Genomic DNA, 230,686 nt, shown 5'->3' on the forward strand with positions numbered 1-230,686 from the left:
CTGATCCTGTCACGCGCCGGCGCTGCCCTGCTCGGTGGCGTGTTCGATTCGGGCGTGCTGGAGATGAGCCAGCGCATCGTCGTCGGCGCGCTGATCATCGCATTCCTGATTGCCGAACCGCGCGGCCTGATCGCGCTGTGGGACCGGCTCTGGACGGTTCTCACGCGGCGAGCCGCTGCTCGCACCATATGACATTCGCACCACTGGAGAAGTTGAGGATGATTAAATCGAGAGTTCTGAGATTTGCTTTCGCCGCGGCGGTTGCCTCGGTGCTGGCCGGGCTACCTGCGGCCCGTGCCGACGAACAGTTCTTTCCCCTGCAAAGCTACCGGGTCGGCCCCTATGCGGCCGGTGGCACCGGCTTCTTTGGCGGGTTCATCGACTATCTCAATTTGATCAACATCCGCGATGGCGGCATCAACGGCGTCAAGCTGACCTGGGACGAGGGCGAGACCCAGTACGAGGTCGAGCGCGGCGTCGAGGTCTATGAACGGCTGAAGGGAAGGCCCGCCGTCGCCGCCTGGAATCCGCTGTCGGTCGGCATCGCCTACGCCATGATCGATCGCATCACCAAGGACAAGGTGCCGCTGATCACCATCAATCACGGCCGAACTGACTCGACCGACGGCCGCGTGTTTCCCTACGTCTTCCCGCTGCTGCTCAATCCCTACAGCGAAACCTCGGGAATCGTGAATTACATCGCGAGCCGGGAGGGCGGGGTCGACAAGCTGAAGGGTAAGAAGCTGGTCGTGCTCTATCACGGCTCGCCCTACGGCAAGGAAACGATCCCGATCTACAAGCTGTTGGCCGACAAATATCAGTTCAGCCTCGAGCAGATCGAGGTGCCGCATCCCGGCAACGAGCAGCAGTCGCAATGGCTGTCGATTAGGCGGGCGAAGCCCGATTACGTGGTGCTGCGCGGCTGGGGCGTGATGAACCCGGTGGCGCTGAAGACCGCGCAGAAGGTCGGATTTCCCGCCGACCACATCATCGGCAACGTCTGGTCCAATTCCGAGGAAGACGTGATCCCGGCCGGCGACGCCGCCAAGGGCTATATCGCGATCACCACGCAGGCCTCCGGCGAGCAATATCCGGTGCTGCAGGAGGTGATCAAGACGGTCTACGGCGCCGGCAAGGGCAATCTCGACGACAAGAAGCGGATCGGCAGCGTCTACCACAATCTGGGAATCGTGAACGGCATCCTCAATGTCGAGGCGATCCGGATCGCGCAGGCAAAGTTCGGCAAGCGCACTTTGACCGGTGACGAGGTGCGCTGGGGCTTCGAGCATTTGCAGCTCGATCCGGCGCGGGTCGAGGCGCTCGGCGCCAAGGATCTGTTCCATTCGATCAACGTCACCTGGGACAATCACGAAGGCGACGGCCGCGTCACGTTCCAGCAGTGGGATGGCGGCAAGTGGAAGGTGGTCTCGGGCTGGATCGCGCCGGACTGGGCCTTCCTGCGCCCGATCATCGAGAAGCCCGCGGCCGCCTATGCCAAGGAGCATGGCATCAAGGTGCGGACCTCCGGTGACGATCCGGTCAGCAACTGATGCTGCGACAGGCGCGGGAGCCGTTATGGCTCCCGCGGCCTGCAACGCCGGGGACCAACAGATGAGTGAAACCCTGCTCGCGGTCGAGCGACTGGCCGCAACCTATAATCACGCGATCGCGGCGGTCCGCGACGTGTCGATCGCCGTGCGACGCGGTGAGATCGTGGCCGTGCTCGGCGCCAACGGCGCCGGCAAATCGACCACGCTGCAGGCGGTCTCGGCGCTGCTTTCCGCCCGGCGCGGCCAGATCACCGCGGGCCGCATCGTCTTCGACGGCCGCAACATTGCGGGCACATCGGCGGCGACGCTGGTGCGCGCCGGCCTCGTGCCGGTACTCGAGGGGCGGCATTGCTTCGCCTCGCTGACGGTGGAAGAAAATCTCATCACCGGCGCGATGGGGCGCGATGCGCGGCGGGCGGAGATATCAGCCGACCTCGACCGCATCTACGCGCTGTTCCCGCACCTGAAGAAGCATCGCCGCTCGCTGGCCGGACTGACCTCGGGCGGCGAACAGCAGATGACGGCGATCGGCCGGGCCTTGATGTCGCGTCCGCGGCTGCTGGTGCTGGATGAGCCATCGATGGGTCTCGCGCCGCTGGTCGTCGAGGGAATTTTTCGCGCGCTCAAGCAGCTCAACAGCGAGCAAGGGCTGTCGATCCTGGTCGCCGAGCAGAATTCGACGGTGGCGCTGCGCTTTTCCGATTACGCGGTGGTGCTCGAGAACGGGCGCAGCGTGCTGGCCGGCGCGGCCACTGAGCTGCGCCAGCGCGCCGACATCAAGACACATTATCTCGGCGGATCGTCGCAGGGCGATCACAGCCAGACGCAGCCGACAGAGGCTGTCGCATGACTGCAACCTGGAGAAAATGACCATGGCCAAAGACAATCTCGCACACAAGATCGACGACGACGTATATGCCAGGCTCGATGCCGCCATCGACGCGACGGTGAAAGTGAATGCCGACCGCAACGACCGCGAGAGCCGCTTTCCGCGCGAGAATCTGCGCGCGCTTGCCGATGCCGGCTGGACCGGTGTGCTGAACGAGCCTCAGTTCGGCGGGCTCGGCTTCAGCCATCTGGATTTTGCCGAGGCTGCCTACCGGATCGGGCAGGCCGATGCATCCACCGGCCTCGTCTATGTCATGCATGTCGGCGCGGCGCAGACCATCAACCTGTTCGGCAACACCGATCAGAAGGAGCGCTGGCTGAAGGCCAGTAACGGCAGCCTGCTCGGCACTTATTCGACCAGCGAGCGCGCCACCGGCGGTCACTGGTGGTACAATCTGTCGGAAGCGTCGCGTGACGGTGACGACTATCGCGTCAATGCGGAGAAGTCGTTCACGACGAGCTCGGGCCAGGCGGATTATTATGTGGTGCAGACGCGCACGCCTGATGCCAAGGACCAGGCCGACATCATCTTCTTCATCGTCGACGGCAAGGCCGAGGGCATCGAGTCCCGCCCGTGGGATGCGCTCGGCGTGCGCGCCAACCATTCCGGCCCGATCCGCTACAGCAATGTGCTTGTGCCGCAACGCGACCGGCTCGGCGCCGAAGGGCAGGGCAAGGAGATCATCTATGACGGCGTATCGCCGGTCTATCTGATCGGACTCGGCGCGGTCTGGGAAGGCGTCGCGCGCGGCGCGCTGAACGCGGCGGTCGCCCACACCACGAGCTTCGTTCACAAGGACAGGAACAAGAGCCTGTCCGACTATCAGGCGATCCGCCAGGAGCTCGGCGCCGCCAAGGTGCTGGTCGAGACGCTGCGACCGTGGCGCAATGAGCTCGCGGCCAAGCTCGACGCGCTCTGGCGCACCGGCAAGCCGCAAAGCGAAATCCTGATTCCGTTGACTGAGTTCAAGGTGCACGCCGCTGAGGTCGCCAACAAGGTCGCGGCGACGGCGCTGACGGTGACGGGCGGGTATGGCTATCACCGCGGCCCGATCGAGCGTGCCTATCGCGACGCGCGCGCGGCGATCGCGATGGGGCCGTCCAACGTCATCGCGCGCGACTGGATCGGCAAGGCGCTGGTCGGCCTGCCGCTGGAACTGTTCTACGAGGGCGGAGAGTAAGTCGAAATTGCGCACCATTGCCGGCATCGGCCGCACTCAAGATTGTGGCGATGCCTTGTGGTACTCAAAAAGGCAGATATCACGAAGCTCAGCGCGAAGCTGAGCGGGCCGGCCAGGGACTGTGGAAGGGTAGCTACGTCGAGCCCTGGCGCTATCGTGCATGCATCCGGGCAAGCGGAAACCCGTCCGCCTGTTTGGACCTGCAAATGCCCATCCTTGACGGAGTCGACTGTCGGGTCTCAATCCACAAACGTCCGATGGCCGATCACCACAGTTTCGCAGGCGGCTCTGGCGTGGGTTGGGCGACTCACGCTACCCATCATTTCCAACCACCTCACTGAATAATGGAAATGACATGGTTGCAGCTACCCGTACACTGCCGACCTCTGGTTACGCGCTTGAAGTTGACGGCCGACTCAAAACCGAATTTGCGACCAGAGACGGCGCCAGGGCAGGTGGAGAGGAACTCAAGAGACGTTTTCCCAGGCTTCAGATCAGGATCTATGACGCGCAGACGAACGCGCGCGAGGAAATATAGATTCTTTGACTGGAGGATTCGTCCGCTTGTGCGCGTGCGGCTGCCGCCGCATCGGGCTCTCGTGAACCCAGCCGCTTCGCGTCTGGGCCGTCCGGCTTCGATCCCTCGCGCAGGACTACGGAGCTCCTCGCCGGGGGCACTCGTGAAAGGGGCCCGCCGTCATGAAGTATGACGGCGTCGCTATCACTGCCCCGTTCCCGGGTGCCCTCTTAACCGGTCTCGTCGCTGCACTCGCTCCCGCGTGCCGCCTTCGGCGTCGCTCTGCTCACGCTCCTGCGGGTGCCATATCCTTGAGGCGATGCGCCGTTGGCGCACGCCCGGTCCGGGCCTGCGGCCCTCGGCATCTATCAAGGCCAAATCCCATGAACAATCGGACGGTAGGCGGGCTGCGTCGCAGATTTCGCATTCTCTCCCTTGGAGGCTGAGAGTAAGAGTGCCGCGCGGGTTTTGACGTGACGGGTTACGTGCCGCGAGAGAGGCTCGCGGTGCCCGTCGCGGAGACCCGCGATGTCCAGGCACGATCTTCGAGCGCGTGCCGGTGAGGACCGGACAAGCCTTTATGACGAAATCACCAACAAGATTATCGGCGAACTTGAGGCCGGCCGGGTGCCGTGGGTACAGCCTTGGGGCACCGCGGCAACGAACGCGTCCCTGGGCATGCCGAAGAGCGCCGCGACCGGCCGTCAATATAGCGGCATCAATGTTCTAATTCTTTGGTCCGCTGCCACCGAACGCGGATTTACAGGCCAGAGCTGGCTTACGTTCCGCCAGGCGCTGTCGCTCGGTGGCCACGTCCGCAAGGGCGAGCGAGGTACGACCGTCGTCTATGCCGACCGCTTTGTGCCGGCCGAGGAAAAGCGGCGCGCAAGAGAAACAGGCGACGAAGCGCACGCCATCCCGTTCCTCAAGCGCTTCACGGTCTTCAATACCGATCAGTGCGACAATCTGCCTTCGGAGATCGTAACGACGGCGCCACCCCCGCCGCCAGGTCTGATCGAGCCGCGGGTCGAAAAGCTCATCAAAGCGACCGGCATCAACTTCCGGATCGGCGGCAACCGCGCCTTCTATGTACCAGCAGAAGACTATGTGCAGGTGCCGCTGCCGCAAGCCTATTTCGAGCCGATCAACTGGCATCGGACGGCCTTGCACGAGTTGGCACATGCCAGCGGCCACCCGTCACGTCTCAACCGTGACTTGTCGGGCAGCTACGGCACCAGGAAGTACGCCTTCGAGGAACTGATCGCGGAGATGGCATCTGCATTCAGTTGTGCTTCGCTCGGGATTGCGCCGACGGTGCGGCATGCGGACTATATCGGCTGCTGGCTTGGCGTGCTGCGAGAGGACAATCGCGCGATTGTGCGTGCTGCTTCACAGGCCAGCAAGGTTGCGGATTACCTTCTTGGATTCCTGCCGGGATCCGTTGTCGACACGACGACGGAGGGGGCGGAGCAGGAGGCGGCGTGAAGTTGCTCGCCGGTCCTCTCGAAAAAGAGAGTGAGAGGGGAGCCGCGGTTTTTCGCGACGGGTGGAGGCCGAGAGAGAGGCTCCCGGCCGCCCGTCGTGGAGAATCGACATGACAAAGTCTGTCCAGAAGATCACCCTGTCGCCCTCGCGCGACATTCCGTTCAACAAGCTGGTGCTCAGCCAGTCGAACGTTCGGAGCGTCAAGGCAGGGGTTTCGATCGAGCAACTCGCCGAAAGTATCGCGCAGCGTACGCTCCTGCAAAGTCTCAGCGTGCGAGCGGTCGTGGACACGGAAGGCAATGAAACCGGCATGTTCGAGGTGCCGGCAGGCGGCAGGCGCTATCGCGCGCTGGAACTTCTTGTGAAGCAAAAGCGCATGGCGAAGACGCAGGCCGTTCCTTGTGTCGTGCGTGAGGGGGGCATCGCTGAAGACGACTCGCTCGCCGAGAACGACGAGCGGATAGGGCTTCATCCGCTCGATCAGTTCCGAGCCTTCCAGACCTTGAGTGGCGCCGGGTTGTCCGAGGAGGATATCGCTGCTCGGCACTTCGTGACGCCGGCCGTCGTGAAGCAACGACTCCGGCTGGCGTCCGTGTCGCCAAAGCTGCACGACGTCTATGCCGAGGACGGCATGACCCTGGAGCAGCTCATGGCCTTCTCTGTTACAGCCGACCACCCCAGACAGGAGCAGGTCTGGGAGAACGTCAGCCGATCTGGCTATGACGAGCCCTATCAGATCCGGCGAATGCTGACCGAAAATACCGTGCGCGCGTCCGATCGCCGCGCGCAGTTTATTGGGCTGGATGCTTATGAGCAGGCTGGCGGCGGCGTTTTGCGGGACCTGTTCGAGCACGATGATGGCGGTTGGCTCCAGGACGTCGCCTTGCTCGACCGCCTCGTGACAGAGAAACTCAAGGCCGAGGCCGAGACGGTTGCCGCGGAAGGCTGGAAGTGGATCTCAGTGGCGCTCGATTTCCCCTACGGTCACACTGATGGTCTGCGAGAAATCGAGGGCAAGCCTGTCGATCTCTCACCTGAGGAACAGGCCACCATCGACGCCCTCAACGCCGTGCAAGCCAAGCTTGAATCCGATTACCAGCATGCCGATGAGTTGCCCGACGAGGTCGATCAGCGTCTCGGCGAAATCGAGGCGGCACTGACGGCGTTCGAAGATAGGTCGGTGCTCTACGATCCGGCCGAGATTGTCCGAGCTGGCGTCTTCGTCAGTATCGATTCCGAGGGACGCCTCTCAGTAGACCGCGGTTACGTCCGGCCAGAGGACGACCTTCCGGCAACCGATCCTGACGTCGGCCGGAGCGCCGATACGTCCTCGACCGAGGAACGCGAGGTCGGTGCTTCCGGTCCGCGCACCGTGGTCTCGGTTGCAAGTGCGCCGGTCGAATCCGACGAGGATGATGATGCGATAAGGCCATTGCCCGATCGATTGATCACCGAGCTGACGGCGCATCGTACACTGGCGTTGCGGGATGCGCTGGCAGAAAATCCAGCGATCGCGTTCCAGGCAGTATTGCACAACTTCGTGCTGACGGCCTTTTACCGGTTCGCGTCATCCGGAAGCTGCCTTGAGATCGGACTTCGTACGCCGACCTTCCCCGCTCAAGCCCCGGGCCTGAGGAAAAGCGCGTCCGCGAAGGCCGTCGAGGCACGGCACGAGTCCTGGAAGGCACGATTACCACAGGGCGAGAACGATCTCTGGGATGCGCTCACAGCCCTCGATGGTGATGCACAAGCGTCGCTGTTCGCTCATTGTGCGTCATTTGCGGTCAATGCCGTCCATGAGCCGGCCAACCGCACCAATCAGGGCCGCATCTCCGCCCATGGCGTTCGGACCCGTCTCGATCAGGCCGATGTGCTGGCGCGCGCCGTCGACTTCGACATGGTCCGAGCTGGCTGGAGACCGACCGTCGACAACTATCTCGGTCGGGTCACCAAGCCTCGCATTCTGGAGGCGGTGCGGGAAGCAAGGGACGAATCTTCTGCGCAGTTGATCGAGCACCTGAAGAAGGCCGACATGGCCAAGGAGGCCGAGCGTCTTCTCGATGGTTCGGGCTGGTTGCCGGAGCCGCTGCGTCTCACCGATGCTACCGCATCGCTGGCGGAAGAGGAGGGTGAAGCGGACCCGCTGCCCGAATTCCTTGGCGACGCCGAGAATCGGGAGAATGCCGGTGACGACGAGCCGGAACAGCTCGACGCAGCCGAGTGAATTCGGAGAGCGGGATGGCTCCGGCCATCCCGCAGTGGCTTGGGGACCGGTGTGCAGCGCCGGTCCCCATTCTTATGGGCGAGGACTCAGAGGGAGAGCCGGGCCGGGAAGGGTTTGAGCCGTCGGGATCAAGGAGAGCGCCTGACGGTTCGCCCATTCCTGCTCTCCGAAAGAAATGCCATGACCGAATCTCTCGCCGGCGGCGCCTCCGCCGCACCGCTCTCGATGCGTGCCGCTGCAAGCATCACCTCCGCCGCCATCAGGGCCGCCCGACAGCTCTTGAACGACCTGGAACGCGGCCGGCGCATCGATGTCGGCGTCCTGCGCCGCGCAATGGAGGCTGCCTTCGGCGCCTCAGACGCGGCCGGCGCCTGGAATTGGAAGACCGCCTATGACGTCTGCGAGGCGGCAACCGTTCTATTCCTTCGCAAGTTTGGCCCGGCCATGCGCGCCAAGGCTGGCTCAACGGCTGGCTCGACGGCCGCGATGCTGCCAATGCTCACAAAAATCGTGAGCTGCCTGCCAACACATACGCGCCGTTCCGAAGATAGTCAGGCGTTTCAGCAATTTTCAACGCCGATCCCGCTCGGGCTGGCCGCATGCACCGCAGCCGGCATTACGTGCGGCGACCGCGTTCTGGAGCCCTCTGCGGGGACGGGCTTGCTCGCCATCTTTGCCGAGCTCGCGGGCGGCGCTCTGACGTTGAACGAGTTGGCCGAGTCCCGTGCGGGGCTGCTCGATCATCTCTTCGCCAACGGTAAAGTCACCCGGTTCGACGCGGCCCAGATCGATGATCATCTCGATGCGAGTGTCGTACCGAGCGTCGTCCTGATGAATCCGCCGTTCTCGGCGATGCCAAATGTCGACCAACGGATGTCGGACGCGGCTCTCCGGCACATCGGGTCAGCCTTGGCTCGCCTTTGCGACGGCGGACGTCTCGTCGCCATCACCGGCGCAACCTTCGCGCCGGACAATCCGGCATGGCGAGACGGCTTTGTTCGGCTTCAGGAGCGTGGGCGGGTGGTGTTTTCTGCGGCCGCCGACGGCGCGATCTACGCCAGGCACGGAACTCAGACGGACACAAGGCTGCTGGTGATCGACAAGCTGCCTGCCGCAGATCCGAAGGTCTTTCCCGCCTCGAAAGGTAAGGCCTGCGATGTCGCCACCTTGCTTGATTGGGTGACCCAGCATGTGCCTCCGCGGGAGGCTGTCTCCACGCCGGTCCTGGTTGACGTCACTAAGCGCCCTGCGATGTCGCGATCGGTTGGTGCCGTTGCACCGCGCTCATCGTCCATCTCCGAAGGCACAGGGCCAGAACGCGCAGAGCTTGCGTACGAAACGATCGAATGGTCGCCGCCGGAAGGCGCCCGCCTGACCGATGCGCTTTACGAGGAATATGCATTGCAGTCGATTCGCATTGCCGGATCGTGCATTCATCCGAGCAAGCTCGTGCAGTCCGCAGCGATGGCCTCCGTTGCGCCGCCGAAACCGTCCTATCGTCCGCATCTATCTCCGGGGCTGCTGGCAGATGGAGTTCTGTCGGACGCCCAGCTCGAGAGCATCATCTATGCTGGCGAAGCACATTCCGAGTTTCTCACGGGCTCCTGGACAGTCGACCCGACGTTTGACGTTGTCGCGGCCGCGCGCGACGACGCCGAGAATGCCGTCCGCTTTCGCCGCGGCTGGTTTCTCGGCGATGGCACGGGCGCGGGCAAGGGGCGGCAGGTCGCCGGCATGCTGCTCGACAATTGGCTCAAGGGCCGCCGCCGCGCGGTCTGGATCAGCAAATCCGACAAGCTCATCGAAGATGCGCAGCGAGACTGGTCGGCGCTCGGCATGGAGCGCCTGCTTGTTACGCCCTTGTCGCGGTTTCGCCAGGGCACCCCGATTAGGCTTTCGGAAGGTATCCTTTTTGCCACCTACGCTACGCTGCGAACCGACGAGCGTGGCGAAAGGCTTTCGCGTGTCAGGCAGATCGCTGAATGGTTGGGCTCCGACTTCGACGGAGTGGTCGTCTTCGACGAGAGCCATGCCATGCAAAATGCGGCCGGCGGCAAGGGCGAGCGCGGTGACCAGGCGGCCTCTCAGCAGGGACGCGCAGGCCTGAGGCTCCAGCACGCCTTGCCGAACGCGCGCGTTCTTTATGTATCGGCCACGGGCGCCACCTCGGTCCACAACCTCGCTTATGCTCAACGCCTCGGTCTCTGGGGCGGCACCGATTTTCCGTTCGCCACGCGGGCCGAGTTCGTCGAGGCGATCGAGGATGGTGGTGTCGCGGCCATGGAGGTGCTGGCGCGCGATCTCAAGGCGCTTGGGCTCTACGCGGCCCGCTCATTGTCCTATGAGGGTGTCGTGTACGATCTCGTCGAGCACCAGCTGACGCCGGAGCAGGTTCGCATCTACGACGCCTATGCCGATGCGTTCGGTATCATCCACAACAACCTCGACGCGGCGATGCGGGCCGCCAACATCACCGGCGAAACCGGAACGCTCAACGGGCAGGCGAAATCGGCGGCGCGATCTGCTTTCGAAAGCGCCAAGCAGCGTTTCTTCGGTCATCTCCTGACTTCGATGAAGACGCCCTCGCTGATCCGCTCGATCGAGCGCGATCTCGCAGCGGGCCATGCCGCCGTCATCCAGATCGTCTCAACGGGCGAGGCGCTGATGGAGCGCCGGCTCGCCGAGATCCCGACCGAAGACTGGGGCGACGTCCAGGTCGACATTACCCCTCGCGAGTATGTGTTCGACTATCTCGCCCATTCCTTCCCGGTTCAGCTCTACGAGCCTTTCACCGACTCGGAGGGCAATCTCTGTTCCCGGCCTGTCTACCGTGACGGCCAGCCGGTCGAGAGTCGAGAAGCTGTCGCCCGCCGTGACCGTCTGATCGAGAAGCTCGCCTCGCTGCCGCCGGTACCCGGCGCGCTCGACCAGGTCGTGCAACGGTTCGGCGCCGACATGGTCGCCGAAGTGACCGGCCGCTCGCGACGCGTCGTTCGCAAGGGCGACCGGCTTGTGGTCGAAAACCGCGCCGGTTCGGCCAACCTCGCCGAGACCTCCGCCTTCATGGATGATGTGAAGCGCATTCTCGTGTTCTCCGACGCAGGCGGCACGGGAAGGAGCTATCACGCCGAACTGTCGGCCCGAAACCGTCGCTTGCGGGTCCATTATCTGCTCGAGCCCGGCTGGAAGGCCGACGCCGCGATCCAGGGGCTCGGCCGGACCAACCGGACCAACCAGGCGCAGCCGCCGCTGTTTCGGCCCATCGCGACCGACGTGAAGGCGGAAAAGCGCTTCCTCAGCACCATCGCGCGTCGGCTCGACACGTTGGGAGCCATTACGCGCGGCCAGCGCCAGACCGGAGGGCAGGGGCTGTTTCGGCCGGAGGACAATCTCGAAAGCCAGTACGGGCGCGATGCGTTGCGCCAACTCTACACGCTGCTGGTGCGGGGCAAGGTCGAGGGATGTTCGCTCGAAAGGTTTGAGGATGCCACCGGCCTGAAGCTGACCGATGCCAATGGGCTCAGGGATGATCTGCCGCCGATCACGACCTTCCTGAACAGATTGCTCGCGCTTACCATTGAGCTTCAGAATATCCTGTTCACCGTTTTCGAGCAGCTCCTGACCGCTCGGATCGAGGGGGCGGTTGCGTCCGGCGCATATGATGTCGGGCTGGAAACGCTCCGCGCCGAGAGCTTTGTCGTTACCGACCGGCGGACGATCTATATCCATCCGGGCACCGGTGCCGAGGCCCGGCTGCTCACGATCATCCAGCGTCAGCGGAACCATCCTGTGGGGCTCGATGACGCTCTCGATCGTCTCTCCGATCGCCGTGCAGTCCTGCTGGTCAATGAGCGGTCGGGGCGCGCCGCCGTGCAGGTCCCGGCGGCCAGCGTGATGCTCGACGACGGTGACATCGAACAGCGCGTTCGCCTGATCCGGCCGATGGAGCAGCACACGGTCCCCCTGGGCATGATGGCGGAAAGCCACTGGGCGAAGGCGGACCATCAATGCTTTGCCGCGGCCTGGCGAGCGGAGCTTGCCGAGATTCCCGAGTTCACGGAAAGCACGGTCCATGTCGTTGCGGGCCTGCTGTTGCCCATCTGGAAGCGACTGCCGAACGAATCGACCCGCGTCTATCGGCTTCAGACTGATGCCGGCGAACGCATCATCGGTCGCAAGGTTTCGGCTAGCTGGGTCGCAAATCTCCTTGCTGCGGAGGCGCCCGCGCTGACGCCGAACGCTGCCTTTGCCGCGCTGATGGAGGGACGGACCGTCATTGATCTCGCGGAGGGACTTAAGCTTCGCCGCGTCCGGGTCATGGGCGCGTACCGCATCGAGCTGTCGGGATTCAACGACACGATGCGCGATCGCCTCCGGGCTTACGGCCTCTTCGGGGAGATCATTTCCTGGAAGCTGCGGATGTTCGTGCCCGCGGACGGGAAGGGCGTCGAGATCCTTTCGAACGTGCTCGGCACCTATCCTGTCGCGCGCATCAGTGATCGGGAGGCCGCGTGATGTCTCGCGATGCTTCCGAACTGGCACGCCGGCTTGCGCGCGAGGCCGAGGCGGTGTGTCGACACTATCTCTCCAACGGCAAGCGGTCGGGGCGGTACTGGGTGGTCGGCGACGTCCACAACACCCCGGGCCGTTCATTGTTTGTGCGGCTCCTGGAATCGCCGAAGGGCGCCGCCGGCAAGTGGACCGATGCCGCAACCGGGGAGCATGGCGATCTCCTCGACATCATCCGCGAATGCCGGGGTTTCCGCGACTTCAGCGAGGTCGCCGCGGAAGCGCAGCGGTTTCTGAAACTGCCTCGTTGCGAGCAGAAATCGGCCCCGAAACCCGTTCGTTCGCGTGCGTCGGCCGGATCGCAGCAAGCCGCCCGACGGCTCTTTGCGATGTCGCGCCCGATCGACGGAACGGTGGTTGAAAGGTATTTGCAGCGTCGCGGAATAGCCCGTATCCGCCATGGCGGAAGTCTCCGCTTCCACCCTCGTTGCTACTATCGGCCGGACGAGCATTTGCCGGCCGAAACCTGGCCCGCGATGATCGCCTGCGTCACAGACCTCGATGGACGCATCACTGGTGTGCACCGTACCTGGCTCGACCCGGGCGGGTTTGATCGCGTGCGGCTCGGCAAGGCTCCGATCGACACGCCACGACGCGCCATGGGCGACCTGCTCGGCAACGCCGTTCGCTTCGGCGCGGCGGACGACGTGCTCGCGGCCGGCGAGGGTATCGAGACGATGCTATCGCTGCGTTACGCATTGCCGGCCTTGCCCGTGGCTGCAGCGCTGTCGGCCAATCACCTTTCAGCCATGTTGCTGCCGTCGGGCCTGCGTCGGATCTACATCGCCCGCGATGCCGACGCCGCCGGAGATGCTGTGCAGGCAACCCTCACCCGGCGTGCGCAAGACGCCGGCATCGAAGCGGTCGTACTGTCGCCCCGGCTGGGGGACTTCAACGAAGATCTGCACATCTGCGGTCTTGAGGGCCTCCGAGCGGCGTTGTGGCTTCAACTCGTACCAGAGGACGTCGTCCGCTTCCTGCATTCGTCGACGGTCGTCGCGGAATAGCTCCGGCATTTCGACGTCGTCGTTGTCGGTCGCGGAGGACCAATGCCGGAAGAGGACACGACCTCGGCCTTCTAGAGGGCGATCGGACGGCAGGCGGGTGCGGGCCGGCAATGGCTGCGCCCGGCTATTTTCCGCCGCGCGCCGGCGATGAGAAGACACATCATGCTATCTGGCCCGCGCGCTTTGCATCGCGAGGCAAAATAGCCGGGCTGCGCCATCCTCCGCTGCCGCTTCGGCCCTATCGGGTTCTGGCCCGTTCCGCCTGCCGTCTGAGTGATCGCCACGAAGGCCGCGATGGGCGCGGCCGCTTCCGGCAAAGGACTCTCCACGATGACCGATCGTGACGACATCGAACCGCCGCATGCCGCATCTCCAACCGATCACGTTCTCGCCGAGCTACAACTCTACGGCTATCGCCCCTTCGACGACCAACCAGATGCACGGCCCCTTCCCGAGGGCCGGATCATCGCCGGCGCCGTCGCGGATATCTTCGATGCCCTGGTTGCCACGTTGAGCGATACTCGGCTTGAGCCGGACCTTGACGATCTGCTCTGGTCGACCGTCAACCTGTTCCATCGCGCTGTCGACCGCATCGGTCGCCAGCTCGACGATAACGAACAGGCGCAGCGGAAGAGCCAGCTTGAGCAAAACGGCTCCGAGGTGCAATCGGTCGAACTCGAGCGCCTGACGGCCGAAGGTCTCACGCTCATCGAGCGTCGCAACTGCCTGGAACTGTTCCGCGACCAGGCCTTGGAACGCTTTGAAACTCACACGGGCTCGTCCTGGCGTCCCCGATCGGGATCACTGGTGAACCACCGCACGATGACCGCAGCGATGATCGATTCCCGTGACTTCATCGCCGCCAAGCGTCGCGCCGAGACCGAGCTCATGTTACCTCCAGGACCGAAGATTGCACTCACCGGCGGGCTCGATTTCAACGATCACAACCTGATCTGGGAACGCCTCGACAAGGTCCACGCCAAACATCCCGACATGGTTCTGTGTCATGGCGGCTCCCCGAAAGGCGCCGAACTGATCGCCTCCAAATGGGCGAACAATCGCAAAGTGCCTCAAATCGCCTTCAAGCCCGACTGGACGAAACATGCCAAGGCCGCACCCTTCAAGCGCAACGACGCGATGCTCGAACTCCTGCCGATTGGCGTCATGCATTTTCCGGGTACGGGAATCCAGGACAACCTCGCCGACAAGGCCAAGCGGCTCGGCATCCCTGTCTGGAGGTTCGGCGGCGCGTGAGCGCCGCCTGCTCGCCCTTGGCATCAAAGCGGAGTTGCAGGCGCCGCAACTCCGCCTCGTTTCGGCTCTAAGCGCGGATTTGCGCCATGGTGGTGGTGGAGGGCGCGGCGGATAAATCCATGCACATGGAGCCACCACCATGCTCACCTTTGGGCTTGTTCTCAACACACTCGGAATCGGTTTGTTCTGCTGGGCGATCTTCGCGCTCGCGGTGCATGCCCTGCCGTTCTTTGTTGCGCTGAGTATCGGGACGACGGCATTACAAGGCGGCGCCGGCGTGGCCGGCGCATTGCTTATCGGTACGGCCGGCGGCGCGGTGACGCTTGTCTTCGGTCAGGCCGCCGCCGCCAGCGCTCGATCCTTGACCTTGCGTTTCGCGATCGCATTCGCAGTTCCGGCCGCTGTTGCCGGCTACCATGTTGTGTCGGCCCTGTCCCGGATCGGGGTACCTTCGCCGGCCTGGCGGGAGGGGTTTGCTTGCCTGGGGGCGCTTTACATCGGCGGCGCGTCGTGGGTGCGCTTGACCGCATTTACGGAGTCCGGCGTGTTCGAGCGGGCCGGGCTGGTGGGCAGGCCCTCACAACCAATTCTTACGGGCGCCAGGTGCGGGCACGATCGCTCGCCGCCTTCATCGTCGAACAGGTTGGCATAAATCGGCGCATTGAAACGAGGGATGATCGGGACCTGAGCGGGGTGGGGCAGTCCTCTTCGAAGCGCTTCCACCAACCCCAAAGCATTCCGGCCAGCTAGCCCACTCAGCTGCGGCGGAGCGGCGTGTCTTGATGATTCCTCGGAGACAATACCGCCCTTTGCTGCAGATTGTTTCTTTTTCTGCCGGATTTCGTTCGGGCCTCTTGCTCAGCACAACCGAGCTACGCCACGTTCTCCCGAGATTGCGGTTGAGCACGCGGACGCACGTGGCCTCGTTGATGGCTGGATCTGGCCAAAGACCGGCTTCGCCTCGATCGTCTGAGCCGCAACGCCGTTGATGCGACTTTCTTCCCCTGGGCTGCGCCCATTCCTCGCGAGACAAGAAAGTCGCCACAACGGCGTCCTCCGCTGCGCTCCGGCCCGCAACAGCGGGTGCGTCGCCGATCGTCCTTGGCCTCTAGATCGCCATCGAGGCCGCGGTGGTCGCGGGCTCGAAACACAACAGGAGAAGTGACATGGCTAACATCGGTTCTTTCAAGAAGGTCGGCAACGATTTCCAGGGCGAGATCATCACCCTGAGCCTGCAGGCCAAGGGCGTCCGCATCGTCGCCGAGACCAACCGCTCCAACGACAACGCTCCCAGTCACCGCATCTATGTGGGCCGCGCGGAAATCGGGGCCGCCTGGGCGAAGCGCTCCGAAGAAGGACGCGACTACCTCTCGCTCAAGCTCGACGATCCCTCGTTCAACGCACCGATCTACGCCAACCTGTTCGACGATGAAGGTGGCGAGGGCTACAACCTGCTCTGGTCGCGGCCGCGCAAGAGCGGCGAGTGACACACCATCAAAGCCCCGCCCGAGTAACTCGGGCGGGGCTCCTTCTTCAGCCGACAGCAAGGCGGAGCGCCGGACGATCAATCTGAAGTCCACGACGGGTATGGTTTTCGCTTTAGGCTTTGGGCCGGCTGCAAAATTTTCACCAGGCGAGATAAGGTCGACATGGCTAGCCGAGGTGTCACGGCCGGAACACGCTGCCGCTGCCACAACCGCGTGAGTTCGTTAGCTCTACTCCCATCTGCGCATGATCTGGTCATGAGCGGCGGACTAGATTTTTGATCCATGCCAACGTGTTCCGAGCCACTTCTAGCCGCGCGCAACGGAGCGTGTTCAGAGCGAGATAGCGGGATCCTTTGTACGAAGCACTCCAATCTGAAACCTAGATGACAGGCGCGAAACGAGATTATTCGTCCGTCGCGTACTGTGTTTGTAGGAGCGCAGCCTACGGGTCCAAGGTATGGATGCCCGAATCATGGCAGTCAGCATTAGCAGCCGCCCTGAAGCAGGTGGAGTGCACGTTGTGGACGGACAACTACGAACGACAGCGCAACGAGCTTTTCTGGGCTGGTGGGAATGGGTATTTCAGGCCGCGCGGCGTCTCTTTCCCGAGCTGAAGGTGAGCAGGGGGCCGGCCCCACCTGGTTTGCCAGCTGTTGGCGACTGGGTACGCCTTCGGGGGCATGGGCATGATGAGCGGTGCGGCGAGGTTCTCTGGATATTTAAGAACTCGGCCGGTGTGAAGTGGATTGTCGGAGATGACGGCCGCGTTCTGCCGGATGAACTGCACATCGTTCACCTGTACGAACTGGAGAAACTATCGTGAGCTTCGGCTGGCATCCAAAATTGCACTTGGCTCCGGCCGGTATGAATGGAGCCGCGGACGCGGCTCTTTGCTCTGCGCAGAGCGATACCTAGTCGGCAAGTCGTCTTGATTATGAACTGACGAGGCGAGTCAAAACGCCTGCGCGACTTTGTTACCCCAGACACTCTTTTGCTGGAATCGCGGACTGAGACGAGGCATAGGCGCCCGGAATGAGCGAGGAGGCGTGTTTCGCGTGTCGCGTGCGTTATCGTACACCAGAAACGACGCTGCTTTCCCGCGTCATATCTGACGCAAATGGTGCGGCTGGTACCGTTGTGACGCATTTTGGGCACGGCAGCAGAGCGCGCGCGCCTGCTGGTGCATTCCGTACAAACCTTTCTGCACAGATAGCGAGCGTTGTCTGTCAGATAAACTGGGCCTATTTCGTGGTGCGGGTGAACGAGGCAGACCAATGCAAGGTTGTCGCGCGATCCTCTCCTCGCACTTTTGGTTTTTCTAATTCGTCGATGCGGCAGGCTCGACTTGAACTTTTCCGTTTGGAGGCAAGACATGCCGACGCAACTTCCCGCTTCTATTGAGGCTTCAGACCGGTCCGATCGAACATCGCTGTCTTGTGTGCGGCTGTTCATTATTCTGTGGGCTCTCATGATGTTGCTTGTTGCATCGCTTCGAGATCCTTGGTTCGCGTCCGACGGAATTGATAGTTTTCAGCGTCTTGCCGCTTTCTGAGGCGAGACGCGCCGCAGCGCTTGAATCATTCCGTTTGCGGCTGGCGCTCGGGCGCTCTCAGCTCGTCTGAAGTTCTCGCGGGAGACGACCGGGGCGCTGATGCTTTCGGGGGGCCTCGCCAACACATCTTTGGTGGGCCTGCCGATGATCGAGGCGTTCTTTGGCGCGCCCGACATGGCAACCGGCATCCTCATCGACCAGCTCGGCACCTATCTCGTGCTGAGCACGCTGGGCATTACAGTTGCAGCGATCTATTCGGCAGGCTCGGCCTCGGGCAGAGGCTTCGCTTCCGTGATGACGGCGCGCGGAGGCCCTTTTGTACGAAACGATCCAGTCTGAAGCCGACATGACACGCTCGTGGCGAGAACGCGATTGCTCGTTCCTTACGTGCAGTGTTTGTCGGAGCGCTCTGAAACGCGATGTCGTAAGAGGTGTCGCGGCCCAAAATCGGAAGCCCCGTGAGTCTCTGGCACAGCGTGGCTTACCGCTTTCAGCGGCAAGGGGGCAGGCCCCGCCATGTATCCAGGATGGACCACGCGCCATAAGCAGTGCCCGGCGTCTGCAGGACCTCACGAATACCAGTATCCTCGATGTCCGAAACGTCGATGTCGACGGTCGGGCCGGCGACACGACCTGCCCCTGGTGGATCAAAGCTGTGAAGGAACGTTCTGGTCATAGCGCCAGCGCTCGCCGAAGATCGTCGTGCTCAAACGCGCTTGCCATACGGTTGATCTCGGCCGACCGGGCGCCGACTGCCTTGGCGATGTTGCGCCATGTGGCGGTGATCGTTGCGACTTCCCTTATGATCGAGCGGGCCTGCGCCAGCGTCAGCCCGAAGTACGTTGACGCGGCCTCAAGCAGGTCGAGCGAGCAGGTGCCTTCGTCCAGATCGATGTTTGTGGTCAGCACGCGCGCCTTCACATCGGTTGGCACGGGATTGAGATCATAAGCCGGAGACAGTGACCATCCGGCCTTTCCCAGCCAGAGGAAGCCGTGGTTGCGCAGGTGGTCGTCGACATTGGAGATCAGCACGTTGAAGACGACGCGCCGATAGAGGGCATGGGCGTCGGTCTTTCCCTGCGCGCCATGCTGTGCGAGAGCGTCGACAATCTCCGGATAGCTGCCACGCTCGCCGTCCCTGGCGCCCATCATTGCCATCGCTGACAGGAAGGGGATGCGGGTCGCACCGTCGCGATCGAAGCGTCGCGATAGCATGACCGCCTTGCCGGCCACTTCGATGAGTTCGTGTTGCGGGGTGGCGATGCCGGCTTGGCTGGCCAGTCGCAGCGCGATCTCCTCCCAGGTTTCCATGCTGTAGTCGTCGGTTTCCTTTGGAAACTTGGCGATGGAGAGGTTGCCGTGCTGGTCGATGACCGATGCCTTTGGCCGCGCGCCGCCAAGGGAGGAGCCGGGCGCGAAGATGACCTGAAGGTCTTCGTCCGTTTCCTCGTCCCGGAGAATGCGCTCGGTGATCTGGAGAAGCGGGGCGAGTTCGATTAGGGCCGGTACGCCGCCGCGGATCGGCGCCTGAAAGGCGTCTTCGCCGACCCAGCGGAATCGGAGTGCGCCGAGCCGCGTCTCGTCGGCGACGCCGAGCAGGTAATCGCTTTCAGCAAGCGTGCGGACGCCACGACCTTCGCGGTCGGCGAGGCGGCGTTCGGCGCGCTGCATGAGACGGCGGCCCCAGGTATCGGGCGCGGAGTCGCCGATGGAGCCGAAAGTCGCGAGGCCGGCAGCGGGAGCGAAGGTGCCGCGCGTCAGCGCGAGGGCTGGCTCCAGCGAGAACCGGTCAGCGTCCTCGAGCCATGAGCCGTCATACTCGAAAAGGATGGTCTCCGCGCCGCGAACGCGATTGCTCCTCGCCAGTCCGATGGGACGCGTGTGGCCGCCCAGATCGATATGCACCTCGAAGTCAGCCATGTCGTGAGGCTCGGGTCTTGCGTTTGAGGTGGACATGCTTGGGCAATTCGGCGGTGGCCAGGGCCTGTCCGATGCTGTCGTTGCTGATATCGGCGATCTTGCTCAGACCATCGAGCAGACCGAGCGCCTGAAGGACGCCCGCGTAGATGCCAATGCTTACGTTGGTGTCCCCAGCCTCGACCCTTTGCAGGGTCGAGCGGGACGTGAAGGCGCGCTCGGCCACGACTGCCATCGGAAGCCGCCGACGTCGACGAGCATCGTGGATGTCCGCGCCGAGCTTGCGCGTGGCTCGCCGAACGGCAGCAGAGGGATTGTGTGGGGTCGGCATTTGTCACCTTCACGCTACAGATTTGGCAATTATGTAGCACGAAGATTACAATTTCTCCAGGGGCCGTGAGGTTAACAAAATCGCAATTCTGACCCTCTGTCCTTGATCGGTGGCGGGAAACCGGGAAAAAATCGACGGCTCTTGAACGCGGGCGGACGCCTCAATGCGCCTTTGGCGCCGAGGCGGCCACCGATCTCGTGTCCAACGCTGTGCAGCGGCGCTGGTGGCAGGTGCACACCGCTGACACAGACACAAAGCAGGTGTTCCGGCCTGTTGACCTCCGTTTCCGAGAGGTCATCCGCAAGGTTGAGGTCGTGTTTCATCCCGACGAGGAAGGGCGCGACCTTGGGCTGGAGGATCTGGGCGACGGCCAACGTTCGTTGTTCGATCTCGCGATGACCCCGTGACCCTCGACATCGAAGGCCGGATCGCCGACGGCTCCGCCAGCGCTGCATTCCAGGCCGGTAGCATCCCGTTGCTGGCCCTGACCCTCATCGCGGTCGAAGAACCCGAGAACAAGCTCGCCCCCTTCTATCTGTCGCGCATCGTGCGCCAAATCGAGGAGCTGACCGTTTGGGGGCAGGCTTTCATCTCGAGCCGTTCGGCGAGCAACCTCGCCCGCGTTGATCCCGGCCAGGTCCGGTACTTTCGGCCGGAGCCCGCCGACCGAACCGCGCGCATAATAGGGCATTCGGCTACCCGAGAATGACGAAGACGCCGCCAACTTCGTGCGGGAAGCCGTCCGCACGCACTCCGAACTTTCTTTCGCGCGGTTCGTCATTCTCGGTGAGGCGCGTCAGAAGAGGTGGTGTCGCCGCGCCTTCGCATGGCGTTTGACAGCTGGTGCATGCTGGCCGTGCGCTGGTGCCCGGCGGCTATCGCGCATTGTTTCGGCCAGTGTCTCGCAAGGGATAGGGCAGGGGTACCGAAAAGCGTCCCCGCATGTTCGGCATCCCCCTAAGGGCTTCTGCTCCGCCATCGTGACCGCCGCCGCGCAAGTCCATTCGCTTGCGCTCCAGACGATCACTGAGGCTCGAAAATGCCCGATCCGAACGCCGGCTTGCCGCCGCGATACCTGCGAACTCCCGAAGCTGCACGCTTTCTGGGTCTGTCCGGCCGGACGCTTGAAAAGCACCGCACCTACGGCACGGGCCCGACCTACCGCAAGCTCGGCGGCCGCGTTGTCTATTCGCTTGAGGATCTCAAAGCGTGGGTTGACCGCGGAGCCAAGACGTCGACGAGCGATCCAGGCGCAGGATCGGTGTTGCCGGCCAAACGTCACACACCCATTCCGTATGCAGGCAAGGAGCGACGTTGACCATGTCGGACGGCAACTCGTCTCCTCACAGAAAGCGCTATTCGGAGCGCGACCAACTCGATCTGTTCCGTACCATTCCCGGCGACCTGGCGCCCCGCGATGCGCAAGATCTGATGGCTTACCCGTTCTTCTCGTTGGCAAAGTCAAAACGCGTAGTGCCGATCGCCTTCCACGCAGGAACCATCTCGATCCGAGTCGAGGCGGTGCCTGAACATGGCATGGCGACCATCTGGGACGCGGACGTTCTGATCTGGGCTGCGTCACAGGTGGTCGAGGCCCGCGACGCTGGTCTGAAGACATCGCGGCTGATGGCCGCTACGCCATATGAGATCCTGACATTCGTCGGTCGTGGCACTAGCGGGCACGACTACGACCGCCTCAAAGCTGCGCTCGATCGGCTGCAATCGACCACCGTATTGACATCAATCCGTCAGCCAACGGAACGACGAGCGCATCGCTTTTCGTGGATCAATGAATGGAAAGAGACAGCCGATGTGCACGGCGAGCCCCGGACTGGAGCTGATACTGCCGGACTGGTTCTATACCGGCGTTCTTAATGACGCGCTCGTCCTGACCATCGACCGCGCGTATTTCGATTTGACTGGGGGATTGGAACGGTGGCTCTACCGTCTCGTGCGCAAGCACGGCGGCCGTCAAAGTGGTGGCTGGAGCTTTGATCTCGCGCACCTGCACGCCAAGTCGGGTACCCTTTCGCCGCTCAAGCACTTCGCTTACGATCTGCGTCAGATCGTTCGTCGCCAAACCTTGCCGGGGTATCAGCTTCTCATCACGAACGACCCGAATGGCGGAGAGCGATTGAACTTCGCTCCGGCTTCCCAGGAGCCGCTCACCCGACGATTGCACAAGCACCGCGCCCTCTTCAGAGCGGTGGATAGGCTGTGAATCTCCTCGTGCTATCAGGGACCAGAACCCTCGTGCGATCGGGGACCGGACCCTCGTGCTATCGGGGACGAAAAGCGCGGCTAAACTCTTGCCACGCGGATACTTCGCGCCGCCGTAACTTTGCTAACCCGGAATCCTTCGGATTCCTTCTAACGGATCTGTGCCCATCGGCTCTAACCGTGAGACCTGGTCCGGGCGCTCCACAGCGCCGATGCCCGCATTCTTCACCACGATCGCTCTGCCGTTCGCAAAACGGCACCTGCGATGCGCCGGCGGCTGGGCATCGACTTCTTTCTTTCATACCTCTCTCGACCAAGCGGAGGCCGTCAGGTGAGCAACCACACCACTGTTGAGCTGTTGTGGCTCGAGAAGCGCATCGAGAACCGGGTTCGGTTTGGCCGTGCCGCTTCGGAGAAGATCATTGACGGTCATCGGCGCGTCCTTTCGTTTGCGCCCGGCAGCATCTTCGCATTCGTGCGTTGGACGTCGAATGACTTTGGGGCGTTGCTGTCTCGGATCGACATTTTGCGCGCGGTCGCACCGGGACAGCGATACTCGACAGTTCCTTGCATCAACCCCGGCGGCGACAGCCTTCTGCGGCTATCTGGCTGGCCCAAGGTCGAGCAAGTGCTGCACTTGATCGAGGCCGTGGAAGCGCTCGGCATTAATCCAGCCGACGCCGCTCCCGAATATTGGCATCACGTGCACAACCGCGTGTCTGTCAACGAAAACCCGCGGATATACACCCGCTCGCGCCACGAAGCTTGGCTTAATCGGCGAAGGATAGCACCCTGATGCAGCGGCCCGCTACGATTTTGGCAGCGATCGGGGCTGTGGCTCTCGTCATGTCGGCGGGTCAACAGACCACGCCAGTCTACATCTGGAACGTGTCCGAAAGCGTCCCGATCGGGCTCTATCGTTTGCAAGAACTCCGCTCGCTGCGGGTCACCGAGCTTGTGGCTGCTCGTCCTCCGGAGCCGCTGGCCAGCTTTCTTGATTTCAACGGCTATTTGCCGAGCGGGGTTCCGATGCTGAAGCGCGTGTTGGCGCTGCCGGGGCAAACAGTCTGCAGAACTGGGCTCACCATTGCCGTCGACAATATCGAGGTGGGTCATGCACGCGAGCGTGATGGCCGCGGACGACCACTGCCGGCCTGGCAGGGCTGCCGCGTCATCGCCCGAGACGAAGTGTTTCTCATGAACTGGCAGTCCACAGCCTCGCTCGATGGCCGCTATTTCGGGCCAATCGCGCGATCCGCAGTGATTGGGCAGGCACTTCCGGTGTGGACCGGTGAGGAGTGATCATGTCCAGCTTCCGCGATTGGTCTGTCATCAAGCCGTTTTGCTCGCGCCAATACTCATCCTTCGTTTCGGCCATATCGACAACGATCGACAGGCCCAACCGGTACTCTCGCATGCCGCAAGATCGGGCCAAAGTCGCTTTCTGCCTGAAAACAAAGCGTCGATTGCCGTCTTTAATTATTGTTTGCTGTCTCGGCGTCCTTCTGAGGGGCGGACTGCCCTCGGCCGGCGGCGCGGAGCCCGCATCGCGTGCACAAGCGAGGCGCCTGTCGAATCCGACTTCCGTCACACCGTACACATCCTCGATCGTCGAAGCCTCGCATCGATGTGGAATCCCGGAGCATTGGATCGAGGAAGTTATCGAGATCGAGAGCGGTGGAAAACCGAATGCCGTATCGGCGCGCGGAGCTCTCGGATTGATGCAGATCATGCCGCAGACTTGGGTCGAGCTGAGCGTTCGATATGGTCTCGGCCTGGACCCGTTTGATCCGCACGACAACATTCTTGCCGGTACGGCATACCTTCGCGAGATGCTCAATCGATTCGGATCAGCAGGTTTTCTTGCTGCCTACAACGCAGGACCGAAGCGGTATGAAGAGCACCTGGCATGGGGGCGATCGCTTCCGGATGAAACACAAGCCTACGTCCAGCGTCTTGCACCGTTGCTTGGCATAGGTCAACTGGAGCATGGCAGCGCGGTTATCACACGAATGGTCGACTGGCGACAGGCGACCGTGTTTGTTCGTCGATCCGAGAGTTCGTTCGTTAACGGCTCATCCACATCGATTGAGCAATCACTGAGCTTTCCCAAAGATACGCCTCGCGCACACGCAACCGCATTTCGACCTCGCGCGGCGGATCTGTTTGTGCGTCGTTCAGGCGAGCGACAGTCGCGATGACAGTAATCGCATGTCCTCGCATGCTGTCGAAAGTACTCGCAGCTTTGAGCGCGGTGGCCACAAGGGAAGGACCAGGCGACGGGGAGGGCAGGATAAAAGCCGCAAGGTGCGGCCGGTCGGTCGGGGCATGGAACACCAGCAAATTCCAGTGCTGCTGCGAACATTGCGAATATCGCGCGCAATTTTCCTATTTGAATAACGCGCTGGTCTCGCTCAGCTTTCGACACCCTGAGGAGCACTGCATGACTGATAACGACGATTTCCGCGTCCGTCCGGGCCGCATCCGCTCCACGCGTGCGTCGCGGACAAGACCGTTTCTGGCGCAGGCGCTCAAGGCTGCTCAGAAGGCCGGCGGTATTTCGCGAGGTGCCGGCAGCCGTGGCGGCAAGTTTGGGCGCGGCCGTGCAGCGAGCCTTGCCGCCAACCGTCTGCTCAACAGCAGGGCCCGCGCGGTTATGGTAAAGGCGCGTGTGGTCCGCCGGATGCGCTTGCCGGGCGCGCTGCGAGCTCATATTGGCTATCTTCAGCGCGACGGGGTTACCCGGGACGGGGCACGCGGCAAACTTTTTGACGCGGCGGGAGATGATGCCGACGGTCGTACTTTCGCCGACCGATGTGAAGGTGATCGGCATCATTTCCGGTTCATCGTCTCGCCCGACGATGCCGGCAAACTCGCCAATCTGCGCGACTTTACCCGCGAGCTCATGGACCAGGCCTCGCAGGACCTTGGCACTCGGCTGGACTGGGTTGCCATCGATCACTGGAACACCGAGCATCCGCATATCCACATTCTGGTGCGGGGGCAGGCGGATGACGGAAGGGACCTCGTCATTAGCCGTGAGTATGTCTCAACGGGACTACGGGCACGCGCTGGCGAGCTCGTCACCCGCGAGCTTGGTCTGCGCTCGGAGCTCGAGATCCGCCGCCAGCTCGAAGCGGATTTGACCGCCGAACGTCTCACCACGCTCGATCGCGGACTCGCCCGGGAAGCGGGGGCTGCCGACGGGGTCATCGATTTGAGGCCGAACCGGGATGCCGGCGCAGACCCACTGCGGGAGTTTCGGATCGGCCGGATGCGGACGCTGGAACGGCTGGGCCTGGCCGAGCCTGCCGGGCCCGCTCGCTGGGTGCTCGCTCCCGACGCGGAGCCTCGATTGCGCGCGCTCGGCGAGCGCGGCGACATCATCAAGCGGCTACACAAGAGCCTCGCGAAGGATGGCGCGGCACGCCCACCATCATCCTGGGCGCTCGAAGGCGAGCGCCACGGCGAGCCCATCATCGGCCGTCTCATCGCTCGGGGACACGACGACGAGCTTAAAGGCTCAGCGTTTGCCATCGTCGACGGTACTGACGGACGCGTGCATCACCTGAAATTTTCGAGCATCGAAGCAACCGGCGATGGGCCGATCGGCGGCATTGTGGAACTCCGGCGCTTCGAAGACGGGCATGGCCGAGCACGGATCGCGCTTGCAGTGCGCTCCGAGCTTACTGTTGACCAGCAGGTCGCGGCGGAAGGCGCGACCTGGCTCGACCGGCAGCTGGTGGCACGCGACTCTGCCCGGCTTTCGCGCGCCGGCTTTGGTGCCGAGGTGCGACATGCGCTTGATCGGCGCAGCGACATACTAGCAGGGCAGGGGCTCGCACGCCGGTCGGGAGACAAGGTGACGCTCGGCCGCAACTTGATCGAGACACTTCGCGGCCGCGAACTCGAAGCGGTAGGCCGGTGCTTAGCCTCCGAAACCGGACTGACGCATTTGCCTGCCGATACAGGCGAATCCGTTTCGGGGATCTATCGTCGCAGGCTGTCGCTTGCCTCAGGCCGTTTTGCCATGATCGACAACGGGCTCGGCTTTCAGCTCGTGCCCTGGATACCGACGCTCGAGCGCGAACTGGGGCGCCAGGTGAACGGCATCGCCGGTCCTGCCGGCGTAGATTGGAGCTTCGGTCGGAAACGCGGGATCTCGCTTTGATCCATCGATCACCCTCAGACTGCGATCTCGGATGTGCGTCCGGTTTGTGCCCGCATCCGAAGATCCTCTATGCACAAGCGAATTATGCAACAAGGAGCCGCCAGTGCTCCGTGGCGCAAGTTGGGTCGGCGTTCGAGCCGCCGGGGCAACGACCAAAGGCAGACCTTGGCGGCCTCTCCTTGAGCCACTCCAGCCGACACAGCTTTTGAGAGAGAACATGTACATCGATGACGAGGCGGGCCGCACAACAAGCCGTACCTGCTCACTCCGCCGGCTTTATCGTTCCGATCTTCGGCTCGATGTCCACGCGTTCGATCTGGACGACGAAACATACGCCACAAACCAAGCTGTACTTGGACGATCGCTGGCGCAATCGGACAGGGCCAGTCGGTGCTCAGTATGTCGCCGCCCAAAAGCGCCTGACAGCATCAAAGCGACCACCAAGCTCGCGCAAGCGCGCTGTTCCGGCATCCGTCACGAGGAAGACCTCCGCCTGCCCACCGCATGCCGACACTGCGTTTAAGCAAGACCCAGCCTTTTCTGACGGCGCGCTCCTTGGCAGTAAGGCGGTTTGGATGGAGCGTGTAGGGTCGCGACCAGTTGCCCCAAGTCTGGGATGCCACTGGCATCGGGGTGAGGATCGCCCTTTAGCGACGTTGAACCAGCCATGTGGGTCTCGTTGTCGTACCCGACCGCTCACGTCAGGGTCGACGGACATCTCGGCACGAAGGAAGCTCTCGCAGCGTCGGGGCCAGGTTGAAGACGCGACCGGCCGAGACCCTAGGGCAATTGCTGCCACACGCCGGGTCTTAACCCGGCCCGCCAGGATCGCGCGAAAGTGGCAGCTGAACGCAGGATTTAAGCATCAACGTGCCGTCAAATGCATCAATCCGGAGGAAATCTTCGTTAGGAAATACAGATCTTGAGGCACTGCTTGAGACGCAATCGGATTGAAGCGTAGGCGACGTCATAGTGAATACAAAAAAGGCGGAGGTTCAAGAGGCCAATAGAAACCGCTGGCAGCTCATCGACCGGGTCGTTGCTTGGATACGCCGCTCAACTGTGAGCCGGGCTCGAGCAATAGAGAGAGCTCCTGCGTCCTATCGGATACGAAAGGACATCGGGTTGGCCCGAGATAACCCGAAACCAATATCCGACCGAATGGACGAGATGAGAAGAAGGCATGGCGGCTGGTTTTAGCCGCCGGATTTGCAATCTATCAGTTCTGCCTTCCAGCGATCAATGCCGGCCACGCACAGATCTGCAAAAAGACCTAGCGCTTTAGCTTCGGCGTGATGGGTGCTTGCGCAATTTAGAGCTGCCGTGCGCGCTTGAGTATCGTGCCGGCGCAACACGACGCGAGATCATCGAGGCTTGGGATCAATTCGATCGCGCTTTGCAACGCATCATCGTCCCACCGCATGGCGAGCCTCGGGAACCGCAGGCGATCCGTGCGCGGACCCGCCGATTCACGCGCCAGGACGCGCGCGAGTGCGATGCGCGGGCGGGCTTAGTTGTGCGCAGGCCAAGGATGCTATCCACATCTCCGCTCCATGTCCGCAACCAAGATCATTTGGCATCAAGTCATCCTGGTCTGTCTCGTCGTGCTCGCGTTCCTCTGGGCGGCAACCGAATGGACAGCGTGGCGACTTGCCTTTCAGCCACAGCTTGGACCCGCCTGGTTCAACCTTGGGCATTGGCCGATCTACCAGCCGACCGCCTTCTTCCCCTGGTGGTTCAAATTCGATGCTTACGCGCCAATAATATTCCTTGAGGGCGGCGCCATCGCCGCCAGTGGTGGCCTCGCGGCAATCGCACTCGCGATGATGCTCTCCGTTCTGCGCGCGCACGAGGCGAGAAACGTCACCACGTACGGCTCGGCACGCTGGGCGGATGCACGCGAGGTGAGGCGGGCCGGACTTTTGGGCCCTGATGGCGTGGTACTCGGCCGCTTCGAGGACAATTATCTGCGGCATGACGGGCCCGAGCACGTGCTCTGCTTTGCCCCCACACGCTCCGGCAAGGGCGTTGGCCTTGTCATACCGACACTTTTGACATGGCCCGCCTCCACAATTGTCCACGACATCAAGGGTGAAAACTACCAGTTGACCTCTGGCTGGCGCTCGCACATCGGGCCGGTGCTGTTATTCGATCCGACCGATCCAGCCAGTGCCGCATACAACCCCCTTCTCGAAATTCGCCGTGGCGACTGCGAAGTGCGAGACGCTCAGAATATCGCGGATATTCTTGTCGATCCGGAAGGGGCACTCGAACGCCGGAATCATTGGGAAAAGACCAGCCACTCTCTCCTTGTCGGTGCGATCCTGCATGTCCTCTACGCCGAGGCCGACAAGACCCTCGCCGGTGTCGCCAATTTCCTTTCGGATCCATCCCGTTCGATCGACGTGACTCTCAACGCAATGCTGGCGACACCGCATCTTAAAACCAGCGTTCATCCCGTCGTTGCCTCAGCCGCGCGCGAGCTTCTCAATAAAAGCGAGAACGAGCGTTCGGGCGTACTCTCAACCGCCATGAGTTTCCTCGGCCTCTACCGAGATCCCGTGGTCGCGAAAATCACCGCGCGTAGTGACTGGCGAATCCGCGATCTGGTGGACGGTGTGCAGCCCGTCTCACTCTACCTCGTCGTGCCCCCCTCCGACATCGTTCGGACCAAACCGTTGATGCGGCTCATCCTCAATCAAATCGGCCGAAGATTGACCGAGAGCCTGGATGGCGAGCGACGGGGACAAAAGCTTCTGCTGATGTTGGATGAGTTCGCCGCGCTCGGCCGGCTCGACTTCTTTGAGAGCCAGCTGGCCTTCATGGCCGGGTATGGCATCCGTGGCTTCCTCATCACCCAGAGCCTCAATCAGCTGGAACGCGCCTATGGTCAAAATCACGCGATCCTCGACAATTGCCACGTTAGGATCGCCTTCTCGACCAATGATGAGCGCACCGCCAAACGCGTGTCGGATGCGCTCGGGACGGCGACCGAGCTCAGGGCGATGAAAAACTACGCGGGGCACAGGTTGAGCCCGTGGCTTGGACATCTGATGGTGAGCCGTCAGGAGACCTCTCGCCAGTTGCTGACGCCGGGCGAGGTCATGCAGCTCTCACCTAAAGAAGCGATTGTGATGGTCTCCGGCTTGCATCCTGTACGCGCCACTAAGGTCCGTTACTATGAGGATCCGCAGTTTCAGCGGCGCCTGTTGCAGCCGCCGCGAGCTCAACTGAGTAGCATTCCTGCACGAGCGGATGATTGGACAGCCCGCAGACCAATTGCGCCTTCAACCCATCTCCTGTCGAGGCGCAAGCACGGGAGCGACGACCCGAATGGAGGTATTCGCCGCGAACCGGAACTGCCTCAGCATGAGGAGATCGAGGTCAAGGTACCTGTCGCCGACCACGAGTTCGATGCCGACCTCGACGAGGCCGATGCTGATGACGTCCATGCCCGCGCCATGACCGAGCCGATGCAGCGCATGGCAAGGACCGCCAGTCTCGACCCGGATGATGGGATTGACCTCTGAGCGCACCAAAATGAAAAAGATCCAGCTCAGCATCTACCTCGACCCAGAGACGTTCAAAACTCTCGATGCGTTCGCAAAGCATCGTGGGCAGCCCAAGTCGCTGGTTGCGGAAGCTGCCATCGCTTCGTTCCTTGGTCCTGATGATTCCGACCGGCGAGAGGCGGTGATCGCAAAACGCCTAGACCGGATCACGCGGGTCCTTGAGCGACTGGAACGCAATGATGGCATCACGCTTGAGACGGTTGCGCTCTTCATCCGATTCTGGCTGACCTCGACCCCGGCGCTTCCGGAGCATTCGGGCCCGGCCGCACGTGCCAAAGGGGCCGAACGCTATGATCGTTTCGTTGAGGCCCTGGGAAGGCGTCTTTCAAGCGGCTCGACCGTCCTGAAAGAGGTGAGCGCCGATTTGCACGCCTCTGACAAAGCCGAGTAGAGCGTGTTCCGACGGACGGGCGATGTTGCAATGCCGCCCATTGAAATGACGGACCTGCAATCGCGCAAGGGAATGACGGGCTGTGCAAACTCGGAAGCTCGCCAAACCATCATGATCTCGGCCGACCGATAGACCGCTCTCGCACCCCCCTTCAATCAGGGCGCCGTTTCTGTCCTTCGCTACGCCAGGCCACGAAAGGCGGTTCAGTGCCGTTGAAGTGACGTGCGACCTGCTTCTTCTTCCTCCCGCCGTCGCTGGGAGCGATTCAGCGGCTTCGATCGGATCTACGTCGCGGCCGAAGCGCCGTGGCGTGGCCTGGTACGGCCGCAATGCAAGAAAGTGGAATATGCAAGGCAATGGAGACCTCGAAACGCAGACCAGCTCGGGCCTGAACGGTGATGAGTCGGATGCTCTGCCGAATCTGAGCGAAGCGCCGCGGACGAGAAAGATAACCGTTCAGCTCTCTGAGAGCATGTTCCAGCGACTGGACGCTGCGACGAGCCGCCCGGGACTCGGTAAAAGCATGGTCGTCGAGACAGCGCTGGAGCGCTTCTTTAATCCTGCGCCACCTGCCGAAAGGCTGGTCCAGGAGGAGCTGGAGCGGATGATTGGTCAGATGACCAGGCTCGAACATGCGATCGCAATCATTGCCGAAACAGTCGCCCTGCACGCGCGCTATCAGCTCACCGTGACGCCGCCCATGCCGCAATCCCAGCAGCGCGAGGCTTGCCTGCTTGGCGAGCGGCGCTTCAAGATTCTGGTCGAGCAGGTCGAGCGGCGGGTACGGCTCCGACAACCATTGATCCAGGAGACGATCGATCGGCTCGGCAGCGCCGGTCGCGCTGCCCATGAGGCTCCCAGCGGCACGTCAAAGATTGGGGCGCAAGAACAGCAGGATTCGAAAGGTCCGTCCACGACCGCCGCCGAGGAGATATCCGAGCCAAATGCTGCCGCCGGGGAGGGCGGCAGCACGGCGAACTTTCGGAACCTGCCCAACTCGTTTTGCTGAGCCAGCTGGGCCGGCTATCACCCGCGCGCTGAGGCATAGCCCGACGCCGGTATTGCCCGAAAACATATTTGGGCCGCTTCCAACGTGGAGGCTCATAGCGTGCGCCTTTCTTCCTTTTGCGGCCGGATACTACCTTGCGTACCTGTTCCGAACGATCAACACGCTGATTGCTGGCCGCCTCGCTTTCGATCTTGGGCTTGGCGCTGCCGAGATGGGCTTGCTCACGTCAGTCTATTTCCTGGTGGTTATGGCAGCGCAGATTCCGATCGGTATGTGTCTCGACCGCTTTGGACCGCGACGGGTGCAGGGCGCGCTCTTGGCCGTCGCCGCAGTGGGGGCCGCGCTCTTTGCACTATCGACGGGATTCCTATCGCTTCTCATCGCTCGCGCGATGATCGGACTTGGGAGCGCCGCCTCCCTGATGTCTGGCCTCAAAATCATCGTCCTCTGGTTTCCAAAAGAACGGATGGCCGTGATAAATGGCTTAATGATCATGCTGGGATCGTTCGGGGCGGTCACAGCGACAGCTCCTGCCGAGGTGGTTCTGGACCGGGTCGGCTGGAGGGGGCTGTTCGGAGCGCTCGCAGCCGTGACTGCGCTTGCCGCAGTTTTAATTCATGTCGTGGTTCCTGAACGACGCACAAGGCCACAGCCCAGCGGCAAGTCCGTCAGCCTGAGAACCGTCTATTCGGATGCCCGATTCTGGCGAATTGCGCCGTTATCGGCGACTTGCATCGGATCGGCCTGGGCACTGCAGTCCTTGTGGGCGGCACCCTGGCTTTGCGATGTGGAACGGCTGGATCGAGCGAGTCTCGTCAATGAATTGTTCCTGATGGCGGTCGCTCTGAGCTTCAGTGCATTAGGCCTGGGCGGGCTTGCAAACTGGGTGCGCCATCGCGGCAAGAAGACGGAAGCCGTCCTTGCTGCCGTGGCAGTGATGTTGCTTGGAGCCGAGCTTGTACTGATCCTGCATCCACCCTGGCCGTCGCTGCTGCCATGGTTCGTGGTGTCGGTCGCTGGATCGGCTACGGCTCTGACCTACGCCATCATAGGAGATTATTTCCCGACTCACCTCGTTGCACGCGCGAATGGCGCCCTGAACGTCCTGCAATTTGGCTGGGCATTCGTTGTGCAGTACGGGACGGGACTGATTCTGGAGCATTGGCCTCTTGAGGCTGGGCATTATCCCTTGATTGCCTACCAGGCCGCGTTCGGAGTGAACATGTTGCTGCAGCTTGCAGCGCTCGTCTGGTTTTCCGTCCCGAGTGGCCGGAAACGGAAGGCCGAGGCTCCTGCCATAAGCCTGGCAGCGGGCGGCCGGAGCTCGGTTGAGGTCGTTGTTCCAGCGGCCGATCTCGTCCTGCTAGAGGGGGATGAACATGCTGAGTGGTGAGGCCTTCCTGTTGACGGGCTGATCTCCTGGACCTTCATTCTGTGGCGCGTCGGAAGCATTCTTTCCGGTTCTTTCTTCTTCTACGCCAGGCTACGAACCGCATTCTCCCATTATTGCGATGCCGCTGGTTCTGCCTTTTCTAATTGTCCCCATGAGAGGCCGCTGATCCTTGGCTGCCTCGATGAGCCTTGGGGGCAGTTGTGGCAATCCATTCGTTCCATTCGGAAGCCGAATTGCGTGGAGCACGCATGCTCCGCACCGCGCTTGGACCTGCGATCGCGGGCTTTTTGGAAGATCCGTCCGTGGTCGAGGTGATGCTTAACCCCGATGGACGACTGTGGATCGACCGGCTATCGAGCGGGCTTGCCGATACGGGCGAGAGCCTGTCCGCAGCAGACGGCGAACGAATTGTCCGGCTGGTGGCACATTATGTGGGTGCTGAGGTTCACCCCGGCTCGCCCCGTATTTCGGCTGAGCTGCCGGAAACCGGCGAACGTTTCGAAGGCCTGTTGCCGCCGGTCGTTGCCGCACCGGCCTTCGCGATCCGTAAACCGGCGATCGCCGTGTTCGGCCTGGACGACTATATCGCTGCCGGCATCATGAACGCAGAGCAGGCGAACGTGCTTCGTCATGCCGTTGCTGTGCGCAAGAACATCCTGGTCGCGGGCGGCACGTCGACCGGCAAAACGACGCTAACGAATGCGCTTCTCGCCGAGGTCGCCAAGGGATCGGATCGCGTTGTCCTCATCGAAGATACGCGCGAGCTTCAGTGCAGGGCGCCCAACCTGGTCGCGTTGCGGACCAAGGACGGCGTGATCGCGCTCTCTGACCTGGTTCGCTCTTCGCTTCGCTTGCGCCCCGATCGTATTCCGATCGGAGAGGTCCGCGGAGCCGAAGCGCTCGATCTGCTCAAAGCCTGGGGAACGGGCCATCCCGGCGGCATTGGTACGATCCACGCCGGCACGGCGTTGGGGGCGTTGCGGCGGCTCGAGCAGCTCATCCAGGAGGCCGTGGTCACCGTTCCGCGTGCGCTGATAGCGGAGACCATCAACGTTATCGCCGTGCTTTCCGGCCGTGGTGCCCAACGGCGCCTCAGCGAGCTCGCTTCTGTCACCGACCTTGGACCATCGGGCGATTACAGCCTTTCGAAAATTGGAGAACAGTCATGATGACGCGATCATATCTCGGGCGGGCCTTCCTTTCGGCTACAGCGTTCGCTTGCCCGTACCTGGCGAGCGCGCCGGCCTTTGCTGCCGGCTCGAACATGCCCTGGGAGCAACCGCTCAACCAGATCCTGCAATCGGTCGAAGGTCCGGTCGCCAAGATCATCGCAGTCATCATCATCATCGTGACAGGGCTTTCGCTTGCCTTCGGCGACACCTCAGGCGGTTTCCGGCGGCTGATCCAAATCGTGTTCGGTCTGTCGATCGCATTTGCCGCTTCCAGCTTCTTCCTGTCGTTCTTTTCCTTCGGCGGCGGCGTGGTGATCTGATGGATGAGCCAGTCGCAGGCTTTGTCGCCCCCGTCCATCGCGCGCTCACCGAACCGATCCTGATGGGTGGTGCGCCGCGTTCAGTCGCGATCCTCAACGGAACATTGGCTGCCGCACTCGGCCTTGGGCTGCGCTTGTGGCTGGCCGGCCTTCTTCTCGCGTTCATCGGCCACATGGCTTCGGTCTGGGCTGCCAAGCGCGATCCAGAGTTCGTGGAGGTTGTGCGCCGCCACGTTCGCGTCCCCGGTCATCTCAGCGCATGAAGTTGTCCCATGATGAATCTTGCCGAATATCGCCGTTCGAATACGCGCCTTGCCGACTTCCTGCCCTGGGCCGCCCTAGTCGATGAGGGAATTGTCTTGAACAAGGATGGCTCGTTTCAGCGGTCGGCACGGTTCAGAGGGCCTGACCTCGACAGCGCCGTGCCGGCCGAGCTCGTTGCGGTGGCAGGCCGGCTGAACAACGCGCTCCGTCGTCTCGGCTCCGGGTGGGCTGTCTTTGTTGAAGCGCAGCGGCATTCGGCGGGACGCTACCCGCCGGACATGTTCCCGGATGTCGCATCGGCCCTCGTGGATGCGGAGCGGAAAGCGCAATTCGAGGAAGCCGGCAGACACTATGAATCGAGCTACTATCTGACATTGCTCTATCTGCCCCCGGCAGAGAGTGCAGCGGCTGCGGAGCGTCTCCTCTATGAGGGCAGCCATCGCAGCGCAGGAGCGGACGCGCGTGAGCTGCTCAGGGGCTTCGTCGACCGGACCAACCGCGTGCTGCAGCTCGTTGAGGGCTTCATGCCGGATTGCGGCTGGCTCGATGACGAGCAAACGCTGACCTACCTTCACTCGACAGTATCGACCAAGCGGCACCGGGTGCGCGTGCCGGAAATCCCGATGTATCTCGACGCGCTGCTCGCCGACCAGCCGTTGACCAGCGGGCTGGAACCGATGCTGGGCGACGCACATCTGCGCATCCTGACCGTCGTGGGATTTCCGAGCGCGACCACACCCGGAATTCTCGATGATCTCAACCGTCTGGCGTTCCCGTATCGCTGGTCGACCCGTGCCATCATGCTCGACAAAACAGATGCCACGAAGCTCCTGACCAAGATCCGGAGGCAGTGGTTTGCCAAGCGGAAGTCGATCGCCGCGATCCTCAAAGAGGTGATGACGAACGAGGCCTCCACGCTTCTGGATACCGATGCCCACAACAAGGCGATGGATGCCGACAGCGCGCTCCAGGAGCTGGGTTCCGATCAGATCGGAGAGGCCTTTGTGACTGCAACTGTTACGGTCTGGGACAGGGATCCCCGCGCGGCCGACGAAAAGCTCCGCCTCGTCGAAAAGGTGATTCAGGGCCGCGACTTCACCTGCATGACCGAGACGGTGAACGCGATCGAAGCCTGGCTCGGCAGCCTGCCGGGCCAGACTTACGCCAACGTCCGCCAGCCGCCGGTCTCGACCTTGAATCTGGCCCACATGATTCCGCTGTCTGCCGTCTGGGCGGGAGAGGCGAGGGACCATCATTTCAAGGCCCCTCCACTCTTCTTCGGCAAGACGGAAGGATCGACGCCATTCCGGTTTTCTCTCCATGTCGGCGATGTCGGACATACCCTGGTGATCGGACCGACTGGCGCTGGCAAGTCGGTGCTGCTCGCGCTGATGGCTCTGCAGTTCCGGCGATATCCGTTGGGCCAGATCTTTGCCTTCGACTTCGGCGGTTCGATCCGCGCAGCTGCGATCGCCATGGGGGGCGACTGGCACGATCTTGGCGGTGCGGTCAGTGGAGGATCCTCCGAGTTTGTGGCGCTCCAGCCGCTAGCGCGAATCGAGGACGTTGGGGAACGCGGCTGGGCGGCCGATTGGATAACATCAATCTTGACCCGCGAGCGCATCGAGGTCACCCCCGAGACGAAGGAACATATCTGGTCGGCTTTGACCTCGCTCGCCTCGGCGCCAGTTGGGGAGCGCACATTGACCGGGCTCTCCATCCTTCTCCAATCCAATGCCTTGAAGCGCGCGCTGCAGCCCTACTGCCTCGGTGGCCCCTTTGAGCGGCTCTTGGATGCGGAAGGCGAGCGGCTGGGAGAGGCCTCCGTTCAGGTGTTCGAGACCGACGGATTGATCGGCACCGGTATCGCACCGGCGGTTCTGTCCTATCTGTTTCACCGGATCGAAGACCGGTTTGATGGCCGTCCCACGCTGCTCATCATCGACGAGGGGTGGCTTGCGCTGGACGATGCCGATTTCGCCGGCAAGCTCCGCGAATGGCTAAAGACGCTGCGCAAGAAGAATGCTTCCGTTGTGTTTGCCACCCAATCTCTTGCCGATATTGACGGATCCGCAATTGCGCCCGCAATCATCGAGAGCTGCCCGACCCGGATCCTGCTGCCGAATGACCGCGCCATCGAGCCGCAAATCATGGCGACCTACCGCCGCTTTGGGCTGAACGACCGGCAAATCGAGATCTTGGCGCGAGCAACGCCGAAGCGGGACTACTACTGCCAGACGCGCCGGGGCAACCGACTGTTCGAGCTCGGCCTCGGCGAAATCGCACTTGCCTTCGCGGCCGCGTCTTCCAAGGCCGACCAAGCTCTCATCGAGCAGGTCCTTAACGAGCACAGCCAGGAGGATTTTGTCGAGGCCTGGCTGAAGACACGTGACCTCAGCTGGGCCTGCAATCTCATTCCGCAGCTTGCGAAGGAAGGAAATTTGCCATGAACCGTCTCCGTCGGCTGTCGGCAGCGAGCTTGATCGCTATCGCCCTCGTTCATGTCCCCCGGGACGGCGAGGCGTTGATCGTGTTCGATCCGAACAATTACGTGCAGAACGTGCTCACGGCTGCGCGCGAGCTGCAGCAGATCAACAACCAGATCACGTCGTTGCAGAACCAAGCACAGATGCTGATCAACCAGGCGAGGAACCTGGCGAGCCTGCCATATTCGTCGTTGCAGCAGCTCGAGCAATCGATCCAGCGAACCCAGCAACTGCTTGGCCAAGCTCAACGCATCGCCTACGACGTGCAGCAGATCGATCGCGCCTTCTCAACGACCTACGCACCGGCATCATCGAGCATGTCTGATGGGGGCATGGTCGCCAACGCGCAAGCACGTTGGCAGAACTCGGTCGCCAGCCTGCAGGACGCGATGCGGGTGCAAGCAACCGTCGTCGGGAATCTCGATACCAATCGGACCCAAATGTCGGGCCTGGTTACAGCGAGCCAGGGCGCGTCGGGCGCCCTTCAGGCAAGCCAGGCAGGCAATCAGCTGCTTGCGCTCCAAGCGCAGCAGCTATCGGATCTTACGGCAAGCGTGGTCGCGCAAGGCCGGGCGCAAACGCTTGAAGCTGCGCAGCGTGCAGCAGCTCAGGATCAGGGCAGAGAGCAGCTGCGGCGCTTCCTTGCCCAAGGCCAGGGCTATCAACCAGCAACCGTGCAGATGTTCCACTGATGATGAAGATCACATTTGAACGGTTGCCCATGGCGATGGCAACGGCGCTTATGGTTCTCGCCATCGCGGCTTGCGCCATTCGCCTGCGGGGCGACGAGAGCCCACCCGAATCTTCCACGCTCGCTCCCAAGGGTGATGCGGCCGCCGCAAAGCTCAACCAATGCCGCACCGTTACCTACGAGCAGAAGGACGCTCTCCTCGAATGCCAGAACATTTGGGCCGACCAGCGCAGCCGGTTTTTGGGGGGAAGGGTATCTTCGAACAGTTCGGATAGCCGGGCGGGCGTCGCACCTTCGCCATCTCCTGTGCCGCGCAAGGACGAAAGCCGTCTCTCGCCCGGTTATCCCCCCGTTCCAAGCCAAAGCGAGTGAGCCATGGGCGGCACAGGCGTCATCGACCAATTCCTGGAAACCTTCGCTCGCTACATCGATTCCGGATTTGGCCTCGTCGGGGGCGAAGTCGGTTATCTCGCGACCACATTGGCTGCGATCGACCTCACGCTCGCCGGCCTGTTGTGGTCCTTTGGGAGCGATGAGGAGATCATTGCCCGGCTCATCAGGAAGACTCTGTTTGTCGGCGTGTTTGCCTACCTGATCGGCAATTGGAATAGCCTTGCCCGGATTGTCTTCGAGAGCTTTGCCGGTCTTGGACTGAAAGCCTCAGGGACCGGCCTCTCATCGGCAGATTTCCTGCGGCCGGGCCGAATTGCGCAAGTCGGGCTCGATGCCGGCCGTCCGATCCTTGACTCTGTTTCAGGGCTGATGGGCTATGTCAGCTTCTTCGAGAATTTCGTCCAGATCGCTGTCCTCCTGTTCGCCTGGATGACGGTGCTGCTGGCCTTCTTCATTCTCGCGATCCAGCTCTTCGTCACGCTAATCGAGTTCAAACTGACGACGCTTGCCGGCTTCGTCCTGATCCCCTTCGGCCTCTTTGGGAAGACTGCCTTTGCGGCCGAACGGGTCCTCGGCAATGTGATCTCGTCAGGCGTGAAGGTTTTGGTTCTTGCCGTCATTGTCGGTATCGGATCGACTTTGTTCTCGCAATTCACATCAGGCTTCGGTGGCAACCAGCCCACGATCGAGAACGCCATGGCGCTGGTGCTCGGTGCTCTCTCTTTGCTCGGCCTTGGCATTTTCGGACCCGGCATTGCCAATGGCATCGTTTCTGGCGGCCCGCAGCTTGGCGCGGGTAGTGCCGTGGGCACAGGCCTCGCCGCCGGCGGAGTGGTTGTGGCCGGCGCTGGTCTTACAGCCGGCGCCGCCGGCCTTGCCAGCGGCGCCATCGCGGGCGCGGCGCGCGGAGGAACCACCATTGCGAGTGGCGCGACGAGCCTGTTTCGGCCGGCGAGCCAGGCCGGCTCCGAGGCGAGCGGTTCGGCTACTGCAAGCCCCTTGCGCTCGATCGCAGCTGGTCTCGGTGCAAGAGCGAGCGATGTCAGTAAGCGGGAAGGGAGTTCTACCATTGCTTCCGACAGCGCGCCCGCATGGGTTCATCGGATGAAGCGGGCGCAGACCATCCAGCATGGCGCATCAGCTGCAACGCATGCGATCCGATCGGGAGATCACGGCGGGGGCGGCGGGTCAGTCGACCTCTCGGAAGGCGATCGCTGACGCTTCTCTCCTTAATCCCGTTCTCAGTCATACCTTGGGGCAAATGATGTTCAAACGATCAGCCGTTCACTATGGCCGCACACCGGAAGCAGTCACTCCTTATCAACGCGCAGCCCAGGTCTGGGATGACCGCATTGGCGCAGCACGCGTCCAGGCCAAGAATTGGCGCCTGATGGCTTTTGGCTGCCTGTTTCTGTCCGCAGGCTTTGCCGGCGCTCTGGTCTGGCAATCAGCGCACGGCACGATCACGCCCTGGGTGGTCGAGGTCGATCAATTGGGCGAAGCAAAAGCCCTCGCGCCCGCGAATGCCGGCTATCAGCCGACCGACCCTCAGATCGCGTTTCACCTGGCGCGCTTCATCGAGCACGTGCGGGGCCTGCCGATGGACGCCATCGTGCTGCGTGAAAACTGGCTGCGCGCCTACGACTTCACGACGGACCGGGGCGCGGCCACACTCAATGACTACGCCCGCAACAACGACCCCTTCGCCAAACTTGGCAAGACGCAAATTGCAATCGAGGTCTCGAGCGTCATTCGGGCGTCGCCAGAGAGCTTTCGTCTGGCCTGGATCGAGCGCCGTTACGACAACGGCCAGCTTGCCGCGACCGAGCGATGGAGCGCGATCATCACCGTCATCGTGGAGATGCCACGTGATCTGGATCGGCTGCGGAAGAATCCACTGGGCATCTATGTCAACGCAATCAACTGGTCGAAGGAGCTGGGCTAACCATGCCGCTACATCTTGTTCATGCGTCGCGTAAAGTGTGGCCGCGATTGGCTATGGCTCTTCTGGTCTGTGTTTCCACCCTTGGCGGCTGCACCACGTTCAAGCCGCCGCAAATCAGCTACGACAACGACATTCCGCCTACACCGGATTTGCCAGCGCTTTCCGACGATCGCCCGAAGCCGCTGCATGTGCCGCCGGCCTGGAAGGCGGCGCGCGGCGGCAAGAGCGCGGAAGCCAAGGAACCGGCAGAGCGCATTGAGACCGCAAATGAAGCCGCACGCGTCGAGCCGCGCAAAGCCGGCTACTACAATGCCGTGCAGGTGTTTTCCTACAGTCCTGGCGCCCTCTATCAGATTTACGCCGCACCAGGGCAGATTACCGACATTGCACTCGAGCCTGGTGAGCAGCTGACCGGATCGGGACCTGTTGCCGCCGGCGATACCGTGCGCTGGGTGGTCGGCGACACCGAAAGCGGCAGCGGCGACACGCGCCGTGTCCACATCATGGTCAAGCCGACGCGGCCCTCGATCGAGACCAATCTTATCGTCAACACCGACCGACGCACCTACCTGGTCGAACTGCGCTCCCGCGAGAAGCCCTACATGCCTTCAGTTGCCTGGTTCTATCCGGAAGATAAAGGCGCACGTCATCGGGCGCTGCCGCCGACACCCTTCCTTCCGGATCTTCCCGCGCGCCGCTACCGTTACGCTATCGAGGGCGACAGCCCGCCCTGGCGTCCGGTCAATGCCTATGACGACGGTCGCAAGGTCTATATCGAGTTCTCGCCCGGCATTGGCCAGGGCGAGATGCCGCCATTGTTCGTGATCGGGCCTGACGGCAACACCGAGCTTGTGAACTATCGCGCCTACGGCAACGTCCTGATCGTGGACCGCTTGTTTGCGGCCGCGGAACTCCGGCTCGGGGAGGAGCACCAGCAGAAGGTCAGAATCGTGCGAACTGACGGGAGGTCGCTGTGACCGATACGGGCCAGTCAAACGATACGGCCAATGATGCGCGCCGGGTTAGGCCACCGGAAGAGATTGCCGAAACATTGCGGCTCCGGCCAGGGCGGCCGCAAGTGGTACGCCTGTCGCGCAAAGTCCTTGCCGGCGGCAGCGCCCTTGTGCTCGTGCTCATCTCTGGTGCGGTGTTCTGGGCTCTGCAGCAGAAGCGCGCAAGCACGCCGGCCGTGGAGGAACTTTACGCGACCGACCACCACAATGTTGCCGATCAGCTTACAACCCTGCCGAAAGATTACAGCGAGATTCCGAAAGGCGTGCCTCGTCTCGGGCCGCCCTTGCCAGGCGATCTCGGCCGGCCGATCGTCGCCGCCCAAGGCTCGACGACCTCAAGTCCGCTCGGGGTGGATGCCGAACAGCAGCGCGTCACCCAGGAGAGCGAGGCGGCGCGCACCAGCAAGGTGTTTGCCAGCACGAATGTCCGTACCTCGGCTGCTGTGACGTCGGCCAGCGAAGCGCCATCGAATGCCACGACATCATCTGATGAAGCGTTCGCCCAGAATGGCCAGGACCGGAAGCTGAGCTTCGTCGGCGCATCCGTCGATCGCCGGACGACCAGCCCTGATCGCCTCGTGAGGCCAGCGTCGCCGTTTGTGGTGCAGGCCGGAACGGTCATTCCGGCTGCTCTCATCACGGGTATTAGGTCCGATCTGCCGGGGCAGATCACCGCGCAAGTAACGGAAGCCGTGTACGACAGTCCAACCGGGCGAGCCCGCCTTATCCCGCAGGGGGCAAGGCTGATCGGCACGTACGACAGCCAGGTCGCTTTTGGCCAGTCGCGTGTGCTGCTGGTCTGGACACGGTTGATGATGCCAAACGGGCGTTCGATCGTCTTGGAACGGCAGCCTGGCGCAGATGCAGCTGGATACTCCGGCCTCGAGGACCAGGTCGACAATCACTGGAAAGAGCTCTTGGGCGCAGCTGCGCTTTCGACGCTGCTTGCCGTCGGCACGGAGGTCAATTCGGGCGCGGACACAGGCAGCACCAACAGCGACCTCGTTGCTGCGCTCCGGCGCGGGGCCGGGGATTCGGCAAATCAGACGGGACAGCAGCTGGTTCGCCGCAATCTCAACATCCAGCCAACGTTGACCATCCGCCAGGGCTTCCCGGTGAGAGTGATCGTCAACCGCGATCTCGTGCTCGAACCCTACAGGGGATAAGACGATGGCAAAGCTCAAGCTTGGAGCGATCGAAGATGACAAGCCGATCAAAGTGACGCACGAACTGCCGGCAAACGTCCACCGGGACCTCGCTGCTTACGCCGAAATCCTGGCCCAGGAAACGGGACAACCCATACAGGATCCAGCCAAGCTGATCGCGCCCATGCTGGCGCGATTCATGGCGGCGGATAGGAGCTTTCGGAAGGCCCGACGGGCGCGTCAACGTTCGAGCGGAGCCAAGGAATAGCGCTCAGAAAGCAAGTTCAGAACGCGGCCAACGTGGGGTTTTCGTTGTCCGCTCGCCACTATCCCGAAAAATCGAACCGGCTGGCGCCGATGCCAATCGCGCGGTTCGCGGCGGTAGACGAGGCTTGCAAACGATTCCAGCGTTGACGCTTATCAGGCTCTCCCCGGCTGACGTCGTGGTGCTCGATCGTTTTTCGATTCTCAGGCGAGATTAGCTTGGAAAACAGAAGATCTCCAACCTCTTTTCCGGCATTAGTGGTTCAATAGCTCTGTCTCCCAGCAGGTCAGTCCTGCGAAGAATGTCACGCGCAGTGAGGGCATGATCACGCGGCAAGGCGACCAGAACGCGCTCGGCTTACCAGCGCAGAACTTACGTTGACGTTGGCGCCGTTAGGGGATTGAACGGCTGGCCTCGTCGATATGATTGAGTGGCGCCGACCAGTCACAGTAAGGACGTCAGAATTGAATCCAGAGTGAATTCCGTCCACCTCGCTCAGCGAAAGATGCTTTTGCATCGTCGTCACCTGTAGCAAGACGTCTTGGAGGAGCTTTGAATAACGTACTCTGCGAGCAGGCAAGAAGTCTTTGAACGGCGCGCAATAAATGGGATGTCGTCGCCGTTGAGGAGGCAGATCTCCCCTTCGAGTGAGGCGTCATCCCTTAGTTCGGCCCAACCGTCACCCTCGGCTGGCTCCATTTCGTCGTTGCCTTGCCAACCGAACTCGACGGTATCGCCGTCGCAGGCTCCATGAATGGAGCCTGTGAGGCAATCGAAGGCGAATTCGCCACCAGCCTCATCGAACAGGATGTAGGCGCCCGCCAAGGCCATATCGTAGCCCGGCATCTCGATCTCGACGACCTGCCATCTGCCCCGAATGCTCATGCCGGTGTCGCCAGAAGCTTGGGAAGCCGGATCAGATTGTAGGCTGCAAGCGCCAGGACGAAGACGGCATCCACGCGGTCGCGGCCTCGCAGCTTGACCTTGGCCAAGCCAGCGGAACTCTTGATCCAGCCGAAGATTTCTTCGATGCGTTTGCGGCAGCGTTGGCTGACGTCGTAGCCGCTGTGACGCGTGGTACGCGCGTCGATCGCCGTCTTGCGCCGCTTGCCGGTCCTACTCAGATGTCCATCAATCGCGATATGCGGGGTAACCGATCTGTCTCTCAGGTCGTGCACGAACTGCGTGACATCATAGGCCTTATCGGCCCCCAGAGTGATCCGCTTGCGCACCTCCGCCGGTCGATCATGGCAAGCGCAATCTCCCGTTCGGCGGTGCCCGTCGCTTGGCTCACTCCCCCCAAAACCGCCAAACCATTGCGGTTCTCCATCAGAGCATGGCCCATATAGCTCAGCTTGGCTGGCTGGCCGTCACCCTTCTTGTAGAGCCGCGCCTCAGGATCGGTCGTGCTCTCATGGGTCTCGTTGGATCGTTTCTCCTTGTGGAAGCTGCGCTCGGCGTTACGTCCCGGACCATCCTCGTCTTTGTCGCTGCCATCCTTCTTCCGGAAGCTCTTGATCGAAGCCCAGGCTTCAATCAGCGTACCATCCACCGAGAAGTGATCGCTCGATAGCAGGCGCTTGACCTTTGGCTGCGCCAAAAGCGCGTTCAGGAACTTGACCGCAATCTCGCCTTCGAGCAGCCGGTCGCGGTTCTTCGAGAAGGTCGAATGGTCCCAAACCGCATCGTCCGCCCCAAGCCCAACGAACCAGCGGAACAGCAGATCGAACTCTATCCGTTCCATCAGATGCCGTTCCGAGCGAACCCCATAAAACGCCTGGAGGAGCATCGCCCGAAGCAACTTCTCCGGTGCGATCGAGGGGCGACCGAAATCCGTATAGAGCTTGCCGAACTCCCCAGAAAGGTCGCCCAGCGCCGCATTCGCCAAGTCTCGGATCACCCGTAGCGGATGTTCGACGCGAACTCGAGCCTCCAGGTCCACGTAACTGAAAAGCGAGCCAGACCGTTCGTCACTCCCCCGCATCGCGCCCCCCAGTCAAATCATGGTCCTAGAGAATCACGATACAAAGCGCTTCGCTACCGACTTCTTCAACAGCCTGCTAGTTTGACTGAGTCACAAAACCGCCGGCCAGAATCAGCGATGGTTGAAGCATGGACCATCAGCCGATGAGGCCAACATGAGCGGGCGTGGCACCAAGACGAGCGAGAAGCGATTTGCGGCGTATTTGGAAGGGCTTGCCAGTGTCATCGGTCATGCTGATCGGAAGGCGCCGCTGCGCGACTATTGCGTCGGCTTGATTGCTTGTGGCGGTCGCAAGAGCGTGGAGCCGATGGCGGCGCTGACAGCTCCGGAACGGACGGCCGCCCAGCATCAATCGCTGCTGCATTTCGTCGGCAGCGGCGCCTGGTCGGATGAGAAGGTGCTGGCCAAGGTACGTGAGATGGTCTTGCCGGCGATTGAACGCGAGGGCCCCATCGAAGCCTGGATCATCGACGATACCGGATTTCCCAAGCAAGGGCGACATTCAGTCGGAGTTGCACGGCAATATTGCGGGCAGCTTGGCAAGCAGGATAATTGTCAGGTGGCGGTGTCACTGTCGATTGCCAACCACCACGCCAGCCTGCCTGTCGCCTATCGCCTTTATCTTCCGAAGGAATGGACTGAGGACCGCGATCGGCGGCGCAAGGTGGGCATTCCTGCCGAAGTCGGCTTCCGGACCAAGCCGGAGATCGCGCTGGAGCAGTTGCGGTGGGCCTGTGCGAGCGGCCTTCCGCGCGGTGTCGTGCTGATGGACGCGGGCTATGGCAACAACAGCGACCTGCGCACCGAGATCACGGCGCTGGGATTGACCTATGTAGCGGGTCTTCTGTCGAGCACAACGATATGGGCGCCCGGCACCGGTCCCTTGCCGCCGAAGCCATGGTCGGGCCGCGGCCGTCCACCGAAACTGATGCGCCGCAACCGTCAGCATCAGCCGGCCACCGTCAAGGCGCTCGCGATCGGCCTGCCGGCCAAAGCTTGGCGCACCATCACGTGGCGGCAAGGAACGAACGAAAAGCTGACCTCGCGCTTTGCACGCGTGCGGGTCCGTGCCGCGCATCGTGATTATTGGCAAACCACCCAGCGATTGGAGGAATGGTTGCTGATCGAATGGCCAAAAGGCGAGGACCAGCCTACCAAATACTGGCTCTCGACATTGCCGGAGGATGTGGCATTCCGGACTCTCGTTGAGACGGCTAAATTGCGCTGGCGCATCGAACGCGACTATCAGGAACTCAAGCAGTAGGTCGGGCTCGGTCACTTCGAGGGACGCGGCTGGCGCGGCTTTCATCATCACGCAACGATGTGTATTGCAGCCTACGGGTTCCTGATCTCCGAGCGGGAGACGATTCTCCCCTCAGGCGCTCGGCGCGCCCGGCCGATCCCGCTCGATCGCGTTCCCGCAGATTACAGACCCCGCGGATCTGCCGCTGCGGACCCAACGTCACATTCCAAATTCAATCGCGACGATGCGACGGCGGCTCGAACATGGGCTCGTCCGAGCGCTGTCGAGATGTCCTTGTTGTGCGATCAAGTTCGACCACTACACAGATCATCGTTTGTGACGCAGTAAGACTAGGTCTCCTCGACGTACATGCAGGAGCTGCTCGGTCGGCTTTGTCCGGTTTGCGACAAAGCTGTCTTGATCGGATGTGCCTCCGATCTCTATGCGCGAATTTCCAAGGTAACGGCCGCCGTAGGGCTAGCTCATCGAAAGAAACAGCTGGAACACATAAGGGAAAGGCGTTCGCCGTTCGCTCCCATTGTGACGCGCGCCCGTAGGATTGCGCGACCTTTTGGCAATGGCATCGCGCTTGCAACGAACGAAAAATATCAGCTCGAGAACCTTATCGGGGAGCTGCGCACCGGGTGTAGGCGAGCGCACCCAGATGACGGGTGCCCCACTCACGAGCTCGTTCTCTCAGGAGTACCCTGTGATACCATCTTCTGACGGGTCAGCTGGCCTGCTCGCGACCCGGATCGCATTTTTTGTCGCCGGATTCGGCCTCGCGGCCTGGGCGCCGCTGGTGCCGCTCGCCAAGGAGCGGCTCGCGGCAGATGACCGCACGCTTGGTCTACTGCTTCTCTGTCTCGGCGCTGGATCAGTCGTCGCGATGCTTTTGACCAGCGTTTCGAATGCGAGGTACGGCAGCAAGCCCATCATACTTGCAGGCGGACTTGGCCTGGTGCTTATTCTGCCATTGCTTACTATAGCCAACACAACTATCGGCCTAGGCACCGTGCTGTTTGCGTTCGGCGCTTCAGCTGGCTCGATCGATGTAGCTATGAACATTCACGCAATCGAAGTGGAGCGCGCCACGGGCCGTCCGTTGATGTCCGGATTCCACGCCCGGTACAGCATTGGCGAATTCGCTGGCTCTGCCGCCATGACCGCGTTCCTTTCGCTGCGGCTTGACCCATTTGCTTCGACGCTGGTTTGCTCGGCGCTAATGACGCTTGCAATTGTGTCGGCCTGGCCGCGGTTACTCGCAACAGGTCGGACGCAACGGGGACCATGGTTTTTCTCGCCCCATCGCAGCGTGCTGTTAGTTGCTGCACTCGCGGCTGTCACCTTTCTTGTGGAAGGAGCAATGCTCGACTGGAGCGCCTTGCTTCTCGTTGGTCGGGGTCTCCTCGCGGAGGCGCACGGGGGTCTCGGTTTTATGCTCTTCTCCATCGCCATGACCGTGGGCCGTCTCGGCGGAGATGCCGCCGTGGCACGATTCGGCGACCGTGCCCTATTAATGTTCGGAACTCTGCCGATTATGACAGGCTTCGTGGCTGTAGTGGCCGCGCCGGTTGCGGCAATTGCGATGATGGGCTTCCTGCTTATCGGATTGGGCATTTCGAATATTGTACCGGTCCTATGCCGCTCCGCTAGCAAACAGAAAATGATGCCAGTGGGCCTTGCGATCGCGGTCATCACGACGGCCGGCTACGCGGGTATACTCGTGGGTCCCGCCAGCATCGGGGTTATCGCTCATATGGTTGGTCTGCCTTTGGCGTTCGGGATGTTAGGTGCGCTCATGTGCATCGTCACGCTGTCGGCGCGGATGGTGATGGCGGACTATCGCTAGGTGTGGCTGAAGAGGAACATCGGTGTGCTCGGTCTCCATGGTCGGCCGCGGCTCGGCATCGACTTCAGATCGTGCTTATCGAAACGCTCGACTTCATCGGAAGTAGAACAACATATGCGGGGCCATGATCATTCAAAGTTTTCATGCAAGTCGGCGGGGCAGGCTGGTAGCCAGAATGTACCCGGCCACTCAGATGATTGGCATCCAGCCGGTCGCTATGTTGACGAATTTATTACCGAGTGGCGCGGGCCGCCAGATGGCTAGCAGATTCACCGCCGACTGATCGTGGAGGATTGCCCTCCCTCAAGCCGGCTTGCCGGGGAGGTGCAAGATCACTCTGGCGGCCTTCATTGCTGTGGGCGAGATACGCCCGGTACGCCCACCCAATACCCTCCTCCAGTGAGGTCCGGGCGCGCCAGCCGAGCTTGGTTAGGCGGCTGACGTCGAGCAGCTTGCGCGGCGTGCCGTCCGGGCGCGATGTGTCGAAGCTGATCTCACCGCGATAACCGACGGCCGCGGCGACCAGGAGTGCGAATTCGGCGATGGTGATGTCCTCGCCGGTGCCGATATTGACCAGCTCCGGTGAGGAATAGGTCTTCATCAGGTGGATGCAGGCGTCGGCGAGATCGTCGACATAGAGGAATTCGCGGCGCGGCGTGCCGGTGCCCCACACCACGACGCTGCCAGCGCCGGAAACCTTGGCCTCGTGGAAGCGGCGGATCAGCGCCGCGACGACGTGACTGTATTCGGGATGATAATTGTCGCCGGGACCGTAGAGATTGGTCGGCATCACGCTGATGAAATCGGCGCCATACTGGCTGCGATAGGCCTCGGCCATCTTGATGCCGGCGATCTTGGCGATGGCATAGGGCTCGTTGGTCGGCTCCAGCGCGCCGGTCAGCATCGAATCCTCGCGCAGCGGCTGCGGCGCGAGGCGCGGATAGATGCAGGACGAGCCGAAGAACATCAGCTTCTCGCACCCGTTGGCGTGGGCCGCCTGGATCACGTTGCTCGAGATCGCCAGATTGTCGTAGAGGAATTCCGCCCGCAGCGTGTTGTTGGCGACGATGCCGCCGACCTTGGCGGCGGCGAGGAACACGGCCTGCGGCCGCTTCGCGGCAAACCAGGCATTGACCGCGGCCTGGTCGCGCAAATCGACCTCGCCGCGCGCCACGGTCAGCAGATCGGCCTCTTCGCGCGCCAGCCGGCGCATCAGCGCCGAGCCGACCATACCGCGATGGCCGGCAACGAAAACCGACTTGCCCTTCAGTTCAAACGCCGTGCTTGCCATTGGCCGCATCCTGCCTGGCCTCGAGGAGATCGCTGGCGACCATTTCCTTCACCAGTTGCGCGAACGGCGTCTTCGGCGTCCAGCCGAGCTTGGCGCGCGCCTTGCTGGCGTCGCCGATCAGAAGATCGACCTCGGTCGGACGGAAATAGGTCGGATCGATCTGCACCAGCGTGTTGTCGGATGCCTTGTCGACGCCGACCTCCTCGACACCGTTGCCGCGCCATTCGATGCTGCGACCGACCTCGGCAAATGCCAGCTCGACGAATTCGCGGACCGAGCGCGTCTCGCCGGTCGCGAGCACGAAGTCGCCGGCCTCGTCCGCCTGCAGGATTTTGTGCATGCCCTCGACATAGTCGCGGGCGTGGCCCCAGTCGCGCTTGGCGTCGAGATTGCCGAGATAGAGCTTCCTCTCCAGCCCGACCTCGATGCGGGCGACGGCACGGGTGATCTTGCGCGTCACGAAGGTCTCGCCGCGGATCGGGCTCTCATGGTTGAACAGGATGCCGTTGCTGGCGAACATGCCGTAGGCCTCACGGTAGTTCACCGTGATCCAGTAGCCGTAGAGCTTGGCGACACCGTAGGGCGAACGCGGATAGAACGGCGTGGTCTCCTTCTGCGGCACCTCCTGCACGAGGCCGTACAGCTCCGAGGTCGAGGCCTGGTAGAACCGGGTCTCCTTTTCCATGCCGAGGATGCGGATCGCCTCCAGAAGGCGCAGCACGCCGATGGCGTCGGCGTTGGCGGTGTATTCCGGGCTCTCGAAACTGACCTGGACGTGGCTCTGGGCGGCGAGGTTGTAGATCTCGGTCGGCCGGATCTGCTGCACCAGCCGGATCAGATTGGTCGAATCGGTCATGTCGCCGTAGTGCATCAGGAACGGCACGTTGCCGGCGTGCGGATCCTGGTAGAGATGGTCGACCCGCGCGGTGTTGAACGAGGACGACCGGCGCTTGATGCCGTGCACGGTATAGCCGAGACCAAGCAGATATTCGGCGAGATACGCGCCGTCCTGCCCGGTGATGCCGGTGATCAGCGCAACGCGCCGCTTTGAGTTCTGTACCGCCATCGTGTTTCTTAGTTGAGCTGGAAAGAAAGCCCCCCTTTAGGAGCGCTATTTGCGAAACGGTTTACTGTAAGATCTAGCTGCGCTAGCGCGCTCCACCCGCAAACAGAGGAAAGCGATCGTTAGCTCTAATCATACACATCATATAGGCGTGCACACTATATACATTGATTTGTACCGGCCTGGAGAATTGCCAGTATAGCTGAGATTCAAAAAAGGAAGTCAACTCACCCTCGCAACCTTCCTGATAGCCGCGATGACCTGACCCTACGCTGGCGAAATGGATGACGAACGCGCCGTTACGCGCAGCCGGGCGCGCTCTGGCGATGTTTCCGATGAGATAGAAGCCGAAGGTCTGTGTGCCTTGCTATCCTCAACGCATGCTATACGCATTCGGACGTGGTCTGGTCATGGCCGGAGAGAGACGTGTTGAGGGCCCAAGTTGCAAGTCAGGAGATGTCAGCGCACGGCCGGATGACGGCGTGCAGGCCAGCACTCAGCGACAGTGAAGCCTGCGCATCGATCTCGTAGCCCGCAAAGCGTGCGGCCCCATTGCCTTCAGTTTCCAACAGAACACGCGGTCTGGGAGGCGATAAGGTCATGGACCATATTGATGATAAACGCTTCCGCCAACAGCCTATTCGCGTAGACAGCGGACGGCTGACGTAACTACGAAATGGGTAGACTTGCAAACGCTGGTATAGTTCTTCAAACGTTTCGATATCGAATGCTTACGTTCGTACAATAGAGCTATCGACGCCGATCGTTAGTCTCATCCCGACTAGCATAGCTTGCATCCGTTCGAGTATGATCAGCCTCTCAAACCAGCGCGACAAAATGTTTCCAATAACGCCTGAACGCATGACAATTCACGCTAGCGCGCCCTGCAAATTCCATGCGTAAGCCGTGGGAAGGCTGCATCTTTCCACCTGCAAAATGGGCGCCGCCGCTGCGGGATGTGAGCCTCTCGAAGAAGCCTATTAACGAGACGCGAGGACTTGGTCGCCGCTGCACCACCGCCATCCGTTTCGGTGGCGCCGCCGCCAGTTCCTTGGGAGTTTGAACTGAAGAGTGTGAGTGGCTTGCGGTGATGATGAGCCCAACCACGTTCGCGGCCACGTCGCGGCTTGTACTTGGTGGGTGTTACTTAAAAGCGGAATGCAGCTGGACGAAACGATGGTGGTTCTAAAGAGGCCTAACTCACGCTTGCGAATGCGACGGCAATGGCCGCAGAAAATCCCGACATTGATTGCTGGTTATGATCGGGCAATGGTTTTCATGAAGAGCTCCCTGTAGGAGGAACGTCAACCTCCTTGAACTTCGGTTGCATTGGGTATGTGTGGAATTGTCGGCATCTTGGGGCGTGGTCCGGTCGTTGGGCAGTTGGTCGCTTCGCTCAAGCGATTGGAGTATCGTGGCTATGACTCCGCAGGAGTTGCTACGCTCGAAGGTCTTCGTATCGAGCGGCGGCGCGCTGAAGGTAAGTTGAGAAACCTTGATGGGCGGCTACACCGGCATCCGCTGTCGGGTCATATCGGTATTGGTCATACCCGATGGGCGACTCATGGAAGGCCGACCGAGAGCAATGCCCATCCGCACGCGACGGAAAATGTCGCGGTCGTTCATAATGGGATCATCGAGAATTTCCGCGAGCTGAGAGCCGAATTGGAGCGGAATGGAGCCCATTTCAGCTCTGAGACGGACACCGAGGTGGTAGCGCATCTCGTTGAATCTTATCTCATGAATGGCTACTCGCCACAGCAAGCGGTACAGGCATCGCTGCCGCGGCTGCACGGAGCCTTCGCGCTGGTATTCCTGTTCAAAGGCCACGACGATCTTCTGATCGGTGCGCGCAAGGGATCACCGCTTGCGATTGGGCATGGTAATGGCGAAATGTATCTAGGATCGGACGCGATTGCGCTCGCGCCCTTGACCGATTCCATTACCTATCTTGAAGACGGCGACTGGACTGTGCTTACCCGCACGATTTGCGTGATCTACGGCGCGGACGGCGCTATCGTTCACCGGGAAACATCAAAGTCCGGCGCGTCGTCGCTCCTGGTAGACAAGGCGAATTATCGCCACTTCATGGCCAAGGAAATCCACGAGCAGCCGATAGTGGCCGGGCAGACATTGGCTCATTATGTCGATATTAGCGCCGAGCGCGTAGCCCTGCCGCTCAAACTGCCGTTCAACTTCAATTCCATTCAGCGCATCTCGATTACGGCCTGCGGCACGGCAAGCTACGCCGGTCACATCGCCAAATACTGGTTCGAACGGCTAGCACGCCTGCCGGTCGAGATCGATGTGGCATCTGAGTTCCGCTACAGGGAGGCTCCTTTACGCAAGGGCGATCTCGCGATCGTCATTTCGCAGTCGGGGGAGACCGCCGACACTCTGGCTGCGCTGCGTTACGCCAAGAGCCAGGGTCTGCACACGATATCTGTGGTCAACGTCCCGACCTCGTCGATCGCGCGTGAGAGCGAATCCGTGTTGCCGACGCTAGCGGGACCGGAAATCGGCGTCGCCTCCACCAAGGCGTTCATCTGCCAGCTGGTGGTAATGGCGGCGCTTGCTCTGGCAGCAGGCAAAGAGCGGGGTAAGTTGAACGAGATCGATGAATCGAAGCTTGTCCGCGAGCTTATCGAAGTGCCGCGGCTGATTGCTGCGGCGCTGTTGATCGAGCCGCAGATCGAGAAACTCGCGCGTCATGTCGCTAAGTCGAACGATGTGCTCTATCTCGGTCGAGGCACATCGGCTCCCCTAGCACTGGAGGGGGCGCTCAAGCTGAAGGAAATCTCGTATATCCATTCAGAAGGCTACGCCGCTGGCGAGCTCAAGCACGGACCGATTGCGTTGATCGATGAGACCGTGCCCGTGGTGGTGATCGCGCCTTACGACGCGGTTTTCGGAAAAACCGTCTCGAACATGCAAGAAGTTGCGGCTCGCGGTGGCAACATCATCTTGATCACTGATGCGAAGGGCGCTTCGGAAGCGACGTTGGACACGTTCATGACCATTGTGTTGCCGGACATGGGTGGAAGCTTTACGCCGATGGTTTATGCCATCCCGGTGCAGCTTTTAGCCTATCATACTGCCGTCGTTATGGGGACGGATGTGGATCAGCCGCGCAATCTCGCAAAATCAGTCACCGTCGAATAGGCAGCCGCGGCATGTCGTGGTGCTTCTCCGTGCCTGGATTAGGCAGCGGTGGCTGCGCCAGCTCCGCGGATTCAAAATCCTGAAAGGGAGAAGTCTCGCGCTTATCCATAGTTGGTCATAGTTGGCGGAGATTTGGTTATCGCGACTTCTTGTAATCGGTGGCAGGGCAGCGCGCTCCCCCGAACTTATCGAGACCGCGATCGCGACATGCGTCCAGCGTGACGCGCTGCATCGGAAGGAAAGCGTCCGACGGCGCCGTCCAACGGGTGAACTATCGATTGATCCCACTCCCGATAGGCTGACAATGCGAGCCATGCTCGTAGCCTCGCCGCAATCCTGACAACGCCAATGCGACGTGCCTTACGTTCGTGCCGCTTTAGGGAAAGCTTGCCGAAAGAATTGGAGGGCATTCACGCGTCAGGTTTTGGTAAGGCTGCCGGCCTATCAGCTCCGAAGGAGCTAACCAGCCTGGACCAACTGCGGCAGCAAATGCCAGCTGGGGAGCACCAATCGCCATGTATAATCAGATAGATGGTTCGTCCTGGTTCCAATCCTCGCGCGTTGCCGAAACTGACGAGCAAACGGATGCAGATAGGTTTGCGGATGCGTTCGCCAATATGAACTTAGCTGCACCGGGCTCCAGCGGCAGCTCACCTTCGGTAACAGGACCATATTCGCTAGTTCCAAGGCCTCCTGTGGTAGAGATCAATAGGTCATCGTTCATCGACGCAGCGCGCGTCTATTACGGCGCGGAAATCAAGCACATCGCCAACAACCCGCAGGAGTACTCGGAGTTCGTGTCGGCAAGAGCACGGCGAGCTGCAAAAATTGCCGAGCGTTATGGGGTAACTCGCGATTCCGGCAATGCGCGATACTTCAGCTACCAATTAGGAGAAAGAAGTGTCGGGCTTCTAAGAATTGAGGGCGGCGACAGCATGACGGAGTTCGACGTCAAAAAATGGCAGGAGCTGTTTCCTGGGCGAACTGGGACTACCTCGACTGTAGATCTTCAGGTCGTTCATCCGCTCGTCGAGAACGCTGGCGATATTCTGCTCGAGCATCAGCTTCGAGTGGACGGCGAAAGGCCGTTGCTCAATTTGCGTCCGGCTAATCCAGAAGCAAGAGCCCGTGCGGTACAGATGGGGTTTGTCGAGGTTGATGCCGACAATATGGTTCTCGACCCAGAGAAGTCAGACAATTGGATAAGGAACGGTGATGGGGAGTGGCAGCGAAGAGGTACTGCTGCGCGCTATCTTTCCAAAGTGGACGAGAACGAAAGAAGGGATACTAAAATGGAAGAAAGGTCCCCATCATGCGAATACGAGGATAATTTCATGTGATCATAGGCTGCCGGGAACATAGTCGCGTGGAACATGTCTCGTCCTGCTCTTCGCTACGTTAGGCGGGCCTTCGGCGGCTCGCAATCAGAAGAGCTCCTGCGCTTTGAGGGAAAACGGTATGAGAGGAGCTCCGGCCGGCTTGGTCTTCGCCGAACTTCTAGCGATTACGGGCCATAAGAGCGGCACTGCGTACCGCAATAGATCGAATTGCTTGCGTCGGTAGTAAGCTGCATGAGGCGCGGCCAAAGGTGCGCCCGCGACCGAAAGGGAGAACGGGCGTTTTGCGCGTTGAGTATACGGGGTAGCTTCGAGGTGGAGGTCTTCCAGGCGATCTAATGAGGCGCAAGAGTTCGTGAGGAGCAATGAGGCCGCCTGAGGTAAGGCTGAAAAAAGGGCGATACCACGCTCCAGTAGACGAAAGGAAACATCTGTGACGGACAGTGGCCCTGCGGTGAGCAGGAGTTAGTCCCGCAGAGCTCATTGCCTGCCAACCAACGTCGATCATAAACAAGACGTCGGAAAATGGTTCGACAATTCAGTCCAGAGAGCTGCTGGGCTGAGAGGAGCTCTTTCATCGCTTGCTTAGCTCCGTCTCGTCGTAGCAACGTACTGCTTACGACGCGCTCAAGCCGGTCGAGACCGTTCCGTGGCAAGATCGCCCTGAGCGGCCGGCCTACATAGATTAATGGAACTCAGAATGCCAAGTACCTGAGTTTCGCGCGTGAGCCCTGTTCTGGATCGGCCAGCGGGCGGAGCAGGTCACGGATCAAGTAAAGCAAAGCAGGAAATCGACCGCTGGCAATGCCAGCTGATTCGGGAAGTTGATTCCAGAAGATCCTTAGGAATTCTTACTGCAGATGCCGCGCGCTTGACGCCAAGAAGCTGATCGAGAGCGTCTCGCGTGAGAAGTGCTGAGATCGGACATGAAGTTGGGCGGCCGGCTAGCTGCAGGCGTGCCACCAGCCTCGGTTCTACTTCAATGCAGCATTGAGGCACTCGATCAGCGTGTGTCCGGCAAAGGGCTTGGCCAGAAAGCCAATCGCTCCCGAGCTCAGGACCGAGGCGCGCACGCGATCGTTCGGGAAGGCAGTAATGAAAATGAACGGCACCCTGAGACCTTTGGTCCGCATTTCGGCCAACAGGTCCAACCCGCTCATGACCGGCATCTGCACATCCGTAATGACGCAGGAGGTTTCGTTCAACTGCGGTGACCTCAGAAAGTCCTCGGCCGACGCAAATGTTTGGACGATGTAGCCACGCGATTTCAAAAGGTTCTCTGTCGCCGCGCGGACCGAAGCGTCGTCGTCAACGACAGATATTAAATGCGTGGACAAGACGTGCCCTCCGGACGCAGGAATGGCGGCCGCCGCAGCATTAGCCACCGTGGGCGAAAAGTGGGCTTGAGTGGTGAAATTGTAAAATCATACTTAGGTTTGTTCGGGTCGGTTTGCACGGATGCCCAGCGTCTCAGTCATTCTGATCAAATCCGCAAGCGACCGGGCGCGCATCTTTTTCATTAGGTGTCCCCGGTAGATCTTGACCGTAATCTCGGCGAGTCCCAGCTCGGCGGCTATCTGCTTGTTCATCAGGCCGGTAGCGACCAGCTTCATCACTGCCTGTTCTCGCGGGCTTAAGGTCTCAAATAGAGCCCGCAGCTCCGCGACGGCCTGCTGAGTCTTCCGTCTCTTGCGATCACGTTCGGTCGCGGCGACCACGGCGTCAAGCAGTTCCTGATCGCGAAACGGTTTGGTGAGAAAATCGACCGCTCCGCCTTTCATGGCCCTGACGCTCATGGGAATGTCGCCGTGGCCGGTGATGAAAATGATCGGAACATTAATGTTCAACCGCGCCAGCTCAGCCTGGAACTCAAGTCCACTCAGACCTGGCAGCCGGATATCGAGGACCAGGCAGCTAACAACATCGGGAAGCCTGCTCTGTAGCATTTCGCGGGCCGACCCGAATGCAACGACGTCCAGGCCGACCGATTGAAAAAGGTTCGTTAGCGACCGACGCATCGAGACATCATCTTCGACAACGAAGACTATCGCATTCGCCGACGCGTCAGCCTTGCTGCCTTCGCGCGGGGGGGCAGAGCGTTCACTCACGGCACGAGCTCCTTGTGCAACGGCAGGTCAAACCGAAAGCTTGCCCCCGGCCCCTGCTTGCGAACGACTGAAAGGTGCCCTCCATGAGCTTCCACAATCGAGCGACAGATCGAAAGACCCATGCCAAGACCACTCGATTTTGTCGTGAAGAAGGGGTCTAACACTCGGTCGGTATCATCTTTAGCGATCCCGACGCCGCAATCCGTCACGGTAAGCTGCACGTGTCCCGTATCGTCCTTAGATGACTGAATCACCAGTTCGCGCGCTCGGTCCGTAACTGCGTCCATGGCTTCGATCCCATTCATTACCAGATTGATGATCACCTGTTGCAGCTGAATCCGATCACCGAGGATCGCGGGCAGGGCTTCCGTCAACTTAGTCTTTAGGGTCACTCGGTGGCTAACCAGCTCACGTGCCACCAAAGCAATGACATCCTTAACAACATCGTTTATATCGAGCGGTACCATCTCGATCTCGCCTTTCTTCGCAAGTACGCGAATGCGACGGATCACTTCGCTGGCCCGGATTGCGTCTTCGATGATCCACTCAACCGAAGAGCGCGCGGCGGAAAGATCTGGTGTCTGGCGGGCCATCCAGCCGAGGCACGCGTCGGCGTTGCTGATAATCGCGGCGAGTGGCTGGTTGATTTCGTGGGCGATGGAGGTTGTCAGCTCTCCTAACGTCGTCACACGCGTCACATGTGCAAGCTCCGCCTGTGCCTTTCGGAGCTCTTGTTCGGCTTGATCTGCGCGAATCATGGCGGTGATGTCGGTGCTGACGCCGCGGTAGCCGAGGAAATTGCCATCTAAATCAAAAAAAGGCTTGCCGCTCGTCCGGACGTAGATCGGAGATCCCATACGGTTGACAGTGCGATAGACGAGATCCCGAAACGGAAGATGCGCCTCCAGCGTCGCCCGATGTTGCCGCCACTTCTCAGGGTCGTCCTCGACGTCGCACGCGATGTCCCAGCGAGGCAGGCCGATCAATCCCATCGCCAATATTCCCGCAGCGCTGGTGTGCTCGGACAGGTGGGTGACCTGATGATCTGGTCCTGTCTCCCAGAGCCAGTCGGAAGCTGTTTCGGCGTAATCGCGAAAGCGCTGCTCGCTTTCGCTCAGCGCAGAAAGTGTGTTTTCCAGGCGTTCCCTAGCGGCGTATTGCTCGGTGATATCCATATGTGTTCCGATGAGTTCGCTCACATTGCCATCGCTGCCGACCACCACATGCGCGACGGAGTGTATGCGCCTTATCCCGCCATCTGCCAGAAGGATTCGAAAATCATACTCGAAGCGCCCTTCCTTGCCTTCAATAGCCTGGCGCTGCACTTCCTGAAGCCGCGGCAGGTCATCTGGATGAATGCGCGACCGAATGGTCTCGATCGATACAGTCTCTTGCGGTTCAAAGCCAAATAGACGGTCGACCTCAGCGGAGCGATACACAAAGTCGAGATTGTAGACGTCCCAGGACCAGCTGCCCGTGTGACTGAGACGCTGAGCTTCGGCCAAATAGGCTTCGCTGCGGCGTAGCTGCTGTTCTGTTTGCCTTGTCGCCGTGATATCCGTCGCTGCGCCGACAAACTCGATGTCACCCGCGGCAGTTCTTGTTGCGCGCGCTCGCGCATGGATGTGCTTCACCGAGCCATCCGGCAGCAGCAGCCGGTATTCATGCTCGAAATCCTTTGGGTCTCGCATCACTCGATCGATGGTCTCTTGGACCGAAGCTCTATCGTCTGGATGCGTGCGTTCGATGACCAGTTGTGGCGCCGGAACCGTCGGCGGGTCCACCTGGAAAATTCGAAAAGTCTCCTTTGACCAAAATGCCTCGCCGGTGGTAGCGTTCCAGCCGAAGCTGCCTGTATGGCTCAGCTCCTGCGCCTGAGCCAAATGGGCTTCGCTCCGCTGCAGAGCAAGTTCGGTTTGCTTTCGCTCCGTGACATCTTCGCAGGCTATGAGGACAATGGACTGGTCATCGGCCCAGAGCATTGCTTTGGCGTTTTCACGTACCCACAATACCGAGCCGTCTTTTCTGACTTTCTGGACGTCCCAAGTGCGCGATTGGCCGATATCTTCAAAGCACATTCGAACGCATTTGCGAACGAACGCGCGATCCTCCTCAAGAAAGACTCTCAGGACGGATTGACCGACCAGTTCCGCAGGCGCATAGCCGAGTTGTGTCGCGCCGTATGTATTGACGTTGAGGATAGTACCGGCTTCGTCGAGCATGAAATACATGGCTGGGTTGTGTTCAAAGATTGCGCGCCACCGTTTTTCGCGATCCTTCAAATCGGCCGCGCTGCGCCGGAGCTTGGCCGCAGCCTCACGTGCTACCTCTCTTTCCTGGCGGACTTTTCCGATCAGGTGCGTTCCGACAATCGAGACAGTAAAGAATGCGACGACCACCGGAAGAGCTTGAGGGTCATCGATCCGCAGACTGAACGCCGGGGGCACAAAGTAGTACGCCAAAGCAGCGATGGCTAAGACCGAAAGCGCGGATGATGCGATAAAGCTGCCGATCAAAGAAAACAGCAATATCACCAGCAAATAGGCGAACGCCGTCGCAGCGAAATGCGTGTGAAGGTACAAGGAAGCTTGCGTCACCACCGCCAGCGTTATGCTGCCGAAAGCAAACTGCGTGGCTGAACGTTTGAAATTGCTGATCTGGTTAAGCATTCTTAGACCGTCCGGCCTTTCCGCGGCGGGAGAGCTATAACATTTTAGGCAAAAATGGGGCAATCCTTTCTGTCCCGAGAGGCGCTCGCGCGCAGTTCCGAGATCGATTGCTTGCAGCGGAACTCAGCACGCGCCGAGGAAAGGCGCATCACAAACGTAGGTATAGTTGTCCTAAACCTTTCAATATCGCGCGCTGACATGGGTACAATCGAGCCTGAGATGTCTGGTTTGCCTCGCTGCCGATTAATCCTCGCAGGCGCCCGAGGCCGCGGGCGGCCCCCGCAGAGCTCAGGCGCGTGGCGCCAGAGCACGTCCAACGTGGGGACAAGGCTACATCGGTTCAGCAAAGACGCTGACGCTGAACAAAGAGGCACACCTCGCCTAATCTGAAAAGAGCAGCAACAAGCTGTGGAGCGGGTGACGTTACCTCTGTGCGATCCATCTGGGCGTGGTGAAGGCGCTAATCTGATCCACGGTGATGACGCCCATTGCGGTCTGATGCCGCGACACGCACTGGAAACAACGGATGAGCGAGTTGCGCCAGCAAGATCGCCACCACATCGTCGTGGCGAGGCCAGTTTAGTGCCAGCCACCTGCCGCTAATCTTGCGCCGGCATTGGAATGGCTAGGAGCTCTCACCTCGAAAGGCCCGTCCGAAAAAGGACTACGGAAAAAGTCTCTTTTGACCTCGTTTCGGGGATCTTTTCAGACCCGTTGCCGGGGGCGAGCCGCGGCGCGGTAGTAGAAACCGGAAATTCCGCGAAAAGATGATCCGGCTCGCAGTTCAAGTCGATGGTGCCGATTTGAACTACGAGGAATCACGAAGTTGGCTACATTCGAGTTCGACAGTCTTGAAATCACGGCCAAAAATGCGGGGGCCTACCTCCTTGTGTTTCTGGTGTCGATACTGGTGGAATCGGTGGGCTGCTTGAGCCGGGCGTGTAGCGTCGCGTGCTCGAGCTCGCCTTCCCACCAGGACACGAACACAGCGGCGATGCCATTGCCGGTGATGTTGGTAAGGGCTCGCACTTCGCTCATAAACTTGTCGATCGAGAACACGATTGCCATGCCCGCCACCAGCGCCGGGTTGACCACCGACAATGTCGCTGCGAGCGTGATAAAGCCCGCGCCAGTGACGCCGCTTGCCCCCTTCGAGGTCAGCATTGCCACGAACAAGATCGTGAGCTGCTGGCCAAAGGTGAGATCGACCCCGAGTGCCTGGGCAATGAACAATGTCGCAAGCGTCATATAGATGTTGGTACCGTCGAGGTTGAAGGAGTAGCCGGTTGGCACCACGAGGCCGACCACGGGCTTGGAGCAGCCCAGTCGTTCGAGCTTTTCCATCAATTGCGGCAGCGCGCTTTCCGAGGACGAGGTGCCGAGCACGATCAAAAGCTCGTCCTTGATATAGACAATGAACTTGAAGATCGAAAAGCCGACGATGCGCGCGATCAGACCGAGCACGACCACCACAAAGACCGCGGCCGTGGCATAGAATAGCGCGATCAGACCGATCAGATTACCCAGCGCCGCCGGCCCGAACTTGCCTATCGTGAAGGCCATCGCGCCGAATGCACCGATCGGGGCCGCTTTCATGATGATGGCGATCACGCCGAATACCGCGTGCGCGACGTCGTCAATCATGCCGCGCAGCCCATTTCCACGCTCTCCCAGCGCCATCAGCGAAAAGCCAAACAGGATCGCGAACAGGAGCACCTGCAGGACATCGCCGCGAGCGAGGGCGCCGACCACAGTTTCGGGAATGATATTGAGAAAGAAATCGACCGTCTTGGAGGCTTCCGCCCGCTTGACGTAATTGGCGACCGCCGCAGCATCGGGTTTGACCGCAAGGCCATGGCCGATTTGGAACAGATTGCCCATGACAAGGCCCAACACCAAGGCAAAGCTGGAGACGATCTCGAAATAGACCAGCGCCTTGACGCCGACGCGCCCGACTTTCCTTGCATCTTGAATATGCGCGATGCCGGATGCGACGGTGCAGAAGATGATCGGCGCGATCACCATTTTGATCAGCTTGATGAAGCCGTCACCGAGCGCCTTGACCCAGTCGTTGGTCGCAACCGATGGCCATAGCCAGCCGACGATGACGCCAATCACGATCGCGATCAACACCTGGACGTAGAGAATTTTATACCAAGTTTGCGACGCGCGCGCGGATGCCGCAGTTGCCATGGTGGTCATGACGCTTCCTTCCCGAATACACTCGAATACGGGCCGTCGCATCGTTGAGAGGCGCCGGCCTCATACGAGGCTGTCGTTTTAGCCGTGTCCGATTGAAGACAGTTCCGAGAGCCGGGGCGTCATTCCAAAGGCAGGCGTTCAATTATGTCTTTTTCGTCAAGCAAGATTTGCACCAGACGTCCAACCCGCGGCCGATCAAAGGGCCATCGGAAACACGTCTGCCTCCTAGCGAGGTTCATTTGAATACCCGGACGGCGTTGGCAAGTCCGAATGCGAAGGCGTTGCTCAGGGTGACGCATATCTTGTCTTGCACTGGCAGGGTACGATTAGCCGAGTCGTGTCTCGGCGTGGAAGCTCAGTGTGATCGGTATGCGTCGAGTGCTGAGTTGATGCAACAATGCGCTGCATTGGTAAAATTGATTGTCTGGATCGCAGGTATCCACGCGATGGAAGCGTGGTGAGATCAAGGCTAGGCTAGATTTGGCTTCGTTAGGAAATCTTTGATTTGGCGCGGGGCACTGCGTTGTTTACTCGCGGTAAAGCTCGTTCGTGCACGGGGGCGTCTCCAGGTCCGTGCTAATGGTGCGGCTAGGCAGGTTTGGTCGATGTAAGGCGTATCCGCCTTCGGCACTGGGTGAGCCTTTGGTCGTCTCGCACAAGCCAGTGCTGCGATGGTTTCTCAACTCGATCATTCCGCCTTGGCAGCTTTGATCGTTCGTTTTCGACCTCTTTGTCAGGCAGGACGAGACCAGCGTGACTGACTTGGGCTGTACTGGCGAGTTCGAACAGAGTGGCGACAATTGGATGACGGCGAGCGTGCTCCAGTCCAGCAGTACATGGCCCGGTGAAGCCGGACGGTTGAGCGAATTTCTCCCGCGCAATGCGCTTCTGCAATCTTGCGAAGCCGACTGATCAACCTTGCGCATGTCCAGCCCACAATGAGCGTCTTTGCATCCGTGAGTGATGATTGAGCAAGGTCGTCTGCCGGAGCGGTGCCAAACGGGAAAACACCGTTAGGCGGTGGACGACTTCGAGCAGAATGCGGTGGGCCCATCTCTCCGTTCAGATTATTTCTGTATACAGACTTACCATCGAAAGCACGAAGAGTCGTCATATTTCGATCGAAATCCGCCGACTATGTATACACTCAGTGTCCAGAAGTGAGGAATCGGCACATGACCCATTGCTTTCCGACCAATGCCTGGTACGCGGCCGCTTGGGATGCCAAGTGAAGCAGGCGCTGTTGCCCCGCACGATCTGCGGCAAGCATGTTGTGATGTATCGGCGCACCAACGGCGAAGTCGCAGCGCTGGAGGATGCCTGTTGGCATCGGTTGGTGCCGCTCTCAAAAGGTCGCCTTGAGGGCGACAGCGTCACCTGCAGCTATCATGGGCTAAAATTCAACGCACAGGGCCGCTGCACCTTCATGCCCTCGCAACAGACGATCAACCCCTCCGCCTGTGTGCGTGCCTATCCTGTCGTCGAGCGCCATCGGTTCGTCTGGTTGTGGATGGGTGATCCAGCGCTAGCCGATCCGGGCTTGGTGCCCGATATGCACTGGAACGATGATTCCGCTTGGGCTGGCGATGGTGACACCATTCACCTTAAATGCGATTACCGTCTGGTTGTCGACAACCTCATGGACCTGACCCACGAAACTTTTGTGCATGGCGCCAGCATCGGCAATGACGCCATCGCGGAAGCGCCGTTTGACGTCACTCATGGCGAAAAAACCGCCACCGTAACGCGCTGGATGAAGGGGATTACCGCGCCGCCGTTCTGGGCCAAACAATTGCAAAAACCCGGCCCGGTGGACCGCTGGCAAATCATTCGTTTCGAGGCGCCGTGCACCATCAATATCGACGTCGGGGTGGCGCCGGCTGAAACCGGCGCGCCCGAAGGCAATCGCTCGGCCGGCGTCAATGGTATTGTCCTCAACACCATCACGCCGGAAACGGAAACGAGCTGCCATTATTTCTGGGCATTCGTGCGCAATTACCGTCTGAACGAACAGCGCCTGACCACCGAACTGCGCCAGGGCGTTTCCGGCATCTTCCGTGAGGATGAGGTCATTCTTGAAGCGCAGCAGCGCGCGATCGAAGAAAATCCTGACCGGGTCTTCTATAATCTCAATATCGATACCGGCGCGATGTGGGCCCGCCGTCTGATAGATCGCATGATCGACGCCGAGAACGCGTCGCAAAGCCAGCAGGCTGCGGAGTAGGACATGGCCGAGCGCGACACTGATCGCTCCGTCTCGCAGACGGTGCGCGTCTAGCTCAGCTTGCGCGATCTGATCCCGTCGGGCGACTTGCGGCCGGGCGAGCGGATCTCCGAGTTGCAGGCGGTGGAAACGACCGGCGCCTCGCGCACCCCGGTGCGAATGGCGCTGGTTCGGCTGGAGGAGGAAGGACTTTTGGAAGCGATCCCTTCTGGCGGCTTCATGGTGAAGGCGTTCTCCGAGCGAGATGTCCTGGACTCGATCGAACTGCGTGGCACGCTGGAAGGTCTGGCCGCGCGCTTTGCCAGCGAGCGCGGCGTTTCGTCGCGCGATCTCGAGCCTCTGAAAGGATGCCTTGACGAGATTGACGGCCTGGTGCGGCAGGATCCGATCTCCGTCGAGGCTTTCTCCTCCTACATCGCGTTCAATGCACGGTTTCACGCGCTGTTGACCGAATTGTCACGCAGTGCGCCCTTGATCCGGCAGGTCGATCGCGCGTCTGCGTTGCCATTCGCCTCGCCCAGCGGCTTTGTGGTGACCCAATCGACACTACCGGATGCGCGCGACACACTTTTGATTGCGCAAGATCAACACCGCGTCGTGATCGACGCAATCGAAAACCGCGAAGGCGCGCGGGCCGAAGCAATCATGCGCGAGCACACGCGAGTGGCGGCGCGCAATTTGCGCCTGGTGCTCAAGAACAAGACGCATTTTGACCTGCTGCCGGGACTGGCGCTCATCAGGATGGCAGGCGATTAGAGGAGACCTGCATGCGGTTCATGGAAAGCTGGAAACCCGCAACCCTTGTTGCGACGCGCGATCTGACGCCTGCGATCCGCGAGTTGCTGATCAAACCGGAAAACTTCGATGGCGTCGCCTATCCGGTCGGCAGCCATATCAATATCGCCGTCACGATCGATGGTCGCCCGGAGACGCGGTCCTACTCCTTCGCGGTACATGTGGTCGCTCGCCCCGGGCGCGCGGCTGGCCATCACACTGCCAGCCTCGCTGCCGCCCGACGCCTTGACGCTCTTGTGCGGTCCGATGCGGATGCTCGATGCCGCGCGCCGGGCCTGGACGGGCGCAGGGCGCGCACTATCCGACCTACGCTACGAGACCTTCGGTTCAAGCGGCTCGCTGCCGACTGAAGGTTTCTGGGTGCGCCTTGCAGGTCGAGCCGTCGCGATCGAGATACCGCGCGATCGCTCGTTGCTGGACGTGCTCAATGAGGCCGGCTACGAGGTGATTGCGGATTGCAGGCGCGGCGAGTGTGGCGTCTGCGCCATCGACCTCGTCAACATCGACGGTGAGCTCGACCACCGCGACGTCTTCTTCAGCGAGCAGCAAAAGCACGCGAACGAAAAGATCTGCGCATGTGTCTCTCGCGCCAGCGGCACCATTACCGTCGATATACTGCATCGCCCGGACGCGCTGTAGGTTCGCTGCAACGCGTTGGTTTCGGCGGCATGTTCTGGCCGAGCTCTCGGCACAACAAACGCATGTCCCAAGTTTGTGCCCCGCCATCATAGAACAGCGCGTGCAGGGGTGCCGGATAAAGACGGTCGGCGACGCCCAATTATCTTTCTTCAAGGCAAGACAAAAGTTCAGCGCGTTACTTTCAGTCGCGTTATTCTCGCAATGGGACTATGGCGAGTTGCTCGCACTGGTCGCGCTCGCGGTTTGAGGGACCCTAAACAAACCAGCCAATTCGTCGAAGCAGAAGCTATGTGAAGATTTGCGTCGAGTGAACACGGAGCGTTGTAAAACCACAAGAGCATCTCTCGGGCGGCAAACTCCGCCGTTTCATTGTGCCGTCGCTGTCTGCTTGAGAACAGAGATGCCGGAAACCTGACAGCGCGTTAGGTTCACTCCACAGCGACGCTGGTACCTATGCGCGTTATTCGCACGCACGCCACAATTCGCAAGCGGCACAGAGATTGCTGGACAGCAAGCGAGGAGCTGCGCCGTCAGACCGGTCGAAGCGGCCCTGTCACAGGAGTTTCCGATGAGGCTTGCGATGCCGCTTTTGCTCGCAGAAACGACGCGGGTCAATGTGGTGGCCGCCACCAAATCCCGCATGCCACACGATAAGCTTGCCGTGTTGTCGAAACGGGCGCAGCGGTCGGAGACGGTGTTGAGCGTTACCGCGAGCACCGAGCTCAATAGCCGAGCCACGCAAGTGGCGACATTTCGGGCGTCTCGCTTGGGCGACAGCGTTCGCCCAAGGCGGCTGCTTGAGAACGGCCCTGCGGCTCCGGAAAATCACTTCACGTCTAAGGCGAATTCGACTTCGAACGTCCTGAATGGCGCGGATACGCGCAAGCCGTTGTCGTTCACAATGCTGTCGAGCTGCCGTCGCGTCGTCGCCTCAGAAGGGACGGCTGGGGCGAACACAACGAATGTGTTCGCCATGTCGGAAGCCGCGCAGCCGAACTTAATACAGCGTGCGCCCATCCCGCAGGCTAATCGATTGATAGAGACCGGAGAGTCTGACCTCTGCTCCACTGTACTGTCGCCGCTAACAGGCAGCGAAGCGGGTATGCACCGGCTGTTAGCGAGTGGTCTTGCGAGTCAATCTGGAAAGACGCCCAGTTCTTGGAGGTTGGACCGGACCAATAGGCGATGCATGCCAAATCCTTCAGCGATCCGGACGTGCAAGCGATCGCTGAGCCCGTATGACGACGTACTCTCACGGGGGGCCTGACGCACATGGATCCTTTTTCGGCGGAGATCTGGCAGTCCGTTGCGCTCACGATCGAGCTTGCCAGCGTGACGACGATGATCCTCCTGGTTGTTGGCGCGCCGCTCGCGTGGTGGCTAGCACGCTCAAAGACGGTCTTGAGCGACGCGGTGGCGACAATCATCGCGCTGCCACTTGTGCTGCCGCCGACTGCGCTCGGTTTCTGCGTACTCGTCCTGCTCGGCCCGAACGGTCCAGGGGGCCTTCTCGCCTCTTTCTGGGGCGAGCACACGCTCGCCTTTACTTTTGCTGGAATCGTGGTCGGATCGGTCCTCTCGGCGCTCCCTTTGGTGGTGCAACCGATCCGTAATGCCTTTGTTGCGATAGGCGACGGTCCGCTGGAAGTTGTGGGCAGTCAGCGTGTCTCTCCGTTGTATGCTTTCATTACCATCGGCCTGCCGCTAGCGCGACTGGAGTTTCTCAAGGCTGCCGTGATTGGCTTTGCTCATACGATCGGCACATTCGGCGTCGTGATGATGATCGGCGGCAACATTCCTGGGCGCACCAAGGTGTTGTCAGCCTACGTCATAGACTACGTCCAAGCATCGCGCTGGCGCGAGGCAAGTTGGGTTGCCGGCGGTATGGTGATGTTCGCCTTTGTCGTCATTTTCACTCTAACCCTCATCGACAAATGCTGTGCCAGGAGAGGCACATGAGGGCAGGCACACCTCGCCGGTTCGAATCGCTCGCGACGTGACGGCCGGCCAGACATGTCCGATCATGAGCGAGCAGCAGTATTGCAAGCCAGATCCGTCCGTCCTTGGCGAGGACACAGTGAACGCGGCCTGTTATGGCCGCGGCGGCTGCCGGAATCAGCTGCAATTCCGCATACTCCGCGCCTCTGCTCGATGTGAGGAGTAATGACGTCGGAGTTTCTAAGCAGCGGCGTGCCAGACTAGACGAGTTCATCGCCCGCGATATCGCAGGCAAGCGGGTACCGGGCGCGGTTGTTGCAATCGCCAGAGACAGCAATGGTTCGCTACAAGGCGTACGGACCTCGATCCACAAAGAGGAACGTCGATGCGATATTCGCATCCGCGTCTGTGACCAAACCGATGCTGGCGGTAGTTGGGTTTATGCTGATGGAAAAGGGTCGCCCGCATCTGCGGGTCAAGCTTCGCGATTCCGGAATCCGAAAAACATGAAGGTGGGATGCGGCAGCCTGACGGTTCGATAAAATTCGAAGCGCAGAGTTCTCCGATCTACGGCCACGATCTTCATCGCCACACATCAGGCCTCAGCTGTGGCGGGCCCTCGCATAGCTCTGATCAAGTCGCGCGTCTCTGTCGGGTTTCGCAGCTCAGCCGGTCAAGGCGTCAAGCATGTTTTCAACGAAGGCATTACCAAGCTGCCGCTGACGCATCAACTAGGGACTAAATCGGTGACCGATGTGATGCCCGGCAACGGCACCCACTCTGTCGAGCAATCGTCGTGCCGCGCGTGTGCCGCGCGCCGTGCTTAAAGCGAGTATGACGCATTCGCTGCGCAGCAGCAAACCCTTGTGTGCTGCTTTGTTGGAGTTCCCACGTCGACGTTCAAAACCGGACCATTAACGCGATGGGTGATCAGCCGCGAGCTTGTACCTTGCTAGCTGGGCTCGCCAATCCGCATTGCAGACTGCCAAGCGGCGGCTTGGCATCTGCCAAGTGCTTCTTGTGCCGTGGCCTGTTTCTTGCTGCTGGACGTCAGTAATTCGTTACGTCCGACGAGACACTTGGAAGGGTTCATGGGCGGGGCAACGGAAACTTTCTACAGCGTGATCAGACGTCAGGGAATCACGCGTCGCAGTTTCAACAGATTCTGCAGTTTTACGGCTGCGAGCTTCGGACTCGGTCCACTCGCCGCAAGCGGTATTGCCACCGCTCTGGAGACCAAACCGCGTGTGCCCGTCATCTGGCTGCACGGGCTCGAGTGTACTTGCTGCTCGGAAAGCTTTATCCGCTCGGCCCATCCTTTGATCAAAGATGCGCTGTTGTCGATGATTTCGCTCGACTATGACGATACGATCATGGCGGCGGCAGGAGATCAGGCCGAAGCCATCCTGGAGGAAACCCGTGCCAGGTACAAAGGCAAGTATGTGCTTGCCGTCGAAGGCAATCCGCCGCTGAACGAGGGTGGCATGTTCTGCATTGACGGCGGCAAGCCGTTCATTGAAAAGCTCAGGTCGATGGCGGAAGAGGCCATGGCGATCATCGCTTGGGGCACATGTGCGTCCTGGGGCTGCGTGCAAGCGGCCAAGCCAAATCCGACTGGCGCGGCGCCGATCGATAAGGTGATCACCAACAAGCCGATTATCAAGGTGCCCGGGTGCCCGCCCATCGCGGAGGTCATGACCGGCCTGGTGACCTTCATGACCACGTTCGGAAAGCTTCCGGAGCTCGATCGCCAAGGACGTCCAAGGATGTTTTATTCCGAGCGCATCCACGACAAGTGCTATCGGCGTGCCCATTTCGACGCTGGCCAATTTGTCGAGGAGTGGGATGATGAGGGCGCACGCAAGGGCTACTGCCTGTACAAGATGGGTTGCAAGGGGCCGACCACCTACAATGCCTGCTCGGCCGTTCGGTGGAACGGCGGCGTTTCATTCCCAGTTCAATCCGGCCACGGCTGCTTCGGCTGCTCCGAAGACGGCTTTTGGGACAGAGGTTCATTTTACGACCGGCTCACGACCATCAAGCAGTTCGGCATCGAGAAGAACGTCGATCAGATTGGCATGGCCGCTGCCGGCGCAGTTGGACTGACCGTCGCCGCGCACGCGGCGGTCACGGCCGTGAAGCGGTTGACCCACAAGCCGGATCGCGCAGCTCACAGAAGTAAACCGAGTTGAGGGGATGGCGAAGGTGGGTGTCCGGACACCGAATGGGTTCAATCTCGATTCTTCCGGTAAGCGAATTGTCATCGATCCGCTGACCCGGATCGAAGGCCACCTGCGCGTCGAGGCCAATCTCGGTTCCGACAATGTGATCCGCAATGCAGTCTCGAGCGGGACGATGTGGCGTGGCATCGAAGTCATCCTGCGCGGGCGCGATCCGCGCGACGCATGGGCGTTCACCGAGCGGATTTGCGGTGTCTGCACCGGCACCCATGCGCTCACCTCTGTGCGCGCGGTTGAGAATGCGCTAGGGATCTCCATTCCGGAGAATGCCAACTCGATCCGCAACATCATGCAGCTGTGCCTGCTTGTGCATGATCACCTCGTGCATTTCTATCATCTGCACGCGCTGGATTGGGTCGATGTGGTTTCCGCGCTCAAGGCCGATCCCAAATCGACCTCCGCGCTGGCGCAGTCCATCTCGCCCTGGCCGCTGTCGTCTCCTGGCTATTTTAAGGATTTGCAGATCAGGCTCACCAGATTCTTTGGATCAGGGCAACTTGGTCCGTTCAAGAATGGCTATTGGGGTCATCCGGCCTACAAGCTGCCACCGGAAGCGAACCTGATGGCCATGGCGCATTATCTGGAAGCGCTCGACTTCCAGAAAGAGATCGTCAAGATCCAAGCCATTTATGGGGGCAAGAACCCGCATCCGAACTGGCTGGTCGGGGGCGTGCCCTGCGCGATCAATATCGATGGAACAGGCGCGGTGGGCGCGATCCATATGGAGCGGCTTAACCTCGTGTCCTCGATCATCGACCGTTCGATCGAGTTTGTCGAGCAGGTCTATCTGCCCGACATTGCAGCGATCGGCTCGTTCTACAAGGACTGGCTCTATGGCGGCGGGCTTTCGGGCAAAAGTGTGATGTCCTATGGCGACATCCCCGAAAGCGGCAACGACTGTTCCGAGAAAAGCCTCAAGCTGCCGCGCGGCGTCATTCTTGATGGCAATCTCGAGGAGATCTTGCCGATTGACCTTGGCGATCCCGAGCAGATCCAGGAGTTCGTCGCCCATTCATGGTATAAGTACCCGAGCGAGTTCTGCGGTCTGCATCCCTGGGATGGCGTCACCGAGCCGAGCTTTCAGCTTGGCGAAAAGGTCAAAGGCAGCAGGACAGATATCAAGGAACTCGACGAAGGCGGCAAGTATTCCTGGATCAAAGCGCCGCGCTGGCGCGGCCACGCCGTCGAGGTCGGGCCGTTGGCACGATACATCATCGGTTGTGCGCAAGGCAAAGCCGAGTTCAAGGAGCCGGCCGAGAGACTGCTCAAGGGGCTCGATCTTCCCCTGACTGCGCTGTTTTCGACGCTTGGCCGTACCGCGGCCCGAGCGCTCGAATGTCAGTGGGCGGCGCGTCAGATGCGTTATTTCCAGGACAAGCTGGTGCTCCACATCAAGGCCGGCAATACCGCAACTGCCAATGTCAGCAAGTGGAAGCCGGAAAGCTGGCCTAAGGAGGCCAAGGGCTACGGTTTCACTGAGGCGCCGCGCGGTGCGCTCGGGCATTGGATCAAGATCAAGGACACCAAGATCGGCAATTACCAATGTGTTGTGCCGACGACGTGGAACGGGTCGCCTCGCGATTCCAAGGGCAATATTGGCGCTTTTGAGGCCTCCCTGATCGGTACTCCGATGGCGGATCCGCATCGGCCGGTCGAGATCTTGCGAACGATCCATTCCTTCGATCCGTGCTTGGCGTGTTCGACCCACGTGATCAGTCCTGCCGGCCAAGAAATGGCTTCAGTCAATGTTCGTTAGGCACATGCTGGACAAGACTCCGCCCCCCCTTACGGCCGTCGATGCGGCACCGAACGCTCGCAGTGTCGGCCATGGCGTCGCCTACGTTTATGAGGCGCCGGTGCGACTGTGCCATTGGGTCAATGCGGCGGCCATTCTGGTGCTGGGTATATCCGGTTATCTCATTGGAACTGGGATACCGGCGATGCCGGGAGAGGCAAGCGGCAATTTCCTGTTTGGCTATATCCGCGTTGCGCATTTCTCTGCGGGATATGTGCTCGGCGTCGGCTTTCTGCTGCGCATCTACTGGGCCCTGATGGGAAACCCGTATGCCATGCAGATCTTCTGCGTGCCGCTCTGGCGCAGGAGCTTTTGGCGCGAGGTGTGCCACGAGATTCGTTGGTATGCTTTCCTTGCAGCTGAGCCAGAGAGGCGTGTCGGGCACAATCGCCTAGCTCAAGTCGCAATGTTCTTCATGTTTACGCAGACGATCACGTTCATGGTTGTCACAGGCTTCGCACTTTATGGACAGGGCGCCGGTAGTGACAGCTGGCAGTACGAGCTATTTGGCTGGGTGTTTGCAATCTGGCCGAACAGTCAGGACGTCCATACCTGGCATCATCTCGGCCTGTGGGTAATCGTGAGCTTTGCACTCGTCCATATCTACGCGGTGATCCGGGAGGACGTCATGTCGCGCCAAAGCATCTCCTCCATGATTTCGGGTGAACGCGAGCTTCGCGATTGACTGGGAAGCGGATGCTAAGTCCGGAGAACAAGAAGCGGATCCTGGTGCTCGGCATCGGCAATATCCTGTGGGCCGATGAGGGATTCGGCGTGCGAGCGGTCGAGGAGTTTCACCGCCGCTACGTCACCCATGACAACGTCACCATCCTCGATGGTGGCACTCAGGGGCTCTACCTCGTCAGTTTTCTCGAGTGGGCGGACTGCCTGATCGTGTTCGATGCCATCGACTATGGACTGCCGCCCGGGCAGTTGAAGCTCGTGCGAGATGACGAAGTGCCAAAATTTACCGCTGCCAAGAAGGTGAGCCTGCATCAGACCGGCTTTCAGGAGGTGTTGAGTGCGGCCGACCTGCTTGGCCGCTGCCCGCGAGAACTCGCTCTCATCGGCTGTCAGCCGTTGGACCTGGAGCATTGGGGCGGTCCGCTGACTGCTCCGGTGCGTTCTCAGATTGCGCCTGCGATTGAACTGGCTTGCAAACTGTTGGTGCAGTGGGGCTCGCCGGCAAAGCTGCGGACCGCGCCGCTGACTGCAGCAGAACAGCTGTTTGCGAACAATATCGACCGTGCAAACTATGAAACAAGAGCGCAGCCGATCTAGCGGCCCGGGCTGACCATGTGCCTTGGCTTGCCAATGACGATTGTTGAGACAGACGGCATCACGGCTCTGTGCGAGCATGGCAATGAACAGCGGCGTGTCTCGGTCATGCTGCTCTCCGACGCGTCGCTCGGCGCCAAGGTGCTCGTCCATATCGATACCGCGGTGCGGCTGTTGGACGAGGATGAAGCAAGGCTGATCTCGCAAGCACTCGACGGGCTTGAGGCCGGCCTCAACGGCCAGGACTGCGATCGCTTCTTTGCGGACTTGATCGGTCATGAGCCGCAATTGCCCGAGCACCTACGCTAGTGGTGCCGCTTGCGGACGTTGCGCTGCCTACGCTTGCTCGCATATCGAATCTGCAATCGCGGGCACCCTCTACACGAAAAACATCAAGCGCTTTGAGCCCCCGATCCGAACGGGGGAACGCGATCGCGGCGAGACGATGATTGGCATGTGCCTTGCTAATACCCCGCTTAGTAGAACCAAACATTATCATAAAGGCGTCTGATGAAGTTCCAGGCGGCGCAGCATGATCTGGCACGGCCCGGTCCGTCCGAGGTGAGGAGCGTCACCGCCGATGGGCCGCCGGCCACACACGATTCCATGAGGGCAGTCGTGGTGCTGCTGTCGGCGGCCGATCCCCTGTATTCGCCCCTATATTCGCTCTGGGCCATCCACGTCGCAATCTCCCTTTCTGAACTGATCAAGGCGCTTCGGCGGCGCATGCGAGGCGCAGTGACTGCGCGCGGCGCTAGTGGCGAACTGGACGGACGGCTCGGGCTGCGTGACCCGCCGACGCCAGTCCTGTGCCATCAGCACGATACACTCCGCCCGACCGGCAAGAATCAAGTCCGTTTGGTCAAGATCGACCGAATCTCGGCACCGATCGTTCGGCCACACGCCCTTGGCGCTTGTATCGCCAAGAGCATTGCCTCCTGACACACCCAAAGGAACGTCGCATCATGAAAACAGCGGCCAGCGTCGTATCGGAAGGCGCCGAGCAGGCGGCAAGCGACTTCCCACTCGACGCGGAAAGTCTCGGCGTAATCCATAGCGGGCCGACGGCTGTGGGGGCGCTCGCCAAGCGCGCTTGGCGCGATGGAGACGAGCTTGCGAGAATCTGTCCGAATGCCACCGGGCTGTTATCGAACGCCGCTGCTGCCGTTGGCGGCCAGAAAAGCGGCGCACGGACGCAGCTGTACAGCCTGGCGAATCTCAGCGATCTCGAGCGCAAGCTGATTTCCGAAGTGCTTGGGGACGGCGAGGTTGCCGGCGTCGTTGCGCTGCCAGATGGCTCTTTGGCGCAAATCCGGGAGGCCATGCTGGCGGGCATCTGGCGCGTCCGCATCGGGGCGGAGCCGGCACACGAATATGTTGAGATCGGGGCGATCCCGCAGATCGTGCGGCGCGCCGCAACTGACCTGACGTCCACCGATCTTGTGATAGGCTCGGCGCCGGACGGCGCGATGAACGTGCTCCCGGTGCTCGCCGAAATACGCGAGCGGGCCCGCGCCTGGCGCCCTGGCATGCGCGCGCATGTCGTCAATCTCACACTGCTGCCGATGAGCGCTATCGACCTGGCGTTTCTGCAGCAAAGCGTGGGCAATGGTCCGGTCCAGCTCATCTTCCGCGGCTACGGCTCATGCCGAGTGCAGGCGACTGGAATCCGGAACGTCTGGTCGGTGCAGTTCTTCAATTCTATGGACAACATTATCCTGGATACGCTGGAGGTCGGCGGCGTGCCGATCGTAGCGTTGGCCGCCGACGAGGATTTCGAGGATTCCGCCGAACGCTTGCACGAAATCATCAAGGCTTACTTCACATGAAGAGCTTAGAGAATACCCGGCATCCGGCGGGCTCTCGCGGGAGGCGCGCGCATTCACGGTGGCGCGATATCCCAGTAGCTTGCCCCAAGCATCTCCCCCGACGCGCGAACGAACCGTTCGGGGTCGAAGTGATCGGATTTCGCACGCGTGAGCGCGGGTCGTTGGCATGATGGGGGCGCCTTGGGTCATGAAGGTGGTTGTCATCCTGCGTAACGGCACTCGGCGACCGCGGGTTGAGCGGAAATCGCGAGTTCGAGCCGGCGAAATCGGACTTATTGTCTGCGAGATCGCGCTATTGGGCTTGATTGCCTGTTGCTCGCTGTTGTCGGCGTTCTTCGCACGCGAAGACATGCGGTTCGCCCGTGCCGAAGCGGCGGTCCCTGCCATGATGTGGCGGGACGACCGGCCAGCGTCACATCGGATCCATGCGCCAGATCTCAGTTCGAGCGACCGCTGGCGTTTCGTGCGCGAGATGATGGTAGAACGGTGCGCATGAGCTTCATCGCCCGCAACAAGATCGACGTCACCGTATTGCTTGCCGCCGACGTAATCGCCGCAGTCGAGATCCTGCCACGAGTCCGGCCGCCGCTGGCGCGGCTGTTCGCCGGCAAGCCGGCCTTGTCGTTGCTCAAGGCTCTGCCGCGGCTCTTCGCGTTGTGTGCCGCTGCGCAACAAACTGCATTACTGTCCGCGATCGAGGCCGCTCGCGACCACGAGATCATCCGCTCGACAAAGCAGCGTCGTATTGCCCTCGTCGTTGCCGAGCGCATCGCAGAATTGCTGCGTAGTCTCTTTGTCGGACAGCTCACGCCGAACATCGCCAATGCGGCTGCGATCCGCTCCCTGATGCGGGGAATGTCAGTGCTTGTCGGCAGCGCGCAGCCTGCCTGCGGCTCTGCGCGACGCGAAGCGATAGCGCAGATCGTGACTGCGCTGGCCGCGCTCGGCATAACGAATGAAGATGGCGCGCTGAGGCCAGGGAGCCCATTCGCGCTGCGCATTGCGGCGCTTGATGAGGTCGACTTGAAGTCATTCCCGATCGAGCACTCGTTCCTGTCCGTTGCCGACGACCGCAACATCGTTGAACGGCTGCTCGTGGATGACGCGACTTTTTGCCATTGTCCCGATCTTGCGGGACATGCGCCCGAGACGGGTCCCTGGGCGCGCCAAATGACGCGTGATCGAATCCCGCTGGGCCGGTCGGGTGCGGTCGAGCGGCTAAAGGCCAGAATTGCGGAAATCGTTCGGCTATGCGCTTGGCTCAAGGCCGGTGCTCATACCGATTCGGCGGAGCATGGGATCATCGAAAGCTACAGACTAGGTCCTGGCCGTGCAGCGGCCGCGGTCGAATGCGCCAGGGGGCGCCTCTATCACGCGGTTGAGCTTGATCCTCAGGGCCAGATATCCCGCTTCGAATTTCTTGCGCCCACGGAATGGAATTTCCATCGGCGCGGACCGCTTGTCCGGAGCCTGCAGGGCGCGGTGCTGACGGCGCGACGACATCAGGATGCGGTTCGTGCGGTGATTGAATCGCTCGACCCATGCGTCGGCTTCACACTCAATTTTTGCGAAGTTGGCGATGCATGAAATGGCGCTTTGTCTGGGCATCATCGAAATCGTCGAGCAAGCGTTGCGTCGCCGATCGTTTTCACAGGTACGGAGCGTCTGCCTGGAAATCGGGGCGCTGAGCCATGTCGCGCCCGAAGCGATCATGTTTTGCTTTGCGGCCGTTGCAACGCGGACCGTTGCCGACGGCGCGGTTCTTAAAATCGTCGAACTCCCTGGCCGGGCCTGGTGCATGACCTGTTCGAAGAGCGTCGAAATTGCACGGCGAGGTGAGTGCTGTCCTTGCTGCGGCAGCTATCAGTTGCAGGTAACCGCGGGCGAACAGATGCGAGTGAAAGAGCTGGAGATCAATTGATGTGTACCGTATGCGGCTGCAGCGAAGAGGCGTCTTTAACCGGACACGCCGAAGCGCATGATGCGCAAGGCCAGGAGCGTTACTATGCTCATGTGCAGGACGATTACGATCGCCATCATGTCCATCCGCATGGTGACCAAAGCCTGCAGCATTCATATCCGGCTCGCCACGGTCATCATCACCACGATCGTCCCGGCCATCAGCAGGCTCATGGGGGGCAGGCGTTTCTGAGCTGCGGCGCCGGCCCGGCTGCCTTGAAGGTCGCGGGCATGAGCAGCGAGCGGGTCATTCAGATCGGGCGCGACATCCTTGGCAAGAATAATAGGATCGCGGCGGACAACCGCGCGCGCTTCGTGGCCGATGATCTGCTCGTGTTTAATCTTGTGTCCAGTCCCGGTGCAGGCAAAACGTCGCTGCTTGTCCGTGCCGCGTCCGAGCTCAGGCGCAGCCGCCCGGTCGGGGTCATCGAAGGCGACCAGCAGACCTCGAACGATGCCGAGCGCATTCGGGCGGTCGGCGTGCCAGCTATTCAAATCAATACCGGCAAGGGTTGCCATCTCGATGCTGCAATGATTGGCGAGGCTTATCGCCGCTTGCCGCGGCTCACGCGAGGTATTCTCTTCATCGAGAACGTCGGTAATCTGGTCTGTCCCGCAGCCTTCGATCTTGGCGAAGCCTGCAAGATCGTGGTGTTATCGACGACCGAAGGTGAAGACAAGCCGCTCAAATATCCCGATATGTTTGCCGCTTCTTCGCTCATGCTGATCAACAAGATTGATCTGGCGTCAGTGCTTGAGTTCGAGTTGGGCAGGACTATCGAATATGCAAGGCGCGTCAATCCAACGATCGAAATGCTCACGGTTTCGGCGCGTACTGGCGAGGGTTTTGGCGCGCTCTACGCTTGGATCGATAAACAGGCGACGCATCAGCTGCGCGCCGCAGTGGACACAAGGCGATGAGCGCCACCGTCGCTTGCGGCGACCGAAGACGGCTGCGCGTGCGCGTGAGCGGGGCTGTGCAAGGGGTCGGCTTTCGTCCCTACGTCTATGGCCTCGCCACGCGGTACGGATTGGCGGGATTTGTCATCAATGGCCCCGATGGCGTCACGATCGAGGTCGAGGGTGACCGTGCATCGGAGTTTGCCGCCGCTTTGCCGCTCGAGGCACCTCCACTGGCGCGCATCGACCACATCTGCGTTCAGGAGACCGCGGCGCTCGCGGCGAAAGACTTTTCGATCGGCACGAGCGAAGGTGGCAGGTTGTCAACCCGGATCGTCGCCGATGCCGCGACTTGCCAGCAATGCCTCGGTGAGTTGTTTGATCCAGAAAGTCGCCATTACCTTTATCCCTTCATCAGTTGCTCGCATTGCGGCCCGCGCTATACCATCGCCGAACGGCTTCCGTACGATCGCCGCAACACGGTCATGGAGGCTTTTAGGCTTTGTGCCGCCTGCGTGGCCGAGTATGTCGATCCGGCGAACCGCAGGTTCCATGCGGAGGCGATCGCGTGTCCGACATGCGGCCCTCGACTCAGCCATGGGATCAACGCCATTGTCGCGGCGATCGCCGGCGGTCAGATCGTGGCGATAAAGGGGCTGGGCGGGTACCAGCTGCTTTGCGACGCGCGCAACCAGGGCGCTGTGCAGCGCTTGCGCAGCAGAAAGCAGCGCCTTGAGAAGCCGTTCGCGGTCATGGTTGGTTCCATAGAGCGGGTCAATGAGATCGCGGACGCGAATGCGTCCGAGCTTGCGCTACTCGAATCCATAGCTCGTCCCGTCGTCCTTCTAGCTACGCGCAATCATCTAGCGCCCGGCATAGCTCCTGGCTTATCGCGTGTGGGTGTCATGCTGCCTGTGGCCCCGCTGCATCACCTCATCTTTCATGCGCTTCGCTCGACAGGAGCATGGCTTGAGGGGCCCGGCCCCGTCATCGTCGCGACCAGTGCCAATCTTTGCGGCGAACCGCTACTGATCGACAACGCGCAGGCGCTGCGGCGGCTCGAGGGGATCGCCGACCTTGTCGTGACCCATGATCGCGAGATCCTAACGCGTGCCGATGACTCCGTGGTGTCGGTGGTGGCGGGGCGGCCCCAATTCATTCGTCGCGCCCGTGGCTATGTTCCCGAACCGATCCGGCTTGCGAGGTCTGTGCCGCCCGTGCTCGCCGTCGGCGGCGCGCTGAAATCGACTGTCACCATCACGCGGGACAGCGAAGCGTTCGTGTCCCAGCATATTGGCGATCTCGATACGGCCGAAGGCATCTGTGTGTTCGAGGAGACGATCCGGCACCTCACATCGACCCTTGACGTGGAGCCTGTCGTCATCGCCCATGATCTGCATCCCAATATGGCCTCTACCCGGTTTGCGGAAGCAAGCGGCCGCGCGCAGGTCGCGGTCCAGCATCACCATGCACACGCTGCGGCCGTCATCGCTGAGCATGGCCATGCGGGACCTGCGCTCGCGCTGGTGCTCGACGGCCATGGCTTTGGCTCCGACAGTGGCAACTGGGGTGGTGAGCTATTGTTGTGCGAAGGGACGAGGTGTCGACGCATCGGGCATTTCGCGCCCCTGCAAATGCCTGGCGGAGATCGTGCAGTCCGCGAGCCGTGGCGGATGGCGAGCGCAATACTGCAGTCGCTCGGCCGGGGAAACGAAATTGGGCCCCGCTTTGCAGCGCAACGGCAGGTTGAGCGCGTACAGGCATTGCTTGATCAGCCGGGCGGGGCCACCACGACCAGCGCGGGCCGATTGTTCGATGCAGCGGCGGCGCTGCTGGGGATTGCGAGTGTGCAGAGCTATGAGGGCGAAGCCGCGATGAAGCTCGAGGCGCTGGTGCGGCGGACTGCGATTTTCGATGCCGGCTGGACGATCGATGGCGGCGTGCTGTCGCTTCGTCCGCTGTTTGCACGCTTGATTGCAGACAAGATTGACGCCGCGGACGGAGCCGGGCTGTTTCATGGCACCTTCGCCGCCGCCTGCATTGACTGGGTCACGCGCTCTGCGCGAACGACCGGGGTCAATACCGTCGTTCTAAGCGGCGGCTGCTTCCTGAACGTGGTGCTGGCGGATGAAATCCAGCGCGGTTGCAGCAGCGTCGGTCTCATGCCGCTGATGCCACGGCAGCTGCCACCCAATGATGGTGGCTTGAGCCTTGGCCAGGCCTGGATTGCCGCTCTGCAGATTGCTGAACAGCCGTCAGCCCTGGAAGGAACAGCCTGATATGTGTCTTTCGGTCCCAGCAAAGATCGCGAAAATTCTTCCCCACGACATGGCGATCGTGTCCATCGACGGCGTCAGCCTAGAAGTATCGATCGCTCTCATCGACGAACTCGACGTCGGCGACTACGTCCTTGTCCATGTCGGCCATGCGCTGGCCAAGATCGACCCGATAGAAGCCAAGCGCACGATGGAGCTCCTGCAAGAGCTAGGCAGCGCGGGGCTGGAGCTCCGATCATGAAATATGCCGACGAATTTCGCGACAAGACCATCGCGCAGGGCCTGGCGCGTGCGATTGGCGCCGAGGCCGGTCCACAAAGGGCCTATCGGTTCATGGAATTCTGCGGCGGACACACGCATGCGATCTCCCGCTACGGCCTGGAGGATTTGCTGCCCGCGAACGTCCGCATGATCCACGGGCCGGGTTGTCCCGTCTGCGTTCTGCCCGCCAGCCGGATCGACATGGCGATCCGGCTCGTCGAGCGGCCGGAGGTCACTCTGTGCGTCTACGGCGACCTGATGCGCGCGCCCGGATCGCAAGGACAGTCCCTGTTGCGAGCCAAAGCGCTCGGCGCTGACATTCGGATAGTCTATTCGACGCTCGACGCTATCCGGCTCGCCGAACAGGTGCCGAGCCGGGAGGTGGTCTTCTTTGCCATCGGATTTGAGACCACGACGCCCCCGACAGCGGTGATGATCCGGATTGCCGAGAAGAAGAAGCTGAAGGGCCTCAGCGTGTTCTGCAACCACGTGCTTACACCGTCTGCGATGCACAGTATTCTCGAGAACCCGAAGATCCGCAATATCGGCGGGGTCGCAATTGACGGCTTCGTCGGGCCTGCGCATGTCAGCACCATCATCGGTACGCGGCCTTACGAGCCTCTGGCGGAACAATTCGGTAAGCCGATCGTGATCGCGGGATTTGAACCGCTCGACGTCATGCTGGCGATCCTGATGCTGGTGCGGCAGGTGAACGAACGCCGTCATGAGGTGGAGAACCAATACAGCCGCGCGGTGACGCGCGAAGGCAATCGGCGTGCCAAGGACGAGGTCTTGCAGGTTTTCGAACTGCGGGAGCAGTTCGAATGGCGTGGGCTTGGACTCGTACCCAACAGTGGACTGAAGCTGAAGCGGGCTTACGCACGATTTGACGCCGAGGCGCGTTTTGCGATGCACGAGCTGCGTGTCGCCGACAATCCGGCGTGTGAATGCTGCGCGATCCTGCGCGGCGCCAAGCGGCCGGTTGACTGCAAGCTATTTGGAACCGTCTGCACGCCGGAAACACCCATAGGGTCCTGCATGGTCTCATCGGAAGGTGCTTGTGCCGCATATTGGACCTATGGCCGAGTTCGCGATGCTGGGGTGAGGCGGATGTCATGAGCGTAAAGGCCTATCAACGCAAGCTCGACCTCGAGAACGGACGCGTTGATCTTTCTCACGGATCGGGGGGCCGTGCCATGGCACAGCTGATCTCGGGCGTTTTTCACCACGCCTTCGGCAATGAATGGCTCGCCCGCTGCAATGATCAGTCGGCGTTTGACGTTACGACAGGCAGGATGGTGATGACGACCGATAGCTATGTGGTTTCGCCGCTGTTCTTTCCCGGCGGCAATATCGGGTCACTCGCCGTGCACGGCACGATCAATGATGTCGTCATGGCCGGCGCGCGTCCACTCTATCTATCGGCCAGCTTCATCATCGAGGAGGGGTTCCGGTTTTCCGATCTGAAGACAATTGCGGATTCGATGGGCGCAGCGGCGCGCGGCGCCGGCGTTTACATCATCACCGGGGACACCAAGGTCGTCGAGCGCGGCAAGGCGGATGGTCTGTTCATCTCTACGACCGGGATCGGGGTTCTGGCCGATGGGCTCGATCTTTCCGCGGACAAAGCAAGGGTCGGGGACCGTGTCCTGGTGTCCGGCAGCCTCGGCGATCATGGGGTGGCGATCATGTCAACGCGCCACAACCTCGCCTTTCAAATCGAGATCGTCTCGGATTCCGCAGCGCTGCATAACCTTGTAGCCGTCATGGTTGCGGCCGGTGGTCGCGGCATTCGGGTGATGCGTGACCCCACGCGCGGCGGTCTTGCCGCCTCCCTCAACGAGATTGCGCATCAATCTGGGCTCGGGTTCCGTCTGCAGGAAGCGGCCATTCCGGTGAAGCCCGCGGTTGCGGCCACTTGCGAACTCCTTGGGTTTGATCCGATCCATGTCGCCAATGAGGGCAAGCTCGTTGCGATCGTCGCGCCCGATTTGGCCGATGCCGTGCTTGCAGCGATGAAGGCGCATCCGCTCGGATGTGATGCAACTGATATTGGCGAGGCGGTAGCTGACGATCACAAATTTGTGCAGATGGCGACCAGTTTCGGCGGCGGACGAATTGTCGATTGGTTGTCGGGCGAACAATTACCCCGAATCTGTTGAACATGTCACGCCCATTTGCCGCGGGCATGAAGGCGTCATGCATACGCATCTTCCGAGTCTTGGGAAACCAAATTTGAGATCAATGGTCATTTGCCATCAGCACCGACAAACGAGCCTAAAATTTGCGGTCTGCTCAGCTGCCGGGCGATGATCACTCGGCAAGAAATTCGGCAAGGCTTGGTTTTCGTTGTTAGCTTTACCACGACCCGAGAACCCAATCCGAAACGATTTATTGCCATCGCGCAGTTCGCGGTAGCTCAAACCAGGCAAGTCGTTACTGCAACTTGCCACTCCAGGGCTGAAGGGAGGCGCGGGCCCCTCTTACGAGGCTCTTTACAAGGCTTCGACTTGCATCGTTGCGCTCGATTTTGGACCTACCGTTGCACAAGAGCAGCTTTGAGATCAGAGAGATCGCGATCTCCTCTCTTGGATCTAGGCGGCTCAGGAGGACGGCCTGACCACCAAGGTTCCATGCAGTCATTGACCTTGCGTATAACCAACACGCGATTCGCAGGCAATGAGATGAGGATACGTTCGCCCAGAGCGGAAGGCGCCCTTGTCATCGCGGCGGAAGGCAATTCCCTAGACGCTATCAAGACGTCCACCGTTCCATTATATCCCCTTCTTTTTCAGAGCCCGTTCGCCTCGGCCGCGGAGGGAACGATGCTTAAGCTCAGAGTGGTCATTCAATCCGCCCAATATCTGCTTGTTTGAAATCCTGCGCCTCTGCTCAAAGATCGCTGAATTCCTGCACCATTTGCGCGCCTGCGTCGCAATATCGCTGCGCTCTTCCGGTTAGAAAAGCTCTTCGGGCAGGGAGTTTTCAAATGAAGGTGGGCGTTCCCAAGGAAATCAAGGCGGACGAATATCGCGTGGGCCTTACCCCTGGAGCTGTTCGCGAATACGTGGCCGCGGGCCACCGCGTGATGATCGAGACCAATGCCGGCGCGGGCATTGGTGCCACCGACGACGATTACCGCAACGCTGGCGCAACCATTCTAACTTCTGCAGTTGAGGTATTCGCATCGAGCGAGATGATCGTAAAGGTCAAGGAGCCTCAGCCGTCCGAATGGAGCCAGCTGCGGGAGAGCCAGATCCTCTTCACTTATCTGCATCTGGCCCCGGACCCGGAGCAAGCCAAAGGGCTCCTAAAATCCGGGTGCACCGCGATCGCCTATGAGACCGTAACTGATGCGCATGGTGGTCTTCCACTGCTGGCACCTATGAGCGAGGTCGCGGGTAGACTTGCGATCGAAGCGGCGGGTAGCGCCCTGAAGCGGAGTGCAGGCGGACGAGGGCTGTTGATCGGTGGGGTGCCCGGTGTTCAGCCGGCCCGGATCGTGGTGATTGGAGGTGGCGTCGTTGGTACGCACGCGGCGCGCATGGCGATCGGTTTGGGCGCAGAGGTCACCATCGTCGACCGCTCGATACCCCGGCTCCGCGAGCTGGATGAGCTATTTGAAGGGCGCGTTCGGACCAGGTTCTCGACCATCGATTCGGTGGAGGAGGAGGTATTTGCGGCGGACGTGGTAATTGGTGCGGTGCTCGTTCCAGGTGCGAGCGCGCCGAAGCTAGTCCGGCGGGGCATGCTGAGCTCGATGCGTAAGAGGGCGGTGATCGTGGACGTCGCTATCGATCAGGGCGGTTGTTTTGAGACGTCGCACCCAACGACTCACGCTGATCCAACTTACGAAGTGGATGGCGTCATTCATTATTGCGTGGCCAACATGCCCGGCGCCGTGCCGCTGACCTCGAGCCAAGCACTGAACAACGCCACGCTGCCGTTTGGCCTGGCTCTGGCCAACAAGGGGTTTTCCGCCGTGCTCGAAAATCCGCACCTGCGCGCCGGCCTCAATGTCCATCGGGGCCGGCTAACTTACAAGGCCGTGGCCGAGAGCCTCGGGCTCCCCTTCTCCCCGATCGACCAGGCTGCGGCCTGATCCCAGAGGCCCTTACGGGGCATTTCCTCCCTGACTTGGGCCACCCTTCAGGGTGGCATTTTTTTTGGCTCTCTCAATCCGCAAAGCGCCGCTGGCAGTTGTTTGGAACGTGGAGCGAAGCCGGGAATACCAGACGATCACAATTGGATTTCTGCCGTCCTCGGGCTGCGAAACAATGTCCTTTCGCCCCACACAGGGCGCCTGAATGCAGGTTTGCCGGCGGGATTGAACATTGCGTGCAGCGGCTCACCCAGAGAGCCCGCGATCATCGGAGTGTGGCTTTATCTGGCGCGATCGCCGCGACCGTTTCCGGCCGTGCTGTGGAGACGCGCCGAATCCGCCGCCGTCCGGTGAGCAGAGCCAATAAGATGGGCCAGGGCGATCTGACGCGGCAGCGGAGCACTCGGGACGAGGCGCGGCGACCTGATTGTAGCCGCGTCACCGCAGCCATCGGAAGGATGGCGCCCTGGGGTTGCGAACGCGGTCCACCTGGTCGGTTGACCGCAGCCGTCAGATCGACGATCCGCCCAAACCACGGCATCGAGATCAAGCCACCGCGATGCCGATTGTAGGATTTGCGACACGCCGTCGAGGCGGCGACAAGCGCTATGGAAAATAGCCGAGACAAATCAAGCCTAGGCTCTTGGCACAAGACTTGAACGCAAGAAACCGTCCCGCACCTTCTGCTTATGGAATCGCAGTGATGGCCTACAAGATAATCGCGTCCCAGTGCACCGTCTGCGGTGCGTGTGAGTTTGAATGTCCCAACGCCGCGATCAGCCTTAAGAACGACATTTATGTGATCAATCCGACCAAGTGCACCCAATGTGAGGGGCATTTTGACGCGCCGCAATGCGCCGTCGTTTGCCCGGTGCCCGAGACCTGCGTGCCGGCATAAGGAGTAGCTGATGAGTGGGGCTCCGGCGCGAAACATGATGACGACACTACCGACGGTGTCCGTCTTTTGGATCCGACGCCTGATTCTCGCGCTCGCCGGCCCCGAGTTGGCCGTGACTTGCGCGATCAGGCGCGAGCGGAGTGGGCAATGGTAGCTGTACAAGAAACGGTCGAGCGCGTCCGGCGCATCGACGTCGACCAGTATCGATATGGGTTTGAGACGCAGATCGAGTCCGACAAGGCCCCGAAGGGGCTGTCGGAATACACCGTCCGCTTCATCTCCGCAAAGAAGAATGAACCGGCCTGGATGCTGGAATGGCGCCTGGAGGCGTATCGCCGCTGGCTGACCATGACCGAGCCGACCTGGGCGCGCGTCAACTATCCGAAGATCGACTATCAGGACATCTACTACTACGCGGCGCCGAAGCCGAAGAAGACGCTGTCCTCGATCGACGAGATCGATCCGGAAATCCTCAAGACCTACGAGAAGCTCGGCATTCCCTTGCGCGAGGTTGCGATCCTCGAAGGCGTCGAGCCGCCGCCTGGTGGCGCGCCGTCGCCCAGCCGCAAGATCGCGGTCGACGCCGTGTTCGATTCGGTGTCGGTGGCGACCACCTTCCAGAAGGAGCTGAAGGCCGCCGGCGTGATCTTCATGCCGATCTCGGAGGCGATCCGCGAGCATCCCGAGCTGGTGCAGAAATATCTCGGCACCGTGGTGCCGACCACGGACAATTACTTCGCGACGCTGAACTCGGCGGTGTTCTCCGACGGCTCGTTCGTCTACGTGCCGCCGGGCGTGCGCTGCCCGATGGAGCTGTCGACCTATTTCCGCATCAACGAGCGCAACACCGGCCAGTTCGAGCGCACGCTGATCATCGCCGACAAGGGCTCCTACGTCTCCTATCTCGAAGGCTGCACCGCGCCGCAGCGCGACGAGAACCAGTTGCACGCCGCCGTGGTGGAGTTGGTCACACTCGACGATGCCGAGATCAAGTATTCGACGGTGCAGAACTGGTACCCCGGCAACTCGGAAGGCAAGGGCGGCATCTACAATTTCGTCACCAAGCGTGGCGACTGTCGCGGCAGGAATTCCAAGATCTCCTGGACCCAGGTCGAAACGGGATCTGCGATCACCTGGAAGTACCCGAGCTGCATCCTGCGCGGCGACAATTCGAGCGGCGAGTTCTACTCGATCGCGATCTCGAACGGTTTCCAGCAGGTCGACTCCGGCACCAAGATGATCCACCTCGGCAAGAACACGTCGAGCCGGATCATCTCCAAGGGCATCGCCGCCGGCAAGTCGCAGAACACCTATCGCGGCCTCGTCAGCGCGCATCGCAAAGCCACCGGCGCGCGCAACTACACCGCCTGCGACTCGCTCCTGATCGGCAACAAATGCGGCGCGCATACCGTGCCCTATGTCGAGGCCAAGAATTCCTCGGCGATACTCGAGCATGAGGCGACGACAACGAAGATTTCCGAGGACGTGCTGTTCTACTGCGTGCACAGGGGCTTAAGCGAGCAGCAAGCCATCGGCCTCGTCGTCAATGGCTTCGCGAAGGACGCGCTGCAAAAACTGCCGATGGAATTCGCGATGGAGGCACAGAAGTTGATCTCGATCTCGCTCGAGGGATCTGTCGGATAACTAAACGTCCCGCGAGCCCTCCCGAGTACGGCTCGCGTTCCGGATGACGCATTTCAGGGATCAGATCAGAATGGCGCTACTCGAAGTCCGAGATTTGCATGTTGGTGTCGAGGACCGCGAAATTCTTTGCGGCTTGGATCTTACGATCAATGCGGGTGAGGTGTACGCGATCATGGGGCCGAACGGCTCCGGCAAATCGACACTCTCCCACGTCATCGCCGGCAAGCCGGGCTATGAGGTCACCGGCGGACAGATCCTGTTCAGGGGCGAGAACCTCTTGGAGATGGAGGCCAATGAGCGCGCTGCCAAGGGCGTGTTCCTGGCGTTCCAGTATCCGGTCGAGATCCCCGGCGTGACCACCATGGACTTCCTGCGCACCGCGCTGAACACCCAGCGCAAGGCGCGCGCCCAACAGGAATTCTCCACCCCCGAATTTCTGAAAAAGGTCCGCGAGGTCGCCAAGTCGCTCAACATCCCACAGGACATGCTCAAGCGCGGCGTCAATGTCGGATTTTCCGGCGGCGAGAAGAAGCGCAACGAGATCTTGCAGATGGCGCTGTTCGAGCCGAGTCTGTGCATCCTGGACGAGATGGATTCCGGCCTCGACATCGACGCGCTGCGGATTGCCGCCGACGGCGCCAACGCGCTGCGCTCGCCGGAGCGCGCGATGGTCGTCATCACCCACTATCAGCGGCTGCTCAACTACATCGTGCCCGATGTCGTGCACGTGATGTCGAAGGGCCGGGTGGTGAAGAGCGGCGGCAAGGAACTCGCGCTGGAGCTCGAGGCTTGTGGCTACGCCCAGTTCGAGGATGCGGCCTGACCGCTCAAGGAATTTCCTGATGAAGCGGGTTTTAGCCAAAGCCGGCGCCGGAGGTGCAATGGGCAACGTCTTCGCCGCGGCGCATGGACGGCTGCCTGGCACAGGCCCTGTCGCCCATATCCGTACAAGGGCATTCAAGGCCTATGAGCGTGCCGGCCTCCCGCATAGGCGTACGGAGGCTTGGAAATACACCGATTTACGCGCCCTAATCGGCGAGGTACTGCCACTCGCTCCGCGACCGGACGCAGCTGCGCTGCTGCGCGCACAGGCGTCGGCCAAGCAAGGAGCTGCCGATCAGGCGGTCAAACTCGTTTTGGTGGATGGCATATTCGCGCCTGAGCTATCCGACGTCGGCAGGCTGGAGAATGGGGTCGATGTGCGGTCGTTGCGAGAGGTTCTGGAGAACTCGGCCAGTAGCGCGATAGCCGGTCTGGTGCTGTCGACGACGACTGATGCAGTGATCTCGCTCAATGCCGCAATGGCGACCGATGGCCTGGTGATAACGATCGCTGAGGGCCATGCGGTGAAGCGTCCGATTCAGATCGTTCACGTTGCAACCGGATTGTCGGTGTCCAACTTTACGCGGTCCTATCTGCAGCTCGATCAAGGGGCGCATGCGGCTGTGGTGGAAACGTTCGTTTCAGCTGAAGGCGCGAGCGGCTATCAAACCAACGATGCGATCATCGTCCTGGTTGGTGACGAGGCGAGCCTTTCGCACGTCCGGCTGGCAGCCGATGCTGCTGACGCCGTGAATATCTCTTCGGGGATCATTGCAGTCGGCGCCAGGGCGAAGCTCAATCTCTTCAACATGACCTGCAGCGGTTCCATCAGTCGCTATCAGGGATTCGTCACGCTGGCCGGCGAGGGATCCAAGCTCTCGGCGAACGGGGTCAATCTCCTCAGGGAAAAGCAGCACGCCGATACAACAATCGTAGTCGACCACGCCGTACCACATTGCACCAGTCGGGAGACGTTCCGCGCGGTTGTCGATGATTGCGGCCGCTCGGTGTTCCAGGGCCGAATCGTCGTTCGTCCCGCCGCGCAGAAGACGCACGTCATGCTGACGACGCGCGCGCTGCTTCTGTCCGATCAGGCCGAGGCGGACAATAAGCCTGAACTTGAAATCTTGGCCGATGACGTGACCTGCGGCCACGGATCGACATCGGGCGCGCTGGATGGCACTCTTGTATTCTATCTGCGCGCTCGGGGTCTATCCGAGAAGGATGCGCAGGCGATGCTGATAAAGGCGTTCCTTGGCGAATCGATTGAGGAGATCGCCGCCGAAAATCTGCGCGATTTTGTGACCGTTCAAGTCGAACTCTGGCTGCAGGCGCGGCGATGAGCGTGCATCCAGCGATTAGCAATGGTCGTTACGAGGTCAACCGTCTGCGTACGGACTTTCCTGCACTGGCCATGACGGTGTACGGCAAGCCGCTCGTTTACCTCGATAACGCTGCATCCGCGCAAAAGCCGAAGGCGGTGCTTGACCGCATGATGCAGGTGTATTCCAGCGAGTATGCCAACGTACATCGTGGCTTGCACTACCTCGCTAACGCGGCGACCGAGGCGTATGAAGGTGCCCGTACCAAGGTGGCGCGGTTTGTGAACGCACGTCTAAACGAGGAGATCGTCTTCACCCGCAGCGCCACGGAGGCCATCAATCTGGTCGCCCAGACCTTTGGCCGTGAACGCATCACCCCGGGTGGTGAGATCGTTCTGTCTATTATGGAGCACCACTCCAATATCGTACCGTGGCATTTTCTAAGGGAACGGCTCGGCGCGGTCATCAAATGGGCGCCAGTGGATGATGACGGCAACTTCCTGCTCGATGCATTTGAACGGCTCCTGACCCCGCGCACCAAGATGGTTGCGATCACCCAGATGTCGAACGTGCTAGGTACCGTCCTGCCGGTGAAAGACGTCGTGAGGATCGCACATGCACGTGGTATCCCGGTGCTGGTGGACGGTTCGCAAGGATGTGTCCATCTGACCGTCGACGTCTGCGACATCGATTGCGATTTCTACGTGATGACAGGCCACAAGCTCTATGGTCCGACCGGGATCGGCGTGCTTTACGGCAAATCTGAGCATCTGGCATCGATGCCGCCCTTCAACGGCGGGGGCGAGATGATCCGTCAGGTCTCGCGTGCCGGCGTCATCTATGGTGATCCGCCGCATCGGTTCGAGGCGGGGACGCCGCCGATCGTCGAGGCGATCGGTTTGGGGGCGGCTGTGGATTACATCAATTCGATAGGCAAGGAGCGGATTCGCAAGCACGAGAACGCGCTGCTCGCTTACGCGCAGGAGAAGCTGGGGAACATCAACTCCGTGCGCATGATCGGGACGACGGCCGAGAAGGGGCCGGTCATCTCCTTTGGTATGAAAGACGCGCATGCGCACGATATTGCCGCCGTCATCGACCGTGCCGGAGTAGCAGTGCGTGCGGGGAGCCATTGCGCGATGCCGCTGCTCGAGCGCTTCGGCGTGCTGGCGACGTGCCGCGCATCTTTCGGACTTTACAACACGTGTGAAGAGATTGATACGCTCGTGCGGGCGCTTATCAAGGCGCGGCAGCTGTTCTCGTGAGCCGGCGAGCTTGCCACGTCTAAGTGGCTAGGCCAGTTTGTATTGACCTCGGAATGATGATGAGGTCATGCCCATGGGATATCATCGTCATCGCAGAGGTAAGTCTCTGCAGGTCTCGGCAAGCATAGATGGCATTGGCAGGCCCGCAGTCGGCCAGCCGGCCTTGCGGGTGGTTTTCCTCGTTGCGGGACTGCTCTCCCGCCAGCGTGATCGCGAAGTACAGCGAACGGCGGCCCGCACGCCGTAAATCGTGCGGTGCAATTTCACGTATAGCCAGCCCTTGTTCCATTTCGAACAGGACCAAACGAAGGGTTCTCCGGGCAAAGCGCGATGTCGCGTTAGCAACAATACCCAGTCCCGGACCACGAAACGCCCTAATCGATTTCAATCATTCGGCTTTTTGTGCTCACGCCGCACTGGCATGCTCGTTGCAAAAGTCCTGGTCAAGAAGTCGCTCTCCCAATAGCTAACCCTTGAAGGACATCAGCATGAGTCTCGCCACGACCCAGAGCATCGCAGAAATCAGGGCTCGGAATAAAGAGCTGATTGAGGAGGTGCTGAAGGTCTATCCGGAGAAGACCGCGAAACGGCGCGCCAAGCACCTCAACGTTCACCAAGCCGGAAAGTCCGACTGCGGGGTCAAGTCCAACATCAAATCCATACCCGGAGTGATGACCATCAGAGGCTGCGCCTATGCAGGGTCCAAGGGGGTGGTCTGGGGACCGATCAAGGACATGGTCCATATCAGCCATGGCCCGGTTGGCTGCGGTCAGTATTCCTGGGGCTCGCGGCGCAATTATTACGTTGGCACGACGGGCATCGATAGTTTCGTGACCCTGCAATTCACCTCCGACTTCCAGGAAAAGGATATCGTATTTGGTGGCGACAAGAAGCTGGTCAAAGTCATTGACGAAATTCAGGAGCTTTTCCCACTCAACCACGGCATCACTATCCAGTCGGAATGCCCGATCGGACTGATCGGGGACGACATCGAGGCGGTGTCGAGAGCGAAATCCAAGGAATTTGACGGCAAGACCATCGTACCGGTCCGCTGTGAGGGCTTTCGCGGCGTGTCGCAGTCGCTCGGCCACCACATTGCCAATGATGCGGTGCGCGACTGGATTTTCGATAAGCTCGAGCCCGAGGGTAAATCAAAGTTCGAGCCGACGCCGTACGATGTTGCGATCATCGGAGATTACAATATTGGCGGTGACGCCTGGTCGTCGCGAATTCTGCTGGAGGAAATGGGACTGCGGGTGATTGCGCAGTGGTCCGGTGACGGTTCACTCGCCGAGCTCGAGGCAACGCCGAAGGCAAAGCTCAACATTCTGCATTGCTACCGTTCCATGAACTACATCTCCCGCCACATGGAAGAGAAGTTCGGTATCCCCTGGTGCGAGTATAACTTCTTCGGACCTTCAAAGATCGCAGAATCGCTGCGCAAGATTGCGGGCTATTTCGACGATAAGATTAAGGAAGGCGCCGAGCGGGTGATTGAAAAGTACCAGCCGCTGGTGAACGCCGTGATCGCAAAATATCGCCCTCGCCTGGAGGGCAAGACGGTGATGCTGTACGTCGGCGGACTTCGTCCGCGTCACGTGATTGGCGCATACGAGGACCTCGGGATGGAAGTCGTAGGCACCGGATACGAGTTCGGCCACAACGATGACTATCAGCGCACCGCCCAGCACTACGTAAAGGACAGCACGCTCATCTACGACGACGTCAACGGCTATGAGTTCGAGCGCTTCGTCGAAAAGCTCCAGCCCGACCTGGTCGGCTCGGGCATCAAGGAAAAATATGTCTTCCAAAAGATGGGTGTGCCATTCCGGCAAATGCATTCCTGGGACTATTCGGGCCCATATCACGGTTATGACGGCTTTGCGATCTTCGCACGCGACATGGACATGGCTGTCAACTCGCCGGTCTGGAAGAAGACGAAGGCGCCCTGGAAAGAAGCGCCGAAAGCCAGGCTCTTGGCTGCGGAATAAAGCAACTAATCTCGCTCCCTGCGGAGAGCTTGGGCGATACCAATTTCGATAGTGAAGGATCTTTACAATGGCGCAGAGTGCAGAACACGTGCTCGATCATCTCGAACTGTTCCGCGGTCCAGAATACCAGCAGATGCTGGCCACCAAGAAAATATTCGAGAATCCCCGCGATCCCGCCGAGGTCGAACGTATCAAGGAATGGACGAAAACACCGGAATACCGCGAGAAGAATTTTGCGCGGGAGGCACTGGCGGTAAATCCGGCCAAGGCCTGCCAGCCGCTTGGCGCCGTATTCGCCTCGGTTGGCTTTGAGGGCACGCTGCCATTCGTTCACGGCTCGCAAGGCTGCGTGGCCTATTACCGCAGCCATCTGTCGCGGCACTTCAAGGAGCCGAGCTCCTGCGTCTCTTCGTCGATGACGGAAGACGCTGCTGTATTTGGCGGCCTGAACAACATGATCGACGGCCTCGCCAACAGCTACAACATGTACAAACCCAAGATGATTGCGGTCTCCACGACCTGCATGGCTGAGGTGATCGGCGATGACCTCAACGCCTTCATCAAGACGTCGAAGGAGAAAGGCTCGGTTCCGGCGGAGTTCGATGTGCCGTTCGCGCACACACCAGCGTTCGTCGGCAGCCACGTCACCGGCTATGACAACGCGCTCAAGGGCATTCTGGAGCATTTTTGGGACGGCAAGGCCGGAACCGTGCCAAAGCTAGAGCGCAAGCCAAACGAGGCAATCAACATCATTGGCGGGTTCGATGGCTACACCGTTGGAAACCTTCGCGAGATCAAGCGCATCATGGCATTGATGGGCATCCAACACACGATACTGGCCGATAATTCTGAAGTCTTCGATACCCCGACAGATGGCGAGTTCCGCATGTATGACGGCGGCACCACGTTGGAAGACGCGGCCAACGCGGTTCACGCCAAGGCGACAATCTCCATGCAGCAGTGGTGTACGGAAAAAACGCTGCCGTTTGTATCCGAGCATGGTCAGCACGTCGTGTCTTTCAATTACCCGGTGGGCGTATCCGCAACGGATGACTTTCTCGTGGCATTATCACGCATCAGCGGCAAGGAGATCCCGGAGCAACTCGCGCGAGAGCGTGGCCGCTTGGTTGATGCCATCGCCGACTCCAGCGCGCATATCCATGGCAAGAAGTTTGCGATCTACGGCGATCCAGATCTCTGCTATGGGTTGGCCGCCTTTCTGCTCGAACTTGGCGCCGAGCCGACCCATGTGCTGTCGACCAACGGCAATAAGGCGTGGCAGGAAAAAATGCAGGCGCTGTTTGCAAGCTCACCGTTCGGGCAGAGCTGCCAGTCCTATCCGGGCCGGGACCTCTGGCATATGCGCTCGCTCTTGTTCACCGAACCGGTCGACCTTCTGATTGGCAACACCTATGGCAAGTATCTCGAGCGTGACACCGGAACGCCACTGATCCGCATCGGCTTTCCGGTTTTTGATCGGCATCACCATCACCGCTCCCCTGTTTGGGGTTATCAGGGCGGCCTGAATGTGCTGGTGAAGATCCTCGACAAGATCTTCGACGAAATCGACAAGAAGACCAATGTTCTTGGCAAAACTGACTACAGCTTCGACATCATTCGTTGATGACGAACAGTGCGCGTGCCATCGCCGAAAACACTCGACGATGGCACAGGCGCACGATGGATGACCTCGCAATTGGCTTCGGCTGAGAGGAAAAACGGATGAATTCGCTAGCGGCCACGGTCCAGAATATTTTTGACGAGCCCGGCTGCGCCAGGAATGGCAGTAAGTCGGAGGCTGAGCGCAAGAAGGGCTGCACTAAGCAGCTGCAGCCGGGCAGTGCTGCGGGCGGCTGTGCCTTCGACGGCGCCAAGATTGCGCTGCAGCCGTTTACCGACGTCGCTCACCTGGTGCATGGTCCGATCGCGTGTGAAGGCAACTCCTGGGACAATCGCGGCGCCGTGTCTTCCGGCTCGAATCTGTGGCGCACCGCATTCACAACCGACATGAACGAAACCGATATCGTATTTGGAGGCGAGAAGCGACTTTGTAAAGCGATCAAGGAAATCGTGGACAAGCGCGACCCGCCCGCCATCTTCGTCTATCAGACCTGCATCCCGGCGATGATCGGTGACGACATCGACGCCGTCTGTAAGGCGGCATCCAAAAGGTTCGGCAAGCCGGTGATCCCGATCAACTCCCCGGGGTTCGTTGGTTCCAAGAACCTCGGTAACAAGCTCGCCGGCGAGGCCCTGCTCGACCATGTAATCGGAACGCGGGAGCCGGACTGCACCACGCCGTACGATATCAACCTGATCGGAGAATACAATCTCTCGGGAGAGCTCTGGCAAGTGAAGCCGTTGCTAGATGAGCTCGGAATCCGGATTCTCTCCTGCATCTCGGGCGATGGCAAATATGGCGAGGTCGCTTCATCCCATCGCGCGCGGGCGGCGATGTTGGTGTGCTCAAAGGCCATGATCAACGTCGCACGCAAGATGGAGGAACGCTACGGGATCCCGTTCTTCGAAGGGTCGTTCTACGGTATCCAGGATTCAAGCGATTCGCTGCGTCAGATTGCCCGCTTGTTGGTTGAACGCGGCGCACCGAAGGATCTGCTCGGGCGCACCGAAGCGGTGATCGCGCGCGAGCAAGCGCGGGCCTGGGCCGCGATCGAGCCATACCAGCCACGTTTGAAAGGCAAGAAGGCTTTGTTGATTACCGGCGGCGTCAAGTCGTGGTCGGTCGTCGCCGCACTGCAGGAAGCCGGGCTCGAATTGGTCGGAACCAGTGTGAAGAAGTCGACAAAGGAGGACAAGCAACGCATCAGGGAGCTTGTGGGGCAAGATGCCCGCATGATCGAGGATATGACGCCGGGGGAAATGGACAAGATGTTGAAGGACGCAAAAGCGGACATCATGCTATCGGGCGGCAAATCGCAGTTCGTCGCGCTGAAAGCGGCGGTGCCCTGGCTTGATATCAACCAGGAGCGTTGCCACGCCTATATGGGCTATGTCGGTGTGGTCAAACTAGTGGAGGAGATCGATAAGTCGCTCTCCAATCCGATGTGGGAGCAGCTACGTCGGCCGGCGCCATGGGAGGCCTTGGCCCGGGCGAAGGTACAGATGCAATCGCCGGTGGCGGGGATTGCCCGCGATCCGGCGCTCGCCGAAACGGCGCGGCGCGCGAGGAAGATCTGCTTCTGTAACACGGTCGATCTCGGCACGATCGAGGATGCGATCTACGGGCATGATCTGAGGACCGTCGAGGCAGTCAGAGAGTACACTAATGCGGTCGGCGGTTGCTGCAAGAGACGTATCGAGGGGATCTTGGTGTCCTCGCCATCTGCCATGCTACAGGCCACAGAATAGGAGGCGTCATGGCCATCGTCACGGCGCCGACAAAAGCCTGTGCGGTCAACCCGCTGAAGATGAGCCAGCCGATCGGCGGCGCATTCGCCTTCATGGGGCTGCGTGAGGCGATGCCGCTTCTGCACGGCTCGCAAGGGTGCACTTCCTTCGGGCTCACGCTCTTTGTGCGGCATTTCAGGGAGGCCGTACCGCTGCAGACCACCGCGATGAGCGAGGTCTCGACCGTGCTCGGCGGCTACGAGAATCTCGAGCAGGCGATACTGAATATCTACAACCGCGCCAAGCCAAAGATCATCGGGATCTGCTCGACCGGTGTCACCGAGACCAATGGCGACGATGTGGACGCCTACCTCAAGCTCATCCGGGACAAGCATCCGCAACTCGCGAAATTGGCGCTGGTCTATGTCTCGACGCCCGATTTCAAGGGTGCGTTCCAGGACGGCTGGGAGAAGGCTGTGGCGCGCATCGTGGAGTTGTTGGTGGAGCGGCCCCACGTCAATGGCCTTCGCGATCCCTCGCGAGTGAATGTTCTTCCAGGATGTCACCTCACGCCGGGTGATGTTGACGAACTCCGTGTCATTCTGGAGGATTTTGGGTTGCGGCCGTCCTTCCTGCCTGATCTGGCGGGATCGCTCGATGGGCATATCCCCGATGAGTTTACGGCAACGACCATCGGCGGCATCGGCGTCGACGAAATTGCGAGCATGGGCCGCGCCGGGTGGACGATAGCAATCGGCGGGCAGATGCGGCGCGCGGCAGAGGCCATGCAGGCCAAGAGTGGCGTGCCATTTCGCCTCTTCGAGCGGCTGTGCGGCCTCGGTCCGAACGACGAATTCATGACGTTTTTAAGCGAGATCAGCGGTCGGCCCGTACCATTGAAATATCGGCGCCAGCGCGGCCAGCTCACCGACGCGATGCTGGACACACACTTCCATATTGGCGGTCGCAGACTCGCGATCGCCGCAGAGCCGGATCTCTTATTTGATCTCTCCAGTATGCTGCACGACATGGGTGCGCAGGTGTGCGCGGCCGTAACGACCACGCCGTCGCAGGTGATCGAGCGGATCAAAACCAAGCAGGTGCTAATTGGCGATCTTGGAGATCTGGAAGAGCTTGCCAGAACCAAGCATTGCGACTTGCTGATCACGCATTCGCACGGCAGGCAAGCGGCGGCTCGGCTGAAAATCCCGTTCTATCGTGTGGGGTTTCCGATGTTCGATCGACTTGGCGCAGGACACCAATTATCCGTCGGTTATCGTGGTACGCGCGATTTGATCTTCGACATCGCCAATCTCGTGATCGCGGACCGCGAGGGGAACCATCAGCCTACACCGGACAGATGGCGGGCTGCGGCCGCACCGCCACCGAAATCCGGGCACCGCAGCTCCATCGGTGCAGCCGAGAGGTCCATTGCATGAAGGTCGCATTCGCCACTCAAGACCTAAGACGCGTCGATGCCCATTTTGGTTGGGCAAAGAATATCGCTATCTACGATGTCGCGCCAAGCGGGCACGTGTTTCTCAAAGCGGTTGAGTTTGAGGGCGATCTCAAGGAAGACGGCAACGACGACAAGTTGGCGCCGAAGATCGAGGCGATTAAGGATTGCGCAATCCTTTACGTCGCCGCTATTGGCGGTGCCGGCGCTGCGCGGGTGGTCGCCAACAAGATCCACCCTATCAAGGTGAACAAGCCAGAAGACATCCTAGTGCTGCTCGAAAAGCTCGAGCGTGTCCTGAAGGGAACTCCACCTCCCTGGCTACGCAAGGTCATGGCGAGGGACCAACGGCGCACTTTCGAGTTCGACGAATGAGATGATATGACCGCAGAAATAGAGCAGGGCAGTGCCGTCGATTTGCCGTTCCTCAGGGAGCTAGTCCAGATTTGTCGCGCCGAGGATACCAACGGAGCCTGGGAGGCCAAGAGCGATCTCGAACTGCTCGAACCCTATATCCTGGACAAGGAGAAGCGGCGCGCATTGCCGATTGTCGGCGATCCTGATCCCGATACGCTGTGGCGGCTGGAGCTGTTCTTCAATGCGGTCGCACTCTCGATCGAACGGGTCACCGGCGTGATGATCCAGCCGATCCTGAAGATGCATCATGAAGGCTTTGGCCGCATGGTGCTGATCGGAGGCCGGTTGATCGCCGTGAACAAGCAACTGCGCGATGTGCATCGCTTCGGCTTCGATAACCTCGCAAAGCTCGCGCAGGAGGGTGACAAATATGTCAGGGACGGGGTCGACCTGATCCGGAAATTTCCAGATGTGGCGAATTACTGAGGGCACTCATGAGCGATCGTGAAACACTGAAGGCAGAACTGAAGAAGCTGTCGAGCAAAGCGCTGCAAGCCAAAATGGATCTGCACGACCTTTCGGAAGAATTGCCCATCAACTGGACCTCGATCATGGCTGTGGCGCAGAAGGCGCACGATGCTTTTGCCGAACTCGAGCGCAAGAGCCATGATTTAAAGTCGCTGGAAAATACCTAGAGAGGCCCTACTTATGTCATTTGCAACGCGCGATGGCCGCGACTGGACGCCAGACTATCTGATCTCAATCGATGCCAAGAAGTGCATCGGCTGTGGGCGCTGTTTCAAGGTGTGCGGCCGCGATGTCATGACGTTGAAAGGAATCAACGAGGAAGGCGAACTTGTCGACCTCGGCGATGACGAGGACGATGAGATCGAAAAGAAGATCATGGTTCTGAGTGATCAGGGCGCCTGCATCGGCTGCGGCGCCTGCGCCAGGGTTTGCCCGGCCAACTGCCAGACTCACGTTTCAGCCACAGCTGAAGCAGCCTGACCGACCGGCCGGGTCCCTCTCGCGGCAGACGCGAAATGTGGGAGGGGATGGACCCATTGTTGATCACGTGAACCCGCAACGGAGATTTTGCCCACGCGCTCTGATGGCCTCGTTTGTCAAGACGGAGCGAGCGGAGACGTCGCGGCTAATCCTGCTTAATCGGCAAGGCAAGCACATAGCACGGCACCGTCAAGTTAACGAATTAGAGCGGCCGAGGGGGCAGACAACGGGCATGCCGACCATCCGGGACCCTCTTTATCGCCGCCATCGCTTCCCACCGGAAGTGATCAGTGATGCCGTTTGGTTGTATTTCCGGTTTCCCTCAAGCTTGCGCATGGTCGAGGAAATGCTGGCGGCGCGCATTGGCGTGACCTATGAGACCGGGCGCCAGTGGGGACGGAAATTCGGCAAGGCGTTCTCCGGTCGGATACGCCAGCGCGCTCCCGCTCGCGGTGACAAATGGCATCTGGACGAAGTCGCTATCTCGATCGCGGGCGAGCAACATTGGCTCTGGCGCGCTGTCGACCAGAATGGCTTCGTTCTCGACGTCTTGATCTTGCCGAAGAGCGAGCGGATCATCGAGCGTTTCAAAATCGTCCCATCACGCTCAACGGTTTCTGTCAGTTCACGATCAGGTCGCGAACCTTTTCCACGTCCCCTATCCCGGAGCCGTTACTGCCGACCTTTGCGACTTGGCGCGACATCTCCATGACAAGCGCTATCGCCGAACCTCGAACCTTTGAGAAGCGCCTCCTTCAGCTCGAAGGTCGCGAACCAGCGTCCTGGGCCTATAGGCACCCCGTTCCTGACGCGCCCGCTTCGCGGCGAAGCGCTCAAGCCCGCCGGATGAGGGACTGCCTAGCTTTGCACTTGACGTGACCCTTCGGTCCACTTGACTTGCCCCCGCAAGCGACGGGGTTCGCGCTCGTCGCGGTATGGACCAAGCGGATCCGGATTCAGCTTCAGGAAGCTATCGTCTACCTTGACGCCGAAGCCGTCTGGGCGTCTTGCCGTCGGGAAAGTTCTCGGCCGCATGCGCCATCCAACACAGCGAGATGTCGGAGAGGCGGGCTTCGTTTTCCGGAAAGCTACCGCCGACATCGGAGTGGTTTCCGGCGAACCACACCTGCTGCAGCCAATCCGGATGCTTGAAATATCGCGCAAGGGCTGCCCCGCACATTCAGCGCGAGAGCAGGCCTTTGTCGGGCACTTGCTTTGCCGGTTGTCGGCATTGAGACTCAATGCCAGAAACCTGACACTACGCGCCGCTACAAAGTGCCTGCTGAGCCTGCGAATTCACTTTGGCACGCGATTTGCTCTGTTCACGGCATCATCACCAATCGCAGTGCGATGGTCTTCGGGACGGACACGGCGCGCGTCGCTGTTCACGTCTGGTCCGTTCCGACGGCTTGCTCTGGCAATGACTTGGCGCGCAGTTGTGGACCGAGAAAATGCAGGGAAGCGTTGGATGCGATCTAGAGTTCTTCTTTGGGAGCCACAACAAATGCGCTCGTCGCGAGCGGTGCAACCAAAGCGGCAGACCTTGAGCCAGGAGTGAAACTGCCACCGGCGGTGTGGGACTGGTCCGGAGGCTACATTGGCGGACACGTCGGTGGCGGTACGGTCGAACCTCCTTCACCAATCCTTACGGTCAGTCGATCTATGGCGATGCCGACAGGTTCGATGTCACCCGGCGGCACAACCCGTACCTGTCGTTCGGCTAGGGCCGCATTTCTGCATGGGCGCTGCGCTGGCGCGCCTGGAATTGCGATGCGCCTTTACCGCGCTGTTCGTGCGGCTGGAGGATCTGGCGCTGACCATCGCCGCGGAGGAGTCGTCGACATGCCGTCTTGCGTCATTCGCTGCCCGCAGCGCCTGCCGGTCACTTGCCGCCCTTCCATCGCTTAGAGAGTGAAGTGCCACCATGCCCGAACAACCCTTGCCGACGCTGCCGATGTGGCGCGTCGATCACATCGAGCCCTCGCCTGAGATGTTGGCGCTGCGCGCCAACGGTCCGCTCCACCGCGTGCGCTTCCCGTCCGGGCACGAAGGCTGGTGGGTGACGGGCTACGACGAGGCCAAGGCGGTGCTGTCCGACGCGGCGTTCCGGCCCGCGGGAATGCCGCCGGCGGCATTCACCCCGGATTCGGTGGTTCTCGGTTCGCCGGGGTGGCTGGTCTCGCACGAGGGGGCCGAGCATGCCCGGTTGCGCACGATCGTGGCGCCGGCCTTCAGCGACCACAGGGTGAAGCGGCTCGCGCGGCAGGTCGAGGCGATCGCCGCGCAGTTGTTCGAGACGCTGGCGGCCCAGCCCCAGCCCGCCGACCTGCGGCGCCACCTCTGCTTTCCGCTTCCGGCCATGGTCATCAGCGCGCTGATGGGCGTGCTCTACGAGGATCACGCCTTTTTCGCCGGGCTGTCCGACGAGGTGATGACTCACCAGCATGAAAGCGGCCCGCGCAGCGCGTCACGCCTGGCCTGGGAAGAGCTGCGCGCCTACATTGGCTGCAAGATGCAGGACAAGCGCCAGGATCCGGGCGACAACCTGCTGACGGATTTGCTCGCGGCGGTCGACCAGGGCAAGGCGACCGAGGAAGAGGCGATCGGCCTGGCGGCGGGCATGCTGGTGGCAGGTCACGAGAGCACCGTCGCGCAGATCGAATTCGGCCTGCTGGCCATGCTCCGGCATCCGCAACAGCGCGAACGCCTGGTCGCCGATCCATCCCTGGTGGACAGGGCGGTGGAGGAAATTCTGCGCATGTACCCGCCGGGCGCGGGCTGGGACGGCATCATGCGCTATCCAAGGACCGACGTGACCATCGCGGGCGTGCATATTCCCGCGGAGAGCAAGGTGCTGGTCGGCCTGCCGGCGACCTCGTTCGATCCGCGCCATTTCGACGACCCGGAAATCTTCGACATCGGACGCGATGGACAGCCGCACCTGGCGTTCTCCTACGGGCCGCACCATTGCACCGGCGTGGCGCTGGCCAGGCTCGAACTCAAGGTGGTGTTCGGTTCGATCTTCCAGCGCTTTCCCGCGCTGCGCCTGGCCGTGGCGCCCGAAGAACTGAAGTTGCGCAAGGAGATCATCACTGGCGGGTTCGAGGAGTTCCCGGTGCACTGGTGATGCGCGGACGTCGCCGGGATCGCGATCTTCTCCGCAATTTGCAATTTGCCGATGCGCCTGGCGTGCGCCGGTCAGATCAGCCAGCCAACAGGTAACCAAGATGGACATGCAGGAAACCACGGCAGCATGCCGGGACGCCTTCGCCGAACTGGCGTCGCCAGCGTGCGTCCACGACCCATATCCGTTCATGCGGTGGTTGCGCGAGCACGATCCGGTGCATCGCGCGGCATCGGGCCTCTTTCTGTTGAGCCGCCACGCCGACATCTGCTGGGCGCTCCAGGCCACGGGCGATGCGCTTCGGGGGCCGGCGCCGGCCGAACTGGCGCGCTATTTCCCACGTGTGGCGACCAGCCTGTCGCTCAATCTGCTGGCGTCCACGCTAGCGATGAAGGATCCACCGACGCATACGCGTCTGCGCCGGCTGATCTCGCGCGATTTCACCATGGGCCAGATCGACAACCTGCGGCCGAGCATCGCGCGCATCGTCGCAGCGCGCTTGGACGGCATGGCGCCCGCGCTGGAGCGCGGGGAGGCGGTGGACCTGCATCGGGAATTCGCGCTGGCCTTGCCCATGTTGGTCTTCGCCGAACTGTTCGGCATGCCCCCGGACGACATGTTCGGGCTCGCCGCCGGCATCGGCGCCATTCTGGAAGGCCTGCGCCCGCACGCCAGCGATCCCCAACTCGCCGCGGCGGACGCGGCCAGCGCCAGGGTGCTGGCCTACTTCGGCGACCTCATACCGCGCAAGCGCACCGATCCCCGCCACGACATCGTGTCGATGCTGGTCGGCGCACACGACGACGATGCCGACACGCTGTCGGATGCGGAGTTGATCGGCATGCTGTGGGGCATGCTGCTGGGCGGCTTCGCCACCACTGCTGCGACCATCGACCATGCGGTCCTGGCGATGCTGGCGTATCCCGAACAGCGGCACTGGCTGCAGGGAGACGCCGTGGGGGTGAAGGCATTCGTCGAAGAAGTCCTGCGCTGCGACGCGCCCGTTATGTTCAGCTCCATTCCGCGTATCGCCCAGCGCGACATCGAACTGCGCGGCGCGGTGATCCCGAAGAACGCGGACGTGCGCGTGCTGGTCGCGGCTGGCAATCGCGACCCGGACGCCTTCGCCGATCCCGACCGCTTCGATCCCGCGCGGTTTTACGGCACCAGTCCTGGCATGTCGACCGGCGGAAAGATCATGCTGAGCTTCGGCCACGGCATCCACTTCTGCCTCGGTGCGCAACTGGCCCGGGTGCAGTTGGCCGAGAGCCTGCCGCGGATCCAGACGCGCTTCCCTACGCTGGCATTGGCCGAGCAGCCGGCCCGGGAGCCCTCCGCGTTCCTTAGGACGTTCCGCGCGCTGCCGGTGCGGCTGCATGCGCAGGGGGGCTGAGATGCGCGTCGTGGTCGACCAGGATCTGTGCGGAACCACCGGGCAGTGCGTGCTGTCGCTGCCGGGCACCTTTCGCCAGCGCGAACCGGACGGCGTGGCCGAAGTGTGCGTGGCGACGGTCCCGCAGGCGCTGCACGCCGCCGTGCGGCTCGCGGCCAGCCAGTGCCCGGTCGCCGCCATTCGGGTCATCGAAAGCGACGCTGGCGATGACGAGCGCGCCAGCGCCGACCCTGCGCCTTCTCCGGCGGAGGCCGAGCGGCATGCCGCGAAAGACCAACGCAATCCAGGAGGACACCATGGGACGGTTTGAAGGCAAGGTGGCGGTGGTGACCGGCGCCGGCGCCGGCATCGGCAAGGCATGCGCCCTCGCCATCGCGCGCGAGGGTGGCAGAGTGGTGGTGGCCGACATTGATGGCTCGGCGGCCATGGCCTGCGCCGCGCAGATCGCGGCCGAAGCGGGCCACGCGCTGGCCCTGGCCATCGACATCGCCGATGCGCAGGCGGTGACAGCGCTGTTCGAGACGGCGGAGCGGCAACTCGGTGGGGTCGACCTGCTGGTGAACAACGCGAGCGCCATGCACCTGACCCCGCGCGACCGCGCGATCCTCGACCTGGACCTGGCGGTCTGGGATCAGACCATGGCGACCAATCTGCGCGGCACGCTGCTCTGCTGCCGGCAGGCCATCCCACGGATGATTGCCCGCGGCGGTGGCGCGATCGTCAACATGTCGTCGTGCCAGGGGCTTAGCGCTGACACCGCGCACACGTCCTACGCCGCGTCGAAGGCGGCGATGAACATGTTGTCGGCCTCGCTCGCCACCCAGTACGGTCATGCGCAGATCCGCTGCAACGCGGTTGCGCCCGGTCTCATCATGACCGAGCGTCTCCTCGCCAAGCTGGACGAGGGCATGCAACGGCATCTGCGCCGGCACCAGCTCCTGCCGCGCGTCGGCCGCCCCGAGGACGTGGCCGCGCTGGTGGCGTTCCTGCTCTCCGACGATGCTGCGTTCATCACCGGCCAGGTCGTGTGCATCGACGGCGGCATGCTGGCGCATGTGCCGACATACGCCGACGGTGGCAACAGCCGCGCCGCGCGGCCTGCCGGCGACACCGCCGAAGCGGCCGCGGCGCCGCGTTCCTGATGGACATGCTGCTCAACCCGCTGGACCGTCGGCACCGGCTGCGGCACGACATCCCGGTGCTGCCCGGCGCTTTCCCCCTGGTCGGGCATCTTCCCGCCATCGTCTGCGACCTGCCGCGCCTGCTGCGGCGCGCGGAACGGACGCTGGGCAGCTACTTCTGGCTGAATTTCGGCCCTGTCGGACACCAGATGACCTGCATGGATCCGGATGCGTTCGCATTGCTCCGGCACAAGGACGTGTCCTCGGCGCTGATCGAAGAGATCGCGCCCGAATTGCTTGGCGGAACGATGGTCGCCCAGGACGGTGGCGCGCACCGGCAGGCGCGCGATGCGATCAAGGCGGCGTTCCTGCCCAAGGGGCTGACCGAGGCCGGCATCGGCAACCTGTTCGCGCCCGTCATCCGGGCGCGGGTGCAGGCGTGGCGCGACCGCGGCGACGTAACCATCCTGCGCGAAACCGGCGATCTGACGCTCAAGCTCATCTTCAGCCTCATGGGAATCCCCGCGCAGGACCTGCCGGGATGGCATCGCAAGTACCGGCAACTGCTGCAGTTGATCGTCGCGCCCCGGGTCGACCTGCCCGGACTGCCCTTGCGGCGCGGCCGCGCCGCCCGCAACTGGATCGACGCGCAGTTGCGCCAGTTCGTCCGCGACGCGCGCGCGCATGCCGCGCGCGCCGGGTTGATCAACGACATGGTGAGCGCCTTCGATCGCAGCGACGATGCGCTCTCCGATGACGTCCTAGTCGCCAATATCCGCTTGCTGCTGCTTGGCGGTCACGACACCACCGCCTCGACGATGGCCTGGATGGTGATCGAGCTGGCGCGGCAGCCTGTGCTGTGGGACGCCCTGGTCGAGGAGGCGCAACGCGTGGGCGCGGTGCCGACCCGGCACGCGGACCTGGCGCAGTGTCCGGTCGCCGAGGCGCTGTTCCGCGAGACGCTGCGGGTGCATCCGGCGACCACGCTCCTGCCGCGTCGCGCGCTGCAGGAATTGCAACTCGGCCAACGGCGCATTCCCGCGGGCACCCATCTGTGCATCCCGCTGGTGCATTTCTCGACCTCGGCGCTGCTGCACGAGGCGCCTGATCAGTTCCGCCTGGCGCGGTGGCTGCAACGCACGGAGCCGATCCGTCCGGTGGACATGCTGCAGTTCGGTACCGGCCCACACGTCTGCATTGGCTACCACCTGGTATGGCTGGAACTGGTGCAGTTCTGCATCGCCTTGGCGCTGACCATGCACAAGGCCGGGGTGCGGCCGCGGTTGCTGAGCGACGTCGAAAAAGGCCGGCGCTATTACCCGACCGCACATCCGTCCATGACAATCCGCATCGGATTCTCATGAGTGGCATCGCATGCCCCGTGTGGCGAGGCAACGGCGCCGGCGACGCGCGGCATTGCTGCACTCGGCGCGCGCGCTCGGTGCGACGCCGGCAACACCGCGGCGGCTCGCCGCTCGCCGTGGCCGTCTCCTGTCAGGTACAAGGACATGAACAACATGCAGACCTGTTCCACGCTACACGACGACCGAACTGGCGTTCCCGCGCTCGGCGGATTGGGCGCGCAGGCGCGCGGCGCATCCGGCAGGCTGCTGCCGGAGATCTGGATGCAGGACGGCGCAAAGCGGGTCGAACAGGCGCTGGCGCGTCTTCTCTGCGCCGAAGACGACGGTGAGACCGAGCTGATGGCGGCGATGCGCTATGCCACCTTGTATGGCGGGAAGCGCACCCGCGCCTTGCTCTGTCTGGCTGCCGGCGCACTGGCCGACACGCCGGCGCACATGCTCGACGACGTCGGCGCCGCCATCGAGATGATGCACGCCTGTACCCTGGTCCACGACGACCTGCCCGCGATGGACGACGACGTGCTTCGCCGCGGCCTTCCGACCGTGCACGTCAAGTTCGGCGAAGCCACTGCGATCCTGGTCGGCGATGCGCTGCAGGCGCACGCCTTCCTGACCCTGGCGAGCCTGGATGCGCCGGGCGACAACCGTATCGTGCTCGTGCGCGAACTGGCGCAGGCGGTGTCAGCCAAGGGTGCCGCAGGCGGGCAGGCCATCGATCTGTCGCTGGTTGGAAAGCACGTCGAGCTGGACAGGATCGTGGCGATGCACCGGATGAAGAGCGGAGCGCTAGTGCGCGCGTCCGTTCGCATGGGCGCGCTATGCGCCATCGCGGAGGATGCCACGCACGCTGCGCTGTACTGTGCGCTCGATCGCTACAGCGCCTGTTTCGGCCTGGCGTTGCAGGTGGTCGACGACATTCTCGACGCGACAGCGGATACCGCGACGCTGGGCAAGACCCCCGGCAAGGACGCGGCGGCGCAGAAGCCGACCTGCGCGTCGATCATGGGGCTGCAGGCAGCGCGCCAGTTCGTGCTGGATCTGTTGCGCGACGCCGGGGAGGCCATCGCCCCGCTGGGGCCGCGTGCGGAACGGTTGGCGCAGATCCTGCAGCGGGCCAACGCGTATTTGTTCAAGCACGCGCCATGCGCATGAGCGCGCCCGTTCGCATGGAGTCGCCCCTGTGCCGCTGCGATCGGCCGGCGGCAGCGGTGCATGCTGCACTGTGTCCGAGTCCGCGGCGCCAGCATCGGGGCGTGTCGCCGCGCCGGAGCAGGGCGGCCGTCCGGCGCTGCCCATGCGCCGGGCCGCGACGGGCCCGCGGCGACGTGCGCGGCGTCTGCCCGATCCTGGTTCTCGTCAACCGTCTGCAGAAAGAACATCCCGCGTGAACGCGCTGTGCGAACAGATCCTTTCCGAATTGCGCCACCTGCTGAGCGAGATGAGCGATGGCGGCAGCGTCGGTCCGTCCGTCTACGACACGGCGCGAGCTCTGCAATTCCACGGCAACGTCACCGGTCGGCAGGACGCATACGCGTGGCTCATCGCGCAGCAACAGGCCGATGGCGGATGGGGAAGCACGGACTTCCCGCTGTTCCGCCATGCGCCCACGTGGGCGGCGTTGCTGGCATTGCAGCGTGCCGATCCTCTTCCCGGCGCTGCCGACGCAGTCCAGGCTGCAACCCGGTTCCTCCAGCGCCAGCCCGATCCGTACCTGCATGCGGTGCCGGAAGACGCGCCGATCGGCGCGGAGCTGATCCTGCCGCAGTTTTGCGGCGAGGCCGCATCCTTGCTGGGCGGCGTGGCGTTTCCGCGCCACCCGGCGCTGTTGCCGTTGCGGCAAGCGTGCCTGGTCAAGCTGGGGGCGGTGGCGATGTTGCCGAGCGGCCATCCGTTGCTGCACTCCTGGGAAGCCTGGGGGACGTCGCCGACCACCGCATGCCCGGATGACGACGGCAGCATCGGCATCAGTCCGGCGGCCACCGCCGCGTGGCGTGCGCACGCCGTGACACAGGGGAGCACGCCGCAGGTCGGGCGCGCCGACGCGTATCTGCAGGCGGCATCGCGGGCGACGCGCAGCGGCATCGAAGGTGTCGTTCCCAACGTCTGGCCGATCAATGTGTTCGAGCCATGCTGGTCGCTGTACACCCTGCATCTGGCCGGGCTGTTCGCGCATCCCGCGCTCGCCGAGGCGGTACGCGTGATCGTCGCGCAGCTCGATGCCCGCCTGGGCGTGCGCGGTCTGGGCCCGGCCTTGCCCTTCGCGGCCGATGCGGACGACACCGCCGTTGCGTTGTGCGTCCTGCGCCTTGCAGGCCGCGACCCGGCGGTCGATGCGTTGCGCCATTTCGAAATCGGCGAGCTGTTCGTCACCTTCCCCGGCGAACGCAATGCCTCGGTGTCGACCAACATCCATGCCCTGCATGCGTTGCGACTGTTGGGAAAGCCCGCCGCCGGCACCAGCGCCTACGTCGAGGCCAATCGCAACCCGCACGGTCTATGGGACAACGAAAAATGGCACGTTTCGTGGCTGTATCCCACCGCGCATGCGGTCGCTGCGCTGGCGCAAGGCAAGCCCCAGTGGCGCGACGAGCGCGCGCTGGCGGCGCTGCTGCAGGCGCAGCGCGACGACGGCGGCTGGGGCGCCGGTCGCGCGTCCACATTCGAGGAAACCGCCTATGCGCTGTTCGCGTTGCACGTGATGGACGGGAGCGAAGAGCCGACAGGGCGCCGGCGCATCGCGCAGGCGGTGGCGCGTGCGCTGGAGTGGATGCTCGCCCGCCATGCGGCGCATGCATTGCCGCAGACGCCGCTGTGGATCGGCAAGGAACTGTATTGCCCCACCCGGGTCGTGCGCGTGGCCGAACTCGCCGGGTTGTGGCTGGCGCTTCGTTGGGGGCGGCGCGTCCTGGCCAAGGGAGCGGGAGCGGCGCCATGATCCAGACCGAACGCGCGCTGCAGCAGGTGCTGGAGTGGGGGCGTTCCCTGACCGGGTTCGCCGACGAGCATGCCGTGGAAGCGGTCAGGGGCGGCCAGTACATCCTGCAGCGCATCCACCCGAGCCTGCGCGACACCAGCGCCCGCACCGGCCGCGATCCGCAGGACGAAACGCTGATCGTGGCGTTCTATCGCGAACTGGCGCTGCTGTTCTGGCTCGACGATTGCAACGACCTTGGCCTGATCGCGCCTGAGCAGCTCGCCGCGGTGGAGCAGGCGCTGGGGCAGGGCGTGCCGTGCGCGCTCCCCGGATTCGAGGGCTGCGCTGTGCTGCGCGCTTCGTTGGCCGCGCTCGCCTACGATCGTCGCGACTATGCTCAGCTTCTCGACGATACCCGGTGCTACTGCGCGGCGCTGCGCGCCGGACACGCGCAGGCGGCAGGGGCGGAACGCTGGTCCTACGCCGAGTACCTGCACAACGGAATCGATTCGATCGCCTACGCGAACGTGTTCTGTTGCCTGTCGTTGCTGTGGGGGCTGGACATGGCGACCTTGCGCGCGCGTCCGGCGTTTCGCCAGGTCCTGCGGCTCATCTCTGCGATAGGGCGCCTGCAGAACGATCTGCATGGACGCGACAAGGACAGGTCGGCCGGCGAGGCCGACAACGCGGCGATCCTGCTGCTGCAGCGCTATCCGGCTATGCCTGTGGTGGAGTTCCTCAACGACGAGCTGGCCGGCCATACGCGCATGCTGCACCGGGTGATGGCGGAAGAACGCTTTCCCGCACCGTGGGGACCGTTGATCGAGGCCATGGCGGCCATCCGCGCGCAGTACTACCAGACCTCGACCAGCCGCTACCGCAGCGACGCTGCGGGGGGAGGCCAGCGTGCGCCGGTCTGAACGCGCGGGAGGCGGCGGCGTGCGCGCTGCCGTCGGTCCGATCCGACGCAACGCCGTCGCCCGATGCGACCGATGGAACGAGCATGAGCGACACCGCCCTGAGCCGGCGCAAGCACGACCATCTGGACCTCGTGCTGGATCGGCGAACGGCGCCGGCCACGGTCGCCGCCGGCTGGGAGTACATCCGGTTCGAACACTGCGCATGGCCCGAGTTGGACCTGACGCAGATCGACCTGAGCGCCTCGCTGCTGGGCAAGACCATGCGCGCGCCGCTGCTGATCAGCTCCATGACCGGCGGCATGCCACGCGCCGAGGCCATCAACCGGCATCTGAGCGAGGCAGCGCAAGCCTTGGGGATCGCCATGTGCGTCGGTTCGCAGCGCGTGAGCCCGCAATCCCGCAATTCCCAGGGCCGACGCGCGCGCTGCGCCGCCTGGCTCCAGACATTCCCTTGCTGGCCGATATCGGCGCCGCACAACTTCGCGAGGCCGACGGCCTGGACCTGACGCGCCGGGCGGTGGATGCGCTGGAGGCCGATGGGCTCATCGTCCATCTCAATCCGCTGCAGGAACTGCCGCACCCGCGGGTTCAGCCCGAAATAGCTCACCAGCTTCTGCGGGCTGTAGAACCGGGTGCTGTCGCCGATCGCCGCCATGATCCCTTCGGCAACCGCCAGATTCACGCCAGTGATCGTCATCAATCTGTTGACCCGCGGAATCCTCGATTGCGTCCTGCGGCATCTCTCGGTCGAGCAGGGCCAGATCTTCCGCAAGCCGATCAAGCCCACGCTCGTGCCGATCGACGGCTGCCCGCTCATCATCGGGCAACTGTTGAGCGGCCAACCACGCCCGGCCGCGGGCGTTGAAAAGATCGGCATGCGGGCACTTCGGAATCAGGTGCGCGTGCACGATCGAATGCACTTTGTTCTTGAGCCGCATGCGATGCCGCACGACCTGGTAGCGCCGCGCCACCAGCCTGCGTTCGGTCTCCGCGTCCGGCGTCCAGATCTGCGGCAGGTACCTCGCCCCCTGCAAAGTGGCGAGCGTGCCGGCATCGATCTTGTCGGTCTTGACGTGAGCCTGGGCGATCGCCTTCACCTGCAGTGGATTGGCGATAATCACCCGCGCCACGAATGGCGCCAGAACCTCGCAGTACCGCCATGCTGTTGCCGGTCGCCTCAAGCACCACCTCATCACTAGCCGGCAGGGTCTTGCCAAACCCCTCCGGCGCAGTCCGCGTCATGTCAATGCGGCTCGCATGTCGGAGCTTGCCGTCCTCCCAAAACATCACCTCCCCGAAGCTTCGGTGGACGTCGATGCCGATCACACGTCGCATTCGCACCTCCTATGACACATGACGGGAGCCGCGGGCGACACGACAACTACGGAGTCGCGCTCTCGGCGCAAGCGGGCGAGTCGCAGAGGCGGCCAGCTTCTAACTCGAGCTCTCGGCTCGTCGTGTGCATCGGCCTGCCCGCACTTCGTGCTCCCGGTGCCTCTGTCCCGATGGTCGCATCGTACGCCACGAGGTAGAACACCGCAGCGGAACGTTGGCCACCGAGACATCTCATACCGGTTACCAATCCGATCGAGCGCCTCAACGGCGAGATCAAGCGGAGGACCGAGATCGTCGTGCACGCGCCGCCGGTGTTCGATATACGGGTGCGTAAAGTATGTCTGTTCGAACCTGCGGCGTGTCTCAATAGCGGGAGCGGTCTGATGAGAGGGCGGTGGTACAGAGCCTGAGCCGTTAAGCGGCCGGTTCCCTGATGGATCGACCGTCGGCAATATCACGCACTATCCGCCTACAGATTGCAGCTCAATGAACAGCGCGTGGATGTGAGGCGCGCGGATAGCCTGGTCGTCGCGTGGGAGTGCGGACAGATGCTTTGCGCCTGTGCGTCAGGCTATGGTCAGCTAGGCTGCATATCCTCGTCGGCAGAGCTTGCGCGGCACGAGCTCGACAGCGTGAAAATCTGCCGTTAGGAGAGCGATCTGATGTATGGCAGAATCGTTGGCTCATCCAGCCAGTCAACAGGTGCCGGCCAAGCCGATGAATCGGGAGAGGCCGGAGATAGCCCTCGCTTTTCGGAAACAGTTGCAAGCATCGCGTCAAGCGGGTCGTCGCCGGCGCCATATTCTCTCGCGTCCGATCCGCCTATTATAGAGATCGACCGATCTTCCTTCATGGAAGGACTGGAGAGATTTTTGGGCAGCGACATCAGGCACATCGCCAGTCACCCAGAAGAGTACTCGGACCGCGTGTCCGAGAAAGCCCGGCGCGCAGCAACGGTTGCTGGAAGCTCCCTCTCCACTTACGATGATCCAAGCAAGCCAGCAAAATTCTACAGCTATCAATTGGGTAACGAAACTGTCGGGCTTTTAAGGGCAGGTGGGCCGGCTCTAATCAAGGGGGAACAGTTTCAGCAACAATTTAAACGTAACGATATCACGTCCGTGGTTGACCTTCGGGTTACTCATCCGTTGGTCGAGAACGCGGGCGATATTCTGTTGGAGCATCAACTGCGACAGGACGGCGACCGTCCCTTGGTCTTGTCACGTCCTGCCTTGGAGGGCATGGAACCCCGTCTGGAAAAAATGGGTTTTGTCCACATGAGTCGTAATTATTGGGCGCTCGATCCTAACCAGCATCCCGAAGTGTGGACGAAGAACGAGAGCAACGAGTGGCAGCGAGTGGACAAACCTACGAAGTATCTTACTAAGGTCGAGGATAGTAACACCGGTTCTGAAGCAAGTGTCGAAAGTGCTGAAGCGAGTGAGGCCTCTTCAGGTGGTGATCCGTACGCCTACTTGGCGGAAGAACTCGAACGATTGGACATGGAGTAGAACAGCGCAATAAAGAGACCTGGCAGGAAATAACGGCTGTTTCGTGAATGGACGCGGCGCCGCGAAGGTCCTGGCGTTAAACGAGGGGGCGTACGTTAGCAGCGTGCGCCCCCATTCGCCTGCCCATCCTATTCGGAAAGTAATGATCTTCTGGCGCTTGTGGGGCCGTGCAGCTGGAATCGGTGCAACGAAGATCGAGTACGAATGCCCTCAATGGTGTAGCCAATGCAACGGCGCGTCATGATATGAGCAGGTTGGGGGCGGCATGCGCTCAAGGAAGTTTTGTATCAAACTATATGCCAAGGTGGACGATCGCGACACAATTCGCCGCGTCATTTGGTCTATTTGGCGCGAGTGGAAAGGCTGTGGCGATCTGTGAGCAACCACTGCGTTTGGTTCAGTAAGGTGTCGGAAAAGTTGTCGCGCGAAAGCTGCAGCTGCGCAAGTTCTGGCACTTCTACGGTTCTTGCATGTTTGATTGTCCCGCGAAATGAAGAACGTCCTGCAATAAACGAGCAATGGATGCAGTCAGACGCAATCTATGCGATTTGTGGCTTTAACGACATTCCAAGCCGCCGGGCCATGGGATTCCATCTTATAGTCGTCGATGCCGAGGGCAACCACCGGCCGTGGTCCATCGTTGTCGTGCGATGGGGTAAGAAGGTGTTTGGCTATGTCAATAAATGCCCGCACAACAGCGTCAATCTAGACTGGGAGCGGAACGAATTCCTGGATCCATACGGCGTCCGGCTGATGTGCGGCAAGCACGGATCGACCTTCGAACTCGGCACGGGGCAGTGCGTCGAAGGTCCATGTAAGGGGAGAGCGCTCACGCCGATCGCGTTGACAGTTCAGGATGGAGATATTTGTGTTGTCGGGATGCGTCTTGTCGAAGACGATGTGTCCCCAAACGAATGAGTCTGCGATCAGACCGGCCGATTTTCGTTGCGATTTTTCACGGGTTCCATCTTCTTCAGCCCGTCTTCGTACGAGATCTCGTCATAGGACAGCTCAAGATCGGACAGCTCGATATCGTTTGCCGCATCGAGCACGTAATCAAGCTTGCCGCCCGTATCAAGCTTCTTGATGTCGTCCTTGCTGACTCCGACCAGGTCCATCATCTCCTTCCAAACCGTGGATTCATCACACGGTAAGACGTGGAAGGTAACACCACCGAGCTTGATTCGGTATTTCGCCAGCAAATCTATGTTGTTGCAGAATATGAAATAGCGGCCGTTCGGGCTTAAGGCGCCGTCAAGGACGGCTGCGACGTCAGCCAGATACCCGAAGGAATGCAGATAGCCGGCCAGCACCGGAATAGTGGGTTCTCCGTCCTGCGCGATCGTCAAAACCTGCTCGATCGAATAGTCCGGCGGTCGTTTCTCATCTGCGACCTGGGTCTGGAATTTCAGTGCGACATCGCCGCGAAAGCCGAACCGGCCCGGCTTGGTGGTCCCGCCTTTGATCACGGCATTGAGCAGGCGGCCCTCCTTCTCAAGTCTGCCGAGTGCGGTGTTCTCGATTGCAGTCATTAAACTCGTCCTCGATCTAAGCTCCTCACCGACGCCTGGCCGGTGCGAGATGCGATGCAAATTGCTTGCCGTCGCATGCGCGGCGGCTTTCGGCGCAGTTGAGAAAAGTACAAGCGAAAGTTGGCCGCGATCGCCTCAAGCGGCCTTGTCAGAAGCCCGACACGAGTTCCAAAGCCAACAGGCGCGATCCGAAAAGGTAAACATCATCAAGCGCCTGCTCGCTGGCACATGACTTGCCCATTGGCAGGCAGACCTGGAGCAGATGAGGGATAAGCCATGATTGACCTGACGGATCGCGCAGTGAATGCGATCAGGAGCGCAATTTCATCGTCGACGCACCCGGCAAGCGGCCTGCGCATTATAGTCGAGGCTGGCGGCTGCAACGGGTTCAAATATAGGCTCGGTCTGGCCGAGGAGGCGAAGCCTGACGACACAGTGATCGAGTGCGGCGGCGTGAAGGTGTTTGTCGATGACAAGAGCCATGAACATCTGGTCGGCACCACCATCGATTTTGTGATGGCGCTGGAGAGCCCGGGTTTCACCTTTCACAATCCGAACGCCACCTCAAGCTGCTCGTGCGGCAAATCATTCAGCTGATAAAGAGGAGAAATCAAAGCATGCTGGCCGAACCAGAACCAACTGAGGCAGTTGCCGGTCACGGCGACCGGCTGAGAGCTCCCCATTGGCACCGTGATCGAGGGGATCCGCCCCAATCTGCAACGCGACGGCGGCGACTGTCCGCTGATCGGGGTCGATGGCTGCATGGTCAGCCTGATCGGTGCCTGCGCGTTCCGTCAGCGTTTGAGAGGGCGCTGGAAGGCATTCAAGCGCGGCTGCTCGACAGGCTCGGCGAATTCGTCCGCCCGTTTCCGGTTGCTGCGGCAGGTAAGGCGCGGGATTGAGCGGGGTTCGAGTGCCGATTTACCTCGACAACAATGCGACGACGCGGACCGATCCATCCGTCGTGCAAGCCATGTTGCCGTTCTTCACCGAGCAATTTGGCAACGCCTCCTCCGCCCATGCGTTTGGCGGCGAAGCCGCAGCCGCGCTGAAGCAGGCGCGGCGTAGCTTGCGGGGGCTGCTGGGGATTGCCTACGATCATGAAATCGTTTTCACCTCCGGTGGGACCGAGGCTATTAATGCCGCCATCCTCTCCGCGCTTGCGACCCAGGATGGTCGCGACGAGATCGTTACCACCTCGGTTGAGCATTCGGCTGTCCTTGCGCTGGTCGAGCAACTGGCGACAAGAGGCGTCAAGACGCATATCGTACCGGTAGATTCCCGCGGCCGGCTTGACATCGAGGCGTTTCGCTGTGCGCTCGGGCCACGCACGGCGATTGCCTCCATTATGTGGGCCAACAACGAGACCGGCACGATTTTTCCTGTGGAGTTTCTCGCCGGCTTGACACGTGAGGCGGGTGCGCTGTTTCACACCGATGCGGTCCAGGCCATGGGCAAGGTGCGCGTTGACCTAAAGGACAGTGCGATCGATATGCTGTCGCTGTCCGCACACAAACTGCATGGACCCAAGGGAATCGGCGCGCTCTATCTGCGCAAAGGGACCAAGTTCCGGCCGCTGATCTGGGGCGGAGCACAGGAACGACGGCGCCGCGGCGGAACTGAGAATATTCCCGGCATCGTCGGTCTTGGAAAGGCTGCGGAGCTCGCGGTGGAGCGGCTCGAGCCGGAGCGCGTTCGCATTGGTGCGTTGCGCGACCGCCTGGAGCAAGGGATCTTGCACAATGGCGGGTGTGTTGCGCTTGGTGACGTCAGCAACCGGCTGGCGAACACGGCCAATATTGCCTTCGACCATCTCGATGGCGAAGCAATCGTCCATCATCTTGATCGTGCGGGCATTGCCGTGTCGCTCGGATCAGCCTGCAGCTCCGGCTCAATGGAGCCATCGCATGTTCTGCGCGCCATGCAGGTGCCGCCGTGGAGCTTGCGCGGCGCCGTGCGCTTTTCTCTGTCGCGTGAAACCTCCGTCGCGGAGGTCGATGCGGTCGTGTACGCACTGTCCGACATCGTGGCTCGCCTGCGCGCCACCCCGGGGGAGTCTGCCGGTCTGCCCGGCTATGCGTCATAGTCGAGGGAGTTGAGCTTGTGAAAATCATGATCCGCCGCTCTCCGGATGCGGGCCTGTCGATCTACGTGCCGAAGAAGGATCTCGAAGAGCCGATCGTGGAATCCGAGTACGAGACGCTCTGGGGCGGCTGGATCAAAATAGCTAATGGTTGGGTGCTCGATTTGCCCGAGATGGCGAGCGACACACCATTGCCGATCACAATCAACGCCAAAAAACGGGGCGAGAACGGGGACGATCCGTGAAGGCGCCCCCGCAGATCGATTTTGTCAATGCGACCGATGCAGAGGCCATTCTCGCGGACGTCGCTGCCGGGCTGAGGGCCAACAGCGTTGTTCCCTATCTCGGGCCTGGCCTCGCCGAACTCTCCAGACCCGAGGTGCCGACGACACCCGAGGCGTTAGCCGGCTTCTTCGCCAGCAAGATTGCGCTGCCGCGGCGGGCCAAGGGCAATGCGTGGGCGTCGGCGCAGCATATCGAGATCAGCAAACATCGTTCTACCGTGACGGCATTGATGGCGCATGCCTTCGCTCCGACGGTCGAGCCGACGCGGTTGCACCATCATCTTGCGTCTCTGTCGCTGCCCGTCATAGTCGACGCATGGTACGATGGCGCGATGCGCGCGGCGCTGGACAAGCGCGATGGATGGGGCGAAGTGCAGGGCATCACCCGCGTCGGCATCGGCGAAAGCAGTTGGTATCGCTTTTATGACTCGGTTGGCCGAGAGGTCGACAGTGTCGTGGCCGGCAGCTGGGCGACGGTGCTGTATAAGCCGCATGGCGGCGTGCAGCCGGCCAAGAACTTCCTGATCTCTGACTCGGACTATGTCGAGGTGCTGACCGAAATCGATATCCAGACACCGATACCTGACATCATCAAGGAAAGGCGGAGCGGACAGAGCTTTCTGTTCATCGGTTGTCGTTTCAACGATCAATTGTTGCGTAGCTATGCGCGGCAGATCATCAAGCGTTCGGCCGACACGCACTATGCGATCGTTGATCCGGACGCGCTCTCACGCAACGAGCTCTGTTTTCTGCTCGAGCAGGGCCTGACGCCGCTTGTGATTGGGCTCCCTCGCGCGGTGGAGATACTGCTCACCAATTGACAGCGCTGTGAAGCCGGATCGCCCAGCTCATATCGGCCTATTATGAGAGGCCGCAATCCGCAAAAGGCCATGCAGATGTAGCTGGGTCCCCGCGGGCTAGCGCGAGAATGAATGCGCCCGCCTTGGAGCTCGGTGTCAAAATCACGACGTACCTGTCGCATTGCCAACAGGCGCCAGCGTCGTTCATTTGCGCTAACTCGTTGATGTATGGCTGCAACGCGATCGTCTTCGTCATGGCATGTGAGTTGCTACACCTCATCTTGAGGCTCGCTCAGGATTTGTTCGGGGGAGCCGATGATGCCTGCGGGGAGAAATGAAAATGAATGCGGTCGTCGGGCGCAGAACATATGCCAACGGTGCGGTAGCTAGCGGCAAGATGATGCAGCCTGCCTCCGAGCATAAGGGCTGCCGCACGTCAGCCAACAGCGGCCAGGCCAGCTGCGGCTCACGGGCAGTCCAAGGCGATCTGCCGACCGGGATCTGGGAAAAGGTGAAGAACCATCCCTGCTACAGCGAAGAGGCGCATCATCATTACGCCCGCATGCATGTTGCGGTAGCGCCAGCCTGCAACATCCAGTGCAATTACTGCAACCGCAAATACGACTGTGCCAATGAATCGCGTCCGGGCGTGGTGAGCGAGAAGCTCACCCCTGAGCAGGCGGTGAGAAAAGTGCTCGCGGTCGCGAGCACCATTCCACAGATGACGGTGCTTGGCATCGCCGGTCCGGGCGATCCCTTGGCCAATCCAGAAAAGACGTTCAAGACGTTCGACCTGGTCGCCAAGGCGGCTCCCGACATCAAGCTATGTCTGTCGACCAACGGACTGGCGCTGCCGGACCATATTGACACCATCGTCAGGTCCAGAATCGAGCACGTCACCATCACCATCAACATGATCGATCCCGAAATCGGCGCAAAGATCTATCCGTGGATCTTCTTCAACCACAAGCGCTACACCGGCATCGACGCGGCGAGGATACTCGCCGATCGTCAGCTGCGAGGTCTCGAGATGCTCAGCGAGCGGGGTATCCTGTGCAAGGTCAACTCGGTAATGATCCCACAGATCAACGACCATCACCTGGCCGCGGTTAACAAGGCGGTGAAGTCACGCGGCGCCTTCCTTCACAATATCATGCCGCTGATCTCCGCGCCCGAGCACGGCACAGTATTTGGCCTCAACGGGCAGCGGGGCCCGACCGCTCAGCAGTTGAAGGAGCTGCAAGATGCTTGCGAAGGGGAGATAGCCATGATGCGGCATTGCCGTCAGTGCCGCGCCGATGCTGTGGGTTTGCTCGGAGAGGATCGTAGCGCAGAGTTCACCACCGGCCAAGTCATGAAAATGGACATCAAATATGACCTCGAGATGCGCAAAGCTTATCAAGAAAGGGTGGAGGATGAGCGTGCCGCCAAAGTCACGGCCAACCAAGACGGGCTTGCGAAATTCACCGGCGAGATGAGCGAGATCACGCTTCTGGTCGCAGTCGCAACCAAAGGCTCCGGGCTGATCAACGAGCACTTTGGGCATGCAAAGGAATTTCAGGTGTACGAGCTTTCCACATCCGGGGTCAAATTCGTCGGCCACCGTCGCGTGGATGTCTATTGCCAAGGCGGTCATGGTGAGGAGGATAGGCTTTCGACCATCATCCGTGGCATCTCTGACTGCCATGCGGTGTTCGTTGCCAAGATCGGCGGCTGCCCGAAAAGCAATCTGATCAAGGCTGGAATCGAGCCGGTCGATCAATATGCGCATGAGTACATCGAGAAGTCGGCGATCGCTTGGTTCAGGTCTTATCTTGACAGGGTGAAAAGCGGCGAGATCCAGCACGCCAAGCGCGGCGACGCCGCGATTCGGCAGGGGGCCCTGATCTCGGCGGCGTAAGGGGGGTTATGTGCCATTCAAGATCATTGCCTCGCAATGTACGAGCTGCTCGGCCTGCGAACCCCTATGCCCGAATGTTGCAATCTCGGAGAAGGCGGGGAGCTTCGTCATTGAACCGGCGAAGTGCACCGAATGCATAGGCTATTTCGAGGAACCGCAATGTGTCGCGGCCTGTCCGGTCGACGGTACCTGCGTCATTGACACGTCCCGGCCGCGTTACCAGGCGCAAGCCTAAAGAATGAATCCCATGATCGGCATGCCAAGAGTTGTTGCTGAAAACGTCGCAAGCTTCGTGCTGCGCGTTGGCGGCGCCGCAGGCGCCGACGTTCGACAGGATCTCGCCTGCGCCGGTCCGAGCGGCGTCCTTGCATGTCCACGGGGGAGCGGAGCGTGAGCAGCATTGTTCGCGACAGCGACGTCGTCGAGCTCGGTGGGCCGCCTGTCTTCAACTTTGGCGAAAAAGTGCGAGCCAATCGTACCATCCGCAATGATGGCACCTATCGCGGCAAGGCGATTGGCGACATTTTGGTCAAGAAGGGAGACGTAGGTTACGTCATCTCGATCGGCACGTTCCTGCAGCAATTCTACATCTACGGGGTCGAGTTTTTGGAAAGCGGCTACCGCGTTGGCATGAAGCGCAAGGAACTCGCGCCGGTGGACGCGTGCGAGGAGACGGATGATCTGCCATTGCCGGAAGAGGCCGTGTCATGACTGAGTCCGGCTTTCCGAAATATCGGCGGGGCCAACGCGTCAAAACCGCAGTCGACATCATCAACGATGGCTCTTTTCCCAATACGGAGCCCGAGGGGCTCTTGCTCGGCGCCGGAGCGACCGGCGAGATCATCAGGGTCGCTATCCATACCGAAGCGAACGTGCCGATCTATACGGTCGATTTTGGTGAGCGGCTGCTCATCGGCTGTCTTGAAGAAGAAATCACAGTGCTTTGAAGGAAGGCTTTCGCGATGAATGCCGCGCTGATGAGGAAGGCAAAGACCGGGCTGGTGCCTCACCCAAACGAGCTCGATCGCAAGCGGATCGAGCGCGGCTTGAGCTTGCGCAAGCGCTATCTCTATGTCTCGCCGAACGTGACGCCGGTGAGGGGAGGCTATCTCGTCGAGAGTCCCTGTTGCTCGCGCAATATCGACAAGGATGGCGGTCTAGTCGATGTCGCGTTGATTCTTTATGATGCCGTGAGCGGAATCTGGAAGCTGTTTTGCAAGAACCACGCGCAAGGAATCTGGGAATTTTACAGCCTCTACCACCGCCTCACTTCAGCAATCGACGAATTGAACGCGGATCCGGAGCGTCTGTTCTGGCGATGACGAACCGCCATTGACGAGCGATAAAGGAGCCACGATGGCGCTCACTGCCGAGGAGTTGATCGAAATCGAACGGCTGCTTGCGGACGCTGGCGCCGAGACGAGCTGTTTTGTCGAGCTATCGCGCCGCTTCCCGCAGCTTGCCTGGGCGCGCTGTGATGCCTCGGATGTCGCGGATCAGCCGTTCCGGCAGTTTCCTCGTTTCGACTTGCATTTGCTCGATGGGTCGGATCACTGCGTGCAGATTACGGCCGATCCGACGCGGGCGACCGGCATCGTATTGGCGAAAAGGAATGTTGCGCGGTGAGCGGCATTGAACTCGCAAAGCGTCCGCTTGATGGCGCGGACAGTGAGGAGGCAAATACATCCTTCATTCCACTGTCCGATCCCGATATCACCTTCGCCGAGCTCTCTGCTGTGGAAACACTGCTGTGTTCGCCGCAAATTTCCAATGGGCGGATCACTGAAGCGTTCGAGCACGCTTTCGCGGCCTATCTTGGCCGCAAATATGCGGTCGCGGTCTCGAGCGGCACCATCGGGCTCCTGCTTGCGCTGAAGACGCTCGGCGTCGGACCGGGGCAGGAGGTCATTGCCTCACCCTATTCCTTTCGCGAGACGATCCATGCTATCGGTCTCGCGGGCGCACGGGCGGTCTTTGCCGACATCGACTATTGGTCGGGGACATTGGTCCCAGCGAAGGCCGAAGAGCGCATCACGGTCAACACGCGGGCGATTGTCGCCGGCAATGCCAACGGTCATCCTGCGCCATGGTCGGAGCTGCGCGCGATCGCGCAGCGCCATCAGCTGCCGCTTTTGGAGGATTCCACCGAGGCGATCGGATCGAGCTACAAGGGCGAGCTCGTCGGCCGGTTTGGCGACCTGGCGGTGTTCGACTTTGCCCAGCCCTGGCCCTAAGCTGTGGCGAGGGCGCAATGGTCGTGACCGACGATATCGACATCGCGGTTGGCTTGCGTCACCATCGCGCCCATCGCCTGGACGAGCGGTCGTCCGTTGTCGTCGGCGCCACGGCACCCTACCAGTGCGGCATGAGCGATCTCACGGCTGCCTTGGGGCTGGCTCAGCTCAAGCGCCTCGATGAAATCCTGGAGCGTCGTCGATTGGTCGAGCAGCTTTACAACGCGCATATGCAATCATTTGAAGGCATCAAGCCGCCTTACGTTGGCCCCGATGTGACCGAGGTGAACTGGTTGCTCTATCTCGTCCATCTGGGAACGCGCTTCACGCGATCCGGCCGCGATGCCATTGTCGATGATCTGCGCGCCGCCCAGGTCGAAGCCGCCGCCTATAGCCATCCGCTGCACTTGCAACGCCACTATTTCGACCTCGGCTATCGACGTGGCGATTTCCTGGTTGCGGAAAAGATCGCCGATCGCGCTCTGGCGCTGCCGTTTCACACCCATCTCACCAACAATAAGATCGAGTTTGTCGTCGAGACCATGAAAGATGCGTCGATCAACGTGGGCGCGGGTGCAGCGATCTACTGAGATGCTCGTCATCCACTTCATGAACGAACGATGATTGAATAGCGATGATCGCGGTATTGTCATTGCGCAAATCCAGCAAAGCGACCCTGGGCAGGCCGTTTGTGGCGGCGTTGCTTCGCGCGCAGATCACCGTCCCACGCAGATGCGGGGGCGGGGCGGATGCTGCTGGAGTCATATTGTCGTCTGGGAAGGGCGCGGGAATGCTCCAGATGAGAGCGCGATGAAAGCCTGTTCGAAGTAGCGAAAGGTGCCGTCTCCAACCCGCCGCTCGGGGCCCACGCGCCAGGTGCTCGAAACCAAGGACGTCACAATCGAGATCCTCGGTTTTGGCTTTGACCTAGGATTGACCAAATAAGGGGTTGCTATGAACTCACCACAAGTCATCATTCACGTCCGCTTCGCTCCGAACGGGAGGGTGGTCCAAATCAGCGAGCGCCCGGCGAAGCTCACGCCGAACCAATGGTTTGACGTTCTCAACGCCCGTGCCAGTTCGACCTATCGGCCGCTCGCTCGTGGCCGTGGCGTTTTTCGGCTGACCCGGACCGCGATCGAAGCCTTCAAGCAGGAAACTGCGAGGCCGGGATGAGCGAAGGGATGATCGGCAACCTGAAGAGCGATCAGATCGAGGTGTTCGCCGTCTGTCCCGCCGATGCCATCGAGCGGAGTGGCGCCAGGGGCTTTAGCCTGTCGCGGATCGATGATAGCGGCGCGAGCCGGCCGTTTCCGATCATTGTGGTGCGCACGTTCGGCAACGAGTATTTCGGGTATGTCAATCGTTGTCCGCATGACAGCGCCTGGCTCAACATCGGCTCCGGTGAATTCTTCTCTCCAGACCGCTCCTTTCTCAGATGCGGGCGGCCCGGTGCGAGATTCGAGATCGACACTGGAGTGTGCATCGATGGGCCCTGCAATGGGCAAGCGCTTGAGCCGGTCGCACTCGCCGTGATCGAAGGTGACGTCTGCCTGTGCGGCGTCAAGCTGCTGGAGGACGATCGGTTTCCAACCCGTTCGAGGACAGTGACGAAACCATGGATATTGCGATCCATCCCGATTAATAGGCCTATCGCTTGGCTGTTGCTTCAAGGTGCTTAGGCGCCTTGTTGCCGGATAAAGCCGTCATACTCGTGAGTGTTGACGCAGACGGTGTTGCCGCTTCTGAACGTGTGAGAACAAACGCGCTGCCAGCCAGATTCCGGTCGTGCATCCGGCGATCTCCGCGGCACCAAGGAGGTGCTCTGGCGCTGGGGCCTTTTCCGTTCCGATGAAATCGGAACGGGGTTTCGATTCCTGTTTTGACGCGTTTCCTTTGCGCGAACCGGCATCCACTTCGCTCGAACATGTTCTCGCCCACCAAATGGACCGGGCAGGCCAAGACGCGCGTCTTGCTGCCGGCGGATACAATATGCTCGAGAAGGAAATGCCCTCGGCGGCTACAAGTCCGCCGAGGGCACCGTCTGGGCTGGGAGAATGGGAGGACCCAGACTGGCAGGACCGTTTGGGCAGAGAAATGACGATCCTGTGTCAGAAGTTCTTGGGCGTCCGCCGAAGCTGGCGTTGGTGCCCGCGCTGCAATTGCAATGCCAAACCTCCGTTCATGCGACGTCCTCGGTGAGTTCCGCTGCCACGGTCAGCCGACGGCGCCGGTTAAGGTCGAATGCATCGACGAGCACGTGCGCGTGGTCGAGCTCATCGTTCGGCAAGATGCCGCAAGCGCATCTCGAGGTATCGCGCGCGAAGCGGAGGGCGCAATCTGGCCTTGTGTTGCAGGTTTGCCGTTGCTGCCAATTGAGAGTTTGTGGGCGGGCCTGCCCTGTAGCGTCAAACGTGGCTCGGTGATCACCTGCGCCTCGTCGGAGCGCTCGCGATTGGGCGTTATCTTTGACGCAAACGATAGATCGGCAGCGACACGAGCGCAGGGTTTAGCCGTTTGGCGAGGAAGATACGGTGCGCGCGCGGCTGGACGATGCAGCTAGGCCATCACGCCTTGGGCGAGCGATCAATCCGTCGGGCCGATCGCTCCGCGAGAGGGGACGAGAGTCATGAAGATCGTTGCCTATTCCGCGAAATGATCGTGCAAGAGCTGGACAGACCAACCGAGAATCTCCGCCCGTTCCGCGTGCGAACCGCGGAAGCTTGAAGCAGGCAGCTCAAACGCGATTCAACGTTTGTCGCGTCCGAAACAGAAAGGAACGACCCTGTCGCAACCTCGGCAAGAATTGTCAGTCGCGCCGGGGCAGAGCAAGGGATCGTCGCAAAAACCAGCATTTACGCATCTGGTGCGGAACTTGCTTGGAGAAGTTGGATGGTCGACTAAGGGATGCGGGAGCAAAAAGATTGCGATGACGGGAGAAGACGTTGAATCCGATCAAGGAGACTGTCCCAGACGTGGAAGTATCTAACGCCGATCGTCCGATGACATTCACAATGGCGCCCGCTCGTCTTGCCTGCCTTCGCACGTTCGAGTGGGACTCCGTAGCATCAATTGGTCGATGCGGCGTTTAATTGAAGAATGGATTGTGGGGCGATGCGCTCGGATCTTGTCTCTTTTCAGATGAAACCCATCGATTACAGGATAGGCGCATGAACGCAGAAACCGAATTCGAGCTTCCTCAACTGTATAGACATCATGTCTTTGCCTGCAACACGCAGCGTCCGCCGACTCATCCGCACGGCAGCTGCGGCGCCTCGGGCGCGCAACCCTTGTGGGATCGGATGGGTAAGGCGATCGAATCGCAAGGCCTCAACGATGTCGGTTTCACGGTGGCGGGCTGCCTCGGCTTTTGTAATTCCGGCCCCCTGATGGTCATCTATCCCGACGGAGTCTGGTATCGCGCGACCACGCCTGAGGACGTTGACGAAATCGTAAACTCTCATCTCAAGCAAGGCAAACGTGTCGACCGCCTCGTGATGGTGCTAAAGCGCAGCTAGAGGCATCGCTTAGCGCCGCTTGGCTCGGGCTATCAAGTGTGTACGGCTTATCCGTCCAACGGTTGGCATCTCGGAGCTGTTTGATCTGAAGATGAACGGGTGACCTTCGACGCCGGGACGCGCGCAACAGCAGGCATCGACCTTGTCGTTATGGCCTTGAATTTTATCGGGATGTTCGGCGAGAAGCGGGTTGGATCAGAGTGCTGCGCTTAATCGAAGTCGACGGGGCCTGAGTGTCAAGTCTTCTGTGACGCGGTCTGCCCCGTAGCACGGTGCGCCGGCTTAAATTCCTGCCTTTGATAAGCAAGTCGGCCCCGGGCAACGAATCAAGAGCGCGATCTCATCGATCACTATTTGCTCGATTGGCTGGCGTTCCGTCACTTCATGCCACCAATCCGCAGCTCACAACGCGAGCAATGCTGCGGGTGGCTTCCAGTGTCCGGCGAGATGACGCATCTTTGACGCGCCATCTCGCTTGCTGCTGACCAAACCAATCCTTTCCCTGGCTCCCGTTTTGGCGGCAGAACTTGTTCCTGCGTCAGAATTTGTAAGTGATGCCGCCGCTGACAAGCCATGGGTCGATATTGGCGCGCCCGGTGACGGCAATCGCATTGTTTACGGTCGCCGAATAATCCGGACGCAGCCACAACTTCTTCACGTCGAAGTTGAGGCCCCAGTGACGGTCAAGCATGTAATCGAAGCCGAATTGGACCGCGGCGCCAAACTGGTTTCTGATGTGCAAATCTGTCACTGCAAGGCCCGCGAGCGACGTATTGGCTGCGGTTTGGTTGAAAAACACGGTGTAGTTGATGCCCGCGCCGATGTAGGGCTTGAGCGGCCCGAAATCGGTGAAGTGATATTGCAGGGTCAACGTTGGCGGCAACAGCCAAGCTTTGCCGATATCTAGCCCATTGAGCGTGCCGTTGCCGCTGATGTGATGACTGGTCACGCCGAGAATGAGTTCTGCGGCAATATTCTTTGTGAAGAAATAGGTGATGTCGAGCTCCGGTATCGCTTGATCGCTGATCGACAGCCGAGAACTTGGCGAGGACAGCGGCGGCGCCCCGGCGACGTTGACCGAGCTGCCTGCGGTATCCGGCAAAACGCCAAGCACGCGCAGGCGGATCATCCACGGATTGAAGGGTTCGATCGGGGGGGATTTGTAATAGACCGGCGCGCTGGCCAGATCCGCGGCCTGTACCGAGATGCTAGCGGCACTGAACGAGGTCGCGAGCGCGAGCAACGATGCCGTCCTCAGAATTGTTCTTGGTCTCATCGAGTTCTCCATTCCAAAGTTCGCGCGAAGAGTCGCGCGAGACCTCTGTCACACATGGGGGATGGCGAAGGATTTGATGACGGTCAAAATGGAGCCGCCGTAGCGCAATTATGCAGCAAAGTTGCAAATGGATCACGACAGCGGAAAGTCGATCTGTTCGGATCGCTATTCAATTCAATCTTCGGTCTGAGCTGTTCAAGAAACTGTTTTCGGCTTTGTGTTTGGATGCAATCCAGGCCGCAGGGGGCATGAGGATCAGGGCGGTCGAACCGCGGCGGCATCTCTCACACCGCAAGCGCCGGAGAGGCTGTATTCACCCCGAGTGCGGCATGAGAGCACTTTGTTACGGGGAGCCACTCACGCCGGCTTTGTCAGCGAAGGACCTGTCGGCTGCTCCTGAGGGAGCCGGAAGCGAAAACGTCGTTGTTCGCATCATCGGCTGGCGTGGTCGTACGAACGATCTTTTCCTCACATCTGTGGACAGCGCGTGGCCGTTCTTTCGTACGAGCATCGCTCGAGATCATTTAGCGTCGTCCGGCCAAGCAGCGACAGCACGAGCTCATGATCGAATCCAGCGCATCTTGCACTGCCGACGTCGATCAGCGGTCGTCGGATCAGGAGCGGATCGCGCAGCATCAACGCGAGCGCACTCGGCGCGTCGATTGCGTCGGGATTGACTTCGCTTGACTTGATACGGGGCGCGGCTCGGTTGAACCAGGATGCGATCGGCATATTGTCGAAGAAGTGTCGCAATTCCTCGGCCCCCCATTGTTCCTTCAAGATATCCTTCGCTATAACGTCGTGGCCAGCGACCTTCAGCGCCTGCATCTGACGCGCATTGGTAACGCAGCCGGACTTTTGATAAAAGATGATTGTCGCCATATCTGCCTTATGCGGGTATGCTGAACTGAGCGATCGGTGCGTTGCCGCAGCGTCCGGGAGCGTATTCGACTTGCTCGCGAGCCATCTCCGAAGTCAGCGGCTTGACCAGCGTACCGCGTGCGCCGGCCTCATGCGTTCGATGGACATGGCCTCCTTGGTTGTTCGCAAACGATCAAGATCCGAGCATCTTTGAAACTGAGCCGCTAACTCATCAATGAGCGTCGGCGCCTTATGTCTCAGAAAGGGAGCGCCGAGCAGGACTACATCTGGCTTCAACCCATAGGCGCCCTCGGAAAGGCGTCCTGCGGCGTTTTCAACTCATGCGTCCCGATCTGATCATACTGCATCAATTGCAGAGGCGCGCGGGCTGATCTCGTCATCGTCGACCACGCACCCGTCGACGGTCCACTACCGTCGAGGTTCCGAGTCCGATCTGCATCGTCCCTCTCCTCAAATTGCCGACAGCTGGCTTCGCAAGAAAGGTAGCAAGTTCCGTTCCACAGATGAGGGTAGGCACCGGACCAGGCCACGCCAAGCCAAGCCAAGCTGGCTTCTTCCGGTTGATGGTTCTCGCCCTTGTTCGCTTTCTGACAGCGCGCAGATGCTGTCAGCTCCAATACAGCTGGGATGACCCTCCGGCGCGTTGGTTTTCAAAACGTAATCAGAAGCTTAATGGGCGCGCGCAACCGTTGGCATGGCGGTTGCTAGTAGGCGGCAGCAACACTGAGTGAGGGCTGAGTGCACGCCGACGTCTAAGACGAGCGATGCGCTCCTTCCCTTGAACCCGTGTGCCCCGTTTCTGCGAGAGAAACGAGCTCGCGCGTGAGAAGTGCGCAACTTTTGGCAAATCGGTTGATGGAGAGAGCAACATGTCTTCACTGAGACAAATCGCGTTCTACGGAAAGGGCGGCATCGGCAAGTCCACGACTTCGCAGAACACACTAGCGGCGCTGGCCGAATTGGGTCAGAAAATCCTGATTGTGGGGTGCGATCCTAAGGCGGACTCCACCCGCCTGATCCTGCACGCCAAAGCACAGGACACGATTTTGAGCCTCGCAGCGAGTGCCGGCAGCGTGGAGGACCTCGAACTCGAGGACGTGATGAAGGTCGGCTACAAGGACATCCGCTGCGTCGAGTCCGGTGGTCCTGAGCCGGGTGTCGGCTGCGCCGGCCGCGGCGTCATCACCTCGATCAATTTCCTGGAGGAGAACGGCGCCTATGAGAACATCGACTATGTCTCCTACGACGTGCTTGGCGACGTCGTTTGCGGTGGCTTTGCGATGCCAATCCGCGAGAACAAGGCGCAGGAGATCTATATCGTGATGTCGGGGGAAATGATGGCGATGTATGCCGCAAACAACATCTCCAAGGGTATCCTGAAATACGCCAACTCTGGCGGTGTGCGACTGGGCGGCCTAATCTGCAACGAGCGGCAGACCGATAAGGAGCTGGAACTGGCGGAGGCGCTGGCCAAGAAGCTGGGCACTCAGCTGATCTACTTCGTGCCGCGCGACAACGTGGTGCAGCATGCCGAGTTGCGCCGCATGACGGTGTTGGAGTATGCGCCCGACTCGCAGCAGGCCGATCACTATCGCAATCTCGCGACCAAGGTTCACAACAATGGCGGCAAAGGGATCATTCCGACCCCGATCTCCATGGACGAGCTCGAGGACATGCTGATGGAGCATGGCATTATGAAGCCCGTCGACGAATCCATCGTCGGCAAGACCGCTGCCGAACTCGCGGCCTCGTAAAGGTCGCGAGTCGCGGCCTTGCGAAGGCGCGCGACGGATGCCGGTCTCCCCCAACCCCCATCCGGGGAGGCCGGCATTCTGACGATCGACCCGTGGCCAAGACCAGGACGGTGCGGGTAAACCTGACCGCCGTGGAAGCCACAAAATCATGCCCGAAGCGCACTTCCTTTCGTTGATGGCTGCCTGTGCCGTTGATGCGAACAGCCAGATGCATAGGGGAATTGCAACCTACCGCCTGCTCACCGGTGTGGCTCCTACAGATGCCGACATTGCCACAGACAGCAATTTCGATTGCCATGTCCTGGCGTCTATTCTAGCGGCTGCCACGTTGGACGGTGGTCCGCTTCCCGAGAAGGCCGGCCTGTCCGGCCACGAACTGGTGGCCTTGCTGAAGCAGTACTTTCCGTCGGTTGAGATCAAGCTCGCGGAGCAGCTCCTGGCCTTCAAGTCCGATGAGAACGACGAGATCGCAATGGTGCGCGATCTCTTGCTCAAGCAACGCTCGACGAAAGGCGATATCGGCCGCTGGCTGGCAGCGATGATCGCGCGCCGCGCCATTGAGCCAGACCACCTGTGGGAAGATCTCGGATTGCGCAATCGTGCCGAACTGTCTCGGCTGCTAAGCCGCCATTTCGCGCCGCTCGCCCTGCGCAATGTCAACAATATGCGCTGGAAGCGCTTCTTCTACCGCATGCTGTGCGAGGATGAAGGCCTCATGATGTGCACAACGCCGGTGTGCACGCAATGTAACGACTTCAACCTCTGCTTTGGCGAAGAAAGCGGCGAGAGCCGGATGGCCGAGCGCAGGCGTGACTTTCTGTTGCAGGCAGCTCGTCCGGCCGTCGACGGTGACTGGCCCATCTGAGCTGTCACAAGGATTCTCGATCACCGCGCCGTCCGAGAACGCTTGGCCGGGGTTGGCGTGCGTCGCAGGAGGTCAAGGCGCGGCCGACGTCGTCTCGATGCGAGCGAGCGACCATGTGACCGAGGCGGTACCGGGCCCAAATGCTCCGCGACAATTCGTTCATCCTGCACGCTGCAATCCGAGCTAACTCCCAGTTCGGCGTGGCAAGCGGCATGGTGAGGCGTCCGCTTAATGCGCCTGTCGCGTTTGCGACAATCCGGTAGAGGAGGAAAGCGGAGATACTTCAATCGGTTGTCGGGGATGACGGGCTGGCATGCGGGTTGCTGAAGCATATGCTGGTCAAAACAATGAGGAGCCCTTTCGTGATGGCCGCCACCACTGCCGCCAAACCCGCTTGGTCCGAGCAGGCGCGCACCGAGCCGACCGTGCTCAACGACACGACGCTGCGCGACGGCGAGCAGGCGCCTGGCGTTGCGTTCACCACAGAGGAAAAGCTCGCGATCGCGCAGGCGCTGGCGCGAGCCGGGGTCAGGGAGATCGAGGCGGGAACGCCCGCGATGGGCGACGAGGAGATCGCCGCTATCCGCGCCATTGTCGAAGCGGATCTTCCGCTGACCACCATCGGCTGGTGCCGGATGCGGGAGGCGGACGTCGACGCCGCGATCGAAGCGAAGGTGTCCATGATCAATATGTCGATCCCGGCGTCCGATGTGCAGATCGCGGCCAAGCTTGGCGGTCATCGCGACCTGGCGCTGGAGCAGGTGAGGCGGGCGGTAGGTTACGCCCGTGAGCGGGGACTTGAGGTCGCTGTCGGCGGCGAGGACTCCTCCCGCGCCGACATCGATTTTCTCATCAGACTGATGGCAGCGGCAAGAGCGGCGGGCGCGCGTCGCTTTCGTATTGCTGATACGCTCAGTGTGCTCGATCCCGACACAACCTACGCGCTGGTCAGGAATTTGCGCGCGACCACCGATCTCGAACTCGAATTCCACGGCCACGACGATCTCGGCCTCGCAACCGCCAATACGCTTTCCGCCATCAAGGCGGGCGCGAGCCACGCCTCGGTGACCGTCATCGGGCTGGGCGAGCGGGCCGGAAATGCTCCGCTCGAGGAAGTCGCGGTCGCGCTCAGGCAGCTCTACGGGCGCGAGACCGGCATCATACTGCCGGAGCTCGAGAATGTCGCCGCGGTGGTGGCGTCCGCGGCTGCACGTGCGATTCCTCTGAACAAGGCCATTGTCGGAGAACATGTATTTACGCACGAATCCGGCATTCATGTCGACGGCCTTTTGAAGGATCAACGCACCTATCAGTCGCTTGATCCCGTTTTGCTGGGGCGCCGCAACCGTTTTGTGATCGGCAAGCATTCCGGGCTCTCGGCGATCACCGCGTTGCTCAATGAATTGCAGCTCGTCGCCAGCGCCGATCAGGCCAGACAGATCCTCTCGCAAGTCCGCAAACATGCCATCGCGCACAAACTGCCGGTCGAGCGCGAAACGGTGGCGGCAATCTGGCGCGATGTGTGCGGATGCTTGGCGACCGACCCCGCGTGAAGAGCCGTGCCCAGCATCGTTTTCGCCGAATGTTCGAAATCCAAAGGGCCGCAAGGACGGTGTCCGATGTCGCTGATGGGCGGGAACGACCGCCTGCCTGCGCATGCCAGATTCCCTGGCGCGATCTCAGCTCCAGACCTTGCTGTCCGTTCCGGCATAGATGCTGTGATCTGCTATCCGATGGCGAGCCGTCCTCGGACTGCCAGGCGGCGTCTTTCCGTGCAGCTGTTGTTCCGGTCCGGCTACGTTCTGACGAGCGTCAACATTGATCGCGGTCTGACCATTGATCCATCTTCATTGGCGCTGGCGTCACCGGCGAAGCTGCCGATGTGGGCAGCAATGGTGAGGGGCGGCTTTCCGGAGCCCGGCTTCGGCGGCGCGCAGCAGCTGTGCGGGCTCGGGGCTGCGACAGGATCGTCAGGCGGCTGCCGCATTTCGTCGAATGTCGACGCGCTAACCCAAGGGAGATTTTACGATGAGCAACTCATGCCCGCCAACCGGTATCCTGGATCGGCTCAGCAAGGCCTCGTCGGCGGAAGAGTTCTTCTCGCTGCTCGGCGTCGATTACGACCCCAAGATCGTCAATGTCGCGCGCCTTCATATCCTAAAGCGCATGGGACAATATTTCGCAAAAGAGCAATTTGCTGGTGCCGCCGAGCCGGAAGTCAGAGCTCGGTGCAAGGCGATGCTGGAGGAGGCCTATGCCGATTTCGCGGCATCGTCACCGATCGATCAGCGAGTGTTCAAGGTTTTGAAGGATGCCGTCGCGGACCCTACGAAGCCGGCGGCCTTTGTCCCATTGAGTGCGCTGAAGTGATCTCGTGCTCCGCTGCAGCGCGATTTCTCCCAAGTGGCGTGGTGACGGTCCCTTGTGCAGACTTCGTCTTCATCCAGATCAACTCCCTGCAGCGATGACTCGAGCGGCGCTGTCGTATTCCCGACCCATGTCTGGAGTGGTCGTGTCCGCGGTGTCAGCAGTCATCTTAAGCGTATTCCAAGTCATTGCTTTCGCCCGATTTTCCTTGGTTCTTGCAACTGGTACGACACTTGCTGTTGTCGTGCCAATCCCGTCATGGATGCCGACAGATGGTAGCCGTCCGAGATGAATTTGAAGGAAGACCTATGGCGTTGCTTCTGCTGCCGGTCGAGCGCTGCGGCATCATCTCGTGGCTCACGCTGGCGCCAGTGCCGTTCGAAATGGCCTTTGACGCGATTGAAGCCAGCATCGACCGTGAGATGGTGGTCAATGGGTAAGTCGCTCGTCCACGATACACCTGGAGCGGGTATGCAGATAGTCGTCCGCTTCCAGCAGGTCCCCGAATCCGCGCAGGCCCGCATCCATCCCATGGTCGACATGCGTCAGGACGAGGCACGAACGTCGGCTTATGCGAGTTGTCGGCGCTGGAGGCCGGGCACGGATTGCGTGGCAAGTGCAGTGGCAAGATCACTCTGGTCGTCACAGTCAATGAGGAGCGCTAGGCCGAAAGCAAGGTGCAGGTATTGCGCAGTAAGCGGACTTGCCGACCCAAGGATCGAAGCGACCAGTCAGATTTACCGCAGCGGCCCGGCCGCCGCCGTGGAGCTCGCCAAATGGAGCGCGCAAGAGACCGGTGTCGAGAACCTCTCAAGATCAGGCCCGTCCGGTACGTCTAGCGCGGCGAGGCGTCTCGTTGCGCGGTCGGGCCGCACCGAGCAGACGGGGCGGGCAAGCCGCCGGCCACCCGCTGATCAAAAGTGATCCTCAGTTGACCGAAGTAGAACGCAATCCTGTGGCGCAGGCGCGCGTAATTTTTGAGGGGAATTTAAAGCATGAGCAATGTCACCAAAACCGCCGTGCCGGCGGCGGCCGGCCGCGCAGCAGCCAAAAAGGAGCTGCCGGAGCACTTTAAGGCCTACAAGCATGTCTGGGTCTTCGTCGAGCAGGAGCGCGGCCAGGTGCATCCGGTGTCCTGGGAGCTCATGGGTGCGGGGCGCAGGCTCGCCGACAGGCTAAAGGTGAATCTTGCCGCGGTCGTTATCGGTCCGGAGGGGCAGCCCACGCGTAACGCCGCGCTTGAATCCTTCTGCTATGGCGCCGATCTGGCCTATCTCGTGAGCGACAATGTTCTGTCGGATTATCGCAACGAATCCTATACGAAAGCGCTTACCGAACTCGTCGACACCTACAAGCCGGAAATCCTGCTGTTGGGTGCGACGACACTCGGTCGAGATCTCGCAGGCTCCGTGGCGACGACCTTGTTGACGGGGCTCACTGCCGACTGCACCGCGCTTGACGTCGACGCCGATGGTTCGCTTGCGGCGACGCGTCCGACCTTTGGCGGCTCGCTGCTCTGCACGATCTATACCTTGAATTATCGTCCGCAGATGGCGACCGTCCGCCCGCGCGTCATGCCCATGCCAGAGCGCGTCGCACGCGATGCCGCTCGCATCATCATCCACCCGCTTGGCCTTGTTGAAGACGATATCGTCACGAAAGTGCTGTCGTTCATCCCCGATCGCGATTCAGAAACGTCCAATCTGGCCTATGCCGATGTCGTGGTTGCCGGCGGCTTGGGACTGGGATCGCCTGAGAATTTTCGGTTGGTGCGCGAGCTCGCAATTCTGCTTGGCGCGGAGTACGGTTGCTCGCGTCCACTGGTGCAAAAAGGGTGGGTTACGTCTGACCGGCAGATCGGCCAGACCGGAAAGACCATCCGGCCAAAGCTCTATATTGCTGCCGGCATTTCCGGCGCGATCCAGCACCGGGTTGGCGTGGAGGGCGCGGATCTGATCGTCGCCATCAACACTGACAAGAACGCGCCGATCCTCGACTTTGCCCATGTCGCGATCGTCAATGACGCCATTCAATTGCTACCGGCACTGACGGCCGCATTTCGCGCCAGGCTTTTGCCGAATTCGCGCGCCCGGATCGCGGTCTAGAGGAGATGATGATGATTGAAGAGAGGTTCGATGCGATCGTGGTCGGAGCCGGCATGGCCGGAAACGCGGCGGCGTTGACCATGGCCAAGCGCGGCATGAAGGTGCTGCAGCTCGAGCGGGGCGAATATCCCGGATCGAAGAATGTGCAGGGCGCAATCCTCTATGCCGACATGATGGAAAAGCTGATTCCCGAGTTTCGCGAGGAGGCACCGCTCGAACGGCATCTGGTCGAACAGCGATTCTGGATAATGGATGATCGATCCCATGTCGGCATGCATTACCGCTCGGATGACTTCAACGAGGAACGGCCGAACCGCTACACGATCATACGCGCGCAGTTTGACAAATGGTTCTCGTCGAAGGTGAGGGAGGCCGGCGCGACCGTGCTGTGCGAGACGACAGTCACCGAGCTCGCACGGGACGACCGTGAGAGGGTCGTCGGAGTTCGTACGGATCGCCGCGACGGCGAAATACATGCCGACGTCGTCGTGCTGGCGGAGGGTGTTAACGGCCTGCTCGGGACCCGCGCGGGGCTGCGCGCGCGGCCGACACCCGATAACGTTGCGCTCGCGGTGAAGGAAATGCACTTTTTGCCGCGCGAGACTATCGAGGCGCGTTTCAATCTTAAGGGCGATGAAGGCGTCGTCATCGAGGCGGCCGGTACCATTTCCCGCGGCATGACCGGAATGGGTTTCATCTATGCCAACAAGGAGTGCATTTCGCTCGGCATCGGTTGTCTCGTCGCCGATTTCCAGCGCACCGGCCAGACGCCTTACGGCATGCTCGATCATTTCAAGCAGCATCCGTCCGTGGCGCCGCTGATCGCAGGTTCCGAAGTCAAGGAGTATTCGGCGCATCTCATTCCCGAAGGCGGTTACAAGGCGATCCCGCAGCTCCACGGTGACGGCTGGGTGGTGGTGGGGGACGCGGCGCAGCTCAACAACGCCATTCATCGCGAGGGTTCGAATCTTGCGATGACCTCAGGCCGCATCGCGGCCGAAGCGATCGTTCAGGTGAAATCGCGCCGCGAGCCGATGACCGCGACAAATCTGTCACTCTACAAGAAGATGCTTGACGACTCTTTCGTCATCAAGGATCTCAAGAAGTACAAGGATTTGCCGACGCTGATGCACACGCATTCGCAAAACTTCTTTCTTACCTATCCGCAGCTTATCTCCAAGGCGATGCAGAACTTTGTGCGCGTCGATGGTACGCCGAAGGCTGAGAAGGAGAAGGCGACCCTGAAATCGTTTGTCAGGGCGCGGTCATGGACAGGTCTGTTCGGCGATGCGTGTCGGTTTGCCCGGGCCTGGCGCTGACCGGCAACAGCTTAAGTTCACCAATGGAAGGTCAACGCATGAATGTCGAACCCTCAATGCGCGTCGAAGACAAGCTGTACTACAACCGCTATCTTGTCGATGTCGGTCATCCCCACGTCAAGGTGCGCGCACACACGACGCCGTCACCACAGCTACTTGCGCTTTTGAAAGTCTGCCCCGCGCGATGCTACGAACTCAACGACAATGGCCAGGTCGAGATAACGGTCGACGGCTGCATCGAGTGCGGCACCTGCCGCGTGATCGCCGAGCCAACCGGCGACATCCAATGGAGCCATCCGCGCGGCGGGTACGGAGTGCTGTTCAAGTTTGGGTGAGAATGGAACGAAGAACTGTGGTGTGATCGCCAAAATAGACGGGGGATCTCACCGGCGCATTCCGCCTCCCCTGCACATGGGGTAAGATTCGAGCGAGGCTGGCACCTCAAGGGTACGCCCCGCAAGCTCGGTTTACGCGAAGGACTGGTTGCGGCGCCATTGAGTGGCGCCAGGCGTCGATCCGGTGGCAAGGGGAATCAGCCCGTCGTCTGGGAAGGGGTAGGCCCAGCGGCCTCGATCGCAACCGCCACTGACTGTACGATCGCAGCAAACCGCACCGCGGTCTGGATCGCCTCGGAACTGACGCCCGCGGCTCGCAGCGTCTTCTCGTGGGCGTCGATACAGGCACCGCAGCCGTTTATGGCTGAGACCGCCAGCGACCACAGCTCGAAGTCGGACTTGTCCACGCCGGGATTGCCGATCACGTTCATGCGCAGCCGGGACGACATCGTCTTGTAATCCGGGTTGGAGACGAGGTGAACGAAGCGATAGTAGACGTTGTTCATCGCCATCACAGAGGCTGCGGATTTCGCTGCGGAAATTGCCACAGGCGTCATCACCGCGGCTGCAGCCGATTCCATCGCGGCAATCAGGGCTGCGTTGCGGGTGGCAATCGCGCTCGCCAGAAGTAGTCCGTATTGTCGCTGCGGCGAGAGCGTCTCATCGGCCAACAAGGAGGTCAGGTTGAGCCTGACGTCCTTGGCGAAATCGGGAATAGTTTCATTCAACTGTTCGATCGACGACATGCTGCCTCAAGCAACCTTCAGGGTTTCGCCGCCGACTTCGCGGTTGCAGGGACAGAGCTCGTCGGTTTGCAGCGCGTCCAGAACGCGGAGCGTGTCCTTGGGGCTGCGCCCGACATTGAGATTGGTGGCATAGACGTGTTGGATTGTGTTGTCGGGGTCAACGATAAAGGTGTAGCGATAGGCGACGCCCTCGGGTGAACGCACACCAAGGCCATCGACAAGGGTTCCCTTTGTGTCGGCAAACTGCCAGATCGGTAGATTGTGCAGGTCGACATGCGAGCGCCGCCAGGCGAGCTTGCAGAACTCGTTGTCCGTCGAACCACCCAGCACGACCGCATCGCGATCGGCGAATTCCTTGGACAGCCGGGCAAACTCGGCGATCTCGGTCGGGCAGACGAAGGTAAAATCCTTGGGATAGAAGAAGATGATCTTCCATCTTTCTGGAAAGCTCGTTTCGGTCAGCGTCTCGAAGGCGCTCTGCCCATTTTCTTCCTGCGCCTGAAAGCCGGGCTTCACGCCCGTGACCTCAAACGGTGGCAACTGACTTCCAATTCCAAGCATGCTGTCCTCACAGGTCTGTTTTATGTAGATCGTGCTGTCACCTGTGAAGCAAGCTATATGCCATGCGTTCTCAAATCCGATTGTCGTGACCACGCCAACCTGGAGCTCTGCTGCAGCATCTACCTTTGCTCGATTGGATCTCAGATCCATATCCAATCGTGCCGCGTGCATGCGCGATGCTCGCGCGCGCGAAACGAATTGATCGAGTGCGCTGTTCAGCTGGGTTTGCGATGCTGAAGCAATTCTGGAACCTAATGGGGTGAGGTGACTGACGCGCTGTAGTGCGCCCAAAATTCTGGCCCTGAGGCGTGCACCACGACTCTGCCCGAGAATGATGGGCGTACGGCACGGCTGGGTGCCAACCTGCAAGTCGCTAGCATGCGCCGGCAGAAGAAGGATTATCATTGGGCGTCTTCGTAGTGGATGGCACCCGGGCGGCGGTTAGGTGATTGGCGGGGGAGGATGCCAGGCAGACCTCAACAGCTCGTCGTCGATCGGCCGGGCTGCAGAACCGACTAAGGGCCTGATAAGGGCTTTGATTGATAGTGCGCGCCGAGCTTGTGGGAGTGGCTTCTCGCGGACTAGACGGTATCATCAGCGCCATCGCAGCGCATCTGCTGGCTCAGAATGTGGAGTGGATGCCGGAGCTAAGGCGCTTTTCGCAGGCGGCGGAGAGGCCCGGCCGGCGCTTTCGGAGCCAGCGTGCCCGATAGTCTCACCGCCGTCATCAAGCTGTCCGGTATCATCGTCGCCAGATAGCCGCACCGGGGACCGAACACCCGGCTGCGCGCCAAGCGCGTGGAGCTGTCGCGCCACCATTCCTCCACGACTTGACGATCGCAAACTAGCAGCGTGCCAACATCCCCGGTGAAAGTTCGCCAGTCGCCAAGGCATTTTCTTGGAACAGCGGTCAGGAGGGGCACGCCGCGGGTGATCGCGTCGACGAATTCGGCGCGCAGGCCGCGGCCAAGCGCTTCTTGTTTGGCGAATTTGCTGATCACGAGGAGATCGACCTTGTCGCGAAGCGCCCGGGAAACGGCAGCTGCGGCCTCGGCAAGTCCATTTGTATCGAGCGTACAGGACATAGCTCCGCTGTCGCGTGGCTTGGAAATCGAGATCTCTTGTCCCGTTGCAACGTCGACTGCAACCATCGCGTGCGTTACGTTTGCGCCCTTGAAGTGTCGCTGGACGATGCCGCCGACGCGTACGCCCTGCCGAGCGAGATCCTGGGCAAAATCGGCAAGCAGCTTATCGACGTCGTGGTTTGGCTGGTACAAAATTGCCGCCACATCATTCGGATCGATTTCTTCAAGAGTGCCGATCATGGCCGTGGTCCTATTGCCGCGCGGTTCTCGTGTCGGCGCTCACCGTCGAACATCTCTAGCTGGTGTGGAAGGGGTTACGAGCAACCGCTCGGGGGCCGCGACCGGCAAGGCGCGCGCGACCTCGGCGAATACGTCCGTTCCATTGCTGAGCTTTAGCGCATCAAAGGAGCGGCGCGGGATGCGGGCCAAAAGCGGTACGCCCGATCGGCCTGTTTCGAGAGCCAGAACCAATGTCACCTCAGCTTCGTCGAACGGCAGAGAAGCTTTGATGCGTGCCGGAAAGATATTGAGGATGGAACTTGCGCGCGGTGCCTCGCACGTGATGCTGACATCGCCGGCTGCAATGCGCAGCCGTAGCTGCGCGCCGGGTCTGAGCGGCGGTCCCGGTATCAACAGACGCGCACCTTTGAGGCGGAGGATGATTAGCCCATAGCGCCCGTCATGGCCGCCGACGATGGTGTCAACGCAAACCGCCGCTTCGTCGCGCGCGGCAAGCGCTGGACCGCTCTGAACGGCATGCAGCGGCCCAGCCGCAGTCACAATGCCGTCTCTCATCATGACGAGATGATCGGCAAGGCGCTCGATATCAGCCATGTCATGGCTGATATAGATCATCGGCAGCGTGAGCTCTTCACGCATGCGCTCGAGAAATGGCAGAATCTCGCGCTTGGCGGGGCTGTCGAGCAAAATGAGCGGGTCGTCCAGCAAAAGTAGCCGAGGTTGGGACAACAGCGCACTGCCCAGGGCAAGTCGCTGTCGCTCGGCCCCAGAAAGAAATGAGGGCTGACGGTCAAGCAATGGCGCCAGGCCGAGCAATTCGACCACACCATCAAAGTCGATCAGTGTCGGTGTTGATTTGGGCGCGTTGTACAGAAGGGTACGCTTGACAGACAAATGAGAAACCAGAATCGGTCGCTGGAATACATATGCGACGGGACGCTGATGAGGCGGCCAAAACGTCGTCTCATCCTGCCAAATCTCGCCATCGATTGCGCAAAACCCGCTCGGTAGACGCTGAACGCCGGCGATGCAGCGCGCGAGTGCGGTCTTGCCGCACCCAGGCGGACCGAAAATGGCCGTGACACCTTTGGCCGGTACGCTGAACTGCGCATCCAGCGGGACGCTGGCCTGAGAGCCGTTGAAGGCGACCTCGATATGGCCAGGTTTCGCGTCTCTCACGTGCCCGTTCCTGCGCTGTATCTTTCCATCAAGGTCACGAGCGGAATGGCTGCAAAGGCGAAGATCACCACGCCGCCGACAATCCGGTCTGTCTCGCTCCAGCGCGGCTTCTCCGTCCCGAGGAGGCCATAAGGTGCGGCGGCAGGATTGCGGATTGACGGTGTTACGGCAGCCGGCATCTTGAGCGCCGGCAATCGAACGCTGCCGCCCGCGCTTGTCGATGACATCGACAAAGCTGGTTCCAGTGTCGCGGGCAGGGCTTGCATCGTTTGGCTGGAGAGGTGTGGCTTCGCGCCAGAGCTCGATACCGCCTCGGCGCCGGCAGTCCGCTTGAAGGGGGCCACAGCTTTCGTAGCCAATGTGATAATTGCGCCAACGCCCATATTCATGGCTTCTGCAATTTGAGGCGCAAGCAGCATCAAAACCAGATCGATTAGGATCAATCGGATAAGCTTCATTGGAACTCCGGCGGTGGTCCGCCGCGACTGCTTTCGTCGCGGCAGCTCCTTGCTCCTCACCCAGCAATCTGCGTGCCGTTCAAAAAAATGGTGCACAGCCCGCTTGGCTCATGGTGAAACGCGCATAGGTCCAAGCCCAGCGTGTGGAATGGCCCCATCGTCTCGTTGGGTTTCAGACGTTCGCGTCGCCAACCGGCCATGCAGGATGGACGAGAAGCTTGCTTGCTTGCGCCGTATTCCTCAGCATTCGACGAACGCCTGGTTCTGGTGCCGTAAGGGCTTTATTTGTCCACAGAGGGCTTTGGCGTTTTCTCAGTACGCGCGGGCAGTATCGGATAATCGATCTTAGGCAGCTGCCCGGTGAGTGAATTCAGAAACGCGACGATGTCGTCTTTTTCCGTATCGTTAAGCTTCACGCCGAGTTGAATCTCACCCATCACGCCAACCGCCTGTTTGAGGCTCCAAACCTGGCCCGAATGGAAGTAAGGGGAGCGCAATGCGACGTTACGCAACGGGGCGGAGCGAAATACATATTCGTCGCCGGGCACGCCGGTGACGGTAAAACGGCCCTTGTCGTCTCGAGGAAGCAGGCTTGCGGCTGGCCTTTCCATCACACCGAACGGGAAGTAATCCTGTCCACCGACGTTGATTCCATTGTGGCAGGAGGAGCATCCCTTCTCGATGAATAGCTTTAATCCTGCCTTCTGTTGATCGCTAAGCGCATGCGCATCGCCCTCGAGATATCGGTCGAAGGCGGCGGCGGGTGTGATCAACGTCGTCTCGAAAGCCTCGATGGCCTTGGCGAAATTTTCAAAGGTAAGCGGCGCCGCATCGTTGGGGAACGCCTTATTGAACATAACGACATAATCGTTCATCGAACTCAACGTGTTGAGCACGTGAGCGGGCGTCGAATTCATTTCTTTACTGGACTGGATAGGGCCCGCGGCCTGGGTCTTGAGGTCTGCCGCGCGACCATCCCAGAACTGCGCCACGTTGAAGACTGCGTTATAGACCGTTGGCGCGCGACGAGAACCCAGCTGCCAGCGATGTCCAACCGACAACGGACCGGCATCTACTCCGCCGGTCCCAAGATTATGACATGTATTGCAGCTAATGACCTCGCTCGCCGATAGCCTCGGGTCGAAGAACAGGGATTTGCCAAGTGTAACCTTTTCGTGGGTGATAGGGTTATCCTTCATCTCAGGAACGACTGAGGGGATCGGCTTAAAAATCCGCCTCGCGGCGTTCATCAAATCATCGTTGGCACTTGCTGTTGACGTGGCCAGAATCCCGGCGGCCGCAACACACAACTTGCCTGCCGTGTAAAGCTCTCGTGCCACTGATTTCCTCATACCGATCTTACCGTCTGTTATCCTAGATCCTGACATCGCGAACATAGCGCGGGATTCACGCGGCCTGCGTCTGCAGAATGGCTGGCAGCAGTCAAAGACAAATGGCGTCTTATATGTTGCGGCTAGGCTGCACCCAGGGCTCACGCTTGCCGCTGTTAGTAGCAACTGCCGTGCCAGTCGGGGTCAAGGGCTGATCTTGTCTCAAGGAACTGCAGACCAGGAGCAGCAGCAGGCGGCCTGAACCTGCGAAATCAACTGTCCGTCACGGATGCGGCGATCACCAGCGCAGGCCAATGCATTTTGGGCCCATCGTCAAACCTTGTGTTCAGGCCGTAAAGCTGTCGGTCCCCGCCCATCGTCGGGCATGCAGGCTTTAAGGCATTGGTCGGCACCGCACAAGGCGAGCAGCGTCGACACGGCGTGTCGGGTGATCGTCTCGATGGAATCGCGATGCTCGTCTGCGGCGCCTTCAACAATGCGCTGCGCTCCAACATTAGGCCGCGCGATCATCGGTCGACATCGGATGACGTCTCGCACGCGGTGCAGCCGGAGAAGCGTGCAATTGTCGAGGAGTTAGTGTTACCGGCTCAGGTCAAGATTCAGATATGCCATCTCAGAGCGCATTGAGACTTACTCGACGCTCAAAGTGCTTGAATCGCCTGTAGCGTCAGGTTGTAGGTCTTCCAAGATCGGACGCCTTTGAAAAACGATTCACACTGGGAACCAACATCGCGAATGTCTCAAGCTTTAAAGGCGGCTGCGCGAGCCGCGTGTGCCGCCGATCTTTGCTGTGCGTTGGTCTTGGCGACAGGACTGTTGCGCGTGGTGGAACGATGATTCGGAAGCACGGCAAAGATGACGCCGGCCCTGCAATAGCACGACGGTTGCTGCGAATACCTGGCCATCTTCCCGGCACCAGGGTGATAGTCACGGGGCAAAGAACAATCATGAAGGATATGCAGCGTAAGAGAGGTTTGGTGAACCAAGACCGACGAGCGGGTTGGACCTCCCGTGCATATCGCGATTCAGCCGTCCATGCTGTGATTGCGATCGCGGCCATGTTGTGCACGGGATGCGGTCACGCGCGAGATCGGAGGTCGGATGAGGTCTTGATGTCGTGCAGACCAGACGTGATGCGCTTTTGCAATCGCTTTACAGGACGTGGAGATGCGGACGCGACCATGTTTTGTCTTCGGGACAATTTCAAAAGCTTGCTTGTCGAATGTCGCCGGGTGATGCCAACCGCGGCGGAAAGAAAGGGACGGGCGAAACGAGGCGTCGACAAGCTTCCGATCGTCCTGCATCGGGAGTGAGCCGCCCGAGCGTCAATCTCAGAATGTAACCGGCAGTCAGCGGTCCAAACGAGGTGGGTGCTGGAGCTTTCGTCAGGCTGGTTGTCTTGAAGCGGATTGATCGGGCTGAAAGCGTCCCTCCGGCTGGAGCGCCGTTGATCCACTGGCGGGCATCCAAGTTCCAGCAATCGATAGCCTCGTTCGGCGATCGAGAGGCGCGCACGCCCGTTGTGAGGTCGTGATGCGATCGGAAGCTCGCATTTTCGGTGCTGCACTAGCTAGTTATCAGCGGTGCAGCCAATTCCGCGGACCTTGAGGCAGTAGTGAAGTTGCCACCGGTTCGCCGAAACTGACCCGGGGGATATACGGTATTCACGTCAGGGCTGGTTACGGCCAGGCATCGTCCTGGAATTCCTACGGTCCGTCAATCTATGGCGACGTCAGCCTAATGCTCCTAGCAGGCGGTCAAATCGCCTATAACCGGCAGCGAAATCGCTTGAATGCTGGCGTTGCGATTTTATTCTATGGCGGCCTTCCAATTCAGAGCTGCTCGTCGCGCGATTAGCGTGGCGTTGACCGTCGCCCTTGAGGGAGTAAATCGAGCACGGGAAGTCACTCACGTTGGCCGCCAATCGACCTTCCGAAGGAACCGCGTGACGCGATTGCTGCGTTCTCGATCGGCGCCAAAGTGGAATCGCTTGGCCCAACTACGGTGCTTTTCGTCGAATTCGCTCCAGTGCTCAGCACCATAGGAAATGCGGTCGCCAAGAGCCGTTCGAAGGCAGAAAGCTGTCCAAGCAGCCGCTTCTCCACGACCTCGCGCTCCGCGCCAGGCAGCCCCGCTCGAAGCAACCTACGACAACGCCAAATCTCGTTTCGCACCCATCTGATCTCACTCAATCTATCATCGATCGACGTCATCACAGATTGCAGATTTAGGTTTACCCGGCGATTTGGAATCATCGAGCATGCGGCCGATATCCGGGCGCAACCGCTCCATGGCGCCGCATACATGCCGAACAGCTGCGTCTAAGAAACTTGCGAGTTGCCCATGTCCTCGGGGAATATGGCGAGCGGTTTGAGGTGTGCAAGGCTCTCATCAACCGGTACCAGCTGACGCTGCGCGTGTGAAAAAGTATTTGCTGCAGATCATTGCGTTTCCCGGCGTTGTGACGGTGTACATCGCATATTTCCTGCACGCTACACGGTCGACGTATATCAGAGAGGTTTAGGCCGGGTCCGACGCCCGAGGAAGCTGACGGTCAAGCAGGAGCTCGTCAGACACAATGCACGCCGCCATGGTCGATGGCACCAAAGTGACATTTGTTTGACGACTTTGTTCGATGCCCAGCCGCTCGGCCTTGGCTTCACCTTAGTCCAGCAGAGCACGACCCGGAACGTGGCGACGTTGACCCCAACGGGCGCAAGTGATGCAAAATGATGGCGACTTTATTGCGCTCGCCTCTCTCCCAGCAGTGGCCAGTCTGGCGCTGCTACCGGCATCGCAATCGGCCTTATCAATCGATAAATGAGCGTGGTGCGCGAGCCCACCAACACCTTGAGAAACCGCGTGGTCGCGACGTTCTTCCTTTGTTGGAAAGCGAGCATGACCGCGATACGCTGCACATGCAACTCGGCCCAAGAATACGCACGGGCCAAGCGTGAGAGCTCTGCCTATCACAGATCATTATTATTATTTCAGTCGGGTTCAGTGTCGAACTCAATAGGCACTCCACTGATAATCATTTGCTATCATCGTCGGCTGTGCACATCCAGCGTCAAGACACCCATTTAACAGCTTGAATCGCACGTTGCGTCAGGTTGTAGTCTCGTAGAGGAATAAAGCAGGCGGGACACGCGTCTATGACTCAGTGGCAAATAGTGATCGGCAGCGACGGCATGCTAATTGCCAATCCTGTCGCTTGCGGGCGACGGGCACGAAAACTAGTTGCATCGTGGGCACGGGGCGACGCTGTGCGGGCTATTGTCAATTGCGCTGCGACAAGCGGGCTCGCGATATGGCATGAGATCATGGAATGATGCAGAATGTGGTCCGGCAACAGCTGCGATCGTATTTATCCCCGCGCAACGAGAACGCGGTGAGTAAACAGCCCAGCGCTAGCAGGCAGATACCTCAACTGCATAGGCGGGTATCCAGAGGCGACGACCGGTCGCATTGAGCGCGTGGCCGCACAGGGCGCTGCGGTGAAAGCTCGGAAGGTCTTATGTCCGCTCAAACTAACTTGACGACGGCGTTGAGCGAAATCGATCGTGCTCGCGATATCGTTGAATTCTCAACTGCAGTGGTCACGCGCGACAAGCAGCTGCGCAAGGCGGATCACGCCGCATTTCTGCAAAAAGCTGCCGTTGAGTTTCAATCTAGATTTCTGCCGAGTTTCGAGGAAAGCATCCGTGCCGGGAGATCGTGGGGCTATGCCACGACATGCAACGCGGTGAGCCGAAAGGCCGGAGGCCAGGCTGGCCGGGACGCTTGCGAGAGAATGGCTTCTCGTGTGTCGCAGCTTGACCATGCGCTGATTGGGAAAGTCGGAACCAGAGCCCTCTCTATATTTACGGCGTCATTCGGTCGGCACTCCAGTAGAGCGGAGTGTCGCAACGGAGCGATCAGAATAGCTAACTTTTGTCGCGAGGAAAGCAGATCGCTTCAACGTTTGAACAATCTGAGCCTGGCAGGGTTGATAAACGGTTTCAGCAAATGGCCGGAAGAGGCTGACTTTCGTCAGGCTGCGGCCGCGATCGCGGGTGAGGTCATTCGCCGTGCGGGTCGCCACCACCAGCTCTCTGACTTTACACAGCAAGGGTTGGTAAGCCTGGTCAACGGCTTCAGCAAATGGCCGGAAGAGGTGGCCTCGCGCCAAGCGGCGACCGCGCTTGCCCACGAAATCCTGCGCCGTCCCGGCCGGCTCTGCGATTTTGCTCAGCAGGGGTTGGCCATCCTCGTGAACGGCTTCAGCAAGTGGCCGGAAGAGCTGCCCTGTGGTCAAGTCACAGTCGCGATTGCGGGCGAAGTCCTTGGACGTGCCGTCCGGTTTTACGAGTTTAGCGAGCAGGATCTGGCGCATTTGGTGAATGGCTTCAGTAAATGGCCAGATGAGGCAGCCTCGCGCCAAGCGACAGTTGCGATCGCAAATGAGCTCTTGCGCCGTGCCGCCCAGCTTCCTCATTATACCCAGCAAGCACTTTCGAATCTTGTGAACGGGTTTTGCAAATGGCCTGAAGATGCGACCTGTCGCAATGCTACGGTCGCGATCGCCGGTGAGGTACTCTGCCGTGCCGCCCAACTCCCTGATCTAACTCAGCAGGGGCTGGCAAACCTGGTGAACGGCTTTGGCAGGTGGCCGGAAGAGGCCGCCTTTCGCCGAGCCGCGGTCGCACTCGCTCGCGAGGTCTTGCGCCGCGCCGCTCAGCTCTGCGATTTCTCACAGCAGGGACTGGCGAATTTGGTGAACGGCTTCAGCAATTGGCCGGAGGAACTGCCTTGTGGTCAAGTGACCGTCGTGCTCGCGGGCGAGTTCCTTCGCCGCGCCGAACGCAAGGCGGGGCTCTCATGTTTCACCGCCCAGGACCTCAGGGGCCTGGTGATCGGTTTCAACAAATGGCCGCAAGAGAGCGCCGCCCGCCAAGCCACGATCACAATAGCCGATGAGGTCCTTCGCCGGGGTGTCCGGCTGTTCGACTTTACCAAGCTGGAATCGGAGAATCTGCTCAATGGCTTTAGCAAATGGCCGCAAGACGCCGCCGGCTATCGGACGATAGCGGAGATCATCAGGCAGCTGCAACTCACGCAAACTGAAGCCGCGCAGCCCCGTGTTGGAGAGAAGCGGACCCGGCAGACGAGATAATCGACCAAAGAAATCTCTCGGCAGTTGTCTTCAATACGCATGATGCAGACGTCTCGAACACGACAATCCGGCGCAGCGAACGCCGCCTGGTGATACGGTTGGCAGCGTTCACATTTCATAGAATTGAGCAAACAATCAGAAGGACGTAGTTCTTGATCGAGGCTGAGAAGGATGTCGTCAACCACATGCTCTCATCATTGACGACCAGCGTGTTGCAGAATCGCATCACGCCATCCGACGAACAGGTGATGCATCATTTCGGGCTAGCCTGCGAAAGAGCGGGGCTGATTGCGACGGAAGAGGCGGCAATCCGGATCCTGAAGCGTGTCTCACGCGAGATCAACAAGGCAAAGTCAATGCTCGAGTTCATCGGTCACGGCATGGATCGGTTGCAATGAGCTGAACGTAGAGAAATATCCGTCGTATCACTGCAGATGCAGCCGTTTGTTCAACCGACAATGGGAGCGAACCAAGAGCCGGGTCATCGTCGCTTGTCCGTCGAAATCTGCGAGAGCATGAGCCGATGTTGGAAGATCGCTCCTCGCGGCCGATGTTAGAACAGGAGGAAGCTTGTCATCGAGAATGACATAATCCAGGACCCAGGCCTTTGTCGATTGCGCCGAGAGCGCGCGCCGGCTTGAAAAGGTACTCTCGACTGCTCTTTACGGGTGAAGAATCCTTTATCGCAGTTCCACACGTCCACCTCCTCTTGGGGAATGGATGGCGCGCCGGAACTTCAGTGTGCCCTTGTGCCCCGCAGGCTTTCGATATTCGTCGCTCGAGATCGATAGGGTCCCCGCAGCATCACACTCGAGTCAAGGTCGCGAAACATGGTGTAATTTCGTCGGATCCACTGATGCAACTCGGTGGACCAGTCCTTCTCGTTGCGCAGATATCCGGTGAAGGAAAAGTTAAGTCGATCGATATATCTCTTGAGAAACAGCGGCAGCGCGCGAATCCGTAGTACACGCTCGCCATCCATCGCATCAGGTAAACTGTCGCGCAACACGAATTCATTGTGGACAGTGACCAGCGCCGCCGGCGGAATCCGCCGCCGCAGCATGTCATAACTACGAAAGGAGATGCGGTCAGCGCCCGCGACGAAAAAGATAATAGGCGCGACATAGCAGCGCATCGTCTCCTTCATAAAGCCGATCTCCTCGCACATCTTGAAGAATTCATCAAAGGCATGGAAACCGAGATCGATCACCTTGGCGACCCCGTCGTGGATGATCAGCGGGTCCATCAACTGCATCTTGCCGTAAGTATCGATCACATCTGCGGTCTCCGTGATGTTGGGGAGGTAATCGAGCAATGACGGCTCCTTCAGACTGACATCGAAGGAGAGCGCCTTGCCATTTTTTAGCAGCAAGAACTCGCTCAGGAGGCGAGCGATGAGAGTTTTGCCGACCTGCGGGCTAGGAGAGCAGATGATGTAGATGGGGGTTGCTAACATAGCCAGCAGATCAATCTCGTTTCGTATTGGGCTCAACCCGTCGCTCGCCGATAATGCGACTACTTCTCGTCGCCACGGCCGGCTGACTTAGCTCCGGTCAATTCCGTCAAGCCGATGCGATCAAATTCGCTCCAGACATTTGCCAGCCAATGTCGAACATAGCCGCGCAGCACGAAGGAGTTATTCGCCGGCTCATCGTTCCGTCCCTTGTTTGCGACGAAGTCAACGAATGGGACGGAAGCGACTTCGACCTGCTCATAGGCCATCTCGTTAAGTTTCGGTATGGTCAACTCGGTCGCATGCTTGACGCGGTGAAAATAGGAATTATAGGTCGGCTGGTCCCACTGGAAGAATTGAGTGTCGTTGATGAAGTTTTTGACCAGATAGTATTTTGCGCCGTTCATGTAGGTCGCGGTCTCGGCGATCTCGTCCAGCGAAGCGATAGATGATCCCAAGATATGGAATACGGCAAAGGTGATCTGTCCAGACCGCGCCGCATCCAAAAACCCGATGTCGCGCAAGGAGGCCAGTGCGGAGGACAGTAAGCCGGCGCGCGCATCGATGACGGTGACGGAAAGCCCTGAGTTCAGGGTATCGAAGATCTTCATCTGGTCCGCGGTCGTTGTCATATCGACGATCTCGGTGATCTCCGGATAGAAGCGCTTCAGCGTCCCCCGCGGCGACTCCGTGTCGAATGCGCGTGTTTGCACGTTATTGACTCTGAAGTAGTCCAGAAGCGTCCGTGATACGGTCGTCTTGCCGACACCTCCTTTGTCCGCACCCACCACAATCACAACTGGCTTCACCATGGAAATCTCCTGAGACACTCGTTATTGCCGCGCGCGAAGCACGCTATCGGCGAGTACCTGCTTTGGATGCGAACATGGCAGAAAGAAGGGGCAATCGAATCTTTGATACGAGACGCGCGACTGGTCGACATTTCCTAACATCAAGCCAGTGAGGCCGCTTGATTGCAAAGACGATGCAGGTCGAGAACGGCAGCTAATCACTCGTACTCGTGATCTATGTGAGGTTTGTGAGGAGCTGGAAGAGTTCGAAGAATCAGCTGCACGCCTGTGATCATCGTCACGATCACCATCAGCCGGTTATTCCTGCCGATCTTAGATCGACATCAAACCACTTGAATCTTACGTGGCGTCAGATTGTAAGCTTGCTGGTAGCGCCATCGAGGCGGTGCTGCGCAGGCGAAGTGAGAAAGGGTCGCGACTCAAATACGTCCAACTACGGCGTGGCCGATATCAAGCATCTCCTCGATAGTCTCTTTTTCACCAGAACGCGAAGTGGCTAGTCGACTCCTGAGATGACGGTGCAACGATCGAGCTCTCAAGTCTGCTGAGAGAACATCGAGATGTGCGAGCGTTGGAATGCGTCATGACGCACATAGCAATGACCAGCACGCCGTCGCCGAAGGTGTTTTCGCTTTCGACGTTCAGCCCGAAATCCTTGGTGACCTTGAGATAGCCGGCTTCGGCCTCGAGGATGCGTCTGTCCGTTGGTTCACTGCTTCGAAGAAGCTTGCCAATGACATGCGCGCGCGAGTCCTGATCGTCCACCATCGGGGCTGGGTACCAGAGCCCATCTTTCGACTGGGTGAGCGCGACCTTCGGCCAATCTCCCCGAAGACCCGATGATCCGGACGCGAGCCTTGAGAAGTGATCCGCGACTTCCAGGAAGGTTGCGTCGCGGTTCAGGATCTCTTCCATGGTCGCTCCGACGTGGATCATCTTGGCGAGCTGCTCGGCCTCCAAAAGATGCGCCTCCTTGACGCGGAGATTGCCGACGGGGGATCCAGCGGACCGCTTGAGCAGTTCGATTTCGGTCGAGGCGGCTTTCGGATCGAGTCGCATAAATTCTGCGATGCGTGCCGGCTTCCAACAGGACGCCTCCTCCCTCGTGAGACTGCGCTTCGTCCAGGTGAGGAATGGCCGAACGGCTAATGTAGAGCTTGCCCGAGGGAACGCGCAGACGCGGCATTATCTGATGCAACGTGCTTCGAGGTCCGAAATCGCGCGCGGCGATAACCGCAACTATCGAAGCAGGGCGGCCTTGCAGAAGATCGGGCGTCGACATCTGCCGGCTCGCCCATGGGTAAGGTCCTGATGCGTCAGGCAAGCGCTTTAGGACCTGCCGAGAATTTCCGTTGGCGAGTTGCAGGCGAAGTCGCTAGCCAAAGTCTCCGCTATTGCCAGCTCGACGCGCGCCCCCACGGCTAGGCACCGTTCGGCATGAGCCGAATACTTGTCGACGATTGCCTTCGATGGACGTTCGGAACCGGGGGGCTTGGGATCGAATCGGTATGCAGATCATCACGCGAACAGGGCCCTTTCGCACTCAGCCTGACGACCTGCTTTCGCGTGCGAGCACATGTTCCGAAAGCATATTGCGCAGGGGCCGCCGCTTCCTGTGATTCAACCTTGGTCCAACATTTTGAGCCGGATTCTGTGCCAGCGGTAGCCGTGCTCCAGTTCCCACCGCAATCAGTGAGAGTGGACAGCGAGGCTATTGCTACGCGCCTGGGTTCCCTAGAAGTCAATTGGATTTCCCTGGTATTGTGGGTGTGGCGTCTAGCTTCTCGGCTGGCGATGTGGTCGCCGATGGCACGGTGGCCGACTGAGCTCCGTCCATTGGGGAGCGGCCGACGATAATGGTGAGCAGGCCCTGGCCCCACAGCCGTTGCGCGACCCTCTTGGCGTCCTCCAGCGTCACCGCATCGACCACGGCGTTGTGCTCTTCGAAATAGTCGATCGGCAGCTTGTCAAGCTGATGCTGCAGCAGCGTTTGCGCAAGCTTTGATGTTGTGTTGAGGGCCAGCACTTGCGAGCCCTTCAGGTAAGACTTTGCATCATCGAGTTCCTGCTGGGTCGGGCCTTCCTCGGCGATGTGGCGGATTTGCTTCTCAATCTGTTCGACCGTGTCGCCGGCGCGATCGGTGCTGGTGCCGCTACTGCCGACAAACATGGCCGAATGATCCATCCAGACGAGGTGCTCACGGACGAAATAGGCAAGCCCGCGCTTCTCGCGGACTTCGCGGAACAACCGCGACGTCAGACCGGCGCCGCCAAGGATTTGGTTGACGACATAGGCCGCCATGAAATCGGGCTCGCTGCGGCGGACGCCGGGACCACCGAAAGTCACAACTGTCTGCGGCACATCGAACGGGATGAAGACGCGCTGCGGCGGCCTTGCTGCGACAATGTCGGAGACCGGCGTCGATTCCGCCTTGGCCGGCAGGCCGCCAAAGGTCCTGTCGAGCAATGTGCAGAGAACCTCCGGATTGACGTCGCCGACGACCGCGATCTTGAGCGTCTCTTTTGCGATCACGCGTCGGAGGTAGCCCTTGAGATCCGCGACCTCTATCTTCGGCACGCTTTCGATCGAGCCCCCAGTTGGGCGAGCATAAGGATGATCGTTAAAGGTGACTTCGAGGAACTTGCGATTGGCGAGCGAGGAAGGATCAGTCGAGTCGTACCGAAGGCGCGCAAGCTTGCTGGCACGGATCCGTTCGACATCGGCCGGGTTGAAACGCGGTGAGGTCAGCGCCATTCGTAACAGCTCGAAGGCCTCGTCCGCGTTGTCGTTGAGCGTGCGCAGGGCGCCGCGGAAGTGATCGTGGGGCGAGCGAAAGCTCAGCTCTATGGCACGACGGTCGAGCCGCTCATGAAAGGTCTTGAAGTCAAGATCGCCGGAACCTTCCTTGAGCAGGCCAGCAACCATGTGGCCGACGCCGGGTTTGTCGGTGGGGTCCTGGGTCGCGCCGCCCGCGAAGGCGTATTCCATGGCGATCAACGGGACAGTGGAATCTTGCACGAACCAGGCTTCTATACCGCAAGACGAGACCAGGCGCTTGATCTTGGTCGCGGCAAGCGTCCTGGCCTTGGCAAGCGGAGCGGGCGAGGCGAGCATCGCGATTGAGAGCGACGCTCCGCCGAGGAGGACCCCACGTCGTGTGCAAGAATAGGTCACTGTAGCTTCTCCTCGTGTTTTGGCGCTGACTCTTTGATGAGATAGCCGGTCACCGAGCGTTTCTTGTCGAGCCATTTCCGCGTTGCCTCCTGCACCTGCTGTGCACCGACGGCGCGGATGCCATCCGGCCAGCCTCGAATATCATCGATGCATAGTCCCGTCGTCAGACCGCTGCCATACCAGCTCGCGAGCATTTCCTGATCGTCCTGGGCGTAGATTGCCTGCGCGATCAACCGCGTCTTGACGCGCTCGAGATCTTCGGTGCTCGGGGGGGTATGCGCAATGTCGGCGATCACCTCGTCGATGCCGCGCTCAATCTGATCGAACTTGACGCCAGGTTTTGGTATGGCGGTAATCACGAACTGCGAGGGATCGAGCGCGGCAGCGTGGTAGCTCGCCTCGACACTGACCGCGAGCTGCTTGTCGATTACCAGCGTGCGATAGAGATATGAGTTGACGCCACCGCCCATCAGTTGCCCGAGCACATCAAGCACTCGACTCTCCGAAGTGCGAGCCGACGGCACGAGATAATAGCGGCGCAAGACTGGCTGCTCGACGCGGGGATCGGTCAGCGTCACGGTGCGCGACGCAGCCGGCGTCGGCTCCAGCGGTCGCAGGCGTTCCGCGGGGATCGAAGGTTGCGGGGGGATGGCACCAAACTTCTCCTCCACCACGGGGCGGATTTCCTTGGGATCCACGTCACCAGCGATGATCAGGATCGCGTTGTTCGGTGCATAGAAGCGCTTGTAGAAGGCAAGCGCGTCCTCGCGGTCCAGCTTTTCGATCTCCTGCCGCCACCCGATAATAGGGCGACCGTAGGGGTGGTTGAGGTAAAGCGACGCCATCATCTGCTCAGTGAGCCGCTCGCCGGGATTGTTGGCGACGCGCATATTGAATTCCTCCAGCACGACATCGCGCTCGGACAGCACATTCTCATCTTTGAGAATGAGACCGGTCATGCGGTCGGCTTCAAATTCCATCATCTTGCCGAGCTGCTCGCGTGGCACGTGCTGGAAATAGCTGGTGTAGTCGAATCCGGTGAAGGCGTTTTGCTTGCCCCCGACGCGCAGCACGGTCTGGGAGAATTCATTCGCCGGATGTTTGGAGGTGCCCTTGAACATCAGGTGCTCGAGGAAATGCGCAAGCCCTGATTTGCCTGGCGGCTCGTCGGCGGAGCCGACCTTATACCAGATCATCTGAGTCACAACGGGCGTACGATGATCCGCAATCACCACCACCTGCAGGCCGTTCTGAAGCGTGAAGCTGGCTGGTCGATCCGACTTGACCGAGTCCTCGGCAAATACGATGCCCTCTTCAGGAAAGTATAAGTCAGTGCTACAATCTGTTCTGTGCTCGACCGCCAGCGCGGTGCGCGTCGTCGGGTCGAAGGCACCAGCGGCGGTACCTTGCGCCTTGGCAGTGACCGAACTCCGGTTCTTCATGGCATCGCCTTTCGTTCCCATGGTGATCCACGTTTGTGGCGGGCAATCGACAAAGCGGCGAGCCGCACGCCGTTTGGCATGCAGCAGAGCAAAGGCCGGGCCAATTGCCCGATGGCCTGCGCACGGCGGCGCGGCACGCCAAGTGGACGCAAAACAGAACCGGCGCGTATGTTCTGGTCAAAGGTCGACGGTCGGCATGTCGTGAACACGACATTGCGTACGTCGCACGACAACCTGGTGCAATGCCAGAATGGAAACTTACGGGGAAGGTAAACTGAGCGGCGATGTGACGTCGGCTCAACTTTCGCCAGGCACGCTGTTACACATCTCGCTCTACACCGTGAGTGGCCTGGAAATATTTCTCATGATCGCGAGGCGGGAGCCGGCGAGCAGCTCCTTGGAGTACACTCCGCCGAAGTAGTCCAGGACGAAGGTGCCAGAATAGCGTAGATGATCGGTAGCGCGGATCAGGTTATCGAGAATTGGGCCCACTTGGCCAATGCGGTCGCGGTAGCGCGCACGGATAACGTTAAAGGCGTTCATCGAGTGGACCGCCTCGTCGGCAATTACCTCCCGCAACCAATGATGGAACGTGTTGTTCCCAAGGGCGTCATAAAATGGCTTTTCTGCTGCATAGGCGCGGCAAGTGCACATCTCATCGAATGCGATCATAACCATCAGGGATAATTCGTCCTTCAGGTGTTCGCCGATCGGGCCAAATCATGCGATCGAGCGTCCAATCTCCTCCGAAGATCCTTTTCGGATCCATTAGCGACGAGTTCAATGATGCGGATGAAGCCATCGGTGTGGCGCTCTTCATCGGCCTCCCAGGCATTGAAAAACGCCCCAGCTTCATCGGTCGCGATCAGTTCGGGCTGACAATTCTTGTCTCAAATGCCTGGCGTCGTACTCGGTGTACAGATCAGGCCACAATTTGTCCCAACGTGCGCGTACAACCGATGGCTCGGCGGTGAACATCGCTGGCGTAAGAGCGTGAAATAGCTCTCTTGGACTCCAGCGCCGCCGAACCGGCGTGGTCATCCGAGTGCTCCTATCGCGAGCGGCGCGAGCGCTCCGGCGCGCGAACTATCGCCCGAACACTCGCAAAGCCTATTTGCTATGAACAAAAACACGCCGTCACCTCCTTGCTTTGGTGGGATGCAATTGCGGCTCTGCGGACCGTAGCACTTGAGCAGTTCGGAAACGCCTTGAGTGCGTCGTTAGACAGTGGAAATGGTCATGCCCGTTCTTGGTGGCTTGAATGATGAGCTGCCGCTGCTTTCGGCGGAGCTCGGCCCCTTTTCATTGCGGGGATCCCGGCCCGCCGCATGCTTGTGGTCAACGCAATAGCAGGCTTGCGAGCTCGATGAGCCATGGCGACTAAACCTGCAGAGCCGCCGGGGGCATTGACCGTGTTCGACAAACGCGCGATGGATATCGATGGCGCGCGCTAGCCGGCGAGTCCGACGCGGCCTGCGCACGGGAAAGCGGACAAGCTGATTTGCGTAAACCGCAATCCCTCCGGTCCGACCCGGTGCAGGAAGTTTGATGTCGGTAATCAAAGCGTTACATGCCGAAGGCATCAGATGCGGGTCCGACCCGTGCCAAGGCTGATCTGGCTAATCACATGAGCTGTCTCAGTGTGAGCCTGTGCGATCTACATAAAGTCGTATTCATCGTCGTCGGAATCTTGCGCGGGATTTGTCGCACTCCCGCCACGCTTGGCATCGCCACTGCCATTGCCTTCAGCTGCGGCAAAATATAAAGGAGGTTTGCCTTCTCGCTGCCATTTGCCCTCGCTGTTCTTCTTCCACTTGTCCGCGCGCTTGGTGGGGTCAAGCACCATCATCGAATCGCTTACCACAACAAAGCCCAATGCTCGTGCGCGAGCTTTCGCTTCGGGGTTGAAAGAGTGAGAGAGGACGAGTGGTTCGTTGCCATCGAGCCGGAGCTGATGTTCCAGCAGAATATCGCCCGCGTTATCGACAAGTGGATGAGTAACACGGAAATCTATCGTTGACGTGATTTCATCTCGCCCAGGAAACGTCTCCCGCCAAGCATTGTCGCCTTTGAACAGCTCGCTCATGGGGCCGCCGGGTTCCGTTCTCAGGAGCCCAACGCTTTTGTTACTTTGTTACCGAGCTGATAGCTGAAATATCGCGCCTCCTCCGAACCGGCTTTCGTGCCGAAGCGAAACGGGATGTCCGCCGTGCGCTGGGCTTTCTGGGAAACGGGACGGGAATACCGCTGCGGATGCGCAGCGATATTCGCTATGTCGTCGCCATAAAACTCCGCTAGCTTGTCCTCGAAGGTAGCCTCGAGATCTCAACCACCGGCGGCTCGGAAACCAAAGAGTAGGGCCGGGTTGCTGTGGAAGATGAACCAGCCTGCGAACCCGTGGTTGCTAAATTCAGCGCGGAAAACATGTCCGCGAATCTTTGGCTATCCTCATCAGCGCAGGGGTCATGGGTGGCGCGCTGTCGCGTTTCATCGGAAACACTTGCGGCGTGAGTGATGGATGAGTCATTGATGCGGGTATACATGGCGATTCGCATTCCTATCGACGACGTTGCTTCGCGGGAACTGGCCCTTGCGCCTTGGTGCGACTCATAGTCAGCCTAGCTGTCGGCAAGCTGACAGCTAGGCATCGAGCATCGGCGGATCGTGCTTGTTCGCCCCGCTACCTCGATCGGTCCAACGCGTGCCCGCCGTCCGTTTGCGGTTGTAGACTGGCGTTCCCGGTCGCCGGCTTCCCATCAAGTGCGAGCGACAATTTGAGATTGTTGCGCAACATCAGATTTGCGGGTTCTGTTTGGAGAGCTTGGCGGTAGAGCGCTTGCGCCTCGTGATGGCGGCCCTCGTGATCGAGCACGACACCCTTGGCATTCAGCGCGCGCAGGTCGCCGGGGACTGCCAGTAACACGGTATCAAGCACATCAAGCGCTTCATCCGGGGATTTGCGCGCCAAGAGGGCCCGCGCAAGAGGAATCGCCGCATCGATGTTGTCCGGTTGTTGCTTCAACGTATCGCGCAGAGTCTGCTCATCAGAATCCCGACCGAGAGCGTGCGAAATGCGTTCGCGCATAGCAGGATCGATCTGCTTGGCGTCGGCTAGGTCTGATCTGAACATTTGCTGGACTGGGAGACCCGACCGCTCCGAGGTGGCGCAACCTGCCAGCAGTACAATGGCGAGGAGGGCTGAGCACGAGTTCGGACGAAAGGAGCACAAGTGCCGCCCGATGTTTGTCTCATACGAATTCATAGGCTGCCTCATGGCGACATGCCGTGGCTCTGTTAGCTCGCAGCGGTAAGGAGCCCAGTACGCTCCGTGGAAGGAGCCTGGTCCTTGGCAGCCGGAAGCTTGACCGATCCAATCGGCTGGACCGTGAAATCCGAGGCAAGATCCTGATAGGACAGAACGGGCAAATCGATCCCGTTGCGAGTGAGGAAACCGCGTACGAAACGCCGGATATCCATCGAACCGAGAATGACGGGCTGGCTCTGATTTTGCGCGATGGTGGACTGGATCTGACGGAACTGTGCAAGCAGCTTCTCGCTCTGCCAATCGTCCAAAACCAGGTACGGGCCAACAGCGGTTTCGCGCACCGCGCCGCGCACAATATCCTCGGTCTCACGCTCGATGATAAAGGCGGCCACAACACGGTGGGCATTGGCATAGCGAAAACAGATCTGCCGCTTCAGAGCGGCACGAACATATTCAGTGAGCAGGACGGCGTTTTGCTCGCGTTCACTCCATTCTGCCAGTGCCTCCAGGAGCAGGCGGGTGTTGCGAATTGGAATACCCTCATCGAGTAGACGGCGCAGGACCTCGGCGATTCGAGGGATTGTCGTCGTACGCAGCACCTCCTTTACCAGATCAGCGTATTCCTGCTCCATCCGGCTGAGCAATTGGCGGGTCTCTTGAATGCCTACCAGGCGCTGTGCGTAGCGTGTCAATGTGGAATGGAGACGTAAAGCAAGAATTTCGCTCGAGCGGTGGTGTCCAATTCCGGCGGCTTTAAGCGCAGCTGCATGGCGTTCTTCGATCCATACGCGAGCCGTCTCCGGATCTTGCCGAAAGGGGATGCCGCTTAGTTCAATGTTCGCGATATCATCGTTGAGCGCGAGTTGCGTCGGATCGATCACATCTCGTTCAACCGGCACGCTGTCGACATCTATCCTGAACTGCGACTTTGACAGGTTCTGGTCAATCTGGGCCGGGATACGCGGAATCGTGATTCCAAGGTCTGCCGATACCAACGTTGAAACGCGCGCGATGCGTTGTTCCAACTCGTCCTTGTCGATCGAATACGTCAAGTTCGGCGCAAGGAATAACGCAATCGGAAGGGCTTCCGCATGAGCGGCTTGCTTCTGTGCCGGAGCCGGAGCCGAAGCCGAAGCCGAAGCGGTGACATTTTCGCCTGTATTAGCGGCAGCCTTGTCGTTTTTCGCACCGACTTTGACATAGCTTGCGGCAGCGAAGAGCACGGCCAAGGTGACGAACGGGGGCAACGGGAAGCCAGGAATGAGTCCCATCAACAACAAGACGCAGGCCGCCAGCCGAAGCGCTTGTGTGCTCGCCGTAAGTTGATTGACGATATCGGCGCCAAGCTTGAGCTTGGTAGGCCCGTTGACGCGCGTGACGATGGTCGCGGCCGTAATCGACAGCAGCAGAGCCGGAATCTGAGAGATGAGCGCATCGCCGATCGTCAGCAGCGTATATTGATGCAGCGCCTCATCGAGCGACATGCCCTTGGAGAGGAGGCCGATGCTGATCCCGCCCAGCATATTGATGCAGATGACGATCAGCCCGGCGATTGAGTCGCCCTTCACAAACTTCATGGCACCATCCATGGCGCCATGAAGTTGGCTTTCTTGCTCCAGTGTGGCGCGCCGGCGACGTGCCTCGTGCTGATCGATATGGCCATTGCGCAGCTCCGCATCGATCGCCATCTGCTTGCCCGGCAGCGCGTCGAGCGTGAAGCGCGCCGACACCTCTGCGACGCGTTCGGCGCCTTTGGCAAGAACCATGAACTGCACCATGGTCACGATGAGGAATATGACGATTCCGACAGCAATATTTCCCGAAATGACGAAGTCGCCAAACGTGTGGATGATGCTGCCCGCGTCGCCCTCAGCAAGAATAAGCCGCGTTGTTGCGATGGTCAGCGCGAGACGGAATACCGTCGAAATCAGGATGACGCCCGGCAGCGACGAAAAATCAAGCGGCGTGCTGAGATAGAGGGCAACCATTAGCAGCAATATGGCAAAGCCAAGGTTGAAGCCGATAAGCATGTCAATCACGATGATCGGGATCGGCATGATCATCATGCCGATCGCCAGAAGCAGCATCAGTGCGACCATGATATCCGGATGGGCCGGTGCGCGGGCGACGAGATTTCGTAGGTGCCTGGCCATGCAAAGCCTTATTGTTTGACCGGAGCCGAGTTGCCCCGCAAGGAAACATAGCGCTTGAAGGTGGCCTGCGCCTCGGTCATGCGGCCAGCCTGACGCAGAGCATGGCTGCGCAGCAGCAGTAATGGCAGACGCGACGATGGCTGATCATCAAGCATGTCCAGCCTGTCCACTACCGATAGCGCTTCCTCGCCGAGGCGCTCTGAGATGAGAGCATAGGCGAGGATGCGAAGCAGCTCGATGTCTTGAGAATGTTCGTGAACGACGAGCCGCAAGAGGGCCAGACTGTGTGCGCTCTGCCCACACGCAAGGTGGACATAGGAAAGCGCGCAGAGCAAATTGCGCTCGGGCCCAGAGATCGCAACTACCCGATCGGTTTTGGAAACATTCGACGACTGGGTAGGTGTGAAGTGCTGCACTTCGAGCGGATCTGGCATTGCTAGCCTTGGATCAAGCTGTTGTGATTCTGCCGGAGCAGGATTAACCGCCGCAGCTCCAGCCGCAGAAGCGCGGCCCCGTCGCCTGCCACCGAGCCCTCTGGCGCGGCTGACAGCGCATCGGCCAGACGCTCGAGGAGAAGGCCGTGTTGCTCTGGACGTACAACATGCGAATGACGCAGGCGGGGCGTGACAAAGGAGAGCAGGCTATGCGCGAGATTGGGGCCCGTCAGCCAGGTTAGTGCCGAACTTGTTTCGATCTTACCTGCGTGCTCAGTGGCATCGGTGGGATTGATCCGCGAGATCGGATCGATTGACTCGAGTTCGAGCGCGTTATCGATCGTGCTGGCAGCCAACGGCTCCTGCGCTTCGCGCTGTTGGACAACTGACGTGTGACCCTTGCCGTTTGCATGGACCTTGTCGATGCCGATGCTGCTGGCCTGAGGTGTGGCCGGGGCGATGACAGGTGCATGATGCTCGTTGTTAATTCCCTGAAAGGCGGTGCCAGGCTCTACGGACCGCTGCGGCAGCCTAGTCATGAAACGTTCCTTCGTTGGCCGCGGGCTAAAACTCTAATAGGACAAAGCAGCAAGCTGGCCATTGCGTGTCAGCAGCACACGTCCGTCCTCGATCTCCTTTACGGTCCATCCATTGCTCAGGAGTGCGCCCGCGAAGTACTTCTGACCAGCAATGACCAGATAAGGGTCGTTTCCGCGCCAAACTGCCTGGACGGCAATTGCGGGGGGCGCCTTCTCCTCCTTGATGGCGACCGCGCTGACGAGCGTATAAGCACCATTGCTTTGGACATCGAACCGCTGCTGGACGTCCCGCCATTTAGCGAGCGAGGCAGGCGTAATAGTGCCATCGGCGGTCACAACGCCCGGCCCAGAGCCGACTTTGATACCGAGTAGGCCCGCTGTGTCAACTTCCCCCTGCAGCCGTTGAGCCGCTGCGTCGGTGGCCGGAACATCAGGGGTCGCGAGCGCGATTTTGGGGTCAATGTCCGTGGCGCGGGACGAGGTGCTCAGCGCTGCGGCGCTGTCGAACTGGACAAGTCTCGTTGAAAGGGTGCCAACTGCGGCAGAGCTGATGAGGATCAAGGCGAGCGGGATAATCGGTAGATGCCAGCGCCCGGTAGAGCCGGCTTGCTGAGTGCCTTCGGTCGAGCAGCGAATGGACATGGCGCCCATATGGATGACGGCAGGAAGAGGGACAACAACGGTCTCATTTGGCGAAATAGGGGCGCGGCCCTCGATCGCGACGTCCGCGGCAAGGGCCTCGATCTCGATCGAGCTGACATGCCAGCTGACGCGAAGATGGTGCGGTTCGAGGCCCTGCTCGATGAAGACCAAATCAGCATCGAGGCTGCTGCCAATCAAGCAGGAGCCGCTCCCCGCTTTGCCGGTCAGCCCGGAATAACATCCCGACAACACTTCGAATACCGGGGAAGCTGGTTCATTCACGATCGTCTCCTGAATGAAGAACGAGACCGTACGGCAAAGCCGTACGGTCTGTTGCGACCTCACAGATGATGCGGCCGGCAAAAGTGGGAGGATATAATTTCGTCCCGCTTCATCCGTTACTGCACCCGCTCGTCGGCCACTTTCTTGACGGTCGAGAGCTCTGTCGAGACGACGCGAAGCTCTACATCCCTTTCAGCAGCCTTCGTGCTGCTGGCAGTCAGGGCGGCGAGCTGCCTGTTGAATGCCGCTTCTCCCGCAACTTCAGCGGCGGCGGAACCCAAGGCTGCAGTAGCAGTACCGGCTGCGCCACCCGCCGTCGAGATATTAGAAGGACTAATCTTACCAGCCATATTGTTTCTCCTGTTTATTTGAAGATTGCCGCGCCTTGCGGCTCCGATTTTCCTGACGCCGCAACATGCGAGGTCAGGAATCCTCCTCTGTCTCGGCCATGGCATCGTCGAAACGACCCATTGCACTACTTACAAACTGGATAGCGACGGCGCCGAGAGCGGCGTTGAACGCTTGCTGCATAGCAGCGGCTTGCGAGCCAGCGTCTGGACCAGACGCGCCGCCATTTAAGGGAGCTCCTGCACCATGCGATTGGCCATGATCATCGTGCTCGCCAGGCGCCCGAGATCGCTTTTTGGCCCCGCCAGTCGCGTGGAGGTCAGAATCAAGGTGCCCAGCGGCGCCGGAGCTGGAAATACGCATCGGGTTCTCCTACTTCAAAACTTCGTTCGTGCGGAGGAAGCAGTCTCCGTTACGTCTACTATGGAAGCATTAGCTTTCGACAAGCTGACGAGCCTCAGAAATACAGTGAGCCAATCTCTTTGATGTTGCCTCTGGACAGGCCGCCTCATATTTCGGCAGTGTACCGACGAAAGCTGCGATCAGTGAGTTGGTACAAGTCTCGCCTATGTGGGCACTTGATCAGGCAAGCCGTTGTTCATCAAAGCGCAGCTTTGATGAGCGGAATGTGAGCGCCAGGACGGATAAAATGGGCTTAAGCTTTGACGTCGCCCAATCTCGGGGCCCGCCCGGCCGGGACCTCTCGCAGCTCGTTCGGCAATTTAGTTGCCTCGAACCAGGCAGCGATTTTGTCTCGATCCTGCCCCGGGCGGGGCGGTAGGTTAAAGTTGCTCATGCGAGTCAGCGACGAAGAGCGATCCTCCAGTCCCGCTCGTAGCAGACCCATATAGATCACTTTCGTGGACAGCGATCAGGAGGCGCTGGAGACAAGGACCTTAGAGCGTCACGTCCATTAATGTGCTCTCGATCCGGCGACGTAAACCGGTTAGCTTTGCCGCTCCGTCCGGTTCCGTCGCGAGCTGAAGGTATTGACAAGTTCACCGTCCGCGACGGGTGACGCAATCGGCCCGGCGAAATCTTCGCGGTGGCGCACGCGATGTGAGAATGCCCGTCGGGCGCTCGAGTGCAGCCGACAAATGCGCTGGTTTAGCTAGCGACAAGCACGTTCGTCGGTGTAAGCATCGAACATGCTTGCGCGACCTGCGCGGCGGGGACGACCCTACCGCGTGGTGGCCTCGCAAGCTGGCCTTTCGTTCCAGCATTATCCTGCGTCGATAGCGCCGCTACGCTAGGCGTAGGCACCTGCAGCTTGCGTGCGCTCGGATTCAATTCGCGCCTTAAGGTTATTCAGATAGTCCTCCACGTAGGACTGGGCCATCGACACCGGCAGGTTGATGCCGGCAGTCATCGCTTCTTGAATTGCATGCTTCACCAAGCCTTCTCGAATCGCTATCTTGACCTCGGGGCCGGCGATGCAACCCACGGCCTGCGCCGCAAGACTGAGCCCGGCTTCCTCCAGCGCCTTCTTTATGTTGCCGCCGCTGATCGCGGTGTGCAGAAGATTTGCAGCTTGCGCTTCGGCCTCGATCACCATTGAAGCAAGATCGGCCAGTTCGCCCAGCCCTGGAATGAAGCCGAGTACACCAACGGCCGTCGCTGTCCAGTCGAGCACCTTCGAGCCTATCTTGAGCACGTCATTAAGTGCGTGCATGAGGGCGCCACCGTTCTTCTTGGGAGACTTGATGTCGGGCTGGTCTGCCACGCCAATCATCATGTCCGCGATGGCCTCCTGTTCGGCCGGCGTTTGAGCGGCATGCGTTTTCAATTGCGGAGCGGCGCGGTTCGCACCAGACATGTTGTTGAAGAACTGGTTGAAATCGTTTCTGCTGATGTTTCCGGAATCAACCGTATGGCCGCCGCCGAAGTCAAAAAACTTGTGGTGGGTTTTGTAGCCAGTAATCGCGTTGTTCATCAACCCGAACAGCACAGGATCCGAGAGCAGCTGGGAAGCCGCGCTTCGCACCTCGGGGGAAAAGCTCTTGTCGTCCACCATACTCACGAGCTTTTCCCGGGTCAGAACGCCATTCCCAAAGAAAGCGTCCTGGTTCTTGTTGATCGTATTTAGTGTGCCCAGCTCGGGTCGAGTGAGACTCATCGATGACGAAGCGACCTGCAGGAAGTCCTCTTTGTGGACCTGATCTATCGAGCCGCCGTACAACTGCTTCCATTGATTCGGGTGGTCGAGAAAATATTGCGCCGCCGCGAGGACCTGTGGGGGGCATTTGCCAATGTCGGCGTTGCCGTCCACGATGTGCCTGAAATCCGCAAGGCTCAAGTTCTTGGGCAGGTTATCGGAATAACGGTAGAGTTCGCGCAAGGCATCGGTCAGGTTCATGACCGATGGCTCACCGTTCCCGGTACCGTCGGACGGCATGTAGTTCTGCTCGTAGGTCCGCGCCCGCTGCTCCTGGAACGCGGCAACTTGAGGGTGATGGTCGGAAAAGCCGCAGAGATCGCCCCCTTTGATCCTGCCGCCACAGCGGCCGTCGCCTTGCGAACCGATCGCATAGAAGAGCTCCGGGTCCTGTTGCAGTGCCTCGATCGCCGCCTTTAGATCCGGCGGTGTCGAGGGATCGTTGGCCAAATCTCCCAGAGACTTCCAATCAAGCGGGCATTTGTCCTTGTGGCGGTTCAGCACAGAGACAATCTGCAGTTCCGCATTAGTCAGCGTGCCACCGTTCCAGGTGATCCTTGAGCTTTGTACGGGCGCTTCCGCAATGATCGGGCTGCCGGCAGCACAGGACGGCTGTGGGTCATCCTGATATGCATCCAATGCTGCCCTCATCTCTGGTGGCAGGATATTCCGCGCCTCCTGCGTGAGTTCCTCCGTCAGTTGCTTGGTTGATTCTGTGGGGGCCGGCTCCTGCGGTGCTGAATGATCGCTGGTCGTGTCTTTCGACGAGAGGCTGGCCAGCATCGCCTGAAAGCTGGAAAAGTCCTGCGCCGAAGAGGACGGGGCGGGCATTCCGGAGAAAGCCACACTTGAGTTGGCGGTTGGCGATAGGTCGACTGACATTACACGTCCTCCGATATAAAGAGTGCACCACAAGGCGGTCACCGGCGCGGCCCGAGATCGCGACGAACAAGGAGTGTTGATCGGCAGAGCTCAACAGGTCCTACCACTTGCGTCCTGTTGCTCAGTGCGCCTTCAGCGCTCAGTTCCGCGACTATCCATGGGAACACCGTCGTCTAGATATTCACGCCGTATGGTAAAACGGACAACCTTTCGAGAAGCTGACGGCGCTCAGACGATTTCAAGGTGATTGATGAAATAGCCTTGCCAGCAAGGGGCCTGGACGTATTTCAATGCCGGTGCCAGCTTCGTTTGGTTGCGTTCGCCTGGCCTGGTGCCATGTCAGCGAGTTAAAACTTTACGTCTGCCTATCCGGAGCATTCGTTGATTTGGTCCAACAATCTCGCAAGAGCTCCGGAACATCTTAAGGTGGGCGCTGATTTCGCAGTAGCCACCCCCGCGCCTGCGCCAAAAAAGTGCTGACGCCTTCTGAGCTGCGCATCCAGCATGGTCGGCTCAGATACCGGTCGTCGACTAAGTCCTCGAAAAACTCCATCGTCAAACACGTTGAGCGGACCCAGGTTGCACTGACAAACATCAAAGCTCGAACGCCCCGGCCTTTGTCCTTTTATTCATCCTTGGCCGCCGCGCTCTTCGACCCTGCATCGAAGCCACGTCGCGGGCTCAGTACCAGATAACAGTTGGATCACGCGGTTACGAAGGGCGGACGCACTGGCCCCAAGAGCAGGTTTAGCGACTCGTGAGACGAATAAGTCTTCTCCTCGCCATTCGGCCGTGTGCGGCACACCCGCGATGGCGAAAGTTGTTGTCCGGAGGTGCTAGCCTGACATCACATTGCAGTTTCTCAGCACGTCGAGCTAAGGAATGTGGCGGCTTGGCGAGTGAAGACCAGTGGTCCTTGGCGGCACGTCCGGGAACTGGACCGCTCGCCGCCATCCAATGATGGCTCGGCGCGCGACGGCGCGGCTCCCAGCTTCGACCAAATCAGATGCTAGTTAGTTAGATTCGTCCGCTTCATGCGGTCGCGTCAGTTCTTGCTCAAAGCTCCTTGGATTGACCGCGCATGTCTGCTTATTGGCGGTTGAGGTCCGTTTACTCCTGACAGCGGATCGTCTCTCATCCTTACTCGTCGAATTTCATCCGTATGACGAATCTTTTAGAGCAGTTCAAAGGTTTGCATCAGAAAAAAGTCCGCAAGCCGCGATGTAGGATGCCGCTACCTCCTAGCTCGGACAGTTGTTGCTCGAAGCCTGTGGCGTCGTTGCGATGCGTGACGGCTTCGCCGTCTCAATACCGGCCCGCTCATGCCGGGCAGCACCAGCTTTCGAGAACCTGACGAAGAGTATGCACGACGCACTGAATTTCTTCGCAAGCGACTTTTTGTGATCGAGCCATTGTTGGCCAGAATTGGTCGCATGGACCGGGCTGTCTTGATGCGGTGCCTTCGGCGAAGCAGGGGCATCCGGTCGTCCGTCGCGAATGACCGTGCTTGAGGATCCCCGAAACAGCATCAGAGCGGACGCGTGTGGCCACTTGTCGACACCGGCCGTACTCTGCCGTGCTCGTGTCTCCGCCAGCAGTCCTTCCAGCGTTTGCACCACAAGTGCGATGGGGTACCATGAAGCGAAGACCAGGCCTTCTCCCGGTGTAGCTCTCACGATATAACGCTCATCTGAGATGCTGAGTGCATCGAGTGCCGCTTGAATGCATCAAAGCTGATCGGATTCAAGATCAGTAGTCGGCTTTGCGCCTCGTGCGCGTCGGATATGTAAAGCACCCGCCCATCGTGGTACCATTGAAGATTATAGAGCTTGATCGAGCGGTCGAGAAACTCTCGCGGTGGGAGCTCCGGTAGCCGCCCGCGAATCCGCCCCTTCACCTCAGTACTTACATTGACCCCGGATATTCCGATTGTGACTTGAATTCCTGCAGTGCGGTCGCGAGGTCCTGATCCAGAACCGTGTAACTGTAAGGCGTCGATGGCGGCGTCAGCGGCACGCCGAGCGTCCTGACGACGTCAGGCAGGTGGAAACAGTAACACATAGCACTTTCGTCGCAAATTTGGAGGCCGATGCTTCTTCCTAAATGGAAGCCAGCCGCGATCATCAGGTAACGAACGCTCGTCAGCTTTCGGTCAGCTCGCTTCTCTAAGGTGCTGGCCCATTAGCGCTCACGAATGCTGCCAATCTTATCACGCGAGAGAAAGGGTTCTTCTCATGTTGCCTGCCGTTGCCTCGACCGCTCTCAACTCGGCCGAACGTATCTCCAGCCGCTGTTCATCGGTGCGGGACCAGTTTCATGATAGTCTTACGCAGGCGGATGTTCTTGTCCGCTTGCCGCTTCTGCTGTCGCATCGGCGGGTGTAAGACCGACCTGTATACCAAAGTGCGGGCGAGTACGAGGGCACCTGCCGTCGACTCGCTTGCAAATGAGATGGGAGAAATTGCGTTGCGGATAGATTTTTCGCGTATTAATCGGTCTAAAGCTATATTCTATGATATTTATGCTTCTGATGATCCGAGGGCATATTTCTCGATCCTCGGAGACCTGGATTATATGATCCCGGACGTGGCTGAGCCGGTTGTGCGCCAAATCCTGGCAGCCAAAGCTTCGGCAACCGGCCTTAAGCCCGTCGTGCTCGATGTTGGATGTTCATACGGAATCAACGCAGCGGTGCATCGCTTTCCGCTGACCTTCGGGGGCTTGCGTCACCGTTACGCCCGGCGTGAGATGAGGGCGATCAGTTCTGAGACACTGGTGAGTCTCGATCGCAGTTTTTATGCAGCCTGGCCTGATGTCGGGTTGGCGCGCTTTATCGGCCTCGATGTGTCGGCACGGGCGATCAGCTATGCAAAGAGTGTTGGCCTCTTGGAGCAGGGCATCGTCGCTGACCTTGAAAAGGAGGCGCTATCGACCGACAGCGCGCGCATTCTCCGCTCCGTGGATGTTATCATGTCAACCGGATGCATCGGCTACGTTACCGAGAAGACGTTCAGCGAGATTCTCGATGCGACAGAGAAGCAACCATGGATCATCTCCTTCGTGCTACGAATGTTCCCATTTGAATCGTTGGCCGAGGCGTTTGCAAAGCGTGGTCTTGTGACAGAGCGTCTTACCGGCGCGACGTTTATCCAGCGTCGCTTTCGCGATGCTGAAGAGTTTGAAAGTTGTTTGGCCAGCTTGGCGGCCCTTGGCGTGGATGCGACCGGCCTCGAATCAGAAGGGCTGTTTCATGCCGATCTGATCTTGTCTCGCCCAGAGGCGGATGCACGGGCCACGCCTCTGGAAGACGTTGTCACCGTCGCCAGCGGCAGGGGACGGCCGATTGGACCCCGTTACGTTCATGTTGAAAGCAACGAGGGCTTGCAGGTTGCGCTGGAGCCCTGACAGTTAAGGACCACTGTGCAGCGCGCGAGTCTCTTCGGCGCTGGATCAAGACGTGAAAAACAAGGCCGTTCTGGTCGAAGGCGCGCCAGAGCCGATGTTGTTCGCTGACGATGGATAACGACTTCGTCCAGATGCCATTTGTCGCGGCGAGCGGGAGCGCTGAGATTCAGATCGGAGAGCGCCTTGCCGAATTCCCTCTCCACTGACGCGCGGTTTCATAGATCGCATCAATGCGACACGTGGGCCAGAATTTCCTCGACTATGCGCAAACTTAACGCATACCGACCGCCCGGACCACTCTATCGCCGCTGTCACTTCCGCTGCAGATGATTGGAGATGCTGTTTAAGCGCGCTGACCTGCTGCGGCAAGGACAGCGCGACTTTGCCCATTCGGACCGATGGACTGCTTTACGTACCCGTTGGCCAGAGGGGCGGCGAAAGCCCGAGTTGAAGTCGCGACCTCGTTACAGGGGGTGTGCATGTGGCGATCGCACTTGATGATCAAGGTGGTCGATTTGCGCGGCGGTGTCCACGTACAGCAAACCGGACGGCTGGGAGGCGCGTAGCGTGAAGAGGGGCAGCTGTTGATCGCTCGTCTCGAGCCGTAAGCTATCCTACCTCGATCAGGTCTCTTGAGTGGCCCTTTAAGAAGGAGCTTGGCCGGCGCAATATCCGCCGGCCAGAGCGGCCGTCACCAAGTTCTCCTGCCGTTGGCAAGGTCAATCTATCGCTTCGGATATGGCCCTGCCCCGGCTGTGGTCGCTAGCGGGTAGGGGGATCTTCCCCCGAGTCTGCCGGTCGATCTTCATCCGGGTCTGCAGGCCAAAGGGTCGGGTCCAGCGACGGAGTGAGACGAATGAAGCCTTCTTCCCTCCATTCGGCCGTGTGAGGCACTCCGAGGAGCGTGAAATTTTTTATCGGGTGGTCCTTGCTCGGCATCACTCCGCTTCGCTCCAGCATGTCGATCTGAGCGCCTGTGGCTGTTTGGCCGGTGAAAACCCAGTAATCCTTGGCGCGACGTCCGTCCGACATACGGAACTCGGAAAGTTCTGGCGGTGCAGCTTCGGAAGGCCCAGCTTGAGATGGTCCGGCCTGAAATGGCCGGGCGTGGGAGGGGCCGGCGTGCGATGGCCCGGCATGCGATGGGCCAGCCTGTGATGGCCCGACGTGCGGCGGCTCAGCATGCAAGGGCCCTGCGTGCGGCGTGCCGGCATCCACATTTTGCCATATCTCATCCTGATCGAAACCCGGATAAGCCTCGATCGCCTGAGCGATCGTGTGCTGCGAGAGGTGCTGCGCGGAGCTTTCCGGTGCCGGTTCAGCGTGGACCTCAGTCGGCGTGTGTGGATCACCCTCCCAACCCAAGTCTGGCGCATAGGGATGCGCTAAATCCAGGTACGGCGAATAGGGGTGCCCAGCATCCAAGTATCGCGAATAGGGATGGTCTACGTCCAAATATGGCGAATAGGCGTGCCCTGGGGAGGCGGCACGATGCGGGGAAGCACCACCTTGCACGGCGCCGAGCTGCTGCTCAAAGCCGGTTGCGTCCGTGGCCGGTCGCGGTGAGTCCGGCTCTGGGCTCGTATTCGACGGGCCGATCGGATTGAAGTCCATCTTGTTCCTCCTTTCAAAAAGATGAATTGACATCGCGCGATGCGAACGCTCCCGCTCGAGCGTCTGGTGTACGGAGGCGCACCTCCATTGCGCCGCCCGGCGGCACGCCGTCCAGACATCCGCGCGCTCATGCTGGAAGAGTTATCTTTCGAGAAGCTGACGATCAGATGGATTTAAGCCAATGCTGGTCGGATCGACTTCGGCCGGAGCCGTCTCGCATCATTAAGTCACTTCTGGCTTGTTCCAGCTTCGCGCACGATGCCGTCCTGATGCGGCACTTCGGAAGAATAATGGTTTTCCGGTCGTCCGTCGCGAATGACCATGCTCGAGGAGCCGCGAAACAACATCAAAACCGACTCCCGCGGCGGCTTTTCGGCAGCGGCGGGATCTCGCCGCGCCTGCGCCTCCGCCACAAGGCCCTTGAGCGTTTGGTCCACCAGCGCGATGAAGCGTGGCGGGCCCGAAGTCAGCACGAGGCCATCTCCCGGGGCCGGCCGCACGATATAGCGCTCATCGGAGATGTTGAACGCATCGAGCGCGGTCTTGAACGCGTTGAAGCTGATCGGGGTCAACACAATGAGCCGGCTTTGCGCCTCATGGGCAGCGGATATGTAAAGCACGAGCCCGTCGTAATACCATTGAAGATTGTACAGGTTGGTCAAACGCTCGAGGAACTCCCGTGGTGGCAGGTCGGGCATTCGCCCGCGAATCCGGCCCTTTACCTCAGTGCTGACATTGACCTTGATATTGAGATTGTTGCCGAACTCCTGCAGCGCGGCAGAAAGGTCCTGATCCAGAACCGTATAGCTATAAGGGGTCGACGGCAGGGATAGGGATGCGCCAAGCGCCCTCACTATTCCAAGACAAATGAAAACCCCGACACAGAGAACTCTCTTCAAAATGTGCACCATCGTGGATCGGACCAGTATTCCCGCAGGTCTTCCGCTTGAGAAGAAAACCTAAATTCTTCATTCCAACTTGGAAGCCAAACGTGATCTTTAGATGACGCAATCAGCGGCATCTTTCGTCAGGTTTTCGTCAGCTCGCCAATCTACGATCCTGATCCGTTCATCGGCCAACAACGCCTGGTCTCATCACGCGAGCACAATGAACCCTTCTATGATGGTAGGCGCAACGCCGATCTCTCCTAACTCAGTCGACTGTCTTTCCAATGCCTGCTCGCTGGCGGCTCCTGGGGAGCAGGCGCACTTTGAGCGGTCCCTTGCGCAAGCGGCTTCCAATCAGGCCGCGGCCTCCTCAGTTGCAGACAGAGTGGCGGTCGTTCCTCCGTTATCGGAGATTCAGCGCGCGAACGCGCTGGCGATTCCGCCGGGCGATCGCGTCCTTCAAGCCCTTTCCAGCATGTACCACAACCATTCCGTTCCTCCGGCTGCCTGCAGCGCGCCATCTGCTCCGAATGGCGCGCAACCTGGACCTGCTGCGCAGTCGCTTTTGCAGGTGGACGACGTCGGCGCACATGCGGCGGTTAAACCGGTAGGAGCGGAGTTTGATTCAATGATGGTGAACCTGCGGGATGTCTACAGAGACGTCATTCAGGTGTCCCTCGTCTCCAAGAGCACTAGCGCCGTCAGCTCGTCATTGAACAAGCTGCTATCGGCGGGCTGAGTGAGGCTGATGATTGATGTGGTGCTGAGGAGTAGCAGTGGCGGCCGTCAATCGTGGCGGCGGCTTCGCATTTGTCTTGCCCTACCACTTCTTCTTCCGTTGATCGGCTGCAAGGCTGATCTCTACACCAAGATTCAGGAGCGTGAGGCCAATGAGATGCTTGCGCTTCTGCTTGGCAAGGGTGTGGATGCCGTCCGTGTTGTTGCCAAGGACGGAACCAGCACAATCCAGGTCGAGGAAAAGCAGCTCGCGTATTCCATTGACTTGCTGAATGTCGAGGGGCTGCCACGTCAATCTTTCAAGAATCTTGGCGAGGTGTTCAAAGGATCGGGCCTGGTTGCCTCACCGATCGAAGAGCGCGCCCGTTACGTTTATGCGTTAAGTGAAGAATTGTCGCGCACGATTAGCGATATCGATGGCGTCCTTTCAGCGCGTGTCCACGTTGTCCTGCCGAAGAACGATTTGTTGCGGCAAGATGCGACCCCATCCTCGGCATCGGTCTTCATTCGACATGGCACCAACGCAAAGCTCGCGGCACTGTTACCGCAGATCAAGATGCTCGTCGCCAACAGCATCGAAGGGCTGTCCTACGACAAGGTGGCGGTCGTCTTCGTGTCGGTTGAGCATGCTCCACTTGAGCAGGCGCGGGCAGCCAGTTTGGCTCAACCAGCAAAGTCAGCTTCAACACCGTTGTTTGCGCTCGGGGTGGGGGGCGCCGGCGTCGCATTCGGCATCGTATCTTACGTCTTGCTGGGCGCGCGTATTCGTCAGTTCGGACAATCATCGCGTAAACTGACCATGTTTGGCGGGCGTTCGAACGCGCCGGCGGTCCATGCCGCCGGCAAAAAGTTGATTTCCGATGCGACATAGTCAGGACGCTCATGTCGGCATGCCATCCACCAAACCCAACCGTTCGTTCACGCTGCCTGCCGATCGGCTGCGCGAGCTTGCTGCCTCGATCCATCCGAGCCGCTTCGCTGCGCGCCTCGATCCCCTGCTGTCGCCTCCAACATTGCTGCGGCTGCAGCAGAGCTCCAGACTGCAGCCAAGACTGGCCGAGCTGCTGCTTGGCAACGACGTGGATGTGAGCGGAGCCAACTGGAATGATGACCTTCTGCGCTGGCATGATCCGCGTCGGGCTGCCCTGCTCGCGGGCGGTATCTGGCATGCACGCTCGGTCCTGAAGCTGGTTTCAAGGCACGATCTATCGATCTTGGTCGAAATGATCGGTGCTGAAGCGCATGCTTTCGGGATCCGACATTTATCCAGCGCGGTCGCAACGACGCCGATTGCCGATCCGGAGCAACTGTCGCGACAGATTGAACATGATGGACATGGCTGTCTCGGCGCTTGGCTCGAAGACGCTCCAGCGCTCGAGCGTACCCGCGTGCTTCTGCGGTTGCCCGTTGGGACCGCTGCAGACAATCCGGCGGCCGAATACCGTAGTGCCGCAGGCCCACTGCTTTCCTTGGTCATCGCCCATTTGGGGACGGAGGTTGCCAGGGGATGACCTCCGATGTTCCAGCATTGCCTGTGGCCCCGCAAATTCGCCCGCTCGGACCCCTGATTCCGGCGGCCGAGCTCGAGATCTGGCATGATGCCGTATACGCGCGGGCCGCTGCCGAGCGGCATCTGCAACGCGTACGTCACTGGGGGCGCAAAGCTTACGAGCGAGAACGGACGCGAGGCCATGCCGAGGGCGTAAGGACGGGCGCGGAGGAAATGGCGCGGCTGATTGCGCAGGCTGCTGGTGAACTGGCGCAGCGAAAGGCGGTTCTGGAGCAGGAATTGCCGCAACTGATTATTGAGATCGTGAGCGATTTGCTGGGCGCCTTTGATCCCGGCGAGATGCTGGTGCGGGGTGTCCGTCATGCCATCGAGCAAAGGTATAACAACACGGAAGTTTGCCTTCACGTATCCCCTCTGAAAGCCGATCTGCTGGCCAGTCAGTTCGCGGCCTACGATGGACGGGACTGTCGGCCCAGGGTTAGGATTGAGCCGGATCCTGCACTGACGGTGGACCAGTGCGTTTTGTGGAGCGAGTTTGGCAATGTCGACCTTGGACTTGCCGCGCAGCTCCGCGCGCTTCGTCTCGGCCTTGGTTTGTCTTCGCAGGAAGGCGAGCCGTGACCACGCAACGACCAATCCATGATGCTGCGGCAGGGGAAGGGGCTGTCCACGTTGCACTCTCATCCTTAAGATCTTCCGCAAAGCAAATCGACACGCGCGCCGTCCGCGGTCGGATCACGCGGGCGATCGGCACGCTGCTCCATGCCGTCTTGCCGGAGGCCCGTGTCGGGGAACTGTGCCTCTTGCAAGATCCCCGGAGCGGATGGTCGCTCGAGGCCGAAGTGATCGGTCTATTGCCGGACGGGGTGTTGCTCACGCCGATCGGTGACATGGTCGGCTTGTCCAACCGTGCGGAAGTGGTCACGACCGGGCGAATGCAAGAAGTGCCAGTCGGCCCCGATTTGCTCGGTCGCGTGATCGACAGTTTCGGCCGCCCACTCGATGGTAGGGGCCCAATAAAAACTGGTGAAGCTCGCCCGCTGCGCGGCAAGGCTCCCAATCCCATGAAACGACGCGGCATCGAACTGCCCTTTCCGCTCGGCGTTCGTGTCCTGGATGGGCTTTTGACATGTGGGGAAGGCCAGCGGATCGGAATCTATGGTGACGCTGGTTGTGGCAAGTCGACGCTGATGGCGCAGATCGTCAAAGGTGCGGCCGCCGATGTCACTATCGTCGCGCTGATCGGCGAACGCGGCCGAGAGGTGCGTGAATTCATCGAACGTCATCTTGGCGAGGCCCTGTGCCGTTCAGTCGTCGTCGTTGAGACCTCGGACCGTTCGGCCATGGAGCGGGCGCAATGCGCTCATATGGCGACGGCATTGGCCGAATATTTTCGTGATCAAGGACTGCGCGTCGTTCTGATGATGGATTCATTGACGCGCTTTAGCCGCGCCATGCGTGAAATTGGCCTTGCCGCAGGAGAGCCTCCGACCCGGCGCGGCTTTCCGCCTTCCGTCTTTGCGCTGTTGCCGGGCCTGTTGGAGCGTGCTGGCATGGGCGAGCATGGCTCAATCACGGCATTCTATACCGTGCTTGTCGAAGGCGACGGCGCGGGCGATCCAATCGCCGAAGAATCACGCGGCATTCTTGACGGCCATATCATTCTCTCACGCGCGCTCGCCTCGCGAGAGCATTTTCCGGCTATCGATGTGCTGTCGAGCCGAAGCCGCGTCATGGATGCAATCGTGTCTGTGCCGCATCGCAAGGCGGCATCCTTCTTCCGTGATCTGCTCTCGCGCTACGCTGAGGCCGAGTTTTTGATCAAGGTCGGCGAATATAAGCAAGGCTCTGATCTGTTGACGGACCGGGCGATCGCCTCGATCGAGGAGTTGCGGGCATTTTTGCGCCAGGGGCAGGAGGAGGCATGCAGCTTTGAGGAGACGGTCGCATGGATGTCGCGTCTAACCGCCTGAATCCCGTTCACACGTCGAAATTGCGGCTTGTCAAGGACATGAGGGAGCGGAGCGCCCGTCGTGAACTGTCCAACATGGAAACCAAGCGCCGCATCGCGGTTCAAGCCGTCGAACAAGCTTCCGAGCATTGTGCAAATGCCGAAAGACACCGCGCAGGCGTCGAAGCCGAGCTTTATCGGGAAATGTTATCGGCCGATGCGATATCGGTGACCGAACTCGAGCGCCGCTGCCATCTCATCATTGGGCGGCTCACGGAGGAGATTGCAGCGGCGCAGCGAACGCTTGAGGAGGCACGTTCCGCTCAAGATCATGCCGAGGCTGCGGTTCTCGAGGCGCGGACCCTCTGGGCCAAACGTTCGGCGGCGAGCCACAAATGGCAAGAGATCGAGCGCGACGTTCAGCGCATCGCCAACGCGCATTGTGAAACCGCCGCCGAAATCGAAGCCGATGATGAAGTCTTGCTTCGGTACCGGAGAGGCTTGGGCGCGCAAGTGCGAGGCGAGTAGACCTGATGGCCGTTTTTCCTACGCCAGCGCGAGGGGGGGATGTGAAAGCGACGCCTGCGACACAGTTGCCGGGCGGACCCGCGCCATTCAGCCCGGCGTTGACCCTCTCTCATGCTGTGGTCTCGTGGCTCAACGAAATTGCGTCTTTCCGCGTCCCACTGCAAAACCGTCTCGGCGATAGACCGTTATCGTTGCGCATGAACCGGCTGGTCTGGCAGGCGGAGCCGGTTGCGACATCGATGCTCGACTGCGTCTTTGACGCCGGCAGCGAAACGGTCGTCTTGTCCTTGCCCGGTCCGCTGGCAGAAGCGCTGATTGCGACCGTGCAGAATGGTTTAACCTTACCTTCCGAGCCAACTCGTTCGCTGATCCTCGAACTCGCGCTTGAACCGTTGCTCGCTCCACTGGAGAGGGTGACCCAACGGCATTTGCAGCTTATCCGCACCGATGAAGCGGCGAGGTCAGGTCCATATCTTGAATTCGACGTCGCCTATGGTCCGCTCACCTGCAAGGCTCGCCTGTTTCTATTCTCGTCTTTTGACGGTCCGGTTCCGCCGGCGTTCAGCGCCCTTGGGGAGCTGCTTGGCCGATTGCCGCGACAGGCGCCCAAGCTTCGTCCTGAACTCCCTGTCATCATTGCAGGCCAGATTGGATCGCTGCGCATCACAATAGGTCTTGTTCGTCGAGCCCAGCAAGGCGACGCGCTGCTGCCGGATGCAATTCCCTTTGCTCGCGGTCAGGTCATCCTCACCGCGAACCGATTGTGGGCCCCTGCAGAGATTGCCGGCGACAGGCTGATCCTGCGCGGGCCATTCCGTTTGCAATCCCACCCTCTGAAAAGTGGACATATGACGACACAGTCCGAAGCGCAGCAGCTCCCCTCTGAGGCCGATATCGACAATCTCGAGATCACGCTTGTATTCGAATGCGGCCGCTGGCCGATGCCGCTGGGAACCTTGCGAAGCATCAACGAAGGCCATGTGTTCGAACTTGGCAGGCCGCTCGACGGTCCGGTGGATATCCTTGCCAACGGCCAGCAGATCGGACGCGGCGACATCGTGCGGATTGGCGAGGAACTGGCCGTCAGGTTACGCGGCAGGTTGGCGGTCAATGACTGAGATTCAACCCAGCATCCTCGCGCTCCTGGCCGTGACGGTCGGCCTCGGCCTGCTGGCATTCGCCGTGGTCACAACCACCGCCTTCATAAAGGTCTCCGTTGTTCTGTTCCTGGTGCGCAACGCGCTCGGGACCCAATCGATACCGCCGAACATCGTCCTGTATGGCGCGGCATTGATCCTGACCGTCTTCGTCAGCGCGCCGGTCTTTGAGCAGACCTACAACCGCCTGACCGATCCTCAACTTCGCTACCAAACCTTCGATGACTGGTTGACCGCCGCCAAGGAGGGGCAGGAGCCGCTGCGCGAACATCTGAAGAGGTTCACCAATGAAGAGCAGCGCCGGTTTTTCCTGTCCTCGACCGAACATGTCTGGTCGGAGGAGATGCGCGACAGCGCCACGGCTGATGATTTTGTGATTCTTGTGCCGTCTTTCCTGATCTCGGAACTCAAGCGTGGCTTCGAAATCGGCTTTCTTCTCTATCTTCCCTTTATCACGATCGACCTGATCGTAACGACGATTTTGATGGCCATGGGCATGTCGATGGTGTCCCCGACGGTGATATCCGTCCCCTTCAAGCTCTTTCTGTTCGTCACCATCGATGGCTGGTCACGTCTCATGCACGGGCTAGTATTGAGCTACGCGACTCCGGCGGGTTGACAATGAACGAAGCCAGCATCCTCACGCACCTGAGCCAATCGCTCGTCCTTTTCATGATCTGGGTTTTGCCACCGCTCGTCGCAGCTCTGGTCTCCGGATTGATCATCGGCCTCGTCCAGGCGGCAACCCAGCTGCAGGATCAAACCCTGCCCCTGACGGTGAAGCTTCTGGTCGTCGTCGCCGTGCTCGCTGGGTTTTCTCCGGTGCTCAGTGCCCCCCTCATCGAACAGGCCGAGCGCATCTTCAGCGAGTTTCCCGTGCTCACGGCGAGATACTAGCAGAGCTTAGATGGCCGGCCTGTCCCCCACAGATGCGCAAGCTCTCGTCAAGAGCGCGATCGAACTCGTCGCCGCAACCGGTCTGAGTGCGGCCCGCGCCTTAGGCATCATGCTGGTGCTTCCCGTCTTTACCCGGCCGCGTATCAGCGGCCTGATCCGGGGAAGCCTGACGATTGTGATCGGCCTGCCGTGTCTGGCGCAGGTCAAGCTCGGCCTGCAGGCGCTGGATCCGAACACGCGTCTCGTCAGCGTCACCATGCTCGGTCTGAAGGAGGTGTTCGTCGGTCTTCTGCTCGGCATCCTGCTCAGTATCCCCCTATGGAGTATCCAGGCGGTCGGCGACATCATCGACACCCAGCGAGGAATTTCGAGCCAGGTCGCGGCGGAGGATCCTGCGACGCACAGCCAAGCGTCGGGGACCGGGCTTTTTCTTGGCATTACTGCTGTCACGATCTTCGTTCTGGCCGGCGGCCTCCAGACCATGGTGAGAAGCCTTTATGGCAGCTATCGGATCTGGCCCGTGTATCAGTTCCTGCCTGCGGTGACGGCGCAAGGGGCAATGGAATGTCTAACCCTTCTCGATCATATCATGCGAACGACGCTGCTGGTCGCCGGGCCGGTGCTGGCGTTGCTACTGCTGATCGACGTCTCGGTCATGATGCTCGGCCGCTTTGCATCGCAGCTCAAGCTGAACGATCTCTCCCCGACGATCAAGAATGTCGCCTTCGGGCTCATCATGGTCAGCTACACCGTCTATCTCCTTGAATACGCGGGAACTGAAATCCTCACGTCGAACAACGTGCTCGAGTATCTGAAGAAGCTCTTGAAATGAGCGGTACGAGCGAGGAGAAAAAGCTTCCTCCGACTGCCAAGAAGCTACGCGATGCGCGCAAGAAAGGGCAGACCGCGCGCAGCTCCGATTTGGTGAGCGGGGTGAGCGCATGCGCCGGTTTCGGCTGTCTGTGGTGGAGAGCGGAGGCGATCGAAGACAAGTGGCAGGAAACGATCCGACTGATCGACAAACTGCAGGAGCAGCCCTTCAATAGCGCCGTTTCGCAAGCGCTCAACGGCTTGCTGGAACTTTCGATTGCATCGGTCGGACCATTGCTCGCGTGCAGCGTGGCAGCAGCCCTTCTGGCGAATGTTCTGGCCAATGGTGGCTTCATGTTTGCCTTAGAGCCGCTCAAACCGAAGCTTGAGAAACTGGATCCCATCAAAGGCTTGAAGCGGATCGCATCGAAACGTTCGTTCATCGAGCTTGGCAAGACGCTGGTGAAGGTGGTGCTCCTCGGGGCGTGTTTTTTCATCACCGTTACCGCGAGCTGGAAAGCGCTGGTGTACTTGCCGGTCTGCGGCATGGGCTGCCTCGGATTCGTCTTCAGCGAGGTCAAACTGCTGACCGGGATTGCCGGGGGGGCCTTTCTGGTCGGCGGATTGGCTGACCTTCTGATCCAGCGCTGGTTGTTTATGCAGGACATGCGCATGACGGAAACCGAGGCTAAGCGCGAGAACAAGGAACAGCAAGGCAGTCCGCAGGTGAAGCGTGAACACCGGCGTCTGCGGCAGGAGTCCGCGAACGAGGCTCCGCTCGGCGTTCATCGCGCCACATTGATACTGAGGGGACCCGCAGCTTTCGTTGGGCTGCGCTATGTTCGCGGCGAAACCGGCGTGCCGGTCTTGGTCTGCCGTGGCGAAGGCGAGGCTGCTTCACGGCTGCTTCATGAGGCGCGCGCGCTCCGCCTCAGTATTGTGGATGACGACGTCTTGGCGCGCCAGCTCCTGGGCAAAGCAAGGCTCGGCAATCCGGTTCCTTCGCAGTACTTCGAGTCGGTTGCAAAAGCGCTCTATGCCGCCGGGCTGGTCTAGGGTCTGTTTGGATTCAGGATTGAATTTCCAAGCCGGAACGATTCAAACTCAATCCGCTGCAGAAATGCCGGGGCCAAACACCTAGTTTTCCGTTAATTTCTCGGCGTCAGCTTACGGACAGCTAAGCTGCTTATCTGCGGAGTCAGGTCTAACGACCTGAAACACAATGCAACCGCCATAGGAGTGTGGTCGTCATGGACGATCGAGTTAACAATACGTCGCATGTTCCATCCTACGATGAGTATCATTACGCTAGCTCCCCGGAGCACAGGAATGCCGACGATTTTGCGGACGCGTTCCGTAGAATGGGATTGCAGGACTCGGGTGCCAGCTCATCCTCGCAGCCGAGTTATTACCTCAACTCAAGACCTCCCGTTATTGAGATCGACCGGGCCGAATTCCGGGAACGGGTGAGGAGCTTTCATGGTGAAGAAATCGATCGTATCGCCAACAATCCGCAGGAATACTCAGAATTTGTATCCGAAAGAGCTAATCGCACCGCGGATACCGCCAGAAGTTTCGCGATCCGAAGGGATTCCGATGCCGCGCGATATTACAGCTACCAACTAGGAAATACGAGCGTCGGCCTCCAAAGAACGGAAGCCGGATTTCCTATGGCGACTGAGTTCACCAGCCAGCGGTGGCGAGAACTGTTTCCCGGACGGACTGATGTCACATCAATCGTGGATTTTCAGGTTGCACATCCGCTCGTCGGTAACGCCGGCGATATTCTGCTCGAGCACCAACTACGGCGAGACGGCGAACGGCCGCTAGTGAACTGGCGTCCTGCCAATGACGAAGCGAGAGCCCGTGCAGAACAACTGGGCTTCGTTCATGTGGATCCCGATGATATGGTACTTGATCCCACCCAGTCCAGCCAGTGGAGATATAGGGATGGTGAATGGCAGCGCGCAACCAATTCTTCGATGTATCTCTCCAAAGCGGCGAGCGATGATGAACCTTCATCAGAGTCCGACTCGGATGGAGACTTCATGTGACGTGAGATCTCTACCAATCCATTTGAGGTGGAGCAGGAGCGCAGACCAACCGACACCTGCGGCTTACGATCGAGCCTTGGACGGAACGAAGCCCAAGCCAATTCGGCTTAAGCCGTGAGGTGCACTGTACTGGCGGCGGTTTACGAGAGCTGGTGCCTATAATAGCACAAAAGAAAACTCCGGCTTCCAGCCGGAGTTTTCGACTCCCGCCCGGGCGGGAGGAGCGGATTGCCTATGGCAGGCGCCAGCGTCATTGTGTCCTCGCCATCAGAATGGCTCGGGATCTTTCCGGGTTGCCTGGGTGAGGAGGGCTTCGTTGGCCGTTTTCTTCGTAGGCGGTAATCTCGAGAAGTGTCGGGCCAACTCATCGAGCAACGAGACCATCCACCCGGGCTCGCCGGCATTGGATGCGAAGATCAAAAAATGGAGCAGATGTCAGGACAACTACCTTGCCTTCGTTCAACTCGCGTCAGTCAGGCTATGGCTGCGCCTTAATCCGCGCCCTAACACTACTTTGGCAGATTGTTAGAATTTTTATTAGGATTGAACGAAGCCGTTGCCGCGGCGTAAGGGGCAAGGTGGCGTAGATCGCCTCCTGGCTGAAGGATGTGGGTGTTGGAGCCCACCCCCTCAGACAGGAGTATCGAGATGGCCGATTTGAGCCCTCTTCGCCGCCGCATGATCGAAGACATGACCGTCCGCAATCTGTCGCCGGCGACGCAGCGATCCTACATCAGCGCGGCTTCGAAGTTCAGCCGCTATTTTGGCCGATCACCTGACCGGTTAGAGTTGGAAGACGTCCGCGCCTTCCAGGTGCATCTGGTCTCGACCGGCATATCATGGCCGGCGCTGAACCAGATCGTCTGTGCGCTACGGTTTTTCTAGAGCCGGCTGTTGGCGATGGCGACGCGATGGGTGTAGCGGCCGAGATAGGCCAACACCACCTGGATGACGCCGCGGGCGCTGTCGATGTCTTCGATCCGCAGTCCCGCAACCTCCGAGGCCCTGAGCCGGCCGCATAGGCGGTTGTGAGCGCGGCGCGGCTCTTCAATGGCTTCCATCGCATCCGCCACTTCGGCTTCATGGCCAACGGCCATCGCGCTGCCAAACTCGCCCTTTGCTGCAAACTTCTCGATCGTGGGCGGACAGCGCCAAACGATGGCGAGCCGTCGCCTGTGGATTCGGAAGCTCAAACCTGGGCCGAGGCTCCTGCCTGTCCCGATTGTGGTGGCGTCATGCGCATCATTGAGCGCTTTCGACATACCTTCAGACGCCCCAGCCCTCGAACATCACCGTTCCGATGCGACACATCGTAAGCCAAGTCATGCCGTGCACGACGATCATCATTCGTCATTTCGCTCCCAGCGTCTCGATCATCGCGGACGATGTCGAATCCGTGCTGTCACACCGCGCCACAACAACCGTCCGATGCAGCAAAAAGCCTATCGCGATCTCCGGCGAAGCGCGTCTGACCTCAACTCTTCCCCGATGCGCACATCCCGTTTCTCTGCCTCTCGCGCCGAGCCAGCAGATCGGGCATTGCGATCTCGAACAATCCCCATAGCTGCAAAACCGCGCATAGCCTCCCGCGCCTTCGTTCAATCCGGCTTCAATGAGGTCGCGTCATAAGCGCCTGCCGCGCCCTCGCGTGAGCGCGACCTCACAGAACCCTCCAGATTCTCATCCTGGCTTGGTTGTGATTCAAGCTTGGGATGGACCGATTCGTTTTGACTGACGCCCAATGGGCGAAGATGGAGCCGCTGTGTCTTGGCAAGCCGGGCGATCCCGGCCGGAGCGGCAATAACAACCGGCTGTTTGTCGAAGCGTGCTGTGGATTGCCCGCACGGGCAGTCCGTGGCGCGATCTTCCGCGCGCCTTCGGCAACTGGATAACTGCGTACACGCGCTTTCGCGACTGGGCGAAGGCGGGCGTCTGGAAGCGCATGTTTGATGCAGTTTCAGACGAGCCGGACATGGAATGTGTCATGGTCGATGCCACCATCGTCAAAGTCCACCGCCACGGACAGGGCGCAAAAGGGGGACGCAAAACCAGGCCATCGGCCGCTCGAAAGGTGGAATGACCACCAAAATCCTGGCACTGACCGACGCTCGGCAATCTCGTGCGCTTCGTGCTGCTGCGGTATCCCGCCGCTGATCGAAGGGCTGGCCTTCGATGCGCTGATTGCAGACAAGGCGTTCGACAGTAACGCAATCATCGCCGACGTCGACGCACGCGGCGCCAAGGTTGTCATCTCCCAGCACCCGCGGCGCGCAAATCCTCTCGCCATCGACAAGGAAATGTACAAATGGCGGCACCTGATCGAAAACCTCTTCTGCAAGCTCAAGGAATTCAAGCGTATCGCCATGCGAGCCGACAAAACTGACCTCAGCTTCGAAGCAATGATCAATCTCACCGCCGCCGTGACAAATTCACGATGAATCCAAACAGACCCTAGATCATCTTGGCCCGTGGCGCCGCGATTGCGAACGCCCATCACCAAACCGGCTGCACGTCCCTCGTTGCCCCCGCGGGGGCTTCCGGCGCTGCCCTGCTGCTCGATCCATCGTCTCCGTTGCTCTTGTTGCGCGGGGCAAGGGTCCCGTAATTGGCAACCGGGGTGGCGGCACGATCGCCACTACTTGTTATGACAGATCGATTGTCCAGCAAGTCGAGCGGATCGTTGACCATGACAGCCAGATTGTTTCGGGTCGAGCAGCCAAGCGTCGGGTCGAACGAATTATCGTTTGCTGCGGGCCCGACGATGGAAATCGACGGACAGACAGGAGGATGGGCTTCATAGGTGATCGCCTCGATCCTCACCCCGAAACGGGCGGGCAGATCGAGGGGGGAGGCGGACAGACGGATGTTATAGGGGGCAACGCCCATGGCACGGGCCTCGTGGGCCACCTGTGCGATAAGGCGGGGTGAGCCAGTGACATCCACATGTAGCGCATCCCGCCGGCCGCCACTGGCACTCGCAATGAAACTCCGCAGCCGATGCCTTTCGGAGCCACGAAGGTTCGGCAAGAACAAGACACTGCTCTTCTGCTCCACCTCGATCGTTTGTTCAGCCGGCCCGGAATGGATCGAAGCACTGTTTGCACATCCGCCTAATGTTGCCGCAACAGCGATCAAATGGCACAAATGTCGCAAGGTCATTTGACGATCCTCATTCGATGATAAAGCCGGCACTGCCCGTCAGGCCTGGTGCGCTCGTGCGGGGCGCATCGCGGTCTCGGGGTGGCCGTGCCAGCGTGTTCGTCAAAATGCGCCCCGCGTCCGAGGACGGAGCGATGCGGTCGCTCGGTGCACTCATTCGGGTCAGGTTCGATCCCGGTCGCACGATGTAAGGCGTGACAATGATAACCAGCTCGGTTTCGCGTTTTTGAAACGATGAGGAGCGAAAAAGCGCACCGAGGATCGGCACGTCGCCGAGCCACGGAAACTCGCCGACGTCAGTGTTGAAGTTGCGCCTGATGAGCCCACCGATTGCAAAGCTCTGACCACTGGCGAGCTCGACAACGGTGCTGGCCCGCCGCGTCGACAGGGCGGGGACCGCCATGCCGTTGATTTTGACCTCACCTTCCGTCGACAGTTCGCTGACTTCGGGCTTCACGCGGACGTTGATCTGATTGTTGTTGAGAACCGTCGGAACGAACTCGAGGCTCACACCGAACTGCCGGAATTGCACCGAAACCTGCCGATTGTCCTGCATGACCGGAATGGGAAATTCGCCGCCGGCCAGGAAGCTCGCGGACTCGCCGGACATCGCCGTCAGATTCGGCTCGGCCAGGATCGAGGCGAGGTGCTCGCTGGCGAGCGCATCGAGAACGGCGCTCAGGTTGGTATTGCCGGCGCTAAACCCGATACCGATCGTGCCGCCGCCGCCAGCCGCGCCAGACCCGCCATCTTTGCCGCTGACAAGGAAAGCGCCGTTTGGACCCGAGGCCGTGAAGTGGATATTGAGATCCTTGACGGCGCTACGGGAGACTTCTGCCACCCGCACACTGAGGTTCACCTGCAATGAGCCGGCCACCTGGATCTTGTTGACAACCAGCGCACCCGCACCAAGAAACTGCTCGGCGACCTTCTTGGCAGTCTCGACGACATCGGCATTGGGCGCCGTGCCGCTAAGGATCGCCCCGCGCGGCGTGAAGCTGACCTGGATCGGATAGTCGCCGACCTCGGCTCTCAGCGTGGCTCGGAGGTCCTCGATCGGCTGCGTGACGACAACACGTAGCTCGGCCAGAGCCTCGCCGTTGTCGTTCAGGGCGAACAGGCTGGTCCGTCCGGATTTTTTGCCAAACACAAAGATCGTCGTGTTCGACGGCGCCTGGTAATCCGCGATCGTCGGGTCGGCAACAAAGATGCTCGCCGCTGGTGCAGTCAGATGAATCGTCTTGCCCTGTGAGGAAGTAAGGTTCAGCGTGCCGGTGGTGCTGCCAAGCGCCGCGCGCGGCGGCTCTCCTTTGCCATCCCGCTTGGTCTGGGCTGCCACAGCAAGTGGAAATAGCAGAGCGAGCGCGCAGAGGGTGTGGCAGAAACGGAGAAAAATGGCCGAGCGCGGCGCGCTGGCGACCATCGACGGCTCATCAGCGCCGGCGGCATTGTTAGCGACCTTCAAGGGATTGTTACTTTCAAGTTCGATCGGCTAGGCGGCCGATGCTGCGCCAATGAGTTCAAGGGTGTAACCGACACCGCGCGCGGTCTTGATCCTTAGCGTCGCACCCGCCTGGTTCAAATGCGTGCGCAAGCGATAGATCCCGACTTCCAGCGCATTGGTCGAGACCTCGTCGTCGAACGCATACAGGCTATCCTCCAGTGACGCGCGCGGTACCGTGCGGCCGGCGCGGTTGAGCAGATGTTCAAGGATGCACACTTCCCGGCGCGCAATTCTCAGTATTCGACCGCCGACCGAGACTTGCCTCCCGATCGGGTCGAAATGCAGATTGCCGAAGGTCACGACCGGCGCCGTCATTTGCGTTGACCGTCGCAAGATGGCCCGCATGCGAGCAATGAGTTCGTCGATAGCGACGGGCTTGGCCAGGAAATCATCCGCACCCGCATTAAAGATCGCAATCCGCCGGCTGAGATCATTGAAACTGCTCATCATCATGGCAGGCATTGAACGTCCCTCGCGCCGCAATTGCTTCAGCCAGTCCAAGCCGTCTCCATCCGGCAAAACCGAGTCGAGCAAGAGAATGTGGTAGCTGGCGCAATCCAGCGCGGCCGCCGCCTCATCCAGGGTACGTGTCACGTCAACGGCGAACCCGCAATTCAGGAGCGCTTCCTTCACAGCGCGGGCAAAATCCGCATGATGATCAACCAGGAGAATTCGCATTTCATCGCCTCTCGTCCATCCGCGCCAAAACCTGAGCGCGTCACGGTTGACCAGGAGGTTCGACGAAACTCAGACACGCCCGCTCTGACGTGAATACCGAAGCCGGAGAGCGCCGAAGCGGAGCATGATCGCGCGCGCTCAATCCCGATGATTCCCTTGTCGCCGGATGGAAAGATGCGACGGCCTGCCCGGAACTGCATATGTTGTCGGCGATGCTCAACGCACCCTCTGTGCCGGGAAGAACCTCGAGATCATTGACGAGGCCCAAAGCAGTAGCAGCAGGGAGAGCGGCTGGATTTGTGGCTGAATAGTCTAGCGAAACCGACATTTGGATACCCCGCCACCTTACCTCAGTCCCGCGGTCGGCATTGCTATGCTATGAAGCCTGTGGCGTCGCCAGGTCATGACAAAGCAAGTGTTCCGCGTGAAGACAGTTCACGCCCGCATCTGGCCGATGCCTCCAGAGGCCGCGATGCGCGACGAAATGATCGATGCGCCTTCGCGGCTAGGGAGAAAACCTTTCGCTAGCCGGTGATAGACATGAAGGACGCCAACGATGCTGACCCTCGGCCGCGTCCGATGTCTCGGACGCTGCACCCCATCGAAAGCAGCAAACGAAGCCCGGATAGGACCGCACGCCGCGGCCATGCCGCCTCTGGTTGAGGTCGTTGCGCCAGTTGCATCTTATCACTTGAGATGAACGACGGCCGAATGATCGAAGCTCGAACTTTGAGTTGAGTTGTGCACGGACAGTGCGAGGCAAACACACCCCGCTTTCAACGCGACGGCTACATCCTGCTCCGGCTTTGACAGGGGCGGCGATGGTTCCTCCGTCCTGAACATAGGCGGTGTCGAGAACACGCCTTCGAGAGGAGTGATCGACCCGCGTGACGGGAGGGGGCGGTGCGGCGTTGAGATTTAGGGACGTTCGCAATTCTTGCTACCTGTCAGGAAGTGTTCGCGCGAGCGGGGTTCTATGTCGCGATGTTGTCGGAAATCCTACAATCTGACGTTAGGTGGGATTCAAGTGCCTTTAACAGTTGGTCACAGGAGTACCCTCAAAGGTGCGGCATCCTGAAGGGACAACGACACAGTCTGGACACGGCGATCGACCTGCGGATCGCGGTCGGCCTCGCTTTCTCCAGCTTGTGAGCATTTCGTCTCTCCAAATCCTGGGCGGTGCAGCTTGAGCTGCAGCCGATGGCAGTTGTAAGGTCTCAGTCGTTCTTGCTACTCGCTAAAACAAGCTTTGACGCTGGGACCGTGCGATTGCTCGATCGTCTTTCACGTGACAATCAGCAAGCAAACTATGGCTAGCCGCGCGATGTCAGACACGTGGGCATTGCGTTAAATGCAGACATGCGATTGTCCAGGTCAAGTTGACCGGAAAGGGACTGAAGTAGAGAATCGATCGTCACACCACATTCTTGGACGCTGCCCCCAAGCTCGGCCCCGACTATGGGGCCTTCAGGCAAGATCGACAAAATCGATTGTTTTGATGGAACGCATTCAGGCTGCGGATGGGTCGTAGCGCGACACCGCTTGCCATGGCTGTCGCGGCTTTTACTGCGCTTAATAGTACGATCGCGGCTGACGGTCCTCTCGTCGACGCGCGTCCAGTATCAGGCTGAGACAGCCATGAGTGGAAGCTAGGCTTTCACCGCATCACGTCACCGAGCCGGGTCTTCGAAAGTGGCCGCGGCGATCGGGTCTATGCCGGGACGCCTGAAGCGCCCGAACGGGCAACGCCAAAGAACGACTTGGAGCGGTTTTAGCGGGCCCCAGACGTCGGGTCCGCTCTTAGGATGCGGCGCCGCTTCAGCCGTTTGCTGGTAGCTTGATGCGCAGGCTGCTCGAGTAAGGTGCGTGAGGCCTGCGCTCGTACGGGTGGTTCGTGCACATTCTTTCAGGTACAGCTTTCGAAAAGTTGACGGACGAGGAAAGAAGCCCGTACCCGCTTGAGGGGTGCCGGATGGATTCGGTTCAGTGAGGCAGGCCGTCAGCCGGACGGATGCCGCGCAAAGCGGTAGATCAAAAGTCGCTGACGCTGCTTTGCGCCATCTGGCATTCTTGTTTAGACGAGGCCGAGATCAGGTGCTTTGACTGAGCAAAACTTGTTCGTGCCGCCGCGTCAGGTTCGTCGCCAACCTCATTTTGAACCTATTGTTTCGCTGGCAGAGCGGCGATCCCAGTATCAACGTGAACAAGCTCGCAAGATGCGGGCTGGTCGAAGTGTTCTCCGGAAATCCCGCGCTTACGCATATGTGAGAGCCGCATCCTCTCAACCATATCGGACTCCGTTTGATTAGCTCGACCGTTGCGGTCGGTGGTTTCCAAGTGGCCGCCTCCCGATCAAATCGTTTCAGCGTCTTCCCACGAGGGGAGGCCATTTTTAGCAAACCTGACCTACGAGGTTGTGACGTTGGAATAGCCGTCACGACCACTTGCGCCTGGTCGCGACAGGCTGTTCTTTGTCGCAAGCGCGACCGCGCTTGATGTCTGGGTCTGGAATTCGCCAAACAACTTGCGAGCATGACGGTTTGCAATGTCGCGCCTGTGCGATCTGTGGTTCTTACCGAGGGAGATGAACATATGAAGTTTACCGGCAAAGGCCTGTCGATCCTATTGTCCTTGCTTTCGGCGCCAAGCATGAGCCCGATGGCCAGGGCCGATGAGCCCTCGCCGAAATACGCCGAAGTTTTCAATGCCCTGCAGACCGGCAAGAATGTGAAGCTCATACTGGACATGAATCACTGCACCACCGTCGAGGGTGGCAAGCCTGGGCCGGCGACGCAGGGTGGTCTGGTCATCAATGCCTTCAGGGTGACCGCCCAAAACGGTATCAGCTTTGCCAATGCGCACCAAACGGTGGACAGCTCCGGACACGCTGTGACCGAATACATTCGCCATAGCCTCAGCCGCGAAGGCAAGCTCACAGTGCGGGCGTCCAAGCTTGTCGTCGGGACGACCGAACTCGTGAACCAGGGCGAATTCATATGCGAACTGCCTGATGGCGCGAAGTTCATCTGGTAAAGGCGCAAGTTGTGACAGAGGCGTTGGAGCGTGGAGCGAGGGGCGGCCGCTGGATCGCATTTCCCCATCACAGCTCTTCCGGGCGCGGGTCCACCGTTTTCCTCGAGTTCGTCAGCTCCTCGAAAGGCAACCTTCCTAGCATTCGGACCTGATCTCTAGATACCGATGCCATCTAACTCACGAACCTCGGCGGCTCGCTCGGCGAATCTGCAAGAGACGGTGTTCTCATAACCAGAAAGAGAGCTTTATGGATTCCAGTCGGATCAGCGGTGCCCGCTCGCCAGTGGCGTCCCCAACGGGATACGTTCGGACACAGGAGGATCATAATCTGTTCAGGCAGGCCTTGAATGGAGCCGGGTCACCATCTGGCGCGCCTGTACCGGCAAGGGCGCCGATTTGGAGTTCGAGCGCTCCATACGGGACCTTTTCACGCGAGGGCTACTCTTGGAACAACGACGTATGGGGGCCGGGCGCTGGGCCTCAAGCGATTTCGGTGAGGGCAGTCAACCAGTGGGGCGTTTGGTCGAACCAGCCGAATACTGCCGGCATCAAGAGCTATCCGCACGAGGCTTTCAATATCGGAAAACGGCTCAGCTCAATCAACACTCTGACCTCGAGCTTCAATCAGGATGTTCCTCCCGGCGGCGCCTGGGACTTCGCCTACGATATCTGGGACAGCTCAAACCAGCATGAGATAATGCTCTGGACGAACTACACCGGAAACTCGGACGGAAGCGGCAACGTTAAGCCCATTTCATATCATTATGCCCCTTCCGGTGCGGCGATCCCGGTCTACAGCAACGTCAATGTAGGCGGGGCGACTTGGAACGTATTTGAAGGCTTCAATGGTCACAAGGTCATCTCATTGCTGCGCACTTCGAAAACCAACAGCGGGACAGTGGACATCAAGAGCATCCTGCAGTGGATCAAGTCGAAGGGATACTTTGGCGACATAAACGTCGGTGCGGTTCAATACGGCGTCGAGATTACCTCTTCCCCGGGGGGGATGAATTTCAACTTCAACAACTGGTCTGTGACCTCGAAGTGAAGATGGCGCGGGCAGTGAGGTGATTTGCGCTTATGCCGTTGAGCCACTCCGACCGACGACCTCAGCTTGCCGCTTACGACCAGGCTTGGGAGCATATCGATCACCACAGGCGAGCCTCTTGGAGGCCGCACCTCCCGTCGGCGTCAAAAAACTCGTCGGGTTCAGGTGCCTGTGGGAGTTGCTGACGACCCGATGCCTGCGCGATTGACGGCGGCCAATAACGTTAGCCCTACAAAACCCGACGTGGCCTGGTGAGAGGTAGAATGAACAAAGGCCAGCACGAAACTCTTCTCGAAAGACGCTGCATCATCGGCCTCTCCACCTAGGAAACGTCGGATGACAAAAGAAAGCGATCAGTTGCGGATTTGAGCTCCAATTTGCCGCATACCGCTGCACTGATAATCGTGACCGTCTTAACCTCCCGAATCCGATGGCGGTGATCACGCGCTATGATCGCATTGGCCAGTATGCTGTTGGGCGAGTTTCCGATCGGTCGCAGTGCAAAACCGGCGCGGGGCGACGTATCGCTCCCTGATCAGCCAGATAGCCATTTGGGCGGCATCAAAACCGTGAATTGTGCGAAGTGTTGACCGTTTCTGACGAGCTTTCGCCGAAACGTCCGTAACTTCTGCTTTTTGGTCGACTGCTGTGAGAAAGGCCGCGACACGAAGCCGTTCGTACACCAACTTGGTTATATGTGTTCGGTTTCTGACACTGGCGCCGACACGCTGGGCGGCAGAACACCCCAGGCGTTCTTCAAGAAAAATCAGAAGCCGAGCGTTTTGAATGCTGATGGCACGGCCGTTGCTATTGAAACGATAGTCAGCGAAGGCCGAGCGCATTCAGACACACAGGACAAACCATGTTCGCAACTTCTTTAAACCGGTGTGCGCTGTACAGAGCACCGACCGTGCAACTTCTGCCGTACTCGCCCAATCGGGCATTCCATCGATCGGACGGGACGACGATGACGCAAAGCAGCTGCCTAACGCGCTACCGAACTGGAGAGTTGAAATGATTGCCTCCTCAGGCATATCGGCGCGGCGCCAAACGACCGACGTAGACGCAATGATCGCTGATCTCCGGGAGCAACAGTGTTAGATCTGGGATGCGGATCAGGTGTGCTGGGGCTGGCGGCACTCCGCGCTGGGGCAGAACGCCTGGTGGCTCTCGATATTAATCCGCAAGCCGTTCTCACCACAAAGTTACACATCGAGCGGTTAGGTTATTTCGAGCGCGCAGAAGCGCGCCTCAGTGACATTTATTCTGCGCTGCAGCCTAAAGAAAAATTTGACCTCATTCTCTTTGCCGCCCCGTATTGGAACCGAAAAGCAAAGGACGACCTGGAGCGCTCTTGCTTTGACGAAGATCACAGGGCCATGGCCTCAGCTCTAGGGGGAGCACACATCTGGCTCAATCCTGATTGCCGGATGTATGTGGTCTTTTCTGATCAGGGAGATATCGGGCGCGTCCTGAACTTGATCGATGACAGTAAGTTGCGCGTTAGAAACATGCATATGTTCCGTCCATCGATTGAAGGAGGGCACATCCGCATCATCTGGGAGTTCACGGTTCGGTGAAGCCTCTTCCGCTGCTGCTGCCGATCAACTTTTTGAAGTGCCGGTTCAGTACTGGTCCTGTTTGGATCGGCGTTTTCACACCGAAGGCTACCCGCATGAGGTCAATGCGGTAATGCAGCCCCCATAAATTTGAGGGAGATCACAGGATCGTCGATATTGGAAAACACGACCTCACGAGAACCGGGCAGTTGTCCAATACTCTTGCGTCACAGGTACGCCTTTGAGAGGAAGATCGACTACACAATACTGGAGTTGATTTCTGTGGCGGCTGTCATGATGTGTAGGTCAATGTCGTTCATGATCACGGGCCGAGCGAGTTCGTCGGATGCACGGCAACCCCAAATCGCACGGCTTGTGGGAGCTGACGGCGCCAGCTCCGCCGTATACGGGTCCTCTTGTGGGCGACGCGCAGGCCGATGTCGTTGTGATCGGCGGTGGATATACCGGACTCTCTGCGACTATTCAGCTTGCGAAGGCAGGCGCGCGCGCAACCCTGCTCGAGGCATCCGAAATTGGATTCGGTGGTTCCGGGCGCAACGTCGGGCTCGTCAACGCGGGCATGTGGGTCATGCCCGACACGCTCACAGCTACTCTCGGGCCTCCGTTTGGAGAGCGGCTCATCGAATTACTGGGTAGGGGACCGCAAGAGGTTTTTGAACTGATCGAGAGACATGGGATCGACTGCGAAGTTGAGCGCGCGGGGACCCTGCATTGCGCGGTCGGCCGCAGGGGCTTCCAGCAAATCCAGATACGCGCCGAACAGTGGCAGAAGCGCGGCGCTCCGGTCGTGGTGCTTGATCCGGAGGAAACGCGCAGAAAGATTGGCGGTGGCAACTACACCGGCGCCCTCCTGGACAAGCGCGCCGGTACTATACAGCCACTGGCCTATGCGCGCGGCCTGGCACGCGTTGCCCTTGCAGCGGGCGCGAGGATATTCACGCAGACTGAGGTCCTCACAGTCAGCGATATGGGTTTGCGCTGGAGGGTTGGCACGGGAACGGGATCCGTATGTGCTGAGTGGGTAATCGTCGCCACCAACGCCTACGGCAAAACCACTTGGCCGCAGGTTCAGCGGGAGCAGATCCGCTTGCCTTACTTCAATTTGGCCACGCGGCCCTTATCAGACCGTCCAAGGACGTCAATCTTGCCCGAACGGCAAGGAGCATGGGACACCAACGATGTCCTTTCCTCGTTTCGCTTCGATCGGTCGGGGCGTCTGGTGTTCGGCAGCGTGGGCGCTCTGGAGGGGATCGGCACCCTGGTTCACCGAGCCTGGGCGGTGAGGTCGCTACGCAGGCTGTTTCCGCAGCTCAGTTCGAAACCGGCTGGTTCGGGATGATCGGGATGACTTCCGACCACCTGCCGCGCTTTCACAAGCTCGACCGCAACGTGGTCACCTTCGGTGGTTACAACGGGCGCGGTATTGCAACCGGGACTGTCTTCGGCCGTGTGCTGGCGTCCTATGTCCTCGGGCACCTTGCGGAAATGGATCTACCGCTTCCAGCCGCGCCGGTTGAACACCGGCGACTTCGTGCCGCCCGTGAGGCCCTCTACGGAGCAGGGTCTCAGCCGGTTCACCTCACTGGAGCGCGGCTCTGATCCGCCTGCTGTCAGGGGTATATCCGGTCCGGCGAGTGTCCCGTCGGTATGGCCATTCCTGGCAAGCAGCGAGCGAATAGGCTTTGGTCGCTTATCGTTCATCAGAAAATTCTCAACATATGCACTCGCGCGGTCCCGTCGTCACGTTGTTGGTCGGCATCCGTGCAGCATCCCGATGTCTGCGGACTGGCAAACTCACACGTCCTGCAAAGCAGAAAGCCCTCGATTCCGTCCATGCGATTGACAATTTCGCTAAACATTCGGCCTTCGGACAGATATTCGTATTGGTCGCGCAGAAGATTGCCCAGGACATGACGCCGCTCAAAATCCATGCAGCACAGGGTAACGTCGCCGTTCGGGAGAAGGACATTCCGATATTGCTGTTTGCCGATGCATGTCAAAGTTCCGGTAACCGGCCGTCGTGGTTTAATGACATTCGGATCGATTCGTCCTCGCCTGCCACTCAAGGGCCGCAACCGCTTCAGTGCTTTGGCGGGAACGATGTCGGCGAGATCGGGATGGATTTTACCAAGCACGATGTATCGAATTGAAGGAATGTTCGCCTCGACCAGTCTCCGCATGACATTGAGATAGGTCTTTCCGACAAGGCGGCTGTTCATGAAAGTGCCGTCATCGAGAACGTGCACGACGAAGCTCCTGAACTGCAGCTTTTGCAAGCGCCGAACGTCACTCCCATTCATTCCGACAAGGGTTGTGAAAATTCGGATGCCATGGCCGCGCGCGTAAGCATACTCAACCATCGTCGTGCACTCCGGATGGAGCCAAGGCTCCGAATAACCCGCAAAGCCGATATCGATAGCGGCTGGTACGCGTACCAGACATCGCTTGAAATCCTGAAGACCAAGGTGCTTCGCTTGGGACACGGGTCGTTGGCGTTCAGCGAACTTATCCTGGGGACAATAGGAACATCGGACGATGCACCCTGTGGTCGTCGTAATCTCCAGTTCCCGGCCGCTGGGATTTAGGTCTTTTAACGCCATGAGGTGTGCTGTCATTCGTCTGATCCTTTCGGGTCCCGGCGCAAGGAATTGCAAGCAGCGCGGCGTTCTGCAGCGGGGCGACGCCACCAAACCGCAGCGGATGCGAAATGCTTCGCAAAGGGCGATGCGGAACCTGCATTCGACCAGCCCAGCAGGACATCCTATTTTCTGCGACAGGTCGGGTGCCGGATCCTCTTTTCTCGTTCGCGCATGCGGCAACCAACGCGGCCGATCTGGGGGATATGTATGCGGTGCGGCAAGCGATCGCGCCTCGCGAACTCGATGCCGATCGTTCGCGAAGACGTCCTGCCTGCCTCAATGGCAAATTGCTCCTCAGGATGATGGATGCTCGCAGGCTAGTCGCTGTGTTGAAGAACAAATTGGCTTCTCTCGGCGGAACGGTAAATGATTTTGTCGACGACGATCGCTTTGGCAGTTCTCGTCCGCGATCCTGCGGCCAACGGAGTAATAAGTTGAGGGGCTGTCCCGAGCAGCCGAAGATGCCGGGTTAGCCGTTTTCAAAGAATGATCACATTTCGTCCTGTTCGATAGCCCGAGTAGTAATGCAGCTGCCATGACGCGACGCCTGTCTACCGGTGATAGTTTCCCGTCGATCCACTGGAACAGATCGATTTAGAGAGTCAACGCGATCCTGACTGCCGGAAATGGTAGGGGGTGGTTAACTTGCGATACTGTGTCGAACGACAACCCCAACAAGACGCCACGACAGCTCAAAGCCTTAAATCGCTACTATGGATCCGTAAGATCTCGAGCGAGCAAGATCTGCGGAGACGATCATGGAAACTCGATTGGCAGATGTTGGGGCCGACGATGCTTGCAATATCCCGCTGCGCGATCTGAACGTAAACCACAAACGCATGAGAGGCCGTGCGAGCTGTTGCTTGAACGGCAGGAGGGCATGAACTTGGTCAAGGTTGCGCTTCGCTGGCATCGCTTGTCTGCCAATGAGTGCCGGATGGCGTGATCACGCGTTCGCCGCTTGGCGTGATGCGAAGGTTGCTCGTCGTACAATGGCTTGAACCGGCCCGACGACTTCACCCGTGTCAACTTTGACCATTCGGCGGAGCCGCCGGGCTTGTGAAACGATTTGCACAACGGTCGGCAATTGGATGACCCATCGCACCGTTTTGGTTGGGTGTGCAAGTCAGGTTTTCGTCAGATCCGGTGTGTATGTTGCTCAGCCAGAGCACTACACTTCCGCGACCACTCGTCTGGCAGACAAAACACAGGAGAAAGAAATGGCTGTAATGCGCGGCACGAACTTCAACGATCACGTGGTTGGGACACCGGATAATGACTTCATCCAGGGTCGGGGCGGGAACGACTTGATTTTCGGAGGTGCCGGCGACGATGAACTGGAAGGCAATCAGGGAGCCGACACGATTTATGGTGGTGCCGGCGACGATTTTTTGTACGGCAATCAGGGTAACGATACTCTGGTCGGCGGTTACGGCGGCGACAACTTCGTGTTCACGAGCGGGAACGGCAACGATTTGGTGATGGACTTCACGGTGGGGGATAAACTGCACATCGAGGACGGGATCAATCACACTGGTATTCATACGCTTGCCGATCTTACCAGTCACATCGAGGCGGCTGGCCCCAATAGCACGGTCGTCCACCTCGGAGCGGGCAATTCAATTACGCTCTCAAATGTGAATGCTGGCGACGTTCTGCATCACCCGGACAACTATTTCTCAATCATGCATATCACCGATCAGCCCACCTGATCCTCTCGGTTGTACTTGTGGGCCGAGCATGGCGCACGGGCACGGCGATCGCTATGGCACACCCATTCTGCCGGTAGCGAACTGCCGTTGCCCTCGACCAGACGATTAAACATTTGCCAAATGGGCGGAGACATGGTGATCCGAGCTCATCGCCATGTAGCGCAGAGTAGTATGCAGCCCGGTAGACTATACACACCCGGCTCCGGTGGCGTTCCGGCACCGGATGAATGCAGTGGCGCTGGACCAGCCGATACCGTGTCCACGCGAATGGTTTAACAGATGTTCGCACACGCCGGGCCGGCAGGTTCGCCGGCAAAGCCGCTCGCAGCACGTCAGGAGTAGTGCTCCAACCTGAACCTTTCGATCATATCGAGCTCCCGTGCACTTGCGTACAAGGCCCGACACGCTGTCGGAATGACGCCGCTGCCGCCAACGCAGCCCGCTGCCGAAGCTGGACGCACCGCCATCGCGAATTTACGGAGACGCCGAGGACCCATGCAGATAATCGCAGGCGCTGCGCATGCGGGGCTGGCGTGAAGATCGCGCCGTGAACGCCGACAACAGTCTGGGCGTGGGCACCACGCAGCTTTACGCCAAGACTGCGATCTACAATTACAAGCGCTATGGCGAGTTCCGGCTCGGCAACCGCACATTCGCCTTTCGGGTGAAGCGGCGCTTTGGATTGGATCCTCGTGGCAAATTCAATGCGCGATGGAGCCGACCTATCCGAAATCTCTCCGCTTATCTCGGAATCGCGCTCAAGGAAGCAGATCGCGTCCGCTCCCGGGAGCCGCCGGCCTACGTTCTTACGATTGAAAGCTTCCTAAGCTTCAACCGCCACCCCGCCGGGGCGGACCCCGGCCGATTGGGAGCTACAATGTGCGTCGACGGATATCCGTCGCTCGCCACTCAGCAGGCCCTGCGGACGAATCGCAGGATTGGTCGCCGAACAGACGCCGATCTTTCACTGGTCGGACATCGATCCGGACGGTATCTCGATACTCTGGTTCAGGTCGTAAAGCGAGGAAGCCGGCGGCGCCGCCCTGGAACGGCGGGAGATCGGGGCGATGCGCTGCTCGATATCTGGCGAGAAGGCTGCGGAAAACCACCCATGGATCGTCGGCAACGGCCTTAGCATTCCAGCTTGCCTGTCCATCGGCGACCACATAGGTGCCAAACGGTTTGCAGGTCAAATATGAGTACCGCCGAGAAGTTCATGCCCTGCCGCGCTATCGAGACAGGTAAGCTGCGGGCGCTGCGCAAGGCATCGCAGCGCCTTGACCGGCTCGATCCACTGCAACTCGCGGACGTGTATAGGGCTATCGGTTGCCGATGATCGGCAGGCTATGAAGCCGGCTCTGATCGTTGTCGCGCCGCGAACAAGCGCAATTTCCGTCCGATGCGTACAAAGCATCGAGGCTGATCATCATCAAGCTTAGCTGCGGCCAGCCCGTCGGGGACGTCGAGCAACTTGGCTCAACCCTGACGTTCCAGCGAAATAGACATCTGCTGACAGTTCGTAGTCAGCGGCAAACCGCAGTTCCCGAAGCGGCCGGACGCACCGGATCGCGCTTCTTGATACAAATCGTGCGTTTTGTACGCAGTGAGATCCATTGCCGAACTGATCGCTCTTGCGGTTGCGCGCAATTTCGAGCCGCCGTGCATACGGGATTGCGGTGAGAACTGACGGACCTTCGACGATCTGGGCGATACCGGCCTGATCCTTGGCTGTGAAGAAGACGATGTGACGGATCATGGTGGCTGCAATCGTGAAGCTGCAACGTGGCGTTCTTATATCGGGATCGAGCCCACACAATGCTGTACGGAAGCTGGCAGCACTCGGCGCGAATTTCTGGAAACCGATCGAGGTTGGCCTCGAAGCAGAACCCGACGCCGAGCGCGTCGCTCGGCTCGGCCGTCTTCCATCCGGTCGCATCGTGCCCGAGCCGTATCGCCTGCAAGCGGCCGTTTCCCCATATTCGCCGGAGATTGACGAGGCTCGCACCACCCCGGAGCCGCTCGACGTCACGAGACTCTAGAATGCATTTGTGCGCCGGTCCATCTTGGCGCCGGGGTAACGTCACAAATCTCGCGCGGCTCATGCCGGCGTAAGGCGTCGACAAACCTTGGTATAGGTTTGGCAACCCATTCTATATCGCGCGCTTGCCTTTGTAGAGTTGAGTCACTCGTCGAGTTGTTTGTACTTTCGACATCGCCGCTGGATCATTCGACCGGCGTGGCGCGGGAAACCGTTAGTGTCGACTGATCCGCTTGCTGGAAGGCGTTGCGTACCATTGAGGCGTGAGGATGAAACGGAATCGAAATGCGTGATCCCGCTTCCGTATTTTGAGTCGGACCTCGGGCCGATTGCGCACAAAATGACATGGGTCTTTCCCCTGAAGAGGTGTGTCCATACTCGGGATCGCGATCAGCGATCAAAACCGCAGGGCCAAGATTCATCCAAGGAATGGCGATGGAGAAGTGGAGCATCGGACCCTCTGCCTAGGAACTAGCCGTTAGAGCAGCCAATTCCACTTCCCTCTCGCTATGGGCCCTAGCCACTGTCAGCCGCGCTGACGACCGCAACTGGAGCGCGACTTGCCAGTGCCAGCGAATTTGCGTCACCCTCCTGAATGCGAGAGCCTCGATGGCATTTGCCGAGCTTTTCATCAAACGTCCGGTTTTATCCGTCGTCATCAGTCTGCTGATCCTGCTGATCGGTCTTCGCGCGGCCGCCGTTTTGCCGATCCGGCAGTATCCGAAGCTGTCAAACACGGTGGTCAATATCACGACCTCCTACCCTGGTGCCTCCGCCGACATGATTCAGGGGTTCATCACGGCCCCCCTGGAGCAGGCAGTGGCGTCCGCCGAGGGCGTCGACTACGTCACGTCCTCATCGGTGCTCGGTAGCTCGACGATCCAGGTCTACATCAAGCTCAATTTTGATCCCAACGAGGCGCTTACCGAAGTGCTCTCCAAGGTCAACTCGGTCAAATATCTAATTCCGAAGGAATCAAACGATCCGGTCGTCACCAAGTCAGCCGGTCAGACCACGGCTGTCATGTATGTCGCTTTCTCCAGCGAGGAACTGACGGCCAGCGCGATCTCCGACTATCTTTCACGCGTGGTGCAGCCGGTTATGTCGACTGTAGAGGGGGTCGCAGCGGCGGACATCCTGGGCGGCCAGAGTTTTGCGATGCGGCTATGGCTCGATCCTGCGAAAATGACGGGGCATGGCGTGTCGGCGGCGGACGTTTCGGCTGCAATTGCCGCCAACAACTTCCAGGCCGCGGCCGGTCAGGTCAAGGGCTATCTCACTATCTCCGACATCACGGCCAACACTGATCTGCGCGGTGTCGATGACTTCAAGCGCATGATCGTCAAGGCCAATGACGGCGGCTTTGTACGCATGGAGGACATTGCGACGGTCGAGCTTGCCGCGCAGACCGCAGACGCCAGCGTCTCCATGAACGGCGAGCACGCGGTCTTCATCGGCGTGCAGGCGAGCCCTCAAGGCAATCCACTGAACATAGTGCGAGGGGTTCGGGCGCTATTTCCAGACATGAAGCGCAACTTGCCGCCATCGCTGAAGATGAAAGTGGCCTACGATTCCACGAAGTTCATTCAATCATCGATAGATGAGGTGGAAAAAACACTGATCGAGGCCGTCTTGATCGTGGTGGTCGTGATCTTCCTGTTCCTGGCCTCGTTTCGGTCGGTCATCATTCCCGTCGTCACCATTCCGCTGTCGCTCATTGGCGTCTGCAGCATGATGCTGGCGCTGGGGTTTTCATTCAATCTTCTGACCCTCCTCGCGATGGTGCTTGCGATTGGCCTCGTGGTCGACGATGCAATCGTGGTGGTGGAGAATATTCATCGCCATCTGGAACAAGGCGCGCCACCCGCGCTGGCCGCAACCCAGGGGGCGCGCGAGATCGTTGGTCCCGTCGTCTCCATGACGATCACGCTGGCGGCCGTGTACGCGCCAATCGGCTTTCTCGGCGGCCTCACTGGCGCGCTGTTCCGCGAATTTGCGTTTACGCTGGCGGGCTCGGTCATCGTATCGGGCGTGATTGCGTTGACGCTGTCTCCGATGATGTGTTCGGTCTTTCTGAAGAGCAGCTCTGAGGAGGGGCGGTTTGCAAGAGTTGTGAACCGCGCGTTCGGCGCCACGACCCGCTGGTACGGTCGCAACCTCGACCGCTCGCTCGACTATGGTCCGATTACCGGGCTGTTTGTGCTGACTATGCTGGGCCTTGTCGGCTTTCTCTATATGCATACGTCCAAGGAACTTGCACCCGAGGAGGATCAGGGCATCATATTCGCGCTGACCAAAGCGCCGAAATACGCCAATATCGATTACCTCGATTATTACGGCGCCAAGCTCGACAAAGCGTTCCAGAAATTTCCCGAGACCGATTTGCGCTTCGTGCTCAACGGCAGCAGCGGTCCGCAGGGTAGCATGGCCGGCATGTTGCTCAAGCCTTGGGACGAGCGCAAGAAATCATCGATCGCGCTCAAGTGGTCCGTTCAGGCCGAGCTGTCCAAAATCGAAGGCATCAACGCGTTTGCCTTTAGCTTGCCGCCTCTTCCGGGCGGTTCGGGCGGACTACCGGTGCAAATGGTGATCAGTTCGACGCTAGGTTTCCAGTCCGTCTATGAGCAGATGTCGAAGCTGAAGGATACCGCTCGCAAGAGCGGTCTGTTCGCGGTCAGCGACTCTGACCTTGAGTTCAATCAGCCGGTGGTGCAAATCAAGGTTGATCGATCCAAGGCAAGCGATCTTGGCATCACCATGGAGAACGTCGGTGGCGCGCTTGCGACCCTGCTCGGCGGCAACTACGTGAACCGCTTCAACCTGCAGGGGCGCTCCTACGAGGTGATCCCGCAGGTGGCGCGCGAAAAACGCCTGACGCCGGATTCACTCGGAAGCTATGATGTGAAGACTGCGAGAGGCTCGATGCTGCCGCTGTCGACCATTGTCTCCATAGAGACTGCGACCGATCCGAATACGCTCACCCACTACAACCAGCTCAACTCCGCGACCTTCCAGGCCGTACCGATGCCTGGCGTCACGATCGGTCAAGCTGTGGAGTACTTGGACGAGGAGGCAAAGAAGCTGCCCGCAGGCTTTAGCCACGACTTCCTTGCCGACGCTCGCCAATATGTGCGCGAGGGTAATCAACTCGCCATCACCTTTGCGTTTGCAATTATCATCATTTTTCTGGTGCTTGCGGCGCAGTTCGAAAGCATGCGCGATCCCCTCATCGTCATGATCAGCGTTCCGATGGCGATCGTCGGGGCCTTGATCCCGCTATTCTTTGGCCTGTCGACGATGAACATCTACACTCAGGTCGGGCTGTTGACACTGATCGGGCTGATTTCCAAGCACGGTATCTTATTGGTTGAGTTCGCCAATGAGCTGCAGCTCAAGGAGAGTCTCGACCGCCGCTCGGCTATCGAGATGGCGGCGCGCGTTCGACTTCGTCCGATCTTGATGACCACGGCGGCGATGGTCACCGGTCTCTTGCCCTTGTTGACCGCAACGGGCGCTGGCGCCGCGAGCCGCTTCTCGATTGGGCTCGTGCTCGTCGCGGGCATGTCCATCGGCACGCTGTTCACGCTCTTCGTGCTGCCCGCGCTCTATGTCGCGATTGCATCCGATCACCGCGCCGGTGCGAATGCTGTCCACGTCAAGAACAGCGCCGAGTTGGAATACGCCGGGGCGGTTGCCCACTTGGTCAAGTGATGACGCTCGCAATCAATTGAGCTTCGCTGAATTGGTGTCAAATTGGGGGCGCTGATCGCCGACCGCGTGACTTGATCGTGCTGGTTGGCGACAATTGGTGCCCGGGACCGCGTCCATTTTCTGCTCCGGCAGGCTCGGTGTTGTTCCCGACCGATCAGAAAGCGGCAGCGGCTATTGGGCTCTGCCAGGGTGAATTGCCGGACATCCAGCGCAACTCGCATTCTTGACCTATCTGGGAGAATTCATGCTCTCCCGATGGCGTGGAGTGGTGGTGCCGCCTTGTTTCATTGGCTTCTTGAAGGGAAGGATTGCTCCGCCTTGCTTGCACGCAGAATGGACGACCGCTGATTTGCTGCACGTCCCGTAGCGAGCGGTCGGGAACTGTCTGGGCGTCTGAAGCCTATCTCATCAACATAGCTATGTTTCGATACTGGTCGGTCCCAGGCAGCCTATTCTGGCTAGCAAGGAGGCCTCTAGTGCTGCGCAGCAAGAAACCCGCCGTGTTGCAGCGATCATCCCGCGGTTTGTCCATCGCTTTTTCCGATGCCGATGACCATCCATCAGGAAAAGCGTAGAGCTTGAAAGCTACCCAAACCCCAACAGAAGGCGCGGCCCCAACACGACCTTCCTGCAAAAATCGAATGCTTCATCAAGACAATTCCCATCTCTCGGGCCGATCCACTTTCTTCCCGAAAGACTTGAGCGGGGAGCGCGATATGAGCGGAAGCGACCCGTGATCACATTGTCCAGCGCTACGACGGGCTTTGCTTATGCACAGCGCGCTGAATTCTCGGCGGCGCCGTCTCGGGCATCATCAGCATGGCACACAGTCCGGCCGCGCTAGCGACAAGCATGTACCAGGCGGGCGCCAGCGCGTTTCCGGTCACGTGGATCAGCCAGGCGACGACGGGTTGAGCTGTGCCTCCGAAGATCGCTATCGCAAAAGCGTAAATCGTCGCGAAGGCGCCGCCGCGGATGTTCTTGGGCAGACCTTCGGCCATGCTCACATAGAAAGCGCTATACGGGACCGTTCCGATGAAGGTGAGCGCGCCGAGGCCTCCAAGAAGTGCGATGGCACTGCGGCTCTCTGCGATCCACCAGAACACCGGATAGGTCATCAGCAGCGCGGTGACCTGCGGCCATATCATGATGTGCCGGCGTCCGGCACGATCCGCGAGCCAACCGCCCAGCAGTGCGGCAGCAATTCCTACTGCATTGCTGACGAGCGTGGTGGCAAAGGCGAGAGGCGCAGAAACCTGCAAGGTGTTCAGCGCATAGGTTGTCATATATTCCGTGATGTAGGTAAAAATTGTGCAGCTGGCCAAAATGATGAGTCCCAAGCTCATCATGCGGCGAGCGGCACGCAATCTCTTCGCAGTCTCGACGACGGGAGCCGAAGCTTCCGCGCGGTGTAATGTCTCCGGCAGGGCGCTCCGCAGCCAAAGTCCGAACGGCAGTGTACCGGCACCGAGCAAAAACGCGATCCGCCAGCCGTACGCGTCCAGTGCCTCGCTTGTCATGGCGAGGGAGAGTATTTCTCCAACCAGCGCTCCGGCGGTTGCAGCTATCTGTTGGCTGGCAGGCTGAAACGAGACAGCAAGACCGCGCGCGTCGGCGGCGGCCGCCTCCATGAGATAGGCAGTGGTCGGACCGACTTCACCTCCCAGGGCGAAGCCTTGCACCAAGCGTGCGAAAATGGCCAGTAACGGAGCGGCAATTCCTATTGTCTCGTACGAGGGCGTCACAGCCAACGCAAGGATCGCGGCGCTCATCATGGCGAAGCTGGCGGTCATCGCGGGCCGGCGCCCGACCCGATCAGAGTACGTGCCGAGCACGATGGCCCCGATCGGTCTGGTTACAAAACCCGCGCCAAACGTCGCGAGCGACAGCATGAGGCTGGCGAACGGGTCGCTCGCCGGGAAGAACGCCTGACCGATCTGGATGGCGAAAAAGCTATAGGTCCCGAAATCGTAGAATTCGAGGATATTGCCGATCGTTGCGCCCATCACGGCGCGGCCGGTCAAGCGTTCGTCTTTCGCAACGATGGTCGGCGCCGGCCTCTCCTTGAATTGTCTGGCCATCCTCGATCCGTCTCGAGCGCGATCCTGGCTTGAACATTTCGACCAACCGGGTCGCACGCGTTGCTCGCCACTTGCCCACACGCCCTCAATCTTGATGCGGCCGGCCCGCGCGCCGGTTTTCCACATGTGGGCCTGAAGCATGTCGCGACGAAACCCATGACGACGTGTGCAACAAAAATGCCGGCCTCTCGCAGTCTCATTCAAGCACTGAATTGATCGCGGCGATCGGCCAGCAAAGAAGAAGAAAGGATACGGCTGCAGTTGTCGGGCGCGGATGGTCAGTGTGCTCCTTTGCAATGGCGAGTTTGCGACAACGTCGGCGGGCGCCGAACAGCAGGATCTGCTTTCACACAGAGAGGCCGCCGTGCGTGCATGCTGCGTTCAGCTGGCTACCGCGTGTGCGGAAGTGTCAGGCGATTGGCCCGGCTTTTGCTCCACTGCGTGGTAGTTGCGTGCCGCCGCATGCTTTGTCGGGATTGTTCCCTGCAGAATACAGGAGATCTTCGTGCGATCAGACGTAATGGGAGCTCGCATTGTTCATCGCACCATGAAAACGACCGGCATCGCGCCGGCGCCGCAGGCATCAGGGGGATATCCGGTCGTGGCGAGCCGCAGCTGAGTGGGGCGCAAACGGCAAGCGTGATGAGCCAGAGTGTGAGCCCCGAAAGTTGAAATCTGAGGCATCAGCAATGGCGAGGACGCGCGTCTGTGGGTGGATTCGCCCCAGAGTTACAGCCTTCCTTTCATGCTACGGCGCTCGCGCATCTGCGTGCACACGCGCTCGAAGCTCGATGGCAAAGCATGCCTGCTATCAAAGCCCGGAATAGAATGTGTAGTATGAAAACGAAGACAATTACGACCGTCGTGCTTGCGGTTCACGTGGTGCTCGGCTCGCCCAGCCGGGCCGTTGAAACCTACGATGTCAGCGATTCGAACGGTGTGCCCTTTATGCGGGCACGGATATTCGGAACCGGTGATGGCCCTTATTGGAAAGACGGTGACAACCTGAGGCGTTCACTGCGCAATCTGCCGCAATGGGAAGTAGATCATTCGCTTGCGGCGATTCGGCATTGGGCCGAGATCATCAACGTCATACCGGGGCAGTCGCCGGCCATCGTCAACATCGGTGGAATTCGCGCTAACAACGCATATGCCAGTTTCCGTACTTCCCCCGATGGCGGCACCAACGTGCAGGCGGCACTCACGGGTCGGGATCCGGGCGAGCTGCATTACGGCGCGCATGCTATGGTTACAATTGGCCAAATGGGGTTTTCATCCGAAGCATACATTCCTTCGCAATTGCCGATGACGCCAAAGATAGGTCTTACATCGGTAATGATCCATGAGCTCGGCCATGATCTCGGAATCGGCAGTACTATCGACTATGAACCATACTCAGATTTCCCCGGGCCGCTATCAACATATTTCCCTGAAAAGATAAATGCATGGACGGAGCATTTGTACGATGACAATGGCAAACAAGCCAAGCCTGGGCAGACGATCTATTGCTCCGTCTGCGCGAACCCGCGAGCTGACGATGTTTTTGACCTGCGTCGCGACCGGGGGTATTTTGTCGGCAAGCATGTGAGTGAAGTGCTCGCCGGCGCCATGCCCGGCATTCCGGTGCGGGTGATGGACGAGCATGGTAAAGTGCGGGATGTCCCCTTCGTCTCGCATTCTGAGCTCAAGAACGGCCTGATGAGCCACCAGGCATACCGAAATTACACATCCTTGATGGAGGTGGATTTCGCCGCCTTGCAGGATATCGGCCACAGCATCGATCGGCGCAAATTCTTCGGTTATTCGATCTACGGAAACGGGCAGAATCTGGTCAACGACAATCCCTTCTTCGCTCGTAATGCTGACGGCACCGCGTATCTGCCAAATACATACAATACGGCCACCCTCGGACTTGGACTACACGTCTATGGCAGCGGCAACACTGTGGTCCAGCGCGCCGACCTGCTTTCGGAAGGACCAGGGGGTGCTGGCATCCGCGTCGATGGCGAAGCCAATCGGATCACAATCCCGCCCGGGACCCGCGTCCATGCGGACGGCGCCTATGGGCGCGGCGTCATGTTCGCCTATGGTAAGGATCACACGCTTACTCAGCGCGGCGACGTGCAGGCGCTCGGCGAGCATGGCATCGCAGCAAGCTTCGACTTTGGCAACAATGCGATGGGAAATTACTATGAGTATCGTGGCTCGTATATTCGCACAATTGAGAATAGTCCGGCCATGATGCTCAACGAAATCGACGGCCCGCTCGTCAGCACGTTCGATCTGACCGGGCGCCTGGCTGGCAGTCATGCAGCGATGTACATGTCGAAAAATGGTTATGTGGGCCAGATCAATGTGATGCGTGGCGCAATGCTGTTTGGGGACATCCTGTCTGATTACGCCCAACGTGACGAGAACGGTTCTCCACGCCTGACCAAATTAACGTTCGGCATGACGCCTGACGCGAATGGTCACTCAACGGGACAGCCGGACGCAAGCTTTGCAGCCCGCTATGAAGGTAACATCGTTGGACGCGACAACCTGTCGCTGCAGTTATCCGGTGGCGTCGCGTTGTTTACCGGCAATCACGAAGTGTACGACGCAACTGTCGCGCAAGCCGCAACCTTGTCCGGCAACGGCAGTTATCTGCTCAATACCGATGGCAGCTTCACCAACCACGGTGCTGTCGCGCCGCTCATCGATGGTCGTGACAACAGCATAACGGTGAATGGGGACTATCTGCAAACCTCCACCGGCCGCTTGCAGGTCGCAGTGAACGATACCGGTGCGTTCAGCCGCCTCGTGGTGAACGGCAGTGCGGCCCTTGACGGTACCCTCACGATCATGCCGCAGCGAGGCTGGTATGGCGGCGGCTTCAGTGTCTCATCCAATCAGTGGCTGAAAGCAACAAGTCTCACTGGCTCGTTCACGGAGGTGACGACATCGCTGCAATCGCCGACTTTAATGGCGAGCGCGACAGCTCAGGGTGACAACACCTACGCGTTAACACTCTCTCGCCCGACCGATGCCTATTCTCGTTATGCGGCCGATGCCAATAGCCGCCAGGTCGGCGCGGCGCTCGACGGGATCGCTGGCAATGCTGCCGTGGGACTGCACCCGCTGTTCGCGGCACTCGACTTCTCCGCGCCCAACGGCACGGGGGTGACATCTGCGCTGCGTCAGCTCTCGCCGTCCGTCTATGCGTCGGAGAAGGGCAGGCTTATCAACGACAGCTTCTATGCGCGTTCGGCAGTGTATGACCGTCTCGAACAGGCCTTTGGCGGCGCGCCATCCTCGCCGATGGCGGTGATGGGTTATGGTCCTCAGCAGACGCCAGGCCGCAAATCTGCCTCTGCCATCGCTGCCGGCCCGACTTCTTCTGACCTGCCATCCCACGACTTGCAGCGCTATGCGGCCTGGAGTTCTGCTTTTGGCGGATGGACGAGCCAATCAGGTGATCACAATGCCGCAAGCACCAGATCCAGCATTGGCGGCTTCATGACCGGAATCGACGCGTCGGTATTTGACGACTGGCGATTCGGTGTTCTTGCAGGCTATAGCCGCTCCACTTTCAACGTCGGCGCCTTTTCGTCATCAGGCCGCAGCGATAACTACACTGTCGGGAGCTATGCCGGAACCGAGTGGACCGTGCCAGAAGGAGCCATCGCCTTGCGCTCAGGCATTGCCTATACATGGCACGACCTTGAGATGAGCCGCAAAGTTGCGTTCCCGGGGTTTAACGACAACTTGATCTCGAATTACGACGCGGGCACTTTCCAGATTTTTGGAGAATTGGGCTACAAGGTCCGTCTCGGCAACTGGTCGGTGATCGAGCCCTATGCCAATCTTGCCCATGTTCGGGTCGCGACGGATGCTTTTAGCGAGAGGGGATTGAACGGGGCGGCCCTCGATATTCACGACGACACGATGCAAACGACGCTCTCCACCCTCGGCGTCTACGCGACTACCCGTTTTCAACTTGGCGACATCGCCACGACCGCGCGAACTGACATTGGCTGGCGTCATGCCCTTGGTGACCTCATTCCGCTGTCGACAGCCAGCTTTGCTGCCGGTTCCAGCGCTTTTGTGGCTTCGGGCTTATCCATTGGCAAGGACGTGGCACTCGTGAAATCCGGTCTAGACTTCCAGCTTTCGAGCAACAGCACCCTTGGCATCGCCTACCAGGGCCAGTTCGGTTCAGGCATCGCCCAGAACGGATTCAACGCCATCTTAAGCGTAAAGTTCTGATAGCATCGTCAATCGATTTTTTTGGCCCGGCGCGCTACCCGCAGCAGGCTCATGTTGGTTCTAATCCAGGTCTCGTGCTTGTGTGCCGGGAATCGAGGTTAGCCTGCATGAACGCCAGCGCCGGCGCGCGCAGTCGGGATGTTTTCGCCGCCTGCCGTAGATCATTGGCTACCGCTTCCTGGAACCCTCCATTGCCAGAGTTGACCAACAGCCTGTGCAGGAAGCGCCGCATTGCTGGGCGCCCGGCTCTTTAGCAAAGCTTTGCCAAGCGATTACCACCTCCGCAGCGTCCTCCGTCGGATTGCCCTCAGCCAGTCCGCGACCATTTCAGCGAGAGACGGCGAAGGCATCGCCTGCGCCTGGCCGTCGTTCGGCCCGGACGGTTCATTTCCGTTGTCGAGGAAAAAGTAGGACCGTCGGGCCGACATACCCTCGGGGCTCAGGGGTGTGTCCAAGTTCCTCAGCACTTGTTCGGGCCGCGGATTTTCGGACAGAATTAGGCGGCCAATTGCGTCAACAGGCCCTCGGGCAGGCTTATTAGCTGGTTTTCGCTCACGTCAGCCGATTGGAGCCTGGGCGAAAGCGCCTCGGGCAGACGGCGCCAACCGATTTTGGCTACGTTGAGAAAAGACTGGTCAGCCGATTGAAGGCATGTCGCGCACGGCTTAGTTCGCCGCAAGGAACGGTGAAGCCAAATGAAAAGGGGCCTGTCACGCGGACGGCCCCTGCCGGAACTTTGAAAATTGCTTCGGGATGAAATCTAGCCCCGGCAATAAAGAAATTAGCTCCAAATGCAGCCCAGGGGGATTCCGTAAAATCCCGGGGTACCCCCGCGCGAGCGGCCAAATGAAGAACGGCCCCAGCACCTCTGGGGGCCGAGGGCCGGTGCTGGGGCCGCTACTTGATCCGCCGATTTATCTCTTGGAGGTCGGCAGCTTCGATTTTGCGTCCTTCCCTGATCCTCCCGCAATAGCATGCGTGCAACAGTGTCCTAGTTTCCGTCCGCGGGTGTCATAATTAGGACAGCACCGACTCAATGGGCTCGGCGCGGCGGCGAGAGAATTGTCGAAAAATCGTATGGGCGTGTCGGAACCGGGCCCAGGTGATCGTCTTGAATCCAGGACGCGACGTATCCGGAGCATCGAAGTCATGGCCCCGAGAGCCAACTGGAAGGGCTTTCTGCGTCTGTCCCTCGTCACCTGCCCAGTGGCGCTCTATCGGGCCACCTGCGCTCTATCGGGCCACCTGCGCGTCTGAGAAGATTTCGTTCAATCAGCTCAACCGGTCGACGGGACACCCGATCAAATACCTCAAGGTCGATGCGGAGACCGGCTAGGAGGTGCCAAACGAGGACATCATCAAAGGCTACGAACTCGACAACGCCAGTACATCGCGGTCAGCAAGGAGGAGCTCGAGGAGATCGCGCTGGAGTCGACCCGGACCATCGAGATCGACGAATTCGTCGACAAGGCCGACATCGACCCGCGCTACCAGATCCGCCCCTATTGTCTGCAGCCCAACGTCAAGGTCGGGCACGAGGCCTTCGCGGTGATCCGCGAGACCGTCCGCGAATGGACAAGGTCGCGATCGGCCGCGTGTTGCTGACCAGCCGCGAGCACATCATGGCGCTCGAGCCGCTCGGCAAGGGGCTCGTCGGCACGCTGCTGCGCTATCCGTACGAAGTGCGACCGGAGCAGGAGTATTTCGACGACATCCAGGCGGTGAAGCTGACGAAGGACATGCTCGATCTGGCCAAGCGCATCTTGAACCAGCCGCCCGCTTCGAGCCCGAGAGTTCGAGGACCGCTACGAAGCCGCGCTCATCGACTTCATCAATCGAAAGCGCGCCGGAAAGCCCATCACCCCCGAAGCAGCGGCCGGCAGCGGACAACGTCGTCAACTTGAGGAGGCGCTGCGGCGGAGCGTCGGCGGTGCCTCCGCCGGGACCACCTCGAAGAGCCCGGCCAAGAAAGGCCGATAGCCGGGAAGAAGTTGGCGAGGGAAGCCGCGGTGAGGAAGCCAGCAGCCAGGCCGCAGCGGAAGTCGGCCTGAGGCCATATGGGAGAGGCGCATGGATATGAAGGAAGCCTCGGCAATGACGGAAGCCTCCGGACTGACGGACGAGGAGGGCGACATCGAGCAGAGTTTTGTGGCCCGGCCGATTGGCCAGACGGAGCCGCGACCGAGCCGAAGCCCGCTGCATTCGCTCTCGTCCGGTATGGCGATGCGCGGGGCCGAGCAGTTGCGCAAGGTGACCGTGAAGTCCCCATTGCAGTCGCTTCTCGTCGCGTTCCTGCTCGGGGTTTGGGTCGCGCGCCGGCGGTAGGGATCCGTGGGCGAGTGAAGCTCGAGACGTCTCAGACCTCGCTGGGCTTCTACGATCTTGCGATCGCGAGCGCCCTCGATGAAGGCGGCGCTGGAAGCCTGGGGAGCGGGCAGCAAGCTCTATCACCAAGGCGTTGCCACGGTAACGGACGCCCCGACGTGGTCTTGACCACGGCAAAGCCGGGCGTCGTCCTCAGGCGGCCCGCGGGATCGAACGGGCACCTCGCCAAACAATCCGGGCTGCCGACCCGCTCCGGGCGACCATGACGGTCGCGGACGCCCAAAGCGCCGTCCGAAACCGAAGAAGGGAGCGTCTCCCAAGATCAGCGAAAAGGCCGCCCGGAAGGCCGCATTGGTATTCGAGAGGGAGCAGGCAAGACAGCATGCCGAGCGCCGCCGTGAAGAATCCGCGAGAGCAAGAGACCGTAAGCGGCGGGACAAGGGGGCGCGAAGGCGCGGGAGGCATTCGGCGGGCATGAAGCTAAGGCGAGGCGAAGGCGGGCGTGCGGCACTCGACAGACGAACCGAAGACGAGAAGGCTCGCTGGGAGAAGCAGAACAGAAAATCGATGCCGCCCTGCGTCGGACGCGGGAATAGCGCCAGAGTGTCATCTACGCTCGCTGCGCGGGCTGGTCACTCGACTCGCTCAAGTAAGCAATGAACGGAACGACCCACGTCGCCGAAGCATGCCCCAGCAGAACCATCGTCACGACAGCCTGCGTGAGCATCATGCTGACCTCCGCAACCGCATCGCGAGGCCGCCGGGGCGAGGCGGATCGTCATCGTCGCCGTCGAGCTTGCGCAACGCGGCCAGGATATCTGCGAGCCGGATGGTGTGGCCGATGCCGGGGATCTCGCGCAGGGCGGGGCAGGATTCGACGGCGTACATGTCGGATGCCCATGACGACAGGATGATCCGCTTCTCCGGGACCGAGAGCCTGTTGTCGCTCAGGACATCCCCCGGAAACGCATAGTGCGCGGCTGGATGAAAGAGCAGATTGAGATCGCCGGTATTCGTGTTGGCGTTAATCATCGGTTGACTCCCTTATACGCTCCTTTCCTCGGGACTGGTTTTCAGTGAGTTCGGGGCGGCGGTGACCGCCGCCCCGATGGTCTTTACTGCGCGTTGATCGCGATGCGCTTGACGTCCGCCCGCGGGGTCTCGGATTTCGGCAGCGAGATGGTCAAGACGCCGTTCTTGAATGACGCCTCGGCCTTGTCCTCGTCGACGTCATCGAGCGCGATCTGCCGCTGGAACGAGCCGTAGTGGCGCTCGGTAAAGTATTTGCCTTCGTCCTTGCGCTCGCTCTTCTTCTCGCCGCGGACGGTCAGCACGCCGTTCGCGATTTCGATCTGGACGTCCTTCTCCGTCATGCCGGGAAGCTCGGCCGAGATCGTCAGCGCCTTGTCGGTCTCGCTCAGTTCGATCTTCGGCCAGCCGAATTGCCCTTCCATGAGCGGTGATAAACCTGTGCCGCCGAAGCCGCGGAAGACGTCGTCGAATAGACGGTTCATCTCGCGATGCAGCGTCATGAACGGATCGTAGTTGCCGCGCGTGGGCGCGAGCTCCTGGTTCCGCGACCAGGGAATGAGATCACGAATTGCCATGGTTTTCTCCTTCATTGCATGAGGGAAGGGAGCGCGGCGGCGCTGGCGCGCGCCGCCGTCGCCCCTCGACCGGGCGTCAGGCCGCCTTCTTCTGCTCGATCTGCGACGGAGATCCGCCGCTTCCGATCTGGATCCGGCGCGGCTTCATGGCCTCCGGCAGTTCGCGGACCAGATTGACGATCAGCAAACCGTCTCGGAAGGAAGCCTCCTTCACTTGGACGTAGTCGGCAAGATTGAACACCCGCCGGAATGGGCGGGCGGCGATGCCCTGATACAGATATTCGCCGCTCGCCTTCTCGGGCTTGCTGCCCTCGATGGTGAGCGTGTTCTGCCCGGCCGTTACGGTGACGTCGCCGGCGCCGAAGCCGGCGACGGCGAGCGAGATCCGGTAATGGTCCTCGCCAAAGCGTTCGATGTTGTAGGGTGGGTAGTGGTCCTCGGTCGCTTGGCGCAGCGTGCCTTCGACGAGGTCGGCCAAGTGGTCGAAGCCGATAGTGGAGCGCCATAGGGGCGCGAAGTCAAACGTGGTCCTCATAACCAAGTCCTCCAAAGAGCAAGATGGATACGAAGGAGCGCAGGACAGGGGTTTCGGACAGATCCGAAGACCCGAACCGGCGCCCGTGCCGGACCCGTTGAAGGCGCCCCGGCACACCGCTCTCGCGGCGAAAATGACGTAGAAAAGCAAGAGGCTGTTTCAAGAGGGGAGCGCAAAAAAATCGCAGCCATTGGGCGCGGCGTGTCGCCCCTGCGCCACCTTTCCGAAGGACTTGCAGACGCGACGAGAGGCATCTTGACAGCCAATCGCGTCCGAATATTTTTGCGCCGGGAGATCTCTTTCCCAGGTTCCGCAACACCTAAAAGGACCGTGACGACCGTCAGGAGAGACGACGTTGCTCAACGAAGATCTGGCTCGCATCCGTGCGCATCGCAACAACAGTCACCGCTATCGACGGCTGCTTCGGACGAAGCTGTCGGAGCTGGAACGTCAGTTCATCGAAAGGCGACTCGCCAAGGAGCAGACCGCGCTCGATGCTCTGGCCGCCGCAACCTTCCCCGTCACATTCACGCTTCCGAAAGGCCAGGCGTCCGCAACGATGGGGCCGAGCGATGAGCGACGTCCGCGACCTTCTTATCCGAGGCGGCGAAAAGGTCATCTGACACCATCGCTTGCTGCCGGCGAGTGCCAAGGGCCGGATCCGTTGTGCAAGAGGTAGGTCTTGATCGAGCCGATGTACTTGGGTGGGCTATGGCCGCCCGGATGGTGCCACCGCGAAAATCTGTTCAGCTTCGCCTAATCCGCATCTAGATAACATCTCGCGCCCGCACGGAGCTTGGCTACGGTATGATAGCCGAAGCAATGATTCGGCGGCCAGATCTGGCCTTGACCCCAAGTCCGCGCCGCCGTAGCGCCCCGTCCGAAAGGGCGGGGCGCTTTCCTTTTGCATATGTCCTTGCTGGCGTTTCTCACAGGGCATCGGATGGGTACGCCGCAACTGTATACTGTCAAACAGGCCTTGGATCGTTGGTCGCGAGCGGTATTGTGGATACGGATGCAGGCCTTCGACCGCGGGCGCGGCAGAATGTCGTGTTCGAACTCGGCTTCGTTATCGGAAAGTTTGGGGCAGCCAATGTGGCTGCGCTTATGAAGTCGACGGTGGAGAAGCCATCTGACCTTGAGGGCATTGCCTATGTTCCCTAGGGCCCGGGTACTTCCTGGAAGACTGAGCACGCACGCGAAATGCATCATATGAAAATCCCCTTCGATACCAAGGCTGTTCTTGCAGCTTGGGTAAGCCTCGATCGTGCATCAATCTGAAGAATGCCCCGACGTGATCGATGCCGGCGATGAGGCCGGTGACAGGGTCCTGGCTTTGCTCGGTGTTAAACCAGTCCAGATACGCCTTTATCTCGGTTGAACACGCTTGGCAGCCGCGCTTCAAGGTGAACGTGTTCGCGGCCGAGGGCCCCGACACCACCTGCTTTGGGCCCGCCTGTTCGGTGCGCCAGCGGATCATTTCGATCATCGTTCTGTCGCCGCTCGCCATGACCAAGGCCGCTTCCAGTCGGCTTCGCGAAGTTCAAGATTCGAGATCGCTGCTTCGCCTGCGCCAGCTGCCGACGGAGCCTTTACGGCTTCGGCCATATCGGCCCTCGCGATCGCGCAGGTCACATATCGAAGCCCGTTGTCGACTTTGGCGACGCCAAAGCATCCGTCTTGCAGCATCAGTTTGTCCGAATTCACGACAGGCGGACTTCACGTCCCGCGCCTAATGCGACCTCCCAACAATGGAAAGGTTGCAATTGGCGCCGACCGGAGCGGCCAGTCCGTATCATCACGGGCTCCTCTTCCATCCGTGCGGCGGATTGCGCTAGCCTGCAATTTGGAGGAAACAGGCAGTGGCGAGCAGATTTGAGCGGATCGACGCTTTCGCACGGCCGCCGATCCTGCCGCGCCTTCGCCGTGTGCAGGCATGGCGCCGCGTCCGGCTGCAGCGCCTCCTATCTGATCCCAACATCGCACAGAATGATCCGGGAAGGCTCAAGTCCATCAAAGCCGCACAAAATTACATGGCCGTCTCCGTGCGTGTCAAAGCCATCCTTGCCGGGATCATCGATCGCTAGGGGTCCGCCGGGAGCGGCGCGCTGTCGAGTGCGCGAGCAGTCACCGCATGCGCCGCCTCGTAATATGCAGTGATCTCGCACTCTTCTAACACTTCGACCCGTTTGGTTTCCGGAAATTGACAGCGGGACCGTCGACCGAGATTGCTGGGGCGTAGCTTTGACGCGCGCATCCGTGTGACGGCAGCGCGCTTCCGTTCTGGAGGCAGCCTCGGTATTGGCCCACTCGCTTCAAGCTTTGCCAACGCGGCAAGTACGATGCCGGTTGCGAGTTAGCCTTCACACCATCTCCTCAGCGCCTCTATGGCGTTCTCCAAAGCCTTTTCATGGCATAGTCTCCACGGGCGGCCTGCGGAAAAGCGCGCGGGCGGCTGGAGGGGCCACCCGCGCTAGTTCGCGCTTCGAAGAGGCTTTGCTGTCTCATGGGGGTTGCGCGAGTATATGAGCAGCCGAGCCATACATGCCTCAGCAACCAGCGTGCCAAACCATCGTACCGGCATTCCGCTTGAACAGAGACAAGACGCTGCGCTTTCAACCCGGTCCCCGAACAGCTGTTTGCGCCTTGATTGCAGTTCCCACATGCATGTCATCGACCGGACACAGCTGAGCGAGATCAGACGTGCAGGGATGCAACGGCGCCACGCAGCGCCGATGACCGTTAATGCAAGTCTTTCATCGTGTCGAAACTGCCAGCAAAACGCTTGCCGGCGCTGCCGGTGCTTGCGGGGGCGCCACGAACGACATGAAGCCGCTGTAAATAGGGCGGGGTGCAAACATCACGACGTTCGCAAGTCGGAAAGAGAACAAAACCCACACAAAACAACGCGAACTGTGGACCATTTTCTGGCACGAAGAATGCAGCCCTCGACATGCCTAGGGGCGCCCTCCCTTGGGCATGGCTACCATCGCAACTTGAGGCCGTGGCTGGCCACTTGAGGTTAGCGGCGCGTGACATCGACGAGGGACAGTTGCCTGTGCAGGACACACGCAGGCACCTGCGTCACGTCGCCGCTAACTTCTGTCCGCGGCCACGGCCGATCAATGGTTGGTTCGCTTGCGTCGATAAAGAACGTATGGTCCGTCCGATCATCGCATGGTTGGCGGCGTGCGGCTGGGGGACGGAGGTAACCGATGTTGATGTTGTAATCGAAGGCGGCCAGAAGACGGCGACGCGTTTGCACTATCGGCGGGGCAGGCGAAGATCGCGCCATCGATCGGACCGAACGGTATCTTGTGTTCGTGAGCAACGGGTCAGTGACGTCAGATACGAGATGCGGTTTCGCACCTGCGATTCACACAGAGTATTCCGCACATTCTCGACACTTCGCGCGTCATAACGGCTTTGTTGGCTACATTAATGCCCAGTTCATGCCGCGCATGATGACCGATCGACCGAAAGTCGTCCCGACGGGATCGGGCAACCTCGCCTTCATCGGCCAGTTCTTCTGCGAGATTCCCGACGACGTTGTCTTTACCGTCGAGTATTCCGTGCGCTCAGCGCAGACTGCATCTTCAGCTTGCTCGACTGGCTCCCCCTTTTACAAGGGCAAGCATGATCCTCGCGTCCTCTTCGATGCCTGGAAGACGCTGCACCGCCATTGATCAACGGAACGGCCAACGACTATGGGACGTGTGAACGACAAGGTCATTCTGGTGACCGGCGGAGCTCGCGGAATGGGGGCCGCTCATGCGCGCCTGCTGGTGGCTGAGGGGGCCAGGGTCGTCATCACCGATATTCTTCATACAGAAGGAGAGGCTCTCGCGGCTCAACTTGGCAATTCCACCGTCTATGTGCCTCAGGACGTTACCGAACCGAAGCAGTGGGCCGAGGCAGTCGCAAGCGCCGAGGCGCGCTTCGGCGCGCTCCACGGGTTGGTCAACAACGCCGCGATCGCCAACATAGCCCCTATCGAGCAGTTCTCGCTTGATCAGTGGAACAAGACCCTTGCCGTCAATCTAACCGGCGTATTCCTCGGAATGCAGGCAGCGCTACCGGCCATCCGGCGCGCGGGCGGAGGTTCGATCGTCAACGTCTCGTCAGTCGAGGGGCTGCGGGGCAGTCCCGGACTCCACGCCTATGTCGCTTCGAAGTTCGGCGTGCGGGGCATAACCAAGTCTGCTGCTCTGGAAGCTGCGGCCTCGGGAGTCCGCATCAACTCGATCCATCCCGGCTTCATTGCCAGCCCGATCACCGAGAGCTTCGAATCCTCCCTCTTCCCCATTCCACTCGGGCGCGCAGCCGAGCCGCAGGAAGTGTCGCAGGTCGTCTTGTTCCTGCTCAGCGACGAGTCCAGCTATCTTACCGGTTCCGAGATTATTATCGATGGAGGTCTGACGGTCGGCGTCCCGCGCAAATCCCTGGCGCCCGAGAACCTCTTTTGATGAGCCCAACTGATTGCCCAATCTAGTCGGATAGAATGCTGCGAAGTATCATGGTAGCCGAAAACGAAGCTTTTGCCCGCCCTCGCAAACCCGAAGGTGTAGACAACAAGACTGCGCGGTTCGTCGGTCTGGGCCTGGCGTCGCTTTCCGGCGTGGCCTCCTGATCCGCGATGCCCAGATACGTGACCGGATCACCATCCTCCAACGGCTGAAGATACCCGGTGGGCTCTTCGTGGTCCGGGGTGGCGCGAGATGGAGGATCGCTTCGAGTGCCTCTGGGACCTGTTCCGATCGATTTCGTCGCGGGGACTGGAAGGTGGCGTGTACTCGAGAGTTCTACTGGTTGAACAAGGATAATCGGAACTACTCGCTGCGGCGGGCGATGGCGAACCAGCAACAGGATGCGCGCACCGCGGCGCAAGGACGTGTTCTCAGACCGCTCCGAGATGCAGTATCCGTAACGTCGTCGGCCGTCGCTATACAGCCCCGGCCGCGGATGAAGCAGAGTAGGTCGGGTTCCTGGTTCACGCGTGGTGGGGCGCTTGCCTTACCGCAGATGATGGCGGTGGTTTGAGATGATCCAATACTCTCGAGCCTTCGCTGAACGACTTCGACCAGAATTTCTCGGCGAAGTCCAAGTGGCACTTCAGTAGCTCGGCGGGAGTTTTGGACTCGGCAAGATTTCTCAGAAAGGTGGCCTGATCGTGCAGAGAGGAGGCAGCCAAACTCAATACGTCCTTTAGTGCCGTAGCGAACAGGTGTCCCGTCGCTTCGATCGATTTTTGCCATTCCGGAAGAATTAATGGAATGCGTGGTGCCGCTGCCGCAGGTTCTCCAACGTCATCGGCGGCGTCGCCCGATATCTGCCCCAGTCCGGGCTCTGGACGTGCCCGCCGTTCGCGTTTCTCGTCTTCGGTTATATTTGCGTTCATCCGACGTCTCCCGGCCTGAAACGGAGATTGCATGACGCTAAGTCGTTCGCTGCTCAGTTTCGATCATCAACCTTCAAAAGGTACCACAAGCTCCAACATGTCATGCCTACCTCCTTTGGTACTGCAGATCGCAATGCTGATTGCGCGCATCCCCGGCGCCGCGGCTGAGACCGCGGCAAGCTCGTTGAGGATGAGCGCCGGCTGGCGTAGACCGCCGGGACCGCCAAAGGTGGTAAGTCGTACGTCGATGCGCTTTGCCGAGATCGCGGTTGGCATTGCCCGTCATCAGGCTCGCATCGATCGCGAACCTCTCGTGCTTGGTGAGGCCTGCGACCATGCTGCCATCCAGGCTGCAACCATGCGATCGAAAATATAGCTCAAGATCCTGCTCTCGTCGCGGCTTGGCGGGGCGTCACCCTGCGATGACCGGCGGTGCTGCAGCGAGCGCGGAAACGATAACATGTATAGGGGTGCGAGGCAGCTCACGGGTATCCTCCATTGATCGCCTAGTTGATGCTCACAGAGGAGTCAATCCGAGGCCGTGATCCTATAGTTTCTCGATCGAGCTTTGACAGAGGAGCTCGTCAGCTTTTTAGACAGGAGCGTCTCATTCCGCACGCAGCTCGTTCACTCGCCGCGCCAGACGGTTGTCACGCATCCACCTTATTGAGCCCCTTCGTAAGTGCGTGGCGATCCCTCGGAAAAGAAGGCATGGCATCGAGATGTTCAACGTCCAGACCAGGTGAGCCAGGGCCGCTGGCTGCTGGAATGCTGTACAGCGGCCGCTTCTTGTAGCGCCCCGTGCGCTGCCGGCACGTGTTGTCCCCGGGGACGTCGCCCGAGGCGTTTCCAAGCAGCCATGCCTGTTGTTACAACAAGCATCGCAAATTTAGAGGGTTTCATCGTCTTGTTCGATGATTTCTAGAGCACGAGCTTGCCGGTTGCACTTTATGCGCCACGTTGGCAGCCTAGCCGTTGATCAAACCTGTCGCGCCGAATGTCGAGCGTCGTTGAGCGCATCAGTTCATCCCGGTCGGTGCTGCAAATTGAAGCCGATGCGATCGAGGTATCGGTGGCGTCCGCGAGTCTAATAAGAGACTAGCCTGGTAACCGAAGGGGACAGCGACATCGCGATAGAAGAGGATGCCAAGTGAGGATAGTAGATTGAAATACTCAACTATTGCGTTTGGCTGCTCTCAGCATCTACACATTCCACTACCATGAGCCGCGGGCGCATCGGCTGCGGACTCCAAGAGTTTGCGATCGCGAAGGGCGTCCACAACGCCTCGGAGAACGTCGCAGGGCATCTTAATGAGCAGTGGAGAACCGATGTGAGTGCACCCGCGTGGAATCAGCTCAGTATTGGAATTGAACCGGACGCACATCGGCGTCATTCGACATGCGCTGTGGTCGCAGGTCTTCTTAGACTGCTCCGCTGCGAGAACATAACAAAACCTGCCCGACGCGTCTCCAGTGATATCTCTTTCACGCCAATGAGTGGTTCGTTAATAGCTCGATCAATATCGTTCTATGCGTGCATTCAGGGCGAACCTTGGCAGAAGCGCAGGGCGGCCGCTGAGATCGCTCGTCGAGGCCGGCCTTATCTTTAAGACGCAAATCGAGCGGCTTGAGGCCGCCGCTTTCGGGGGTGTCATGTCTTCCGTCGTCCGCATGCTCCATATTGGCTTGAACCTTCATGGCGCAGGCGGTCACTCCGCCGCGTGGCGTTGGCCGGGTACGAATCCAAGCGCCTTTTTCGACATCGAACATTACGTCCACGCTGCGAAGCTTGCGGAGCGCGGTCTGCTGGATGCCGTATTCCTGGCGGATACCCCCGCAATACCTTCTGACATCACCCGCCAGCCGCCACTCAACGGGCTCGAGCCTACGCTGGCTCTCGCTGTGATCGCCCGCGAGACGGAGCGGATCGGACTCATCGCGACCGCGTCGACAACCTACAATGAGCCATACAATCTGGCCCGGCGTTTCCAATCGCTCGATGTCATCAGCGGTGGCCGTGCCGCCTGGAACGCGGTCACGACGTCGAGCCCGGCGACGGTAGCGAACTTTGGTGGTCACCAGGTCGGACGCGCGGATCGCTACAAGCGCGCTGAGGATTTCGTCGAGGCCGTCCGTGCTCTTTGGCTGAGCTGGGGCGGGCGGACCATCATTGCCGACCAGGCTGCGGGGCTTTATGCAGATCAGAGCCAATTCAAGCTACTCGATCCTAATCAAAATGCTTTCGGCATCCGAGGTCCGCTTACCCATCCCGGTTCGCGTCAAGGTCACCCGATCATCGTTCAGGCTGGAGGTTCGGACTACGGCTTACGGCTTGCCGCGCGCAGCGCCGATGTCGTGTTTGCGGCAGCCGGGGATTTGACGACGGCGCTGCGGGAGGCAGAGCGCCTGCGCGCTCTCTCTCATCAATTCGGCCGCCGCGTGGCTCCGCTCATCCTGCCCGGTCTTGTTACCTGCATCGGCGGCACCGAGAAAGAAGCGCAACGTCGAAAAAAGGAGCTGGACGACTTGCTTGATCTACAGCACGCCATCGTCGCTCTCGCACGTAGCATGGACGTGCCGGTCGAGAAGCTCAGTCTCGACGAGTCCATTCCCGAGGAGATTTTGCCTGATCCGAACGATGTTCCGTTTTCAGTCGGTCACCATCGCACGATTGAATCTCTGGCACGTCAAGGCCGGACGGTTCGCGAGATCATCAGTAGCGTCCAAGCTTTTGGTCATCGCTTGTTCGTGGGCGCGCCCGAGCAGATCGCCGATTCGATTGAGACATGGTTCCACGCTGGCGCAGTTGACGGTTTCAACATTATTCCAGATGTGCTGACGGACGGCGCACCGGCCTTTGTCGAGCATGTCGTGCCCGTCCTCCAGAAGCGCGGGCTGTTCCGTACCGAATATCGGGGAGAGACATTGCGCGAGCATTTCGGGATTCCCCTCAACGTTGAACCCGCAAACATGGCGAGTACTTCGGCGCACTGACGCTGCACTCGTCCACATTCATTGCTTTGGAGCTTGGTTATGTCTGTCTTGGATGCAAAATCATCGAGGCGTTTCACCGCCCAGTCGAACAATCGTGGAAGGAAGGCGGCGGCTATCCTGTTCGTGCTCGCAAGCCTGTCACAGTTGGTGCCCAGCAGCCATGCCGAAGAGGCATCAGCCGGCAATGTGAAGCGAGGAGGCATTATTCGTTACGGGCATTTTCAAGAGCCGCCTTGCCTGTTCGGAGGATGGGTGCAGCAATGGTATCTTCAACGCCAGTACAGCGACAATTTGGTCGCTCGGAGTGAAGACGGCAAGATTGTGCCTTGGCTGGCTGAGGCGTGGACAATCTCCGACGACAAAATGACGTACACGTTCGAGATAAGGCCGAATGTGAAATTTACCGATGGGACGCCCCTCGATGCCCAAGCCATCGCTGACAATATCAACGGATGGCTCAGCAACAATCCGGATCTTCGCAATCCGACCGCTGCTCCTTATCTTAATGACAGCTTTGAATCGGCAAAGGCAATCGCGCCTCTGAGGCTGCAAGTAACCTTGAAGGTGCCGTTCCAGCCGTTGCTCAATGTGTTCGCCCAATCCTCACAAGGCATTTTGTCGCCAACTTCGCTCAAGCGTGGCCTTGCTGTGAATTGCGAAAAGCCGGTCGGCTCAGGTCCATTCATCGTCGACAAGTGGCACCATGGGAGGGAAGTCACCTTCCGCCGCAATCCCGATTACAATTCGGCACCCGCCACTGCGAAGCACCAGGGTCCGGCTTACGTTGACGGGATCAGCTGGAAGTTTCTGCCGGATCAGACTGTCCGATATGGCTCGCTGATCACGGGCGAGACCGACGCCATTTACGACATCCCGGCTATCGCATGGAAAGACGCCAACTCCCGCTTCCCGGTATTACGGCACATTACGGGCGGCACCCCTTTGCGCCTGGCGTTGTATACGGCCAGGTCCCCTTTTGATGACGTGCTCGTCCGCCAGGCCTTTGCCTATTCTGCTGATCGAAAGGCCGCGGTCGGCTCGTCTTTTCTGGGTTCTCTGCCATTTGAAGGTAATGGTGCGCTAAGCCAGAGCTCGCCGGAATACGTGCGCGAGTTGGGGCAATCCTATTCGTACAATGTTCGAAAAGCCAATGAGCTTCTGGATCAGGCGGGTTGGACTGAGCGCAATCATGACGGCGTTCGCGTCAAGAACGGCAGTCCACTCATCGTGCGCATTTCCTATTCGAGCGCTTTTTTGAAGCCCGATGGCGAGCAGGCCTTGCAGGTTATCCAGCAGCAGGCAAGGACGGCCGGCTTTGACGTACGTCTTCAGCCCACTAATCCGGCTGATTTCTTCGCCGGAAAAAACCTTGGCCCCAATGATTATGAGGTCGTGCTTCTCTATTGGGTTGCACCCGGCGCTGAGATATTCCGAGTTTCATGGAAGCCCGACCGGAATGGCGAGCCCAATCGCTTTAATCCGTCACGCTACCAGGATCTGACACTTTGGGATGTCATCCGGAAAGCGGAGCAGGAGTTCAACAAGGCTGAACGTACTGCCCTCTATCAACAGGCGGAACGGAAGATCGTAGATGAGGCTCCTGTTATTGGCCTCACAGTGCTGGACGTGACTTTGGCGACCAGCCCAAATCTAGAAGACGTCTGGCTGGACCGCGGATCAGTCGGCGAACCTGTCTTCTACGACGCTCATTTTGCCGACAACAAATGACGCCGTGAAGATTGTAGCCCCTCGTCCGATTGTTTGGTTCGCGCGCCGGATGCTGTCCGGTGTGGTCGTGGTGTGGGCTGCCGCAACTTTCACGTTCCTGATCCAGTGCCTGCTGCCCGGCGATCGCGCCCAGATCATCATCAACGTGACCAGTGGTAACGTCGGCCCGGCGCCTCCGGCAGAGCTTGCGGCAATCAATGCGAAATACGGCTTTGATCGGCCGCTCGTCATTCAATACGTCAAATACCTATGGCGAATCCTGCATGGCGACCTTGGCGAATCATATCAGCAGCATCGGCCCGTCGCGGGGATCATCGCAGAACAGATTGGTCCCACGATTGTTCTAGCTATTGCTGCTCTGCTGGTCGCATGGGCTATCGCTATCCTGACGACCCTGCTCATCGCGGGCAGAGACAACATATGGTCGAAGCTGCTCAGCGGCACACAAGTCTTTTTGGCAACCGTACCACCTTACTGGCTAGCTACAATCCTGCTGGTTGTGTTTGCGGTAAAAATGCGCATTTTTCCGGTCGTTGGTGGAAATTCGCCGATAGGACTCGTTCTTCCAACACTCGCGCTGGCTCTAGAACTGTCGGGGTTTTTCGGACAGGTCGTTCTGAATGAGTTCACACGCGTACTCGAGCAGCCCTTCGTTACGTCCGCGCGGGCGCGAGGTATGAGTGATTTTGGCGTCAGGCTTCGTCATGTCCTGCGCCACGCGGCATTGCCGGGCATTACTTTGTCAGGTTGGGCGCTCGGCAAGCTTCTTTCGGGTGCAATTTTGATCGAGGTGGTTTTTGCCCGCCAAGGCCTGGGTGGGGTCCTTGTCGCGGCGACGTCCTCACGAGACGTTCCGGTAGTCTCGGGGGCTGTTTTGATTTCTGCGGGCCTATTCGTCATTGCCAGTGCGGTTGTCGATCTGGCTTACCGGATTGTCGATCCGAGGATCAAATTGACATGAGCATGTCCGCCGAAGTCACCGTGCCGTGGCCACTCAAAGACGTCCTGGCAATCGTGCGTAACATTCCCTTCCGAGTTTCCGTCTCTCTCATCATCATTGGCTTTTTTGTCGTCGCGGCCATGGCGCCAAAGGTGCTGCAGACGCACGATCCCTTCGCTATTGATTTGATATCGTCATTGCAATCCCCATCGATTGCCCACTTGTTGGGGACGGATCAATCGGGCCGAGATCTTTACTCTCGAATAGTCGAGGGGGCCGGCCAATCCCTCGCCATTGGACTTGGTGCCACCGCGCTGAGCATGTCCATTGCACTGATTCTCGGCGTCGCCGCCGCACTTTCTGGTGGCGCACTCGACAACTTCCTCAGCCGGATTTTCGACGTGCTCTTCGCAATTCCCACGCTCTTTCTCGCCCTCGTGTTCGTGACTGTATTTGGGCCTTCGGTATTGACTGAGGTTATAGCCGTTGGAATCGGCACAGCACCGGGTTATGCGCGCATGATCAGGGGTCAGGTCCTTTCTATCAAGGGAACGGCGTATGTGGAGGCCGCCAAGGCGCTAGGGCATTCGTTTCCACGAATCGTCTGGACGCATATCCTTCCCAACGCGATGAGCCCGCTGACAGCAATGATGACGCTCGGCGTCGGTCAGGCCATTATCTGGGCCTCGGGCCTTGCTTTTCTAGGCCTTGGCGTCGTGCCCCCGGAGCCCGAATGGGGCGCGCTGCTAAATGCCGGACGCAATTATGTGATCTATGCGTGGTGGCTCGAGATCATACCGGGCCTGGCCGTGATGGCGTTTGCCCTCAGCGTCACCGTTGTCGGTCGCTATCTTCAGGACCGTCTGGAAGGAAAAAGCTGAATGTTGCAGATTTGTCCCAAGCTTGCCTCGCGGCAGGCAGACCTTCTCACGGTCGATTCGCTGCGTGTTTCGTTCAGGCCGGACATCGCTGAGAAGGCGGTCGTGCGCAGTATGTCCTTCTCGCTCCAACCGGGGCGGTGTCTCGCGATCGTCGGTGAATCCGGCTCAGGCAAGAGCGTGACCGCGCGGGCTCTCGTGGGTCTCGCTGGTCGTCACGCGAATGTCTCTGCACGCCAACTCAGCTTCGACGGGACGGATCTGATCGGCCTTAACGATCGTGCCTGGCGGCGCATCCGTGGCAAGGAGATTGGCTTCGTACTGCAGGATGCACTCGTCTCGCTTGACCCGCTTCGGCAGATCGGAAAGGAGATTGGTGAGGGCCTGCTGCTCCATGGTGTCGTATCATCACGTGAGGAGTTCGCCAGGCGTGTCGTTGCGCTCCTCGAGCTCGTCGGTGTCCCTGAGCCCGGGATCAAGGGCCGGCAACTGCCGCACCAATTATCCGGCGGCCTGCGCCAACGGGCTCTCATTGCTGCAGCACTTGCGCTCGATCCACGCATCCTCATCGCGGACGAGCCGACTACCGCACTTGACGTGACGGCGCAAGCTCAGGTGCTGGCACTGCTCGAGGAGACCAAGACGCGGGGCAAGGCCCTGATCTTGATCAGCCATGATCTGGCAGTGGTCTCCCGCATGGCGGATGAGATTTTGGTCATGCGTCAAGGCGAGGTCGTCGAGCGCGGCGCGGCCGGCCAGATATTCGACGATCCACGGCACCCCTATACTCGTCAGCTTCTAGACGCGGTGCCATCAGGTCGCCGGCGCGGCTCACGACTTTCTGCGTCGAGTGTTGCCTTTCTGCCCAAGCCGCAGGCGCGCCCACCGGTACAATCCTTGGTGAAATCTCGTCCCGTCGTGCTGAGAGCGACTGGGCTGGTGAAGCGTTTCAAAAGGCCGGATGGTACTCTGCGAGCAGCTGTCGACGGCGTCTCCTTTGAACTGCGATCGGGCGAGACTTTAGGCATCGTGGGCGAGTCCGGATCAGGGAAGTCAACGATAGCGCGAATGGCACTGGCGCTTGAGGTGCCCGACGAGGGAGCCGTTCTGTTTGAAAGCCGGGCTTGGACCACGCTCGCCGAACGCGAGCGCCGGGGTCGGCGCCGGTCGATGTCGATCATCTACCAAGATCCTCTTAGCTCCTTTGATCCACGTTGGACGGTCGGACGCATCATATCCGACAGCCTCGCAAGCGACGTCGAGACAAGGCGCAAGCGGGACGAGCGCGTTGTTGAGCTGCTCGATCTGGTCGGACTGTCCTCGGCCCTGCTGGATCGGCGGCCGCTCGAGCTCTCGGGCGGTCAGCGTCAGCGCGTTGCGATCGCTCGCGCGATCGCTCCAAGGCCTAGCGTGATCGTCTGCGATGAACCGGTTTCGGCGCTCGACGTCTCGATCCAGGCGCAGGTCTTGGACCTGCTTGGCTATCTGCAGGACCACCTCGGCATGAGCTATCTCTTCGTCTCGCATGATCTCGGTGTTGTCCGCCATCTTAGCGATCGCGTCATAGTTATGCGCGACGGGCGAATCGTCGAGAGCGGCACGACTGAAGAGATATTCCTTAATCCGCGGTCTGAATATACCAAAGGTCTCATCGCCGCCATGCCACGGCTTATGCGCCGCAGCGAGGCCGGCCATTCAGCCACTATCTTCGAAGAAGGCATTGCATGAAATGCGTCGCATTTCGATGTGTTTAGGATGATGGTCGATTTCGGATCGCGGAGACCGCTCGGCGCACCTTGCGCGTCGGTTTGCTCATGATCGCGTGCTCCAGGTAATCTTTCAGTCTAAGACGGCCTGTGATCACGAGTTCCCATTGCGCGGGCCGCTCCCCGCACGCGGAGCTGGGCTGGTCGCATTCGAAGATGCGGCAACCGTCAAGTCGGTGATCCGGACGTGTCGAGTTGGAATTCCTCAATTGTCTGCCCGCAAGGCCTCGCGTCTCTCGCTTTCTTGCGACCGAGCTCGGGACCGTTGCTTTTACCAGAGCCTTGCGATTGATGGTGCGGTCTCTGACAACGACACCCTTTATGTCAGGTTCGAAACACCGGGCTCATTTGCCGATCTTCAATTTCCTGACGCCTATTCAGCCGTTTGGTTGCGACTGATGCGACTGGCACGGTCGTTGCTATCGAAATGAGGTAACGCCGAGTAAGGGCGGAGTGCAGCACAAAATGAACGGTTACCTCCGGCCCGCCAGTCGTGACCCCATTCTGAGAGAGAAACAAGCTCGTGCTCGGCCGCCAGAGTTCTCGCAATCGGTTGATGGAGGGCGTTGTGGCTTTGCCTAGGAGAGCCGCATCGAGACAGATTGCACTTTTCAGGCGTGTTGGGATTGTCAAACGACCGCCGCGAAGATCACTTGTCGCTTGCGTTTCAAGCGCAGCTGCCACGCCTGTGTCACCGTACTGAACCTCGCGCGCGTTACGCACCCTGAATCAATGGGTACGTGAACATTGGCTGCAGAACCTTACCTGAAGCGGGGTGATCCGAACGAGAGATGGAGGCGTTGTCTGTTGCGTTGTCATCGCTGCCCGGTAAACCATCGCAGCGAGCGGAAATCGAGGGCGATAAGCTCGCAGACGGGCTCGCCACCAGGCTCAGGCGTATCCGCAATTCGTCGGGCAACAAGAGGTCGATGAAGGTCCGCTCGTGCTTCGGGTAATACGGAATCGTCCACGAAAATATCGACGGCAATAGCGAGTGCAGCGTGAATCAAGAGTCAGCAATCCGGGCAAAGCCGACAACCAACTCCTCGTCAGACGGTGAGTTTGTTCGATACTGGAGCCGGACAACTGATCGGGCGGGCGCGGTGGCTGCCGTCGGAGAGCGAACCGAGGAGGCGATCAGGGAGACAGGGGCCGGCTTGCAGCTATCCTCCGAGAACTTTACCGGTCACGATCTGTCTGATTTCCCGTTGCGACGCTGCACCCTCAATCGTGCGCAACTCTACGGAGCGAAATTGGATCGGGCAGATCTTTCTGGGGCGAACCTTATCTGTCCGGGGCTAGAGAGGGCTAGTTTCCGTGGGGCTAAGCTCGATTTTGCGTATATGCACGCGATTGCCGCGCAGGTCTGCAACTTCGATGATGCCAGTCTGCGGAACGTCATTGATGCAACGGGTAGTCTGTTTCACGGCTGCAGCATGAGAAGAACGCGTTTTGACAACGCGGTGCTCAGTGGTCTTCTTTTGTACCAGTGCGACGCGGGTCATGCTGTCTTTGACGGCGCGGAGTTGCAAGGGGCGACCATCAACGAATGCTTCCTTCCTTCTGCTTCCTTCCGTTTTGCCAAATTGAGCCAAGTCACAATGACGAGGGCGCATCTAGCCGCTTGCTCGTTCCTCCAATCAAAGGGAGACTGCTTATCAATCGTGCGCCCCACCTCGGTCGATGATCTTGTTTTGGAGGGCGCTCATCTTCCCTATTTGAGGCTTTCAAAGGTGAACGGACGGATTATGGCGAAAGCGCTGAGCGCCCCCTTCGCAGACTTTCACCTGTCAAATCTTTCAAGGGCGGAGCTTGAGCAGGCAGACTTGACGGAGGCGCGCCTACTGTCCGTAAGCCTAACGAACGCAAACCTCGTCGGCACGGTGTTAAACGGCGTATCTATTCGTTCTTGTCAGCTCGATGGAGCGGACCTGTCTCGGGCATCAGGCGAAAACATTTCGATAACGGAGAGCACAATGCGATCCGCCAAGTTCGCGGGTTTTCGGGGCCGCTGTGCGTTTATGCGCGACTGCGATCTCGATAATGCTGACTTGTCGCAGGCGTACCTCTACAGGTCTATGATTACTGGTGATCCACCACAATCGATGGCGCTGAACCAGGCAAATCTCGAAGGAGCCAATCTCGTTCAGTCATATATTGCGGCGGGAATGACCGGCAGCAACCTGGAGGCAGCGCGCATCGCATACGTTCGCATGAATCAGTCATCCTTGCGCAACGCGAACCTGAGTGGAATATCGCCGTTCCAGGCCAGCTTCGTAAAGGTCGACTTTTCGGGCGCAAAGATAACCACATTCGAGCCGCCGTTTTTTGCAGACCGATGTCCGGGACTGCAGACCGCTCTGAAGGATGATCAGCCGCGTGAACCATCAAGCTATTTGGCCGAGTTCTCATCGTTGATGAGACATGGTCGAGAAGGATCAACCTGATTGTTTCTGAATCGCAAAACGGACCAGGGAGATACAATGTCAGGGAGCTTGAACAGATTGGCGCGTGGTCCGCGCTGTGACCGAACGTCAAGCGCTCTTTGAGGTTCATTAGCGTGCGCCGGTGCGGCACGCAGGGCTGGCCCGCCGTCGTCTGACCGCGCAAAAGACCCTTCTTTGCGTTCAAAATAAAACTGGAGCGAGAAAAATGCATCTGGAGTCTCTTGCAGCGGGCAAAGCCTACATTCGGGAGGTGGCGAGAACAGGTCAGACTATTGGCACGGTACACACTTTAGGCGCCCTGCACCTTGGACATGCGGAACTGATCAGAAGAGCGGCAATCGAGAATGACGTCGCAATTGTCACAGTCTACCCGAACAAGATCCAGTTTGAGCCAGGTGTTAGCTACGATTTCAATTTGGAGGAAGATATTTGGCTTGCGCTACGTGCAGGAGCTTCTGCCGTGCTTTCGTCCAACGACACCGAAATGTTCCCGGCGGGCTATCGAACGTTTGTATCGCAGGACGACTATCATTTGCGCCTGGACGGCCCTCAAGAGCACTTGAAGGAAGCCGTTACCGGGGCAATCCGTTGGATCTGCTATTCGCGACCAACTCGCAGCTATTTCGGCCTGAAAGATATCGGTCAGGCTCTTCTGGTGAAGCGGGCCGTCGCAGATTTGCTTCTCGATTGCGAGATACGATTTGTGCCAACGGTGAGGTACAAGAACGGTGTGCCCATTTCATCGCGTTTGCGACGGTTTAGCCGCTCCGAGCTCGATGAGCTTTCGTGCATCTTCACGGCACTGAACCATTTGCGGAAAGAGATTGCGCGAGGAGCGTCGTGCGTCAAAGACCTGATAGGGGCGGCTACATCTCTTATTGCTTTCCGACAGTTTAAACTCGATTTTCTTCGGATTGTTGACGCTGATAGCTTCGAAGATCTGGAGCAGGTCAAGCTTCCTTTCATAATTGTCGGAGCGGCGATGGCTCATGGCCTCAGGGTCTTTGATAGTATCTACGTTCCAGATCAGGATACACTCGTGGATGGTCCTCCAGACGTCTGGATTGATTTGCCTGAAACCGTCGGTGCCTGACGGTTATACTACATAGCGAACCGTTGGTCCCCGGCTCGTCCAAGCACAACGCTGCCTCATGACCGGGCGCCCTGTCTGTACGTCGCTTCCAGCACACGACAATCGCCCAACCACCGCGCTGGAGGGCTTGCTCCAGTAGAGGGTCGGGTCAACATCATTTCGGAGTGCTCGGCGAGATCGTCTCGTGATTGCCGGCGTCGCCAATCGGAGTGCCGTGCGGGATGCTTCCGGAACCGCAGATGCGGACCGGGATCTGACCCGCCCAGCTGGACATCTTATTTCCTTCGATGACGGCTCCGGTGCCGGACCCCTCGTCAATTTATGAATGCGATGCAGCAGGCGATCGAGCATCGCAGGCTCGATGCCGATCGTTCGCGAAAGCTTTCTGTCCTGCCAAAAACAGGAAGTTGCTGGTCAGGATGATGGATGCTCGCAGGCCAATTGCCATGTTGAAACACAAATTGGCTTCTCTCGGCGGAATGGCGGTAACCGATTTCGTCGGCGACGATCAGCGTTGGTGGCCGTCACCGCACGATCCGGCGGCCAGCAAGTGACAACGTCAAGCGCGGCCGCGGGAGCCGAAGAAGTCGCGGTGGCCATTTTAAAGAATGCTCACTTGCGTCCTCTTTGATAGTTCAAGCGGCGACGCAGCTGCCATTGGGTGACGCCTGTGTATCGGTGATAGTTCTCATCGATTCACTGGAGCAGATCGATTTAGAAAGTCAACGCGATCCCTACTGCCGGACATGGTAGGGGAGGCTGCCTGCACTTTGGGATACTCTGTTCGAGCGACGACCGCGCACAACCAAAACGTCAGGGCAAGCTCGAAACCATGGATCGCGATCTGAGGATTCGTAACCTCTTGAGAGAGCAAAATTTGCGGAAGCGATCATGAAAACTCGATTGGCAAACTATGGAGCCGATGATGCGTGCAGTATCCCGCTGAGCAATCTGGATGTAAGCGAAGCCAAGCGCTTTCAAGATGATAGCATCTGGGGCTGCTTCGAGCGGCTGCGAAGGGAAGATCCCGTTCACTACTGCCAAGATAGCCCTTATGGTCCATATTGGTCCGTAACCAAATACCGAGATATCGTAGCGGTAGATACAAATCATAGGGCATTTTCGTCTGAGCGGGGCGTCACTATTGTCGACGTGCCTGATAAGCACTGGACTCAGAGTTTCATCAAGATGGGTCCTCCTAAACATGCCCAGCAGCGCGATACTGTGAGTCCGATAGTCGCACCGGAAAACCTGACGAAGCTCGAAAGCTTAATCCGCAGTCGGGTCAGGACGATTCTGGACGGCTTGCCGCGCAACGATGCCTTCAATTGGGTGGACATGGTCTCCATTGAGTTGACGACGCAGATGCTCGCCACGCTATTCGACTTTCCATTTGAGGATCGGCGGCTCTTGACCTATTGGTCGGACGTAGGTGTTACAATCCCGAAAAAAGGTCAGCCTGTCGATAGCTGGGACAAGCGAAGCGCAATCTTGTCCGAATGCTTGGACTATTTCACTCGACTCTGGAACGAGCGCATCAATGCTGAGCCGCGCGTCGACCTAATTTCGATGATGGCGCACTCGCCCGCGACACGCCATATGGAGCCGAGTGAATTTCTCGGGAATCTGATTCTGCTGATCGTGGGAGGGAATGACACCACACGCAATTCGATTACCGGGGGCCTCCTGTTCATGAACCAGTATCCCCCCGAGTTGCGAAAACTACGCGATAATCCCAAGCTGGTGTCTAGCGCCGTGTCCGAGATTATTCGATATCAGACGCCCATCGCACATATGCGCCGCAACGCCGCGACGGATACCATCGTCGGTGGGAAACAAATCAGGCAAGGTGACAAGGTCGTCATGTGGTACATCTCTGGTAACCGCGACGAAGAGGTCATCGAGAACGCGAGCAACTTCGTGATCGACCGCAAGAACGTGCGGCAGCATCTTTCGTTCGGTTTCGGCATCCATCGCTGTGTTGGTCGACATCTTGCGGAACTGCAGTTGAAAATCCTCTGGGAAGAAATGTTGAATGCGGGGCTGGAGGTCAAGATTGTCGGCGAACCCGAGCGAATTGCGTCAAATTTTGCGCACGGCTATTCCGCGCTTCCCGTGCAGATTGCGGCCTAGGTTGTGATACTCCGGCTTGGGCGGAAGCCGAAACCCAGCAGCACGGTTTTGTCCTCTTTCGATCAGTCTCACCGCTGCACAATACGAAGGGGCTTTGATCGGTGCGAAGGACCCGCTGCATCTCGGGGGCCGGTGGGCCATCGGGCAGGCGTTGAAGCGCCTGCGCGGAACGCCAGGAACGGTGGTACTTCGCCGAGGCCCTTTGGGATTCCAGCTGTCAAAGGAAGCCCGCAGATGGATTTCATTATCGGGAGCGGTCTTTAATCTTGCGATTTCGACGCGTCAGGCGATGAGCTCAATATTGAAATTTGCCCCGGTTGGGACGATCTTCTTTGGAGAATCCCTTTCGATAATCGCGGAGTTGATTGCCTCAAAGCAGTTTGGAAAAGAGGCGGCGTTTGACCTGCCACTGCGTATTTCCTCCAGATGGAGTTAGAGTCCGGCCTGACGAAAGACGGACAGATGAAGCGAGCAAGGTTCACGGAAGAGCGGATTATCGCAGCGCTGATGGAGCATGAGGCTGGGGCAAAGAGGGCCGACCCGGCTTGCAAGCATGGAATCTGCGAGGCGACGATCTACAATTGGAAGGCCAAATTCGGCGGCATGGAGGTCTCTGAGGCCAAGCGGTTAAAGGGGCCGGAAGAGGAGTACATGAAGCTGAAGAAGCTCCTGGCCGAGCAGACGCTCGATGCGGCCGCCCTTCACGAGCTTCTTTCAAAAAAAGATGGTAGGGCCCGTCGCCAAGCACGCTGCCGTCGCGCATCTGCAGGCAGTCATGAGCCTGTCAGAACGGCGGGCCTGTTCGATCGTCGGCGCGGATCGGAAAATGATCCGCTGCGCGTGGTCCGACGCCACTGCCGTCCACCCGCTGACCTTCTCAAGGTCATTGGCATTGA

The 230,686-nt window shown here is 60.0% G+C and carries 188 protein-coding genes and 20 pseudogenes (2 of these 208 only partly in view); 154 read left to right on the forward strand and 54 right to left on the reverse strand.

The features are described from left to right. The 14 genes from AAFG13_RS34750 to AAFG13_RS34815 form a co-directional block, all read left to right on the forward strand. Nucleotides 1-192: the end of a branched-chain amino acid ABC transporter permease gene (locus AAFG13_RS34750; protein ID WP_342709587.1), read on the forward strand. 849 nt of this gene lie to the left of the window's left edge; the window shows 192 of its 1,041 coding nt (coding positions 850-1,041); its start codon lies beyond the left edge, outside the window; it ends in the stop codon at nt 190-192. Nucleotides 193-218: 26 nt separating this feature from the next. Then, the gene (locus tag AAFG13_RS34755; protein WP_342709588.1) at nt 219-1,550 is read left to right on the forward strand and encodes an ABC transporter substrate-binding protein; all 1,332 of its coding nucleotides are present in this window, start codon (nt 219-221) and stop codon (nt 1,548-1,550) included. Between the two features lie 61 nt (nt 1,551-1,611). After that, on the forward strand, nt 1,612-2,400 hold the full coding sequence (locus AAFG13_RS34760) for an ABC transporter ATP-binding protein (protein ID WP_342709589.1): 789 nt from the start codon (nt 1,612-1,614) through the stop codon (nt 2,398-2,400). Nucleotides 2,401-2,422: 22 nt separating this feature from the next. Next, a complete protein-coding gene (locus AAFG13_RS34765; RefSeq protein ID WP_342709590.1) occupies nt 2,423-3,619 on the forward strand; it encodes an acyl-CoA dehydrogenase family protein in 1,197 nt (398 codons plus the stop codon). A 1,045-nt stretch (nt 3,620-4,664) separates the two neighbouring features. Next, a complete protein-coding gene (locus AAFG13_RS34770; RefSeq protein ID WP_342709591.1) occupies nt 4,665-5,621 on the forward strand; it encodes a zincin-like metallopeptidase domain-containing protein in 957 nt (318 codons plus the stop codon). 109 nt (nt 5,622-5,730) lie between these two features. Next, the gene (locus AAFG13_RS34775) at nt 5,731-7,845 is read left to right on the forward strand and encodes a ParB/RepB/Spo0J family partition protein (protein WP_342709592.1); all 2,115 of its coding nucleotides are present in this window, start codon (nt 5,731-5,733) and stop codon (nt 7,843-7,845) included. A 180-nt stretch (nt 7,846-8,025) separates the two neighbouring features. Then, complete coding sequence (locus AAFG13_RS34780; protein WP_342713453.1) at nt 8,026-12,360, forward strand: strawberry notch family protein; 4,335 nt, start codon at nt 8,026-8,028, stop codon at nt 12,358-12,360. After that, the gene (locus tag AAFG13_RS34785) at nt 12,360-13,421 is read left to right on the forward strand and encodes a toprim domain-containing protein (protein WP_342709593.1); all 1,062 of its coding nucleotides are present in this window, start codon (nt 12,360-12,362) and stop codon (nt 13,419-13,421) included. The genes AAFG13_RS34780 and AAFG13_RS34785 overlap by 1 nt, the downstream gene beginning before the upstream one ends. Nucleotides 13,422-13,751: 330 nt before the next feature. Next, nucleotides 13,752-14,675: a DUF2493 domain-containing protein gene (locus AAFG13_RS34790; protein WP_342709594.1), complete on the forward strand. Its 924-nt coding sequence runs from the start codon at nt 13,752-13,754 to the stop codon at nt 14,673-14,675. 139 nt (nt 14,676-14,814) lie between these two features. Continuing rightward, on the forward strand, nt 14,815-15,327 hold the full coding sequence (locus AAFG13_RS34795; protein WP_342709595.1) for a hypothetical protein: 513 nt from the start codon (nt 14,815-14,817) through the stop codon (nt 15,325-15,327). Nucleotides 15,328-15,841: 514 nt separating this feature from the next. Beyond that, entirely contained in the window at nt 15,842-16,162 is a 321-nt protein-coding gene (locus AAFG13_RS34800; protein ID WP_342709596.1) for a DUF736 domain-containing protein, read from the forward strand. A gap of 472 nt (nt 16,163-16,634) precedes the next feature. Next, entirely contained in the window at nt 16,635-16,985 is a 351-nt protein-coding gene (locus tag AAFG13_RS34805; protein WP_342709597.1) for a hypothetical protein, read from the forward strand. Nucleotides 16,986-17,534: 549 nt separating this feature from the next. Further along, nucleotides 17,535-17,714: a hypothetical protein gene (locus tag AAFG13_RS34810; RefSeq protein WP_342709598.1), complete on the forward strand. Its 180-nt coding sequence runs from the start codon at nt 17,535-17,537 to the stop codon at nt 17,712-17,714. 144 nt (nt 17,715-17,858) lie between these two features. Next, nucleotides 17,859-18,053: a hypothetical protein gene (locus AAFG13_RS34815; protein ID WP_342709599.1), complete on the forward strand. Its 195-nt coding sequence runs from the start codon at nt 17,859-17,861 to the stop codon at nt 18,051-18,053. A gap of 333 nt (nt 18,054-18,386) precedes the next feature. On the opposite strand, the gene AAFG13_RS34820 is transcribed toward AAFG13_RS34815, so the two are convergent. Together AAFG13_RS34820 and AAFG13_RS34825 are read right to left on the reverse strand one after the other, a co-directional pair. Further along, on the reverse strand, nt 18,387-19,634 hold the full coding sequence (locus AAFG13_RS34820; RefSeq protein ID WP_342709600.1) for a HipA domain-containing protein: 1,248 nt from the start codon (nt 19,632-19,634) through the stop codon (nt 18,387-18,389). Then, entirely contained in the window at nt 19,627-19,962 is a 336-nt protein-coding gene (locus AAFG13_RS34825; RefSeq protein WP_342709601.1) for a helix-turn-helix transcriptional regulator, read from the reverse strand. Before AAFG13_RS34825 ends, AAFG13_RS34820 begins: the two co-directional genes overlap by 8 nt. Nucleotides 19,963-20,159: 197 nt before the next feature. On the opposite strand from AAFG13_RS34825, the gene AAFG13_RS34830 reads away from it, so the two are divergent. From AAFG13_RS34830 to AAFG13_RS34940, 23 genes and pseudogenes are all read left to right on the forward strand, one after another. Then, nucleotides 20,160-20,369: a hypothetical protein gene (locus AAFG13_RS34830; protein ID WP_342709602.1), complete on the forward strand. Its 210-nt coding sequence runs from the start codon at nt 20,160-20,162 to the stop codon at nt 20,367-20,369. Then, nucleotides 20,366-20,671 (forward strand): hypothetical protein, encoded by a 306-nt coding sequence (locus tag AAFG13_RS34835; RefSeq protein WP_342709603.1) that lies wholly within the window; start codon nt 20,366-20,368, stop codon nt 20,669-20,671. The genes AAFG13_RS34830 and AAFG13_RS34835 overlap by 4 nt, the downstream gene beginning before the upstream one ends. 330 nt (nt 20,672-21,001) lie before the next feature. Further along, a complete protein-coding gene (locus AAFG13_RS34840) occupies nt 21,002-21,280 on the forward strand; it encodes a helix-turn-helix domain-containing protein (RefSeq protein WP_342709604.1) in 279 nt (92 codons plus the stop codon). A gap of 2 nt (nt 21,281-21,282) precedes the next feature. After that, a pseudogene (locus tag AAFG13_RS34845) lies at nt 21,283-22,183 on the forward strand (replication initiator protein A). Nucleotides 22,184-22,513: 330 nt separating this feature from the next. Further along, nucleotides 22,514-22,978 carry a DUF2840 domain-containing protein gene (locus AAFG13_RS34850; protein WP_342709605.1) on the forward strand — a complete coding sequence of 155 codons (465 nt, stop codon included), beginning with the start codon at nt 22,514-22,516 and terminating at the stop codon, nt 22,976-22,978. After that, nucleotides 22,978-23,484, forward strand: a complete 507-nt coding sequence (locus tag AAFG13_RS34855) for a S26 family signal peptidase (protein WP_342709606.1) — start codon at nt 22,978-22,980, stop codon at nt 23,482-23,484. Before AAFG13_RS34850 ends, AAFG13_RS34855 begins: the two co-directional genes overlap by 1 nt. Before the next feature lie 2 nt (nt 23,485-23,486). Further along, entirely contained in the window at nt 23,487-24,383 is an 897-nt protein-coding gene (locus AAFG13_RS34860; RefSeq protein ID WP_342709607.1) for a lytic transglycosylase domain-containing protein, read from the forward strand. A 242-nt stretch (nt 24,384-24,625) separates the two neighbouring features. Continuing rightward, the gene (locus AAFG13_RS34865; protein WP_342709608.1) at nt 24,626-26,353 is read left to right on the forward strand and encodes a DUF3363 domain-containing protein; all 1,728 of its coding nucleotides are present in this window, start codon (nt 24,626-24,628) and stop codon (nt 26,351-26,353) included. Between the two features lie 1,553 nt (nt 26,354-27,906). Continuing rightward, nucleotides 27,907-29,883: a conjugal transfer protein TraG gene (locus AAFG13_RS34870; RefSeq protein WP_342709609.1), complete on the forward strand. Its 1,977-nt coding sequence runs from the start codon at nt 27,907-27,909 to the stop codon at nt 29,881-29,883. Between the two features lie 10 nt (nt 29,884-29,893). Next, nucleotides 29,894-30,316, forward strand: a complete 423-nt coding sequence (locus AAFG13_RS34875) for a CopG family transcriptional regulator (RefSeq protein ID WP_342709610.1) — start codon at nt 29,894-29,896, stop codon at nt 30,314-30,316. Nucleotides 30,317-30,626: 310 nt separating this feature from the next. Then, nucleotides 30,627-31,325 (forward strand): hypothetical protein, encoded by a 699-nt coding sequence (locus AAFG13_RS34880; RefSeq protein ID WP_342709611.1) that lies wholly within the window; start codon nt 30,627-30,629, stop codon nt 31,323-31,325. A gap of 64 nt (nt 31,326-31,389) precedes the next feature. Next, a complete protein-coding gene (locus AAFG13_RS34885) occupies nt 31,390-32,718 on the forward strand; it encodes an MFS transporter (protein ID WP_342713454.1) in 1,329 nt (442 codons plus the stop codon). 248 nt (nt 32,719-32,966) lie between these two features. After that, nucleotides 32,967-33,887 (forward strand): P-type conjugative transfer ATPase TrbB, encoded by a 921-nt coding sequence (gene trbB / locus AAFG13_RS34890; protein WP_342709612.1) that lies wholly within the window; start codon nt 32,967-32,969, stop codon nt 33,885-33,887. Then, on the forward strand, nt 33,887-34,210 hold the full coding sequence (locus AAFG13_RS34895) for a TrbC/VirB2 family protein (RefSeq protein WP_342713455.1): 324 nt from the start codon (nt 33,887-33,889) through the stop codon (nt 34,208-34,210). The genes trbB and AAFG13_RS34895 overlap by 1 nt, the downstream gene beginning before the upstream one ends. Further along, complete coding sequence (locus AAFG13_RS34900; RefSeq protein ID WP_342709613.1) at nt 34,210-34,473, forward strand: VirB3 family type IV secretion system protein; 264 nt, start codon at nt 34,210-34,212, stop codon at nt 34,471-34,473. Before AAFG13_RS34895 ends, AAFG13_RS34900 begins: the two co-directional genes overlap by 1 nt. Nucleotides 34,474-34,482: 9 nt before the next feature. After that, nucleotides 34,483-36,924 (forward strand): conjugal transfer protein TrbE, encoded by a 2,442-nt coding sequence (gene trbE / locus AAFG13_RS34905; protein ID WP_342709614.1) that lies wholly within the window; start codon nt 34,483-34,485, stop codon nt 36,922-36,924. Then, nucleotides 36,921-37,652 carry a P-type conjugative transfer protein TrbJ gene (gene trbJ, locus AAFG13_RS34910; protein ID WP_342709615.1) on the forward strand — a complete coding sequence of 244 codons (732 nt, stop codon included), beginning with the start codon at nt 36,921-36,923 and terminating at the stop codon, nt 37,650-37,652. Before trbE ends, trbJ begins: the two co-directional genes overlap by 4 nt. After that, nucleotides 37,652-38,023 (forward strand): putative entry exclusion protein TrbK-alt, encoded by a 372-nt coding sequence (gene trbK-alt, locus AAFG13_RS34915; protein WP_342709616.1) that lies wholly within the window; start codon nt 37,652-37,654, stop codon nt 38,021-38,023. Before trbJ ends, trbK-alt begins: the two co-directional genes overlap by 1 nt. A 3-nt stretch (nt 38,024-38,026) precedes the next feature. After that, the gene (gene trbL, locus AAFG13_RS34920; RefSeq protein WP_342709617.1) at nt 38,027-39,262 is read left to right on the forward strand and encodes a P-type conjugative transfer protein TrbL; all 1,236 of its coding nucleotides are present in this window, start codon (nt 38,027-38,029) and stop codon (nt 39,260-39,262) included. Nucleotides 39,263-39,308: 46 nt separating this feature from the next. Further along, a complete protein-coding gene (gene trbF, locus AAFG13_RS34925) occupies nt 39,309-39,989 on the forward strand; it encodes a conjugal transfer protein TrbF (protein WP_342709618.1) in 681 nt (226 codons plus the stop codon). Between the two features lie 2 nt (nt 39,990-39,991). Continuing rightward, the gene (gene trbG, locus AAFG13_RS34930) at nt 39,992-40,966 is read left to right on the forward strand and encodes a P-type conjugative transfer protein TrbG (protein WP_342709619.1); all 975 of its coding nucleotides are present in this window, start codon (nt 39,992-39,994) and stop codon (nt 40,964-40,966) included. Beyond that, nucleotides 40,963-42,168: a TrbI/VirB10 family protein gene (locus AAFG13_RS34935; protein WP_342709620.1), complete on the forward strand. Its 1,206-nt coding sequence runs from the start codon at nt 40,963-40,965 to the stop codon at nt 42,166-42,168. The genes trbG and AAFG13_RS34935 overlap by 4 nt, the downstream gene beginning before the upstream one ends. A gap of 4 nt (nt 42,169-42,172) precedes the next feature. Beyond that, nucleotides 42,173-42,415, forward strand: a complete 243-nt coding sequence (locus AAFG13_RS34940) for a DUF2274 domain-containing protein (RefSeq protein ID WP_342709621.1) — start codon at nt 42,173-42,175, stop codon at nt 42,413-42,415. A 519-nt stretch (nt 42,416-42,934) separates the two neighbouring features. Here AAFG13_RS34940 and AAFG13_RS34945 read toward each other — a convergent pair. Then, nucleotides 42,935-43,297 carry a hypothetical protein gene (locus AAFG13_RS34945; protein ID WP_342709622.1) on the reverse strand — a complete coding sequence of 121 codons (363 nt, stop codon included), beginning with the start codon at nt 43,295-43,297 and terminating at the stop codon, nt 42,935-42,937. Beyond that, a pseudogene (locus AAFG13_RS34950) lies at nt 43,294-44,396 on the reverse strand (IS5 family transposase). Before AAFG13_RS34950 ends, AAFG13_RS34945 begins: the two are co-directional and overlap by 4 nt. Nucleotides 44,397-44,550: 154 nt before the next feature. Between AAFG13_RS34950 and AAFG13_RS34955 the strand changes: the two are divergent. Further along, nucleotides 44,551-45,987: pseudogene (locus AAFG13_RS34955) on the forward strand (IS701 family transposase). Between the two features lie 364 nt (nt 45,988-46,351). Beyond that, entirely contained in the window at nt 46,352-47,491 is a 1,140-nt protein-coding gene (locus AAFG13_RS34960; RefSeq protein WP_342713456.1) for an MFS transporter, read from the forward strand. Nucleotides 47,492-47,723: 232 nt separating this feature from the next. On the opposite strand, the gene AAFG13_RS34965 is transcribed toward AAFG13_RS34960, so the two are convergent. Beyond that, the gene (locus AAFG13_RS34965; RefSeq protein ID WP_342709623.1) at nt 47,724-48,782 is read right to left on the reverse strand and encodes a GDP-L-fucose synthase; all 1,059 of its coding nucleotides are present in this window, start codon (nt 48,780-48,782) and stop codon (nt 47,724-47,726) included. Then, complete coding sequence (gmd, locus tag AAFG13_RS34970; protein WP_342709624.1) at nt 48,763-49,848, reverse strand: GDP-mannose 4,6-dehydratase; 1,086 nt, start codon at nt 49,846-49,848, stop codon at nt 48,763-48,765. Before gmd ends, AAFG13_RS34965 begins: the two co-directional genes overlap by 20 nt. Nucleotides 49,849-51,180: 1,332 nt before the next feature. Here gmd and glmS point away from each other — a divergent pair. Continuing rightward, nucleotides 51,181-53,007 carry a glutamine--fructose-6-phosphate transaminase (isomerizing) gene (gene glmS, locus AAFG13_RS34975; RefSeq protein ID WP_342709625.1) on the forward strand — a complete coding sequence of 609 codons (1,827 nt, stop codon included), beginning with the start codon at nt 51,181-51,183 and terminating at the stop codon, nt 53,005-53,007. 515 nt (nt 53,008-53,522) lie between these two features. Next, nucleotides 53,523-54,347, forward strand: coding sequence for an Effector protein NopP (locus AAFG13_RS34980; protein WP_342709626.1), 825 nt, complete (start codon nt 53,523-53,525; stop codon nt 54,345-54,347). A gap of 971 nt (nt 54,348-55,318) precedes the next feature. Here AAFG13_RS34980 and AAFG13_RS34985 read toward each other — a convergent pair. From AAFG13_RS34985 to dctA, 4 genes are all read right to left on the reverse strand, one after another. Next, a complete protein-coding gene (locus AAFG13_RS34985; protein WP_342709627.1) occupies nt 55,319-55,681 on the reverse strand; it encodes a response regulator in 363 nt (120 codons plus the stop codon). A 93-nt stretch (nt 55,682-55,774) separates the two neighbouring features. After that, nucleotides 55,775-56,452, reverse strand: a complete 678-nt coding sequence (locus AAFG13_RS34990) for a response regulator transcription factor (protein ID WP_342709628.1) — start codon at nt 56,450-56,452, stop codon at nt 55,775-55,777. Continuing rightward, nucleotides 56,449-59,121: a PAS domain S-box protein gene (locus AAFG13_RS34995; protein WP_342709629.1), complete on the reverse strand. Its 2,673-nt coding sequence runs from the start codon at nt 59,119-59,121 to the stop codon at nt 56,449-56,451. The genes AAFG13_RS34990 and AAFG13_RS34995 overlap by 4 nt, the downstream gene beginning before the upstream one ends. Before the next feature lie 879 nt (nt 59,122-60,000). Then, nucleotides 60,001-61,323 (reverse strand): C4-dicarboxylate transporter DctA, encoded by a 1,323-nt coding sequence (gene dctA, locus AAFG13_RS35000; protein WP_342709630.1) that lies wholly within the window; start codon nt 61,321-61,323, stop codon nt 60,001-60,003. 1,175 nt (nt 61,324-62,498) lie between these two features. Between dctA and AAFG13_RS35005 the strand changes: the two are divergent. The 25 genes and pseudogenes from AAFG13_RS35005 to AAFG13_RS35125 all read left to right on the forward strand — a co-directional run bounded on the left by AAFG13_RS35005 (nt 62,499) and on the right by AAFG13_RS35125 (nt 89,510). Continuing rightward, nucleotides 62,499-63,547 (forward strand): annotated as a pseudogene (locus AAFG13_RS35005) (aromatic ring-hydroxylating dioxygenase subunit alpha). A 60-nt stretch (nt 63,548-63,607) separates the two neighbouring features. Further along, nucleotides 63,608-64,303: a GntR family transcriptional regulator gene (locus AAFG13_RS35010; protein ID WP_342709631.1), complete on the forward strand. Its 696-nt coding sequence runs from the start codon at nt 63,608-63,610 to the stop codon at nt 64,301-64,303. Between the two features lie 11 nt (nt 64,304-64,314). Further along, nucleotides 64,315-64,981: pseudogene (locus AAFG13_RS35015) on the forward strand (iron-sulfur cluster-binding domain-containing protein). Between the two features lie 1,272 nt (nt 64,982-66,253). Continuing rightward, nucleotides 66,254-66,940 (forward strand): ABC transporter permease subunit, encoded by a 687-nt coding sequence (locus AAFG13_RS35020; protein WP_342709632.1) that lies wholly within the window; start codon nt 66,254-66,256, stop codon nt 66,938-66,940. A gap of 1,070 nt (nt 66,941-68,010) precedes the next feature. Further along, nucleotides 68,011-69,111 carry a hydrogenase small subunit gene (locus AAFG13_RS35025; RefSeq protein ID WP_342709633.1) on the forward strand — a complete coding sequence of 367 codons (1,101 nt, stop codon included), beginning with the start codon at nt 68,011-68,013 and terminating at the stop codon, nt 69,109-69,111. A gap of 13 nt (nt 69,112-69,124) precedes the next feature. Continuing rightward, nucleotides 69,125-70,915 (forward strand): nickel-dependent hydrogenase large subunit, encoded by a 1,791-nt coding sequence (locus AAFG13_RS35030; RefSeq protein ID WP_342713457.1) that lies wholly within the window; start codon nt 69,125-69,127, stop codon nt 70,913-70,915. Nucleotides 70,916-70,919: 4 nt separating this feature from the next. Further along, entirely contained in the window at nt 70,920-71,639 is a 720-nt protein-coding gene (gene cybH / locus AAFG13_RS35035) for a Ni/Fe-hydrogenase, b-type cytochrome subunit (protein ID WP_342709634.1), read from the forward strand. An 11-nt stretch (nt 71,640-71,650) separates the two neighbouring features. Continuing rightward, nucleotides 71,651-72,235, forward strand: coding sequence for a HyaD/HybD family hydrogenase maturation endopeptidase (locus AAFG13_RS35040; protein WP_342709635.1), 585 nt, complete (start codon nt 71,651-71,653; stop codon nt 72,233-72,235). Nucleotides 72,236-72,250: 15 nt separating this feature from the next. Beyond that, on the forward strand, nt 72,251-72,541 hold the full coding sequence (locus tag AAFG13_RS35045; RefSeq protein WP_342709636.1) for a HypC/HybG/HupF family hydrogenase formation chaperone: 291 nt from the start codon (nt 72,251-72,253) through the stop codon (nt 72,539-72,541). Nucleotides 72,542-72,742: 201 nt separating this feature from the next. Further along, nucleotides 72,743-73,174 (forward strand): hypothetical protein, encoded by a 432-nt coding sequence (locus AAFG13_RS35050; RefSeq protein ID WP_342709637.1) that lies wholly within the window; start codon nt 72,743-72,745, stop codon nt 73,172-73,174. 23 nt (nt 73,175-73,197) lie between these two features. Further along, complete coding sequence (locus AAFG13_RS35055) at nt 73,198-74,061, forward strand: hydrogenase expression/formation protein (RefSeq protein ID WP_342709638.1); 864 nt, start codon at nt 73,198-73,200, stop codon at nt 74,059-74,061. A gap of 166 nt (nt 74,062-74,227) precedes the next feature. Next, a complete protein-coding gene (locus AAFG13_RS35060; protein ID WP_342709639.1) occupies nt 74,228-74,557 on the forward strand; it encodes a hypothetical protein in 330 nt (109 codons plus the stop codon). Further along, on the forward strand, nt 74,554-75,648 hold the full coding sequence (locus AAFG13_RS35065) for a hypothetical protein (RefSeq protein ID WP_342709640.1): 1,095 nt from the start codon (nt 74,554-74,556) through the stop codon (nt 75,646-75,648). Before AAFG13_RS35060 ends, AAFG13_RS35065 begins: the two co-directional genes overlap by 4 nt. Continuing rightward, nucleotides 75,641-75,982, forward strand: coding sequence for a hydrogenase maturation nickel metallochaperone HypA (gene hypA / locus AAFG13_RS35070; RefSeq protein ID WP_342709641.1), 342 nt, complete (start codon nt 75,641-75,643; stop codon nt 75,980-75,982). The genes AAFG13_RS35065 and hypA overlap by 8 nt, the downstream gene beginning before the upstream one ends. Next, entirely contained in the window at nt 75,982-76,941 is a 960-nt protein-coding gene (hypB, locus tag AAFG13_RS35075) for a hydrogenase nickel incorporation protein HypB (protein WP_342709643.1), read from the forward strand. Before hypA ends, hypB begins: the two co-directional genes overlap by 1 nt. After that, complete coding sequence (gene hypF / locus AAFG13_RS35080; protein WP_342709644.1) at nt 76,938-79,199, forward strand: carbamoyltransferase HypF; 2,262 nt, start codon at nt 76,938-76,940, stop codon at nt 79,197-79,199. Before hypB ends, hypF begins: the two co-directional genes overlap by 4 nt. Before the next feature lies 1 nt (nt 79,200). Beyond that, nucleotides 79,201-79,437 carry a HypC/HybG/HupF family hydrogenase formation chaperone gene (locus AAFG13_RS35085; protein ID WP_342709645.1) on the forward strand — a complete coding sequence of 79 codons (237 nt, stop codon included), beginning with the start codon at nt 79,201-79,203 and terminating at the stop codon, nt 79,435-79,437. Then, nucleotides 79,434-80,576 carry a hydrogenase formation protein HypD gene (gene hypD / locus AAFG13_RS35090; protein ID WP_342709646.1) on the forward strand — a complete coding sequence of 381 codons (1,143 nt, stop codon included), beginning with the start codon at nt 79,434-79,436 and terminating at the stop codon, nt 80,574-80,576. The genes AAFG13_RS35085 and hypD overlap by 4 nt, the downstream gene beginning before the upstream one ends. After that, nucleotides 80,573-81,619 (forward strand): hydrogenase expression/formation protein HypE, encoded by a 1,047-nt coding sequence (gene hypE, locus AAFG13_RS35095; protein ID WP_342709648.1) that lies wholly within the window; start codon nt 80,573-80,575, stop codon nt 81,617-81,619. Before hypD ends, hypE begins: the two co-directional genes overlap by 4 nt. Before the next feature lie 827 nt (nt 81,620-82,446). Then, a complete protein-coding gene (gene ald, locus AAFG13_RS35100; RefSeq protein ID WP_342709649.1) occupies nt 82,447-83,559 on the forward strand; it encodes an alanine dehydrogenase in 1,113 nt (370 codons plus the stop codon). A 703-nt stretch (nt 83,560-84,262) separates the two neighbouring features. Next, nucleotides 84,263-84,457 (forward strand): 4Fe-4S binding protein, encoded by a 195-nt coding sequence (locus tag AAFG13_RS35105; protein ID WP_342709650.1) that lies wholly within the window; start codon nt 84,263-84,265, stop codon nt 84,455-84,457. A 147-nt stretch (nt 84,458-84,604) separates the two neighbouring features. Beyond that, the gene (sufB, locus tag AAFG13_RS35110) at nt 84,605-86,101 is read left to right on the forward strand and encodes a Fe-S cluster assembly protein SufB (protein ID WP_342709651.1); all 1,497 of its coding nucleotides are present in this window, start codon (nt 84,605-84,607) and stop codon (nt 86,099-86,101) included. A gap of 70 nt (nt 86,102-86,171) precedes the next feature. After that, complete coding sequence (gene sufC, locus AAFG13_RS35115; RefSeq protein ID WP_342709652.1) at nt 86,172-86,924, forward strand: Fe-S cluster assembly ATPase SufC; 753 nt, start codon at nt 86,172-86,174, stop codon at nt 86,922-86,924. Nucleotides 86,925-86,943: 19 nt separating this feature from the next. Next, nucleotides 86,944-88,266: a Fe-S cluster assembly protein SufD gene (gene sufD, locus AAFG13_RS35120; protein WP_342709653.1), complete on the forward strand. Its 1,323-nt coding sequence runs from the start codon at nt 86,944-86,946 to the stop codon at nt 88,264-88,266. After that, on the forward strand, nt 88,263-89,510 hold the full coding sequence (locus AAFG13_RS35125) for a cysteine desulfurase (RefSeq protein ID WP_342709654.1): 1,248 nt from the start codon (nt 88,263-88,265) through the stop codon (nt 89,508-89,510). The genes sufD and AAFG13_RS35125 overlap by 4 nt, the downstream gene beginning before the upstream one ends. 19 nt (nt 89,511-89,529) lie before the next feature. On the opposite strand, the gene AAFG13_RS35130 is transcribed toward AAFG13_RS35125, so the two are convergent. Then, nucleotides 89,530-89,814: a hypothetical protein gene (locus AAFG13_RS35130; RefSeq protein ID WP_342709655.1), complete on the reverse strand. Its 285-nt coding sequence runs from the start codon at nt 89,812-89,814 to the stop codon at nt 89,530-89,532. Between the two features lie 184 nt (nt 89,815-89,998). Between AAFG13_RS35130 and nifD the strand changes: the two genes are divergently transcribed. From nifD to AAFG13_RS35175, 9 genes and pseudogenes are all read left to right on the forward strand, one after another. Next, the gene (nifD, locus tag AAFG13_RS35135; RefSeq protein ID WP_342709656.1) at nt 89,999-91,501 is read left to right on the forward strand and encodes a nitrogenase molybdenum-iron protein alpha chain; all 1,503 of its coding nucleotides are present in this window, start codon (nt 89,999-90,001) and stop codon (nt 91,499-91,501) included. 67 nt (nt 91,502-91,568) lie between these two features. Beyond that, the gene (gene nifK / locus AAFG13_RS35140; protein WP_342709657.1) at nt 91,569-93,125 is read left to right on the forward strand and encodes a nitrogenase molybdenum-iron protein subunit beta; all 1,557 of its coding nucleotides are present in this window, start codon (nt 91,569-91,571) and stop codon (nt 93,123-93,125) included. A 98-nt stretch (nt 93,126-93,223) separates the two neighbouring features. Further along, the gene (gene nifE, locus AAFG13_RS35145) at nt 93,224-94,870 is read left to right on the forward strand and encodes a nitrogenase iron-molybdenum cofactor biosynthesis protein NifE (protein ID WP_342709658.1); all 1,647 of its coding nucleotides are present in this window, start codon (nt 93,224-93,226) and stop codon (nt 94,868-94,870) included. An 8-nt stretch (nt 94,871-94,878) separates the two neighbouring features. Then, complete coding sequence (gene nifN, locus AAFG13_RS35150) at nt 94,879-96,288, forward strand: nitrogenase iron-molybdenum cofactor biosynthesis protein NifN (protein WP_342709659.1); 1,410 nt, start codon at nt 94,879-94,881, stop codon at nt 96,286-96,288. Then, complete coding sequence (gene nifX, locus AAFG13_RS35155; RefSeq protein WP_342709660.1) at nt 96,285-96,680, forward strand: nitrogen fixation protein NifX; 396 nt, start codon at nt 96,285-96,287, stop codon at nt 96,678-96,680. Before nifN ends, nifX begins: the two co-directional genes overlap by 4 nt. 6 nt (nt 96,681-96,686) lie before the next feature. Further along, on the forward strand, nt 96,687-97,148 hold the full coding sequence (locus tag AAFG13_RS35160; protein WP_342709661.1) for a NifX-associated nitrogen fixation protein: 462 nt from the start codon (nt 96,687-96,689) through the stop codon (nt 97,146-97,148). An 8-nt stretch (nt 97,149-97,156) separates the two neighbouring features. Further along, a complete protein-coding gene (locus AAFG13_RS35165) occupies nt 97,157-97,357 on the forward strand; it encodes a CCE_0567 family metalloprotein (RefSeq protein ID WP_342709662.1) in 201 nt (66 codons plus the stop codon). 13 nt (nt 97,358-97,370) lie between these two features. After that, a complete protein-coding gene (fdxB, locus tag AAFG13_RS35170; RefSeq protein WP_342709663.1) occupies nt 97,371-97,670 on the forward strand; it encodes a ferredoxin III, nif-specific in 300 nt (99 codons plus the stop codon). Nucleotides 97,671-97,902: 232 nt separating this feature from the next. Continuing rightward, nucleotides 97,903-98,439, forward strand: a pseudogene (locus tag AAFG13_RS35175) (DDE-type integrase/transposase/recombinase); the annotation flags it as partial. A 270-nt stretch (nt 98,440-98,709) separates the two neighbouring features. Here the strand turns inward: AAFG13_RS35175 and AAFG13_RS35180 are convergent. Continuing rightward, nucleotides 98,710-98,814, reverse strand: a pseudogene (locus AAFG13_RS35180) (DUF2235 domain-containing protein); the annotation flags it as partial. A gap of 594 nt (nt 98,815-99,408) precedes the next feature. Between AAFG13_RS35180 and AAFG13_RS35185 the strand changes: the two are divergent. The 10 genes and pseudogenes from AAFG13_RS35185 to AAFG13_RS35230 form a co-directional block, all read left to right on the forward strand. Next, a complete protein-coding gene (locus AAFG13_RS35185; protein ID WP_342709664.1) occupies nt 99,409-99,585 on the forward strand; it encodes a hypothetical protein in 177 nt (58 codons plus the stop codon). Nucleotides 99,586-99,594: 9 nt separating this feature from the next. Next, complete coding sequence (locus tag AAFG13_RS35190) at nt 99,595-100,797, forward strand: cytochrome P450 (RefSeq protein WP_342709665.1); 1,203 nt, start codon at nt 99,595-99,597, stop codon at nt 100,795-100,797. A gap of 100 nt (nt 100,798-100,897) precedes the next feature. Further along, on the forward strand, nt 100,898-102,187 hold the full coding sequence (locus AAFG13_RS35195; RefSeq protein ID WP_342709666.1) for a cytochrome P450: 1,290 nt from the start codon (nt 100,898-100,900) through the stop codon (nt 102,185-102,187). A gap of 1 nt (nt 102,188) precedes the next feature. Then, the gene (locus tag AAFG13_RS35200; protein ID WP_342709667.1) at nt 102,189-102,497 is read left to right on the forward strand and encodes a ferredoxin; all 309 of its coding nucleotides are present in this window, start codon (nt 102,189-102,191) and stop codon (nt 102,495-102,497) included. After that, a complete protein-coding gene (locus AAFG13_RS35205) occupies nt 102,484-103,329 on the forward strand; it encodes an SDR family oxidoreductase (RefSeq protein ID WP_342709668.1) in 846 nt (281 codons plus the stop codon). Before AAFG13_RS35200 ends, AAFG13_RS35205 begins: the two co-directional genes overlap by 14 nt. Further along, entirely contained in the window at nt 103,329-104,672 is a 1,344-nt protein-coding gene (locus AAFG13_RS35210) for a cytochrome P450 (protein ID WP_342709669.1), read from the forward strand. The genes AAFG13_RS35205 and AAFG13_RS35210 overlap by 1 nt, the downstream gene beginning before the upstream one ends. Before the next feature lie 144 nt (nt 104,673-104,816). Further along, nucleotides 104,817-105,824 (forward strand): polyprenyl synthetase family protein, encoded by a 1,008-nt coding sequence (locus AAFG13_RS35215; RefSeq protein ID WP_342709670.1) that lies wholly within the window; start codon nt 104,817-104,819, stop codon nt 105,822-105,824. Between the two features lie 232 nt (nt 105,825-106,056). After that, nucleotides 106,057-107,607 (forward strand): hypothetical protein, encoded by a 1,551-nt coding sequence (locus AAFG13_RS35220; protein WP_342709671.1) that lies wholly within the window; start codon nt 106,057-106,059, stop codon nt 107,605-107,607. Beyond that, complete coding sequence (locus AAFG13_RS35225; RefSeq protein ID WP_342709672.1) at nt 107,604-108,506, forward strand: hypothetical protein; 903 nt, start codon at nt 107,604-107,606, stop codon at nt 108,504-108,506. Before AAFG13_RS35220 ends, AAFG13_RS35225 begins: the two co-directional genes overlap by 4 nt. 83 nt (nt 108,507-108,589) lie before the next feature. Continuing rightward, nucleotides 108,590-109,077, forward strand: a pseudogene (locus AAFG13_RS35230) (type 2 isopentenyl-diphosphate Delta-isomerase); the annotation flags it as partial. 60 nt (nt 109,078-109,137) lie between these two features. Here AAFG13_RS35230 and AAFG13_RS35235 read toward each other — a convergent pair. Together AAFG13_RS35235 and AAFG13_RS35240 are read right to left on the reverse strand one after the other, a co-directional pair. Beyond that, a pseudogene (locus tag AAFG13_RS35235) lies at nt 109,138-109,383 on the reverse strand (hypothetical protein); the annotation flags it as partial. Nucleotides 109,384-109,471: 88 nt separating this feature from the next. Continuing rightward, a pseudogene (locus AAFG13_RS35240) lies at nt 109,472-109,699 on the reverse strand (hypothetical protein); the annotation flags it as partial. 804 nt (nt 109,700-110,503) lie between these two features. Here AAFG13_RS35240 and AAFG13_RS35245 point away from each other — a divergent pair. Together AAFG13_RS35245 and AAFG13_RS35250 are read left to right on the forward strand one after the other, a co-directional pair. Further along, nucleotides 110,504-111,352 carry a host specificity protein gene (locus tag AAFG13_RS35245; RefSeq protein WP_342709673.1) on the forward strand — a complete coding sequence of 283 codons (849 nt, stop codon included), beginning with the start codon at nt 110,504-110,506 and terminating at the stop codon, nt 111,350-111,352. A gap of 522 nt (nt 111,353-111,874) precedes the next feature. After that, nucleotides 111,875-112,270 (forward strand): Rieske 2Fe-2S domain-containing protein, encoded by a 396-nt coding sequence (locus AAFG13_RS35250; RefSeq protein WP_342709674.1) that lies wholly within the window; start codon nt 111,875-111,877, stop codon nt 112,268-112,270. Nucleotides 112,271-112,278: 8 nt separating this feature from the next. On the opposite strand, the gene AAFG13_RS35255 is transcribed toward AAFG13_RS35250, so the two are convergent. Beyond that, entirely contained in the window at nt 112,279-112,884 is a 606-nt protein-coding gene (locus AAFG13_RS35255) for a hypothetical protein (RefSeq protein ID WP_342709675.1), read from the reverse strand. 276 nt (nt 112,885-113,160) lie between these two features. Here AAFG13_RS35255 and AAFG13_RS35260 point away from each other — a divergent pair, with 276 nt between their 5' ends. The 14 genes and pseudogenes from AAFG13_RS35260 (at nt 113,161) to AAFG13_RS35325 (ending at nt 123,703) form a co-directional block, all read left to right on the forward strand. Beyond that, nucleotides 113,161-113,481 carry an iron-sulfur cluster assembly accessory protein gene (locus AAFG13_RS35260; RefSeq protein WP_342709676.1) on the forward strand — a complete coding sequence of 107 codons (321 nt, stop codon included), beginning with the start codon at nt 113,161-113,163 and terminating at the stop codon, nt 113,479-113,481. 301 nt (nt 113,482-113,782) lie between these two features. After that, nucleotides 113,783-114,970 (forward strand): cysteine desulfurase NifS, encoded by a 1,188-nt coding sequence (gene nifS / locus AAFG13_RS35265; RefSeq protein WP_342709677.1) that lies wholly within the window; start codon nt 113,783-113,785, stop codon nt 114,968-114,970. A 17-nt stretch (nt 114,971-114,987) separates the two neighbouring features. Continuing rightward, nucleotides 114,988-115,212, forward strand: a complete 225-nt coding sequence (gene nifT / locus AAFG13_RS35270; protein WP_342709678.1) for a putative nitrogen fixation protein NifT — start codon at nt 114,988-114,990, stop codon at nt 115,210-115,212. Beyond that, nucleotides 115,209-116,072, forward strand: coding sequence for an SIR2 family protein (locus AAFG13_RS35275; RefSeq protein ID WP_342709679.1), 864 nt, complete (start codon nt 115,209-115,211; stop codon nt 116,070-116,072). Before nifT ends, AAFG13_RS35275 begins: the two co-directional genes overlap by 4 nt. Nucleotides 116,073-116,391: 319 nt before the next feature. Beyond that, nucleotides 116,392-117,951 carry a nitrogenase cofactor biosynthesis protein NifB gene (nifB, locus tag AAFG13_RS35280; RefSeq protein ID WP_342709680.1) on the forward strand — a complete coding sequence of 520 codons (1,560 nt, stop codon included), beginning with the start codon at nt 116,392-116,394 and terminating at the stop codon, nt 117,949-117,951. A 10-nt stretch (nt 117,952-117,961) separates the two neighbouring features. Further along, the gene (locus AAFG13_RS35285; protein WP_342709681.1) at nt 117,962-118,186 is read left to right on the forward strand and encodes a 4Fe-4S binding protein; all 225 of its coding nucleotides are present in this window, start codon (nt 117,962-117,964) and stop codon (nt 118,184-118,186) included. 155 nt (nt 118,187-118,341) lie between these two features. Then, the gene (locus tag AAFG13_RS35290) at nt 118,342-118,662 is read left to right on the forward strand and encodes a nitrogen fixation protein NifZ (protein WP_342709682.1); all 321 of its coding nucleotides are present in this window, start codon (nt 118,342-118,344) and stop codon (nt 118,660-118,662) included. Beyond that, nucleotides 118,659-118,898, forward strand: a complete 240-nt coding sequence (locus tag AAFG13_RS35295) for a nitrogen fixation protein NifZ (RefSeq protein WP_342709683.1) — start codon at nt 118,659-118,661, stop codon at nt 118,896-118,898. Before AAFG13_RS35290 ends, AAFG13_RS35295 begins: the two co-directional genes overlap by 4 nt. A 15-nt stretch (nt 118,899-118,913) precedes the next feature. Continuing rightward, nucleotides 118,914-119,273 carry a DUF3024 domain-containing protein gene (locus AAFG13_RS35300; RefSeq protein WP_342709684.1) on the forward strand — a complete coding sequence of 120 codons (360 nt, stop codon included), beginning with the start codon at nt 118,914-118,916 and terminating at the stop codon, nt 119,271-119,273. A 34-nt stretch (nt 119,274-119,307) separates the two neighbouring features. Next, nucleotides 119,308-119,577: a hypothetical protein gene (locus tag AAFG13_RS35305; protein ID WP_342709685.1), complete on the forward strand. Its 270-nt coding sequence runs from the start codon at nt 119,308-119,310 to the stop codon at nt 119,575-119,577. 5 nt (nt 119,578-119,582) lie between these two features. Further along, nucleotides 119,583-120,775 (forward strand): annotated as a pseudogene (locus AAFG13_RS35310) (DegT/DnrJ/EryC1/StrS family aminotransferase). A 364-nt stretch (nt 120,776-121,139) separates the two neighbouring features. Next, nucleotides 121,140-121,361, forward strand: coding sequence for a hypothetical protein (locus AAFG13_RS35315; protein WP_342709686.1), 222 nt, complete (start codon nt 121,140-121,142; stop codon nt 121,359-121,361). Nucleotides 121,362-121,369: 8 nt separating this feature from the next. Beyond that, nucleotides 121,370-121,830: pseudogene (locus AAFG13_RS35320) on the forward strand (Rieske 2Fe-2S domain-containing protein). Nucleotides 121,831-123,355: 1,525 nt separating this feature from the next. After that, nucleotides 123,356-123,703 (forward strand): (2Fe-2S) ferredoxin domain-containing protein, encoded by a 348-nt coding sequence (locus AAFG13_RS35325; RefSeq protein ID WP_342709687.1) that lies wholly within the window; start codon nt 123,356-123,358, stop codon nt 123,701-123,703. 538 nt (nt 123,704-124,241) lie between these two features. Here the strand turns inward: AAFG13_RS35325 and AAFG13_RS35330 are convergent. Then, nucleotides 124,242-124,991 carry an OmpW family outer membrane protein gene (locus AAFG13_RS35330; protein WP_342709688.1) on the reverse strand — a complete coding sequence of 250 codons (750 nt, stop codon included), beginning with the start codon at nt 124,989-124,991 and terminating at the stop codon, nt 124,242-124,244. 456 nt (nt 124,992-125,447) lie between these two features. Next, nucleotides 125,448-125,861 carry an ArsC/Spx/MgsR family protein gene (locus tag AAFG13_RS35335; RefSeq protein ID WP_342709689.1) on the reverse strand — a complete coding sequence of 138 codons (414 nt, stop codon included), beginning with the start codon at nt 125,859-125,861 and terminating at the stop codon, nt 125,448-125,450. Between the two features lie 869 nt (nt 125,862-126,730). Here AAFG13_RS35335 and nifH point away from each other — a divergent pair. The 8 genes from nifH to AAFG13_RS35375 all read left to right on the forward strand — a co-directional run bounded on the left by nifH (nt 126,731) and on the right by AAFG13_RS35375 (nt 134,606). Further along, nucleotides 126,731-127,615, forward strand: coding sequence for a nitrogenase iron protein (nifH, locus tag AAFG13_RS35340; protein ID WP_342709690.1), 885 nt, complete (start codon nt 126,731-126,733; stop codon nt 127,613-127,615). Nucleotides 127,616-127,763: 148 nt separating this feature from the next. Beyond that, nucleotides 127,764-128,480 carry a nitrogen fixation protein NifQ gene (locus AAFG13_RS35345; protein WP_342709691.1) on the forward strand — a complete coding sequence of 239 codons (717 nt, stop codon included), beginning with the start codon at nt 127,764-127,766 and terminating at the stop codon, nt 128,478-128,480. Between the two features lie 365 nt (nt 128,481-128,845). After that, nucleotides 128,846-130,033: a homocitrate synthase gene (gene nifV, locus AAFG13_RS35350; RefSeq protein WP_342709692.1), complete on the forward strand. Its 1,188-nt coding sequence runs from the start codon at nt 128,846-128,848 to the stop codon at nt 130,031-130,033. Between the two features lie 475 nt (nt 130,034-130,508). Next, nucleotides 130,509-130,850: a nitrogenase stabilizing/protective protein NifW gene (nifW, locus tag AAFG13_RS35355; protein ID WP_342709693.1), complete on the forward strand. Its 342-nt coding sequence runs from the start codon at nt 130,509-130,511 to the stop codon at nt 130,848-130,850. 305 nt (nt 130,851-131,155) lie between these two features. Continuing rightward, nucleotides 131,156-131,287: a hypothetical protein gene (locus tag AAFG13_RS35360; protein WP_342709695.1), complete on the forward strand. Its 132-nt coding sequence runs from the start codon at nt 131,156-131,158 to the stop codon at nt 131,285-131,287. Nucleotides 131,288-131,842: 555 nt separating this feature from the next. Next, on the forward strand, nt 131,843-132,952 hold the full coding sequence (locus AAFG13_RS35365) for an electron transfer flavoprotein subunit alpha/FixB family protein (protein WP_342709696.1): 1,110 nt from the start codon (nt 131,843-131,845) through the stop codon (nt 132,950-132,952). An 11-nt stretch (nt 132,953-132,963) separates the two neighbouring features. Then, nucleotides 132,964-134,271: an FAD-dependent oxidoreductase gene (locus AAFG13_RS35370; protein ID WP_342709697.1), complete on the forward strand. Its 1,308-nt coding sequence runs from the start codon at nt 132,964-132,966 to the stop codon at nt 134,269-134,271. Nucleotides 134,272-134,309: 38 nt separating this feature from the next. Continuing rightward, nucleotides 134,310-134,606 (forward strand): ferredoxin family protein, encoded by a 297-nt coding sequence (locus tag AAFG13_RS35375; protein WP_342709698.1) that lies wholly within the window; start codon nt 134,310-134,312, stop codon nt 134,604-134,606. A gap of 197 nt (nt 134,607-134,803) precedes the next feature. Here AAFG13_RS35375 and AAFG13_RS35380 read toward each other — a convergent pair whose 3' ends face one another. From AAFG13_RS35380 to AAFG13_RS35405, 6 genes are all read right to left on the reverse strand, one after another. After that, nucleotides 134,804-135,352, reverse strand: a complete 549-nt coding sequence (locus AAFG13_RS35380) for a carboxymuconolactone decarboxylase family protein (protein WP_342709699.1) — start codon at nt 135,350-135,352, stop codon at nt 134,804-134,806. Nucleotides 135,353-135,358: 6 nt separating this feature from the next. Then, nucleotides 135,359-135,913 (reverse strand): peroxiredoxin, encoded by a 555-nt coding sequence (locus AAFG13_RS35385; RefSeq protein ID WP_342713458.1) that lies wholly within the window; start codon nt 135,911-135,913, stop codon nt 135,359-135,361. A gap of 647 nt (nt 135,914-136,560) precedes the next feature. Next, nucleotides 136,561-137,238 carry a DUF2478 domain-containing protein gene (locus AAFG13_RS35390; protein WP_342709700.1) on the reverse strand — a complete coding sequence of 226 codons (678 nt, stop codon included), beginning with the start codon at nt 137,236-137,238 and terminating at the stop codon, nt 136,561-136,563. 39 nt (nt 137,239-137,277) lie between these two features. After that, nucleotides 137,278-138,417: a molybdenum ABC transporter ATP-binding protein gene (gene modC, locus AAFG13_RS35395; RefSeq protein WP_342709701.1), complete on the reverse strand. Its 1,140-nt coding sequence runs from the start codon at nt 138,415-138,417 to the stop codon at nt 137,278-137,280. Next, the gene (locus AAFG13_RS35400) at nt 138,414-138,875 is read right to left on the reverse strand and encodes a hypothetical protein (protein WP_342709702.1); all 462 of its coding nucleotides are present in this window, start codon (nt 138,873-138,875) and stop codon (nt 138,414-138,416) included. Before AAFG13_RS35400 ends, modC begins: the two co-directional genes overlap by 4 nt. A gap of 281 nt (nt 138,876-139,156) precedes the next feature. Next, the gene (locus tag AAFG13_RS35405; protein WP_342709703.1) at nt 139,157-140,227 is read right to left on the reverse strand and encodes a cytochrome-c peroxidase; all 1,071 of its coding nucleotides are present in this window, start codon (nt 140,225-140,227) and stop codon (nt 139,157-139,159) included. Nucleotides 140,228-140,608: 381 nt separating this feature from the next. On the opposite strand from AAFG13_RS35405, the gene AAFG13_RS35410 reads away from it, so the two are divergent. The 3 genes from AAFG13_RS35410 to AAFG13_RS35420 all read left to right on the forward strand — a co-directional run bounded on the left by AAFG13_RS35410 (nt 140,609) and on the right by AAFG13_RS35420 (nt 145,780). Continuing rightward, entirely contained in the window at nt 140,609-140,854 is a 246-nt protein-coding gene (locus AAFG13_RS35410) for a hypothetical protein (RefSeq protein ID WP_342709704.1), read from the forward strand. 2,890 nt (nt 140,855-143,744) lie between these two features. After that, nucleotides 143,745-145,382 carry a hypothetical protein gene (locus AAFG13_RS35415; protein ID WP_342709705.1) on the forward strand — a complete coding sequence of 546 codons (1,638 nt, stop codon included), beginning with the start codon at nt 143,745-143,747 and terminating at the stop codon, nt 145,380-145,382. 152 nt (nt 145,383-145,534) lie between these two features. Continuing rightward, nucleotides 145,535-145,780 carry a hypothetical protein gene (locus AAFG13_RS35420; protein ID WP_342709706.1) on the forward strand — a complete coding sequence of 82 codons (246 nt, stop codon included), beginning with the start codon at nt 145,535-145,537 and terminating at the stop codon, nt 145,778-145,780. A 338-nt stretch (nt 145,781-146,118) separates the two neighbouring features. Here the strand turns inward: AAFG13_RS35420 and AAFG13_RS35425 are convergent, their stop codons facing one another. From AAFG13_RS35425 to AAFG13_RS35490, 14 genes are all read right to left on the reverse strand, one after another. Continuing rightward, the gene (locus tag AAFG13_RS35425; protein WP_342709707.1) at nt 146,119-146,838 is read right to left on the reverse strand and encodes a hypothetical protein; all 720 of its coding nucleotides are present in this window, start codon (nt 146,836-146,838) and stop codon (nt 146,119-146,121) included. 59 nt (nt 146,839-146,897) lie between these two features. Further along, entirely contained in the window at nt 146,898-147,647 is a 750-nt protein-coding gene (locus tag AAFG13_RS35430; RefSeq protein WP_342709708.1) for a hypothetical protein, read from the reverse strand. 477 nt (nt 147,648-148,124) lie between these two features. Continuing rightward, a complete protein-coding gene (locus tag AAFG13_RS35435; protein WP_342709709.1) occupies nt 148,125-148,706 on the reverse strand; it encodes a hypothetical protein in 582 nt (193 codons plus the stop codon). A 682-nt stretch (nt 148,707-149,388) separates the two neighbouring features. Further along, nucleotides 149,389-150,762, reverse strand: coding sequence for a pitrilysin family protein (locus tag AAFG13_RS35440; protein ID WP_342709710.1), 1,374 nt, complete (start codon nt 150,760-150,762; stop codon nt 149,389-149,391). 56 nt (nt 150,763-150,818) lie between these two features. Continuing rightward, nucleotides 150,819-152,285 (reverse strand): pitrilysin family protein, encoded by a 1,467-nt coding sequence (locus AAFG13_RS35445; RefSeq protein ID WP_342709711.1) that lies wholly within the window; start codon nt 152,283-152,285, stop codon nt 150,819-150,821. Nucleotides 152,286-152,597: 312 nt separating this feature from the next. Then, entirely contained in the window at nt 152,598-152,942 is a 345-nt protein-coding gene (locus AAFG13_RS35450; RefSeq protein WP_342709712.1) for a hypothetical protein, read from the reverse strand. 979 nt (nt 152,943-153,921) lie between these two features. Continuing rightward, nucleotides 153,922-154,350, reverse strand: a complete 429-nt coding sequence (locus tag AAFG13_RS35455) for a hypothetical protein (RefSeq protein WP_342709713.1) — start codon at nt 154,348-154,350, stop codon at nt 153,922-153,924. A gap of 594 nt (nt 154,351-154,944) precedes the next feature. After that, a complete protein-coding gene (locus AAFG13_RS35460; protein WP_342709714.1) occupies nt 154,945-155,349 on the reverse strand; it encodes a tetratricopeptide repeat protein in 405 nt (134 codons plus the stop codon). A gap of 209 nt (nt 155,350-155,558) precedes the next feature. Further along, complete coding sequence (gene sctV / locus AAFG13_RS35465; RefSeq protein ID WP_342709715.1) at nt 155,559-157,682, reverse strand: type III secretion system export apparatus subunit SctV; 2,124 nt, start codon at nt 157,680-157,682, stop codon at nt 155,559-155,561. Nucleotides 157,683-157,690: 8 nt separating this feature from the next. Then, nucleotides 157,691-158,116: a histidine kinase gene (locus AAFG13_RS35470; RefSeq protein ID WP_342709716.1), complete on the reverse strand. Its 426-nt coding sequence runs from the start codon at nt 158,114-158,116 to the stop codon at nt 157,691-157,693. Between the two features lie 2 nt (nt 158,117-158,118). Beyond that, a complete protein-coding gene (locus AAFG13_RS35475) occupies nt 158,119-158,655 on the reverse strand; it encodes a hypothetical protein (protein WP_342709717.1) in 537 nt (178 codons plus the stop codon). 33 nt (nt 158,656-158,688) lie between these two features. Continuing rightward, nucleotides 158,689-159,579: a hypothetical protein gene (locus tag AAFG13_RS35480; RefSeq protein WP_342709718.1), complete on the reverse strand. Its 891-nt coding sequence runs from the start codon at nt 159,577-159,579 to the stop codon at nt 158,689-158,691. A gap of 116 nt (nt 159,580-159,695) precedes the next feature. Beyond that, nucleotides 159,696-159,929: a nodulation protein NopA gene (locus AAFG13_RS35485; protein WP_342709719.1), complete on the reverse strand. Its 234-nt coding sequence runs from the start codon at nt 159,927-159,929 to the stop codon at nt 159,696-159,698. 1,247 nt (nt 159,930-161,176) lie between these two features. Then, complete coding sequence (locus tag AAFG13_RS35490) at nt 161,177-162,865, reverse strand: HrpF/NolX family T3SS translocon protein (protein WP_342713459.1); 1,689 nt, start codon at nt 162,863-162,865, stop codon at nt 161,177-161,179. Between the two features lie 2,550 nt (nt 162,866-165,415). Here AAFG13_RS35490 and AAFG13_RS35495 point away from each other — a divergent pair. Further along, nucleotides 165,416-166,369 carry a class I SAM-dependent methyltransferase gene (locus tag AAFG13_RS35495; protein ID WP_342709720.1) on the forward strand — a complete coding sequence of 318 codons (954 nt, stop codon included), beginning with the start codon at nt 165,416-165,418 and terminating at the stop codon, nt 166,367-166,369. Nucleotides 166,370-166,382: 13 nt separating this feature from the next. On the opposite strand, the pseudogene AAFG13_RS35500 reads toward AAFG13_RS35495, so the two are convergent. From AAFG13_RS35500 to AAFG13_RS35510, 3 genes and pseudogenes are all read right to left on the reverse strand, one after another. Continuing rightward, nucleotides 166,383-166,638: pseudogene (locus AAFG13_RS35500) on the reverse strand (DDE-type integrase/transposase/recombinase); the annotation flags it as partial. A gap of 493 nt (nt 166,639-167,131) precedes the next feature. Beyond that, complete coding sequence (locus AAFG13_RS35505; RefSeq protein ID WP_342709721.1) at nt 167,132-167,983, reverse strand: hypothetical protein; 852 nt, start codon at nt 167,981-167,983, stop codon at nt 167,132-167,134. A 227-nt stretch (nt 167,984-168,210) separates the two neighbouring features. Further along, nucleotides 168,211-168,894, reverse strand: a complete 684-nt coding sequence (locus tag AAFG13_RS35510; protein ID WP_342709722.1) for a nodulation protein NolW — start codon at nt 168,892-168,894, stop codon at nt 168,211-168,213. Nucleotides 168,895-168,985: 91 nt separating this feature from the next. Between AAFG13_RS35510 and AAFG13_RS35515 the strand changes: the two genes are divergently transcribed. The 13 genes and pseudogenes from AAFG13_RS35515 to AAFG13_RS35575 all read left to right on the forward strand — a co-directional run. Beyond that, nucleotides 168,986-169,609, forward strand: coding sequence for a nodulation protein NolB (locus tag AAFG13_RS35515; RefSeq protein ID WP_342709723.1), 624 nt, complete (start codon nt 168,986-168,988; stop codon nt 169,607-169,609). A 9-nt stretch (nt 169,610-169,618) separates the two neighbouring features. Continuing rightward, entirely contained in the window at nt 169,619-170,479 is an 861-nt protein-coding gene (gene sctJ / locus AAFG13_RS35520; RefSeq protein WP_342709724.1) for a type III secretion inner membrane ring lipoprotein SctJ, read from the forward strand. 19 nt (nt 170,480-170,498) lie between these two features. Then, on the forward strand, nt 170,499-171,119 hold the full coding sequence (locus AAFG13_RS35525; RefSeq protein ID WP_342709725.1) for a nodulation protein NolU: 621 nt from the start codon (nt 170,499-170,501) through the stop codon (nt 171,117-171,119). Then, nucleotides 171,116-171,739: a type III secretion system stator protein SctL gene (gene sctL, locus AAFG13_RS35530; protein ID WP_342709726.1), complete on the forward strand. Its 624-nt coding sequence runs from the start codon at nt 171,116-171,118 to the stop codon at nt 171,737-171,739. Before AAFG13_RS35525 ends, sctL begins: the two co-directional genes overlap by 4 nt. Next, a complete protein-coding gene (gene sctN / locus AAFG13_RS35535) occupies nt 171,736-173,091 on the forward strand; it encodes a type III secretion system ATPase SctN (RefSeq protein WP_342709727.1) in 1,356 nt (451 codons plus the stop codon). Before sctL ends, sctN begins: the two co-directional genes overlap by 4 nt. Next, nucleotides 173,067-173,597 (forward strand): hypothetical protein, encoded by a 531-nt coding sequence (locus tag AAFG13_RS35540; RefSeq protein WP_342709728.1) that lies wholly within the window; start codon nt 173,067-173,069, stop codon nt 173,595-173,597. The genes sctN and AAFG13_RS35540 overlap by 25 nt, the downstream gene beginning before the upstream one ends. Nucleotides 173,598-173,638: 41 nt before the next feature. Beyond that, nucleotides 173,639-174,715: a type III secretion system cytoplasmic ring protein SctQ gene (sctQ, locus tag AAFG13_RS35545; RefSeq protein ID WP_342709729.1), complete on the forward strand. Its 1,077-nt coding sequence runs from the start codon at nt 173,639-173,641 to the stop codon at nt 174,713-174,715. After that, nucleotides 174,708-175,373 carry a type III secretion system export apparatus subunit SctR gene (gene sctR / locus AAFG13_RS35550; protein ID WP_342709730.1) on the forward strand — a complete coding sequence of 222 codons (666 nt, stop codon included), beginning with the start codon at nt 174,708-174,710 and terminating at the stop codon, nt 175,371-175,373. Before sctQ ends, sctR begins: the two co-directional genes overlap by 8 nt. A gap of 2 nt (nt 175,374-175,375) precedes the next feature. Then, on the forward strand, nt 175,376-175,651 hold the full coding sequence (locus AAFG13_RS35555) for a flagellar biosynthetic protein FliQ (protein WP_342709731.1): 276 nt from the start codon (nt 175,376-175,378) through the stop codon (nt 175,649-175,651). 10 nt (nt 175,652-175,661) lie between these two features. Then, on the forward strand, nt 175,662-176,483 hold the full coding sequence (sctT, locus tag AAFG13_RS35560) for a type III secretion system export apparatus subunit SctT (RefSeq protein WP_342709732.1): 822 nt from the start codon (nt 175,662-175,664) through the stop codon (nt 176,481-176,483). Beyond that, nucleotides 176,480-177,517 (forward strand): EscU/YscU/HrcU family type III secretion system export apparatus switch protein, encoded by a 1,038-nt coding sequence (locus tag AAFG13_RS35565; protein ID WP_342709733.1) that lies wholly within the window; start codon nt 176,480-176,482, stop codon nt 177,515-177,517. The genes sctT and AAFG13_RS35565 overlap by 4 nt, the downstream gene beginning before the upstream one ends. Before the next feature lie 194 nt (nt 177,518-177,711). Next, nucleotides 177,712-178,515, forward strand: coding sequence for an effector protein NopP (locus AAFG13_RS35570; RefSeq protein WP_342709735.1), 804 nt, complete (start codon nt 177,712-177,714; stop codon nt 178,513-178,515). A 648-nt stretch (nt 178,516-179,163) separates the two neighbouring features. Then, nucleotides 179,164-179,397, forward strand: a pseudogene (locus AAFG13_RS35575) (site-specific integrase); the annotation flags it as partial. On the opposite strand, the gene AAFG13_RS35580 reads toward AAFG13_RS35575, so the two are convergent. Continuing rightward, nucleotides 179,397-179,576, reverse strand: a complete 180-nt coding sequence (locus AAFG13_RS35580; protein ID WP_342709736.1) for a transposase — start codon at nt 179,574-179,576, stop codon at nt 179,397-179,399. The pseudogene AAFG13_RS35575 and the gene AAFG13_RS35580 overlap by 1 nt on opposite strands. Before the next feature lie 651 nt (nt 179,577-180,227). On the opposite strand from AAFG13_RS35580, the pseudogene AAFG13_RS35585 reads away from it, so the two are divergent. Further along, a pseudogene (locus AAFG13_RS35585) lies at nt 180,228-180,953 on the forward strand (IS5 family transposase). Between the two features lie 55 nt (nt 180,954-181,008). On the opposite strand, the gene AAFG13_RS35590 reads toward AAFG13_RS35585, so the two are convergent. Genes AAFG13_RS35590 through AAFG13_RS35600 form a run of 3 tightly spaced genes read right to left on the reverse strand, consistent with a single transcriptional unit; the run spans nt 181,009 to nt 183,856 of the window. Beyond that, on the reverse strand, nt 181,009-181,674 hold the full coding sequence (locus AAFG13_RS35590; RefSeq protein WP_342709738.1) for a CpaD family pilus assembly lipoprotein: 666 nt from the start codon (nt 181,672-181,674) through the stop codon (nt 181,009-181,011). 10 nt (nt 181,675-181,684) lie between these two features. Further along, entirely contained in the window at nt 181,685-183,139 is a 1,455-nt protein-coding gene (locus tag AAFG13_RS35595; protein WP_342709739.1) for a type II and III secretion system protein family protein, read from the reverse strand. Between the two features lie 27 nt (nt 183,140-183,166). Continuing rightward, complete coding sequence (locus tag AAFG13_RS35600) at nt 183,167-183,856, reverse strand: response regulator transcription factor (RefSeq protein ID WP_342709740.1); 690 nt, start codon at nt 183,854-183,856, stop codon at nt 183,167-183,169. 2,592 nt (nt 183,857-186,448) lie between these two features. On the opposite strand from AAFG13_RS35600, the gene AAFG13_RS35605 reads away from it, so the two are divergent. The 4 genes and pseudogenes from AAFG13_RS35605 (at nt 186,449) to AAFG13_RS35620 (ending at nt 191,116) form a co-directional block, all read left to right on the forward strand. Continuing rightward, nucleotides 186,449-186,889, forward strand: coding sequence for a VirK family protein (locus tag AAFG13_RS35605; RefSeq protein WP_342709741.1), 441 nt, complete (start codon nt 186,449-186,451; stop codon nt 186,887-186,889). A gap of 247 nt (nt 186,890-187,136) precedes the next feature. Next, complete coding sequence (locus AAFG13_RS35610; RefSeq protein WP_342709742.1) at nt 187,137-187,937, forward strand: glycosyl hydrolase; 801 nt, start codon at nt 187,137-187,139, stop codon at nt 187,935-187,937. A gap of 1,094 nt (nt 187,938-189,031) precedes the next feature. Next, nucleotides 189,032-189,517 carry a 50S ribosomal protein L11 methyltransferase gene (locus AAFG13_RS35615; protein ID WP_342709743.1) on the forward strand — a complete coding sequence of 162 codons (486 nt, stop codon included), beginning with the start codon at nt 189,032-189,034 and terminating at the stop codon, nt 189,515-189,517. 325 nt (nt 189,518-189,842) lie between these two features. Then, nucleotides 189,843-191,116: pseudogene (locus AAFG13_RS35620) on the forward strand (FAD-binding oxidoreductase). A 101-nt stretch (nt 191,117-191,217) separates the two neighbouring features. Here the strand turns inward: AAFG13_RS35620 and AAFG13_RS35625 are convergent. Continuing rightward, nucleotides 191,218-192,132 (reverse strand): radical SAM/SPASM domain-containing protein, encoded by a 915-nt coding sequence (locus tag AAFG13_RS35625; RefSeq protein WP_342709744.1) that lies wholly within the window; start codon nt 192,130-192,132, stop codon nt 191,218-191,220. Nucleotides 192,133-193,247: 1,115 nt separating this feature from the next. On the opposite strand from AAFG13_RS35625, the gene AAFG13_RS35630 reads away from it, so the two are divergent. Beyond that, nucleotides 193,248-193,868, forward strand: a complete 621-nt coding sequence (locus AAFG13_RS35630) for a hemolysin-type calcium-binding protein (RefSeq protein WP_342709745.1) — start codon at nt 193,248-193,250, stop codon at nt 193,866-193,868. An 872-nt stretch (nt 193,869-194,740) separates the two neighbouring features. Here AAFG13_RS35630 and AAFG13_RS35635 read toward each other — a convergent pair. Then, complete coding sequence (locus tag AAFG13_RS35635) at nt 194,741-195,034, reverse strand: hypothetical protein (protein WP_342713460.1); 294 nt, start codon at nt 195,032-195,034, stop codon at nt 194,741-194,743. A gap of 588 nt (nt 195,035-195,622) precedes the next feature. Here AAFG13_RS35635 and AAFG13_RS35640 point away from each other — a divergent pair. Beyond that, nucleotides 195,623-195,907, forward strand: a complete 285-nt coding sequence (locus AAFG13_RS35640) for an AAA family ATPase (protein ID WP_342709746.1) — start codon at nt 195,623-195,625, stop codon at nt 195,905-195,907. A 184-nt stretch (nt 195,908-196,091) separates the two neighbouring features. On the opposite strand, the gene AAFG13_RS35645 is transcribed toward AAFG13_RS35640, so the two are convergent. After that, on the reverse strand, nt 196,092-196,358 hold the full coding sequence (locus AAFG13_RS35645; protein ID WP_342709747.1) for a hypothetical protein: 267 nt from the start codon (nt 196,356-196,358) through the stop codon (nt 196,092-196,094). A gap of 157 nt (nt 196,359-196,515) precedes the next feature. On the opposite strand from AAFG13_RS35645, the gene AAFG13_RS35650 reads away from it, so the two are divergent. Beyond that, entirely contained in the window at nt 196,516-199,617 is a 3,102-nt protein-coding gene (locus AAFG13_RS35650) for an efflux RND transporter permease subunit (protein ID WP_342709748.1), read from the forward strand. 752 nt (nt 199,618-200,369) lie between these two features. On the opposite strand, the gene AAFG13_RS35655 is transcribed toward AAFG13_RS35650, so the two are convergent. Next, nucleotides 200,370-201,698 carry an MFS transporter gene (locus tag AAFG13_RS35655; protein WP_342709749.1) on the reverse strand — a complete coding sequence of 443 codons (1,329 nt, stop codon included), beginning with the start codon at nt 201,696-201,698 and terminating at the stop codon, nt 200,370-200,372. A gap of 837 nt (nt 201,699-202,535) precedes the next feature. On the opposite strand from AAFG13_RS35655, the gene AAFG13_RS35660 reads away from it, so the two are divergent. The 3 genes and pseudogenes from AAFG13_RS35660 to AAFG13_RS35670 all read left to right on the forward strand — a co-directional run bounded on the left by AAFG13_RS35660 (nt 202,536) and on the right by AAFG13_RS35670 (nt 208,271). After that, the gene (locus AAFG13_RS35660) at nt 202,536-205,946 is read left to right on the forward strand and encodes an autotransporter domain-containing protein (protein WP_342709750.1); all 3,411 of its coding nucleotides are present in this window, start codon (nt 202,536-202,538) and stop codon (nt 205,944-205,946) included. A gap of 1,149 nt (nt 205,947-207,095) precedes the next feature. Further along, nucleotides 207,096-207,997: pseudogene (locus AAFG13_RS35665) on the forward strand (Ku protein). A gap of 19 nt (nt 207,998-208,016) precedes the next feature. Next, the gene (locus AAFG13_RS35670; RefSeq protein ID WP_342709751.1) at nt 208,017-208,271 is read left to right on the forward strand and encodes a hypothetical protein; all 255 of its coding nucleotides are present in this window, start codon (nt 208,017-208,019) and stop codon (nt 208,269-208,271) included. Nucleotides 208,272-208,997: 726 nt separating this feature from the next. Here the strand turns inward: AAFG13_RS35670 and AAFG13_RS35675 are convergent. The 3 genes from AAFG13_RS35675 to AAFG13_RS35685 all read right to left on the reverse strand — a co-directional run bounded on the left by AAFG13_RS35675 (nt 208,998) and on the right by AAFG13_RS35685 (nt 210,413). Continuing rightward, nucleotides 208,998-209,303 carry a hypothetical protein gene (locus AAFG13_RS35675; protein ID WP_342709752.1) on the reverse strand — a complete coding sequence of 102 codons (306 nt, stop codon included), beginning with the start codon at nt 209,301-209,303 and terminating at the stop codon, nt 208,998-209,000. An 83-nt stretch (nt 209,304-209,386) separates the two neighbouring features. Then, nucleotides 209,387-209,878, reverse strand: coding sequence for an Hsp20/alpha crystallin family protein (locus AAFG13_RS35680; RefSeq protein WP_342709753.1), 492 nt, complete (start codon nt 209,876-209,878; stop codon nt 209,387-209,389). Between the two features lie 76 nt (nt 209,879-209,954). After that, nucleotides 209,955-210,413 carry an Hsp20 family protein gene (locus tag AAFG13_RS35685; protein ID WP_342709755.1) on the reverse strand — a complete coding sequence of 153 codons (459 nt, stop codon included), beginning with the start codon at nt 210,411-210,413 and terminating at the stop codon, nt 209,955-209,957. A 355-nt stretch (nt 210,414-210,768) separates the two neighbouring features. Here AAFG13_RS35685 and AAFG13_RS35690 point away from each other — a divergent pair, with 355 nt between their 5' ends. Both AAFG13_RS35690 and AAFG13_RS35695 read left to right on the forward strand, forming a co-directional pair. Further along, nucleotides 210,769-211,092 carry a hypothetical protein gene (locus tag AAFG13_RS35690; protein ID WP_342709756.1) on the forward strand — a complete coding sequence of 108 codons (324 nt, stop codon included), beginning with the start codon at nt 210,769-210,771 and terminating at the stop codon, nt 211,090-211,092. Nucleotides 211,093-211,235: 143 nt separating this feature from the next. Continuing rightward, entirely contained in the window at nt 211,236-211,577 is a 342-nt protein-coding gene (locus AAFG13_RS35695) for a TIR domain-containing protein (RefSeq protein ID WP_342713461.1), read from the forward strand. On the opposite strand, the gene AAFG13_RS35700 is transcribed toward AAFG13_RS35695, so the two are convergent. Further along, on the reverse strand, nt 211,519-211,929 hold the full coding sequence (locus AAFG13_RS35700; protein ID WP_342713580.1) for a hypothetical protein: 411 nt from the start codon (nt 211,927-211,929) through the stop codon (nt 211,519-211,521). The two genes, AAFG13_RS35695 and AAFG13_RS35700, sit on opposite strands and share 59 nt — an antisense overlap. A 346-nt stretch (nt 211,930-212,275) precedes the next feature. Between AAFG13_RS35700 and AAFG13_RS35705 the strand changes: the two genes are divergently transcribed. Beyond that, nucleotides 212,276-212,500 carry a hypothetical protein gene (locus AAFG13_RS35705; RefSeq protein ID WP_342709757.1) on the forward strand — a complete coding sequence of 75 codons (225 nt, stop codon included), beginning with the start codon at nt 212,276-212,278 and terminating at the stop codon, nt 212,498-212,500. Nucleotides 212,501-213,155: 655 nt separating this feature from the next. On the opposite strand, the gene AAFG13_RS35710 is transcribed toward AAFG13_RS35705, so the two are convergent. Then, nucleotides 213,156-213,368, reverse strand: coding sequence for a hypothetical protein (locus tag AAFG13_RS35710; RefSeq protein WP_342709758.1), 213 nt, complete (start codon nt 213,366-213,368; stop codon nt 213,156-213,158). A gap of 473 nt (nt 213,369-213,841) precedes the next feature. On the opposite strand from AAFG13_RS35710, the pseudogene AAFG13_RS35715 reads away from it, so the two are divergent. Further along, nucleotides 213,842-214,133: pseudogene (locus AAFG13_RS35715) on the forward strand (oleate hydratase); the annotation flags it as partial. Continuing rightward, nucleotides 214,121-214,879 (forward strand): glucose 1-dehydrogenase, encoded by a 759-nt coding sequence (locus AAFG13_RS35720; RefSeq protein WP_342709759.1) that lies wholly within the window; start codon nt 214,121-214,123, stop codon nt 214,877-214,879. The pseudogene AAFG13_RS35715 and the gene AAFG13_RS35720, both read left to right, overlap by 13 nt. A gap of 524 nt (nt 214,880-215,403) precedes the next feature. Here AAFG13_RS35720 and AAFG13_RS35725 read toward each other — a convergent pair. Beyond that, the gene (locus AAFG13_RS35725) at nt 215,404-215,811 is read right to left on the reverse strand and encodes a hypothetical protein (RefSeq protein WP_342709760.1); all 408 of its coding nucleotides are present in this window, start codon (nt 215,809-215,811) and stop codon (nt 215,404-215,406) included. Between the two features lie 31 nt (nt 215,812-215,842). On the opposite strand from AAFG13_RS35725, the gene AAFG13_RS35730 reads away from it, so the two are divergent. The 12 genes and pseudogenes from AAFG13_RS35730 to AAFG13_RS35785 form a co-directional block, all read left to right on the forward strand. Further along, on the forward strand, nt 215,843-216,187 hold the full coding sequence (locus AAFG13_RS35730) for a hypothetical protein (protein WP_342709761.1): 345 nt from the start codon (nt 215,843-215,845) through the stop codon (nt 216,185-216,187). Between the two features lie 1,277 nt (nt 216,188-217,464). Next, nucleotides 217,465-218,805, forward strand: coding sequence for an NtaA/DmoA family FMN-dependent monooxygenase (locus tag AAFG13_RS35735; RefSeq protein WP_342709762.1), 1,341 nt, complete (start codon nt 217,465-217,467; stop codon nt 218,803-218,805). Between the two features lie 39 nt (nt 218,806-218,844). Beyond that, the gene (locus AAFG13_RS35740) at nt 218,845-220,533 is read left to right on the forward strand and encodes an ABC transporter substrate-binding protein (RefSeq protein ID WP_342709763.1); all 1,689 of its coding nucleotides are present in this window, start codon (nt 218,845-218,847) and stop codon (nt 220,531-220,533) included. Nucleotides 220,534-220,537: 4 nt separating this feature from the next. Then, nucleotides 220,538-221,494 carry an ABC transporter permease gene (locus tag AAFG13_RS35745; protein WP_342709764.1) on the forward strand — a complete coding sequence of 319 codons (957 nt, stop codon included), beginning with the start codon at nt 220,538-220,540 and terminating at the stop codon, nt 221,492-221,494. Continuing rightward, on the forward strand, nt 221,491-222,354 hold the full coding sequence (locus AAFG13_RS35750) for an ABC transporter permease (protein ID WP_342709765.1): 864 nt from the start codon (nt 221,491-221,493) through the stop codon (nt 222,352-222,354). Before AAFG13_RS35745 ends, AAFG13_RS35750 begins: the two co-directional genes overlap by 4 nt. Then, complete coding sequence (locus tag AAFG13_RS35755; protein ID WP_342709766.1) at nt 222,355-224,079, forward strand: ABC transporter ATP-binding protein; 1,725 nt, start codon at nt 222,355-222,357, stop codon at nt 224,077-224,079. Nucleotides 224,080-225,118: 1,039 nt separating this feature from the next. Beyond that, nucleotides 225,119-226,564 carry a pentapeptide repeat-containing protein gene (locus tag AAFG13_RS35760; RefSeq protein WP_342709767.1) on the forward strand — a complete coding sequence of 482 codons (1,446 nt, stop codon included), beginning with the start codon at nt 225,119-225,121 and terminating at the stop codon, nt 226,562-226,564. Between the two features lie 205 nt (nt 226,565-226,769). Continuing rightward, nucleotides 226,770-227,657: a pantoate--beta-alanine ligase gene (locus AAFG13_RS35765; RefSeq protein ID WP_342709768.1), complete on the forward strand. Its 888-nt coding sequence runs from the start codon at nt 226,770-226,772 to the stop codon at nt 227,655-227,657. A gap of 891 nt (nt 227,658-228,548) precedes the next feature. Next, nucleotides 228,549-229,790 carry a cytochrome P450 gene (locus AAFG13_RS35770; protein WP_342709769.1) on the forward strand — a complete coding sequence of 414 codons (1,242 nt, stop codon included), beginning with the start codon at nt 228,549-228,551 and terminating at the stop codon, nt 229,788-229,790. Between the two features lie 94 nt (nt 229,791-229,884). After that, on the forward strand, nt 229,885-230,226 hold the full coding sequence (locus tag AAFG13_RS35775; RefSeq protein WP_342709770.1) for a hypothetical protein: 342 nt from the start codon (nt 229,885-229,887) through the stop codon (nt 230,224-230,226). Between the two features lie 26 nt (nt 230,227-230,252). Beyond that, nucleotides 230,253-230,625 (forward strand): annotated as a pseudogene (locus AAFG13_RS35780) (transposase); the annotation flags it as partial. Next, a pseudogene (locus AAFG13_RS35785) lies at nt 230,625-230,686 on the forward strand (transposase); its annotated part runs 250 nt beyond the window's last position; the annotation flags it as partial. The pseudogenes AAFG13_RS35780 and AAFG13_RS35785, both read left to right, overlap by 1 nt.

It is taken from the genome of Bradyrhizobium sp. B124 (genome assembly GCF_038967635.1).
GTDB lineage: Bacteria > Pseudomonadota > Alphaproteobacteria > Rhizobiales > Xanthobacteraceae > Bradyrhizobium.

Coding starts and splice junctions, on each gene's coding strand:
- trbE (WP_342709614.1), top strand. CDS start 34,483: ATGATGAATCTTGCCGAATATCGCCGTTCGAATACGCGCCTTGCCGAC.
- sufC (WP_342709652.1), top strand. CDS start 86,172: ATGGCGCTACTCGAAGTCCGAGATTTGCATGTTGGTGTCGAGGACCGC.
- AAFG13_RS35670 (WP_342709751.1), top strand. CDS start 208,017: ATGGATATGAAGGAAGCCTCGGCAATGACGGAAGCCTCCGGACTGACG.
- AAFG13_RS34900 (WP_342709613.1), top strand. CDS start 34,210: ATGGATGAGCCAGTCGCAGGCTTTGTCGCCCCCGTCCATCGCGCGCTC.
- AAFG13_RS35405 (WP_342709703.1), bottom strand. CDS start 140,227: ATGAGGAAATCAGTGGCACGAGAGCTTTACACGGCAGGCAAGTTGTGT.
- AAFG13_RS35660 (WP_342709750.1), top strand. CDS start 202,536: ATGAAAACGAAGACAATTACGACCGTCGTGCTTGCGGTTCACGTGGTG.
- AAFG13_RS34945 (WP_342709622.1), bottom strand. CDS start 43,297: ATGAGCATTCGGGGCAGATGGCAGGTCGTCGAGATCGAGATGCCGGGC.
- AAFG13_RS35195 (WP_342709666.1), top strand. CDS start 100,898: ATGGACATGCAGGAAACCACGGCAGCATGCCGGGACGCCTTCGCCGAA.
- AAFG13_RS35710 (WP_342709758.1), bottom strand. CDS start 213,368: ATGTCGAGGGCTGCATTCTTCGTGCCAGAAAATGGTCCACAGTTCGCG.
- AAFG13_RS35160 (WP_342709661.1), top strand. CDS start 96,687: ATGACCGCAGAAATAGAGCAGGGCAGTGCCGTCGATTTGCCGTTCCTC.
- AAFG13_RS35210 (WP_342709669.1), top strand. CDS start 103,329: ATGGACATGCTGCTCAACCCGCTGGACCGTCGGCACCGGCTGCGGCAC.
- AAFG13_RS35245 (WP_342709673.1), top strand. CDS start 110,504: ATGTATGGCAGAATCGTTGGCTCATCCAGCCAGTCAACAGGTGCCGGC.
- nifD (WP_342709656.1), top strand. CDS start 89,999: ATGAGTCTCGCCACGACCCAGAGCATCGCAGAAATCAGGGCTCGGAAT.
- trbK-alt (WP_342709616.1), top strand. CDS start 37,652: ATGATGAAGATCACATTTGAACGGTTGCCCATGGCGATGGCAACGGCG.
- AAFG13_RS35450 (WP_342709712.1), bottom strand. CDS start 152,942: ATGGTTATGATCGCATTCGATGAGATGTGCACTTGCCGCGCCTATGCA.
- AAFG13_RS35385 (WP_342713458.1), bottom strand. CDS start 135,913: ATGCTTGGAATTGGAAGTCAGTTGCCACCGTTTGAGGTCACGGGCGTG.
- AAFG13_RS35765 (WP_342709768.1), top strand. CDS start 226,770: ATGCATCTGGAGTCTCTTGCAGCGGGCAAAGCCTACATTCGGGAGGTG.
- AAFG13_RS34965 (WP_342709623.1), bottom strand. CDS start 48,782: ATGGCAAGCACGGCGTTTGAACTGAAGGGCAAGTCGGTTTTCGTTGCC.
- AAFG13_RS35610 (WP_342709742.1), top strand. CDS start 187,137: ATGGATTCCAGTCGGATCAGCGGTGCCCGCTCGCCAGTGGCGTCCCCA.
- AAFG13_RS35555 (WP_342709731.1), top strand. CDS start 175,376: ATGAACGAAGCCAGCATCCTCACGCACCTGAGCCAATCGCTCGTCCTT.
- AAFG13_RS34840 (WP_342709604.1), top strand. CDS start 21,002: ATGCCCGATCCGAACGCCGGCTTGCCGCCGCGATACCTGCGAACTCCC.
- AAFG13_RS35330 (WP_342709688.1), bottom strand. CDS start 124,991: ATGGAGAACTCGATGAGACCAAGAACAATTCTGAGGACGGCATCGTTG.
- AAFG13_RS35435 (WP_342709709.1), bottom strand. CDS start 148,706: ATGCGACTCGATCCGAAAGCCGCCTCGACCGAAATCGAACTGCTCAAG.
- nifE (WP_342709658.1), top strand. CDS start 93,224: ATGAATTCGCTAGCGGCCACGGTCCAGAATATTTTTGACGAGCCCGGC.
- AAFG13_RS35065 (WP_342709640.1), top strand. CDS start 74,554: ATGAGCTTCATCGCCCGCAACAAGATCGACGTCACCGTATTGCTTGCC.
- sctJ (WP_342709724.1), top strand. CDS start 169,619: ATGATTGATGTGGTGCTGAGGAGTAGCAGTGGCGGCCGTCAATCGTGG.
- AAFG13_RS35455 (WP_342709713.1), bottom strand. CDS start 154,350: ATGAGCGAGCTGTTCAAAGGCGACAATGCTTGGCGGGAGACGTTTCCT.
- AAFG13_RS35685 (WP_342709755.1), bottom strand. CDS start 210,413: ATGAGGACCACGTTTGACTTCGCGCCCCTATGGCGCTCCACTATCGGC.
- AAFG13_RS35315 (WP_342709686.1), top strand. CDS start 121,140: ATGAACTCACCACAAGTCATCATTCACGTCCGCTTCGCTCCGAACGGG.
- AAFG13_RS35490 (WP_342713459.1), bottom strand. CDS start 162,865: ATGCTGGCCAGCCTCTCGTCGAAAGACACGACCAGCGATCATTCAGCA.
- AAFG13_RS35375 (WP_342709698.1), top strand. CDS start 134,310: ATGAATGTCGAACCCTCAATGCGCGTCGAAGACAAGCTGTACTACAAC.
- hypD (WP_342709646.1), top strand. CDS start 79,434: ATGAAATATGCCGACGAATTTCGCGACAAGACCATCGCGCAGGGCCTG.
- AAFG13_RS35430 (WP_342709708.1), bottom strand. CDS start 147,647: ATGGTGAAGCCAGTTGTGATTGTGGTGGGTGCGGACAAAGGAGGTGTC.
- AAFG13_RS35060 (WP_342709639.1), top strand. CDS start 74,228: ATGATGGGGGCGCCTTGGGTCATGAAGGTGGTTGTCATCCTGCGTAAC.
- AAFG13_RS35525 (WP_342709725.1), top strand. CDS start 170,499: ATGCCATCCACCAAACCCAACCGTTCGTTCACGCTGCCTGCCGATCGG.
- AAFG13_RS35185 (WP_342709664.1), top strand. CDS start 99,409: ATGGGCGCTGCGCTGGCGCGCCTGGAATTGCGATGCGCCTTTACCGCG.
- AAFG13_RS35640 (WP_342709746.1), top strand. CDS start 195,623: ATGGTGGCTGCAATCGTGAAGCTGCAACGTGGCGTTCTTATATCGGGA.
- glmS (WP_342709625.1), top strand. CDS start 51,181: ATGTGTGGAATTGTCGGCATCTTGGGGCGTGGTCCGGTCGTTGGGCAG.
- AAFG13_RS35105 (WP_342709650.1), top strand. CDS start 84,263: ATGGCCTACAAGATAATCGCGTCCCAGTGCACCGTCTGCGGTGCGTGT.
- AAFG13_RS35625 (WP_342709744.1), bottom strand. CDS start 192,132: ATGACAGCACACCTCATGGCGTTAAAAGACCTAAATCCCAGCGGCCGG.
- AAFG13_RS34755 (WP_342709588.1), top strand. CDS start 219: ATGATTAAATCGAGAGTTCTGAGATTTGCTTTCGCCGCGGCGGTTGCC.
- AAFG13_RS35485 (WP_342709719.1), bottom strand. CDS start 159,929: ATGGCTGGTAAGATTAGTCCTTCTAATATCTCGACGGCGGGTGGCGCA.
- trbB (WP_342709612.1), top strand. CDS start 32,967: ATGCTCCGCACCGCGCTTGGACCTGCGATCGCGGGCTTTTTGGAAGAT.
- AAFG13_RS34760 (WP_342709589.1), top strand. CDS start 1,612: ATGAGTGAAACCCTGCTCGCGGTCGAGCGACTGGCCGCAACCTATAAT.
- AAFG13_RS35565 (WP_342709733.1), top strand. CDS start 176,480: ATGAGCGGTACGAGCGAGGAGAAAAAGCTTCCTCCGACTGCCAAGAAG.
- AAFG13_RS35720 (WP_342709759.1), top strand. CDS start 214,121: ATGGGACGTGTGAACGACAAGGTCATTCTGGTGACCGGCGGAGCTCGC.
- nifX (WP_342709660.1), top strand. CDS start 96,285: ATGAAGGTCGCATTCGCCACTCAAGACCTAAGACGCGTCGATGCCCAT.
- AAFG13_RS35360 (WP_342709695.1), top strand. CDS start 131,156: ATGGCGTTGCTTCTGCTGCCGGTCGAGCGCTGCGGCATCATCTCGTGG.
- AAFG13_RS34865 (WP_342709608.1), top strand. CDS start 24,626: ATGACTGATAACGACGATTTCCGCGTCCGTCCGGGCCGCATCCGCTCC.
- dctA (WP_342709630.1), bottom strand. CDS start 61,323: ATGACCACCATGGCAACTGCGGCATCCGCGCGCGCGTCGCAAACTTGG.
- AAFG13_RS35055 (WP_342709638.1), top strand. CDS start 73,198: ATGAAAACAGCGGCCAGCGTCGTATCGGAAGGCGCCGAGCAGGCGGCA.
- AAFG13_RS35400 (WP_342709702.1), bottom strand. CDS start 138,875: ATGAAGCTTATCCGATTGATCCTAATCGATCTGGTTTTGATGCTGCTT.
- AAFG13_RS34870 (WP_342709609.1), top strand. CDS start 27,907: ATGTCCGCAACCAAGATCATTTGGCATCAAGTCATCCTGGTCTGTCTC.
- AAFG13_RS35515 (WP_342709723.1), top strand. CDS start 168,986: ATGACGCAATCAGCGGCATCTTTCGTCAGGTTTTCGTCAGCTCGCCAA.
- sctL (WP_342709726.1), top strand. CDS start 171,116: ATGACCTCCGATGTTCCAGCATTGCCTGTGGCCCCGCAAATTCGCCCG.
- AAFG13_RS35345 (WP_342709691.1), top strand. CDS start 127,764: ATGCCCGAAGCGCACTTCCTTTCGTTGATGGCTGCCTGTGCCGTTGAT.
- AAFG13_RS35600 (WP_342709740.1), bottom strand. CDS start 183,856: ATGCGAATTCTCCTGGTTGATCATCATGCGGATTTTGCCCGCGCTGTG.
- AAFG13_RS35580 (WP_342709736.1), bottom strand. CDS start 179,576: ATGGAAGCCATTGAAGAGCCGCGCCGCGCTCACAACCGCCTATGCGGC.
- AAFG13_RS35680 (WP_342709753.1), bottom strand. CDS start 209,878: ATGGCAATTCGTGATCTCATTCCCTGGTCGCGGAACCAGGAGCTCGCG.
- trbL (WP_342709617.1), top strand. CDS start 38,027: ATGGGCGGCACAGGCGTCATCGACCAATTCCTGGAAACCTTCGCTCGC.
- AAFG13_RS35645 (WP_342709747.1), bottom strand. CDS start 196,358: ATGCTCCACTTCTCCATCGCCATTCCTTGGATGAATCTTGGCCCTGCG.
- AAFG13_RS34820 (WP_342709600.1), bottom strand. CDS start 19,634: ATGGCTGACTTCGAGGTGCATATCGATCTGGGCGGCCACACGCGTCCC.
- trbG (WP_342709619.1), top strand. CDS start 39,992: ATGCCGCTACATCTTGTTCATGCGTCGCGTAAAGTGTGGCCGCGATTG.
- AAFG13_RS35735 (WP_342709762.1), top strand. CDS start 217,465: ATGTCTTCCGTCGTCCGCATGCTCCATATTGGCTTGAACCTTCATGGC.
- nifN (WP_342709659.1), top strand. CDS start 94,879: ATGGCCATCGTCACGGCGCCGACAAAAGCCTGTGCGGTCAACCCGCTG.
- AAFG13_RS35425 (WP_342709707.1), bottom strand. CDS start 146,838: ATGTTAGCAACCCCCATCTACATCATCTGCTCTCCTAGCCCGCAGGTC.
- AAFG13_RS34770 (WP_342709591.1), top strand. CDS start 4,665: ATGTCCAGGCACGATCTTCGAGCGCGTGCCGGTGAGGACCGGACAAGC.
- AAFG13_RS35295 (WP_342709683.1), top strand. CDS start 118,659: ATGACTGAGTCCGGCTTTCCGAAATATCGGCGGGGCCAACGCGTCAAA.
- fdxB (WP_342709663.1), top strand. CDS start 97,371: ATGTCATTTGCAACGCGCGATGGCCGCGACTGGACGCCAGACTATCTG.
- sctR (WP_342709730.1), top strand. CDS start 174,708: ATGACTGAGATTCAACCCAGCATCCTCGCGCTCCTGGCCGTGACGGTC.
- AAFG13_RS35380 (WP_342709699.1), bottom strand. CDS start 135,352: ATGTCGTCGATCGAACAGTTGAATGAAACTATTCCCGATTTCGCCAAG.
- ald (WP_342709649.1), top strand. CDS start 82,447: ATGAAGGTGGGCGTTCCCAAGGAAATCAAGGCGGACGAATATCGCGTG.
- AAFG13_RS35590 (WP_342709738.1), bottom strand. CDS start 181,674: ATGACCTTGCGACATTTGTGCCATTTGATCGCTGTTGCGGCAACATTA.
- AAFG13_RS35085 (WP_342709645.1), top strand. CDS start 79,201: ATGTGTCTTTCGGTCCCAGCAAAGATCGCGAAAATTCTTCCCCACGAC.
- AAFG13_RS35505 (WP_342709721.1), bottom strand. CDS start 167,983: ATGGACTTCAATCCGATCGGCCCGTCGAATACGAGCCCAGAGCCGGAC.
- nifW (WP_342709693.1), top strand. CDS start 130,509: ATGAGCAACTCATGCCCGCCAACCGGTATCCTGGATCGGCTCAGCAAG.
- sufB (WP_342709651.1), top strand. CDS start 84,605: ATGGTAGCTGTACAAGAAACGGTCGAGCGCGTCCGGCGCATCGACGTC.
- AAFG13_RS35305 (WP_342709685.1), top strand. CDS start 119,308: ATGGCGCTCACTGCCGAGGAGTTGATCGAAATCGAACGGCTGCTTGCG.
- AAFG13_RS35460 (WP_342709714.1), bottom strand. CDS start 155,349: ATGCGCGAACGCATTTCGCACGCTCTCGGTCGGGATTCTGATGAGCAG.
- AAFG13_RS34765 (WP_342709590.1), top strand. CDS start 2,423: ATGGCCAAAGACAATCTCGCACACAAGATCGACGACGACGTATATGCC.
- AAFG13_RS35390 (WP_342709700.1), bottom strand. CDS start 137,238: ATGATCGGCACTCTTGAAGAAATCGATCCGAATGATGTGGCGGCAATT.
- gmd (WP_342709624.1), bottom strand. CDS start 49,848: ATGGCGGTACAGAACTCAAAGCGGCGCGTTGCGCTGATCACCGGCATC.
- AAFG13_RS35020 (WP_342709632.1), top strand. CDS start 66,254: ATGGATCCTTTTTCGGCGGAGATCTGGCAGTCCGTTGCGCTCACGATC.
- nifH (WP_342709690.1), top strand. CDS start 126,731: ATGTCTTCACTGAGACAAATCGCGTTCTACGGAAAGGGCGGCATCGGC.
- AAFG13_RS35740 (WP_342709763.1), top strand. CDS start 218,845: ATGTCTGTCTTGGATGCAAAATCATCGAGGCGTTTCACCGCCCAGTCG.
- AAFG13_RS35755 (WP_342709766.1), top strand. CDS start 222,355: ATGTTGCAGATTTGTCCCAAGCTTGCCTCGCGGCAGGCAGACCTTCTC.
- AAFG13_RS35725 (WP_342709760.1), bottom strand. CDS start 215,811: ATGAACGCAAATATAACCGAAGACGAGAAACGCGAACGGCGGGCACGT.
- AAFG13_RS35125 (WP_342709654.1), top strand. CDS start 88,263: ATGAGCGTGCATCCAGCGATTAGCAATGGTCGTTACGAGGTCAACCGT.
- AAFG13_RS35025 (WP_342709633.1), top strand. CDS start 68,011: ATGGGCGGGGCAACGGAAACTTTCTACAGCGTGATCAGACGTCAGGGA.
- AAFG13_RS35605 (WP_342709741.1), top strand. CDS start 186,449: ATGAAGTTTACCGGCAAAGGCCTGTCGATCCTATTGTCCTTGCTTTCG.
- AAFG13_RS34895 (WP_342713455.1), top strand. CDS start 33,887: ATGACGCGATCATATCTCGGGCGGGCCTTCCTTTCGGCTACAGCGTTC.
- AAFG13_RS35540 (WP_342709728.1), top strand. CDS start 173,067: ATGGATGTCGCGTCTAACCGCCTGAATCCCGTTCACACGTCGAAATTG.
- AAFG13_RS35205 (WP_342709668.1), top strand. CDS start 102,484: ATGGGACGGTTTGAAGGCAAGGTGGCGGTGGTGACCGGCGCCGGCGCC.
- cybH (WP_342709634.1), top strand. CDS start 70,920: ATGCTGGACAAGACTCCGCCCCCCCTTACGGCCGTCGATGCGGCACCG.
- AAFG13_RS35215 (WP_342709670.1), top strand. CDS start 104,817: ATGAACAACATGCAGACCTGTTCCACGCTACACGACGACCGAACTGGC.
- AAFG13_RS34800 (WP_342709596.1), top strand. CDS start 15,842: ATGGCTAACATCGGTTCTTTCAAGAAGGTCGGCAACGATTTCCAGGGC.
- AAFG13_RS34995 (WP_342709629.1), bottom strand. CDS start 59,121: ATGCTTAACCAGATCAGCAATTTCAAACGTTCAGCCACGCAGTTTGCT.
- AAFG13_RS35570 (WP_342709735.1), top strand. CDS start 177,712: ATGGACGATCGAGTTAACAATACGTCGCATGTTCCATCCTACGATGAG.
- hypE (WP_342709648.1), top strand. CDS start 80,573: ATGAGCGTAAAGGCCTATCAACGCAAGCTCGACCTCGAGAACGGACGC.
- trbJ (WP_342709615.1), top strand. CDS start 36,921: ATGAACCGTCTCCGTCGGCTGTCGGCAGCGAGCTTGATCGCTATCGCC.
- sufD (WP_342709653.1), top strand. CDS start 86,944: ATGAAGCGGGTTTTAGCCAAAGCCGGCGCCGGAGGTGCAATGGGCAAC.
- AAFG13_RS34780 (WP_342713453.1), top strand. CDS start 8,026: ATGACCGAATCTCTCGCCGGCGGCGCCTCCGCCGCACCGCTCTCGATG.
- AAFG13_RS34785 (WP_342709593.1), top strand. CDS start 12,360: ATGTCTCGCGATGCTTCCGAACTGGCACGCCGGCTTGCGCGCGAGGCC.
- AAFG13_RS34790 (WP_342709594.1), top strand. CDS start 13,752: ATGACCGATCGTGACGACATCGAACCGCCGCATGCCGCATCTCCAACC.
- AAFG13_RS34795 (WP_342709595.1), top strand. CDS start 14,815: ATGCTCACCTTTGGGCTTGTTCTCAACACACTCGGAATCGGTTTGTTC.
- AAFG13_RS34775 (WP_342709592.1), top strand. CDS start 5,731: ATGACAAAGTCTGTCCAGAAGATCACCCTGTCGCCCTCGCGCGACATT.
- AAFG13_RS34825 (WP_342709601.1), bottom strand. CDS start 19,962: ATGCCGACCCCACACAATCCCTCTGCTGCCGTTCGGCGAGCCACGCGC.
- hypB (WP_342709643.1), top strand. CDS start 75,982: ATGTGTACCGTATGCGGCTGCAGCGAAGAGGCGTCTTTAACCGGACAC.
- AAFG13_RS35050 (WP_342709637.1), top strand. CDS start 72,743: ATGAAGTTCCAGGCGGCGCAGCATGATCTGGCACGGCCCGGTCCGTCC.
- hypF (WP_342709644.1), top strand. CDS start 76,938: ATGAGCGCCACCGTCGCTTGCGGCGACCGAAGACGGCTGCGCGTGCGC.
- AAFG13_RS35470 (WP_342709716.1), bottom strand. CDS start 158,116: ATGCCAGATCCGCTCGAAGTGCAGCACTTCACACCTACCCAGTCGTCG.
- AAFG13_RS35630 (WP_342709745.1), top strand. CDS start 193,248: ATGACCCATCGCACCGTTTTGGTTGGGTGTGCAAGTCAGGTTTTCGTC.
- AAFG13_RS35255 (WP_342709675.1), bottom strand. CDS start 112,884: ATGACTGCAATCGAGAACACCGCACTCGGCAGACTTGAGAAGGAGGGC.
- AAFG13_RS35335 (WP_342709689.1), bottom strand. CDS start 125,861: ATGGCGACAATCATCTTTTATCAAAAGTCCGGCTGCGTTACCAATGCG.
- AAFG13_RS35650 (WP_342709748.1), top strand. CDS start 196,516: ATGGCATTTGCCGAGCTTTTCATCAAACGTCCGGTTTTATCCGTCGTC.
- AAFG13_RS35300 (WP_342709684.1), top strand. CDS start 118,914: ATGAATGCCGCGCTGATGAGGAAGGCAAAGACCGGGCTGGTGCCTCAC.
- AAFG13_RS34860 (WP_342709607.1), top strand. CDS start 23,487: ATGTCCAGCTTCCGCGATTGGTCTGTCATCAAGCCGTTTTGCTCGCGC.
- AAFG13_RS35695 (WP_342713461.1), top strand. CDS start 211,236: ATGATTCGGCGGCCAGATCTGGCCTTGACCCCAAGTCCGCGCCGCCGT.
- AAFG13_RS35225 (WP_342709672.1), top strand. CDS start 107,604: ATGATCCAGACCGAACGCGCGCTGCAGCAGGTGCTGGAGTGGGGGCGT.
- AAFG13_RS35510 (WP_342709722.1), bottom strand. CDS start 168,894: ATGGTGCACATTTTGAAGAGAGTTCTCTGTGTCGGGGTTTTCATTTGT.
- sctT (WP_342709732.1), top strand. CDS start 175,662: ATGGCCGGCCTGTCCCCCACAGATGCGCAAGCTCTCGTCAAGAGCGCG.
- AAFG13_RS34940 (WP_342709621.1), top strand. CDS start 42,173: ATGGCAAAGCTCAAGCTTGGAGCGATCGAAGATGACAAGCCGATCAAA.
- nifV (WP_342709692.1), top strand. CDS start 128,846: ATGGCCGCCACCACTGCCGCCAAACCCGCTTGGTCCGAGCAGGCGCGC.
- AAFG13_RS34805 (WP_342709597.1), top strand. CDS start 16,635: ATGGCAGTCAGCATTAGCAGCCGCCCTGAAGCAGGTGGAGTGCACGTT.
- AAFG13_RS35415 (WP_342709705.1), top strand. CDS start 143,745: ATGTCCGCTCAAACTAACTTGACGACGGCGTTGAGCGAAATCGATCGT.
- AAFG13_RS35730 (WP_342709761.1), top strand. CDS start 215,843: ATGACGCTAAGTCGTTCGCTGCTCAGTTTCGATCATCAACCTTCAAAA.
- AAFG13_RS35445 (WP_342709711.1), bottom strand. CDS start 152,285: ATGGGAACGAAAGGCGATGCCATGAAGAACCGGAGTTCGGTCACTGCC.
- AAFG13_RS35040 (WP_342709635.1), top strand. CDS start 71,651: ATGCTAAGTCCGGAGAACAAGAAGCGGATCCTGGTGCTCGGCATCGGC.
- nifB (WP_342709680.1), top strand. CDS start 116,392: ATGAATGCGGTCGTCGGGCGCAGAACATATGCCAACGGTGCGGTAGCT.
- AAFG13_RS34810 (WP_342709598.1), top strand. CDS start 17,535: ATGCCGACGCAACTTCCCGCTTCTATTGAGGCTTCAGACCGGTCCGAT.
- AAFG13_RS34980 (WP_342709626.1), top strand. CDS start 53,523: ATGTATAATCAGATAGATGGTTCGTCCTGGTTCCAATCCTCGCGCGTT.
- AAFG13_RS35495 (WP_342709720.1), top strand. CDS start 165,416: ATGGGAGAAATTGCGTTGCGGATAGATTTTTCGCGTATTAATCGGTCT.
- AAFG13_RS35750 (WP_342709765.1), top strand. CDS start 221,491: ATGAGCATGTCCGCCGAAGTCACCGTGCCGTGGCCACTCAAAGACGTC.
- AAFG13_RS35045 (WP_342709636.1), top strand. CDS start 72,251: ATGTGCCTTGGCTTGCCAATGACGATTGTTGAGACAGACGGCATCACG.
- AAFG13_RS35365 (WP_342709696.1), top strand. CDS start 131,843: ATGAGCAATGTCACCAAAACCGCCGTGCCGGCGGCGGCCGGCCGCGCA.
- AAFG13_RS35200 (WP_342709667.1), top strand. CDS start 102,189: ATGCGCGTCGTGGTCGACCAGGATCTGTGCGGAACCACCGGGCAGTGC.
- sctV (WP_342709715.1), bottom strand. CDS start 157,682: ATGGCCAGGCACCTACGAAATCTCGTCGCCCGCGCACCGGCCCATCCG.
- hypA (WP_342709641.1), top strand. CDS start 75,641: ATGCATGAAATGGCGCTTTGTCTGGGCATCATCGAAATCGTCGAGCAA.
- AAFG13_RS35370 (WP_342709697.1), top strand. CDS start 132,964: ATGATTGAAGAGAGGTTCGATGCGATCGTGGTCGGAGCCGGCATGGCC.
- AAFG13_RS35675 (WP_342709752.1), bottom strand. CDS start 209,303: ATGATTAACGCCAACACGAATACCGGCGATCTCAATCTGCTCTTTCAT.
- AAFG13_RS35260 (WP_342709676.1), top strand. CDS start 113,161: ATGATTGACCTGACGGATCGCGCAGTGAATGCGATCAGGAGCGCAATT.
- AAFG13_RS35475 (WP_342709717.1), bottom strand. CDS start 158,655: ATGACTAGGCTGCCGCAGCGGTCCGTAGAGCCTGGCACCGCCTTTCAG.
- AAFG13_RS35655 (WP_342709749.1), bottom strand. CDS start 201,698: ATGGCCAGACAATTCAAGGAGAGGCCGGCGCCGACCATCGTTGCGAAA.
- AAFG13_RS35440 (WP_342709710.1), bottom strand. CDS start 150,762: ATGCTCGCCTCGCCCGCTCCGCTTGCCAAGGCCAGGACGCTTGCCGCG.
- AAFG13_RS35165 (WP_342709662.1), top strand. CDS start 97,157: ATGAGCGATCGTGAAACACTGAAGGCAGAACTGAAGAAGCTGTCGAGC.
- trbF (WP_342709618.1), top strand. CDS start 39,309: ATGTTCAAACGATCAGCCGTTCACTATGGCCGCACACCGGAAGCAGTC.
- AAFG13_RS35250 (WP_342709674.1), top strand. CDS start 111,875: ATGCAGTCAGACGCAATCTATGCGATTTGTGGCTTTAACGACATTCCA.
- AAFG13_RS35325 (WP_342709687.1), top strand. CDS start 123,356: ATGAACGCAGAAACCGAATTCGAGCTTCCTCAACTGTATAGACATCAT.
- AAFG13_RS35190 (WP_342709665.1), top strand. CDS start 99,595: ATGCCCGAACAACCCTTGCCGACGCTGCCGATGTGGCGCGTCGATCAC.
- AAFG13_RS34875 (WP_342709610.1), top strand. CDS start 29,894: ATGAAAAAGATCCAGCTCAGCATCTACCTCGACCCAGAGACGTTCAAA.
- AAFG13_RS34815 (WP_342709599.1), top strand. CDS start 17,859: ATGATCGAGGCGTTCTTTGGCGCGCCCGACATGGCAACCGGCATCCTC.
- AAFG13_RS34855 (WP_342709606.1), top strand. CDS start 22,978: ATGCAGCGGCCCGCTACGATTTTGGCAGCGATCGGGGCTGTGGCTCTC.
- nifK (WP_342709657.1), top strand. CDS start 91,569: ATGGCGCAGAGTGCAGAACACGTGCTCGATCATCTCGAACTGTTCCGC.
- AAFG13_RS35770 (WP_342709769.1), top strand. CDS start 228,549: ATGAAAACTCGATTGGCAAACTATGGAGCCGATGATGCGTGCAGTATC.